Origin of the sequence: Mycobacterium pseudokansasii (genome assembly GCF_900566075.1) — a bacterium.
Classification (GTDB): domain Bacteria; phylum Actinomycetota; class Actinomycetes; order Mycobacteriales; family Mycobacteriaceae; genus Mycobacterium; species Mycobacterium pseudokansasii.
Genome location: NZ_UPHU01000001.1, coordinates 5,644,224 through 5,874,909, shown reverse-complemented (window position 1 = coordinate 5,874,909; position 230,686 = coordinate 5,644,224). Strand labels below are relative to the sequence as shown.

Below are 230,686 nucleotides of genomic sequence, written 5' to 3'. Positions count from 1 at the left end.
TCGTCGGTAACCCCGACCACGGCCGCCTCGGCCACCCCGGAATGACCGACGAGCGCCGATTCCACCTCTGCGGTGGAGATGCGGTGCCCGGACACGTTCATCACGTCGTCGATGCGGCCCAGGACCCAGATCGCGCCGTCGGCGTCGATGCGAGCTCCGTCGCCGGCGAAGTAGTAGCCCTTGTCGGCGAATTTCGACCAGTAGGCGTAGTGATACCGGGCGGGGTCACCCCAGATGCCGCGCAACATCGACGGCCAGGGCTGGTCCAGGACGAGATAACCGCTGATGTGCTCGTCGCTGTCGGTGTCCGGTTCCAGCGGATCGCCGTGGTCGTCGACGACCTTGGCCGAGATGCCGGGCAGCGGCGTCATCGCCGAACCGGGTTTGGCCGCGGCGAAACCGGGAAGCGGCGAGATCATCGACGAGCCGGTCTCGGTCTGCCACCAGGTGTCCACGACCGGTGTGCGTCCGGCGCCGATCACGTCGCGGTACCAGCGCCACGCCTCGGGGTTGATCGGTTCGCCGACCGACCCGAGCAGCCGCAGGCTGGACAGATCGTGCGAGTCGGGAATCTCGCGGCCCCATTTCATGAATGTCCGGATCAGTGTCGGGGCCGTGTAATAGATTGTGACACCGTATCTTTCGATGATCTGAAAATGCCGGTGCTCGTCGGGTGTGTTGGGGGTGCCCTCGTAGAGCACCTCGGTGACCCCGGCGGACAGCGGTCCGTAGACGCCGTAGGTGTGGCCGGTGACCCAGCCGATGTCGGCGGTGCACCAGAAGACGTCAGTGTCCGGCTTGACGTCGAAAATGGTGTGCATCGTATAGCAGCTCTGGGTCAGATAGCCGCCGCTGGTATGCAGAATGCCCTTGGGCTTGCCGGTGGTGCCCGACGTGTAAAGCAGGAACAGCGGCTGCTCGGAGTCGAAGGCTTCCGGGGTGTGTTCGGGTGCGGCGGAGTCGACGACGTCGTGCCACCACAGGTCGCGGTCGTCGTTCCAGCTCACGTCAATTCCGGTGCGCCGCACCACCACAACGTGTTCGATCGGGCTGTCGGGGTCGTTGACCGCCTCGTCGGCGGCGTCCTTGAGCGGCATCGGCTTGCCGCGCCGGTATTGTCCGTCGGTGGTGATCAGCACCTTGGCTTTGGCATCGGCGATCCGGGCGCGCAGTGCGTGTGCGGTGAAGCCGCCGAAGACGACGGTGTGCATGATGCCCAGCCGAGCGCAGGCCAGCATGGCGATCACGGCCTCGGGGACCAACGGCATGTAGATGGCGACCCGGTCGCCGGCGACCAGGCCGAGTCCGGTAAGCGCGTTGGCCGCCTTGCATACCTGGGTCAGCAGATCCGCATACGTCAGGGCTCGGCGGTGATCGGCGGGCTCGCCTTCCCAGTGGATGGCGACCCGGTCACCGTGGCCGGCTTCGACGTGGCGGTCCAGGCAGTTGTAGGCGACATTGAGTTTGCCGCCGACGAACCATTTGGCGAATGGCGCGTCCGACCAATCCAGCACCTCGGTGAACGGGGTCGCCCAGGACAGCAGCTCGGCCTGCTTGGCCCAAAAGCCGAGGCGGTCTTGTTCGGCCTCGCGGTAGAGCTCTTCGTGGGCGTTGGCCTGCTCGACGAAGTGTTGCGGCGGTAGGTAGGAGGACGGGACTTCGGCGGAGGTCTCGGTCACTCTTGCGAGCCTAGCCCTGCGCGGATGTGACCGGCCCAGCCGAGGCCGTCCGGCTAAGCCGACTCACCGGGTCGCGGTGCAGCCTCGGTGATGGGGTGCACCTGCAATTGGCAGGCCTCGATCGTGGCCGGCACGGTGAACACCACCGGGGTGTCGGGAGGGTTCACGAGCAGGTCCGTGTAGGTGGGGCATTGGTCGCCGCCGGCGTCGACGGCGATACTCTCCACGACGGTCTGCGCCTGTTGCGACAGCGACACGATGACCGTGGGCGGCTCCGTGACACTGGCCGGCAAGCCGCCCATGTACCCGCGCAGCGTGGGCTGGGCATGAATGAGGGGCCCGCCGGCGCCCGAGTCGACGCCGGGGTAGCCGGTGAGCGTGCACGGCACCGCGCCGCCGGCAAGGCTGAATATCAGGTTCAGCGCGCGGTGGCCCACGGCGGCCTGGGTCGGGGAGGCGGTCAGGGCGATGCGCTCCGCCCGGCACGGCGTGGGTTCGTCGTTGCTGTCAACCGGCGCGGCCCACGCGGCTGGGCCCGCCATGGTCCCGGCCCAACTCGCTGCGGCCATCGCGAAGGTGGCGATCACTCGGCGGGCACATCGCCGCGGCGGACGCCCCTGAGGTGCATGCACGACGGTGATTATCCGGGAAAGTTATCCCTATTACCTCAAATCACAAGATTCGGTGTCCGGCCCGCCCGCCACGTCGCTTGTCGATCACCGTCAGTGGCTGGCTCATCGGCCATCGGTGGGGTGAGAAGCCCTGTGCCCGAATATAATTCCGCGCCTCCGGATCCCTCGGAGGTTCTCGGACCGGCACTGGCCAGACGTCCGAAGATCGCCAGCACACCCAACGTCAGCAGCACCGTGCCGATGACGATCAGCGTGGTACCCGACGATCTGCCCCGGGGGTTTGGCGACGAGGGTTGGGGCGGCCGTAGAACACCGGGCTGCGAACGACCGCGCGAGCGTTGCTTCAACCCGACGATCAGCAAGATCCATCCCACCGTGGGAACGACGAGTGCCGTCATCAAATACGCCGCCTGAAAGGCGTCCGCGTGCGCGGCGAGAGATGTGACGGTCATCCGCGGGATTCTAGGATATCCGGGCTCGTCCCGGCGTAGTGAATGTCAAACCCGAAGGGGACGGCAGCTCTTGGCCCAAACCCATCTTGCTTTCGGTGTGCGGGCCCCGCATGATTGGCGGGCCGGCACGCTTTAGGGTCGCTGTCATGGTGCGCGCCGCGCTGGCCTGGCTGGCCTCAGTAGCCTCCGTGCTGCTGGTGGCCGCCGGTGTGACGGCGTGCGGCGGCGGCCTGTTGAGCCCCGACGTGGTGCTGGTCAACGGCGGCGAACCACCCAACCCGCTGATCCCGACCGGCACCAACGACAGCAACGGCGGGCGCATCCTCGATCGCTTGTTCGCCGGCCTGATGTCCTACGATGCCAGCGGCAAGCCCTCACCGGAAGTTGCCCAGGCCGTCGAAACCACCGACAACGTCAACTACCGAATCGTCCTCAAACCCGGCTGGAAGTTCACCGATGGTTCACCGGTGACGGCCCATTCGTTCGTCGACGCCTGGAATTACGGCGCCTTGGCCGCCAACGCCCAACTGCAGCAGCAGTTTTTCAGCCCGATCGAGGGATACGACGACGTGGCAACCGGCGACGCGAATCGGACCACCATGTCCGGGTTGCGGGTGGTCAACGACCTCGAGTTCAGCGTGCGGCTCAAGGCGCCGACCGTCGACTTCGTGTTGCGACTGGGCCACAGCTCGTTCTATCCGTTGCCCGACGCAGCATTTCGGGATATGGCGGCGTTCGGCCGCAATCCGATAGGCAACGGCCCCTACAAGTTGGACACCGGTGCCGATGGTCCGGTGTGGGAACACAACGTCAGGATCGATCTGGTGCCCAACCCCGACTATCACGGCAACCGCCAACCCCGCAACAAGGGTCTGCGGTTCGAGTTCTACGCCAACCTCGACACCGCCTATTCGGATCTGCTGTCCGGCAATCTCGATGTGCTGGACACGATTCCGTCGAGTGCCCTGACCATCTACCGGCGCGACCTGGGTGACCATGCCACCAGCGGGCCCGCCGCGGTCAACCAGTCCCTGGACACGCCGCTGCGGCTGCCGCACTTCGGCGGCGAGGAGGGCCGGCTGCGCCGGTTGGCCTTGTCGGCGGCCATCAACCGTCCGCAGATCTGTCAGCAGATCTTCAATGGAACCCGCAGCCCGGCGCGCGATTTCACCGCCCGCTCACTGCCGGGATTCGACCCGAATATCCCGGGTAACGAGGTGTTGGATTTCAACCCCGGGCGAGCCCGCCAACTTTGGGCCCAAGCCGACGCAATCTCGCCGTGGAGCGGCCGATACGCCATCGCCTACAACGCCGACAGCGGCCACCAGGAGTGGGTCGACGCGGTGGCCAACAGCATCAAGAACGTGTTGGGCATCGACGCCGTCGGCGCGCCGCAGCCAACGTTCGCGGGTTTTCGCACCCAGATCACCAACCGCACCATCAACTCCGCATTCCGCGCCGGCTGGCAAGGGGACTATCCCTCCATGATCGAGTTCCTCGCGCCGCTGCACACCACCGGCGCCGGCTCCAATGACGTCGGCTACTCCAGCGCCGAATTCGACGCGGCGCTGGCCAGAGCCGAGGCCGCACCCACCCTGCGCGAGGCCGACCTGCTGGTTAACAACGCACAGCGAATCCTGTTCCGCGACATGCCCGTTGTTCCGTTGTGGGACAATATCGCCGTCGTGGGGTGGTCGACCGAGGTCAGCAATGTGCGCGTCACCTGGAACGGGCTGCCCGACTACGAGAACATTGTCAAGGCCTGATATGGGTCGGTATCTGGTGCGGCGGATCGCGGCGATGGTGCCGGTGTTCATCGGCGCGACGCTGCTGATCTACGCCATGGTGTTCCTGTTGCCGGGCGACCCGCTGGCCGCGATCGCCGGCGACCGGCCGCTGACACCCGCGGTGGCTGCGCAGCTGCGCGCCCGCTACCACCTCGACGACCCGTTCCTGATGCAGTACCTGCGCTACCTGGGCGGTCTGCTGCATGGCGACCTGGGCCGTGCCTACTCCGGCCTGCCGGTCAGTTCCGTTCTGGCGCATGCTTTTCCGGTCACGATCCGGCTGGCGTTGGTCGCGCTGGTGGTGGAGGCGGTGCTGGGTATCGGGTTCGGCGTGATCGCCGGCCTGCGCCAAGGCGGGTTGTTTGACGCCACGGTGCTGATCACCGGGCTCGTCATCATCGCGGTCCCGATATTCGTGCTCGGCTTCCTCGCTCAGTTCCTGTTCGGTGTGAAGCTGGGGTTGGCGCCGGTGACGGTCGGAGGGCGCGCGACGCTCGGTCGGCTGTTGTTGCCCGGAATCGTTTTGGGCGCGGTGTCGTTCGCCTATGTGGTGCGGCTGACCCGTTCGGCGGTGGCCGCCAACGCCGACGCGGATTATGTTCGCACCGCCACCGCCAAGGGGTTGTCGCGGCCGCGGGTGGTGACTGTGCATATCCTGCGTAACTCGTTGATCCCGGTGGTGACATTCCTCGGCGCCGATTTGGGTGCGCTGATGGGCGGAGCCATTGTGACCGAGGGCATCTTCAACATCCACGGCGTGGGCGGGGTGCTGTACCAGGCGGTCACCAGACAGGAGGCGCCGACGGTGGTGTCGATCGTGACGGTGCTGGTGGTCATCTATCTGCTCACCAATCTGGCGGTCGACCTGCTCTACGCCGCCCTGGACCCGCGGATCCGATATGGCTGAGCCCGGCGGGTTTTGGTTCGACAGCTGGCGCCGGCTGCGCCGGCGACCGAAGTTCGTCGTCGCCGCCGCACTCATCCTGCTCATTCTTGTCGTAGCGGCGTTTCCGGGCTTGTTCACCGGGGCCGACCCGACGTATGCCGATCCCAGCCAGAGCATGCTGAACCCGTCGACGGCGCACTGGTTCGGCACCGATCTGCAAGGCCACGACATCTACGCGCGCACCGTCTACGGAGCGCGGGCATCGGTGATGGTGGGACTGGGTGCCACCTTCGCGGTATTCGTCGCGGGCACCGCGCTGGGTGCGCTGGCCGGCTTCTACGGCGGCTGGCTGGACGCGGTGATCTCGCGGATCACCGACGTGTTCTTCGGATTACCGTTGCTGCTGGCCGCGATCGTGCTCATGCAGGTCATGCATCACCGCACGGTGTGGACCGTGATAGCCATCCTGTCCCTGTTCGGTTGGCCCCAAATCGCCCGAGTGGCCCGCGGTTCGGTGCTCGAGGTACGGGGCAGCGATTATGTGCTCGCGGCGAAAGCCCTGGGGCTGAGCCGGTTTCAGACCCTGTTACGCCATGCGCTGCCCAACGCCGTCGGTCCGGTGATCGCGGTGGCCACCGTTGCGCTGGGCATCTTCATTGTCACCGAGGCCACGCTGTCCTACCTCGGGGTCGGCTTGCCGACGTCGGTGGTGTCGTGGGGCGGCGATATCAATGTCGCGCAGATGCGGCTGCGGGCGGGCTCTCCGATCCTGTTCTATCCGGCCGGCGCACTGGGGATTACGGTGTTGGCCTTCATGATGATGGGTGACGCGTTGCGCGATGCCCTGGACCCGGCCTCGCGAGCGTGGCGGGCATGAGCGGGGATGCGCCGCCGTTGTTGTCGGTCGACGGTTTGGAAGTCAGGTTCGGCTCCGAGCCGGTGCTGCGCGGCATCGACCTGACGGTCCTTCGCGGTCAAACCGTGGCGGTGGTGGGCGAATCGGGTTCGGGGAAGTCCACTCTGGCCGCCGCGATCCTGGGCCTACTGGCACCCGGTGGGCGCATCACCGCCGGCCGCATCGTATTCGGCGGACGTGACATCACCTCGTTCGACCGGCGGCTCATGCGGAGCATCCGGGGCCGCGAGATCGGCTACGTGCCACAAGACCCGATGACCAACCTCAACCCGGTCTGGAGAGTCGGCTTCCAGATCCGGGAGGCGTTGCGGGCCAACACCGCCGGCCGCGACACACGACGGCGCGCGGTGGAGCTGCTCGGCGAGGCCGGCATGCCGGATCCGGGCAGGCAAGCCCAGCGCTATCCGCACCAGTTGTCCGGCGGCATGTGTCAGCGGGCATTGATCGCCATCGGGCTGGCGGGGCGGCCGCGGCTGCTGATCGCCGACGAGCCGACGTCGGCGCTCGACGTGACCGTGCAGCGTCAGGTCCTCGACCATCTGCAGCACCTCACCGACGAACTGGGCACCGCGCTGCTGCTGATCACTCACGATCTGGCGCTGGCGGCCGAGAGGGCCGAGTCCGTGGTGGTCGTCAACCGCGGGGTGGTGGCGGAATCCGGTGCAGCACAAGAGCTGCTGCGTGACCCGCAGCACGAATACACCCGGCGGCTGGTGGCCGCCGCTCCCTCGCTGACGATGCGGCGGCCGGCACCGGACCGGCCGGAGCCGGCCACACCAGCCAACGACATTGTCGTCGTCTCCGAGCTGACCAAGACTTACCGTGAATCTCGCGGCGTGCCCTGGCGACGGGCGGAGTTTCGTGCCGTCGACTCGGTGTCGTTTCGGCTGCGCCAAGGAAGCACGCTGGCGGTCGTCGGCGAATCCGGCTCCGGCAAATCGACCCTGGCGCGCATGGTGCTCGGTCTGCTGCAGCCGACATCGGGCACGGTGGTTTTCGACGGCGAGGACATCGACGGGCTGGACCGGGCCCGCGCGTTCGCATTTCGTCGTCGGGTGCAGCCGGTGTTCCAGAACCCGTACAGCAGCCTGGATCCCAGGTACTCGGTATGTCGCGCCATCGAGGAACCGTTACGTATCCACCGGTTCGGCGACCGCACCCAGCGTCGCCAGGCGGTGCGTGAAGTGGTCGACCGGGTGGCGCTGCCGTCGTCGTGCTGGATCGGCTGCCGCGGGAGCTGTCGGGCGGTCAGCGCCAGCGGGTCGCGATCGCCCGGGCATTGGCGCTGCGGCCCGAGGTGCTGGTGTGCGACGAGCCGGTCTCGGCGCTCGACGTGCTGGTACAGGCCCAGATCCTGGATCTACTGGCCGAGCTGCAGGCGAGCTTGGGTTTGACATACCTGTTCATCAGCCACGACCTGGCCGTCATCCGGCAGATCTCCGACGACGTGCTGGTGATGCGCGCCGGCCGGGTGGTCGAACACGCCACCAGCGATGACGTCTTCGCCCGGCCACGCCACGAATACACCCGGCAGTTGCTGGAGGCCATTCCCGGCGCCGGGACAGCGTCCCGTTAGGTTGGGGAGCTGTGACGGCTGACCCGCTGGCTGCGTTGATGGAGCTACCCGGTGTTGCCGACGCCAGCGACCGCGCCCGTGCGGCGCTGGGCCGGGCGCACCGGCACCGAGCCAACCTGCGGGGGTGGCCGGTGACCGCCGCCGAGGCGGCGCTGCGGGCGGCGCGGGCTTCCTCGGTGCTCGACGGGGGCCCGGCGCGGCTAGAAGACCTGGGCGAGGCCGGCGCGGCCGGCGATCCCGTGTTCGCGGGGGCGCTGCGGGTAGCGCAGGCGCTGGAAGGCGGCGGCGTCCCGCTGGTCGCTGTATGGCAGAAGGCGCCGCTGCAGGCACTGGCGCGCCTGCACACGCTGGCGGCCGCCGGCCTGGTCGGCGACGACAAGTTGGGGCGTCCACGGGCCGACTCCGGGATCGGGCGTCGCCTGGAGTTGCTCGCCGAGGTCATGACTCGTCCCACGCGGGCGTCGGCACCGGTGGTCGCCTCAGTCGCGCACGGAGAACTGTTGACGCTCAAGCCCTTTGGCTATGCCGACGGAGTGGTGGCCCGGGCGGTGTCGCGGCTGGTGACGATCGCCACGGGCCTGGACCCGCACGGACTCGGGGTACCGGAGGTGAGTTGGATGCGTCGACCCGCGACCTACCGTGACGCCGCGCGCAGCTTCGCCGAGGGCACACCCGACGGTGTCGCGGCCTGGCTGGTGCTGTGCTGCCGGGCGCTGACGGCCGGGGCGCAGGAGGCGCTATCGATCGCCGAGGCATTGCCACGCAGATAGCTGGTGGGACTACAAAAGCAAATTGTTCGCAGAAATGCGAAGCGGGCGGCGACCGAAGGATTCGAATCGCCGCCCGCCAACACGGTTCTCGGTTACCAAGCGTGCATTTCGGGGCTGCGTGGGTTGGCCTCGGCGCTTTTGCGACACTTCCGGCTGCAGCCCCACCCAAAGGACCGTCGCTACCGTCTATACTTCGCAATTACGCAGGCCCGCAACACTTCTGCCATTATCGCGGCTATGACTCCGCGTGGGTGCCGGGAACCGTGCTGGGTGCCCGGGTCGGGAGAACGAACCTTCTCTTCCGGATCGACCTTGGCCTCACCGGGCTTCCGTGACTCCATTTGTACTACTAGACCCTGACCACAGCAAGGCCTAATTGCGTGAAAATTCCGTGACAACTTTTGATTGTGGCCCAAAGCGTTTGCTACCGAGACGATTGGTGAAACTGGGACACCAGTGCCGTATCGTCGCGGAGGTCAGAAAGCGAAGCGGCGCAGCAGCGCGTAGCTGACAGCTCCGGCGGCCAGCGCACTGACTCCCACCGCGGCAGTTGTGGCGATCGCCGCGCCCGACGGCGCCGGGATACGGTCGCGCAGGGAGACCGGCCGGGAGAATGACAACACCTGCCAACCGCGTTCGATGGCTAGTTTTCGCAATCCGCGATCGGGGTTGACCACCGACGGGTGCCCCACGGCCTCGAGCATCGGTAGGTCGGTAATCGAGTCGGAGTAGGCGTAGCAGTGTTCCAGCGGGTAGCCCTCGCGGGAGGCCAACTCGCGGATCGCCTGTACCTTGCCCTCGCCGTAGCAGTAGAACGCGACCTCACCGGTGTACTTACCGTCTTGCACGACCATCCGGGTGGCCATCGCATGAGTGGCACCCAGAGCGCGGGCGATCGGCGCCACGATCTCCTCGCCCGAGGCGGAGACCACCACGACGGCGCGGCCGCACAGCTTGTGGGCGGCGATGAGGTCGGCGGCTTCGGCGAAGACCAGGGGAGTGACGATGTCGTGCAGCGTCTCGTTGACGATCGACTTCACCTGTTCGACGTCCCAACCGGTGCACATGTTAGTCATGTGGACACGCATCCGGTCCATCTGGTCGTGGTCGGCGCCGGAGAGCAGGAAGATGAACTGCGCATAGCTGGACTTGAGCACGGCACGGCGGTTCAACAGCCCCTGCGCGAAAAAGGGTTTGCTGAACGCCAGTGTGCTGGACTTGGCGATGATGGTCTTGTCCAGATCGAAGAAAGCGGCGGTGCGCAGCTGTGGGGGCGGCGCGTCGGCTGACTGGGGTGAGGTTTGCTGCTGGGCGGCCGGGTCGGGGACGGTCACCAATCCAGCATAGGTTGGCGCCCGGAACGCCGTGATCTTGTGTCCGAAGGGCTGAATGGCAACAAGTGTTGTCACTTTGGCCGCCACGTTTACACGGCTCAGGCCGTATTTTTTCGCTTGCGCAATTACTTGCGTGAATGCCATCTGGCATGTGTATAGTAAGCATTACTCGGCCCTGAGCCGAGGGTGCATCAGCCCGACCCCCCGGGGCTGAAGCACGACGACCTCCGCCTCCTCCCCCCCTGGCGGGGGTCGTCCCTTTTCTGGGGCAAAATCTGCGGAACGCAGCGCTGAGCGTGGCTCGCTTGACGTTGCGGAGATCTTCGCGAAGGCCGGTGTCCGAGTCCGATGTGAGCCGGCGGCCAGCGTAATTGTGCACAGCTGTGTCTCTATCCACAGATTGCACTGTGGGACTGGTGTCCAACACCGGCGGCCCCGCAGGGTGGGGGAGTGACCCAATCCCTTGGTCCCGGAGTGTTGGCGATGTTGACCGCCGGGCAACTGCGCGACGAGTTGGACCGGATCGCCGCGGCCGTGGGTGTGCGGGTCGTTCACGGCGGGCAGCGTTCGGTGACCAGAAAGACTTGGTCCGCGGCGGCCGCAGTGGTACTCGACCAAGCGGCGGCCGAGCGTTCCGGCCGGATTGCCCTGCCCCGGCGTGCCCACGTCTCGGTGCTGGCGGGCGGTGAACCTGTCACGGCGACCTGGGCGGCGGCCATCGCCGTGGGCGCCGAGCGGGTGCTGCGGATGCCCGAGCAAGAACACGAACTGATCCGGGAACTCGCCGACGCCGCCGCATCGGCGCGCGACGAGGGCATCCGCGGGAAAGTCGTCGCCGTCATCGGAGGCTGTGGGGGTGCCGGGGCCTCCCTGTTCGCGGTCGCCTTGGCCCACAGTGCCGCCCAGGCGCTGCTGGTGGACCTCGATCCGTGGGGAGGCGGCATCGATCTGCTGGTCGGCGGTGAATCAGCACCTGGTGTGCGCTGGCCCGACCTGGCTTTACAGGGTGGCCGGCTGAATTGGCCGGCCGTATACGAGGCCTTGCCGCGACACCGGGGGATCAGCATGCTCTCGGGCACCCGGCGCGGTTGCGAGTTGGACGCCGCACCGGTGGAAGCGGTCATCGACGCCGGCCGGCGCGGCGGAGTCACCGTGGCCTGCGATCTGCCCCGGCGGATGACCGACGCGAGCCACGCCGCATTGGACTCCGCCGACCTCGTCGTCCTCGTCTGCCCCAGCGATGTCCGGGCCTGCGCGGCCACCGCCGCGATCGTTCCGGTGCTGACCGCGATCAACCCCAACCTGGGGCTGGTCGTGCGCGGGCCGTCACCCGGTGGATTGCGAGCAGCGGAGGTCGCCGACATCGCCGGCGTCCCCCTGCTGGCGTCGATGAGAGCCCAGCCGCGCCTCGCCGGGCAATTGGAACACGGTGGCCTTCGGTTGCGACAGCGATCGGCGCTGGCCGCGGCGGCGCGGCGGGTCCTGGCGGCGTTAGGGCATCCGCAGGGCGGGCTGAACGGCAGGGCCGCGTGACCGGATCACTGATCGAACGGGTCCGCGAGCGGCTGGCCACCGAGTCTGCGCCGCTACGTCCCAACGTGGTGGCCGCGGCGATCCGCGCCGAATCCGGCGGGATGCTCGGCGACACCGAGGTGCTCGCCAACCTTCGAGTGCTGCAGACCGAACTGACCGGTGCCGGCATTCTCGAGCCCCTGGTGTGCGCCGACGGCACCACCGATGTCCTGGTCACGGCGCCCGACGCGGTGTGGGTTGACGATGGAAACGGTCTGCGGCGCAGTGAGATTCGGTTCACCGACGAGGCGGCGGTACGGCGATTGGCGCAACGGCTGGCGCTGGCCGCGGGTCGGCGGCTCGACGACGCGCAACCATGGGTTGACGGGCAGCTGAGCGGGATCGGCGCCGCCGGGTTGACGCTACGCCTGCACGCGGTGTTACCGCCTGTGGCAGCCGAGGGCACCTGCTTGTCGCTGCGGGTGCTGCGGCCCACGACGCAAGACCTGACGGCGCTGGCCGCCGCAGGCGCGATATCGCCGCACGCCGCCGACCTGGTCGCCGAGATCATCGCCGCACGCTTGGCGTTCCTGGTGTCTGGGGGCACCGGCGCCGGCAAAACAACACTGCTGGCTGCCATGCTGGGCGCCGTCTCCGGCGCCGAGCGGATCGTCTGTGTCGAAGACGCCGCCGAGCTGGCTCCCCGGCATCCGCACCTGGTCAAGCTCGTGGCCCGATGCGCGAACGTCGAAGGTGCCGGTGAGGTCACGATGCGCCAGCTCGTCCGGCAGGCACTTCGGATGCGGCCCGACCGCATCGTCGTCGGCGAGGTCAGGGGAGCCGAGGTGGTGGACCTGCTGGCCGCCTTGAACACCGGCCACGACGGAGGTGCGGGCACCGTGCATGCCAACAACCCCGGCGAGGTTCCCACCCGGTTGGAGGCGTTGGGCGCGCTCGGCGGCCTGGACCGTGTCGCGTTGCACAGCCAGCTGGCCGCCGCCGTCCAGGTGCTGCTGCACGTCACGCGCGATCAGGCGGGTCGACGCCGGCTGAGTGAGATCGCCATACTGCGCCGAACCGACAGCGGCCTGGTGCAGGCGGTGCCGGCATGGCATGTCGAATACGGAATGGCCGACGGCGCAGCCGATTTGCGCAGCTTGTTAGAAAGCCGGATGGCAGCATGAACGGCCTCGCGGTGGCGTCGCTGGCGTTGGCTTCGGCGCTTGTGGTTGCGCCGTCATCGCCGCGGCGGTGGCAGATCTTTCGTCCCCACCGTCGACAAGATCCGCTGCGAGCACGCTGGGTTCTCGGGGTCGGAGGCGGTGTCGTTGTGGGCGCCGTCGTGGTGTTGCCGTTGACGACCGTGCTGGCTGTCGCGGTGGTGGGCGCCACGGCGACCCTGCGTTACCGCCGACGACGTCGCGGTCGGCGCGGCACCTGGGAAGCGAAGTCGTTGGAATCAGCTCTGGATGTGCTGGTCGGCGAATTGCGGGTGGGCATCCATCCGGTGCGGGCGTTCGGCACCGCCGCCGACGAAACCGATGGTGTGGTTGCCGCATCAATGCGCGCCGTGGCGGCGCGCGCTCGACTGGGTGCGGACGTCACGGGCGGCTTGCGCGCGGCAGCCCGGATGTCGGCTCTGCCCACGCACTGGGAGCGACTCGCCGGGTACTGGCAACTGGCCAGCGATCATGGCTTGGCTGTCGCCACCTTGATGCGCGCTGCCCAACGCGAAATTGTTGAGCGGCAACGTTTTTCGTCAAGCGTGGCATCGGGGTTGGCCGGTGCGCGCGCCACCGCGAATATTCTGTCGGGACTGCCCCTGCTCGGGGTGTTGCTCGGTCAGCTGATCGGGGCGCGACCGGTGAGCTTCATGCTGAATGGGCATGCGGGCGGATGGCTGTTGGTGGTTGGTGTTGCGCTGGTCTGCGCGGGACTGTTGTGGTCGGACCGGATTACCGATCGAGTGGCGCCATGAGTACCGCGGCAGTGTTGCTGGCCGCGGCGTTGTTGGCCGGAGTCGGCCCGACGGTCGTTCGGGCGCGCGTGGGGATGCCGTCTCGCGCGCCTCGGATGCGGCCGCGGCCGGCGCAAGACCGGGATCCGCTGGCCTTCTCGTCCAGCCTGGATGTGCTGGCGGTGTGCCTGGCCGCGGGCATGGCGGTGTCGGCCGCCGCGGCGGCGACGGCCCCCTCGGCACCGCCGCGACTGGCGCAGCTGTTGTCCCGCGCCGCCGACTTGTTGACGTTAGGGGCCGACCCGTCGGTCGCCTGGTCGCTACCGCCGGACTTGCCGCCCGGCTCCGCCGACGCGCATCTCGATGCGCTGCTGCGGCTGGCGCGGCGTTCGGCGTCCTCGGGTGCCGCGCTGGCCGACGGTGTTGCCGCACTGGCCGCGCAGTCCCGCCACGACGCCGCACATGCGGCCACCGCCGCCGCCCAACGCGCCGGGGTGCTGATCGCCGGTCCACTGGGGCTGTGCTTTCTGCCGGCGTTCGTGTGCCTGGGCCTTGTCCCCGTGGTGGCCGGGTTGGCGGGAAAAGTACTTGACTCGGGTCTGATGTGAAGTCGAAACGAAAGGAACACAGTGGTGGCCAACATATTTCAGGTGATCGCGGCACGCATGGCGCTGCTGGTGACCGACGAGTCCGGCATGTCTACCGTCGAATACTCGACTCGACGGGTTTAACACCAAGATAGGATTTGCCGATGGACGACGAGTTTATCCCGATAGCCGCCGCCGCCGCCGACGAGTGTGGGGTACCGCCGGAGACGTACATCTCGATGTTGGTCAATGACGGGATGCTGCTGGTGATTCCTGGGACCGAGGACCCGCGCTGCACGCCAGACCGCTGGGTGCTGGGCGGGATCGGCTGGTTGAGCGACACTCTCCTGCCCCGTGACATGGGTGGCGTCGACATGGTCAGACACGTCGCCGATTGCGAATGCGGGTTCATCGCGAGCCCCCACCCTGACATCGTGCCGATAGGCGAGGCCGAGCTGTGACGACCGGGGTCCGACCCTTGGATGCCTCGCGCGTCCTCGGGGCTGACGACGGGTCTCCCGCCGAGATGCTCGCCCGCATCATGGGCGAGCCGGTGAAGCGGAAACCGGCCGACTGGTCGGCGTTGACGGAGAGCACGGCGGCCAAGGCGGGGCCGCCGCTCACCGACGAGGAGGCGGCTGGGTGGTACGCCAAGGTCGGCGGGGTTGGTGAGTTCGCCAGCCAGCCGTGGATACCGCTGCCGGAGGCGGTAGCCGCGCGGATCGTCTATCCGAAGGGCCAGAACCGGCAGGCGAAGTGCTGGCACCTGATGGACTATGACGCGGTCAACGAGACGCCATCGTGGGCGGACGAGATCCACCCGCCGCCCAGGCGAGAGTCCTACTCCGGCAAGGAATATCACTCCGACGACCCGTACGCACCGGGCTGGTATCCCGCGCTCAACCGGGATGTCGGCAAGCTGGACGACCAAGGCAAGCCGATCCTCCGCCCGCTGCTCGACAAGCTGAAGTCCGACGACCGCGGCCAAGTGTGGACCGACCCGCACGGGCCGGGCAGGACGTGGGACGGGCGGGATGCTGTCCGATACGAGGGCGGCCGGAAGGTAGACCCAGACGGCTACGACGACGACGGGGACGACAACGACGTCGTCCACCGCGTTCGCCGGGTCGATCCGACTCACGACGGAGGTCGAGCCCCGGACGGTGAGCCGGTCACGATGCGGCCGGGGTACTGGCAGGTGGCCCGGTGGGCGAAGTGGTCCGCAGCCCACACCCGCTGCGAGATCTGCGGCAGGGACGACCTCCCCCGGTCCGGTAAGCGCAGGCCTTGCGAATTCGAGCCGTGGGGCGGATGCCGGTGCAACGGATGCTCGTGGGAGGCGGTGAACAACTCCAAGCGGAGGTATCACCCCGGCGATTGCACCGAAGAGGCAGGGCGCCGAGACGACGCCCGCCACTACCGTCGCAAACAGCGCAAGGCGGGAAAGCCCCGGTACCTACACCCCAGGGTACCAACGGATGTACTCGTAGACCTGTCCCAGATCGTCACAGGCGGGCTGAGAGCGTCGTCCTGGTATCAGCAGCCCAGTTTCCCCGATCCGGTTGAGGCGGAGGGGATCTGGACGGCAGCCCGGTGGTTCTGCGAGCGGATCTGGTGGCCGCCGGAATACGCAGATCCCACCGGGGAGGCGGCTGCACGGCTGCCGGTGGTGAGGCTGGAAAGCCCAGCCCCGGCGGTCTGGTCGATCAGGTCGATTAGGTCGGCAGCGTGACCGGCAAGACGGAGGCCCCCGCTTCGGCGGGGGTTCTGCGCGGGGTGGAGCGCGCCTGGCAGACCTGGGCGAGGGTGACGTGATGCGAGCGCTGATCGTGGTGCGGCTGTCGCGGGTCACCGACGCGACGACCGCGCCAGAACGCCAGCTCGAAACATGCCGGGACCTCTGCACCCAGCGCTCCTACGAAGTCGTTGGCGTAGCACAGGACTTGGACGTGTCGGCTGGGAAGACCTCCCCGTTCGACCGGCCGCAGCTGGGCGATTGGCTCACCAACCGGCTAGGTGAATTCGACGTGTTGGTGGTCTCTCGGATGGACCGAATCGTCCGCCGGTTGCTGGACCTGGCGGACCTAATCCGTTGGTGTCAGGAGCATTCCGTCGCGCTGGTCAGCGCATCCGAGGCTTTCCTGGACCTGACAGCACCTTTCGGGGACATCATCGCGCTGCTGGTGGCCAAGGTGGCCGAGATGGAGCTGGCGGCCATCTCGGAGCGGAACCGATCAGCGGCACAGCACAACATCCGGGCCGGGAAGTACCGGGGCGGCGTACCGCCGTGGGGATACCTGCCCGACAAGTCGACCGGGGAGTGGCGGCTCATCCCAGACCCCAACCAGGCCAACGTCATCCGCGAAGTCGTCCGACGGGTGCTCGATGATCGCGAGCCGCTGCGGGCGGTCGCTCACGACTTGACCGAGCGCGGGATTCCTACCCCGCGTGATGTTTTCGCAGCCAGCCGGGGCCGCGATCTGCGCGGCTACGGGTGGTCATCCGGGAGGCTCAAAGCGTCGTTGACATCGCCTGCGCTGCTCGGCTACGCGATGTCGGGCAATGAACCCGTGCGGGTCGACGGCGCGCCCGTCGTCCGGGCCGAACCGATCCTCACCCGCGAGGAATTCGACCGCGTCGTGGCCGAGCTGTCGGCACGCGAGAACCGCAAAGAGCCCACCAAGCGGACCCGGGCACTGCTACTCGGGGTCATCTTCTGCGGGTGCGGTCAGAAGATGTACAGCCTCAAAGGCGGCAAAGGCCGCCAGTACCGATACCGCTGTGCCAGCGCTCAATACCGCGCTGGGTGCGGCGGTCCGTCGTGCGTGGCGTCGGCCGCCGATCGGCTTGTCGAATCGACCATCGTCGGGCTGCTTGGGGAATCCGAGCGGCTATCGAGACGGTGGGACGCAGGCGACGACCACTCTGCTGAGTTGGCCGACGTTGACGCGGAGCTGGCCGACCTCGCGGGCCAGCTCGGCACCCCGGCGTTTCGGCCGGGAACGCCTCAGCGGCAGCGGCTCAACGACCGGATCAACCTGTTGGCTCAGCGGCAGGCTGAGTTGTCGCGGAACGTCGTTCGGCCCGCCGGTTGGGTCTGGGAGCCTACCGGCGAGAAGTTCGGCGACTGGTGGGCCGCTCAGGATGTGCAGGGCCGGAACGTGTGGCTACGGGAGGCTGGTGTGCGGCTCGTGTTCGACGGTGGCTACCAGCTCGATCTCGGGGACCTCGACACGATGACCCAGCAGCTCAACCCGGCAGGGGCTGCCGCTGGGTGGCGGCAGGTGTTCGACAAGATGACCGAAGCGGGCATCGCAGGCGCGGAGTACCTGGGAGACGGCAAGTACCGGCTGACTGACCGGCTAGGCCGCGTCGAAGTGGTTGACGCCTAGCTGCGCGTCCCTGGGTGCCGCTCCGGCGGGCGCTTGCGCTGCTCACGCATCCGGCGCTGTACGGCCAGAAGCTCACGCGATGTCTTGCTCGCATGGCAAGGCCCACAGGCGGCCTGAAGGTTCGCGTCCCGGTGGTCATCACCGCGGCGGACGTGGTCTACGTCGGTGGCCTTGCCCAGACACCGCGGGCCGCGGATCTGGCACTGGTAGTTGTCCCGCTGCAAAATCCGCAGCCGGATCTTGTGCCAATCAAGAGGCAACCGCCGACGTCGGTCAGATGATCCCCAACCGTGGGACGCTGGGCGTCCCGGTGCACGTTGGGGAGTCATCCCCCGCTGGCTTTCACTATGGCGCTCCGAAGGGCGCTCCGAAGTTCGGCGTACGCGGGATCTGTTGGGGACCAGCTTCTCTGGCCCCCGAACACCGGGTGCTCGCTTGGTGGGTTGGCGAGCAGCGCTCGCCGGAACAGCTCGGCCGCAGGGGGGCCAGCCGCAGCCGAGTTGGTCGGCTTGCGCCGTCTCCCAGGTCTCATCTCCATCGCCCTTCTGCTCCGCGGCGCCCGAAGTCAGACGCCGTCATCATCTCGTCGTCCAGCCGTATCGACTTCAGCATCGACAGCAGCAACGCCTGCGTCTTGCGGAGGTCGTCAACCTCCGGCATCGACGTGATCTGTTTGTTGTAACCGAGCACGCGGGTATCTGCCCCCGCTGCCCGGACGATCCGGCGAAGCCGGTCCACCTCATCGGCCAGGAAACATGCCTCCTCGATCACCAGCACCGTCTCCGGCGCATGGTCGAACTCCGCCGACTCGTGCAGCTCACGCCACAGCCGCTTGCCTCGGGCGCGTAGGCCCGTTGGCGGCCTCGGCGGCGTGTTTTGGGCCTCTTCTGGCTCGCTTTGAGCCATTTTTGGCCCCCTTTCGTTGTGTCACGCTGGCCCGCTGACCAGCGTCTTGTCTTGTTTTGCCTGGCAAAAACAGCTCTGCCCGCACAGCCAGGCAGGGGCGCATAACCCCACGGTCAAACGGGCGCGGGCAGGGTGCTCCCCCTGGGGGCCTGCCTGCCCCGCGGGGCAGGCCCACGCCACCCCCATGCGCCTACCCAGGGGGCCGGTGTGCCCTATGCCCGTGCGCCCCAAGCCCTCTCGGTGCCAGGGGCCTGCCCACCCGAGGGAGTGCCCACCCCATACCTGCCTGTGCCCCTGCCTGCCCATACCCCAGGGCAGGGGCGAGGGCAGCCACCCCCCGAGGGGGCAGGGCAGGGCCTACTCCCACTAGCCCAGTGCCCCAGTGCATCCCACCCCCGGCAGGGCCGAACGCGGTACACGCTGGCCGTGTAGACAGATACACGCTGAGCGTGTAGCGTCGCGAACATGACAACGAACATCCGCCGCGTAATTGCGGCTCTCGCAATCACATCCACTGCTGTGCTGTCGCCCGTTGCTCGGGCTCAGGCCGAGCCAATGGAAGACCAACCGGGTTGGTCGTGTGTGGACGACGGCAACCGCGTGTGCGGCCCCGAGAACTCCGAAGGCAAGCCAGCCGGTTGCTATGACGACGGCGGTGTGTTGTGGGCACCGTGGCCGTGCGCGGCATGGACGCCCGCCGATGGCTACCGCCACGGCGACGGGTCGGTCACACGATGACCCCCACTGCCGTCGTGATGATGGTGGTTGTCATGTCCCCCCTGTGGGTTCAGCTCGCTATCGAGTTGACACGCTCGATCTCCCGGAAGGTGAACCGATGATGGACCGCGACGAGTTCCGCGCCGTAAGCGTCCTGGTGGGTGATTGGCCCGCCTATGATCTCGCGGACCATCTGGCCGACGTGATGCCCGAGACGCTGCCCGATGGGCGGTACATCTGGGACATGTCAGCCGAGGATCTGGCTCGGCTGTCGGTGGACCACTACCCAGGCGGCGCCGTGGGATTGCAGCTCGCGCTGATGGGCCTTGGGTGTGAGGACCGACCAAGCCAGCCGACAGTCCCCCGCTTCGGCGGGGGGTTCGTCGTTCGGGACCAGCGGAGCTGTGTCCCTTCGTGGTGGGGCTACCGTACCCGCCTATGGTGACCAGATGGCCCCGACTCGATACCTGAGCCGCACCGCTAGGCGGTCATCGTGACCGCCGACGTACGTCGCCCGGTGAGGTATCTGAGCCGGGCTGAGGTAGCCGAGCGGATCGGCGTCAAGCCTGACACCCTCGGGCGGTACAACCTGCCCGAGCCGGATGCCGTGATCGGAACCGTTCGGGGTTGGTTGCCCCGGACTATCGACCGTTGGAACCGTGCTAGGCCTAGCCGCCGCGCCTGATGGAGTCCCACTGCTCGGCCGTGATGCCCACGCTCGCAGCCACTTCTCGCAGTACACCCTCTAGTCGTTGGGCTTCTCCCCACGCGTCCGCGGTGGCCACCACAGCGGCCCAGTATTCGGTCGTGAGACCCGAATGACCCAGCGCCTCAACGATGTTCCTTGCGTGGTATAGCTCCGCGTCCATCGCCCGGCATGGTACCGAGCAGTACGCCCGCGTGCCCGCGCTGGTGTGCCGGGGCGGTGTCTTGCGCTCGCACCCCTCGCGAGAGCAGCGGCTAGGGTTCCTAGTGCGACCGCGTCGGCCGCCTCGTGGCCTCGTACCGGCTTGTGTCTCTTCTGGCATGTGTCACCTTCCCCTTGGAGTGCCTAAAGAGGCCCCGGTTTCCCAGGGCCTCCCGGTGAGTTATTCAGTTGTGTTACCCCGCTGGGACATCAGCGGAGCTGAGTCCCGTTGGCGTCGGGAGCTTCGCTCCCTAGCAGCGGGTTACGCGTAGTCGAACAACCGCACCACACCGGCCGGGTTGGTCACGCCGAAGTCGACACGAGCCACACCGCGGACAGCGGTGCCGTCCTGCTGGAACGCGGATGACTTGTCAGTCACGATCTGCGTTCCCTGGCGTCGAACGGTGAACACCTGCGTGGCGTCAACGATCCACGCGGCGGTCAGCGCGTCAACCGCTCGGTTGACGATTACCGGGACACCGCTGATCGTGAAACCGGCGTAACCGGCGGCACGCTGCTCGGTGGCCAACGGCACGTCCTGCACCAGGTAGCTGGTGTAGCCGGTCGCGGTCTTGATCTTGCGCCAGGTCACCTCGACCGACGGGTTGATGATGACCGCGGTCGGCTCAGCACCGTTGTCCTTCGCGAGCTTGATACCGTCCTTGACGTGATCGAAAGTCGCGCTCGCCACAGCGATGTCAACGTAGCTGTAGGCCGTGACGCCCATCGGGAGCTGAGGCCCCTTGGAGACCGCCGACAGGCTGAAGAACGCCGCGTCGATCTTCTTCGCGATCGATCGCCCGATCGAATTTCCGATCAGGTTCGCGATAGCGGGGTCGGTGTCGGCAACACTCTCGTTGGACACGAGGGTGTAGGCCTTGACGCCCTTGGGGGCTACCACCAGCTCGTCTGTGGTGGGGTCGTCGGCCGTGATGCTGTCCAGCTCGTTGTACCACCCGGAATCCACGTCGCTGGTGAGCAGCGGGATACGGATCGACTCCGAGGAGATGTTCAGCACGGTAGCCACGGCCGGGTTGAACGCGGTCGAGTTCGTCTCGATGACGATGTCGACCAGCTTGCCGTAGGACTCAGGAGTGAATGCCTGGTCCAGACCGGCGTTTGTTACTGACATGTGTGTTTCTCCTTGAAACGACAATGGCCCCAACCCTTTTGGTTGAGGCCCCGGATTCAAGGACGGGCCACTGACCCATACCTACCAGTCGGCGGAATGCCAACTAGTTTGCGCCACTGACGCATTCGATCCCAGGCTGGACGTCCACGCCACTGACGTGGACACCTGGGCTCGCTCCCCGGCCGGGAATCGAACCCGGCCTACGGTTCCAAACGGGGATGCCACCCGCCCTAGACGGGGGCGAACATGCCGTCGAACGAAGTCGGCGCCGAGGGTGCGAGCGGACCACCGCCTCGGCCTTGCGTCGGGTCGGTGGCCGCCACGCGGGGATTCTTGGCCAGACCGGGCCGGGACACGATGAGCTTGCCGACCGCCTCGGCGACGGCCTCGGGGCGCACGAACCCGGCGTCGTCCACGAACGCGGCGAGTTCGACCCCGCCCAGCTCCATTAGGTCGCCGGGCTGCGCCAGGTGCTCGGCCGCGATCCGCTCGACCTCGCGGAGCTGAAGGGCCTCGATATGGGCGCGGGCCTCGTTCCGCTCGACGCGGTACCGCTGCTCACGCGGGAACTTGGGGTCAGCGTCGCCCGCCTGTGGCGGGCTAGCACCGTCCCCGGCGGGATCGGCAGCACCACCTTCGGGCGTGCTGGTTTCCGGGGCAGAGTCGGCCGCTGGTGGCTCGGCGGGTGTGGGGTGGGTGTTGGGTGCATCGGTGCTCATTTCGTGCCTCTCGGTTTGTGGTGGGACGCGGTGGCGGCGTCGTCAAACCACCAGGGGACCGCACCGGCCGCCCGGATGGCGGCCACGTACGGCTCTTTCAGCAGGACGTAGTCGGCGTAGTCGTCGGCCGCTGTCATCGGCCCCAGCCCAGTACGATCACGGCACCGTCAAGCGGGTGCTCGGCCGGGTTGGTGGACAGGTCGGTGATGTCGGCGTGGCCGACGTTCAGCACCACCTCAGGCCCGCCGCCGTGGCGGGCGGCGGCTATGGCCGCTTGGTCCATCATGTTCAGCTCCATGCATCTCCTATGTTTTCTTCCAGCAAACAACATCCAAGGCCAGAAACGCTCCGACCAGGGCAAACGCAGCAGACCATGCCAAAAGGCCAGGTCACGGCACGTTTTTCCAACACCAAAACGCCAACACTAGTAAAAGGTCGAAACGGGATGCCCCGCTTGCCCCCTGCCAGTTCAGAGCATGTTTTGCTTGCCCCATTTTTGCCCCATTTTTGCCCCGTCTTTTGCCCCGGCCGTGCTCCGGCCGCCCGTGGGGGCGGCGCGGGGACACTTCAGCAGCTAACCTCCGAACGTGTACGTCCAGATGCCTCCGTGTGCCTTGTGCAGCGGCACCCCGGCGGCTGCCAGGCGCGCCTGCAGATCCGACTTGGTGACCGTGGCCAGCCGGTCGGGGCGGATGCCTTCATCTTCTGCCCAGGCCTTGAACCGGCCATAGATCTGCGACCGTGGACACGTGCCGCTCATCGCGGCCATGCCCGAGTCCTCGTCGGTCATCCACGCCTTGACGAGATCGACCGCAGCATTCAGCCGCTCTAGCCCAGCGCCAGCGCGGCGAACGTTGCCCCGCTGTCTGCGCGCTCGGTCCATCAGGAACGTGACCAGGCTGGGAAGCTCGGCGGCAAGTTGGTCCTCGAAGCCGGGGACCGGCGTCACCTTGGCGTCGAAGTCCACGACATCCCACCGACGCAGGAACCCGTAAGAGCTGTCCGCCGACCGGGGAATCTTGTTGACCGAACACCACATTGACGCCCAGACCTTCGCGTACGCCGTGCCTTTGTACTTCCGCTCCATCGCCATGACGTCCCCGCCCGTGGCCTTTTTGAACACGGACGTGTCCGAGATGTACCGGGCTGACATGTCGGCATCGTAGTTAAATGCGCTGCCGTACAACGTGATCGGCCCGAAGCGGCTCGACATGGACTGGAATGTCTCGGTCGTCTGGTCGCACTTGCGGAACATCTGACCCATGAGACGTAGCAGGGCACCCTTACCGTTTCGGCCTTCGCCCACCAGCATCGTTGCTGCCTGGCGTTGGTTCCCTGGCACGAGTGCATCGGCCATCAGATCTAGCAGGTAATCCTCTAAATCCTTGTCCCCGCAGGTTATTTCGGATAGGAACGCGTTCGTTACTGGCATCCTGATTCGGCCGGTCTCGGGCACGAGTGGCACCCGAGAGAACGACATCACCGCGGGATCGTGCGGGATCGTCTCGCCGGTCTCCACGACGAACAGCCCGCCCAGGTGGTTGATGAACCGGGGGTCGGGTTCGTCGGGTGTCACCACCTTGCCCGCCTCTTCCAAGACTGCGGGCAGCGTGATCAGCTCGACATCCTCGACTAGCTGCCTGAGGCGATCCTGGTCCGGTGCGTAGTGGATGACGTGTCGGCGGACGATCCGATCAGCCCGGCGCCATGCGCCGCCCGAATACTCCCAGAACTCGGAGTTTTCCACGTCGACGGCCAGCTGAAAGTCCTTGTCCAGCAACCGCGCCAGCTCCCCCGGCTTCATTCGCCATCTTGCAGGCCGCGGACGGTAGCGCCGAAAGACGCTGCGACAGGATCTAGACCAGCGGCCCGCATGGCCGCCTTCAGCTCATCCCGCTCGGTCGCGGCGGCACGGAACCGCTTGCGCCACGCGGCATTCTCGGCCCGTAGCTTTTTGATGTAGTCGAACATCGCGTCGGGCGCGGAGTCGAAGTCAATCCGCTCCTTGATTCTAGTTGGCATGGTTGAACCTTTCGTATGGTTGGGCGGTTGTGTGCCTCCTGGGCACCCGCCGGGCCGCCGATGATGTCGGCGGCATCCCCGCCGGTTGCGGGGAAGTTCTCAGACCGCTAGCGCGGTCCGCTCGCGGAGCTGCCGGTAGGCGGCTCTGCAGCCCGCCGCGTAGTCGCGGCGAAACTGGCGCTGGCACGTGGCGCAGCGTCCGCGCGGGTCGCGGTGGGTGTGACCAGGCTTGTCACAACGGGGCCTTGGCATTTCGGTTCTCTACTTCCCGGCCGCCACTGACGGCCGATCGACGGTGCGGCGCCGCTGACGCCGCGATCTGGAAACGGTGTAGTCATTCCTCGGAAAGGGGGGAGCGCCCGGCCGCTGCAAGTACGGCCGGGGGCTCAACCACAAGGCGGAACGGGACCCCTCCCGTTCCTAGGCAGCCAGCGGCCACTCAAGCGCTGCTGCCTCCGGGGCGGTTACCAGCCGCCCATCCTCAGCGCGGCGGAATAGGAGATGCCAAAAGAAAAACACCGCGCTGAAGTACTCGAAAGCTTGTGGCCCCGGCGGGCCGAGGGAAACCGCCCGGGAGCCTTGAAAGGGTCTCGCTCGCGACCCTTCCCGCTCGACGCGCCCCGGAAGGTGGGAAGGACGCGGAGCAAGTTCGTGGGAGGACTCGGCGAGAGCCGAGGTCCGACCCTTCGGATGCCTTGGGCATCCTCGGGGTTGACAGAAATCGCGCGGTGCGCGTACTGTCGACATCGGTGGTCGACAGACCGCCAGTTTGTTTTACAATCTTTCGGTGCGCTCCCACCCTTAAGGAGCAAATCCCGGAAATCGGACCGATCCCGGCTGTGATCTCGGTCCCATCCCTTTGCGGGGTCTGTGAGCTGGGTGCTAATCTGACTGTGTCGAGTATGCCATCGGGACCATCGCCGCGGCGGCATTCGGCGCGATCCTCTACACCGTTGTCACCGGCGACTCGGTGGTGTCGGCGCTGAACCACATCATCGGTCGCGCGCTGAGCACCAAGGCTTAGCGTCGAGTGCCGGGTCGAGCACGGTCGAAGCGGCTCTGGCCATCGCCACCTTGGTCGTGGTGCTGGTGCTGTGCATGGCCGGTCTCACGGCGGTGTCCATGCAGTTGCGCTGTATCGACGCCGCCCGCGAGGCCGCTCGACTGGCCGCGCGCGGGGACCAACGTTCGGCTGTCGACGTTGCTCGGCGAATCGCTCCGCCGGCTGCGCAGATCGAGCTGCGCCGGGACGGCGAGTTCCTTGTCGCTTCGGTTGTCGCTCGGTCAAAGCTATTGCCTACCTTGGATATTGCGGCTGAGGCGGTGGCGACTGCGGAGCCGCGATGACGGTGGCTCGGCGACAGTGCTCGCGGTCGCGATGGTGGGCGTGTTGCTGTGGGTCGCCTGGGCGGGTTCCTATCTGGGCTCGGTAGCGGTGGCTCGGCATCGCGCGCAGGCGGCCGCCGATCTGGCCGCGCTGGCCGCGGCCGTGCGGGTACCTGATGGTGGCCCGGCGGCCTGCGCGCGGGCAACGGCCGTGGCGCAGGCGATGGGGGTGGGCGATGCCGCCTGTGTGGTACGGGACCTCGATGTGGTGGTCACCGTCGAGGTTCCGGTAGCTTTCGCCGGCGTGGCGCGGGCCGCCGCAAGGGCGGGGCCGGCCGACACGCAGTGAGTTCCCGATTCCGTGATGATCATCCTCGAGAAGATGCGCCCACTTGTCACGATCATTGCTCAACATGGGCGTTGCCCATGTGCAACGGATCAACCGCAACATCGCCCGTCCACCCGGGGCGTGGCTGGTCGTTTCCGACCTCGAGCCGACGTTTCACGTTGCACGTCCGGCAACGTCTTAAATCCTTCGCCCGCTTCGACTACTCAAGCGAAGTCTTGGGACATGCTGCACAGATCCAGCCCTCCTATGGAAACAATTGCTAGCAGAATGCGTTTGCAATCGTCGATTTGATCTTGATGCGTTGGGTACGCGGCCGGCCTGGGTGGCAACGGGACCAGGTGACGCCACCGGAAGCGCCCGCCTCCTCGGGTCAGGGGTTGCAATCGTCGCTGGTCAACCGCGTACTCACCGAATGCTAGGCGTGCATGCCGCACCACGGCAGCGGGCGGATAAGAGTCGGGCGCACCCGATAAGTTTCTGAGAGAGAAATAACGGGATTTGCCGCTTTTCAAGCGTCGCCCGGCAGGGGCTAACTGTGGAGATAAATAAGATTCTGCGCGACCGTAACTATTCACTGTCGAATCTCTGCCCAATAGTATTAGGCGCCGAGTCGGCTAAGTCGAAAAGATCGAGATGAGTCCCGTCTGGCATCCACTCGCAGCTGAAATATGTAGACCAGTTAGTTGCGTTAACAGATTAGCTTCGCCGCATAGCCACCCGAGCGCCACGAGCGCTTTGCCGCGAACGCAGACCGGCCGTGGGCCCGTCGCTGCCAACCCGAACGACATTCCATTTCCACTCTGGTGTAACGGATTTGGCGACCACCGAGACAGATCGCGAGGCACCGCTCCGAGCGCGGGCCGCCTGCGAGACCACTGCCCGGTGTCACCCACCGACGAGGGCGGGCGTCGGTGCCCGGCTGTGATGGCGGAAAGTAGAGCTTGGTTAACGCATTATGAACAATAATGACCGTTGACACGTGGTCTCGATCACAGGTATATAACTGGCAGACGTACTGGGCGCTATAGCCCAGCTGGCCAATCGATCGGAAATCGACGAAGATCGGACGGGTACCAGACATGAGCAGAGCCTTCATCATTGATCCAACAATCGGTTTCATCGACGGTATGTACGTCCTTCTTGGGATTGGCGTTCCCGACGATGGCGGCATAATCAACGCCGCGCTATCGTTCTTTGCAAAGGCCCTTGATGATTTGGGGTCGGCGTTTCCGGGTGACAGCTGGCAAGGTTCGGCCGCCGAGAACTACGCGGGCAAGAATAAGGATCAGCTGAATTTCTTCCAGCAGCTAGCGGAACTGGACCGTGAGCTTCAGCAGTTGATCGCGGACCAGGCCAACGCGGTCGAGAAGACCCGCGACGTACTGGCCGGGGTGCGGAAGGGCCTTGAGTTCGTGCGTCCGGTGGCGGTGGACCTGACCTACATCCCGCTTGTCGGGTGGGCGATGTCGGCCGCCTTCCAGGCGCCGATTTGCGCTGCGGGGATGGCCGTGGTGGGTGGTGCACTCGCCTATTTGACAATTGAGACGCTGATTCATACGGCTCAGCTTCTTGGCCTGCTAGCCAAGTTGGCGAGCCTGTTGGCTTCTGTAGTGGTGGACATCGTGTCGGATGTGGTGGACGTCATCGACGACATCCTGGTGGATGTATGGGACTTCATCACGAACCCGATCGGCTTCCTCGAGAACCTTTTGGGCGACCTGGCGCAGTGGGCGTACGCACTGTTGTCGAAGTGGGGGTCGACGCTGGAATCGTTCTTCGTGGGCGTGCCTGGTCTTGAAGGAATGAGCGGCGGCTTGTCCCAGCTCACTGGCTTCTTCAGCTCGCCGACGGCATCCGGATCCGCTGGTTTAGCCAGCTTGGACAGCTTGGCGAGTGCAGGATTGCCTGGTCTGCCCGGGGTTGGTTCCAGCCTAGGGGGCTTGCCCAACGGGCTCGGGGGCTTAGCCAACGTCGCTCACCTGCGTTCGGCCGCCGATCGGCAGGAGGTGCGTCCCCACGATGACGCCCCGGCCAAGCCGCTTTCGGAGCAACTCGGCGCTCAGCAGCAACCGCCCGCTGCGCAGGGCCCCCAGGGTATGGGCGGCATGCATCCCGCTGCGGGGTCGGCGAAAGGCGCGCCGGGGAAGAAGTACGCGGAAGGCGCGGCGGCCGGCACAGACGGTGAGGAGCGCGCGCCAGTCGAAGCAGGAGTCGGCGGTGGTCAACTGGTGTCGGCGCGACGCGTCGTTTAACGCCATTAGGAAGCGAAATCCTGATTGACAACTAGCGCATATTTGCGCAACGGCAAGCGAAGGGTGCGTGATCGATGACGAACATTCTCAAAGTCCAGCCCGAGTTGCTCGATGTTCTCGCGTCGCATCAACACAACGCGGCAGCAAGTGCGTCCTCGGGAGTCGCCGCTACCACTGGACTAGCAGAGTCAGTGGCGATCAGCCACGGATCGTATTGCAAGCAGTTCAACGACACGTTGAAGATGTATGAGAGTGCGCACAACGCCTTCGGCTCGTCCTTGCACGCTGCTGGTATCGCGCTGGCCAAGAATCTGCGAACTGCTGCGCGCGCATACCTGGATGCCGATGAAACCTGGCGTCAAGCCATCGAGTCGTTGACTTTCTGACCAAATTCCTTGCGCCGCCGGCGCCCTCATTTTCCCTGAAACAGGACACCGATTCGGGCTCATCGACACCTGCCTGCAATCCCCACTACGGCTGATTGGCGGGCCGTTGGAAAGGCGTACCAGAGTGGACTTGTGCAAGAACGACTTTGACGATGATTTCGACACCGTGGACGGCGGCGGCGACGACCCTGGGGCCTATGGGGTTGCGCATCCGACTTTTGACCCGACCGTTGGCTTCCCGTCGACGGCGTCCCCAGACCGCAGAACCAACGTGAACGACGCGCACGGTCGGGCCGAGGATGTCGTGCAGGAAGATATCGCCACCTTCATCGTGACAAATCCGGAACGAACCATATCGGTGTCGGCCTTGATGGACGGCCGGGTTGACGATATCCAGCTGTCAACCAGGGTGGCGTCCATGAGTGAAACGCGGCTCGCCTCGGAGATCCTCATGATCGCCAACCTGGCTCGACAGAAGGCGCAAGCCGCTCAATACACGTTTATCCTCGACAGGATGGCCCAGCTGGCCGACGGGGATGGCCAGCGCGCTGCACAGTTACGGGAATCCGTTAGTACTTTGTGGAATTTGCCGACGCCAGAGCAAGCAGCAGCAGCAGAAGCTGAAGCGTTTGCGACCCGCTACCAACACGATCGCCCGGAACAATCCGACGGAAATGATGAATGGGGCTTCGCGTAACTCAGGCTAAGCGCAAGCCCCGGGAACGCGTCCGTCGGCAACTTCGGTGAGATTCTCTGCACCGTAAGCCGCCGGGCCGATCGGGTGGGAGCCGAATACGGCCCGACTACTAGGCCCTACTTAGACCCTACGTGGACCCGTTGACACCGCGTTGGCCGAGCAGCAGTCCGCCGGTGCCGCCGGTGCCGGGCCCGCCGGCGGTGGTGCCTGTGCCGGCGTTGCCGCCGTTACCGCCGTCGCCGATCAGCCGGGCGTCACCGCCGTTGCCGCCATTGCCGCCGGTGCTCCCGGCAGCCGAGGTAATGCCGCCAGCCCCACCGTTGCCGCCGTTGCCGATCAGCCCGGCCTGCCCGCCGACGCCGCCGGGCCCGCCGTGCCCTGGAATGCTGAAGCCGCCAAACCCGCCGGTTCCGCCGCCTCCGCCGTTGCCGAACAGAATGCCGGCCTTGCCACCGGATCCACCTGCGCGGCCGTCAAGACCTGCGGCGCCGCCGTCGCCGCCGTTGCCGCCGTTGCCGCAGAGCATGCTGATCCCGCCGCCCCCACCGAGGCCGCCCTTGTTGTGACCGACTCCACCGTCACCGCCGCGGCCACCGGCGCCGAACAGCCCGGCCGCACCGCCGGCCCCGCCGTCCCCGCCGGTGGCGGGCTGTCCGTTGCCGCCGGCCCCGCCGTCCCCGCCGGCGCCGTAGAGCAGACCCCCTCGACCGCCCGCCCCACCGGCTGCACCATTGGTGCCGCCGGTGCCGCCATGCCCGCCAAGGCCGCCATCGCCGACGAGCCCACCGGCCCCGCCCGCGCCGCCGACGCCACCATCCCTGACCAGGCCCGTTCCGCCGCCACCGCCAGCGCCGGCGTCGCCGAGGAGACCGGCGGCGCCGCCCGTCCCGCCGACACCCCCGTCCAGGCCTCCGTTGCCACCCCAACCGCCCATGCCGCCGGACCCGTAGAACGTTCCGCCGTTTCCGCCCGCCCCACCCGCACCGCCGACAGCGTCGTCAGCCTGCCCGCCGTCACCGCCGGCTCCGCCGGTGCCGAGCGACCCACCAGCTTCCACCGGCACCGCCGGCACCGGCGATGTGGTGAGCGCTCACACCGCCCGCGCCGCCCCTGCCGCCCGAGCCGAGTAATCCGGCCGCACCTCCCGCTCCGCCGGCGCCGCCGTTGCCGTCCAACGATCCCCCGCCGGTCCCCCCGTTGCCGCCGTTGCCGAACAACCCTCCAGCTCCGCCGGCTCCGCCAGCCCCTCCGTTGCCACCTGGGAGCCCGAAGCCGCCGACACCGCCGGCACCGCCGGCGCCGAGCAGCCCGGCGGCTCCGCCGTTACCGCCGTGCTGGCCGGGCGCGCCGGACCCACCGGAGCCGCCGTTGCCGATCAACAACCCGCCGGGGCCGCCGTCTTGGCCGGTGCCGGGCGCCCCGTTGATACCGTTGCCGAACAGCGGGCGCCCCAACAGCACCTGGGCAGGCGAGTTGACGATATTCAGCAGACTCTGACCGGCATCGGCTTCCGCGCCGGCATAGGACGCCGCGGCCGGCCGACAAGGTTTAGGCAAACCGGCTATGGAACTTCGCCGCTTGTGTGCTCAGCACGTGATAGGTCTCGCCGTGCGATCCGAACAATGCGGCGACGGCAACAGACACCTCATCCTCGGCTGCGGCCAGCAACCCAGTGGTCCGGGCCACCGCGGCGGCGTTCGCGGCGCGCAGCGACGAACCGAGATGCGACACCTCGGCCGCGGCCGCCGCGAGCACCTCCGGAGCCGCACTCACGAACGACATTCGGTGCCTCCCATGAAGATCCGAAATGTAGGGTATCGGGCACGGATCGCGGCCGGATCGTTTTGACGTCCAGAACGAAAGACGTTCTCCCGTTTGGCAATAAGAACCATAAAATTGCTCACAGTGGCGTCGAACGCGGGCGCGGTGTGGTCCAGGGCTGGTGCAGGCCGGACCGCCAACACCTTCGTGACGGTCAGGTCGAGTCGCGCACGGCCGTCGGCAATCCGGCGTCGGCGAGTTCGGCAGCGGTGGGCAACCGCAGTGAGATCAGTCCGGCGAAGGTCTCCGGCTCCAGTTCTATCCGGTTGACCGTGACGTGCACCGGCACCCAATCGGTGTCGTACCCCGGAAGCCGCAACACGCCACTGGTTGCTCCGTTAGCGAATTCCTTTGTCATCGCGGCGATGAGCTCCTGGTCGTCGGGATGCACGCGGGACTTGTCGGGCTCGTTGGCCCGCCAGTCGTAGAACGGGCACGGCTCGTCGAGCCACTTCAACAAGGACCAGGTGTTCAGGTCGACCAGCGCCCGGTGGACCCCTGCCTGCGCGAGTCCGTCAAGAATCTTCTGCGCCAGGTCGTCGACCGGCACCAGCGGACCTTTGAGTTCGGCCCGCCAGTTCATCGCCCGCGCTACCAGGTGATCGCGGCCGTCCGGCCCCGGCTCCAGCGCGCTGCGCGCGGTGAAACCCAACCTGATGGGGTTGCCCTGCCAATCGGTGAGATCCCAAGTACTGCATAATGTTTGGCCAGGCTCGGGCTTGACCACCATGGCCAGCACCCTGGTTTCGTTCGGGCTGAGTTCGCGCGACGGCAGGTCCTCGGCGAAAGCCCTGCCGTAGGTGACCTCGACGTCGGGATTCTTGCCACTGTTGATCAGCGACTCGCGAGTGTCGGTGGCCACCCCCAGGGTCAGGTCCCACTTCAGCGGGCCCGCGATAGGTCGCTCCGGCGGTTCCGCATCCGCGGGACCGATCCACACCTGCACACCGTGCACCCGGCCGTCCGACATCACAACGGGTTCGGTGCAGATGACACGATCGCTCTTGGGCGTAATGCTGCTGAGGCTCTGACCGGTCTGCAGCGACTCGGCGATCGCCGTGCGGACGGCCGAGAGGTAGGGACTGCGGCGCAGGAATGTGGTGATCGGAACCAGATTCTTGAGCTGACGCCCCTGGGCGACGACGGCCGGTTCGTCCCCCAGCGTTTCCACGAGCAGCCAGTCGTGGGTCATAGGCGCAGTCTACTGACAGCGCATCCACATACCGCGGCGGGTAGCCGCTGATCGTCGGAATCTTGTTGCGGCGACGGCAGATACGTGCGCCAACGATGGGTCTTGGCCAGGCGCCCGGCGCCGTTCAGGGCAGTCCGTTCAGTCCGTCTAGGCCGATCAGCGTTCCGCCGGTGCCGGCCTTGCCGCCGGTGCCGTTACTGCCAACCCCCACACTGGCGCCGCCATTGCCGCCATTGCCGCCGTTTCCGATCAGCTGCGCGCTGCCGCCGTTGCCGCCGTTGCCGCCGTCGAACTCGCTGTCGGCGCCTGCCCCGCCGTTGCCACCGTTGCCGACCAGGCCGGCGTTGCCGCCGTTACCGCCGTTGCCGCCATTGCCCAGACCGCTGACGCTGCCGTTGCCGCCGTCGCCGCCGCTGCCGAAGAACATGCCGCCGTTGCCGCCGTTGCCGCCATTCGCGCCGGTGACGCCGCCGATGGTCGCGCCGCCGTCGCCGCCCGCCCCGCCGTTGCCGGCGAACATGCCCGCGTTACCGCCCGCGCCTCCGTCCCCGCCGTTGGCGTTCTCCGGGGTGGTGCCACCGGTGCCGCCGGCTCCGCCGTTGCCGACCAACAGGGCGGTGCCGCCGGCGCCGCCGGTCCCGCCGTTGGGGCCGCCACCACCGGTGCCGCCGGCCCCGCCGGTAGCGAACAGCCCGCCGGTTCCCCCGACGCCACCGGTACCGCCGGTGTCGCCCAACCCGCCGGTGCCGCCGACGCCGCCATCGCCGAACAGGAAGCCGCCCTGGCCGCCGATACCGCCGGTACCCGCGCCGAAGCCGCCCGCACCGCCGGCGCCGCCGGTACCGAAGAACAGCCCGCCGGCCCCGCCCGTTCCGCCGGTGCCGCCGTCAACGTTGGTTGACGAAAACCCGCCGGCCCCGCCGGCGCCGCCCGTGCCGAACAGCAGCCCGCCGGCCCCGCCGTTGCCGCCGGGCAATCCGGTACCGCTGACCGACATTCCGCCGGATCCGCCGGCTCCGCCGTTGCCGATGAGCCACCCGGCGTCACCGCCGTTTTGACCCGTGCCCGGGGCGCCGTTGGTTCCATTGCCGATCAGCGGGCGTCCAGTGAGGTTCTGGATGGGCGCGTTGATCGCGTTGAGCAGCTGCTGCAGCGGCGACACGTTGGCGGCCTCGGCGCTGGCATAGGACGCCGCGCCCATGCCGATGGCCTGGACGAATTGCTGATGAAAAGCCTGCGCTTGGGCGCTGAGGGTTTGATAGCTCTGGGCGTGGGCGCCGAAAAATGCTGCGATGGCCGCCGACACCTCGTCCTCGGCGGCAGCCAACAGGTTGGTGGTGGGCGCGGCCGCGGCCGCGTTGGCGGCGCCGATCGTCGAGCCGATGGTGGCCAGATCCGATGCCGCCGTCGCAACGATGTCCGGCGCCGCGATGACAAATGACATCAGAGATCCTTCCGGTCGTGACGGCCCTGGTCGCCGGGCGACGTCAGACGTGAAGGCATCGTATGCCGTCCCGCGACTCCGGCACGGCGTATTGATCGGGTTGCTGGGGCATTCTGGTGTGCCGCTGCCGCGGGCGTAAGTTCCGTGCCGTTGTCGCTCAGCCCGGTGGTTCGGACCGCTACCGGCGCGGTTCGGTGGTAGCTCATGATTTGCACACCCTGCTCACATGCGGGTAGTTTCAGCTGCACGTCCGTACTGCCAGGACGGGACCGGCGTGGGTTGTAGCCAGCCGCTCTCCAGGCGGTGTGGTGACACTTCTGGCACATCTTCGGCCACGAGGAAGTGCAGATCGGTGGAGGTCGACCGTCGAGGGGTCGGTCGCCATCCGCCGGATTTTCCCACCGCAATTTTTCATGTAGGCGCGACGCCGTTGCGGGCGAATCCCGTTGGGAGTACCTGCACTACGGCAATCCGCTGATCCCGCTGGTACCCGGCAGGAGCCCGCCGAGACCGCCGGTGCCGCCGCTGGCGGGCGTGGGGATGGTGCTGCCGTTGCCGCCGTACCGTTGAGTCCGATCAGCACGCCGCTGCCACCGGCCCCGCCGTGCCCGCCACCACCCAACAGACCTGCTGCGCCGCCCGCACCACCGTTGCCGCCGTTGCCGGAACCGGCTGGAAAAGAGGGCCGCCACCGCTGCCGAGACCTCGTCCTGTGCGGCCGCCAGCAGCGTGGTCGTCGGCGCCGCCGCAGCCGTGGTGGCCGCGCTCACCGTTGAACCAATTGCTGCCAGGTCGGTGGCGGCTGTGGCCAGCGCCTCGGGCGCCGCAATCACCAACGACATGAGTACCTTCCTGCGGGCCATGACCTGCCATGCGCGGTGGCCGTCGATGCGTTCGGTAAGCGCACCGTAGCGCGGGCCCGGCGAGCGGTTCTGCGGTTTCGCCGGTTTGTCGGTGCGGGTCCAGCGGCGATGGCAAGCGGCCCATGGATCATTCGAGAGTCGTGGACATGTCAGCGCTTAAGGCTCCGGCCGCTATGCTGCCGCAATTTGTCTGTGCCAGCACGCGAAATGCAGATCTGTGATGGCGGCGGCTGGCGCCGGCACTCGTTGCGACCTGTGTTCGATGCGCAAGTATGCGGTCGGGGGCCGCGCGCGTCGGGTCGAAGCGAGGGTACACCGGGTGTTTAGCAACCCTCAGCAACCAATGCCGCGAGCACCAACCGCAGCACTCGCACCGCGCCCGCCTTGTCCAGCGGGTCGTTGCCGTTGCCGCACTTGGGAGACTGCACACACGACGGGCATCCGTTCGGGCATTCGCAGGCTTCGATGGCCGTGGCTGTCGCACCCAACCAGGTACGAGCCTGACGAAAGCCGCGCTCGGCGAACCCGGCCCCGCCCGGATAACCGTCGTAGACAAAGACACTCGGCAGCCCCTCCGGGCCGATCGCGGTGGACATGCCACCGATATCGGCGCGGTCGCAACTGGCCACCAACGGCAGCAGCCCGATGGCCGCGTGCTCGGCGGCATGCAATGACCCGGGAATCTGCGGCGCATCAATGCCATTGCGGGCCAGGGCATCCGGAGCAATCGAGTACATCACCGCGGTGGTGGGCAACACCTGTTCGGGCATGTCCAGCTCGACGAAGTCGACCACCTCTCCGTTGAGCCGACGGCGCAGATATCCCACAACCTGATGCGTGACGGTCACCGGCACCAGGCCCAGGGTGACGGCGCCGAGCGCCGACCGCTCGCCTGGACCGCTGACCACAATATCGGTGACCTCGCGCGCGAATGTCGCATATCCCGGATCCTCGGCATGGACGAAGGCGATCCCTTCCTCGAAATCCAGCGAGTCGACGACGTAGCTTTCGCCCTGGTGCAGATACACCGCCCCCGGATGGACGCAAGTCGGTGCCCGGCCCGTGTCAACACTGCCCAGTAGCCGCCCGGTGTCGGACTCCACGATGACGATCTGGCCACCGATCGAGCTCCGAATGTCCACCGCCGCATGCGGTTCCACCCCTGGGGCCGGGAAGTACTTGCCGCCCCGCCGGCGCAGCAGCCCGTCGTCGACCAGCCCCTCGGCCACCTCCACCGCGCCCAGCGCTCGGACCTCAGCCTCGTCGAGAGGCAATTCGACTGCAGCGCAGAGCAATTGCGGACCCAGAAGGTAGGGGTTGCCCGGGTCGATCACCACCCGCTCGACCGGCTTGCCCAACAGCGCGGCCGGATGGTGCACCAGATACGTGTCCAACGGATCGTCGCGGGCGACCAATACCACCAGTGCGCCCTGACCGCGTCGGCCGGACCGGCCGGCCTGCTGCCAGAACGACGCGACGGTCCCGGGAAAGCCGGCCAGCACCACCGCGTCCAGCCCGGCGATGTCGACACCCAACTCCAATGCGTTGGTGGTGGCCAGCCCCCGCAACCGGCCCTCGGCCAGCGCGTGCTCCAAGGCGGCGCGGTCCTCCGCCAGATATCCCGCCCGATAAGACGCCACCAGGCCGGACAACGCCGGGGCGACGTCGTCGAGCCGCGCCCGGGCGCCCAGCGCGGTCAGCTCCGCGGCACGCCGCGACCGAACGAACGTCAGCGTCTGTGCTCCTTCGGCGATCAGGTCAGCCATCAGCCGCGCCGCCTCGGCGCCCGCGGATCGTCGAACCGGGGCGCCGTTCTCCCCGGTCAGATCGGTGCGCAGGGCGGGCTCCCACAACGCGACCGTGCGTGCGCCCTGGGGAGAGCCATCGTCGACCACCTCGGCGACCGGTTGGCCGATGAGTTCGGCGGCCGTCGCACCCGGCGAGTCCGTTGTGGCGCTGGCGAATATCACCGTCGGGCCGTAACCCGGCACAGCCGCGTAACGGGCGCACAGCCGCAATAGCCGGCGCAACACCATAGCCACATTCGAGCCGAAAACGCCACGATAGTAATGGCATTCGTCGATCACCAGGTAGCGCAGCCCGCGTAGCAGCACCGCCCAGCGGGCATGGTTGCGCAATATCGACAGGTGAACCATGTCCGGATTGGAGAACAGCCAGCGCGATCGTTCGCGGGCAAAGCGGCGCACCTCGGCGGGACTGTCGCCGTCGTAGGCCGTGGGGGCGACGTCGTTTAGCGGGACGGCGGCGGTCAGCGCATGGGCCGCGCGCAACTGGTCGTGGCCCAGCGCCTTCGTCGGCGACAGATACAGCACCCGGGCCCGCGGATCCGTCGTCAGCGCAGTGAGCACCGGCAGCTGGTAGGCCAGTGATTTTCCCGACGCCGTGCCGGTGCTCACCACCACGTGCCGGCCATGGTGTGCCAGCTCGGCGGATTCCAGCTGATGCGACCACGGCACGGCGATGCCGCGTTCGACGAACGCGCGAACCACGTTGGGAGCGGCCCATTCCGGCCAACCGGTTGGTCGGCCAGGCCGCGGTGACAGTTCGGCGACATGGCGCAGCGGAGACTCGCCGGACGGCGTACCGGCGAGCGCCGCGGCAAGCAGCTCGCTGCCGAAACTCGGCATTCACGCACCCTTCGAGAACTCGTCCACGACAGAAGTCTGTCGCCGACGCGCCGAACATGGTTGACTGATTGCGGTCGCAGCTTCTGTGTTCGTGTCAAACTTTCGCAGGATCGACGTTGCGGCCGCGGTTCCTGCGAGGTTATCGGTCGGGTTAAGTTCCGGCGACTCTGCGAGGTATGGCGGTCGCAGCTTGGCCCGGGGCACCGAGAGGCGGTGCACCGCACCCAGAAGAAAAGGAAAGATCGAGAAATGCCACAGGGAACTGTGAAGTGGTTCAACGCGGAGAAGGGGTTCGGCTTCATCGCCCCCGAGGACGGTTCCGCGGATGTGTTTGTCCACTACACGGAGATCCAGGGTTCGGGCTTCCGCACCCTCGAAGAGAATCAGAAGGTCGAGTTCGAAATCGGCCACAGCCCTAAGGGCCCCCAGGCCACCGGAGTCCGCTCCCTCTGATCCGAGCGGTTCTGACGAACCCCCCGGCGCAGCCCGCACCGCGGGTCGGGCCGGGGGGTTTCGTTACCTCAGGGGCACCAGGTCGTGCCAGCAGACGCGGAAGCTTCCCGAATCGACCGAAATTGGCGGCTTCTGTGTCTGCTCGCCAAGCTCAGCCGGGGCCGAGCGGCACCGCGCCTGACCGCCGCGCCGGATACGCAGCAGCCATGGATCGGCTCACTGGCCTACTGTCGGTGGCGTGAGCCAGCTGTCCTTCTTCGCCGCGGAGTCCGTGCCGCCCGCGGTGGACGATCTTTCCGGAGTGCTGGCGGCCTCGGGCCAGATCGTCATGGTCGGTACGGGTGCCCGGCTGTCGGTGGTCGTGAGCGAACTGTGGCGAGCCGTCGCTCTCGCCGAAATGATGCGCGACGCCGGCCTGGTCGCCGAGATCGCCCGAACCGACGAAGACACCCCCCTGGTGCGCACCGCCGCGGATCCGACGCTGCGCCCGATCGCTGCCGCCTGGACCCGCGGTGCGGTCAAGACGGTGCCCCCGCGCTGGCTGCCCGGGCCGCGGGAGCTGCGGGCGTGGACGCTGGCGGCCGGCAGCCCGGAAGCCGACCGCTATCTGCTGGGTCTGGATCCGCACGCTCCCGACACCTATTCACCGCTGGCGTCGGCGCTGATGCGGGTCGGCATCGCGCCCACCCTGATCGGTACCCGAGGCGCCCGGCCGGCGTTGCGGATCAGTGGCCGACGCAGGCTATCGCGCCTGGTAGAGAACGTGGGGGAACCTCCGGACAGCTCCGATGCGTTGGCTCAGTGGCCACGGGTCTGACGGGCCGCCGGCGCTGGTCTCTCAGGTAGCCGGTTTGCGCAGGCGCGCCCAAGGGTGCGAAATTGTCAGGTGCCCACGGGCGAGGGGACGGCGGCGTACCGGAATTTCACCTGAGATTCAGTGCCGGTCTGGCACTCTTCCTACCGGGGGCGGTTCCGTGGGGAGCCAGGATCAGAGATGGAGCGTAAGCGCAGTTGGCTGAGCCGAAGACTAGGGGCACCGGAAGCTCCGACAGCCGCAGTGGCAGCGGCAACGGGAGCGGCCGGCGACTTGTCATTGTCGAGTCGCCCACCAAGGCGCGCAAATTGGCCGGCTACCTGGGGCCCAGATACATCGTCGAGTCGTCGCGAGGCCACATCCGCGACCTGCCTCGGGCGGCCGCCGACGTGCCCGCCAAGTACAAGTCCGAGCCGTGGGCCCGGCTCGGGGTCAACGTCGACGCCGACTTCGAACCGCTCTACATCATCAGCCCGGAGAAGAAGAGCACCGTCAGCGAACTGAAGGGCCTGCTCAAAGACGTCGACGAACTCTATCTGGCCACCGATGGTGACCGTGAGGGTGAAGCGATCGCCTGGCATCTGCTGGAAACCCTGAAGCCGCGCATTCCGGTCAAGCGGATGGTCTTCCACGAGATCACCGAGCCGGCCATTCTCGAGGCCGCCGCCAACCCCCGCGAGCTGGACATCGACCTGGTCGATGCGCAGGAGACCCGTCGCATCATGGATCGGCTCTACGGCTACGAGGTCAGCCCGGTGCTGTGGAAGAAGGTCGCGCCGAAGCTTTCGGCGGGCCGGGTGCAATCGGTAGCGACGCGAATCATCGTCCAGCGCGAGCGCGACCGGATGGCGTTCCGCAGCGCGTCGTATTGGGACATCGTTGCCACGCTGGACGCCAGCGTGTCCGACCCGAAGGCCCAGCCGCCCACCTTCGTCGCCCGGCTGACCACTGTGGACGGCCGACGCGTGGCCACCGGCCGGGACTTTGACTCGCTGGGAGCCCTGCGCAAGGGCGCGTCCGGTTCGCCGGAAGTCGTCGTCCTCGATGAAGCCAGCGCCACCGCGCTGGCCGCGCGTCTGGACGGCGCGCGGCTGACCGTGGCGTCGGCCGAGGAAAAGCCCTACACCCGCCGGCCGTATCCGCCGTTTATGACCTCCACGCTGCAGCAGGAGGCCGGCCGCAAGCTGCGGTTCTCCGCCGAGCGGACGATGAGCATCGCGCAGCGGCTCTACGAGAACGGCTACATCACCTATATGCGGACCGACTCGACGACACTGTCGGAGTCGGCGATCAACGCCGCGCGCACCCAGGCCCGTCAGCTCTACGGCGAGGAGTATGTGGCCGCGGCACCGCGCCAGTACACCCGCAAGGTGAAGAACGCCCAGGAGGCACACGAGGCGATTCGCCCCGCCGGCGAGGCATTTGCCACCCCGGACGCGGTGCGCCGCGAACTCGACAACGATGAATTCCGCCTCTACGAGCTCGTCTGGCAACGGACGGTGGCCTCGCAGATGGCCGACGCGCGCGGTACCACGCTGAGCCTGCGGATCGAAGGCATGGCCGGCGAGCAGCAGGTGGTATTCGCCGCGAGCGGCCGCACCCTGACCTTCCCGGGCTTCCTCAAGGCCTACGTGGAGACCGTGGATGAATTGGTCGGCGGCGAAGCCGACGACGCCGAGCGCCGACTTCCGCAGCTGAGTCCGGGGCAGCGGCTGGATGCCGTCGAGCTGACACCGGACGGGCACGCCACCAACCCGCCCCCGCGCTACACCGAGGCCTCATTGGTCAAGGCGCTCGAGGAGCTTGGCATCGGGCGCCCGTCGACGTACTCGTCGATCATCAAGACCATCCAGGACCGCGGCTACGTGCACAAGAAGGGCAGCGCCCTGGTGCCGTCCTGGGTGGCGTTCGCCGTAACCGGTTTGCTGGAGCAGCATTTCGGTCGCCTGGTTGACTACGACTTCACCGCGGCGATGGAAGACGAGCTCGACGCGATTGCCGCTGGCACCGAGCGGCGCACCAACTGGCTCAACAACTTCTACTTCGGCGGCGAGCACGGCGTGGCCGATTCGGTGGCCCGCTCCGGGGGTTTGAAGAAGCTCGTCGGCATCAACCTCGAAGGCATCGATGCGCGAGAAGTCAACTCCATCAAGCTTTTCGACGACGCCGAAGGCCGTCCCGTCTACGTTCGGGTGGGCAAGAACGGGCCGTACCTGGAACGCACGGTAACCGGCGACAACGGTGAGCCGGCACCGCAGCGCGCCAACCTCGACGACTCGCTCACGCCGGACGAGCTGACCCTCGAGGTAGCCGAGCAGCTTTTCGCCACCCCGCAAGAGGGACGCGTGCTAGGTGTCGACCCGCAGACCGGCCACGAGATCGTCGCCAAGGACGGGCGTTACGGGCCGTACGTGACCGAGGTTCTCCCCGAACCGGCGGCCGAGCCCGGTGAGCCCCCGAAGAAGGGCAAGAAGACCGCTGCCGCGAAACCCCGCACCGGCTCGCTGCTGCGCAGCATGGACCTTCAGACGGTCACGCTCGAGGATGCGCTGAAACTGCTGTCGCTGCCCCGGGTCGTGGGCGTGGATCCCGAGTCGGGGGAGGAGATCACCGCGCAGAACGGACGGTATGGCCCATATCTGAAGCGCGGCAAGGATTCTCGTTCGTTGGCGACCGAAGATCAGATCTTCACCGTCACTCTCGACGAAGCGCTCAAAATCTACGCTCAGCCGAAACGCCCTGGACGGCAAAGTGCTTCGGCTCCACCACTGCGTGAACTGGGCACCGATCCGGCGTCGGGCAATCCGATGGTGATCAAGGACGGTCGGTTCGGGCCCTACGTCACCGACGGTGAGACCAACGCCAGCCTGCGCAAGGGTGACGACGTCGCGACGATCACCGACGAACGCGCCGCCGAACTGCTGGCCGACCGACGGGCCCGTGGCCCGGTCAAGCGGACCGCCAGGAAGACCACCCGCAAGGCACCGGCGAGGAAGGCCGTCAAGCGGTCCTAGCCGGATTCGCAAGTGAAACAACAGCTCTGGCCATCTCGACGCTGTCCCTATCTGACTGGAACTCGACACGCTGTGCGAGTCCCGGGCCGCGCCAATCGGATCTTTCACATGGATCTCGGGCGGAGCCGGCCCGTCAGCGACAATCCAAGGTGTGCAAGGGATTTGTCGCTGAAGCGCGGCCTCCCGGAATATCCGGCAACGCCGCAGATCCGTGGAGACTCGTGTGGCTGAAGGGACAGGTCCATCGAACTCAGGGCACTAGCCGGCAAAGCAGAGTCTGCCCGTCATCCAGGGCGTCAGCTGCCCATCTCGCTGGAAACCTGTTCGGGTGCAGCAAGATTCAGCGGCCGGGCCAGCTGGGTGGGTGCGGTGCGGCCTCGCAGCTCGACGACTTCGGCGACATCCCAGCACAACGCCTCGGCATCGAGCGCGCCGCTGACCGCGATGGCCGACGCCAGCACGTGGCCCGCTTCGAGCTTGGCCAGTTCGGTGAGTCGTGCTGCCTCGTTGACCGGGTCGCCGATCACGGTGTACTCGAAGCGGGCTTGTGCGCCGATGTGGCCGGCGATGGCCCGTCCGGCCGACACCCCGATTCCGAACTCGGCCGAACCCAGCACCGGGATGAGTGCGTCGTGCAGTTCCCGCGCGGCGCATAACGCGGCGCCGGCAGCGTCGGGGTGTTCGATCGGTGCGCCGAAGATCGCCAGCGCGGCGTCGCCCTGGAATTTGTTGACGAACCCGCCGTGCCGGCCCACGGTATCGACTACCACCCGGAAGAACTCGTTGAGCAGATGAACCACCTCGGCTGGCGGCCGCGTGGCCGCCAGCTGGGTGGAGCCCACCAGGTCCACGAACAGCACCGCCACGTCGCGTTCCTGACCGCCCAACTCGGTGCCGCGCTCGATGGCGCGGCGGGCCACGTCTTCGCCGACATAGCGACCGAACAGGTCACGCAGCCGCTGCCGCTCGGACAGGTCCCGGACCATGTCGTTGAAGCCGGCCTGCAGCAAACCCAGCTCGCTGGCGTCATAGATCTGCATGTGGGCGTTGTAGTTGCCGCGCTGTACTTCGGAGAGAGCCCAGCGCAGCTGGCGCAGCGGATCGGCGATCGACATGGCCACCAGCAGGGTGCTGAAGAACCCGATGCCCAGCGCCGCCAACGCCAGCAACAGGATGGGATCGAACAGCTTCTCCGGTGCGGTGTGGAGCAACGCTATCTTGTCGGACACCACCGCCAGCACGATCGCCAGCAGCGGCACCGCGGTGGACAGCACCCAGGCCAGCATCAAGCGCAGGATGACGCCGGGTGTCCGCAGGTTTTCCGGCACGCCGCTGCGCAGCGCAGCCACCGCGACGGGCCGCAGGACCCGCTCGGACTGCAGGTAGCCGATGATCGCGGTGGCGGTGGCCCCCAGCGCCGTGGCGACCGCGACGACGGGCGCGGCGTAGCGGGCCACCGACCAGCTGGCGACGATGAAGACCACACTTCCGATGGCCCACACCACAAGGCTGATCACGGTTCGGTAGAAGGGCATGCGTAGTACGCGCCTGCGGGCCAGCTCGGTGGCGGCCGGATCAGCCTCTGCGAGAAGATTGTCGCGGCGCTGCCATCGGAAAACCGGTACCAGCAGCTTGAAATTTGCCGCGACCCCGGCGAAAAACACGACGTGCGCCGAAAGTACGAAGACGACCAGGTTGAGCCGCGGCAGGTCCTGCAGCTGGATTCGATCACCCGGTGGCAGGCCGTAGCGCAGGAAGCCGAGGACGAAGAGCGCCCCGATGATGTCGGACTGCAGCATGCTCAGCGAAAACACCGGCCACGGGGTGCGCACCACCCACCGGGCGAACGCGCTGATCCGCCCGGGCAATGCTGCCACGGTAGCCACGAGCCCACCGTATCCGGCGGTGGTGACTCGTCGAAAACTTTCAGCCGCCCCGGCAGGTCGCCGCTGACGGGCCGAACCGCCGAAAGGTTACGGGAAGGTCGCGAAACGGTGGCCATTCGGTCTCTGTCGGCGCGGAGTCACGCGGACCAATAATGTGCACCAATGATGTCCGGGGTGTTTACGCGGCTGGTAGGCCAGGACGCGGTGAAGAACGAGCTGATCGCCGCCGCCAGGTCGGCTCGTGGTGACAACCGTCACAGCCTGGCCGGCGACGGAAATATGACACACGCGTGGCTGATCACCGGTCCACCGGGTTCTGGGCGGTCGGTGGCGGCATTGTGCTTCGCGGCGGCGCTGCAATGCACCGCGGATCCCGAGGACGGGGACCCTGGATGTGGACGCTGCCGGGCCTGTACGACGACGATGGCCGGCACCCACGCCGACGTGCGACGGGTCATCCCCGAGGGCCTGTCCATCGGCGTCGACGAGATGCGGGCCATCGTGCAGATCGCGTCCCGGAAGCCGACCACCGGACACCGCCAGATCGTGCTGATCGAGGACGCCGACCGGCTGACCGAAGGTGCCGCCAACGCGCTGCTCAAGGTGGTGGAGGAGCCGCCGGTATCGACGGTGTTCCTGCTGTGTGCGCCCTCGGTGGACCCCGCAGACATCGCGGTGACGCTGCGATCCCGATGCCGGCATGTCGCGCTGGTGACACCCTCGACCGCGGCGATCGCCCAGGTGCTGGCCGACAGCGACGGTCTGGACACCGAAACCGCGGCCTGGGCGGCGTCGGTCAGCGGCGGTCATGTGGGACGGGCCCGGCGGTTGGCCACCGACCCGGAGGCCCGGCTGCGACGGGAGCGGGCGCTGGGGCTGGCCCGCGACGCCGTGACGCCGTCGCGCGCCTACGCCGCCGCCGAGGAGCTGGTCGCCGCCGCCGAGGCGGAGGCGCTGGTGCTGACCGCGGACCGGGCCGAGGCCGAGACGGAGGAGCTGCGCACGGCGCTGGGGGCCGGCGGCACGGGTAAGGGGACCGCCGGGGCGATGCGCGGCGCCACGGGTGCCATCAAAGAGCTGGAACGACGCCAGAAATCCCGTCATACCCGCGCCTCGCGCGACGCATTGGACCGGGCACTGATCGACTTGGCGGGCTACTTCCGGGATGCGTTGTTGCTGTCGGCGAACGCGGCCACGGTTGCCGCCAATCACCCGGACATGGCCGACCGGGCCGCGGCGCTGGCCGCGCATGCCACGCCCGATCGGCTGCTGCGGTGCATCGAGGCCGTGTTGGCCTGCCGCGAAGCGCTGGCGATCAACGTCAAACCCAAGTTCGCCGTCGACGCCATGGTGGCCACCATCGGCCAGGAGCTGTGCTAGCGACTTGGGCTGGCGACGATGCAGGCCGTCGAAGGCGGCCTGAGATGGTACTGCCCCTTCGCGGGGGGAGACCGGGGAATCAGACTTTGGCTGGCCAGCGAGCCTGCCGTAGACTCGTGCCGCCTGGCGTGAGGGCATTGAGGGCATGCCACCTTAGCTCAGTCGGCAGAGCGGCTCACTCGTAATGAGCAGGTCAGGAGTTCGATTCTCCTAGGTGGCTCCGTATTTGTTCACGCGCGCGCGTGGTTGTACAGCGAAACGCCGGCGCGGTTGACGCTTTATGCGAGACCTGCCGGCTACGTGAGCCCGTTCAACCCGTTCTCGCCCAGCAGGAACCCGCCGTCGCCGCCGGTGCCTGGGGTGCCGCCGGGTGCGCCGGATCCGGCGTTGCCGCCGTTACCACCGTTGCCGATCAGCTTGGCGTTACCGCCCTGGCCGCCATTGCTGCCGGTAACAGGGATGGCCGCCGCCGTTCCTCCGCCCGCGCCGCCGTTCCCGCCGTTGCCAATCAGCCCGCCTTGGCCGCCGAACCCGCCGTCTCCGCCCACATCGATATTGCCGAACCCACCGGCGCCGCCGTCGCCACCAGAACCGACGAGGATGCCGGCGTTTCCTCCGGCACCGCCGCCTCCGCCGATAGCGCGGCCGATACCGCCAGCGCCGCCTTCGCCGCCGGAGCCGACGAGCAAGCCGCCATTGCCACCGATGCCGCCCATCCCGCCGGCGCCGCCTGATCCGCCGGTCCCGCCGGCCCCGCCGGTGCCAAAATACCCGCCGTTGCCGCCCCAACCGCCGTTGCCGCCGTCACCGCCGGTGCCCCCGGCCCCCCCGATGCCTCCGACCCCGCCGGTACCGATAAATGTGGCGTTGCCGCCGTTTCCGGCGGCCCCGCCGCTGCCGCTGCCTCCGGCGCCCCCGGTGCCACCGCTGCCTCCCAAGCCGAACACACCGGAGGCTCCGCCGGCGCCGCCCGCTCCGCCGTCAGTTCCGCCGGTGCCGCCGGTGCCACCAGCGCCGCCGACGCCGAACAGCCCACCGGCTCCTCCGACGCCGCCGCTGCCACCATTGCCTAGCTCCGAAAATCCGCCAGCGCCGCCGGCCCCGCCGCTGCCGAACAATCCGCCGCTGCCGCCCGCCCCGCCGTTGCCACCGGCGACGGAGAACGCCCTGGCACCGGCGCCGCCGGCCCCGCCGTTGCCGAACAACCCTGCGGCCCCACCATTACCGCCATCTGGGTGGCTCAAGCCGCCCGTCCCGCCGGCCCCGCCACTGCCGATCAACCACCCGCCGGGAGCGCCGTCTTGCCCGGTCCCCGGCGGGCCATTGGCGCCGTTGCCGAAAAGGGGGCGTCCGGTAAGCGCAAGGCTGGGCGCGTTGACCACATTGAGGAGTTCCTGCAAGGGCGAGGCGTTGGCGGCCTCGGCACTCGCGTAGGACGCTGCGCCGAGGTTGAGTGCCTGCAAGAACTGCTGGTGAAACGCCTCTGCTTGGATGCCGAGGGCCTGATACGCCTGGGCGTGGGAGGTGAATAATGCCGCGACAGCGGTCGACACCTCATCCGCGGCGGCGGCCAGCACGGTGGTGGTCGGGGCCGCGGCCGTAAAGTTGGCCGCGCTAATTGCTGCACCTATGTTCGCTAAATCCGTTGCGGCCGAAACCATTATGTCTGGCGCGGCGATCAGTAAAGACATCCGACGACCTCCGATGGCCACGGCGGGTAGTCGCCGTTGACACACACGATGGCGTGAATTGTATCGCGCCGACAAGCCGTATCGCCGCTGGTTAGGTCAACCCGGCGCCAGGTAACCCACCGGACCCGACGCGATGCACAGCGACAGCGCGGTGGTGTTGGCCCGCACCGTGATCGCATCCCCGGCGCCGGGCAGCCGGGCGTAGACGCGGTTGAGGCCGGGATGCACCGGGACCTTGCGCTCGGGTCCGTCGGACAGCGACAGCGTCATCGATCCGTCGCTGTTGGCCAGGTAGTTCAGTTCGACGGTCCAGTCGGCGGGCAGCAGCGGGCCGTCGAGGATCAACCGCGTCGGCTGGTCCGGCTGGGTGAAGTAGCCGCAGTGCGGCAGCGGGCCGGGCACAATCGTGCGGACCCAGGTCACTCGCGCGTCGACCAGACTGCCGGAGCTGTTGAACATACGCAATCGTGTTGTCGCCGTTTCGAATTCGGGCCGATCGCGCAGCAGGGCGAACATGTGGCTGGCCAGGTTCTCCGGCCAGGCCACCCGCTGCAGCACCAGCGGGTCGACCTCCTGATCCAGCAGCGGCGAATTCGAATCAGCATGCGCTGCAGCCAGACTGGCTTTCGCGTTCAGCAGGTACGCCTGTGTTGGGTTGTCGCGCCAACTGGTCAGGAATGTCGCAGTCGAATACAGGCTGCTGGCCAGGAACAGCGCCGTCAGGCCGGTGGTCACGGCAGCGCGCAGCGGTGAGGCGTCCAGCCAGGGTGTTTCCCGGTTGGGCGCGGCGAACGCGACAGCGCCCAGCAGCGCCAGCACGACCACCAGATCCGGGAAATACCTGAGTGTTTGGGCCAATTCGAGCGCGGTGAAACGCGACGAGCGCATCAGATAGATCGGCACCTGACACGCGACGGTATAGCCCGCCGCGGTCAGCCAGACCAGACCGGTGCGTTGTTTGCGGACCAGCGAAAGCCCAAGCACGCCAAGCAAGACCAGCCAGCCGAGGACCATCACCACCGGCGGCGGAGTGCCCCACGGCGATGCCGGCGCCCAACGATCCCAATGCCACGGCCCGCCGGCCAGACCGGGCACGATGCCGTGGGTGATCGAGCGGCGCAACAGCTCCCAGGTCATCGACAGGTCCGAACTCCAGCGCCGCTGGTTGACGACGGCCAGGTACAGCGCAACCCAGGCGGCGGTCAGGGTCAGTGACGGCATCCACAACCGCAACCCCACCCGCCATACCGTGCGCAGCGCGCTCGGCTCGCCGCTCACGTGACGCATCAGTGCGGCAATAGCGAAGGCGACGAACGGGATTACCGCGGCCTTCTCGAAGAACAGCAGACCGACGAGGTAAACGAGTGCGCCGGTCAGCGCGTATCGCTGGTTGCCGGTGCGGATCAGCAGGACCGCGTCGGCGCACACCCAGGCCAGCGCCGCCAACATCGGCAACGAGTTCAGCGCCGCCGCCCACCACGCGAACCCGGGCACCCCCAGCGGGGTGAACAACGCGAACGTCAACGGGATCAACAGAACGGGACGCCAGCCCAGGATCACCTGCAGCGCCCGCAGCAATGCCAACGAAGCCAGCAGCTGCAGCACCACCAGGCTGATCGCCGGACCGGTCCAGACCAGTGGCGCCGCCCGGATGATCGCACCGCCAACCAGGAAAGCGCCCGGCATGACGTGTCCGTCATGGTCGTCGAACAGATACGACGGCGACAACAGGCCCTGGGTGCCGGCCTTCCCGACCAGGATCAGATCGTCCCAGTAGAAGTAACCCCCGAACGCCAGCACCGCACGAACCGCCAGCTGTGCCGTGATGAGCGACGCGGCCGCCAACGCCACTCTGTATGGTGGGCCGGTGCGCGCACTCGTCACCGGGGCAGCCGGTTTCATCGGATCGACGCTAGTCGACCGTCTGCTCGCCGACGGTCACACGGTAATCGGGCTGGACAATTTCGCGACCGGCCGGGCCACCAACCTCGAGCACCTCGCCGAGCACCCCGCACACACCTTCGTCGAGGCCGACATCGTGACCGCCGATTTGCAGGCCATCCTCGACCAGCACCGACCGGAGGTGGTATTTCATCTGGCGGCGCAGATAGACGTCCGGTACTCGGTGACCGACCCGCAATTCGACGCGGAGGTGAACGTGGTCGGCACGGTGCGGCTGGCCGAAGCGGCACGCCGCACCCGGGTCCGCAAGATCGTGCACACGTCCTCGGGAGGATCCATCTACGGCGTGCCGCCGGTGTACCCGACCAGTGAGGACGCCCCGACTGATCCTGCTTCGCCCTACGCCGCGGGCAAGGTGGCCAGCGAGATCTACCTGAACACCTTCCGGCATCTTTACGGTTTGGACTGCTCGCACATCGCACCGGCCAACGTCTACGGCCCCCGGCAGGATCCGCACGGTGAAGCGGGCGTGGTGGCGATCTTCGCCCAGGCGCTGCTGTCGGGTAAGCCCACCAAGGTGTTTGGCGACGGCGGAAAAACCCGCGACTACGTGTACGTCGACGACGTGGTGGACGCCTTCGTCAAGGCATCCGGGGAAGCGGGCGGTGGGCAGCGTTTCAACGTCGGCACCGGCGTCGAAACCTCCGACCGCCAACTGCATTCGGCGGTGGCCGCGGCGGTCGGGGGACCCGACGACCCGGAGTTCCATCCGGATCGCCTCGGCGACCTGCAGCGGTCCTGCCTCGACATCGGCTTGGCCGAGCGGGTTTTGGGTTGGCGGCCCCGGGTGGAGCTGGCCGAGGGCGTGCGTCGCACGGTGGAGTACTTCCGCCACACGTAATTCGGGGATTAGCTACCGGCCACTGCCCATCGGCCCTGGCGCTACCCGTGGGCGCCAGATGCGCCGGGTGCCCCAATCGCCCCGCCGCGACCGCCGGTACCACCCTCGCCACCGCCGGCCAGGCCGCCGCTGAGACCACCGTCCCCGCCGTTGCCGCCGAAGCCGAACAGGATGCCGGCGTTGCCGCCGTCGCCGCCGCTGCTGCCGCGAATTGTCCTCGTGCCGGCAGCCCCCCATCCACCGTTGCCGCCGTTACCGATCAACAACCCAGCGTTGCCGCCGTCGCCACCGCGGCCCTGGAGCTGCCCGAATCCGGCGTAACCGCCGGCGCCACCGTCGCCGAACAGTCCCCGCGCGTGGCCGCCGTTACCTCCGTCGCCGCCTGTTCCGCCGTTGGAGGCACCGCCATGCCCGCCGGCGCCACCGCTGCCGGCCAGCAGCCCGCCGGCACCGCCGTCACCGCCCCTACCCGCGCTGGTGGGTACGATCCTGCTGCTGCGGATGTCACCCCCGGCCCCGCCGGCCCCACCCTGACCGAACCACCCGGCAGCGCTGCCGCCCGCGCCGCCCGCGCCGGCTACTCCCTCGGTGGCGATGCCGCCGGCTCCGCCGCCGCCGGCGTTGCCGGCGAAGCTCCCGCCGGAGCCACCAGCACCGCCGTCGCCGCCGCGCTTAAGTCCGCTGCCGCCGGCGCCGCCCGCACCACCGTTGCCGAGCAGGCCAGCGGCTCCGCCGTTGCCGCCGGCTCCGCCGAACTTGTCGGTGTTCTCACCTTGAGCGGGGAGGACGATGTCCCTGGTAGCGCCGGCGCCGCCGTGGCCGCCGTCGCCGCCGTTGCCCAGCAGCTGCCCGCCGCTGCCGCCGTGGCCGCCGTCGCCGCCGCGTGCGGGTCCATTGCTTCCGGCGCCGCCGACGCCACCGTCGCCGCCGGCGCCACCGTTGCCGAGCAGGCCAGCGGCTCCGCCGTTGCCGCCGGCTCCACCGAACCTGTCGGTGTTTTCACCTGCGGGGTTGGGGATGTCCCTGGTACCGCCGGCGCCGCCGTGGCCGCCGTCGCCGCCGTTGCCCAGCAGCTGCCCGCCGCTGCCGCCGTGGCCGCCGGCGCCGCCGCGTGCCGGCCCATCGCCTCCAGCGCCGCCGGTGCCACCGTTGCCGAGCAGGCCAGCGGCTCCGCCGTTGCCGCCGGCTCCACCGAACCTGTCGGTGTTTTCACCGTCAGCGGGTTTGAGAATCTCGCCCACACCGCCGGCGCCGCCGTGTCCGCCGTTTCCGCCATTGCCCAGTAGCTGCCCGCCGGTGCCGCCGTGGCCGCCGGCGCCGCCGCGGGCCACGGCGTCGCCGCCGGCACCCCCGGTGCCGCCCCTACCGAACACGCCCGCGGCGCCGCCGTTACCGCCGTCACCGCCGAACTTGTCCCAATTGCCGCCGCGGTAGGGATCGAGGTAGCTGGTCCCGCCGGCACCGCCGTCTCCGCCGTCGCCGAACAGCCCGCGGGCGCTGCCGCCGTGACCGCCCGCCCCCGCCGTTCCGGCGTTGCTGGTGCCGCCGTGACCGCCGTCGCCGCCATCGCCAAAAAAGAGTCCGCCTGCTCCGCCGTCAGCGCCGAAGCCGGCGCGGTTGGGGGCGAACCCGCCCGCTCCGCCGTGCCCGCCGTTGCCGATCAGGCCGGCGGCGCCGCCTACACCACCGTTGCCGCCCCAGTGGCTGCCGACCCCGCCGGCGCCCCCCGGCCCGCCGTCGCCGATCAGACCGGCAGCGCCACCGTTGCCGCCGTTGCCACTGAAGGCAGAGGCGATGGCGCCGGCGCCGCCGGCCCCGCCGTTGCCGAACAGCAGCCCGCCGGCGCCGCCGTTGCCCCCAGCTCCGCCAATGTTGGCGGCCTGTCCACCCGGCCCGCCGGCGCCGCCATGGCCGAACAATAGCCCGCCATTTCCACCATTGCCGCCGGCGCCACTCCGCTGGCCGACTCCACCGACTCCGCCGCGTCCGCCATTGCCGATCAGCCCGGCGGACCCGCCGTTTCCGCCGGGCACGCCACGCGTCTGCGCATTGAGGATGACAGTCCCGCCGGACCCGCCGTTGCCACCGTTGCCGAACAGCAAACCCCCGTCGCCGCCGTTTTGACCGGTGCCCGGCGCGCCGTCGGCTCCGTTGCCGATCAGCGGTCGCCCGAACAGCGCCATGCTGGGCGCGTTGATGGCATTGAGCAGCTGCTGCCCGGCACTGGCGGCATCGGTGGCCGCATAGGCGCTGGCGCTGGCCTGCAGGGTGCGCACAAACTGGTCGTGAAATGCCGCCGCCTCAGCGCTGAAGGCCTGGTATGTCGCAGCGTGGTCACCGAACAACGCGGCCAGCGCCGTCGACACCTCATCGACAGCGGGGGCCAACAGCGATAATGTCGGGCCCGCGGCCGCGGCATTCGCCTGGGCTAAGGCGGAGCCGATCTTCGACAGATCACCGGCTGCGGCTGCCACCACGTCCGGTGCGGCGATGACAAACGACATGGGTCCTCCTCGGCGATGCCGGCATTCGTCGCGCGCGGGCGCCAGTTGCTGGCCCTAGGGTGCCTGGAGGGTGTGCGGCAGGTCTTGACGAATCATGAAATGCGCTAGTGCGGACCGTTTAGCGCTGGTCAGCGCATAATGCCGGGGGAGTGACGAACCGGTGCAGGCTCGACCGGGCCCGAGCCACCATCGCGGCGCTGTCGCCGACTGAGACCCGGTGTGCCTCGAATCGATTCGCGCCCAAACGGTCGACCAGAATCTCCAATTGTTCTTCGCGCAACGGCGACGGCATGCCCGCCCTGACAAACGCGCAGTGGAGGAAGGCGGCATCATCGTCGGCGCCCAAACGGACCAACAACCGGGTGATGTACCGCAGCGCCGCCCCTTGCTCGAACCAGTCACCGACCCGGTCCCAGTGGTCGAGCACCTCGATGAACATCCGCGCCGCCTCGATGGGATCACCGTGTACGGCGCGGGTCGCTGCGGCCGACATCAATGCGGTGCCGCTATGCCAGAAGTTCTGCACCGCCGCGGCCAGCTGCGCCGCCTGGTCGAAGAGGGCCGTCGCGCGCGCCGGCTCCGACCTCTTGAGCAGGTAGCCATGGGCAAAGTAGGCCATCGACCGTGCTGTCGGGTTGCCGGTGCTGTCGGCTAGCGTCACCGCCTCCTGCGCGGCGGGCAGGCCGTAGTCCGGTTTGCCCAGCGCGCCCGAACAGATCGCAACCTCGTACAGCGTCCACACCAGCCGGATCGGGTCGGCATCAGCGCGGGCGTGGGTCACCTCGCCTTCCCAGTAATCCAGGGCCCACTGCGAATCGCCCTCAAAGAAGATGACGTCGGCGAGCACATCTCCCGGGTAGGCCACCCGTGCGGTACCGGGGCCGGGCGTCCGCCCCCGGGCGAGCTCGGCCAGCGACCGCGCATGGGCATAGTCGCCGTGGGCCCAGGCGCCGCGTGCCGCCACCCCGACGGCCGTGGCGAACAACGGATGCTCGGGTTGGGTGACCGTGATCAGGCGTTCGGCCCACTCGGCCATTTCGTAGCCAATGCGCAGCCCGAGAAGCTCGGGTAATGCCGCTACCAGACGAAGGGCAAGGTCGGTGTCGGTGTCGGCCATCGCGCGCTCGAACGCGGCGCGAAGGTTGTCGTAGTCCGGCATCATCCGCTCGACCCACTCTTGCTCCTGGCTATCGTGCAGTCCGGTTGCGGCGCGCTCGGCCAGTTCGGTGTAGTAAGCCGCATGTCGGGCGGCATATGTATCGGTGAGTCCGGCCTCGCGCAGGTGCTCGCGGCCGAAGGCCCGAAGGGTTTCCAGGATGCCGTAGCGAGTCCGGTCGGTGACGCTGCGCACCACCACCATCGACTTGTCGACCAGACCGGCGAGTAGGTCTAGCGTGTCCTCTGCGACGTCGCCGTCGAAGCCGCACACGCCGTGCGCGGCATCCAGGTCGAAGCTCCCGGCGAAGACGGAGAGCCGCACAAACAGCGTTTGTTCAGCCTGGGTGAGTAGCTGATACGACCAGTCGATCGCGGCGGACATGCTTTGCTGGCGCGGCAGGCTACCCCGCGCGCCGCCGCGCAACACACCAAGGGTGTCCAGACGCCGTATGACGTCGGTGCTGCTCATCATCCGCATGCGGGCCGCCGCCAGCTCCACTGCCAGCGGTAGACAATCCACCAGCCGGCAGATCTCCGCCACCGCGCCTTCCGGCTGATCTTGCAGATGAAAATCCGGCCGGCCCGCTCGGGCTCTGTCGGCAAACAAGTGGGTGGCGTCCTCGACGGTCAACGGTGGGACGACCACAATCCGCTCGCCGTCGATCGCAAGTGGTTGGCGACTGGTGGCCAGCACCGACACTTTCGGGCAGTGCTGGATGATCCGCGTCAGCAGTTTGGCGACCGCTTCCACGACATGCTCGCAGTTGTCGGCGACCAGAAGTACTTCGCGGGCGCGCAGGTATTCGATCACCGATTCTTCGATGCCCAACCCCTGCTGTTGCTGCAGATGCAAGGCTGTCGCAATGGTGTGGCTGACCGCTGCGCCATGTTCGAGCGGCGCCAGTTCGCAGATGGCTACACCCTCACTGAAACGGTCTTGCTCGCGCCGCGCGACCTCCAACGCAAGCCGAGTCTTGCCGACACCGCCGACTCCGGTCAACGTCACCAGCGGGCCTTCGGCCAGCGACTCGATCACGCGCGCCACTTCGTGTTTGTGGCCCACGAAGCTGGTCGCTCGTCGCAGCAGCGCCGAATGCGGCCGATCCGGCACCACCAGGTGGGGCGTCGGCGCGCGGCCCGGCGGTTGCTCGTCGCCGGAAAGAATTTGCTGATGCACCTGGTCCAGCGACGCGCCGGGATCCACGCCCAGCTCGTCGGCAAGTCGCTGCCGCATCTGTCGGTAGGTGTCCAGCGCATCCGCCTGTCGGCCACTGCGGTACTGGGCCAGCATCAGCTGTCCGGCCAGGCGTTCATCGAGCGGATGAGCGGCATGCGCCGCGGTGAGTTCCACCAGCACCTCGCTGTGGCGTCCGACGCGGAGTGCGACGTCGTTGCGGTCCAGCACCACGGCCAGCCGCTCGCTCAGCAGAGTGCTGCGCAGGTTGTTGATCCATGGTGTGTCGAGCGCGGGAAACGGCTCGCCACGCCAGATGCCCAGGGCGCGTTCGAACAGGTCTGCGGCTTGCGGCGGCTCCTGGCAGCCCCGGGCTTGACGTACCACATGCCGGAACCGATGCAGGTCCACCGACATTGGGTCGGCGCTCAGCACATATCCGCCCGGCTCGCGGGCAAGCGCCACACCCTGGGTGTCCGAGAACAGATTCCGCAGTCGAGACACGTATCCGGCCAACGAGTTTCGAGCGTGGTGCGGCGGATGATCCGACCAGACGTGATCAACCAGGTGGTCCACCGCAATGGGGTGATTGACGTCGGCCAGCAACGCGACCAGTACGCACCGCTGCCTCGCGTGACCGATGTCGAGCCGCTGCCCGTCGACGTGCACCGCGACGTCGCCGAGCAAACAGAACTCGACTGACATTCAGTGCACCTTCTCCCCGTGCCCATGGTGCACCTGCGCCGGGCAACATCAGGGGCGAACGCCGGCAACTCCCGGTGACTTCAGGACGAAGTCGGAGAGCCCGCGAAACACCTGGACTTGAGCCGCAATGTACACCCAGCAGGGCGGCGACGCCGACGAATTGACGAGGCCGTTACGTAAAGCCGAACCCGCCGAATTGAACCCGCCGGTGCTGCGTTGCAGTCATGCCTGCGGCGCTTGAGCGCCCTCGAGCGCGACCGCCCGGGCCAACCGTGCGTAGCGCAACTCCAGGTCCTTGAACCGCATGTAGGTGCTCAGGGTGGTGAAACTGAACGCCATGATCAGCGCGTAGAGCATCAGGTCGGTGCCGCGGCGCACCCCGAACCAGTGTGCGACCACCGTGGTGTCGTCCGGCCGCAGCACCGCGTAGACGCCGCCCAGCACGAACAACACGTACCCCACCTTGACCCACGCCCGCGAGCGCGCGCTGCGGCGCGACCGCAGCAGATACACCAGCAGGACGACGATCGACCCGATCAGCAACACCTGGATCCAGTTCAACGCCGTATCCTTCCTCGCAAGAACCCGTCGAAAATGATGTTGACGCCGTTGAGCAGCGGCTGGCCCTTGGACTTCGAATACTCGGTATAGAGCACCTCGACGGGTTCTTCGGCTACCCGCCAATGGTTTTCGGCGATCAACATGATGAACTCGGTGGCGTGGCTCATGCCGCTCATGGTGAAGTTCAGGCCGTCGGCCACCGTCTTGTTGAACACCCGCAGTCCGTTGTTGGTATCGGTCAGGCCGAGGCGGCGTCCTCGTCGGCTCAACCGCGCCGCGGTCTGCAGCACGAGTCGCTTCAGCAGCGGTGGACGGTTGGTGACGGAGCCGCCGAACCGGGTCCCGATCACCACGTCCACGTCAGCGGCGGACAGCCGGTCGATCATGGCGGCCACGTCCTTGACGCGGTGCTGACCGTCGGCGTCGAACGTGGCGAACACCTGAGCACCGGGCTGGCTGCGGGCGTACTCGACGCCGGTCTGGATGGCCGCGCCCTGGCCCAGGTTGACCGGATGGCGCACCAGGTGGGCGCCGGCCCTCAGGGCGATGTCACCGGTGCCGTCGGTGCTGCCGTCGTCCACGCAGACGACGTGGTCGAAGACTGACCGCACGTCGGCAATTACGTCGCCGATCACAGCGGCTTCGTTGAAGGCGGGGATGACGATCCAGACGTCGGAGTAATGCGAGGTCATTTAAGTCACAAGTTACACGTTGGGCCTGCACCGATCATCGGCTACGCGCCAACGCCGCCAGATGAACGCCGATGCCCATCAGCGGGCCGCACAACAGCGCCACGACCGTGCGGGTCTCCAGCGGCAGCGGCAACAACAGCAGCAAGCCCGAGGCCGCCGTCGCGCCGACCCAGCCCAGGGAATACGCCCGGTGCAGCGCGGCCGCCACCGCCGCGGCACCGGTGAGCGTCAGCATGGCGATCGCCACCGCGGCGGCCGACAGCCAGGCCAGCAGCGCGCCGCTTGCCTGGTATTGCGGCCCGAACAGGGCGCGCAGCAGCCACGGGCCGACCACGCCGGCCGCCAGCACCCCGACCGCGCCAATACCGCCGATCACCGCCGCCGGAGACAGCAGCGCGCGAATCCGGTGAGTGCTTTCGTCGACGAAATGGGCGATGAGATTTCCCTGCATGGCCGTCAGCGGCACCAGCAGCGGGGCCCGGGTCAACGTCACCGCCAAGATGACGACGCCGCCCCGGGCGCCCAGCTCGTCGGAGGTCAGCTTCAGCAGCACCGGAAAACCCATCACCAGAATCGCGCCGGCACCGGCCGCGGTGATCGAATGAGCCGCGCCGCGCAGGAACGTGGCGGTGCTGCCGGGTGTGAGCAGGCGTGCGGTACCGCGGGTGGTGGGTGACGCCGCCAGCATGATCATCCAGGCCACCGAGCCGGCGACGGTAGCCCACAAGAAGCCGGCCAGGCCCCATCCGACGACGAACGTGCTCGTGGCCACCACAACCCGGATGACCGCGTCGGTCACCATCAACGCCCCGTACTGGGTCCACCGGTTCATCCCGGCGAGCATGCCCATCAGCGTGGCGTGCAGGCAGAATCCGGCCAGCCCGACGCTGAGCAGTCCCACCGACAGCCACCGCTCCTCGACGAACATCCGCCCGCTCCACAGCGGCGCGCTCCCGGCGATGACGACGGCTGCGGCGACGCCGACCAGTGCTGCGGCCCGCAGCGGATGAATACGACCGCCGTCCGGCAATACGTCCAGGTACTGCATCGACCGGACTTCCCGGGTGGTTTCCTGCAGCAACCCGAAGGCAGCCCCGGTGACCAGCCCGAAAGCGCCCCAAAACACCCCGAAGACCGAGAAGCCGCTCGGCGCGAGATTGCGGGCAGCCAAGTAGATCACCGCGTAGCCGCACAGCCCGGTGACGGCGGTGGCTATGCCGACCCGCGCGACGCTGCCGCGGGTGATCGGTCCCCCAGAGGCTGTACCCGCAGTACCGCCGATTTCCGTCACCGTGGCCGCATTAACGGCCAACCGACCCGATGCGTGCCACGTTCGCACATACTAGGCGGGCCGGCCGCCCGCGTTCGTGAGGCTGGTTAAGCCCGGCCCTACCCGATCCCGGTGCGCGGGATCACACTCGGGCGCGCCTGCACCACATGAGGATTAGCCCCCCCGCGACCCATCATCCCGCCGGGCATCCCCGCCCCGGCACCACCGGCACCCATCGGCATCGGCATCATCGGCATTCCGCCGGTGCCGGCCCCGCCGGCAGCCGCCGCCAGCTCCGCCGCCGTGGGCACCCCGCCCAGCCCCGCCATCGCCGCACTCGACAACCCCTTGGGCATCGACCCCTCCCACGTCGGCGGCACCGACATCGCCCCCACCAACCGCGCCTTACCCAAGTCCGCGCCGATACCGGCACCCACCCCCGCGCCGCCGCCGAGGCCCTTCATCGGATTGACATCACCGACAAACTTCGGCGCATCAGCCAGACCCTCCCACGCCGTTGCCCCGGCCAACCCCGCGGTACCCGCATTGGCCGTGCTGCCCAACTGCATCAGCGGCCCGAGCATCATGCTGGCGGGCTGCGCCGCAACCTGCGCCACCTGCATCACCGACGACAACGGCAGCGACGAGGCCAACGACTGCGCCCCCGCCACCACCCCCGGAACCCCCGCCAGCGCACCCTGCAACGCCGGCGACACCGCCGCCGTCGCCGTCGCCGCCAACCCCGCCGCCTGCGCACCCAGCTGCCCACCCAGCTGCGAGGCCAACCCCGCCAAATCCAACGGCGGCACACCAAAGGGCATCAACTCCGCAGCCGCCGCCCCCGCCCCCGCGTCATAGCCCACCATCGCCCCCACGTCCTGAGCCCACATCTCCACATAATCGAACTCAGTGGCCGCAATCGCCGGCGTGTTCTGACCCAAGAAATTGGTCGCCACCAACGCCCCCAACAACACCCGATTCGCCGCCACCGCCGCCGGATGCACCGTCGCCGCCACCGCCGACTCAAACGCCGTCGCCGCCGCCACCGCCGACGCCGCCGCCGTCTCCGCCTGCGCCGCCGCCGCGCTCAACCACCCCACATACGGCGCCGCCGCCGCCGCCATCGACACCGACGCCGGACCCGCCCACGGCCCACCCGTCAACCCCGCAATCACCGCATCAAACGACGACGCCGACCCCGCCAACTCCGCAGCCAACGCCTCCCACGCCGACGCCGCCGCAAACAACGGCCCCGCCCCAGCACCAGCAAAAATCCGCGCCGAATTGATCTCCGGTGGCAACCACGCGAAATCCATCACATTCTTCTCATCGTCTTGAGGGCTGCAGGGGAGCCGGCTTTGGATGACGCGGCCAAACTGTTGACAAGGCAATGCTCCTTCACAAAGTTGCGCCGCCGTGGCCGCTCAGCGTGCCCACGAGGGCTTGCGACCAGGCCGCGGGGTTGCGGACAAGCGTTGCAGGGATTCATTGAGGGTCTATTGGGTAAAAATGAAATGGGCGGCCCGTCGCTATCTGCGCCGCCATCGTGAAGCCGACATCCGGCCGCAGCATTCCGGGCGGCGCTCGGAAAGGAACCATGACAACGATCCGCATTTTCGGGTTGTCGCTGCTGTTCACCGCGGGCGCGCTGGCCATCGGCTACTGGCACGGCGGGCCGACGGCGCTGTTCTTGCTGGTGGTGCTGGCGGTGCTGGAGGTGTCGCTGTCGTTCGACAACGCCATCATCAATGCCACGATCCTGAAGCAGATGAGCCGATTCTGGCAGCAAATGTTCCTGACTGTGGGGATTCTGATCGCGGTGTTCGGGATGCGGCTGGTGTTTCCGTTGGCCATCGTGTGGGTTACCGCCGGGCTGGACCCGCTACAGGCGATGGACCTGGCGCTCAATCCGCCGCCCAACGGCGCGCTGGAGTTTCCCGACGGCTCGCCGAGCTACGAAAAGCTGATCAAAGGCGCCCATCCGCAGATTGCGGCATTCGGCGGAATGTTTTTGCTGATGCTGTTCCTGGACTTCGTTTTTCACGACCGGGACATCAAGTGGCTGAAGTGGATCGAAGCGCCGTTCGCCCGCGTCGGCCGGCTCGGGCAGGTGCCGGTGGTGGTGGCGTGTGTTGCGCTGGTCCTCGTCGGCACGGAGTTGACGCACTCGGGCGACGAGCGGGCGAGCGTCCTGATCGCCGGGCTACTTGGTCTGGTGGCCTACCTCGTCGTCAACGGTTTGAGCCGGGCGTTCCGGCCCCCGGAAGCAGCAGCGTCTGACGTCGGGGGAGCGGGGGCTGTCGGCAAAGCCGGCTTCACACTCTTCCTCTATCTCGAGGTGCTCGATGCGTCTTTTTCCTTCGACGGTGTCACCGGAGCGTTCGCGATCACCAGCGACCCGATCGTCATTGCGCTGGGCCTCGGCCTGGTGGGCGCCATGTTCGTCAGGTCGATCACCATCTATCTGGTTCGCCAAGAAACCCTGGACCGCTACGTATATCTCGAGCACGGCGCGCATTGGGCGATCGGTGCCCTCGCGGTGATCATGCTGATATCCGTCAACCACCGCTTACAGTTGCCGGAGTGGATCACCGCCTCGATCGGGGTGGTCTTCATCGCGGCCGCCGTCACCAACAGCGTGCTGCGCAATCGGCGAATCGCCAGGTGATGCCCGGAATCAGTGCCCGCTGGCCTGGAATCGCTCCACCGAGCGCTGCACCTCGGCTTCGGCTTCCTTGCGGCCCACCCAGTCGGCGGCCTTGACGAACTTGCCCGGCTCCAGGTCCTTGTAGTGCACGAAGAAGTGCTTGATCGCGTCCAACTCGAAGGCCGGAACGTTCTCGAGGTCCTGGATGTGGTCCCAGCGGTGGTCGTCGGCCGGGACGCACAGCACCTTGTCGTCACCGCCCTTCTCGTCGACCATGCGGAACATTCCGACCGGCCGGGCCGCCACCAGCACCCCCGGGAACACCGCCTCGGGCAGCAACACCATCGCGTCCAGCGGGTCGCCGTCCTCACCGAGGGTATCCTCGATGAAGCCGTAGTCGGCCGGGTAGGCCATCGGGGTGTAGAGGTAGCGGTCCAGGCGGACCCGGCCTGTCTCGTGATCGATCTCGTACTTGTTGCGCTGGCCCTTGGGAATTTCGATGGTCACGTCGAATTGCACCGCGTGGCTCCTTGGCATGGGGTGAGTCGGTTGCGTCGGAGGTACACCCTAGTCCAGCGACACCGTGGCGCTGCCCCGTGGCCGGTTCGGCAGAATGGGACACGGAAAGGACCGCAAAGGACGCTGTAAGGCAGGAGAGTCATGGGTCCCAAACGTTGGCGAAAGACCACCCACGTGTTCGTCGGCGTGGCTGTGCTGGCGTTTGTTGCCGCCGTGGTGGCGGCCGCGGCGTTCTTCACTACCGGTAGTCACGGAGCCGGCGCGCGCCCGCCGGTCCCGCCGCCGCGCCCGCCCACGGTGAAGCCAGGGGTGACTCCGGTGGCGGACACGGCTCCGGCGCCCAGCGCAGCGGGGGTGGCCGCGGCGCTGGCCCAGGCCGCGGCGGACCCCAACCTGGGCAGGCTGGGCGGCCGGGTCACCGACGCCTTGACCGGCCAGGAGCTGTGGCGCCAGCTCGACGACGTGCCGTTGATCCCGGCGTCGACCAACAAGGTGCTGACCGCGACGGCGGCACTGCTCACCCTGGACCGTCAGGCTCGGGTCAGCACCCGGGTGGTGGCCGGCACCCGCGACGCCCAGGGGCCGGTGGTTCTGGTGGGTGCCGGGGACCCGACGCTGTCGGCCGCGCCACCGGGTGTCGACACCTGGTACCGCGGGGCGGCGCGCATCAGTGACCTCGTCGAGCAGATCGGTCGCAGCGGCATGACGCCGACAGCGGTGCAAGTCGACATCTCGGCGTTCACCGGCCCGACCATGGCGCCGGGCTGGGACCCGGCCGACGTCGACAACGGTGACATCGCCCCGATCGAGGCCGCCATGATCGACGCCGGCCGGATCCAGCCCACGACCGTCAACTCCCGGCGGTCACGCACCCCCGCGCTGGACGCCGGACGGGAGCTGGCCAAAGCCCTCGGTCTGGACCCGGCGGCGGTGACCATCGCCTCGGCACCGGCCGGCGCGCGGCAGCTGGCCGTGGTGCAGTCGGCACCCTTGATCCAACGGCTGTCCCAGATGATGAATGCCTCCGATAACGTGATGGCCGAGTGCATCGCCCGTGAGGTGGCCGCCGCCATCAACCGGCCGCAGAGCTTCACCGGTGCGGTCGACGCGGTGATCACTCGGCTCAACAGCGCACACGTCGACACCGCCGGCGCCGCGCTGGCCGATTCCAGCGGGTTGTCGGTCAACGACCGGCTCACCGCCCGCACGCTCGACGGAGCGATGCAGGCGGCGGCGGGACCGGACCAACCGGCGTTGCGCCCGCTGCTGGATCTGCTGCCGATTGCCGGCGGCAGCGGCACGCTGGGCGAGCGCTTTCTCGACCGTGCCACCAACCTGGGCCCGGCCGGCTGGTTGCGGGCCAAAACCGGCTCGTTGACGGCGATCAACTCGCTGGTCGGGGTGCTCACCGACAGCAGCGGACGGGTGCTGACGTTTGCGTTCCTGTCCAACGATGCCGGGCCGAACGGCCGCAACGCGATGGACACCCTGGCGACCAAGTTGTGGTTCTGCGGGTGCACGACATGACAGCGCCCTCGGAGCTGACGCTGGGCAACACGGTCGATTGGCGATTTGCGGCCACAGTGGGAGAGCGGCTGGCCCGCCCGGGCCCGCCATCCACCGAATACACCCGCCGCCACGTAGTCGGCGAACTGATGCGGGCGGCGGAGAAGGCAGAACCGCCGGTGCGTGACGTGACAGGGCTGATCACCTCGGGTGCGGTGCCGCCGGCGCGCGTCCTGGACCGGCCGGGATGGGTGCGGGCGGCCGCCGAATCGATGCGGGCGATGACCAACGGCACCGACAAGCCCCGGGGTTTTCTCACCGGCCGGGTCACCGGCGCCCAGACCGGGGCGGTGCTGGCGTTCGTGGCCTCGGGCATCCTCGGGCAGTACGATCCGTTCGCCGCCGCCGCCGACGGCGCCGGACTAGGCGGTCTGCTGCTGGTGTATCCCAACGTCATCGCGGTCGAGCGGCAACTGCGGGTCGACCCTTCGGATTTCCGGCTATGGGTGTGCCTGCACGAGGTCACCCACCGGGTGCAATTCACCGCCAACCCCTGGCTGGCCGGCTACATGCAGGAAGCGCTGGGTCTGCTCACCCGGGAACCGGCCGACGATCTCGGTCAGCTGGTGAGCCGGCTGGCGGACTTCGTCCGCAACCGCGGTGACTCGTCCGACGATTCGGGCGGCCACGTGTCCGGCATTCTGGGCGTGGTGCGCGCCGTGCAGTCCGAGGCACAGCGCCATGCCCTGGATCAGCTGTTGGTGCTCGGCACGCTGCTGGAAGGCCACGCCGAGCACGTGATGGACGCGGTGGGGCCGGTGGTGGTGCCGTCGGTGGCCATCATCCGCCGCCGCTTCGACGAACGCCGTCAGCGCAAGCAACCGCCGCTGCAGCGGCTGCTGCGGGCCCTGCTGGGCTTCGACGCCAAGCTCAGTCAGTACACCCGCGGCAAGGCGTTCGTCGACGAGGTGGTGAGCCGGGTCGGGATGAAGCGGTTCAACACGATCTGGACGGGTCCGCAGACACTACCCCTGCCGGCCGAGATCGAAAACCCGCAGCGATGGATCGACCGGGTGCTGTAGCGCAGCTGCGCAGGGCTGTCGAGAAATTCGTCGCCCACTACCTCGGCTCCGCCGAGCGGTGGTGCGTGGGGCTGTCCGGGGGCCCGGACTCGTTGGCGCTCACCGCTGTTGCGGCGCAACTGCGACCCACCACGGCGCTGATCGTCGACCACGGTCTGCAGCCGGATTCGGCCGCGGTCGCCGAAACCGCACGGGCACAGGCTATTTCGTTGGGCTGTCGGGACGCGCAGGTGGTCTGCGTTCAGGTAGGGACTGACGGCGGGTTGGAGGCGGCGGCGCGTGCCGCCCGCTATGCCGCGCTGGAGGCCCGCCGCGACGGTCCGGCCTTGTTGGCCCACACGCTCGACGACCAAGCCGAGACGGTGCTGCTGGGGCTCGGCCGCGGTTCGGGGCCCCGGTCGATCGCCGGCATGCGCCCTTTCGATCCGCCGTGGTGCCGGCCGCTGCTCGGGGTGCGCCGCAACGTGACCCACGCTGCCTGCCGGGAGCTGGGTCTGACCGCATGGCAGGATCCGCACAACGACGACCGGCGCTTCACCCGGACAAGGCTGCGCCAGGAGGTGCTGCCGCTGCTGGAGGATGTCTTGGGCGGCGGCGTGTCCGAGGCGCTGGCCCGCACCGCGACGGCGTTGCGCGAGGACACCGACCTGATCGACACGATCGCGGCCCGGGCGCTGACCGCCGCGACAGCCGGTTCGGGACTGGACACCGCGGCGCTGACCGCGCTGCCGGGTCCGGTGCGACGCCGGGTGATCCGCAGCTGGCTGCTGGCCGGCGGCGCGACCGGGCTGACCGACAAGCAGATCCGCGGTGTCGACGCGCTGGTCACCGACTGGCACGGCCAGGGTGGCGTGGCGGTCGGGTCGGCATCTCGGGGTCAGCGGTTGTTCGCGGGACGACGTGACGGTGTGCTGTCCTTGAGGCTCGAGCCTGTCGCGAAACCGATGTGACGCCTGCCTTGGTTGCCGGTCGGTCGACGTCGCTACGCTGTGGTCGTGGCTGAGACCTTCCCGGGGCAGATAGCGGAGCTGTACCCGGGGGATATCAAGTCCGTGCTGCTCACCGAGGAGCAGATTCAGCGCCGCATCGCCGAGCTCGCCGCCCAGATCGGCGACGACTATCGCGACGTTTCCGCGACGACCGGCCAGGATCTGTTGTTGGTCACCGTGCTGAAGGGCGCGGTGCTCTTTGTCACGGACCTGGCGCGGGCAATTCCGTTACCCACGCAGTTCGAATTCATGGCGGTGAGTTCCTATGGGTCCTCGACGTCGTCGTCGGGAGTGGTGCGCATCCTCAAGGACCTCGACCGCGACATCCACGACCGTGATGTGCTGATCGTCGAGGACGTGGTCGACTCGGGTCTTACGCTGTCCTGGCTGTTGCGCAACCTCAAGAGCCGCCATCCGAGGTCGTTGCGAGTGTGCACGCTGCTGCGTAAGCCTGATGCGGTAGGAGCCAATGTCGATATCGCCTACGTCGGCTTCGACATTCCCAACGACTTCGTGGTGGGCTACGGCCTGGACTACGACGAGCGCTACCGCGACCTGTCATACATCGGGACCCTGGATCCCCGGGTCTATCAGTAGGGCTTTAGTCCAGTTCCCACACCGCGGTCACCGAGAAGCTGACCGTCTGCTGACCGGGTTCCAGTGGCACCGGGGTCGCCGCGAGCGGTGGCGCCGGCGGGGCGGTCCTCGTCGGCGTGGTGGAACCCGACCCCTCCGAAATCGACAGCACCTTGCCCAGGCGCAGCCCCGACAACTGCGCGTATTGCTGGGCCCGGTTCTTGGCGTCGTCGAAGGCGCGGGCCCGCGCATCCTTTACCAGCTGCGAGTCGTCGGCGATCGAATAGCTGACCGAACTGATCCGGGTGGCGTCACCACCGGTGCTGACGATCAGGGCGAGCAGCCGCGATGCGGCATCGGTGGGGTGAATCTTGACCTCGATGGCGTTGTCGGCGCGGTAGCTGGTGATCGTGGCGGTTCCGCCCGGCTCCGCGCTGCTGTATTGCGGTTGCAGGCTCACCTCGGTGCTGCGAATGTCCTTGCGGTCCACCCCGGCACCCACCAGCGCATTGATCACCGCCTGCTGGCGGTCGTTGGTCTGGTTCATCGCACTGGTGACGTCGGCTGCGGTGAACTCGATTGCGACGTCGGCGGTCAACGTGTCCGGGACACCTTGCACCTGCCCCGACCCGAAGACGGTCACCTGACGCGGATTTGCTCCGGGCGCGGACGCACCGTGGGAATCGCACGCTGACAGCGACGCGGCGACCAGTCCTGCGACGGCCAGGGCAACCGATTTGCGGACGACACGTGGGGCGCTTTGTGTGAACGGCATGCGCTACCCTAGCGCCGCTTCGGCGCCGGAAAGCGAAATCCGCGCCGTCGCTTCGGCTTTGCTAACCGCCGGCGGGCGTTCGCGGGACGAACCTTGCCCGGGCCATCGGCGTGGCACCCGCGCGGGCGACACCGGTTCCGGCCAGGCTGGACATTGCCATTTGGACCCACGGCGTTCCGGAGTCGGGACCGGCCGCGACCGCGCCGGGCAACATCTCGGCGCCCGGAAGGATTGCCGGGGCTTTGACGGCCCAACTCGGCGGTACCGACAGCCTTCCGATCGAGTCCGCGCTGCCCAAGGCCGCACTGATCTGATGTGCCGGGGCGGTGAGGGGCACCGGGTGGGTCGCCGCGGCGGCACCGCCCATCGCGGCCTTGGCCAGCGCCTTGGTCGCAAAGCTTTGCATCATGCTGCCCATGTTCATCCCGTCCATGACGGAGAGGGAAAAGATGGTTGGTTCGAACGCCACCTTGCCCCCCAGCAGTCCCCACTCGGTCGTCTTGCGCATCGCACTCGCGGCGTCGGTTACCGCGGTCCACACTTTCGACCAAGTGCCGGAGCTGGTCGGGGAAGCGAGTGCCTGCAGTGCCGAGGGTGTCAGCTCGTGCAGCCGCGCAACATGCTGCAGTACCGCACCCGAGGCGTGTGCGGTGCCGACTGCGCGCGCGGCGAACTGGCCGGCGATTCCGCCTGGATCGGTGGTCGGCGCCGGAGCGGCGAACGGTGTCAGACGTGATGCGGCCGCCGACGCTTCGGCATATGCATACATGGCGGCGGCGTCCTGCGCCCACATCCTGCCGTAATCCGTTTCGTTGAGCATGATCAGCGGGGTGTTCTGGCCGAAGAAGTTGGTAGCGACGAGCGCATGGTGCACGAGCCGGTTGGTCAGGACTTCGGCCAGCGGCACCGTCATCAGGTGCGCGATCTCGTATGCTGCCGCGAACAGCCGCGCGTGCTGTCCGGCCCGTTCGGCTTCCGCAGCGCTCGCCGTCAACCACGCCACGAAATGCGTGGCCGCGGCCGTCATCTTTGTCGCCGACGGTCCTTGCCATGAAATCGCCAGGTTGGCGAGCATCGTTGCATACATGCTGGCCGCATCGCAGAAATTGGCGGCCAGCTCATCCCAGGCGACTGCGGCCGCGTGCAGTGAGCCGGCGCCTGGGCCGGCCCACATCCTGCCGGAGTTGACCTCCGGCGGCAATAGCGCGTAATCCATTGTGGCACTGCTCTTTTACGCAAGACCGACTTTATTCGTGGCCTCAACGGCGATGTACGAATCCCCGCAAGCCGCCAGCGTCGCGACAAACGCCTCATGAATTGCGATGGCCCGGGCGTACACCACCTGAAACGCTTTCGCGTGTGCCGCGAAATGCATCGCGGTCAACACCGAAACCTCTTCGGCCGCAGGCGGAATCACATTCATGGTCGCTGCGGCCGCGGCAGCGTTCCGGCAGATCATCGACGAGCCAAGTGCATGCAGCTTGGTCGCTGCAGACTGCAGCATTTCCGGCTCTGTGGTGAGAATAGACATTAGTGACTTAACCTCCGCGACGTATCTAGGCGTGTAGTTGAATGGGCATTGGTGGCTACGGTGCCGTCATCCTGGATTGGCCGTACCCTGCCGAGCGTCCTTGGGGTCCAGGTGTTTCGGCACGACTTCGTTGTCGGAGAATGACGCTTTGGTCCGAAAGTCGTTGTGAGTAAACCGCTGAACTAGACCGGCGTCAGCGCGGAGAATTCGGTGTCGACGTACTGGCCTAAGGGCCGTGGATGGTGTTGTCGTTCGATCTCGCACAAGCGTTGCTCACGGCCGGGCCGTTTGGTGCGGAGCACATAGCTATGCCTCCTGGACTAGTGCGAGCTCATTGGCCACGTCGGGAGCGGGACCTATCGTGAGCCCGATCACAACGATGCTGGAGGCGAAGGTAGCACTAGGACATGATTTTTGTCAACCGTAGTTGCCCAATGGTTTGGATGACTGCGCCGGGTGGGCCGGGTCGCGCGCCGGCTCGGCGACGGGGCAAGTGCCTGGGTCGCTTCGCGAACCCGGACTGCACATTGAGCAACAATTTCTGTCAGCAAATGTCTCTGCGCGCTTTCCCGCCGAAAATCCGGGGCGTAAAGGGTGATCCCACCGGTGCACCGGACCGACTCTGCCCGCTGACACCGGTCGCCGCGTGCCAACCCGCAGTGCCGACGTCTCCGCGGTCACAACTCGTCACCTTGGTGGGTGCACCTTGATTGGTTCCAGGGTGGGATGGTGACCTCAAGGCCCGCTTTGACCTCGTGATTATCGCGACGGCCGGTGTATGAGGGGCTGGATACGACGCTGGCCGGGCCGTCGATGGCGACGCGGGAAAGCTAACCGAGTCAAGCAGCATAGCGCGCTTACCGGCGCCCGCTTGGACTTCATATGAAACTCTAATCATATTTGATTCAGATATGTTTCATAGAATAGTTTCAACTGCCCTGCGTGTTTGTCTCAGCAAATGAATTGTTATCGACACAGCAGTGAACAGGCTGGGTGAAACCTGTGTTGTTGCCGCATGACTGGCTTAGCTTGTCGTGCGATGTGCTTCAGCGCTTTGCGGCGTCACTGCCCGTCGGAAGTCGTTGACGCAAGGTGATATTGGGGAAGGGAAATTCATGTCAATCATGCTCGCGCAGCCGGACATGCTGGCTGCGACCGCTACGGAATTGCAATCCATCAACTTTGCGGTCCGCGCCGGGAATGCCGCTGCGGCAGGCCCGACGACCGGGGTGGTTCCGGCGGCCGCCGATCTGGTGTCGCTGCTGACCGCCACGCAGTTCGCCACGCATGCACAGCTTTATCAGCAGATCAGCGCTCAGGCCGTAGCGGTGCAGGAGCAGTTGGCGACCACCCTGGGCATCAGTGCCGGCTCGTACGCGGCTACCGAGGCCGCCAACGCGGCCACCATCGGCTAGGAGACCGAAAGTCATGGACTTTGCACAGTTACCACCGGAGATCAACTCCGCCCTGATGTATTCCGGGCCCGGCTCGGGGCCGATGCTGGCTGCGGCGGCCGCGTGGGATGCCCTGGCTGCCGAACTGCAATCCACCGCGTCCTCCTATGACGCGCTTGTCACCGCTCTGACCGACGGGCCATGGCAGGGGCCGTCGGCGGCGTCCATGGCGGCTGCCGCCATGCCGCAGGTCGCGTGGCTGAGGAGCACCGGCGTACAGGCGGAGCAGGCGGGTAGCCAGGCCGTGGCGGCCGCGACTGCCTACGAGGCGGCGTTCATGGCGACGGTGCCGCCGGCAGAGGTCGCGGCCAACCGGGCGTTGATGATGGCGTTGTTGGCCACCAACTTTCTGGGCCAGAACACCGCGGCGATCGCGGCCACGGAGGCGCAATACGCCGAAATGTGGGCCCAGGACGCGGCCGCGATGTATGGCTATGCCGGCGCATCGGCGCAAGCCACGACGTTGACGCCTTTTCCGCCGGCGCTCCCCACGGTCAACTTGGCCGGGGTGGTCGCCCAGGCCAACGCGGTGGCGCAGGCGGTCAGCACCTCGGCGCCCGCACAAGGGATGTCCCAGATCACCAAATCGCTGTTGCAGATGGCCGGCATGACCAATGAAGCCCCCTGGCTTACCAATCCTTTGGGCGCGCTCGGCCTGGTCGGGCACACCTGGAACTCCAACGGCGACGGGATCGTCGTAGCCGGAGCTCTTGGCGACCTGCTGGAGGGTCTGACCGGCTCGCAAACCTTGGATGCCAGCTCGGTCATTGATGGGTTTTCCCGAATGGTCTCTCCCACTCGGCTTTTCGTAACCGTTTTCAAGGACGTCGAAGGCCTTGCCCAAGCGATGGTGCCGAAGGCCGCAGCAAGCGCTGCCAAGGCCGTCGAAGGTGCCGCGAACGCCGCGGCAGGGGCGTTGCCTGCCGCCCTTCCCAGTGCGGGACTGGGCGGCATAGCGGGCGCCGTCGGTAAGGCGGCGTCGGTCGGCGGATTGGCGGTGCCCGCCTCCTGGGCCAATACGGTCGGGGCGACCAACCCCATCGTGACGATCAGCAACCTCGGAGCCGCGGCGGCCGCAGAACCCGCCGCAAGCGCGTTCGGCGGGATGCCGGTGATGCCGGGTTCCGGCGTCGGCCGCGGCATGGCAGCCCACTTCGCTGCTCCCCGATACGGATTCAAGCCCACCGTGGTGCCACAGCCGCCGGCGGGGGGATAACGGCTGGCCCCCGGGCAACAGCAGGGTGAGTCGACGCGCACGGGCCCTGGCGGCGGATCGTCGGGCGTCCAATCGGAAGACAGTTCTTCCGGCTGGTTGGGGGTCGTTCACCCGGCGGCAGCACAGGCTGGCGCTCGGGCAGCCGTTGGCCGGGAAACAACGTGTCGCGCAAGTGATTCCGAAGACGGCGGGCGGGTCGTTGCGCGGCGGCGTTGTTCGTTGCCGGGGCGTTGATCCCGATTTGCTTGCGTGCCTTTGAAATGCCCGCGTGATTTTCAGGTCTTTCCGGAAGTCGAGCAGACGGGCGGGCTTGTCGACATAGGCCAACATCGGACTCCGGCGATTACGCCATCAACGAGCCAGCGGACCTCGCGCGTCAGTGACACCCGACTCTCGGGTTTGCGACGGTCGCTAATCCTCACGGCTGAGGACGTAAACCGTATTGCGGCTCGACGTAACTCGGTTATCTGCGACCGGTGGCCGCGGAGAACCGGGCGATCCCGCGCAATATCCACGGTGTCCGCTTCGCCATCACCGCGACCGCGCGATCCGACCGGCGCATCGCGGAGCGAGGGCCGGGGGTAGCCGTTGCCACCAATTGCGCCTCGGCCGATCCGGCCCGCGCGCCGTGACGCTCGACCGCCAGGAGTTGCCAGGCGCCGGGCACACCGCGCAGCTCAACGCTGCCGCGATCCTCGAAGCCGGTGCCGGAGCCGACCACGAGGTCACGGACCGTGCAGGAGACCAGGATGTCACCTGCCCCTGCTTGGCCGAGGATCCGCGCCGCGATGTGTACCGCAATCCCGCCGATGTCGCAGTCGAGCAGTTCACACTCGCCGGTGTGGATGCCTACGCGGATCTCGATGCCCAGCGTCTCAGCGCCAGCACGTAACGCCTCTGCGCAACGGATCGCCTGTGTCGGGCCGTCGAACGTGGTGAGATGCCCATCGCCGGTGCTTTTGACCACCGTGCCGCCGAATCGTTGGGCGATTTCGGCAGTGATCTCACCGAAGCGTTGGAGCACCGCCCGCCACCGCTGGTCGCCCATCGCCGCGGCATGTTCGGTCGAGGCGACGATGTCGGTGAACAACACCGTTCGCAGGGCGCGATGCGACTGCGCCGGTGCGGTATGGCTGCCGGTGAGCAGCTCCTCAATCTCGGTCGCGACCCTGTCGGGATCGGTGAACCAGGGCGCGTGGTCCGCGCCCTCGAGCTCAACCAGGCGCGCACCGGGAATGTGGTCAGCCAGGTAGCGGCCCGACTGCACCGGCACGCCAGGGTCATCGCGGGCATGCAGGACGAGCGTCGGCACAGTGATAGTCGGCAGGATCGCCCTGACGTCGATCCGGAATGCCGCTTCGGCCGTCGCCCGCGCCATCCCCGGACTGGCGCACATGCGCTCGAACATTCCCAGCTGGCGCGTGGACCGGATCGACGACAGGACGCACTTGAGTGCCGCGCCGCTGCCCCAGGCCGACCGGACGGCGCGACCGAATTCCTGGGACCGGGCGATCCATTCCAGCGACGGTACGTAGTCCTCACCCAGCTCACCGACCACGCGCGCCCGCAGCAGCGCCGGGTCGCACTCCAGGTCATCCCAGCTCTGGGCGGCGTTGTACGACGTCGTACCGGTGAGGATCAGAGCCCGCGTTCGTTCCGGGCGCGTCGCGGCGAACAGGATGGCGGCCGGGCCGCCCTCACTTACACCGAGCAGGGCGGCCTTGCCGAAGCCGGCGGCATCCATGACGGCCTCGATCTCGGCTGCTCGTTCGTCGAGCGTGCGAACTCTTGGGACAGGATCCGACAGCCCCACCCCGGCCTTGTCGAACAACAGGATCCGGGCGAACGTGCCCAGCTTCTCCATAAGGGACCCGAATTCGGGCATCGTCCAATACAGCTCGACGTGGCTTGCGAACGACCCGGCCCAGACCAGCTCGATCGGCCCGTCGCCGAATACCTGACATGCCAGGCTGAGATCGCCGCAGGGTGCGTACGACGTGTCCGCCACGGCGTCGAGCGTAATTGGCACGGGCGCTAGGCGTGGCGGATCACGCTGGCCGATGCTGTTGGCGCCCGTTTCTGACGGCACGTGCGCGTGGATAGCTGAATTGAATCGACAGCCAGCCGCTGCCCACCACGGTGCGCTTGCATCAAATAGTGTTGTCAGCAAAGGCGTTTCGGGGATCTCAAATGCGGTGAGTCCACGTGCTGCCGGGTCCTGGTGATCGCAACGGACGGTGATCCGAATCGCAGACGACGACAGCACGCCAGAGCGCCGCCGACGGTTGCAAGTGCAAGGCGTCAACCGGACGGTAAGCGGTTCGCAGCGGCGCGACCAACTCGCGAAAGCTGGTCAGCGTCAACGACTCCGTAACCGTCCAGGTAATCGGGCACCGAGCAGTCGCGGCGACGGTGTGGTCGCTGGCCGCCGCGTGGATGACAATCGGAGCTCGACCCGCGTACCCGAACGCGCAGGCCAGGTTGGGAGCTGCATGCCAACGCCGCCACGGCGTCGGCGCGGTGCGAATCCAGCGTTCGATTGCAGGGAGCGTGGACTGCCGGGCCAACCCGTCGAGAACCGTTAGGTGAGCGGCGGCTCTGCCGTCGGATTGGGTGCCAGCACTCGCTGTCGGGTCGTCACCCGGAACGGGTCCAGCGATTGTGACCCGTCCAAGGCCTCTTGCACATCTTCGGGGGTGATGAGGCCCAGTTCCATTTGGAGCCACGTGGCGCTGAGGCCGAACGCATGCGCCGCGCGCCTGGCTTCCTCGGCGTCCGGAAAGTCCTCGGCGTTCGCGCGCCCGCTCTCCCCATACCACCGGCCTTTGGTCACACCGCAGGCATCGCGCAACTGCTCGACGGTGATGTCACGGTTCAGCGTTGCTTCAAGCAGGCGCTTGAGCCCCCACCCGGCAGCGTTGGTCCTCGGCACGGGTCAAGCGTAGCCCGATGCCAAAACACGGTCAAAATATCCTCGCCAGAGAGTCATGAGCCAGAAATTCGAACTATGGATCTAGGACTAGGCAAAGATTCATGATTTGTGACATGGAATCCGACGCAGGGATAACCCGGCCAATACGGGTACTAGCTGTGCCGGACTTAGGCGCCGCGGTAGGAGGAGGAGAAACCACATGTCTGTTGTGATTACGCTGCCGGAACTGCTGATGGCGGCGGTCGGGCGGCTGCAAGCGATCGGCTCGGGCGTCAGTACGGCCAACGTGACCGCGGCGCTTCCCATCACTGGAGTGATCCCGGCGGCAGCCGACGAGGTATCGATGGTGACGGCGGCGAGCTTCGCCGCGTACGGCCAGCTGTACCAGGCGATCAGCGCCGAGGCCCAGCTGATCCATGAGCAATTCGTCAAAGCCTTGGGATTCAGCGCTAATTCGTATACAGCAGCCGAGGCCGCCAATGCGACCCACGCGGGCGGCGGGTCAACGTCCGGTGTACCCATGCAACCGGTGCCAGTCGGCCCCTCACCTAGCAGTCCGGCGCCCGCCATGCCGGCGCCCAGCAGCCCGGCACCCCGGATGGCACCCAGCCCGGCGCCCACCCGTCCATCACCTACCAGTCCGGCGCCCCGCCAGGCGCCCGATCGGATGCCTGCCCACCCGACGCCCGCCGAGCCTGCCAGCACAACGCCATATCGCGAGGGCTATGGCGCCTGTGGCGGTTACGACCGTCACTCGACCACCCATGGCGGGGGCTATGGGAGCTATGGCGGGGGCTATGGGGGCTATGGCGGTTACGACCGTCACTCGGCGCCCTATGGGCACGGTAGCTATTGGACCGGGGCACGGCGTCTTGGCCCACCACCTGGTCAAGATCAGCGCCCTCGCCGCCCGATCGACAGCGCCCAAGCCGCATTCATGCCCCAAACCGGGAACCACCGGACACAGCCGCTCACCACACACGCGGGTTTTTCAGGTCGAAGTAACTAAGCCTGGGGCGTGACCAGAATCTTGCACTGCCGCTCGGGATCGGTGAGGTCGTCGAAGGCCGCACCGACCCCGTCCAGGCCGACCTCCCCGGTGATCAGCGGGCTGACGTCGATATCACCCTCGGCGATCGCACGCAGTGACTCGGCGAATTCATCCGGGCCATAGGCAAGCACGAATTGCACGTTGATCTCTTTGGCAATTGCGAAAAACGGATGCATGGTGTCGGTCTGCATGCACACTCCTGCGACGACCAGCCGCGTGCCCGGCCGGGCCCGTCGCATTACGTCATCGATGATCCCCGGTACGCCGATCGCCTCGAAAACCACCGCAGCCTTGACGGTGTCGAATGGCGAGCCCTGCGCCGGGTCTACCGTCCGGTGCGCGCCCATCGTCGTGGCCAGTTCCCGTCGCTTCGACGAAAAGTCGGATGCCACAATGGTTTCAACGCCACGCAACCGAAGTGCCGCGATAATGGACATGCCGATCGGACCGCAACCAAGTACGAGGGCCGTCTCACCGGGCGCAATGCCCGACTTGTTGACGGCGTGCAGCCCCACCGCCATCGGTTCGGCGAGGGCGGCATGTTTGGGGTCCAGGCCATTCGGAATGGGCAGCAGCAGCGCGGCCGAGAGTAGCATCCGTTCGGCATAGCCGCCGATTGTGTCGTTGCTGTAGATGATCGGCTCGAAGCCCTTGGCCGACAGCAACACCGGAATCGACGTGACCAACGTTCCGGGTGGCTGGGTTTCGGTATCGGGTCCCGCTTCGAGTATTTCGGCGCTGAATTCGTGACCCATGAAGACGTCACGGTTCAGATCGACGTTGGGTCCGCCAGCGCCACGCGACATCTGATCGGTGAGCGCCAGCATCTCCTCGCCGTGCGCGGCGAAATGCAGGTCAGAACCGCAGATTCCGCATGCCAGCACGTTGACCAGTACCTGGCCCGGGCCGGGAGCCGGGTCGGGCACGTCGTCCCGGTACACCATGCGTCCATTGCGTAACACCGCGGCGCGCATCAGCTTTCACCGCTTTGGTGCTCGGCCACGTGCTCGTTGACGGCATTGACGACCGCCTGGCCCGCGCGGCCGATCAAGTCCTCACGCTTGCCCTTGGCCCACTCGTGCGACGCGCGGGGCGCTTCGAGCTGGCCCTTGAAATAGGGAATCACTTTGCTGGCGAATAGGTCGTAGGAGTGGAAAGTCGCCTGTGGCGCGGCCCAGTCGTGGCCGAGCAACAGCAGAGTTCCGAAGCCGCCCGAGCGGTCCAGCAGGTCCTCGATGTGGGCGATCGCGTCCTCAGGTGTGCCAATGCAGCAATTCCCCTTGGCGGCATACTCTTCGACGAACTCCCGAGTGGATCGCGCGCCCTCGACGGAGTTGGATAGCGGGACAAATCCTGCCGCGCCAAAGTACTTCGAGAAATCGGGCAGCCCATAGGTGCAGTCGTCGTAGGCCTGGTTCCGGGTGTCAGCCAAATGCATGATGGACAGCACCCGCCAGTCGCGACGATCGGGCTCGTCCCGTCCGACTTTGGCGGCCTGCTCGCAGACCACTCCCCAGGTGTTCTCCAGCGCCGCATACCCGCCGGGCACCGACATCGACAACGACAGCAGCGACGTGCCCAGCGCTCCGGCCAGCCTTGGCCCGGACGGCGAAATCATTGCTGCCGTTGAGATTTCAGGGTACGGCCAGGTGTACGGGCGGATGTGTAGGTGCGCCTCGCGCAGGGTGAACCAGTCGGAATGGCGGTCGATGCGCTCATCTGGCGCGGCACGGAACAAGGCAAGAATCGCCTCGAGAGACTCCTGCATCATTCGGCGCTGGTCGATGGGATCAATGCCCATCATGTAGGCGTCAGACGGCAGTGCGCCTGGGCCCGTGCCGAACATCACCCGGCCACGGGTCAGGTGATCCAGCAGCACCCAGCGGTCGGCCACCATCAGCGGATGGTGGTAGGGCAACGAGACCACTCCGGTACCGAGTCGAATGTGCTTGGTCCGTTCGGCCGCGGCTGCGATGAAGACCTCCGGACAGGCGATCAGCTCGTAGCCGCCGGAGTGATGTTCGCCGAACCAGGCCTCGTCGAAGCCCAGGCGGTCCAGCGCGACCACGCGGTCCATGTCGTATTCCAGTGCCACCGTGGGGGATTGGCCGGTCGGGTGAAACGGCGTGATGAAGACGCCGAAGCGAAGTGGCACCCCCGTCACCACTGCACCCCGTTGAGGAACTCGAGCAGTATCGCGTTGACGTCGTCGGGCCGCTCCTGCTGCAACCAGTGCCCGGCGCCGTCGATCAGCACCTCGCGGTAGGGACCGCTGATCACCTCCGAAGCGCGGTCGGTACGGGTGAAGGACAGCACCGGGTCCGCGGTCCCGGCGATGAACAGGGAGGGTACCGAGATTTTGGCGTCAGCGAGTTCGGCCGTGGTCTCCCAATTGCGGTCGAAATTGCGATACCAGTTGAGCCCGCCGGTAAAACCGGTGCGGGCGAATTCGCTGATGTAGTGGTCCAGTTCGTCCTGACTGATCCAGTCCGGCAGCCGGTCCGGTTCCGGCAGCCGGTCGATGAAGCCCTCAGGTCCGGGCGCCAGCATGCGCAACGCCGAGCTCTGGTCGCCCGGTGGCCGCAAACCGCCGATCATCCGGCGAATCGTGCGGGCCGGGTCACCATCGAGCTCAGCATCGGCCACACCCGGCTGCTGGAAATAGAGGATGTAGAAGAAGTTCTCTCCGAACGTGTTGCGAAACGCCTCGGTGGGCGGCACCTGGGCGCGGGGCAACGGTGGAACGCTCAATGCGGCAACTCCGACGACCCGGTCGGGGTGCAGCAGCGGCGCATTCCACACCACCACGGCACCCCAGTCGTGACCCACCCAGACGGCGCGCTCGGCGCCCACGTCGTCGAGCAGCCCCACCAGGTCGGCCGTCAACTGGTGAATGTCGTAAGCCTCGATCGCCTCCGGACGTGACGAACCCCCATAGCCACGTTGATCCGGAGCCAGCACGTGGTAGCCGGCGTCGGCCAGTGCGGGAATCTGGTGCCGCCAGGAGTAGGCCAGCTCGGGAAAGCCGTGGGCCAGTATCACCACGGGTGCGCCGCGATCTCCGGCCTCGACCACCCGCAGCTGCACACCATTGGCGTCGACTAACCGTTCGGTTGATTGAGCCACCGTCTCACCAAATCACAACGGCACCGGGCCGGGAAGGCCCCATTTGGGTGGGGCCTCGCCGAGCGTGAAGCTGCTGTGAAAATCCGGCGCGAATCTCGCAGCAGTTACACGCTGGGTGCAAGAGTCGGCTGGCCAGGCGGAATCGCGGACTGGAAATCGTGACCCGCGCCGCGCATCATCGGCTGATGCGGCTGGACCACGTGGTGCTGTGGACAAGAGACGTGCGGGCGGCGATGGACTTCTACACCAGGGTGGTCGGGCTCATGCCGGTGCGGTTCGACGAGTTCGAGGCGGGAGAAGCACCGTTTCCGAGCGTGCGGGTGTGCGAGGACGCCATCATCGACCTCATCCCCGTGGAAAATGTCACCGGTACCGAGTCGATGACGAGGGTCGCCGGCAGCGCGGGACATCCGGTCAACCACGTCTGCATCGCCGTGTCGAAGGCTGAATACGACGCACTGGACCGACGTCTACAGGCTGCGGGCATCGACACCGGCGCGCGGCTGAACCGAAGCTTCGGCGCCCGGGGCTGGGCGCCGCAGGGCTACTACTTCGCTGATCCGGACGGCAATGTGATCGAGGCGCGCTACTACGACTAACCGGCCCGGACTAACCGGCCCGCCGGATCGCCGAGCGCCACGCAGGGCAGCGCGACCTGCGGGCCACGTCACGCTGGATGACGGTGACCAGCCACCGTGGGCGTTGGTGTGACCAACATCCCGGAGGCGGTTGCGATGCTCGGGATCTTGGCGGGAACCGCCGGTCGTTGACGCAGCGGGACTGTGGCGCCCGGCCCGGAACCAACCGAGCCGGGCTTGCGATCGCCACGGGAACGATGGTGGCGACCCGCTGCGCCCGGCCCGGAACCAACCGAGCCGGGCTTGCGATCGCCACGGGAACGATGGTGGCGACCCGCTGCGCCCGGCCCGGAACCAACCGAGCCGGGCTTGCGATCGCCACGGGGCGGTAACCTTGACATTTCCAGCTGCGTGAATCCGGAAGGACCTGGGCCGGCACGGCCGATGATTGATGAATCGAAAAAACGTGATCCGCACCCTCACGGCGATCGCCGTCGTGGTGCTGCTGGGCTGGTCGTTCTTCTACTTCAGTGACGACACCCGCGGTTACAAGCCCGTCGACACCTCGGTGGCGGTGGCTCAGATCAACAATGACAACGTCAAGAGCGCGCAGATCGATGACCGTGAGCAGCAGCTGCGGCTGACCCTGAAGAAGGGCAACAACGACACCGACGGATCCGACAAGGTCATCACCAAATACCCCACCGGCTACGCCGTCGACCTCTTCAACGCGCTGACCGCGAAGAACGCCAAGGTCAGCACCGTCGTCAACCAGGGCAGCATCCTGGGTGAGCTGCTGGTCTATGTGTTGCCGCTGCTGTTGCTGGTGGGGCTGTTCGTGATGTTCTCCCGCATGCAGGGCGGGGCGCGGATGGGCTTCGGTTTCGGCAAGTCGCGGGCCAAGATGCTCAACAAGGACATGCCCAAGACGACGTTCGCCGACGTTGCCGGCGTCGACGAAGCCGTCGAGGAGCTCTACGAGATCAAGGATTTCCTGCAGAACCCCGGCCGCTACCAGGCGCTGGGCGCCAAGATCCCCAGGGGTGTGCTGCTCTACGGTCCACCGGGCACCGGCAAGACGCTGCTGGCCCGCGCCGTCGCGGGTGAGGCAGGCGTGCCGTTCTTCACCATCTCCGGGTCCGACTTCGTCGAGATGTTCGTCGGTGTCGGCGCCTCGCGCGTGAGGGACCTGTTCGATCAGGCCAAACAGAACAACCCCTGCATCATCTTCGTCGACGAGATCGATGCGGTGGGCCGCCAGCGCGGCGCCGGCCTGGGCGGCGGTCACGACGAGCGCGAGCAGACGCTCAACCAGCTCCTGGTCGAGATGGACGGCTTCGACCCGCGCGCCGGCGTCATTCTGATCGCGGCCACCAACCGGCCCGACATCCTGGACCCGGCGCTGCTGCGGCCCGGCCGCTTCGACCGGCAGATCCCGGTGACCAACCCCGACCTGGCGGGTCGCCGGGCCGTGCTGCAAGTGCATTCCAAGGGCAAGCCGATCGGCCCGGACGCCGACCTCGACGGACTGGCCAAACGGACCGTCGGCATGACCGGCGCCGACCTGGCCAACGTCATCAACGAGGCGGCGCTGCTGACCGCCCGGGAGAACGGCACCGTCATCACCGGTCCCGCCTTGGAGGAGGCGGTGGACCGGGTGATCGGCGGCCCGCGCCGCAAAGGGCGGATCATCAGCGAGCACGAGAAGAAGATCACCGCCTATCACGAGGGCGGACACACCCTGGCGGCCTGGGCGATGCCCGACATCGACCCGGTCTACAAGGTGACAATCCTGGCCCGCGGGCGCACCGGTGGTCACGCGGTCGCGGTGCCCGAAGAAGACAAGGGCCTGCGGACCCGGTCGGAGATGATCGCCCAACTGGTGTTCGCGATGGGCGGTCGCGCCGCCGAGGAATTGGTGTTTCGCGAGCCGACCACCGGCGCGGTGTCCGACATCGAGCAGGCGACCAAGGTGGCCCGCGCGATGGTCACCGAGTACGGCATGAGCGCCCGCCTCGGCGCCGTGAAATACGGTACCGAGCACGGCGACCCGTTCCTGGGCCGCTCGATGGGCACCCAGTCCGACTACTCGCACGAGGTTGCCCGCGAAATCGACGAGGAAGTGCGCAAGCTCATCGAGGCGGCGCACACCGAGGCTTGGGAGATTCTCACCGAATACCGCGACGTGCTCGACACGCTGGCGGGCGAGCTGCTGGAAAAGGAAACCCTGCACCGCCCCGAGCTGGAGGCGATCTTCGCCAACGTCGAAAAGCGGCCCCGGCTGACCGTGTTCGACGACTTCGGCGGCCGGATTCCCTCGGACAAGCCGCCCATCAAGACACCCGGCGAGCTCGCCATGGAGCGCGGCGAGCCGTGGCCGCCGCCGCTTCAAGAGCCGGCGTTCAAGCAAGCGATCGCGCGGGCTACCCGGGCGGCTGAAGCAGCACAGGCTGCCCAGTCAGGACCCGGTGGCGGCGCCAACGGCGTGGACCGGGACAGATCGGCCTACCAGCCCGACTACGGTGCACCCGCCGACTGGCACGCTCCGGGATGGCCGCCACCGCCGTCGTCCAATCGGCCGCAACCGGCCGCGGGTTATCGGCCGCCGGATCAATCCGAACCGGACTCCGACGAGCCGTCCGAGCAGCAGAATAGGGACGTTAGCCAGTCCAATCCGTCGGCCCACGGCTGACCAAACGAAGGATTCCCATGACGCAGCTGGATTCTCGCCCCAAGCCGTCCATTCCCGGGGTTTTCGACCAGTCGCGCGCCGAGGCAGCCGTACGCGAATTGCTGTACGCGGTCGGCGAGGATCCGGAGCGCGAAGGTTTGCGGGAAACCCCGGCACGCGTCGCCCGCGCCTATAAGGAGATCTTCGCCGGGCTCTACAGCGATCCCGACGCGGTGCTCAACGCCATGTTCGACGAAGATCACGACGAGCTGGTACTGGTCAAGCAAATACCCTTGTACTCGACGTGCGAACACCATCTGGTGTCGTTCCACGGTGTGGCCCACGTCGGCTATATACCGGGCGAGGACGGCCGGGTGACCGGGCTGTCCAAGATCGCGCGGCTGGTAGACCTGTATGCCAAGCGGCCGCAGTTGCAGGAGCGGCTGACCAGCCAGATCGCCGACGCTCTGGTGAAGAAGCTGGAACCCAGGGGGGTCATCGTCGTCGTCGAGGCCGAGCATCTGTGCATGGCGATGCGCGGGGTCCGCAAGCCCGGTGCGATCACGACGACGTCAGCGGTGCGTGGCCAGTTCAAGACCAATGCCGCTTCTCGAGCCGAAGCGCTCGATCTCATCCTGCATAAGTGAGTCCGGCGCCTGTGCAGGTCATGGGTGTCGTCAACGTCACCGAGGACTCGTTCTCGGACGGCGGGCGTTACCTCGATGCCGGCGGCGCCGTCGAGCACGGTCTGGCGCTGGTTGCCGATGGCGCACATATCGTCGACGTCGGTGGTGAATCCACTCGGCCCGGCGCGGCCCGCGTCGACTCGGGTGTCGAGACGGCCCGCGTCATCCCGGTGGTCAAAGAGCTTGCCGCACAAGGCGTTACAGTCAGCATCGACACCATGCACGCGGACGTCGCGCGCTCGGCACTGGAAAGCGGCGCACAGCTGGTCAACGACGTGTCGGGCGGCCGGGCCGATCCGGCGATGGCGCCGTTGGTGGCCGAAGCCGGCGTGGCGTGGGTGCTGATGCACTGGCGGCCGGCGTCGGCGGCCAACCCGCACCAGGTGCCCGACTACGACGACGTGGTGACGCAAGTGCGCGCCGAGCTGATGGCCGCCGTTGACGACGCGGTAGCCGCCGGCGTCGATCCGGCGAACCTGGTGATCGATCCGGGGCTTGGATTCGCCAAGACGGGACAACACAATTGGGCACTTCTTCATGCCCTGCCGGAGTTGGTCGCCACCGGGTTTCCGGTGTTGCTGGGTGCCTCGCGCAAGCGCTTCCTCGGTAGCTTGCTGGCGGGGCCCGACGGCACCATCCGACCGCCTGCCGGGCGCGAGACGGCCACGGCGGTGATTTCGGCGCTGGCGGCCCTGCACGGGGCTTGGGGTGTGCGGGTACACGATGTGCGGGCAACGGTCGACGCCCTCAAGGTGGTCGAAGCATGGCAGCGAGTTGAAGGGACCGGGCGCGATGGCTGACCGAATTGAGCTGCGCGGCTTGATTGTTCACGGTCGACACGGGGTCTACGACCACGAGCGGGTGGCCGGGCAGCGCTTCATCGTCGACATCACCATGTGGATCGATCTGGTCGAAGCCGCCCGCAGCGACGATTTGGCCGACACCTACGACTACATCGGGCTGGCGCAGCGGGCCAGCGAGATCGTCGGCGGGACACCGCGCAACCTGATCGAAACGGTCGGCGCCGAGATCGCCGACGAGGTGATGGAAGACCAGCGCGTGCACGCCGTCGAGGTGGTGGTGCACAAGCCGCAGGCCCCCATCCCGCTGCCGTTCGCCGACATAGCGGTGGTGACCCGGCGATCGCGGCGGGGTGGCCGCGGTTCGGTGGTCCCCGCGGGCGGGGCGGTATGACGCGGGTAGTGCTGTCGATCGGCTCGAACCTCGGTGACCGCCTCGCCCATCTTCGGTCGGTCGTCGACGGGCTCGGTGATGCGTTTGTCGCCGCGTCGCGGGTTTACGAGACCGACCCGTGGGGCGGCATCGAGCAGCACCCGTTTCTCAACGCGGTGCTGATTGCCGACGACCCGGGACGGGATTGCCACGCGTGGCTGTGCCGGGCTCACGAGTTGGAGCGGGCCGCGGGCCGGGCACGCGCCGAGCGCTGGGGTCCGCGAACGCTGGACGTCGACCTGGTCACCTGCGCCGAGATCACCCCTTCCGGCCCGGTGGACGTGCTCTGCGACGACAGCGATCTGCGGCTACCGCACCCGCTGGCACACTTGCGGGCCTTCGTGATGATCCCGTGGCTGGACGTCGATCCGGCGGCCGAAGTGCCGCTGCCGGACGGTCCGCGACCCGTCGCCGAGCTGCTGGCTGAGCTGGAGCCCACCGATCGGGCGAGTGTCCGGTTGACGCCCCTGACCTTGGGGAACTGATGGGCCCCACCCGCAAACGCGATCTGATGGCCGCGGTGATCGCGGCTGCGGTGGTGGGTTATCTGCTGGTTATGGTGTTGTTCCGGTGGTTTCCGCAGATCACGGTGTGGACCGGGCTGTCGCTGCTCGGCGTCGCGATCGCCGAGGCGCTGTGGGCTCGCTACATCCGGACCAAGATCGGTGACGGCGAGATCGGCGACGGCCCCGGCCGGCTGCACCCGCTCGCTGTGGCCCGCAGTCTGATGGTCGCCAAGGCCTCGGCGTGGGTGGGGGCCCTGGTACTGGGCTGGTGGATCGGGGTGCTGGTGTACCTGCTGCCGCGGCGGTCATGGCAGCGGGTTGCCGTCGAGGACACCACCGGAACCCTCGTGGCCGCCGGCAGCGCACTGGCGTTGGTGGTTGCCGCGCTGTGGCTGCAACATTGCTGCAAGTCTCCGCAGGATCCCACCGAGGGCGGCGAAGGGGCCGAAACCTAACCGGTTGCTGGCCATCGCTCGCCGACGTTGCTGGCGGCCTCGTCGAATCGGCCGAAGAATCGCCGGACCGGCGCGACACGCGGACGGCGCTGCCCGGGTACAGTCAGGCCATGACCGTTCTGTCCCGCGGCGCCCGGGTCCGGCGCGGCGGCCGCAGGCCGGGTTGGGTGCTCTTGACGACGTTGCTGGTCCTCGCGATTGGGGCCAGTTCGGCACTGGTTTTCACCAACCGCGTGGAACTGCTCAAGCTCGCGGTAATCCTGGCGCTGTGGGCTGCCGTCGCCGGTGCTTTCGTGTCGGTGCTGTACCGCCGGCAAGCCGATTCGGAGCAGGCACGGGCGCGCGATCTGAAGCTGGTATACGACTTGCAGTTGGATCGCGAAATCTCGGCTCGCCGCGAGTACGAGCTGACGGTGGAGTCGCACCTGCGCCGAGAGCTGGCCGCCGAACTGCGCGGTGCGGCCGCCGACGAGGTGGCCGCGCTACGAGCGGAACTGACCGCGTTGCGGACCAGTCTGGAGATCTTGTTCGACACAGACTTCGAACACCGTCCGGCGCTGGAGCCCCTGGACAAGACGGGGGCAACAGAGACGCGCCGCTCACGTGCGGTGGCCGATCGGGTCCAGAATGGGCGGGGCCCGTCTGCCGACTGGGTATCCATCGACCGGGTCGCGGTGGTTCGCCCGGGTGAAGCGGTCACCCGTGCCGAGGAAGCGATCATCGACGTGCCCGAGGTGGGAATGCCCCCCTACGACGACCGGGATGTTCCCCCGGCGGGACCATTGCCGCCGCCTGCCGAGCCCGCGGGAACGAAACACTCCGCCGAGCGGGTCGGGCTGCCCTACGAAACCGCGCCGGCTCCGCCCGGTCCGCGGTATCAGCCTCGTCACCGGCCACCGCCCCCGCCGGCTCCGCCCCCGCAACCGGAGCCGTCGTCGTGGGAACCCGTCGCCGCCGATGGACAATGGTTACCGCCCGGGGCGCCCGGCAGCCACTGGGCGTCCGGGCAACCCACCGCCGCCCCGCCTGCCCAGCCATCGGGCCGCCGACGGCGTTACCGGCATACCAGACCGGAGGAAGATCAGGGGGACATCAGCTTGGGCCACGTCGAGGTGCCCGCAGATTACGGCGGTCGCCGATCACGATCTCGCCATTCGACGGAGTATCGCGACCATGGCGTGGGGAGTCTGGGAGCCGTCTCGAGAGCGGACGGTCCGGGGCCGGTTGCTGCTCCCCCTCCCGCCGCCGCCCCACCTCCGCCTACACCGGCATCCGCGCGGCCCACTGCCCCGCCGCCGCCCCGCCTGGCTGCGCCGCCGGCTCCGGAACCGGCCGCCCGCCATCGCAGTCCGGAACCGGAGCCCGCGGCGGGAGCACATGGCTCCGACGCACAAACCGGTGGTCAGTCGGTCGCGGACCTGCTGGCCCGGCTGCAGGTCCAGCCGTCGGGTGGCGGGCGGCGTCGCCGCCGCGGCGGCTGATCGACTACAGTTTTAGTGACCGTCCGGTACCCGCTCAATCTAGGGACTGGAACGAACGAAAGAAACCTGTGAGGCCGTCTGCGATGGTGCAGTTCGACGGATTGCGCCCGGCCAGGCTCAAAGTGGGGATCATCTCCGCCGGTCGGGTAGGCACCGCGTTAGGAGTGGCGTTGGAGCGCGCCGACCACGTTGTCGTGGCCTGCAGCGCCGTCTCCCATGCGTCGCTGCAACGGGCCGGGCGCCGGCTGCCCGATACCCCGGTGTTGCCGGCGCCGGACGTCGCTGCCGTGGCCGAGCTACTGCTGTTGGCGGTACCCGACAGCGAACTGGCGGGATTGGTATCCGGCTTGGCCGCCACCTCGGCGGTGCGGGCCGGGACACTCGTGGCGCACACCTCCGGTGCCAACGGAATCGGGATCCTGGCACCGCTGACCCGGCAGGGCTGCATACCGCTGGCCATTCACCCGGCGATGACGTTCACCGGATCCGACGAGGACATCAGCCGCCTGCCGGATACCTGCTTCGGGATCACCGCGGCCGACGGCGTCGGCTATGCGATTGCCCAATCGCTGGTGCTGGAAATGGGCGGGGAGCCGTTCAGTGTCCGCGAGGACGCCCGCATCCTCTACCATGCGGCGCTGGCCCACGCGAGCAACCACATCGTGACGGTGCTTGCCGACGCTCTCGAGGCGTTGCGCGCCGCACTGCGCGGCAGCGAACTGCTCGGCCAACAGTGCGTCGACGACCAGCCCGGGGGAATCGCCGAACGCATCATCGGACCGCTTGCTCGTGCGGCGCTGGAGAACACGCTGCAGCGCGGGCAGGCGGCGCTGACCGGGCCGATCGCTCGTGGTGATGCGGCCGCGGTCGCCGGACACCTGGCCGCGCTGACCGCCGTCGACCCGCAACTGGCTCATGCCTATCGGGTGAACGCGCTGCGGACTGCGCAGCGGGCGCATGCTCCCGAGGACGTCGTCGAGGTGTTGGCGCGGTGAAAGTCAGGTTCAACCCGGGCGAACTCAACCGGTACTCGGTGCCGCGTGAGGTCAGCGACGTCTGCCGGGCGCTGCGGCACACCGGCCGGCGAGTGCTGTTGGTGCCCACGATGGGCGCGCTGCACGACGGCCATCTTGCGCTGGTGCGGGCGGCCAAGAGGACACCCGGCGCGGTGGTGGTGGCGTCGATCTTCGTCAACCCGCTGCAATTCGGCGCCGGCGAGGACCTGGACGCTTACCCCCGCACCCTCGAGGACGACGTGGCGCAGCTGCGTGCCGAAGGGGTGGAGATCGTGTTCGCGCCGACGGCCGCGGCGATGTACGCCGACGGGATGCGCACCACCGTGCAACCCGGGCCGCTGGGCGCCGACCTCGAAGGCAGCGCGCGGCCGGGCCATTTTGCCGGCGTGCTGACCGTGGTGCTCAAGCTGTTGAACATCGTCCGTCCGGACCGGGCCTATTTCGGCGAGAAGGACTATCAGCAGCTGGTGCTCATTCGGCAGATGGTGGCGGACCTGAACGTCGACGTGCAGGTGGTTGGGGTGCCGACGGTGCGGGAGACCGACGGGCTGGCAATGTCGTCGCGCAACCGCTACCTGGACCGGGCTCAGCGGGAAGCGGCGGTGGCACTGTCGGCGGCGCTGACGGCGGGGGCACATGCGGCTGGATCAGCCGGCGCCAGTGCGCGGGCCGCGGTGGACGCGGCTCGCGCGGTGCTCGACGCCACGCCTGGGATCGCGGTCGACTATGTGGAGTTGCGCGACGCCGGGCTCGGCCCGGCGCCCGCCAGCGGATCCGCCCGGCTGCTGGTTGCGGCGCGCGTCGGCGCCACCAGGCTGCTGGACAACGTCGAAATCCAGATCGGAAATTTCGCCGGCACCCTCGGGCCGGACGAGTCGCGGGCTCACTACGCCCAATCACCTTGGAGGAATTGATGTTACGGACAATGCTGAAGTCGAAGATCCACCGCGCGACGGTGACGCAGGCGGACTTGCATTACGTCGGGTCGGTGACCATCGACGCCGATTTGATGGAGGCCGCTGATCTGCTCGAGGGTGAACAGGTGACCATCGTCGACATCGACAACGGGGCCCGCCTCGTCACCTATGCGATTACCGGCGAGCGTGGCAGCGGCGTCATCGGAATCAACGGTGCGGCGGCTCATCTCGTGCACCCGGGCGACCTGGTGATCCTGATCGCTTACGGGACCATGTCGGATGCAGAGGCGCGCGCCTACAAACCGCGGATCGTGTTCGTCGACGCCCACAACCAGCAGATCGACCTGGGCAGCGATCCGGCTTATGTGCCCGACAACGCCGCAGAGCTTCTCAACCCGCGGATGGGTGCACGGTAGCCGTGCTGCTGGCGATCGACGTCCGCAACACCCACACCGTCGTCGGCCTGCTGTCCGGAGCCAAGCAGCACGCAAAGGTGGTGCAGCAGTGGCGGATACGCACCGAATCCGAAGTCACCGCCGACGAATTGGCGCTCACCATCGACGGCCTGATCGGCGACGACTCCGAGCGGCTCACCGGCGCGGCCGGTCTGTCCACGGTCCCGTCGGTGCTACACGAGGTGCGGATCATGCTCGACCAGTACTGGCCGTCGGTCCCGCACGTGCTCATCGAACCGGGGGTGCGCACCGGTATCCCGCTGTTGGTCGACAACCCCAAAGAAGTGGGCGCCGACCGGATAGTGAACTGCCTGGCGGCGCATCACAAGTTCGGTAAGGCCGCCATCGTCGTCGATTTCGGATCATCGATCTGCGTGGACGTGGTGTCGGCCAAGGGCGAATTCCTCGGCGGTGCCATCGCACCCGGCGTGCAGGTGTCGTCTGACGCCGCGGCCGCCCGCTCGGCCGCCCTGCGCCGCGTCGAGCTGACCCGGCCGCGTTCGGTCGTCGGCAAGAACACCGTCGAATGCATGCAGGCCGGCGCGGTGTTCGGATTCGCCGGGCTGGTCGACGGCTTGGTCGGACGCATCCGCGAAGACGTCACGGGTTTCTCCGCCACCGACGATGTCGCGGTCGTGGCCACCGGGCACACCGCGCCGCTGCTGCTGCCGGAACTGCATACCGTCGACCACTATGACCAGTACCTGACCCTGCATGGGCTGCGGCTCGTCTTCGAACGAAACCGCGACGCCCACGGGGGCCGGTTGAAGAGCGCGCGCTAGGACCCGCAGCGAGGCTGCGTACAGCGCGCGCCGCGAGCCGGCAGCCACGCCGTCAGCGCAGGCTCGCTGCCCTGGGCGCAGACTCGACCCCTTAAGCTGGCACGTCGTGGACTCGGCCGAGACAGACATTCCCGAGCAGTTCCGCATCCGTCGGGACAAGCGTGCTCGGCTATTGGCAGAAGGGCATGACCCCTACCCGGTTGCCATCGAACGCACCCATACCTTGGCCGAGGTCCGCGCCGCCCATCCAGACCTGCCCGTCGACACCGCGACCGACGACATCGTCGGTGTCGCGGGCCGGGTTGTCTTCGCCCGCAACACCGGAAAATTGTGCTTTGCGACACTCCAGGACGGCGACGGCGCCCGCCTACAGGTGATGGTCAGCTTCGACAAGGTCGGCCGAGAGGCGCTCGACGCGTGGAAGGCCGATGTCGATCTGGGCGACATCGTGTACGTGCACGGCACCGTGATCAGTTCACGGCGAGGCGAATTGTCGGTTCTCGCCGACTCATGGCGGATGGCCGCCAAGTCGCTGCGGCCGCTGCCCGTCGCGCACAAGGAGATGAGCGAGGAGGCGCGGGTACGGCAGCGCTATGTCGACCTGATCGTCCGCCCCCAGGCGCGGGGAGTAGCCCGGCAGCGGATTGCCGTCATCCGAGCGATACGGAATGCGCTGGAACGCCGGGGGTTCGTCGAGGTTGAGACGCCCATGTTGCAGACGCTGGCCGGCGGCGCGGCAGCCCGGCCGTTCGTCACCCACTCCAACGCTCTTGACATGGACCTCTACCTTCGCATCGCGCCGGAACTGTTCCTCAAGCGTTGCATAGTCGGCGGCTTCGACAGGGTCTTCGAACTAAATCGGGTGTTCCGAAACGAAGGAGCTGATTCTACACATTCCCCGGAATTCTCGATGTTGGAGACCTACCAGACCTATGGAACCTATGACGATTCCGCAGTGGTCACCAGGCAGCTTATTCAAGAGGTAGCCGACGAGGCGATCGGCACGCGACAACTTCCGATGCCCGACGGCAGTGTCTACGACATCGACGGAGAATGGGCGACAATCCAGATGTATTCCTCGCTGTCGGCGGCACTCGGCGAAGAGATCACACCGCAGACCTCGGTCGATCGGTTACGCGAGATCGCTCGTCGACTCGATGAAGAGATTCTGGACAAGGGCGGCTACCGTCACGGCAAACTCGTCGAGGAACTCTGGGAGCACACCGTGGGCAACACGTTGACCGCGCCCACATTTGTGAAGGATTTTCCGGTAGAGACAACGCCATTGACCCGCCAGCATCGCAGTATCGCCGGAGTAACCGAGAAGTGGGACCTCTACCTGCACGGAGTCGAACTGGCCACCGGGTACTCTGAATTAAACGATCCGGTGGTACAGCGGGATAGACTCGCTGACCAGGCACGCGCCGCGGCCGCGGGCGACGACGAGGCGATGTTGCTCGACGAAGATTTTCTGGCAGCCCTGGAGTACGGGATGCCGCCGTGCACGGGAACGGGAATGGGTATCGATCGGTTGTTGATGGCTTTGACCGGCCTGTCAATTAGGGAGACAGTTTTGTTCCCGATTGTTCGACCGCACTCCAACTGAACTGCCCGCCGATGTGTCCAGATTGAGTATTTCACGTTCTTATGGCAGATTAGTGACCGGGGAGTCTATCCATCCTGCACGGTAACTGCACGGGAAGAAACGCGAGGGTAAGCCAATGGCGAAGAAAGTAACCGTCACCTTGGTCGACGATTTCGACGGTTCCGGCGCCGCCGACGAAACGGTCGAATTCGGGCTTGACGGGGTGACCTATGAGATTGACCTTTCTTCTAAGAATGCCGCGAAACTGCGCGGTGACTTGAAGCAATGGGTTGAGGCCGGCCGTCGTGTCGGCGGTCGCCGGCGCGGGCGTTCCGGCACCGGGCGTGGCCGCGGCGCGATCGATCGCGAACAAAGCGCCGCGATCCGCGAATGGGCGCGTCGCAATGGACACAACGTGTCGACTCGTGGCCGCATCCCGGCTGACGTCATCGACGCGTTCCACGCCGCAACCTAGCAATCGTTCACACACCGGCGCCCAGGCTCCAAGCCGGGGCGCCGGTGTTGTGTCGCTTTCGCTGGTGGCGAACTCGTCGCCGGTCGGCGCCGGAAACATCGCGGCGATTCTCCTCGTTGACGTGGTGCGGTTCCGAAGTAAGAGGCGCCACGCGGACATAGGTCCGCGTCCCGGAACCGCGAGGCACCGCAAGGTTATGAACCCTGGCGGGCCGACCATTACAGTGGACAGCAGGTACGCGGGGCCGAGCCGGACCGGCTCGGGGCCGACCAAAGTACCGATGAGGAGAGCAGGTAACCGCCGATGTTCGAACGATTTACCGACCGTGCCCGCCGGGTCGTCGTCCTGGCGCAAGAAGAGGCCCGGATGCTGAACCACAACTACATCGGCACAGAGCACATTCTGTTGGGTCTTATCCACGAAGGCGAGGGCGTAGCCGCCAAGTCGCTGGAGTCGCTGGGTATCTCGCTGGAAGGGGTCCGCAGCCAGGTCGAAGAGATCATCGGCCAGGGGCAGCAGGCGCCGTCCGGGCACATCCCGTTCACTCCGCGCGCCAAGAAGGTCCTCGAGCTGAGCTTGCGTGAGGCGCTGCAACTCGGCCACAACTACATCGGCACCGAGCACATTCTGCTGGGCCTCATCCGCGAGGGTGAGGGTGTAGCGGCTCAGGTTCTGGTGAAGCTGGGCGCCGAGCTGACCCGGGTGCGTCAGCAGGTGATCCAGCTGCTGTCCGGCTACCAAGGCAAGGAGGCCGCCGAGGCCGGCACCGGTGGCCGGGGTGGCGAGTCGGGCACACCGTCCACCTCGCTGGTGCTCGACCAGTTCGGCCGCAACCTGACGGCCGCCGCCATGGAGGGCAAGCTGGACCCGGTCATCGGCCGCGAGAAGGAAATCGAGCGGGTGATGCAGGTGCTGAGCCGGCGCACCAAGAACAACCCGGTGCTGATCGGCGAGCCCGGCGTCGGCAAGACGGCCGTCGTCGAAGGCCTGGCCCAGGCCATCGTGCACGGCCAGGTTCCCGAGACGCTGAAGGACAAGCAGCTCTACACCCTGGACCTGGGTTCGTTGGTGGCGGGCAGCCGGTACCGCGGCGACTTCGAGGAACGCCTGAAGAAGGTGCTCAAGGAGATCAACACCCGCGGCGACATCATTCTGTTCATCGACGAGCTGCACACCCTGGTGGGTGCCGGCGCCGCCGAGGGCGCGATCGACGCGGCCAGCATTCTGAAACCGAAGCTCGCCAGGGGTGAACTTCAAACGATCGGCGCCACCACGCTCGACGAGTACCGCAAGTACATCGAGAAGGACGCCGCGCTGGAACGCCGCTTCCAGCCGGTCCAGGTGGGTGAGCCGACGGTGGCGCACACCATCGAGATACTCAAGGGTCTGCGCGACCGCTATGAGGCCCACCACCGGGTGTCGATCAGCGACTCTGCGATCGTCGCCGCGGCCACCCTGGCCGACCGCTACATCAACGACCGGTTCCTGCCGGACAAGGCTATAGACCTGATCGACGAGGCGGGTGCGCGCATGCGGATCCGCCGGATGACCGCGCCGCCGGACCTGCGTGAGTTCGACGAGAAGATCGCCGACGCGCGCCGGGAGAAGGAATCGGCGATCGATGCGCAGGACTTCGAGAAGGCGGCGAGCCTGCGGGACCGGGAGAAGCAACTGGTCGCCCAGCGGGCCGAGCGGGAGAAGCAGTGGCGCTCGGGCGACATGGACGTGGTCGCCGAGGTGGACGACAACGAGATCGCCGAGGTGCTGGGCAACTGGACCGGCATCCCGGTGTTCAAGCTCACCGAGGCCGAGACCACTCGGCTGCTACGCATGGAGGACGAGATCCACAAGCGGATCATCGGACAGGTCGACGCCGTCAAGGCCGTCTCCAAGGCGATCCGGCGTACCCGGGCCGGGCTGAAAGACCCCAAGCGTCCGTCGGGCTCGTTCATCTTCGCCGGCCCGTCCGGGGTCGGTAAGACCGAGCTGTCCAAGGCGCTGGCGAACTTCCTGTTCGGGGACGACGACGCGCTCATCCAGATCGACATGGGCGAGTTCCACGACCGGTTCACCGCTTCGCGGCTGTTCGGCGCCCCGCCGGGATACGTGGGCTACGAGGAGGGCGGCCAGCTCACCGAGAAGGTGCGCCGCAAGCCGTTCTCGGTGGTGCTGTTCGACGAGATCGAGAAGGCGCACCAAGAGATCTACAACAGCCTGTTGCAGGTGCTCGAGGACGGCCGGCTCACCGACGGGCAGGGTCGCACGGTCGACTTCAAGAACACCGTGCTGATCTTCACGTCGAACCTGGGCACGTCTGATATCTCCAAGCCGGTCGGACTGGGCTTCACCAAGGGTGGCGGGGAGAACGATTACGAGCGGATGAAGCAGAAGGTCAACGACGAGCTCAAGAAGCACTTCCGGCCCGAGTTCCTCAACCGTATCGACGACATCATCGTCTTCCACCAGCTGACCCGCGACGAGATCATCCAGATGGTCGACCTGATGATCGAACGTGTCGGCAAGCAGCTCAAGACCAAGGACATGTCGATGGAGCTGACCGACAAGGCCAAGGCACTGTTGGCCAAGCGCGGCTTCGACCCGGTGCTGGGTGCTCGTCCGCTGCGGCGCACCATCCAGCGCGAGATCGAGGACCAGTTGTCCGAGAAGATCCTTTTCGAGGAGGTCGGGCCGGGGCAGGTCGTCACGGTCGACGTGGACAACTGGGACGGAGAAGGCGCCGGCGAGGATGCGGTGTTCACCTTCACCGGCACCCGCAAGCCGCCGGCCGAGCCGGATCTGGCCAAGGCCGGAGCGCCGGGCGCCGGGAGTCCCGGGCCGACCGCGCAGTAGCGGTCACCCAGTAGTGCGAGCCGGCACTAAAGCCCCCATTTTGTACCAAAATGAGGGGCTTTAGTGTCTGCTCGCGCGGGCGGAGGCGGTCTACACTGACGGTGTCGTCGACGGCAACGGAATCTGGTGAGAGTCCAGAACGGTCGCGCCACTGTACATAGTCAGACCCATTGCCCGTCACCAGCACCCGACGTGGGGCGCGAGATCCCCAGAAGGAGTCCACCCGTGGCTAATTACCAGGCAACCCCCGCTCGGCCGGTTGATGTGTCGGCGGTAAGCGCCGCGCTGTGGTTGGCTGCCACCGCCGTCCTGGCGTTGCTGGCCGTCTACTTCGTCGGCTTCGACCAGGGCGCGGTGTCGCTGTTCGGCAGCGACTCGCACGTGCACGAGTTCTTCCACGACGCAAGGCACCTGCTCGGCTTCCCCTGCCACTGAGCGGCCAAGGGCTGACACCATGGAGAAGCGTCTGATAGCGCGCGGACTTCTGGCCGGCGCGGTGGGCGCCGTGCTGGCGTTTGCGTTCGCTCGCGTGTTTGCCGAGCCCGTCATCGGCCGCGCAATCGAATACGAGGACGGCCGCACCGAAGTGGCGCACGCTCAGGGAGTGCACGAGCACGGTGTCGAATTGTTCAGCCGCGGCGTGCAGGGCAGCGCCGGATTGGGTTTCGGGGTCCTGATTTTCGGCATCGCGATGGGTGCGTTGTTTGCCGTGCTGTTCTGCGTTGCCTACTCTCGGACCAGAAACGTTGGACCGCAAAGACTTTCGATCAGTCTGGCAGCCAGCGCCGGTACCGTGGTGTACCTGGTGCCCTTTGTGAAGTATCCGCCCAACCCGCCGGCCGTGGGTCAGTCGGACACGATTGGCTCACGCACCCTGTGGTACCTGGTCATGGTGCTGGCGTCGGTGGCGCTGGCGCTGGCCGCCGTGTGGTTGGGCGGCCGGTTGGCTCCGCGGCTGGGCGCGTGGAACGCCGGGCTAGCTGCTGTTGGTGCCTACATCGCGGCGACTGCGGCGGTCATGCTGGGGTTGCCGACAGTCGACGAAATACCCGGGCCGATGCGTGACGCTGCCGGATCGATCATCTATCCCGGTTTCCCGGCCGAGGTTCTCTACGAATTCAGGCTGGCATCGCTGGGCACCCAGGTGGTGTTGTGGGCGACCATCGGAGTGGTCTTTTCGACGCTGTCGGGGCGGCTGCTGGGTGCGGAAGCCGGGACGGGACGGCCGGCGCGCATCCCCGCGTGACCCGCCGGTGAGCCACGTCGCCAGGCTGACCCTGGTGTCCCACGCGATGACCGATGCCATGGCGGTCGGGCGGTTTCCGGCTGACGAGCCGCTCGACGATATCGGCCGCCGGCAAGCCGAAGCCGCCGCGCGGCTCGACATCGGGCATGTCACGCAGCTGGCAGCGCCAGAGCAGCGGGCCGTTCAGACCGCCGAGCTGTTAGGTCTACAAGCCGCAACGGACCCCCGGCTGACTGATCTTGACTGCGGGCGTTGGCGCGGCACCACCCTCGAGAACGTCGACCACCATGACCTTCGGGCGTGGCTGACCGATCCCGCCCAGGCGCCCCACGGCGGCGAGTCCGTCGTCGACCTGATCGGCCGGGTCGCCGGATGGCTGCAGTCGCTGACCGACAACACGGTGGCGGTGACACATCCCGCGGTGATACGAGCAGCGATCCTGGTGGCTCTGGATGGTCCACCGAAATCGTTCTGGCGCATCGACATTGCACCAGTGGGCCGAACTATTATGCACTTGCGCGGGCATCGCTGGACGCTGCGGCTCTAGCGGCCTATCGCGGACCCACCAGCGCGAAGGCCTGCTTGGCGACCTCCAGCATCCATCCGGTCACCGTCGGTCCGTGATCGCGGGGCCAGTTCAGCTGGAAACTCACCACCCACGGCTGACCGGTCTTGTCCTCGGCATACCAGCTGAAGGTCAGGTCCCCCGGCAGGCCACCGGCCTTCGCGCCGATGTAGGGCCATTCGTTGCGATCGAGTTGGATACCGGCAACGGCGGACAGGATCTGCCTGACCGGCGCGGCCGGGCCAACCGCGTCGGCCTGCAGGGCCAGGTGCACCCGGCAGATGTCCTCGGCGCTGCCGTACCACTCCGCGCCGTATGTGGAGGCCGGAGTGTGGGCACGCGTCGGATCGGGCTGGTAGGGCGTGGCATTGGCCTGCTGCAGTAACTGAGCGCGGACTTGCTGGGATGCGTGCTTCCATTGGTCACGCACATCCGGTTGACCCCAGCCGACGGAGAACAGCTCGTACATCGTGGGAAACGGTGTCATGCTGGCCGGATCGTGATGGCCGGCGGTTGCCAGCGCCTCCTCGATAGCGTGGGTGCCCAGCCGCTCGATCAGCAAGTCGGTGGCCATGTTGTCGCTGGTGGCGATCATCTTCTCGGCGGCGGTGCGAACCGAAACATGCGCCCCGGGTGGCAGTTCCAGGCCCGACGAGCCCACCGCTTTGCTCTTGGCGGTCACGGTGAGCATTTCGTCCCAGGACACCGTGCCGTCCTTCACCGCGTCCGCCAGGGCGTGCAACACGTACAACTTGAAAATCGAAGCAAGCGGCAAGGATTCGCGGGTATTGGTACCCGCTACCGGGTCGCAGTTCCCGTTGGCCACCTTGGCGACTTGGTACGAATAGCGGGCGCCGGTTCGGCCCAGCACTGCGTCGACGTCGCGCCACGAGCTGACCGACGGTGGCTGGGTCTCGAGATCGAACCGGTCGACCTGGCCCTGGTCGTCGGTATGGATCCGAATGTCTTGCCGCGCACCGTATGACGAAATGAGATGCAGTGTGGCCACGCTGGCGCCGATGGCTACGCCCTCGACGGTGAACGGGCGGTCCCACCACAGTTCTTCCATGGTGTGCGCGACGGAGCCGACTTGCCCGGGCGTCGCCAGGGTGCCGACGCCCACCGGGCCGATCGGCCAGTCCGAGTTGAGCATGTCCACGGACTGCTGCGCGCGCAGGCCAGGTGGCGTTCTGGTGTCGATGCGGCGCCCTGGATCCGCTGCGTTAGCGGTTGGGGTGGGCGAGTGCGCGCAACCGGGAGCCAGGGTGACCACTAATGCGGCAGCGGCGCCCAACGCCAACGCACGGCGCGGCGCGGCTTGCCGGCTATTTCGCTCCGCCAGTCCCGGCAACGTCAAGTACAACCTCGAATTCCAGGAGCGAAGCGCCCGTCGCCACGGGGTTCGCCCGGTGGCCGGCATGTGCTTCGATGGCCGGCCCGTTCGCCCAGGCCTGGAATGCTTCATCGGACTCCCAGTGTGTCACCACGAAGTAGCGGTCTTCGCCCTTGACCGGACGCAGCAGCTGAAAGCCGAGGAAACCGGGAGAATTCTCCACCGCATGCGCGCGGTGGGCGAAACGCTTCTCCAGTTCGGGGCCAGCGCCGGCAGGCACCTCGATTGCGTTGATCTTCACCACTGGCATGTCGCTAGGTTACCGTGCCCCGCATGCCGACCGATCTGTTGACCCATCGCGGCGGGCAGGGCCAACCGCTGGTCCTGGTACATGGGTTGATGGGCCGGGGTAGCACGTGGTCACGTCAGCTGCCCTGGCTGACCCGGCTGGGCAGCGTCTACACCTACGACGCGCCCTGGCATCGAGGCCGTGACGTCGACGATCCGTACCCGATCAGCACCGAACGCTTCGTGGCCGACCTGGGTGACGCGGTTGCTTCGCTGGGCGTGCCGGCGCGGCTGGTCGGGCATTCGATGGGTGCTTTGCATTCGTGGTGTTTGGCCGCGCAGCGTCCGGATTTGGCTTCGGCGTTGGTGGTCGAGGACATGGCACCGGACTTCGTTGGCCGCACCACCGGCCCGTGGGAGCCGTGGCTGCATGCGCTTCCGGTCGAATTCGCCTCTGCGGAGCAAGTTTTCGCCGCGTTCGGCCCGGTCGCCGGTCAGTACTTTCTGGAGGCCTTCGACCGCACCGCCACCGGTTGGCGGCTGCATGGACATACCTCACGGTGGATCGAGATCGCCGCCGAGTGGGGCACCCGCGACTACTGGGCGCAGTGGCGCGCGGTACGGGCCCCGGCACTGCTGATCGAGGCCGGCAACTCGGTCACACCGCCCGGGCAGATGCGCGAGATGGCTGAAAGAGGCGGTCCAACAACGTATTTAAAGGTTCCTGAAGCGGGTCATCTGGTGCACGACGAAGCGCCGCTGGTGTATCGCCACGCGGTCGAATCTTTTTTTGGCGAGATCGCTGCCGGCTGAGCCGACGCCGATGGAGATGGCGTGCCGTAGATATGTCCGCCGCCGACCAACCCGTGTTGTGCCACTTTGACCCGCGCGGCCGAAACACACCCGGCGCCAGGCCACGCCGTCGTGCGCCGAAAAAATCCAGCACTTCACAACGCTTGAAGCTTGACCCGGTCCTCGGACGGCATCGACGTAACTCGGCCAGGCGCGGGCGGGTCGGCGTACCCCGCTAGATGCGAGAGTTCTCCACCAAATGAGCAGCTCCGGGACGCCCGTCAGCCGATGGTCGATTAGCGAAGTGGTTTACGTGAATTTCAAACAGCCTATAATAGGGCCATGGACGTTGCCGAAAAACGGAGCGCGGCCGCCCAGCCTGCTGTCGAAGCTCCCGACCGTACCTGGACCTTCCTGACGAACCATGCACACGTGTTGCTGTGCGTGTCGACTGGCGAGCCCCTGACCGCTCGCGAGCTGGCGCTGCGAATCGGCATCACCGAGCGTTCTGTGCAAGCGATATTGACCGACCTGACCGACGAGGGCTACCTCATCAAGTCCAAGATTGGTCGTCGCAACGTCTATGAGCTCAATCCGCAGGGTCGGCTACGCCACCCACTCGAGGCCAGTCATACCGTCGGCGAGCTTGTTGCGGCGCTGTCCTGAACACCCCGTGAACGCCCGGTCGATGTGACCGCTCGTCGCCGCCCCGGCGCATCATGCCGATGTCCGGGCGAGGTGTCGATCGGTTCGTGCCAGTGCGCCACCTGCCGACTGATGCCGCGGCGCCCGGGCGGCTTGGGGCAGTCCGGCCAGGCGACGCCATGACTGAATCGCTTCGGAGGTCACCAGGGCGTATCGGATCGGTGAGTCAATCCCGGTACCGAGCATGTGGGCACGCAGGGCGCTGCCGGTGACGTCGTCCAGGCTCGCTTGGCGGCGACCTTCGATGAGCTCGGCCGACTGATGTGCCGCCTGCAAGGCATAGAAGCCGGCGGGGTTCGAGGCGGGGACCAAGGTGCTTGCTTCGCCTATCGCGATGTCGCGCGCTTCATGCCAACTGGCGAGCGTCGGCATAGTGCCGCGCGAAACGCGCCGGTGCAGTTCGGCGATATCGGAGATCGCCTTGACCGTGGTGATTCTGGCGTATTGGACGACTCCCCAGGTCGGGCTGGTCAACAGCTCGGCTACCCAGGCGTGGACCACGCGCGACGAAACCGCGGCGGTTCCCACCGTCTGCCAGCCGAGATCGAGGGCGATGATGCTGTTTTCGGGCGTCAGGTAGCCGCCCGGTCCGGCCAGTAGGTCATTGCACGATTGGACGAAAGCGGCCAACGGGCGAGCCGAACACGCCGGGTAGTCGGTGATCCTCGCGTCGCCGTTGATGTATGAGATGACGTTCATGGCGCAGCCGGTGCCAGTTCCGGGCTGGTGAGGGCCTTTGGCCAACCGCAGAGGGTTGGTGATGCGGTCGAGATCCATGTGCCCTTCCTCCAAGTCTTCGTCGTCTAATACGAAAGATATATAACGAAGTATTTTTCATCAATAGTAATTCACATGAATTTGCTATGAGTGAGGTTGGGGGCCCGGCGATACGATATTTCGGTGCCGTTGGTTACGTCGCTGACGTGACCGCACGTCGTGCTTGAGCTGCGGTGGCAACGGGTTCGGTCGGCTGGGTGCGAATGCCGTGCGCTTGTCACGGATTGCATTGCGGACAACAGTGTGGCTCTGCGGCAGCCGCGGCGCGCGCGACGCTGTCGCGATGCTCGCATGCCGGACACCCGTGGATGTCGGCGGCGATCGCGGCGGTGGGCCATCCGCATACCTGGCATGGCAGCCCGGCCCGTGCCCCGATTTTGCCGTAACCGGGGCATCCGCATTCCGGGCAGGGAGTGGCCAGCCGCCGGGCGAGCCGCCGCGCCAGGGCGATCAGAACGTCTCGGCGGGTGGGGTTGTGGTGTGCGCGCAAGTCGGGTTCCACGCACACCTGGCGATTGTCGCCGGCCGCCGCCGCGGCGGCGACGGCTTTGACCAGGATTCGCGTGTCGGTGATCCCCTTACCGATGACGCGCCAGCCGTCGTTGACGTTGGCCCTGACCACGGCTGCTTGACTCGGGAAGCCGAACCGCCGTGCTGCGGCAACGGCCTGATCGGCGGTGTCGACCAGTTGCGGCACCCCTGGCGAGCCCGGTGTGTTGACACTCTCGGCAACCTGGATGTCGCGGGTGTCATCGACGAACACCAGGATTTCCTCGTGCACCACCACCGTGCCGAACCAGGTGTCGTAGCTGGCTTCGCTGGCCAGCCCGTAGGGCACGCCGCCGGCGTACATGCCCAGGCGCGCTTTCGCGGTCGCCGTCGCCAGCGGCGTCAGGGGTCTGGCCACCTCTGCGGTGAAGGTGCCGAACTGATCGGTGTCGATCCCGGCCGGCGCGATGACATGCGCGCCAAGCGTGTCGGCGAACGCCGGCGCCACCTGGCGCGTTTTGCCATGCATGGTGCCCATCGCGATCACTGCCCCGGCATAGTTGCCCGTCCGCACGCGCTCCCCCGCAACTTCTGCGGTGTCACCGGACCCGTGGCGCCGGGTCACGTGAGCTCCTCCTCGACGGGGGTGCTAGTCCGGCCGCGAACTCGCGGCCGGACTAGCACCCCGGGGACTAGACGCACTCCAACAGCGCCGAGTCGCTGTCGTCCACGTGGCCGAACGTCGCGCAGGTGCGCAACCGGCCATCCTCGGCGTTGCTGACCAGACAGACGATCGCCGTCTGTCCGGTGTCGACGGCCTTGGCGATCACCGCCGACTTGTGCAGTAGCGAGACACCGGTGTGTACCGCGTGCGCGGCCGACAGCTCGTCGGCACTGCTGATGTCGGCGTCCTGCCGGGCGAGTGACGATATCGCCTGTTCGACGACTACCCGGGCCGCGCCCTCCGGAATGGAGACGTTGTTCCAGGCCGCCAGCGCGGTCTCCATGGCGGCACAGTCTTCATGGCCGAGGACGACGATCAGCGGTGTCTTGAGTGTGCCGACGGCGTACTCGACGGTGGCCAGCACGCCCGTGTCGATGACGTGCCCCCAGGTGCTGATGTCAATGAGTGAGCCCCAGCTTTGACCGAGCACCACCTCGCTTGGCGTGTCGGCATCTGCACAGCGGAACACCACCGCGACGGGTGAGTGGTCCTTGGCGGTGGCCTTCTGCCTTGACCGCAACGGGGCGTAGAAGCGTTGATTGCCGGCTTGCAGACGCTGCCAGGCGATTGACGGGTTGGACATGATGGTTCCCTTTCTTGGTGGGGTCTTGGTGGGGTCTTGGTGGGGTCTTGGTGGGGTCTTGGTGGGGTCTGGGTGGGTCTAGCGGGGTCTAGCTGAAGTACTCGGGTCGGCTGACGTAGGTGTCGGTGACGAACATGACCCCGGGCGAGCCGTCGAGCAGGCGGCGCAGCCCGGCGATCAATGGTTCGGATTTGGCGTCCGGGACAACGGTGATGAGCAACTCGAGCGCCGCCTGTTGGTTGAAGAGCAGCCGGCCCTGGTGGTAGCCGTGATGGCCCAGCCCCGAGACGCCGGACACGCTGGTGAATCCCGTTGCCCCCGCGCTGTGGAACTGATCTCGTACGGCGGGCGCGTGTTCTCCGGCGACGACTACTTCGATCTTGGTCATCTTGGTCAAGCCGTTGGTTGGCATGGCATTACCTCCTGGTAGGTGGGGTAGGGGTCGTCGGCGGTTACTGTGCTCTCCCAGCGCCGCCAACCGCCGCGGGTCCAGCGCTGCCAGCCGTCGTCGGGGCCTTCCCGGGCGACCAGGCACACCCAGTCGTTGCCGAACAGGTGCTGCAGGACGGGGTTGCGCTCGACGATCATGTCGATGCGCTGCAGCGGCGCTTGCACGACGGTCAGCAGGCGCATGGGCTCGTGCCCGAATGAGCGGCCGTCGGTGAGTGACTGTCGGGGCAGGCCCAGCTGCAGGTCGCCGCCGTGTCCGGCGAGCACACCCACGCCGCCGACCACGTTGTGGATGGTCTTGGTTCCGGCCCCGAACATGTCCGGCGCCACCGTGGAGAAGTAGTACTGGCAGTTGATCCACTGAGCCACCACCATGGGTGCGGTGAGAATGGTTTCCAGCGCGCCCCCCTCCGCGTCGACGTCGGCTTCGTAGGAGTGCAGAAACACCCGTCGCCGCAAGTCGATGCCGCGGGTGAGCGCGCGCGGGGCGACGATGAAGGCCGCATTACCGGCCAGGCCCCACTCCGGAAAGACCTGCGCCCAGTCGACCGACCGGTTCGCGACGTGGCGCGACGCACGCCCGGGGTCGGGGTCGGCAGGGCCACCGGGAAGCCCGGAACAGCGCTCGGCGGCGAGCTCGGCGCCGGCGATCCGGAGATCCGCGGCAAGTCGGCGCACGTCCGATACATGGCTGTCGGGAATCAAGTGCTGGTCCAACACGGTGACGCGGTCGGTGGCGGTGTCGTGCTGAGCCGCCACGAACCAGGTGTCGTCGGGAATGGCGATCCCCAGGGTGCCCAATTCGGCCCGGACATCGGTGGCGTTGAGGATCGCGGCGGCGGTGCGGGCATTGGGGCCGCCGGCCTGCCCGCCGCAGGCCCCACAGTCCAGGGCGGCCTGGTACGGGTTGTTCTCGGTGACGCTGCCGTGCCCGCACAGGACCACCAGCCGGGCGAATTGCTTCGTGAGGCCCATGGTGGTGAGTGCGACTTGTGCGTAAAGGGCACGGTGGGCCAGTGCGACGGTGTCGTTGATCGACAGCACGGTAGGGGCCGGGGGTGCCAGCCGGTCCCGCAGGCGGCGCCGCAGTTCGCCACTGGCCAGCGGGCTCAGCGTTTTGGCCGCGGCCCATGGACCGGCGGCCCAGCCTGCCGCCTCGGCCAACGCGAATGGGGCGATCAGCGCCTGCTTGGCGGCATGAAATGCCGCCTCGGCGCCGGCCATGAGCAGGCTGCCGTTGCGCACCCGCTGCGCCGCATCGGCGGCCGACGGCAGCGGGCTTTCGACAACTTCATGCTCTGGGCGGATCAGCACCGGGCACAGGTCGTTGGGTGTTCCGCCGAGCAGGCCGGTGAACCGGATGGCGACGGCGAAGAAGCCGGCGAACCCGAAAGTCTGGTATTCGCCCAAGGATTCGATGTGGCGGCGCAGCCCCTCGGAGCGAGTGTCGATGCAGCACACGATCTGGGCGGCCGCGCGCCCGGTACTTGGCGCCGCAGCGTTTTCCGCCAGGGCTCGTAGGAGGGCGTCGCGATAGTGCGCCTCGTAGGCCTGCTGCCACACCAGCTGCCGGGCGGTAACCGGCAATGCCGACAAGACTCTTGCGGCAGCACTCAAGTCGACGTCGCCGGTGTTGTCGAGTCCCCATTCTCGGGCCAGCGCGGCAGCCCGGTCGCGGGCCGAGGGAATGCTCGGCCGGTTGGCCGTCGGCTCGGCCGTCGGGCTGAAACTGTTGTGCGACATCAGGATCGCCTCGTACGTCAGCCGCATGGCGAGGTAGTCCAGTAGATCCACGCCGGTGGCGCGCTCGGCCGACCAGCGGACGTGGGCGGCCCATCCCGGAAGCCGCGTCAAGTGGGCTTGCAGATAGGTGATGCGGTCGTCTTCGGATACCCCCAACAGGTCCAGGGCCTGCAGCGCGGCGTCGTCGGCCCGGGTGGGTAGCTTGCGTAGCGAGGCCCGCACCCGTCGGCTCAGCTTGTGGTCGCCGGAGGCCAACATCCGCCACGCGTGGTAGAAGCCCTTGTGGTGGTCGGGCATCGACCAGCCCGCAGCCGTCGATCCAAAGAAGGCCGCGCACCATTTGGCGGCCTGGGCGTCGACCTGCTCGGCCACCGTCGGGGCCGCCTGCTCGCTGCGAGTCATGTTGCGGCGCAACGGCGTGGGGGCCAGGCTGCCGTGCAGCAAGTCGCCGCGCAACAATTCCGAAGGTGTCACCACGCGAGTTCCCATCCGGACGGGCTGGCCGTCCAGCAGGGTGGGGTATCGCTGCCGCAGCGTCGACTCGAGGTCCGCGTCGGTGATCCGTCCGGCGCGGTACAGCTCGCGAAACGTCGTCTCGGCCAGCACGCCCGGGCTGCCGTAGAGGTCGCCGGCCCGGCGGACCGCCTGCTCGAAGGGCATCGACTCCAGCCCGGCCAGCGGATTGACCGCGATAAAGGTTTCCAGCGGGTAGTGGGTCGGTATCACCCGGGCGGCCAGGTTCACGTCGCTGCGTAACTGTGCGCGGCGGGTCTGGGTCGAGACGGTGTCGGCCACGGTTGTCACTGGAGCGCTCCTGTCAGTTGGCTGTTCGGGGTCTGTTGTGGACGGGTTGCCGGGACATGGCCGGCGACAAGCGCTTTGGCGTACAGGGCGCGCTGCAGTCGGCCGAACCAGCCGTTGGCCGGGGCCCGGGGCAGCAGGGTCGGTGCGGCAAGGATGACCGCAACCACGACAATGCCGGCAGTCGAGGCGGACGGTACGGTGACCGCGGGCAGATCGGGAGCCAGGAATCCGGTTACCGCGCCGACCAGTGCGACGTATCCGATGGCCGCCACGAGCAGGGCGACGGCTCCGATGAGAGCGGCCCGTGCGCCTGGGCTCCGCGCCAACCAGCCCGTCAGCGCCGCCGCGGCCGTCGCCCAGGTGAAGACCAGCAGCACCTGCGCCGAGCCGTGTTCGACATTCGGCAGTCGTACGATGCTGCTGGCCGCATACAGCGCGGCGGCCGGCAGCAGCAGCGCCGCGGCATGGATTGCCGCCCACCGGGCCCGGGTCGGCGTCGGCGCCGGTGGCCGAGCGGCCTTTTGGCGCCGCTTGGCTATCGCCGAGCCGGAGGACAGGAATAGGGTGGCTTTGTAAAAGCCGTGGCCCACCAGGTGGAATACCGCGGCTGCGGACAGGCCCAGTCCGCAGGTCAAGATCATGAAGCCCATCTGGGCCATCGTCGAATACACCAGCGAGCCCTTGATATCGGATTTGGTGAGCATCACGACGCCGCCGTAGAGCATGCTGAGCGTCCCGGCGGTGAAGGCCAGGCCCATGGCGATGGCCGATCCGCTGACGATCGGGCTCAGTCGCACCAGCAGCACACCCCCGGCGTTGACGACACCGGCGTGGAGCAGCGCCGAGACGGGTGTGGGCGCAGCCAGGGTGGCCGGCAGCCAACGATGGAAGGGCAGCTGCGCCGAGCGCGACAGAGCCGCCACCACGATCAGGCCCGCTGCCGCCGACATGGTCGGTGACCAGCCCTGGTATTGGTTGGGTCCGAGGTCGAACAGCCTGAGGTTGCCCCATTTCATCGTGATCAAGCCGACCGCCGACCACAGGGCTAGATCGCCCAGCAGGAACGCGGTCGCCGTCCGCAGCACTCCGTCGCGGGCGGCAGGCAGCTCCCAGTAGGTGGCTTGCAGCAGACACAGCGCGGTGCCGGCCAAGGTCCACGAAACGGCCAGGCCGATCAGAGTTCCCGAGGTCATGAGGCCGGCGGAAGCCGCCGTGAGCAGGCCGGTACCGGCGGTGAACCACCCCGATCGCCGGTCGCAGGCAAGGTAGCGCAGTGCGAAAACCTGTACGACCGTGCTCACTCCGTACACCAACACCAGCAGCAGTGCGCTGAGCCGGTTGGCTCCCAGCTCGGCGATCAGTGTGCCGTGTGCTGACCGCAGGGTGACCGAGATGGGGCCGTCGACCGCTACCCGCAGCGCTATCAGCAATGCGGAAACCAAGCCCACGCCGGCGGCCGCGGCGCCCAATTGGCCGACGAGGCGTGGAAGCCGCGAACCGGCCAGGAGCGCGCTCAGCGATGCGAGCAGGGGCAACGTCAAGGCACCGACGAGGACGGCGTTCACCGGCCATCACCGCCAGTGCCGGTGGCGGTACGTCTGGAGTTCATGCGAAGCAAACTACGCGATCCACAATACATCTGTCAAACATCACGAAATAAAATTCGTAATCTATGTCTCAGGAGCGGGCTCGCCGTCCCAGCCGATAAGCCCTAGCCAACCCGTCTGAGCATCGATAACCGTCCGATCAACGGTTGTCGGCCCACCTAGGTGGTGACCCGCAGTCGTACCTGGATGAGGATGACTGGCCCGACCCACGACATGTCGGACTCAATGGCTGGGAACCTCAGGGCCTCAGCCAATTTCACCGTGACGGTAACCAGGCCAATCGGGAGGTTACGCTTCGCCCGCCAACGCGAATCGGCCATCGGCAGTCTTTGCGACCAGGCCGTCGGCCAGCAAGGAATCCAGCGCACGGTCACGCTGCGCGGTATCGATCAGCCATGCCACGTCGAGCTCGGCGCGGGTGGCTGGAGAATCCTTGGCGCGCAATACATCTAGCAACCGCCCGCGGACCTGTCGATCGGTTCCCGCATACGCCTGCACACGTCGCGGCGGACCATCCGCGGCGGGATATCCGGCGGTCCGCCATGCGCAGCCGCTCACCGGGCACGAACCGCAGCGCGGGGCGCGGGCGGTGCATACCGTCGCGCCCAGTTCCATGACGGCCATCGAAAACAACGGTGCCATTTCATCATTCGGCAGTATCGCCAGCACGTCGGCGTGGTCCCGGGCGGCCGACGGCGCGCCTGCATCGGCGCGTCCGTGCACCGCACGAGCCACCACCCGGCGCACGTTGGTGTCCACCACCGGCACCCGCCGGCCGTACGCGAAGCACGCCACCGCGCGTGCCGTATAACTGCCGACACCCGGCAGCCTCAACAGGGTTTCGACGTCGTCGGGGACCACGTCACCGTGGTCCCGCGCGATAATGGTCGCGCATTCGTGCAAACGCTTCGCCCGGCGCGGATAGCCCAGCTTCCCCCAGGCCCGCAGCACATCGGCGGCAGTCGCCGCGGCCGTGGCCGACGCGGTGGGCCAGCGCCGCACCCAGTCGGGCCATATCGACAGCACCCGCGACACCGGAGTCTGCTGCAGCATGAACTCGCTCACCAGAATCTGCCATGCACTGACGTCTGGGCGGCGCCACGGCAGGTCGCGACGCGATCGCTCGTACCAAGCAAGAAGATTGGCGGATGATATGTGCTGCGAAGCGGTCACCGGCCAGTACGGCAGAATGCGTGATATGCCCAACACCAACCCGGTAACCGCGTGGAAAGCACTCAAAGAGGGTAACGAGCGATTCGTTGCCGGCAAGCCCGAACATCCCAGCCAAAGCGTCGAGCATCGCGCCAGCCTTGCCGCTGGGCAGCAGCCGACCGCCGTGATCTTCGGCTGCGCGGACAGCCGGGTGGCCGCGGAGATCATTTTCGACCAGGGCCTCGGCGACATGTTTGTGGTCCGCACGGCCGGACACGTCATCGACTCGGCGGTGCTGGGCTCCATTGAGTACGCGGTGACGGTGCTGAACGTGCCGCTGGTGGTCGTCCTCGGCCACGACAGCTGTGGCGCGGTGAATGCTGCCCTATCGGCACTGGACAGCGGAGCTTTGCCGGAGGGCTATGTGCGCGATGTGGTGGAGCGGGTGGCCCCGTCCATTTTGTTGGGCCGGCGTGACGGTCTGCAGCGTGTCGATGAGTTCGAGCAGCGGCACATACGCGAGACGGTGGCGCAGCTGATGGCCCGTTCGACGGCCATATCCAAGCGAGTGGCTGCCGGCACACTGGCAATCGTGGGCCTGACGTACCAGCTCGCCGACGGCCGTGCGGTGTTGCGCGACCACGTCGGCGACATCGGCGAGGAAGGCTGACATCCCGCCGCCCTAACACGTTTCGTCCCCGATGGGGCTCAGCTAACCTCGCGACACGCCGAGGCAGGTCAAGCAAGTCGGCGTGACCTGGGCCTACGGTGTGAATGTGCTGGATCTGGAACCGCGTGGCCCGCTACCTACCGAGATCTACTGGCGGCGCAGGGGACTGGCCCTGGGTATCGCGGTCGTGGTGATCGGAATTGCGGTGGCTGCCGTCGTCGCCTTCGTCGGTAACACTGCCGGCGCCAAACCCGCCAGTGCCGAGAAACCGGGCTCTGCGCAAAGCCATCCGGGTTCAAACGCGCCGCAGGCGCCGGAACCGGCCGGGCAAAGCGCCGCCAACGCTCCGGCAGCTCCGCAGGGGCAAAACCCGGAGATGCCGACTCCCACCGCCGCGGTGCAACCGCCGCCGGTGCTGAAAGAGGGGGACGACTGCCCGGATTCCACGCTCGCCGTCAAGGGACTGACCAACGCCCCCCAGTACTACATCGGCGACCAGCCGAAATTCACCATGGTGGTCACCAACATCGGACTGGTGGCCTGTAAACGCGACGTCGGGGCCGCGGTGCTGGCGGCATACGTCTACTCGCTGGACAACAAGCGGTTGTGGTCCAACCTGGACTGCGCACCCTCCAACGAGACCCTGGTCAAGATGTTCACCCCGGGGGAGCAGGTGACGACTGCGGTGACCTGGACCGGCATGGGGTCGGCGCCGCATTGCCCGCTGCCGCGGCCGGCGATTGGTCCCGGTACGTACAACCTCGTCGTGCAGCTGGGCAACCTCCGGTCACTTCCGGTTCCGTTCGTGTTGAACCAGCCACCGCAGCCGCCGGGGCCGCCGCCGGCACCTGGTCCGGCCGTGGCGCCGCCGCCGGAGGCGCCGCCCGCTCAGGGCGGTTAACGACCCTATTGGTCGGCTTACTGGTCAGCGATGGTCGACTCGGCCAGCTGTGACAGTCCCTCACGCACATGACGGGCCCACATCGCGCCGATACCGTCGACAGATTGCAGATCACCGGCGCTGGCTGCCAATAGGCCCTGCAGGGTTCCGAAGGAACGGACCAGCAGATCGGCATGGGCGAATTGCAGTCGCGGGATGACCGCCATCGCGCGGTAGCCCCGCGGGCTCAGCGCCGAGTCCTGTGCCTCCGCCGTCGTGGGATAGCCGAAAACCTTTGCCAGCACGGTGAAATCGAGCAGCTCGGTGTCCGAGAGTGCGTCGAGCTCATCCAGGGTGGCGTGGATTTGGGCGTTGGTCGGCGGTTCCGGGTTGGCGTGGTAGTCGCGGACAATCAACTCGCGGGCGGTGTCGTTGCCGCCGAGCAGCTCCTCCAACTGCAGCCGCAGCTGACGCCCGTCGGTGCCGAGTTCGACGGCGTCGTAGTCGATCACCAGGCCGATTCGCCGGACCAGCTCGAGCCGCTGTACCACCGTCATCACGTCGCGCAGCGTGACGAAGTCTTCGATCTCGGCCCGGGAGAGTTGTCGGCTGACCTCATCGAGCCTGGTCTTGTAGCGTTCCAGCGTCGCGATCGCCTGATTGGCCCGCGACAGGATGGTCGCCGAGTCGGTCAGCACATGACGGTCACCGCCGACATAGACCGTCACGATGTTCATCGAGTGGCTCACCGAGATCACCGGGTAACCGGTCTGGATCGCGGATCGCTCCGCGGAGCGGTGGCGCGTGCCCGATTCGTCTGTCGGTATCGACGGATCCGGGACCAACTGCACGTTGGCCCGTACTATGCGGCTGCAGTCGGTGGAGAGCACCACGGCACCGTCCATTTTGCACAGCTCGCGCAGCCGGGTGGGGGCATAGCGGACGTCGAGGGAAAAGCCGCCGTCGCAGATCGCCTCGACATTCTCGTCGTAGCCGAGCACGATCAGGGCGCCGGTGCGGCCGCGCAGGATACGTTCCAGGCCGTCCCGTAGCCCGGTGCCGGGTGCCAGGCGGGCGACGGCCTCACGCAGGGTCGGACGTGTCACAGCGTGCATTCTGCTATGAGCGGGACCACTTAGGGATGAGTGTCCAGACGACACACGCTCTCGGGGGCGCTGGTGCGGTGGTCGGCAATGTCGATCATGTGCTCGAGCGCCGCCACTATCGTGGGCGCGCGCAGTGGTCGCAGACCCGCCGGCACCGCTTCGCGACCGGGCGGGATCAATGCGATGTTGAATCCCTGACGAATTGCCTCGGCCAGCCGCCGGTCCATGCCGTTGACCGGCCGCAGGTCGCCGGCCAGCCCGACCTCGCCGATCATCACCGCGGTGGTGGGCAGCGGCAGGTTCGCGTACGCCGAGGCCAGCGCGATCGCCACCGCCAGATCGGCCGACGGATCGGTCAATCGCATCCCTCCCACCGTGGACAGGTAGATGTCGTTGACAGCGATGGTCAGCCTCGCGTGCTTTTCCAGCACGGCGGTGATCATCGCGGCCCGGGCGTGGTCGATCCCGCTGACGGCCCGTCGCGGCGAACCGCCGACCGGAGTGGCCAGCAACGCCTGGACTTCCCCGATCAGCGGCCGCTTCCCGTCGAGTGTCACGGTGATGGCGGTACCGGGCACGGGAGCGGACCGTTGATCGAGGAACAGGTTCGACGGGTCGGCGATTCCTTCAATCCCGTTGTCGTGCAACAGGAAACACCCAACCTCGTCGGCGGCGCCGAAGCGGTTCTTGATGCCGCGAACCATCCGCAACCCGCCGTTGCGGTTGCCTTCGAAATGCAGCACCACGTCGACGAGATGCTCCAGCGAGCGCGGTCCGGCGATCGACCCTTCCTTGGTGACGTGACCAACCAGGATCAGCCCGAACCCGTGAGCCTTCGCCGCCGCGGTCAGGGCGGCAGTCACCGCGCGCACCTGGGTCACCCCGCCGGCTACGCCGTCGGCCACGCTGGTGGACATCGTCTGCACCGAATCGATGACGACCAGCGCCGCCTGCACCGTCTCGATGTGACCCAATACCGCATGCACGTCGGATTCGGCGGCCAGATACAGCTGCTCGCCGTTACAGCCGATCCGATCGGCGCGCAGCCGGATCTGCCCGGCGGACTCTTCGCCGGAGATGTACAGCGCGCGCTGTCCCGACTGCGCCCAGCGGTGGGCGACCTCGAGCAGCAGCGTCGATTTGCCCACACCGGGTTCGCCGGCCAGCAGCGCCACCGACCCCGGCACCACGCCGCCGCCCAGCACCCGGTCGAGTTCGTCGATGCCGGTGGGGCGGTGCCGGTTCACGTTGGGCTGCACCGAACTGATCGGAACTGCGCGCGACGCCGGCACCGCCAGCCGGCGACCACTGCCGCCGACCCCGTTGCGTATCGACACCTCTTCGACGGTGCCCCAGCTGCCGCATTCCAGGCACCGTCCTACCCATTTGGCGGTGAGATGACGACAATCCGAGCAGCGGAATTGCGAACGCACATTGGCCACGCCGTGACCGTATCGGCCGGGTACGACAGCCCCGGCGCAACGCTAGTGCCGGCCCGGAGCCCTCGTTTGCTCGTGTGGCTCGGTCAGCGGCGCCGCTATCGGCACCATCACCGTGCCCTGGCCGGCCTTCTCGAAGTTGAAGGTGAAGCTGTAGGTCAAACCGTTCGTGATGGGTTTGGTCAAGACGACGCTCGCGCGGGCCGCCTGATTCGATCCCAGCGGGCCCGGCGCGACGAGCTGGCCATCCGGCGTACCGACAAACAGCATCCCGCCCGCCGGCAGCCGCGCATCACCGGTCATCGTCACGGTGCCGATGTCGCTGCCGATGCTCACCAATCGATCCGCCACATCCGGGGATTGGTTGACAGCCACCAGCACCAAGTCCACTGTCCTGCCGGGCTGCAGGAAATCACCGCTGCGCTGCAGGGCTTGGATCCGGACGTCGCGCAGCAGCACGTTGTTGATGGTCAGCCGGTTTCCATTGACGGCGGGCTCCTGATTCGCGGTCTGCGAGATCTGACCGGTTCCGCAGGCGCTCAGCAGTGCGGCAATCAGTGCGACCAGGCCCACCAGGGTGAGGCGGATCTTGAAGCGGTTCACTCAATGCCTCCTGCTGGGTTCGGAGCTTGGCAGGTCACATGACGGCCTGCTGACAGCGATTCGACTATGCACAGTAGTAGGTTGCTGCCGCCGACGGTAGCGCCGGTGTCGGTGGCGGGCGCGATTCGCGATCTAGGTGGCGACTTCACGAAGACTTCACGTTGGTGGCATCGCCGGTGCCTATACCGGCAGGTGAGCGGGGGCTGTACCAGCTTCGGTGGACGGGGCGGCGATGGCGGCGATGGCGGGGTTGGCAGAGACGCCGGAGACGGTGGCGACGGCGCTGACGGCACAAACGGTGGCAAGGGCGGCGGCGGCGGTGCTGGCGGTGATCGCGGTTACGGCGGGGCTGCCGGGCTCGGTGGTGGCAGTGGGATCGCGCACAACTTCGGCGATGGTCTCGCTGGTGCCAGCGGCCAGGCCGGCGGTAACGGCGGGGCCGGTGGGCCCGGCGGAGACGCCACTCCGGTCGCCGCGGGAATGGCCGGCGGGACCGGCGGTCGCGGTGGGACCGGCGGCAACGCCGGGCGGATCGGCGAGGGCGGGGCCGGGGGCAATGGCGGCAACGGCGCCGCCGGATCAGACGGTGTCAACCCCGTCGCACTTCCCCAAGCCGGACAGGCCGACAGCGGGTTCAAAGGGGCGGCCGGAGGGGGCGACGGTTTCGACGGCAACGACGCTGTCCAAGTAGTCGGCGGTGGCACCGCTGCGGGCATTTTTTTTTGGGGGGGGGCGACGGCGGCGACGGTGGAAGCGATTCCGGGCTTAGCACACGTCAGGGAGGCGACGGCGGCAACGCCGGAGCCGGTGGCCTCGGCGCCAAGGGTGGTGGGGGTGGCGACGGCGGCGGCGGCTTCGCCATCAGCCGAGGGGCGGAAGCCTTTCCCGGGTTTCCGGGTCAAGCTTTCGGCGGCCAGGGTGGCGCCGATGGGGATGGCGGTGCCGGCACCAGGGGCGGCGCAGGTGCACACGCCTTTGCCGGCGGGGCCGGTGGTGCCGGCGGTGCCGGTGGTGCGGGCGGCTGGGAGTCGGGTAACGGCGGGGCTGGCGGCACCGGCGACAAAGGCGGCATGGGCGGCGACGGTGCGGGTGGCGGACGTGGCGGCAACGGCGGCGGTGGCGGCGACACCTACCGCTTGTTCATGAACGGAAAAAACCCGCGCCAGACGGCCACCCGGGCATGGGCGGCGGCGGCGGTGACGGCGGTGGGGGCGGTAACGGTGGTGCCGGCGGTAGCGGCGGGGCCGGCGGCGCGGCAACGGCAGGCATTGCGGGCAGCCACGGCGCCGGTGGTCAGGCGGGCGCCTCTGGTTAACCGAACCGGCGCTACTTCAACTCTCGTGACAGCGTCGACCAGCACTCCGACCCGGTGACCATGCTCCACCGACTTGGTCGGCCGGGCCCGTCGCACCCGGCGTGAGCCGGCGGCGCCGCCGAGGCGCGTGCCATCGGCTGGCCCACAAGAGCGAGCTTGAGATCGCAGCGACCGGCGGAAATATGCTCCGCCATGCACGTCTTGCATCGCCTGTCAACCCCCAATCTTCAGCTGCGGTGCCCCTGACCTGCACCGTTGATCCGCACGTGTCAGGGAGGCGTGTTAGCATGGAGTGACGAAAGGGGCTCAAATCAGATGATCTTCAAGGTCGGTGACACCGTCGTCTATCCACACCACGGTGCTGCGTTAGTAGAGGCGATCGAAACCCGAACCATCAAAGGGGAACAAAAAGAGTATCTCGTCTTGAAAGTGGCGCAGGGCGACCTGACTGTTCGTGTGCCGGCTGACAATGCTGAATACGTTGGAGTCCGCGACGTCGTCGGCCAAGAAGGCCTTGACAAGGTTTTCCAGGTGTTGCGTGCCCCGCACACCGAAGAGCCCACCAACTGGTCACGCCGGTACAAGGCCAACCTCGAAAAGCTGGCTTCCGGCGACGTGAACAAGGTCGCCGAGGTGGTGCGTGACCTGTGGCGCCGGGACCAGGAGCGGGGTTTGTCCGCAGGCGAGAAGCGGATGCTGGCCAAGGCTCGGCAGATTCTGGTCGGGGAACTGGCGCTGGCTGAGAGCACCGACGACGCCAAAGCGGAGACCATCCTCGACGAGGTCCTGGCCGCCGCGTCCTGAACACCCCGAGACTCTAGGTGACTGGAGGCAACGGCCCCGTAGTCGCCATTGTTCCGGCCGCGGGTTCTGGTGAGCGACTGGCTGTCGGTGTACCCAAGGCCTTTTATCAACTCGACGGGCAGACCCTGGTCGAACGCGCCGTCGAGAGTCTGCTGGAATCCAAGGTCGTCGACAATGTCGTGGTAGCGGTCCCGCCGGATCGAACCGACGAAGCAAAGCTGATCCTCGGACTCAAGGCCATGGTCGTTGCTGGCGGCGTCAACCGCACCGAAACCGTGCGCCTGGCGCTCTCCGCGCTGGAGACCTCGGAGCCGTCGTTTGTGCTGGTGCATGACGCAGCGCGGGCGTTGACGCCACCGTCGTTGGTCGCGCGAGTGGTCAACGCATTGCGGGCCGGCCACGCCGCCGTGGTGCCCGCGCTACCACTTACCGACACCATCAAGGCCGTCGACGCCAACGGAGTGGTCTTGGGCACCCCGGAACGGGCGGGACTGCGGGCAGTGCAGACCCCGCAGGGGTTTGCCGGCGATCTGCTGCTGCGTGCCTACCAGCGTGCCGGCACCGCCGATTTCACCGATGACGCGTCGTTGGTTGAACACATCGGCGGCCAGGTTCAGGTGGTCGAGGGTGACCCGCTGGCGTTCAAGATCACCAACCGCCTGGATCTGTTGTTGGCTCAGGCGGTAGTGCGCGGATGAACGGACTGCCGCGGGTGGGTTTGGGTGTCGACGTGCACCCGATCGAGCCCGGACGCCCATGTTGGCTGGTGGGCCTGTTGTTCCCGAGCGCCGACGGCTGCGCCGGCCACTCCGACGGTGACGTTGCGGCGCATGCGTTGTGTGACGCCGTGCTGTCGGCCGCCGGGCTGGGCGACATCGGCGACGTGTTCGGAGTCGACGATCCACGCTGGGCAGGTGTTAGCGGGGCCAACATGCTGCGCCATGTCATCGAGCTGATCACGCAGCACGGGTATCGGGTGGGGAATGCGGCCGTGCAGGTGGTCGCCAATCGGCCCAAGATCGGTTGGCGCCGTCTCGAGGCGCAGGCCGTGATGTCGCGGCTACTCAATGCGCCGGTATCGGTGTCGGCAACCACCACCGATGGGCTCGGCCTGACCGGACGGGGCGAGGGTCGGGCCGCCATCGCGACGGCATTGGTGATTTCGCTGCGCGACCCGTTCCCGGCCCAGTAGGGCCGGGCAGCCGTTGCGGTTGTAGGCAGTAAGCTGGCACGTCGTGACCGATCGCGCCCGCTTGCGGCTCCATGACACGGCGGCCGGCGCCGTGCGCGATTTTGTTCCGCTGCGCGACGGACACGTTTCGATCTATCTGTGCGGCGCCACCGTTCAGGGGCTGCCGCACATCGGGCATGTCCGCAGCGGCGTGGCTTTCGACATCCTGCGACGCTGGCTGATCGCACGCGGCTTCGATGTCGCGTTCATCCGCAACGTGACTGACATCGACGACAAAATTTTGAACAAGGCGGCCGCCGCGGGCCGGCCGTGGTGGGAGTGGGCGGCGACCTACGAACGGGCGTTTACCGCCGCCTACGACGCCCTGGATGTCATGCCGCCGTCCGCGGAACCGCGAGCCACCGGGCACATCACCCAGATGATCGAATTGATGGAACGTCTGATTCAAACGGGCCATGCCTATACGGGCGACGGGGACGTCTACTTCGACGTGCTCAGCTACCCGGATTACGGCCAGCTATCTGGGCACCGGATCGACGACGTCCACCAGGGCGAGGGGGTAGCTACCGGAAAGCGGGACGAGCGCGACTTCACCCTGTGGAAGGGCGAAAAACCCGGAGAACCGTCCTGGCCGACACCCTGGGGCCGGGGCCGCCCCGGCTGGCACCTGGAATGCTCGGCAATGGCCCGTACCTACCTGGGATCAGAGTTCGACATCCATTGCGGCGGAATGGATTTGATCTTCCCGCATCACGAGAACGAGATCGCGCAGAGCCGCGCCGCCGGCGATGGGTTCGCCCGCTACTGGCTGCACAACGGCTGGGTGACGATGGGCGGGGAGAAAATGAGCAAGTCGTTGGGCAATGTGCTGGCCATACCGGCGATGTTGCAGCGGGTCCGGCCGCCCGAGCTGCGCTACTACCTGGGCAGCGCGCACTACCGGTCAATGCTCGAGTTTTCCGACACCGCCCTCCAGGACGCCGTCAAAGCCTATGTCGGAGTGGAGGATTTCCTGCACCGGGTGCGCAGCCGGGCGGGTGCCGTCCTGCCCGGCGACTGGACGCCGCGTTTCGCCGAGGCGCTCGACGACGATCTGTCGGTTCCGATCGCGCTGGCCGAAATTCACCACGCCCGTGCGGAAGGCAACCGGGCACTCGACGCCGGTGACCATGAAGGCGCATTGCGAAGCGCCGGTTCGATCCGCACGATGATGGGCATCCTGGGCTGCGACCCGCTCGACGAACGCTGGGAATCGCGTGACGAGACAACGGCTGCGCTGGCGGCCGTCGACGTGCTGGTACACGCCGAGCTGGAAAGTCGCGAGAAGGCGCGCGAGCAGCGAAACTGGGCACTTGCCGACCAGATTCGGGATCGCCTCAAGAACGCCGGCATCGAGGTCACCGACACCGCCGACGGGCCACAGTGGACGCTGGGCGGTGACGGCAAGTAGATGGCCGGAAACTCGCAGCGCCGGGGAGCGGTACGCAAATCCGCCACCAAGAAGGGCGCCCCTGTCGGGTCGGGCGGACAGCGCCGTCGCGGGCTGGAGGGCCGCGGTCCCACCCCGCCGGCGCACCTGCGGCCCAACCATCCCGCCGCAAAGCGGGCCAAGGCGGCGCCGCGCCGTCCGGTACGGAGTCGAATCGACGAAGCCGAGACGGTGCTTGGCCGTAACCCCGTGCTGGAATGCCTGCGGGCCGGTGTTCCGGCTACCGCCCTCTACGTCGCGCTCGGCGCCGAGGCCGACGAGCGGGTGACCGAATCCGTTGCCCGGGCGGCTGATTCGCGGATCTCGATCCTCGAGGTACCGCGTGCCGATCTGGACCGGATGACGGCCAACCACCTGCATCAGGGCATCGCATTGCAGGTGCCGCCGTACCAGTACGCCCACCCTGACGATCTGCTCGCTGCAGCCATGGACACCCCGCCGGCGCTATTGGTGGCGCTGGACAACATCTCCGACCCGCGCAACCTCGGCGCGATCGTGCGCTCGGTGGCGGCCTTCGGTGGCCATGGTGTGCTGATCCCGCAGCGCAGATCGGCGTCGGTGACGGCGGTCGCATGGCGTACCAGCGCGGGCGCGGCCGCCCGCATTCCGGTGGCACGGGCGACCAATCTCACTAGGACACTGAAGGATTGGGCCGACCGCGGGCTACGGGTTATCGGGCTGGATGCCGCCGGTGAGACCGCAGTCGACGACCTGGACGGTAGTGACCCGTTGGTGGTGGTCGTCGGCTCCGAGGGCAAAGGGCTGTCGCGGCTGGTGCGGCAGAACTGCGACGAGGTGGTGTCCATCCCGATGGCCGGGCATGCGGAGTCGCTGAATGCCTCGGTGGCCGCCGGCGTGGTGCTCGCCGAAATCGCCCGCCAGCGCCGGACTTAGCACGGCGAGCAGACGTAGAATCGCCCGAATCCCCATGGAATAGTGCGATTTTGTGTCTTACTCGAAAATGCGGTGACCCGAAGCGGGTGAGTGGCGGGCCCCCGGTGTTGGGCGGCGTGGGTGAGGGGTTCGAGAGTGACTGTGTAGCCAAGGGCCTGCAGTTGTTTGATGGCTTTTGCTTTGGTTTGCCCAGGGTGGTGTCGGGTGGAGTAGTCGGCGCCGGGGTCGTGGTAGAAGGCGCCGTTGACCACCATGTTCCAGGCGTCAATGAGCATGCTGTGTTCGACAGCGACCAGGGCGATCAGGGCGGGCACCGACGGGCTGCGAGCTTTGCGGCGGTGGGATGTGGCGGGCCGGTGGGTGCCGGCGATGCGGCGGTAGCGGGCGTTGTAGTAGGTGTCTTTGGAACGCGCTGCCGACAGCGCGGCCACCCCGAGAGCGGCTTTGAGGTGGCGGTTGCCGGGGCGGGTGGTGGCCGATTTGAGCCGGCCCGCCGATTCGTTGCAGCCGGGCACCACCGCGGCCCACGACGCCAAATGGGCAGCGGTGGGAAACACGCTCATGTCCGCGCCGGTCTCGGCGATAAACACATCGGCGACGATGTGGGAAAAGCCTGGGATACTCATCAGCAATTCCCGGGCGGGTTGAAAGGGTTTGATCGCCTCCTCGATGCGCTCCTCAAGGCGGGCGATGTCGGCGCCGTGGGCGTCGATGCGATCCAGATACAGCCGAGCCATAAACGCGTGATGGTCGCTAAACGGCCCGCGCAACGCCTCGGTCGATGCGGGGATCTTCTCACTCGAAAATGCGAGCCGCTGTTTGGCCAGATCGGCGAGCACCACCGGATCACGCTGCCCGCCGATCAACGCCTCCAGCATCGCCCGCCCCGAGACCCCGACGATGTTGGAGGCCACCGCCGACAGTTTGATCCCGGCATCTTCGAGCGGCTTTTCCAGCCGCTGGATTTCTTTGGTGCGCGCTCGGGTGATGGAGGTGCGCGCCCGGGTCAGATCACGCAACACCCGAATCGGCTCCGGCGGCACGGTACACGCCGATGCGGTCTGGGTGACGGCCTCGGCAGTGTGTGTGAATGAGACGGAACGCGGTATAACCCAATGACTCTGGCCCCGAATCGACGATGATCGCCTGGTGGCGGATCGCCTTGGCGGTGGCAGTGATCCACTGCTCCCACTCGTCGGGGTGTTTGCGGCTCGACCTCAGCGTGCAGCAGTAGCTGGCCGCAAAGCGGGCAGCGTCCGCGCTGCATGCGGATCAGTCTCGACCGGGCCCGGCCCAGCGGGGGTCTCCCGCGGCGGCGCCGGGTCGCCCAGTAGTCGGTCAAGGCAGGGTCGTCCGGGGACGCCCAGCCCTTGACCAGGGTGTGCCGGGTGATCGCCGTCCAGGCGAACTTGACCAGTAGGCGCCGTGTCGCGGTCACCGAATACCCAGAGGTCGCGCCGGGACGGGTGGAACGCGCCGAAGTAACGGGACACGATCCAGCGCCGTCCCTTGTGCGGATGGGTGAATCTGGCCCACTTGTCGGTGAGCTTCCACACGTGATTGTCCAGCGCATTGAACACCCGGGCCGACACGCAGTGCCGGTAGTAGGCCGACCACCCCCGAATGATCGGGTTGAGCCGGATGAGCACCATCTGGGCGTTGTGGCCCCGCAGTGCTCGCATCTCGGTGGTCAGCCGTGCCCGGATCCGTTTCACGGCCGCCTTGCTGGGTTTGATCAGCAGCCTGTTGGCGGTAGCGGCGGATGTTGAACCCCAGAAAATCCACCCCGTCCTCGAGGTGCACGATACGGGTCTTGTCCTCGTTGAAGACCAGACCCCGAGGTCGCAGCCACTCCGTGAGCCGCGCCTTGACCTGTTGGGCGTGTTCCCGCGAGTGGCACAGGGCCAGCAGATCATCGGCGTATCTGATCAGCACCGGGGAGCCCGACCGCGCCGTTTCGGCGTTGGTGCCGGTGCGGATATAGCGGACTCCGGCGGCCTGTTCCATTCCGTGCAGGGCAACGATCAGCAACGGGCTGATCACCCCGCCTTGTGGGCTGCCGTCCTCGGTCGGTGCGAACCGACCTTGATCGATCACCCCCGCGCGTAGCCAGGCCGCGATCATTCCCGCGCGGGGAACGAGCCGAGCTGTGCGAGAAGATGGGCATGATCGATGCGGTCGAACGCGGCGGCCAAATCGGCGTCTAGCGCCCACACGCGTTTGCAGGTCGCACCGCGAGCGGTCACGAAGATCGCCTGCATCGCGTCCTGACAGCTACGGCCTGGCCGAAACCCATACGATCGGGACTCGAACCGGGCCTCCCACTCGGGTTCTAGCGCGTTGACCGTGAGCGCTTGCAGCGCCCGATCGGCGATCACGAGAATCCCGAGGCCGCGCCGTTTTCCGTTGCTCTTCGGAATGAACACCCGCTTGACCGGTCGAGGTCTCCACGCGTTGGTGTCGCGCTGCAGCCAGGTGGCCATCTCGGCCTTTTCCCATCCCGCGAGCACGACCCTGCCGTCGACCCCGGCCGTCTTGCGGCCAGCGTTGAGCTCGGTGACCCGCCGCACACTCAGCAGAGCGTTTGCGTGGGAACCCAGCATCAGCTTCTGCAGATTACGGACCCGCTTGAGGTCCCCCGCCTGCATCGCCGTGAAGATTCGTCGCCGCAGCCTCCGTACGTCGTCTTCGACTTGGCGCCAATCCACGGCGTCCCAGTCGATGATCTCGTCCTCAGGTCCGTTCACCGTCACGGTGTCCAACTTGCCCATCGGTTCTGGAGTCTCCGATCATCTGGTCTTCACAGGCTCACCCGACCCACGTCAGCTCCCTTTCGGGCCGGGCAGCACGCCCGTATCCGACCGGTTATGCGGCTACCATCTGGCGGAGGAGCCAAATCGTGCGGTTGCCGGTTTCCCGTTGCCTTTCGGTGTGTCGGCATCGGCTTCTTGGGTCATCCAGCGCCTGCCGGGGAGTTGCACCTTCCCCACGGTCGGCCTACCGGCAGAATTCACCGGACCCCAACAGGGTTGTCATGTTGCGCATGAACAAGATTCGACCGGGCAGGGTGCCCCCTTTACCCCGGGGACGGTGATGCGCTCCCGACCAGCGACTATCCTCTGGCCGACACCCGCCGCTTTCCAGCGGCGGGTCCCTACGGCCCCGCTGACACATCCCATCGGCGGGGGTCACCTTCACAAGGCGTCATCAGGGGTTCACTCGCGTTCACCCATCACCGCACGACGACTGGATGCCGCCCCGCAGCCGGGAAGCGCGTTCGCTTCCCGCCGGTCTTCTCCTCGCCCACGGTCCACGGATGGAACGCGAACCGCTTCGGCTTCTACCCCGGGCTTCGCACCCCGCAGTCACCCGCAGAGCACGCCGAGGCGAAGACAGGCCCTCACGCACTGGCCCGAGTACTACACCTACGGCATCAGCCGAACCTCCAAACGGTGCCTCCTGCTTCACTCATGCACCCTCATGTCGCACATACTCCGAGGTGGATTCGATCACCACGCAGCTGACCTGCTCGGCGATCCGATGCTCGACCACCGCCAAGATCTCGGCGGTGGTCGAGCCCCACGTGCTCACCGTCGTCGACGTGGCACGCCGACCCTGCCCCTGAACCCGGATACACGCCGTGGCGTCCTTCGTCGAGACATCGATACCCACACACCGCGGACGTATCACCTCCATAGTGGCACTCCTTCACCCAGAGTTATTGTCGTGGAGCGTGTTTCGGAGAGAGCCAAACAAACAGGAGTCTCACTCACGTGCGCACAGGCAACAATCCACCGCCCCCGCACAACCACCGGGGCACTCTCCGCTCCCAAGCTGCTCGCCGTGCTCACCGGCACCACAGACGCAACGGGGTCCACCGAAACACCCCCCACGCCTCGACCCCACCAGCCCGCCAAACAACCACTTACCCAGCCGAACGGCCGGCACCAATTTTCATCCCCCACCGCGGGGCTGGCCTAGCCCCCCGGACACCCGACTCGCCACAGCGTCGGCGCTGGCCGGCGTCAATCGCTCGATTGCGGCCTCGGCTTCGGCAACATCAGCGCGGGCACCCCGTTCCAGCGGTGTCTCCACCAGCACGCCCGTCGCGATGACGCCCCATGTCAGCAGCTGTCCTTTGCGGATCGCATCCTCGATAGTTGCGCGCATCGCCGGTATCACGCGATCGAGGTCTGCATGTCGGGCCGTCCGGTCGGTATTCCGACGCCATAGGCGTACGTCACGGTCCCGGCGCAGCTGAGCGGGTCGGAGCCGCGGAGTGCCCGGACGCAGTCTCGGCGCACTGCGGGATTCAGCCGAAACTGCTAGGGCCGCTTTGGATTCCGACGGGCCTGCCAGCGGGTGGGGATTCAGTCACGTGGGGAACTGGCGTGAGGAACTGGCGTCGACCGTCCGATTCGGACCGGGCGGCGGGTGCAGGCCCAGCTGACGCACGCCGGCAAGTGGTACGACCAGACGCAAAGGTTGCGGCACGAGGATTCGGGGGCGTTGCGTCCCTCCCCCCCGCTCGCGGGCGCCGAGACGACGGGCCGTGCTACGCGAGATGGCGCCGCGCGTGGTCAGGTCAAACCATTGAGTCCGTTCTGGCCCAGCAACCGTCCGCCCGTGCCGCCGGCGCCGCCGGCACCCGGAGTCTTGGCGAACCCGCCGTTACCGCCGTTACCGCCGTTACCGATCAGTCCGGCGCTGCCGCCATTGCCGCCCTGGCCGCCGACCGTCGGCGCAATCGACACCGCATTTCCGCCCGCGCCGCCGTTACCGCCGCTACCGATGAACAACGCCATTCCGCCGGTCCCGCCACTACCTCCGGAGGTGTTGCCGTCTCCGCCGGCGCCACCGGCGCCACCGGAGCCGATGAGTCCGCCGAACCCGCCGGACCCGCCGAGCCCACCGAGATCGCCGAAACCGCCTGCGCCGCCGGCTCCGCCGGGACTGAAGAGACCGCCGCTGCCGCCACTACCGCCGAACCCGCCGAGTTGACTCGGACCGGCCCCGCCGGTGCCGCCGGTACCACCGGAACTGAAGATGCCGCCGCCACCGCCGCTGCCGCCGCTGCCTCCATCGGCGGTCACGCTGGTCCCCCCGTTCCCGCCGGTCCCGGCGGAGCCGAACAGCCCGCCGCTGCCGCCGGTCCCGCCGTCGCCGCCGTTGCCGTTGGTGCTGAACCCGCCGGCGCCGCCGGGGCCGGCCGTGCCGAACAGCCCAGCATCACCGCCTTGCCCGCCGGTACCTCCGCGGCTGCTGCCCTCGCCACCTGCGCCGCCGGCGCCGCCGCCGCCGAACGGGCCGCCGGCACCGCCCTGTCCGCCGGTCCCACCGTGGTCGTTGAGACCGATTCCGCCGGTGCCGCCCGCGCCGGCGGCGCCGAACAGCAAGCCGCCGCGGCCACCGATTCCGCCGGTTCCCCCGTCGGTGATGCCCTGCCCGCCCGTACCGCCGGCGCCGCCGGCACCGACCAGACCGGCGTTACCGCCCTGACCGCCGGTTCCGCCGACACCCGAATCGGAAGCAGCGCCCGCGCCGCCCGCTCCGCCGTAGCCGAACAGCAACCCGCCGGCTCCGCCCCTGCCGCCGGGTTGGCCGGTGCCGCTCTTGCCGGACCCGCCGGCGCCGCCGTTGCCGAGCAAGATGCCCCCAGGCGCGCCGTTTTGGCCGGTCTCCGGTGCGCCATTGGCGCCGTTGCCGATCAGCGGGCGTCCCAGAACGGCCTGGGTGGGAGCGTTGATCACGCCCAGGATGTCCTGTCCCAGGGTCTGCAGGGCGGCGTTTGCGCTTTCTGCGGCGGCGTACGAGGCCGCGCCGGTGCCGAGGGCCTGGACAAACTGATCATGAAATACCGCTGCCTGAGTGGTCAGCGCCTGAAACGCCCGGGCGTGGCCGGAAAACAGTGCTGCGACCGCGGTCGATACCTCGTCGGCGGCCGCGGCGGATATCCCGGTGGTGGGGACGACCGCCGCCGCATTGGCCGTAGCAAGCGCCGAGCCGATTCGGGCGACCTCGTCGGTCGCCGCTGCGACCATCTCCGGAATTGCGATCAGAAACGACATCCGACACCTCGTCAATAGCTATCGCCGGGAGCTACCACGAGACACACCCGCAGCACGCCTCACCGTATCGCGTGGGCGGCACCCGGTCGGAGTAATCCGATCAGTCCGTGGCGATGCCACAGCGGGCGGCTCGTCTCGCCAGGGACAGCTCGGGTGTTATCGAACGTCGTGCTGATCGCCACCCCGCCGGCACCCGAGATCTGTTGGGCCGCAACGATGAGATCGCCGACCGGGGCCATGGGTGGACGATTGTCGATGCACCCGCTGCGGCGAGGTGTGCTGCGGCTCCATCAGCCGAACGCGGGCAGTCAGCTAGCCGCCCAGGCGGACATGTCCGTCAACTGGGTCAGTCGGATGCTGTTGCCCGACGGATCACGGAAGCCGGAATCGATGCCGTACGGCCGCTGTTCGGGCGGCTCGGTGAACTCGACACCACGGGCCGGCAGCTCCCGGTAACTGGCCTGGCAGTCGTCGGTGGTGAGAAACACGGTGCCGGCGAAGCCTTTTGCCGTCAGATCGAGAACTTGTAGGCGGGTGGCCTCATCCAGCATCGGCGGGCCGGGAACGTCCATCAAGACGATTGACACGTCATCTTGACCGGGCGGTCCGACGGTCAGCCAGCGGAAGCCGCCAAGCTCCGGCAGCGAAACATCCTGGCGCACTTCCATGCCGACCTTCTCGGTCCAGAATTTCAGTGCCTCGTCCTGTCGTGTACCCAAGGCTGGGCGCCTGCGATTTTCAACATGGGGATGACGCTAGGTGGTCATCGCGCCCGGCGTCTTCTCCTCGTGTGCTGTCTTGAGGCACGACCCGGCTGTCGGCCGGCGGCCGAGTATGTGCCCGCAAGATGCAGTGCGGCACTCGGGCGTGCAGCACCGCCGGTGGCAGGCTGGCGCGGTAGGCGGCCGGTGGCTTGCCGTACTACCCGGGCGAAGCTGCTGGTGAAGGAGCCGACGCTCTGCAGACCGACCATGACGCAGACCTCCGCGATTGACCTGTCGGTGTAGCGCAGCAGCGCCGCGGCCCGCTCGAGCCGCCGGGTCTGCAGTTAGGCGCGGGGAGATTCCCCGAATGTCCGGGTGAACATGCGACTGAAGTGAGCGCGTGACAGCCCGGCCGCCGCGGCCATGTCATCGACCGTGATCGGTTCGGCGTAGCGTGCGTCGACGAAATCCTTGGCGCGCAGTAGGTATCTGGCCGGACGCGGCTGCGGCATGCCATCCAGTATGGCGTGTCGGCGGAATCGGCACCCGACCACGTTCGTGCGTCTGCCGATATGCGATTTGCAGTTCATCAGAAGTCAGACACCGAACAGCTGCACGCTCGCCCACAGCGCAAGCACCGCCGCCAGCAGCGCGGTGGGTACCGTGCACAGCCCCAGACGGGTGTATTCGCCGACGCCGGCCTCGACGTGGTGACTGCGCAGCACCCGTCGCCACAGCAGGTTGGACAGTGAACCGACGTAGGTCAGGTTGGGGCCGATGTTGACCCCGATCAGCACGGCCAGCACCGCGGCCGGCCCGCTGGCCCCGACCAGCGGCAGCAACACCAGGGTCGCCGGAAGGTTGTTGACCATGTTGGCAAGCGCGGCGGCCACCGCCGCGATACCGAGCAACGCCGGCAACCCAGAACCCGACGGCAGCACCGCAGACATGGCGGTACCCACGCCGTTGAGCATCACCGCCTGCACGACGACGCCCAGCGCCAGCACGAAGACCAGGAATGCCACGTTGGCCGAGCGCACGATCTCCGTCATCGACGTGTGCCTACGGCCGAGGCTGCGCAGCGCCAGTAGCGACGCGCCGGCCAATGCGGCCCACGCCGGCGCCACCCCCGCCGCCTCGGCGATCACGAACCCGGCCAGGGTCAGCGCCACGACCACCAACACGAACACCGGTGGCTGCGGCGGCGGCCCGAGTTGCTCGGGATCCGGCGCAACGCGCAGGTCCCGGGCGAAGAACCACCGGAACACCGCGTAGACCGCCGCCACCGCGGCCAGCCACGGCAGCCCCATCACCAGCGTGAACTTGATGAACGAAATCCCGGCGACGTGGTAGGCGAGCAGATTCGTCAGGTTCGACACCGGCAGCAGCAGCGACGCGGCGTTGGCCAGGTGCGCGGTGGCGTAGGCATATGGGCGCACCGGCGGTCGCAGCCGCCGCACGACGGCCAGCACCACCGGTGTCAGCAACACCACGGTGGCATCCAGGCTGAGCACCGCGGTGATGACTGCGGCAATGACGAACACGTGCCGCAGCAGCCCGACCGAACCGGTGCTCGTCCGCGCCATCGCCGCACCTGCGGCTTCGAACAGGCCCTCGTCGTCGCACAGCTTGGCCAGTACCAGTACGGCACCCAGGAATGCGACTACCCGTGCCAGCCCCGCCACCTGGGCGGCCGCCTGCTGTAGCGAAATCGCGCCGATCCCGATCAGGATGACGGCCGCCGGGACCGCCGCCAGCGCCTCGGGCCAGCCGCGCGGACGGGCGACCGCGAAACCGAGGACCACAGCAAGCAGCAGCAGCGCTACGACAAGAGTCAACGTTTCAAAAACCTTCAGGCACAAGGGTTATCACGCCATCACCCAGTCGGCGACGGTCGCACGCGGTCACCGTCCAGCCTGCCAACGGTCCGCATCGGCGCGGCGACGTTGTCAGCGGCATGGCTACCTATCGGCGGCTATCGGCGGCTATTGGCGGACTGGTGACGAACTGGACGGAGCTTGAGCAACTGCGCCGCGTGCTCTGTTGGCAAGCGCGCCGTCTACCAGGAGGCGATCTCAGCGGATACTACCCGCTGTGAGCGGAGCGGCCGTCAGCGCCATCCAGACACACCACGGTGTGCCCTCCCCCGGTGGGCCGCTGAGCTTTGACTAACGTGGAGTCGACGGGCGGGTCCCCGTTACCGCCCGGGGGGAACGGAATCGTCAATGACCGATCCGAGCACCGATGATCCGCTCCCCCGACGAACCGCGCACGCTTTGGACCTATTGGCGTTTTCGCTGGCCGATGTCCGCGATGGCTTAGGTCCCTATCTCTCGATCTATCTGCTGCTGACCCACCACTGGGATCAGGCCTCCATCGGGTTCGTCATGGCCGTCGGCGGTCTCGCCGGAGTCGTAGCGCAAACGCCGGTTGGCGCGGTGGTGGACCGGACCATCGCGAAACGCGCGTTGGTCATCGTCGGCGCGGTGTCGGTCGCCGCAGCGGCATTGGCAATGCCGCTGTTCGCCGGCTTCTACTCGATCTCATTCCTGCAAGCCGTTACCGGGATCGCCGGCTCCATCTTCAATCCGGCATTGGCGGCGATAACACTCGGCATTGTCGGGCCGCGGATGTTGTCCCGGCGGATTGGTCGTAACGAATCGTTCCGGCATGCCGGTACCGCGGCGGCAGCCGCCGCAGCCGGCGGTCTCGCTTACGTGTTCGGCCCGGTAGTGGTGTTCTGGCTACTGGCCGCCATGGCGGTGATCAGCATCGGGGCAACGCTGCGGGTCCCGCCCGACGCGATTGACAACGACGTGGCCCGCGGTCTGGATCGGGCTATCGGGACACAGCACGCGCAGCCGTCCGGATTCTCGGTGCTGCTGCACGCCCGGAGACTGATGATCTTTGCCGTGGTCGTCTTCACCTTCCATTTCGCCAACGCGGCCTTGCTGCCGCTGGTAGGCCAGAAGCTGGCGCTGCACAACAAGCAGGTCGGGACGGCGCTGATGTCGGCGTGCATCGTCGCCGCGCAGGTTGTCATGGTGCCCGTCGCATATGTCGTCGGGCTCAAGGCCGACGCCTGGGGACGCAAGCCGATATTCCTGGCCGGCTTCGCGGTGTTGACCGTCCGCGCGTTCCTGTACCCACTGTGGGACAACTCGTACTGGCTTGTCGGTGTGCAGCTTCTCGACGGTGTGGGAGCCGGCATTTTCGGCGCACTGTTTCCCCTCGTCGTCCAGGACGTCACGCATGGAACCGGCCGGTTCAATGTCAGCCTGGGGGCGATAACCACCGCGTGGGGAGTCGGTGCCGCGTTGTCGAATTTGGTTGCCGGCAGGATCGTGGTCGCCGCCGGTTACGACGTGGCGTTCATGGCACTGGGCGCCATCGCGGGCGCGGGCTTTGCGCTCTATCTGGTCGCCATGCCGGAAACGGCCGCGACGGCAGGTTACGCGTCAGACCCACGGGTCCTCGCGCCGCCACACCGTCGGCAGCTGTAACGAGATGCCGTCCGCGGCGGCCAGCTCGTCGAGGACGCGCATCGACACGTCCAGGTCGTCGGCCGCATATGGTATGGCACGCAACGGTTTTGACAAAGGACGGAAGAAGTCGTCCCAGTGGACCAGGATCACCCGGCGGGCGCCGACCGCGCGCACCACCTCGGTCCAGTAGTCGACCAGATAGGACCGCGGTTGCAGGCCCAATTGGCCGACACCGAGGTAGACGACCTCGGCCCGGTACCCGTCGAGCGCGCCCTTGACGAAACCGGCGCTGCCCTGGATCAACAGCCGCCGACCCGACGAGCGGTGGCGCACCAGCGTCGACCATGCTTCACCGCAGCGGTAGGCCGACGCCCGCACCGGCGGCACCACCGGCGCGGCGATCACCCCGGGAAATCGGTCCGGCGGGCAGTGGTGCGACTCGACCAGCGTGACGTCGTAGGCACCCAGCTCGATCGGCTGCCCGGGGACCGCGACCACCAGCCGGTCTTCGGCCAGGCCGTAGCCGCGCCCGACATTGGCCGCAGACTCGCCCCCGACCAGCTGCGCGCCGGTGCGGTCGGCCACGAGTGCGGAATCCATCGCGTGGTCGATGTGGGTGTGCACCGGGATGACGGCCGCAAGCCGCGACACCTTGGCGCGGGCCAGGCAGCCGACCACCCGCGCCGGCGACGGCGCCACCTTGCCCGCGGCCACCTGCGCCAGGGTGGGCCGGGAGAAGTAGCCGTCGGTCATCAACGCCGACGAGCCGTCGTCGAGCAGCAGCGTGCTCACGCCCATCCAGAGCACCGACAACGGCGAATCAGTTTGGGCCGCAGGGACACTGAATCGGCCGGAATAGCGGGCCAGGTCGGGACGCCCAAGTTTCAGTCGCATCAGCAGAACGCCTTGATCTCGGCGCCGGAGGCCGCCAACCGCTCCCGCACCGCGGTCGCAATCTGCACCGCGCCCGGCGAATCCCCGTGCACGCAAAGCGATTCCACGGTGATGGGCACGGGTGTGCCGTCGACCGCGGTGACTGCGCCGGTGGCCACCATGGCGACCGCGCGCTCGGCGATCGCCTTGGGGTCGGCCAGTACCGCACCGGGTTCCCGGCGGGACAGCAGTTGCCCGTCGGACCGGTAGGCGCGATCGGCGAACGCCTCGGCCACCGTGCGCAGGCCGAGACGGCCGGCCTCTTCGAAGAACACCGAACCGGTCATACCCAGCACCGGCAGCGCCGGGTCGACCATGCGCACCGCCGCCGCCACGGCAGCTGCCTGCTCGCGGTGGGTGACGATCGTGTTGTACAGGGCGCCATGGGGTTTGACGTAGGACACCGCTGAGCCGCCGGCCTGGGCGATGGCCTGCAGCGCGCCGATCTGATACACGACTTCGGCAAGCAGGTCCTCGGGGTCGACGTCGATGAAGCGCCTGCCGAACCCGGACAGGTCGTGGTAGCCGACCTGGGCTCCGATGCGCACGCCGCGCTCGGCGGCCGACCGGCAGACCCGCAGCAGTCCGGCCGGGTCTCCGGCGTGGAAGCCGCACGCCACGTTGGCGCTGGTGACGATCTCGAGCATGGCGGCGTCATCACCCAGCTGCCAGGCGCCGAATCCTTCACCGAGGTCGGCGTTGAGGTCGATGGAAGCCACCTGCCCAGCTTATTGCGGGATGCCGGCGCCCGGGTGGTCGGCGGGGTCCGGTCGGTGTCGAGCGGCCGTCGCCGCGATTTGCTCGGCGATGTGGACTGCCGCCGCGCCCTGGCGCCGGCGCGGCGGGCGCGGCCATCTGCTGGCGCACTGCCTGCTTCCTCCTGCGAACCTTGCGATGCCTGACCCTGGCGGTGCCGGCGCCGTGCCGGCCGCCTCGGGACCAGGTGCGACCAGCATGAAAGCCGGGACGTCGCGGCCGCGCGAACCCACGGCGAAACCGCCGCGTAGCCGCGCCGACGGACCCGCTGTAGCCTCACCGAACGTGGGCCCCACACCTCGCCGGCGGGCGACTCTGGCGTCACTGGCTGCTGAGCTGAAGGTGTCGCGCACGACCATTTCGAATGCGTTCAACCGGCCGGATCAGCTTTCCACCGAACTGCGGGAGCGGGTGCTGGCCACGGCCAAGCGGATGGGTTACGCCGGACCCGACCCGGTGGCGCGATCGCTACGGACCCGCAAAGCCGGAGCCGTCGGCTTGGTGATGGCCGAGCCGTTGACCTACTTCTTCTCCGACCCGGCGGCGCGGGATTTCGTTGCCGGGGTGGCGCAATCGTGCGAGGAGCTGGGTCAGGGCCTGCTACTGGTCGCGGTCGGGCCCAGCCGCAGCCTGCAGGACGGCACCACCGCCGTGCTCAGCGCCGGGGTCGACGGCTTCGTGGTGTATTCGGTATGCGACGACGACCCTTATCTGCAGGTGGTCCTGCAGCGGCGGTTGCCGGTTGTGGTGGTGGACCAGCCGAAGCACCTTGCGGCAGTGTCCCGGGTCGGCATCGACGACCGGGCAGCGATGCGCAAGATCGCCGACTACGTTCTCGGGCTGGGACATCGCGACATCGGGCTGCTGACGATGCGGCTGGGCCACGACCGGCGCCAGGGCCTGGTCGACGCGGAGCGGCTGCAGTCGCCGGCTTTCGACGTGCAGCGCGAGCGCATCATGGGCGTCTGGGATGCGATGACGGCCGCCGGCGCCGATCCGGATTCGCTGACCGTGGTGGAAAGCGACGAACACCTGCCGACGTCGGGCGGCGATGCCGCCAAGGTGGCGCTGACGGCCAACCCGCGAATCACCGCGCTGATGTGCACCGCCGACATCTTGGCGCTGTCGGCCATGGATTACCTTCGCGGACATGGGATTTACGTGCCGGGGCAGATGACGGTCACCGGGTTCGACGGCGTGCCGGAAGCGATCAGCCGCGGGCTCACCACGGTGTCTCAGCCGAGTCTGCAGAAGGGCAGACGTGCCGGTGAACTGTTGCAGCGGCCGCCGCGGTCCGGTCTGCCCGTCGTCGAGCTGCTCGATACCGAGCTGATCCGGGGCCGCACCTGCGGACCCCCCGCTTAGACATTCTGGGTCTTTGCGGAGACATCCGGGATAACTCTGGACTAACTCGGTGGAGCCGTCAGAGGAAGGTATGCATGAAACTGGGATGGGTCCCACAACCGGGTTAGCTGACAGACGAACCGTGGTCACGAGTGAGCGAGGACTCATGGGCCACCGCTGCATCGGCGACACCGTCCGCGACGCAAACCGCCAGTCACATCTCGTCTCGATCACAGGGCTCCAGATAGCGATCGAGCGGGTCAACAAAGAAATCAAGCGCCGTACCGACGTCGTTGGAATCTTGCCCGACCGCAACGCCCTGATCCGCCTCGTCGGCGCGGTCCTGGCCGAACAACACGACGAATGGGCCGAATCCCGCCGCTTCCTCGGCCTCGAGATCCTCAGCAAATCACGGGTCACCACCGACACCCCGCCAGAACAGGAGGCAACCACAGCGGAACTGACCGCCTAAATCACCAAGAATCACACGACGACGTCACATACCAGTCCCTGGACTTGACCCGGCTGGCCCGGTTATGTCCCCCGGTCAACTGCGTCGAAGGTCGCCAGTGAATGCTGAAATGGTGCCGGCGTAATCCCTCCGTCGGATCTAAAAGGATGGTCGAGGGAAAACGCGATCGATAGCAGCAGGCCAAGTAGGATTGCGGTCACGCTGGTCACAATCACATGGCCCATGGTGTTTCCGAGACGCAAGAAACCCGTGAGTGCCACCAGTACAACTCCACCTGATATCAGGACACTCCATAGGAGCGTGGGTATTCGCGGCTTAGCATTAACGATCCGCATGGTGCGGTTAGACCCTAGCTGTGTCAACTCGTTAATAAATGCCGGATGGATTGGGCTGGATTCGACGCTAGGCTGCTGACTTCCCACGATGCGGTACATGCCAGTAATCGCAGCTCGTGCGCTGTCGCTGGCCTCGCCACTACCTTGCTGAGCCCATTCGGAACCCATCACTGCGCTGGTGTACTGTCGCAATAGTTGTTTTATCTGAGTTTGTTCGGGTTCTGGCATGGCGACCGTCTGTCTGTACATCGTGGTTAGCGTGGATGCTTCGGTAGCGACGGTGACCTCGGCTGAGGAGAACTGTTGCCAGGCGACGACAATGATAAATCCAAGTAGGGCGCCATAAATCAGTCCGACAACGGTAATGAAGGGCGAAATCTTCGAATTGTGTTCATCGGCAACCGCGGCGAGAACGCGATTTGCTAGCCATACGCTACTCACTGCGATTAGAATTCCGATTACTACAACCAGTAGTAAAAGCAGCCAAAGGGGTGGTTCGCTCACGGTTTCCATTTCATATAATCGATAGGAACTTTCGGCTTCCGGTGCCAAATTTGTCCTGGTGTTATGCTATTAAATGAATTGCTTCGTTTGAATCCCATCGTTTCGGACTCTCGAATTTCGGTCGGAGCCGGTTTATCCTCCCGCCAGTGGGCGTGACATTACGGTCATTTTGAGTCCGTATCGGGGTATGACGCCGGCGCGTCCGGTTGCGGCGGAGGGCATTCCGGGTAGGCCGGGCATGGCTGCGGGTGCGGCGTCGCTGGTGGGCAGTGTGCTCAGGGGGGTGGCGGCCTGGAATGTTTTGGCGGCGACGGTGGCCTGGGGTGTGGCCCAGGAGGGGGGCACCGACAGTTGTCCGATGGTGCCTGCGCTGCGCGCGGTGGCCGAGACTTGACCGCCCAGGACGCCTCCGGCGCGCATGGTTGCTCCGGATAGTGATTTGGCGATGGCATTGAGCGGGGCCAGCAGGGCCGGGGCGACTTTGGGTGCGGTGTCGGCCACGGGTTGGGCCACGCCGGAAATCAAGCCGAGGCTCTTCTCGGTATTGATGATCCCGTTGGCCATGCCGCTGACGCCGGTCACCGAGCCCATGGTGGAGTACCAGGCGAACAGGGCGTCGAGGGCGGTGAAGTCGTCTTTGAGGATCTTGGGGAGCTTCAAGGTGTTGACGAATACGCCCAATTCGTAGAGCGGCAGCCCGACCTCGGGTAGGCCGACCGCGGTCAACGCCGCTCCGATGTCTTTGAGCAGGTTTCCGATCCAGTTGCCCTTGTTCGACGGGGGCGTCGGGGGTGTGGGGGCCTTGGTGGCGGCGTGGGTGACTGCGGCGTGTTGAGCGCTGAGCCCGCCGGGGTTGGTGTCGGATTGCGGGGAGACAAACGGGGTCAGCTTCCATGCTGCGGCCGAGGCGAGGGTGTAGTCGTGCATTGCGGTGGCGTCTTGGGCCCACATCTGCAGGTATTGGGCTTCGGTGGTGGCGATCGCGGCGGTGTTTTGGCCGAAGAAGTTGGTGGCGATCAGCGCGAGCAGCTGGGCGCGGTTGGCGGCGATCAGCGCCGGCGGCACCGTCATCGTGAAGGCCTGCTCAAAGGCCGTCGCGGCGGCGGTTGCCTGGGCCGCGGTGTGTCCAGCCTGCTCGGCGGTGCCGGTCAGCCAATCCACATAGGGAATGACCGCGGCGGCCATCGACATCGACGACGGACCGCTCCACTGCATGCTGGTCAGATCTGAGACCACCGATCCGTATGTCGCGGCAGCGGAATGCATTTCCGCTGAGAGCCCTTCCCAGGACGCAGCTGCCGCGCGCATCGAGTCAGATCCGGGGCCGGCATACATCCGGGCAGAATTGAACTCTGGTGGTAACAGTGCAAAATCGAACATGGTAGCTCCGTACTGTGGATAGGTATTGGTGACTAGAGATTTCAGCGCTCGGTCGAGGAGTTGCCCTAGTGGTGCTGAACGTTTTGGAAACGGGTTGCTCCTTAAAGGCATTGGTCGGTAATGAGATTGCTGCCTTATCGCGGCGCTGACGGTCAATGGGTTTCATGCCAGCGGCTAACTAGCGATTTTTAGGACACCAGATTGGGTTAAAGCTTGAGTTAGACCGACTTTTTCCTCTTGGGCGAGCCCGCCCGGCAGTTCCCGGACATAGAAGGTGGCAGTGACAAGGATGAATTGTAAAGCGGCATAGGCGAGTTCGTTGACCCTGATGAGGGTTGCACCGTTAGCGCAGCGCACCTCTACGTAACCATCATGACGAGCGAGCCATACTTGACCGCGCCGGTCATCACGGATCATCCGCCGGTTCGGACTAATGCATCGTTCGTCGTACCAAACATCGGGTAATGACTGTCCAAATACGGCTTCATAGCGGTCGCGGAAATCTGGGAAAGTCAGCTTTTTGCTATTTGCGCGGGAACTATTTCTGAGCCCGCCTTGACCGCGCACATTGTTAGCAACGACCGGAGCGCCTGGCCGGGGCCTGCCTTGGTATCTTGATTCGTCTACAGTCGGAACGTGGTCAAGATACCGGCCGAAATGCCGCTGGCTGTAGCTTGTGTACTGAGGGGTGAACAAAATAAACGTATGCCATGCCGCATCGACAAGCCCCGAATACATTCCGATAGCGGCACCGGGTGTCAGCTCACACAGAACTAGATACTTCTTGACTTCGCTGAATACTTCGTCCGCCAAGGTATGGGTATCCGCTACCCCGTCCTTGAGCAGTCGTTCGATCACATACGGGGCGTCAAAGGCCAACGCCTGGCGCATCCCGGTCTGCAACGCTTCGGTAGCGGACTTAGCACAGTCGGCGGCCATGCGATGTCCGGAATGACTTTCGGCACGAATCACAACACGCCTTTCTCCCTTTGACTATTGGGATCGCGGGGTTCGACAACCTGCCAATTTCGAGCGCCAACCAAACTCAGCAGCCGACCACCATCACAGCCCTTACTGGATCTTGAAAAGTCTCTAATGGTAACAAGAGATTAAGATCTCGATGGCGTTGTTCTATTCCCCGTGTGCCGCATATAACTCTGCTCGTCTTGCCATTCATCCGCGCCGCCATAGGAAATGACCTCTTAGTCGAATAAGCCATGTTCCCGCCGCAGCGTGGTGCCACCCGCATATATCTCTCATGGATCGTATCCCATGTCAATAGAACCCTACTTCCTGCGCCGGGTGAAGCCCTCCATAAGAGGCCCGTCATGCCACCGCTGGCATCAGTTCTCTGGCAAGGGGCTGGACGCGGGACCGGAGGATTCCACCGCTGACCAGGCAGTTTTAGCGCACTTGTGACGGTGGCCAGATTTGGCGCAATCCTTTTTCATTTGTTTCGCGTATGGATCAATTCGATCTTTGAAACGAAGCCGGGATTCATCCGCTGTACAACGTTGTCAGCAACGGATATGGTCGCGGTTAGCATTGGATCGAAAGTTACTGTCTTACGTACTAGCCGGAGGTTGCCTTAACGTGTCGAAGGTGTTGTCAACTCTTGATCACGGATTGCGCACGTCCGGTGTAGCGGCTCGACGCCAGGATTCTTTACTGCCGGGCGCGCTCGTAACGCACATTCCTCGCAACCAACAACATCGTGACATGCCGAACTGTTGACCGTTCAACGCCGCGTGACGGATCCCGGCATGGAGATTCGTGGCGACTGGCGGAATATGTCGAAATATGTCGACGGTGTTTCCAGGTCTTTGACGACAACTGGGCCTCCCGAGCCATGGCGTTATCTCGGTTTTAGCCCGCTAAGAAAAGGACGTGTTGCTAACCCGGATGTTTCGTGGGGTTGACGTGGTGGCCTGATCGGGTCGGATTGTGGTTTTGGATCTTGATTTTCGGTTGGGGGGTGCGGTGGTGGGCCCGGGTCAGCGGCTTCTGCGGGGTTCCTTGGGCCCGGGTGGTCCTTTCTTGGGGTCGTGGGGACGGTTGGGTAGTTGGTCAGCCGGGTTGCAGGCGGGCCAACGCGGTGGTCAACACGTCGGCCCAGGGTGCGTGCGCGGCGAGGCGCAGCCGGGTTCGGCGGGCGTGGCGGGCCAGGCGGCCGGCGATCGAAAACAGCCGCAGCCGTAGTCGTTTGGGTTCCCAGCGCCGCGCCGGGTGCTCCTCGAAGGCCAGCATTTGGCACCAGGCGGTCAGCTCCATGGCCAGCTGCACCAATGCGCACCAGATCCGGTTTTGGTCGAATCCGTGCAGGGGGAGGTTGGCCAGGCCGGTGTCTTTGGCGACCCGGATGCGGTCTTCGCAGCGGGCGCGGCGGCGATGGCGCAGTTCGAGATCGGGCAGCTGCCCACGGGTGGTGTTGGTGACGAACGCGGTCAGCCGTAACCCGTCGCGGTCGGTGAAACGTAGCTGGGCGCCCGGATGAGGGCGTTCTTTGCGCACGATCAGCCGCATCCCCGCGGGCCAGTCCGACAGGTCAACGACCCCGGTTGCCTCGGTGACCCACGCCCCGTCACGGACCTGCCCATCAGCGTCGTAGGCCGGGGTCCACGCCGTCTGGGGAATCGCGTCGATGCCGGTGGCCATCGTCTCGGTGAGGGCAAATCCCAGCGAGTAGGACAGCCGGCGCGCGCTCAGGTAGTTGAGGAATTCGTGGGTGGCCCCGGCGGCGTCGGTGCGCACCAGAACTTTCTTGCCGACCCGATAGCCGACCTGAAAGGGCAATTGCTCCAGCGCGCACGCGAGGACCGTTTTGTGGTCGGCGGCGGTGTTAGAGCCGGCATTGCCGGCCCGCAGCAAGATCGCCAGCGACTCCCCCGTTCCCGCACTGCCGTGATCGACGAACGCACACAACGGGTGAAACCCAAAGCCACGCTTGAATGTTGGTGCGGCTTTCTCCTTCTCCGAGTGCGCGGTGACCAGGGTCGCATCCAAATCGATGATCAACGGGTGATCGGCATCGATCCCATGACCCGGCGAGGCCTGTCCAGCAGCCGCCCACGCCGCGGCACGTGCGGCGGCCCGCGCAGAGCCGATGGCCGCCAACGCTTTCGGGGCATCTGCGGCCAACGAAGTGATCAACCTCGACACGGTGGGATCGGATGCGACCGTACCGAACACCCCGGGTTCGGCGCGCAGCAGGCCGACATCAGCCAGGCAGTCCCCACCGAGCGCCAGCGCGATAGCCACATCGAGCACGATCTTGCCGGGGTCGTGGCTGGCCAGCGGTTTACGCCACGGCGCCAACGCGCCCGACAACGCCCCGGTCAGCCTCACCCGCTCGGCGGCACGCAGCAGCACAACCGCACCAGCATGCGACACGACACCGGTTGCACGACCATCCAACGCCAACGACGGGTAACACGACCTAGACTTGCCCACCAGATTGGTGCTCCGATTCTTGCGATGACCTGGTCCTTCAGCAAGCCAAATTATCCCAGCTCAGAGCACCTTTCTTCGTTCAACACACGCAATCAAGATCACTCAGTGTGAAAGCCCGAGGCTAATGACTCAGCTGCCGCGTAAGCCAGCGCCGATCAGCAATGCCAACCGATCCGAAATCAGCCCGACACCAGCCCAAACTCCTGGTGCACCGCGACAGCGACGCACCAGGAACGCCCTCATCGCCCTGGGAGTACTAGCACTATCCAGCGGCGTCACCGCTGCCATCAACGCCACCGGCGCTAGCGCCACCACCGACATCGGCAGACTGACGATCACCTTCACCAGCCACGACGGATTCAAGCTCGACACCTGCACAAACGACAATAGCAGCAATACCATCAGCAGCGGAACCGACAACAACTTAACAACGCCCTCCACCACTACTCAAGACACCACGGCCACTACCACCAACATAAATACCGAACCAAATATTAAGAACGACCCCGTAATCGTCGATACGTACAATGAAATTAGCGGACCCACAATCTGGGACGATGTGGACCAAAATCAAAGTAGCGGCACCAATATCCTCATTATTGAAAATCCCGAGCTCATCGAGTCGAATAAGGTCAACGAATCTAGCTTTCCCAACTATAATAACTATGATTCTGCCGACTACAATGACGGTAATCTTTCGGACAATCCCTTCACGCAAGAAAATCAAATCGAACCAATTCAATTAAATCTGAACGATGTGCGGCTAAACGTATATGATCCTAATGACCGGGCATGGCTACCGGAAATGGGACGATTTGATCACAATCAGATCAGGTATATCGAATATATGAGAGCTCATGGGAATGTGGATCAACAACTTTACTATGGGCTTGCACAACTTGTAGACGAATTTGGAGTGCCGCTCGACATCAATTGGAATGCTCCATGATAGGTGATTGACCGCCGTCCGGTAATATGTACAGGTAACCTGGTCGAGCATATTCACGGTGCGGCTTTTAGACGTTTGTTGAGCTCCTTGCGCATTTGTGCTGGGGATGCATGCACTCAAGGTGAGCGAGGTCTGAGTCTTTGCAGTTCAGTTGAATACTACCAAGATTACCAGGTATAACAGGAAAGCCGGCTCGTGTAACGCCTGGTGCGCGGAACAATGATTCTCTCGGGCGTGTGATTAACCGAATCATTCCGATGGGATTTATGCACACCTGGTGTGCCGTGGATATTCAATCAAACGCGTAAGAAGGGATTTCCATTAATGCCTCAGGTGCCGCACAAACCAACTCCGCCGGTCAATGCCGACCCGGCCGCGACCTTCCAGGCGCACACTGCAAGTCCGAGCTCGGTGCAATGGCGTGGCGCACGGAGCGCCGCTATGGCCCTGGGGGCGCTAGCACTAACCGGTGGCCTAGCTACTGCCGTCCACGCGACTGCCGACAGTTCCACCACCGACGTTGGCCGGCTCGCCATCACCTTGACTGCCCACGACGGATTCAAGCTCGACACCTGCACAAACGACAACACAAGCAATACCATCAGCAACGGAACCGACTACAGCGCAACCGCCCCCACCACCAGTCAAGACACCACTGGCAATTCCACTACCACGAATACCGAGCAAAATGTCACGACCGGACCTACGGTGGCTCAATACAACACAGACTTCATAGGGTCTGGTAGCTACGAGAACTATAATCCGAGTTACTATAATGATGATGTGGGTCTCGCAAACCCATTTGCCAGTGGTCCTTATCCTACTGATGATTCGACAACCGATCTCATAGAATTGGGTGTGATTCAAAATAATGAGAATGATATCCCAATAAATGTCATTCGCGACGAAGATAATGGCGCGAATAATGCGGGTGTGGGCATTAACCTTGGAGGCGGCGACGAAGTCGATCCATGGTTTGGATCAGCGGGTTGGTTTATTGAAGAAGTCTTTGGTGGCGGGGGTGTTAATAACAACAACGATAGCTCGCTAACCCCCGATGGCAATGAATATATAAACTACGATACCGATACCGATACCGATACCGATGGGTGAGGGTTGTGATAAGGCCGGCCAAGCATCGAAATTGCGGAGCGTCAGCCCGTTCAAATCAAGGGACGGAGCCTCTAAAGTCCATGACTTCGCGCTGATCCGTATTTGCAGAACCTCAAATTATGCAGATGATGGTAGCGATAGACGATTCGCTGGCTCAGAGGTTCTTCATTGCTAATCGGCAGGTGGGGATATAACTCACGCTGCTACTATATTTTGTTGTGAAAGAAACACTTGAAACTCCAGTACAGGAAACCTCGGAGAGTCCCGCGCCACCGGCCACAAGAATGACGCCAAGAACTGAAGTTCCGAAGATATTCAAGGCGGCGGCGTGGGTTGCTGTCGTCACTGGGACGCTTGTGATCGTCGCCGGAATATTCTTCGCGGGATTCGGGTTTGCCGTCTATGGCAATCATGCCGGCCAGCCTCATCATCGCCAGCTTGAATACCCTGCAATGGTAATGGAGGTCCCGCACGGCAATCATGGCGCGCCCAATCACGCGGCGCCCTTACCTGCGCCGTCCCCGACTCCAGGTCATTAGAAGCGGATAGCAAAGCGCTGATAGCCCAGCGCTCGCCTGAGCGCTGGGCTATTAATCTATCTGGCTACCGAGCTTGTCTTCCTGCGACTCGCCTTACCCGTCAAACCGGCCCTCCCTGTCAACCTGGGTTGGGGCGCCCGCCCCTGGCAATTAGTGATCCAAGGGCCGGGATGGAGAGACTCTCCGAGATGACGAGCAAGGTGACAACGTTGGTTCGGGCGATCGGGATGGAACATCCTGGTCGGGTGGTCGACGAATGGAATGGAACGTCTCGATTCCGAGGTGACCGAACGTGCCTGGCGACGGACATTCACCGCGAAGTACAAGCTGGAGGTGCTGCCGCCTACGGCCTAACCCTTGTCACTTCGGCTGTGTCGACTCGACCCGGGCGTTGACCTGCGGATTTCGTTAGGCCGCTGGTGGGGACTTGTGCAGTAGCTAGTTACTTCGACCTGAAAAGTGACGGGGCGGCCTGTCGGCCTTCGGCCGTGGGCAGCGGATCCCGATTTTCGGGAGCATGGAGAGCAACCCGTTGACCGGTCATGCGGCGAGGGCGCTGATCTTGACCAGGTTGTGGGCGAAGACGCCGTGTCCGGTCCAGATTCGGGTGCCCGCGGTGGTATCGATGCGGGCGCGGTCCCAGCCGTAGCCGCGTTCGAGGTGGCTGATTCGTCCTTCGCTGCCGGTTCGCCATTTGACGGTGCGGCGGAATGCTTTTCGGTGTTCTTCGGCGCGTCGGGCCTGAGAGGTTTTGCCTTTGCGTGGGATCACCACGTTGGTGACACCGAGGTCGGTGAGCTGCTTGTCGACCCCGGCTTCGCGGTAGCCGCGGTCGGCGGTGACGGTGCGCGGCGTGCGCCCGGCGCGCTTGGTCACCCGTTTGACCGCCGGAGCCAGTTGCGGCGCATCGGGCGGATTGCCCTGCTCCACAGTGTGATCCAGCACGATCCCGTCGTCGTTGTCGACGACCTGGCCCTTGTGCCCGAACTCCACCGACTTTCCCAGGCGTCCTTTGCGGATCGGGCGGGCATCGGGGTCGTGCAGGCTGACCCGCCGGGTCGCGCCATCGGGGGTGATCCCGGCGACCCGTTGCCGGATCTGGGCGACGATCTGGCGGGTCGCGGCCAGCAGGTGGGTGAGGTCGTCGATCGGGCGGGCCAGTCGCCCGCGCCGCCGCCCCGCCGCCGCTCCGCGGATAACGTGTTTTCGCAGCTCGTCGGCCTTCGCCTGCGCGCGGCGCAGCGCCCGTTTGGCGTTGGCGAGCAGCCGCTTCGCCCTGTCTTTGGCGGTGGCGGCCAGCTCGGCGAGCTCACACGATGGCCTCAATCCCTTCCGTAGCGACGGCTTGAGGCCATCCCCCCAGTTCAGCGTCATCCAACCGCGGATCAATCGCGCCGACCTTTTCAGATCGAAGTAGTTAGCTCGGCGAAAGATATCGAGTATCATTTACGGCGAAACCCGTATCCTGTTGCGCCGGAACATGGGTCGCCGGCGATGTTGCGACGTTTACCGCCAAAAGGGTTCAAAGCAGTCGGCGACGCGGCCCGCTCGGCGGCGCAGATCGCCCAGACCCACGGTGTGTCGTACCCGACGGCGCATCCGGGCGTTTGTCGATTTAGTCGCTCTCCTGACCACCGAGCAGCAGCCGCACGGCCAGATCCAGCCGCTTGCTCACGTCGGTGGCCGACGCGCGACGGGTCAGCCACGCAAGCAGATTCGACAACCACACATCCGAGATCACCCGGGCGATGTGGTACTGATCCTCGGTCGGTTCACCGTCGGCCATGGCGCGGGCGAACATGGAATCGATGAGCTTCTCCACGTGGTCGACCTCGCTGGCCGCCGAAGCGTCGGCGAAGACGTAGGCACGTGTCATCGCCTCGGTCAGCAGGGGATTGCGCTGCATCGCGCGATTGAGCTTGCCGACCATGAAGCTCAGCCGCTGATATGCAGTGCCGCCGGCCAGCGCGGAGCGGTCGGTCTTGGCGTCGATGCGGCTGAATTCCCGGCCCAGCGCCGACACCAGCAGATGGACCTTCGACGGGAAGTAGCGGTACAGCGTGCCGACGGCGACATCGGCGCGATCGGCCACGGCGCGCATCTGCACCGCCTCGTAACCGCCCTTGGACGCGATGGCCATGGTGGCATCCAGGATGCGCTTGCGGCGCTCGCGCTGTGCCTCCGAACCCAACTCGGACTCAGCCAATACCGCCACGTTCATGACCTCGCGCGGCTGCGTGTCAGAAACGCGGCCCGGACTCGTGTTCGCTGCAGACATGTAACGCGCAACTCCTCTCCGGGGCGGTTCGTCGCCGAACGATACGCATGCTGTGCGTGAATTTCCCACCTCCCGGTCGCCGCGACGACGTCGTGTACTGGCCTAATAGCTGTCGACTTGACGGTTGATCATTGTCACTATTAGAACACGTTCTAGTGGCTTTGAATGTCCCTCGACGTTTCCGGCCAGGCGAATTTCACGACGGGGAGGGCTCAACGTGGTAGCGATCGTCACCGACGAACAACTCGCGGCTCGCGAGTTGGTGCGTGACTGGGCCCGCACTTCGGCCTGCGGAGAGGCCGCGACAGCGGCCGCCCGCGCCATGGAAGGCATAGAACGAGGCAGCCCCGACGCCTGGCGACCGGTGTTCGCGGGCCTGGCCGAATTGGGAATGTTCGGCGTTGCCGTGCCGGAGGATTGCGGCGGCGCCGGTGGCAGCATCGAGGACCTGTGCGCCATGGTCGAAGAGGCGGGCAAGGCTTTGGTGCCGGGGCCGGTGGCGACCACCGCGCTGGCCGGCCTGGTGGTGCCGGATCCCGAATTACTGGCCGGCCTGGTCGCCGGCGAACGCATCGCCGGGCTCGCGCTGCAAGGCGATGTCCAGTTCGACGCCCAGACCCAACGGGTGTCGGGCACGGTTCCGTGGGTACTGGGCGCGATCGTCGGCGCGGTGGTGCTGTTGCCGGCCGAAGGCAGATGGCTGCTCGTCGATACCGCCGGCGACGGCGTGCAGGTGGAGCCGTTGCGGGCCACCGACTTTTCGCGGCCGTTGGCGACAGTGGTGCTGACGTCGGCACCGGCCACCGTGATCGCCGACTCCCGGGAGCGCGTCGAGAACCTGGCCGCCACCCTGCTGGCCGCCGAGGCCGCGGGAGTGACCCGGTGGGCGCTGGACACCGCGGTGGCCTACGCCAAGGTTCGTGAGCAGTTCGGCAAGCCGATCGGTAGCTTCCAGGCCGTCAAGCACTTGTGTGCGGAAATGCTCTGCCGCGCCGAGCAGGCCGAGGTGGCCGTCGCCGACGCGGCGCGGGCCGCCGGGGACCCCGACGACCGCCAGTTCGCCATCGCGGCCGCCGTGGCCGCCGGTCTTGGTATCGCCGCCGCCAAGGCCAACGTCAAGGACTGCATCCAGGTGCTCGGCGGCATCGGCTGCACCTGGGAGCACGATGCGCACCTGTACTTGCGCCGGGCCCACGCCAACGGTTGGTTCCTTGGTGGTGCCGAGCGCTGGCTGCGCCGCATTGCCGCGCTGACCCGCGATGGCGTTCGCCGCCGGCTGACTATCGACCTGACCGGGGTGAAACAGCTGCGACCCGCGATCGCCGCCGCGGTCGCCGACGTCGCGGCGTTGCCGGAGGAGAAGCGGCAGGCTGCCCTGGCCGATGCCGGGCTGTTGGCGCCGCACTGGCCGCCGCCGTATGGGCGCGGCGCAACCGCGGCCGAGCAGTTGCTGATCGATCAGGAGATGGCGTCGGCCGGCGTGGTGCGGCCGGACCTGGTGATCGGCTGGTGGGCGGCACCGACCATTCTCGAACATGGCACGCCCGACCAGATCGAGCGCTTCGTGCCGGCCACGCTGCGTGGCGAATTCCTTTGGTGCCAGCTGTTTTCCGAACCGGGGGCTGGTTCCGACCTGGCGTCGCTGCGGACCAGGGCGGTGCGCACCGAAGGTGGTTGGCTGCTCACCGGGCAGAAGGTGTGGACGTCCAAGGCGCACCTGGCCAAGTGGGGCGTGTGCCTGGCGCGGACGGACCCGGACGCTCCGAAGCACAAGGGCATCACCTACTTTCTGGTGGACATGACCTCGCCCGGCATCGAGATCCGGCCGCTGCGCGAGATCACCGGCGACGCGCTGTTCAACGAGGTCTTTCTGGACAACGTGTTCGTGCCCGACGAGATGGTGGTAGGCGCGGTCAACGACGGCTGGCGACTGGCGCGCACCACGCTGGCCAACGAGCGGGTGGCGATGGCCACCGGTACCGCGCTGGGCAACCCCATGGAGAAGCTGCTCGAGATACTGGCCGAGACGGAGCCCGACGTCGCCCAGCAGGACCGGTTGGCGAGGCTGATCATCCTCGCCCAAAGTGGTTCCCTGCTCGATCAGCGCATCGCCCAGCTGGCCGTCGGTGGACAGGATCCGGGCGCGCAATCCAGCGTGCGCAAACTCATCGGGGTCCGCTACCGCCAGGCGCTGGCCGAATTCATGATGGAGCTCTCCGAGGGTGGCGGCTTGGTGGACAACCAAGCGGTATACGACTTCCTCAACACCCGGTGCCTCACCATCGCCGGCGGAACCGAGCAGATACTGCTCACGCTGGCCGCCGAGCGGCTGCTTGGCCTGCCGCGTTAAGTACTCGTCGCCGTCGCGGCTGTTTCCCGGGCTTCGTACCCATCGCACCCGTCCGGGGTGGCCGTGTCTCCGAATGGCTTATGTCCGACAGGAGCGGCACACGGCCGTCTGGTGACGAAGGAGTCGAAACGAACATGATGAATGCTTGGGCCAGGACAGTCGCGGCGACGGGCCTCGCGGCGATCGCAATCGGGGGTTTCTCGGCGTGTTCCAGCAACAAATCGGCCACTGGCCAGTCGACGTCGAGCAGTATGGCGGCGCCCGCGTCGACCACGGGGATGGCCGATCCGGCGGCTGACCTGATCGGTACGGGCTGCTCGGAGTATGCCAAGCAGAATCCCAGTGGTCCCGGTTCGGTAGCCGGGATGGCGCAGGATCCGGTGGCGACGGCGGCGTCGAACAACCCGATGTTGACGACGCTGACGTCGGCGCTGTCGGGCAAACTGAATCCGAACGTGAACCTGGTCGACACCCTCAACAGCGGCCAGTACACGGTGTTCGCGCCCACCAACGCGGCCTTCGACAAGCTACCGGCGGCCACGATCGATCAGCTCAAGACGGACTCAAAGCTGCTGAGCAGTATCCTGACCTATCACGTGGTGCAAGGTCAGGCGAGCCCGGGCAAGATCGACGGCACGCACACGACGCTGCAAGGGGCCAACGTGACCGTGACCGGCCAGGGCAACGACCTCAAGATCAACGGTGCCGGGCTGGTATGCGGGGGCGTTCACACCGCCAACGCGACCGTGTACATGATCGACACGGTCTTGATGCCGCCGAGCCAGTAACCTCGGCGAAGCGGGAAAGCCCGGCTACGGCCGGGCTTTCTTCGTTGTGTGCCTGGCCCATCCGGTTGCGGGTCGGCACCGAATACCAAGCATGTTGACACTTGCGCTGATTGGCTTTGTCGGGGGCCTCATCACCGGCATCTCGCCGTGCATTCTGCCGGTGCTGCCGGTGATCTTTTTCGCGGGCGCGCAGCGCAGCGGACCAGAGTTGGCCTTGCGCAACGAGTCTGGCGGCGACGTCGCCGTGACGACGAAATCGCGGCGCGGGCTTTCGGAGACCCTGCGACCCTACCGGGTGATCGGCGGCCTCGTCTTCAGCTTCAGCGTGGTCACTTTGACCGGGTCGGCATTACTGTCGCTGCTGCATCTGCCGCAGGACGCGATTCGCTGGGTCGCGTTGGTGGCCCTGGCCGCGATCGGGTTGGGCTTGATGTTTCCCGCGTTCGAGCAGCTGCTGGAACGGCCGTTCTCGAGGATCCCGCAACGGCAGGTCGGCAACCGCCGCAACGGCTTCGGTCTGGGTCTGGCGTTGGGCGTGCTCTACGTTCCCTGTGCGGGACCCGTGCTGGCCGCGATTGTAGTGGCCGGGGCCACGGCTCAAATCGGAGTTGGCACAGTCGTTCTCACGCTGGCATTCGCGGCCGGCGCGGCGCTGCCGCTGCTGTTCTTCGCGCTGGCAGGCCAGCGGGTAGCCGAGCGGGTCAGCGCTTTTCGTCGTCGCCAGCGTGAAATCCGGGTCGCCGCTGGGATTGTGACGATCCTGCTCGCGGTGGCGCTGGTGTTCAACCTGCCCGCGATACTGCAGCGCGCCATTCCCGACTACACCAGCTCGTTGCAGGACAGGCTCGGCAGCGATCAGCAGATCCGGGAAAAGCTCAACCTCGGCGGCATCGTCAACGACCAGAACGCGCAGTTGTCGAATTGCACCAACGGCGCCACGCAACTCGAAAACTGCGGCAGCGCACCAGATCTCAAGGGAATCGTGGGCTGGCTGAATACGCCCGGCGGCCAACCCCTCGACCTGAGGTCGCTGCGCGGCAAAGTGGTCCTGGTCGACTTCTGGGCCTACTCGTGCATCAACTGCCAACGGGCCATCCCACACGTCGTCGGCTGGTACAACGCCTATAAAGACAAGGGGATCGAGGTCATCGGGGTTCACACACCGGAGTACGCCTTCGAGAAGGTCCCCGGCAACGTGGCCAAGGGCGCCGCCGATCTGGGCATCACATACCCCATCGCGCTGGACAACAGCTACTCCACGTGGACCAACTACCGCAACCGATACTGGCCCGCGGAGTATCTGATCGACGCCACCGGCACGGTGCGACACATCAAGTTCGGCGAAGGCGACTACAACGTCACCGAAAACCTGATCAGGCAATTGCTCGCCACCGCGCATCCCGGGGTCACACTCCCGGCGCCAGTGGACGCGACCGACCTCACGCCGCAACAGCAAACCACTCCCGAGACCTACTTCGGGGTCGGCAAGGTGGTCAACTACGGCGGCGGTGGTCAGTACGACGAAGGCTCGGCGACATTCGACTACCCGCCAAACCTGGCCGCCGACAGCTTCGCACTGCACGGGCCGTGGTCGCTGGACTACCAGGGGGCGACGGCCGAAAGCGATCAGTCCAGCATCAAACTCAACTACCACGCCAAGAACGTCTACGTCGTGGTCGGCGGAACCGGAACCCTCGCGGTGACCCGACATGGCCAGACCACCACGATGCCGATCAGCGGGCCCCCGACGTCGCACCAGATTGTCGCCGGCGACCGCGTCGAGAGCGGCGCGTTGGAGGTGCGGCCCGGAAAAGGGCTGCAGGTGTACTCCTTCACCTACGGCTGATTTCGATCATCGGCAATCCAAGACCGCCACAGCTCCGAATCACCAATGTCCGGCATGAACAGATGGCATACCGCCATCGACAATCACCGAAGGAGCCGATAAGCGATGAAAAGTTCAATTGCAGCAACAGGTTTGGTGGCAGCGGCAGTCGTGGGTCTGGCCGTGGCCGCCTCGCCGACCGCGGCGGCGGCCGATCTGGTGGGTCCGGGGTGCGCGGATTACGCGGCCGCCAACCCCACCGGCCCGGCATCGGTAGAGGGAATGTCGCAGGTACCGGTGGCGGTGGCGGCCTCCAACAACCCGATGCTCACCACCTTGACCTCGGCGGTGTCCGGCCGGCTCAACCCACAGGTGAACCTGGTCGACACGCTCAACAACGGTCAGTACACCGTGTTCGCGCCGACCGATGCCGCCTTCGGCAAGCTGCCGGCATCGACCGTCGACCAGCTCAAGACCGATTCAAACCTGTTGAGCCGCATCCTGACCTACCACGTGGTGCAGGGCCAGCTGAGTCCGGCCAAGGTGGTCGGCCCGCACAAGACGCTGCAGGGAGCCAACGTGAACGTGACCGGCCAGGGCAACAGCCTGAGCGTCAACAACGCGGGAGTGGTCTGCGGCGGGGTACCCACCGCGAACGCGACGGTGTACCTGATCGACACCGTCTTGATGCCACCGGCGTAGCTGCCCGTACGCAGCAACCCGCCCAGATTGCCGCCATGGCTGTCGAACCGTCAACTGTCCTCGAATCTCCAAGCCATGGCGGCAATTTCGGCGTTCGGGGTTGCTGCATCACTCGAGCAGCCGAAGCGGATGCTGGCCATCGACCGCCCCGACGAACGGCGGGTGGATGCTGTAGCCGAGCATGCGCTGAATGTCCGCAGACACCACTTTGACGATGTCGGTCGACACCGACAGGCTGAACGCTTCGAGCGGCCGCAGCCAGGGTTGGCAGTATTGTGCGGTGACTGCCAGGCGGGATGCCTCGCTGGTGTTGGCGCCGCCGCCATGCCACAGGGTGCCCAGGAAGAAAATGCACGAGCCGGCGGGCATGATCACGGACCTGGGTGTGTCGTCGGGAGTCGGCTGCCGGCCACCCCAGCGATGGCTTGCGGGAATCACCACGGTGGCGCCGTTGTCGGCGGTGAAATCGTCGATGGCCCAGATCGTGGCCGCGCCCAGTGCAGGCCGCGGTCGGGGGATCGGGTAAAAAGCATCGTCGAAGTGCAACAGTTGGCTGGATTCGCCCGGCCGGATGTTGATGACCTGTATTGCGGAGAGCAGGTAATTGGGCATCAGCAGCCGGTCGAGAACGGCCAAGGCCCGTGGATGATCGACCAACCGGTCGCATACCCGGGTCTTGGTCAGCACGCTATACAGCCGCTGCGTGCGGTGGCCCTCGAAGGAATTGCGCCCATTGTGGCTGAGCATGGGGGCCACCGCTTCCCGGATTTGCTGACATTCGTTGTCACTCAACAGGTTTTCCCAGATGACGTAGCCGTCTCGGGCCAGAGCTGCGAGGTCGGCTTCGACCACGTCGCCAGCAATCGATGCGCCCGCGCTCGGAGTCCAGGGGTAGCGGCCGGCCAGATCACCGGTCAAGTCGTCGAGCGTTGTAATGTCGCTCTTAACACTCATGTTTGGTATTCCTTTCGGCGGCAAGGCCGACAGCGCCGGCCACGAACAGCCACACTTGTTCGCAAACCTCGGCGGCGGGCGGGCGAGGTTTGCGGCTGAGCGCCAGGATGCTCATCGCATGGACACCTGACAACGTGGCTACTGCCAGCATCTGTGGGTCTCGATCAGCCGGAAGCTCACCGAGACGCTGAGCGTGCATGATGTTGCGCGCCGCGACATCAGCCAATTGCCCTACTAAACGCGTATTTTCGGCCACCACGGACCCGTCGCCCAACGGCCCGCCCAGTACCAGCGGCGCCAGCGGCTCGTCGTAGAGAAACTCCAGCCAGTCGCGGATACGCTGCCGCTCACGGTCCGCCCACGTCGGCGCGTCGTAGTTGCGCAGCGTTGCCGCCTCGCCCAGGCGGCGGTAGAAGTCCTCGACCAGCGCGATCAGCAACCCGGAGCGGGTGCGGAAATACCGGTAGGGCAGTCCGGTGCTGACTCCGGCCCTCCGCGCGACGGCAGCAACCTCCAGCTCACCAGTTTCCGCCCATTCCGCGACCGCGGCCTCGAGCAACGCGCGCTGCGTGGTGGATGACCGCGATGTCGTTGTGCTGGGCATGTCCCCAGCATAAGTTGAGGTCAACTCAATTACTAGGGGCGCCGCGCCACCGGCGTGTGCGGCCGAACGGACCCTTGCCAACCCCGCATTCACGAAGTATGTTACGTGTGATTCAATACGTGTTATTCGTTTCCTACTAACTGTCGAGCGAGGGCCCTTCACCATGACTACCGGACGCCGCGTACCCGACGATTCAGGTCGCGACATCGTGCCCACCACACCGACTGCGGTACCTGTCACGGTGGCCCACGGAGACGGCATCGGGCCCGAGATCATGCGGGCGACACTGGACATCCTGGCGGGTGCCGGGGCCCAATTGGACATCGAGGAGGTGCAGATCGGGGAAGCGGTGTACCGCCGTGGCCACACCTCCGGAATCGATCCGCAAGCGTGGGAATCACTGCGCCGGACAAAGGTTTTCCTGAAGGCACCGATCACCACGCCTCAGGGCAGCGGGTTCAAGTCACTCAACGTGACGGTCCGCAAGACCTTGGGCCTTTATGCCAACGTACGTCCCTGCGTGGCGTATGCGCCGTTCGTGCCAACCCGCCATCCCGGAATGGACGTGGTGATCGTGCGGGAGAACGAAGAAGACCTCTACGCCGGCATCGAGCACCGTCAGACCGACGAGGTAACCCAATGCCTCAAGCTCATCAGCCGGCCAGGTTGTGAGCGGATTTGCCGCTACGCCTTCGAATACGCCCGCCGGCACGGCAGATCCAAGGTCACCTGTCTGACCAAAGACAACATCATGAAGATGACCGACGGGCTGTTTCACCAGGTGTTCGACGAAGTCGCCGCCGACTACCCCGAAATCGCCTCGGAGCACTGGATTGTCGACATCGGCGCCGCGAAGCTGACCGACACTCCGGAAAATTTCGACGTCCTGGTGGTGCCTAATGTCTACGGCGACATCCTTTCCGATGTCGCGGCCCAGATTGCCGGTTCGGTGGGCATGGCGGGATCGGCCAATATCGGCGACAACGTTGCCATGTTCGAGGCCATTCACGGGTCGGCGCCGCGTCGAGCCGGTCAGGACGTGGCCAATCCCTCCGGCCTGTTGCTCGGTGCGGTGATGATGTTGGTGCACATCGGCCAGGGCCACGTGGCCGCCCGGGTGCACAACGCCTGGCTTGTGGCACTCGAGGCGGGTGCGGCCACCTATGACATCATCGCTCCCGGACGGACGCCGTTGGGCACCCGTGACTTCGCCAAAGCGGTGATCGCACACCTGGGCCACCGCCCGCGGCGGCTGGCCGCAGTGGACTACCCGGTCCTTCCGCGCCAGCAGATTGCGGCACCGCGCCCGGTCACGCGCGCCAAGAAGACGCTCGACGGTGTCGACGTGTTCCTGGATGCCCCGCAAACGCGGCCCGATAACCTGGCCGCCGCCTTGCACTGTTCGGCCGCGGGCGGCTGGTTGCAGCTGCAGATGATCACCAACCGCGGTGTCAAGGTGTGGCCCGCCGGGTTCCCGGAGACCTTCTGTACCGACCACTGGCGGGCTCGTTTTCAGGCTCCCTGCCCTGGAACGGCAGCGCCCAGTCACATCCTGCAGCTGCTGCACCGGCTGTATCGCGACGGATTCGACGTCATCAAGACCGAGGGTTTGTACCGGTTCGACGGCCAGCCGGCCTACTCGCTAGGTCAGGGGCAATGAAAATACCTGCCGCAAGCCATCTTTCGTCTCAATACATACCGGGCGCACGACCAGAAAGGTTCGTCAGGTGACGACCATTGAACTCCCCAAGGCCGTTCATATCGGCGCCGACGAGCTGCCCTTCGTCGACATCGGCGATGCCTCCCGGCGGAAGGTGATCCAGGTGAGGGAGGCCGAGGGCCTCTGGATCGTGGAAAACGTCTTCCGGGCGGGCTACGAGGTGCAGCGGCACAAGCACACCGGGCCGGTGTGTGCGTACACGAACGTCCGGAGCCTGGAGGTACAAGGAGTACAGCTACGTCTTCCGTGCCTCAGCGCAGGATGAAAACCCGCTCTTGATGCGTGTTGGCGGCCGGCAACAGCGCTACGAAAAGTTCGTCTGCGCGCAGGTGCTGGGCGAGGTGAGGTTGACTCCGGAGTAGACCACCTGGATGTGCGTGCACACGATGACGCCCGCGTTGGTACTCGGCTGGCCGGTCGACCAGCTGGTCGAGTCGATGACGCCGGTCGTCTGATACTTGTCTGGCGGGCCGTCACCGAAGTACACGGTGGTGATCACGTCGGAGCCGCCCGCCTTCATCACCCGCTCGAACTGGCCGGTGGCGTGGGCATCGAGGTAGGTCAGCCGGTTCGTCGGCCGGATCTCGGTGGTTTGGCGGGCCCACAGATCGGACGGGAACCCGGTGACGCCGTCGGGTGTGCGCAAGTCGGCGCCGGCGACAAAATCACAGCTGCCGTTCGGGTGGCAATTGACGAAGGTATGCGTCTCGAGCTGAGTCGCATCGTCGATCGGGAACAGGGTGGTGGCGGTGTTGCTGGCCGCTGGCGAATACGGGGCGGGCGCGACGGCCAGCAGCAGCCCGGCGATCACCGCGACCATCGGAGCACCCGATACCAGCCGCTTCATCTCGCATCCTTCCGCCCGGATGAAACCTAGCCCCGCGACTATTCGTCGTAGGTCACTTCTACCGAATCAGATTCCGGATGAGATTGACAGGCCAAAATCAGCCCGTCGTCGAGGTCTTGCTGCTCCAGCACGTCGTTGACTTCCATGCTGACCTTGCCGCCGCGCAATGTGCAGGCGCAGGCGCCGCAGTGGCCCTCGCGGCAGGAGAACGGCGCGTCCAGGCCGGCGGCCAGCAGCACGTCGAGCAGCTTGGCGTTGCGCGGCCAGGACACCGTGTGGGTTTCACCGTCGAGTTCCACCACCGCGGTTGCCGGCGGCGCAGTGTCGTCGCCGCCGGCAACCGCTAGTTTCACCGCTGCGAACGGATCGGAATCCAGCGACTTAAACACTTCGATATGCACCTGTGGGGCAGGAACTTTCAGCGTTTGCAGGGCCTCGCGCGCGGCGTCCATGAACGGGCCCGGTCCACAGATGAAGACCTGCCGCGCGGTGTAGGGGGCGGCCAGGTTCGCCAGCGCGGTGGCACTTGGCAGCCCTTGCAGCGACTCGAGCCAGTGCACCACCGCGAGCCGGTCCGGATACTTGGCCGCCAGCTCGCGCAACGCGTCTCCGAAGATCACCGAACGGTCGTCGCGGTTGGCGTAGACCAGTGTCACCTGTCCGCCGCCTTGCGCCAGCGCCGACTTGCAGATCGACATGATCGGCGTGATCCCGCTGCCTGCGGCCAGCAGCAGGAAGTCGTCATCGAGCGTCTTGGGCACGAAGTTGCCCGACGGCGCCAGCACGTGAATCCGCATGCCCGGGTGCGCGTGGTCGCACAGCCAGTTCGACGCGTACCCGTCCGCGGTCCGCTTGACCGTGACGGTGAGCGCGTGATCGGTGAATGGCGAGCTGCACAATGAGTAGCAGCGGGCCACCGCGCCGGTACGGTCGCTGGGCACGCGCAGGGTGAGGAACTGGCCGGGTGCGTAGCGCAGTCGCTCCGCCGGGATCTGCGGATCGTCCGGCCCGTCGGGCACCGCGAACACCAGCGAGCGTGCCTCGTCGGTTTCGGCGACGACCTCGGCGATCTGCAGTTCCAGGACGTGGCTGCCGAGCGGTTCGTCAGGGACTGCCTCGGTCAACACCCTGCCTCTCTGTGTCTTAACTAGAACATGTTATAGAAAACTGGATTCGCGCCGCTACCAGCCGCAGGAATACCCTGCTCGACACAAATCGGAACGTGTTCTAGTCTTGCTCTAAGTTCATTCGGTCGTCCAATCCGGTCGTCGAACAGGCCGCACTCCCAGGAGGCAAACGTAAGTGACGTCCATTCAACAGCGTGATGCGCAGGCGGTATTGGCTGCCATCGATGATCTGCTGCCGCAGATCCGGGAGCGCGCTCAGGCGACCGAAGATCTGCGCCGGTTGCCCGACGAGACCGTCACGGCGCTGGAGGAAATTGGCTTTTTCACCCTCTTGCAACCCCAGCAGTGGGGCGGGCTGCAATGCGATCCCACGTTGTTCTTCGAGGCCACCCGCCGCCTGGCCAGCGCGTGCGGTTCCACCGGCTGGGTGAGTTCGATCATCGGCGTGCACAACTGGCATCTGGCGCAGTTCGACCAACGGGCGCAGGAAGAGGTCTGGGGCGAAGACTCTAGTGTGCGGATCTCGTCGTCGTATGCCCCGATGGGCGCCGGTGTGGTGGTCGACGGCGGTTACCTGGTCAACGGGTCCTGGAACTGGTCGTCAGGCTGCGACCATGCCACCTGGACGTTCGTTGGCGGCCCGGTCATCAAGGACGGCCGGCCGGTCGATTTCGGCAGCTTCTTGATCCCACGCACCGAATACGACATCAACGACGTGTGGTACGTGGTCGGCCTGAAGGGCACCGGCAGCAACACCCTGGTGGTCAAGGACGTTTTCGTGCCGCGGCACCGGTTCCTGTCCTACAGGGCGATGAACGACCACACCGCCGGCGGACTGCAGACCAACACCGCGCCGGTCTACAAAATGCCTTGGGGCACAATGCATCCCACGACAATATCGGCGCCTATCGTGGGCATGGCCTACGGGGCCTACGCCGCGCACGTGGAGCACCAGGGCAAGCGGGTGCGGGCCGCATTCGCCGGGGAGAAGGCCAAGGATGACCCGTTCGCCAAGGTCCGCATTGCGGAGGCGGCCAGCGACATCGACGCCGCATGGCGCCAGCTGATCGGCAACGTCGGCGACGAGTTCGCATTGCTGTCCGCCGGCAAGGAGATTCCGTTCGAGCTGCGGGCCCGGGCCCGCCGTGACCAGGTGCGTGCCACCGGGCGCTCGATCGCCTCGATCGACCGGCTGTTCGAGGCGTCCGGCGCCACCGCATTGTCCAACGAGGCTCCGATTCAACGCTTTTGGCGCGACGCGCACGCCGGGCGGGTGCATGCGGCCAACGACCCGGAGCGGGCGTATGTGATCTTCGGGAACCACGAGTTCGGGTTACCGCCCGGCGACACCATGGTCTGATGACGGCGACGATGCAAAGCCAAGCGACGTGGGGGCACGCCCCCACAAGTGGGAGATACCCCCAGCCGCTTGCGGGGGAGAGAAGCAGCGAATTGTGACAGCGCCGACCGAGGAGATCACCTTCGAATCAACGTCGCGCTTCGCCGAAGTCGACGTGGACGGACCGCTGAAGCTGCACTACCACGAGGCCGGTGTCGGCAACGACCAGACGGTGGTGCTGCTGCACGGAGGCGGGCCCGGTGCGTCCAGCTGGACGAACTTCGCCCGCAATATCGCGGTGCTGGCCAAGCACTTTCACGTGCTGGCTGTCGATCAGCCCGGATACGGCCACTCTGGCAAGCGGGCCGAGCACGGCCAGTTCAACCGCTACGCCGCGACCGCGCTCAAGGGACTTTTCGACCAGCTTGGGCTGGGTCGCGTTCCGCTGGTGGGTAATTCGCTGGGTGGCGGCACCGCGGTGCGGTTCGCGCTCGACTACCCCGACCGGGCCGGACGTCTGATCCTCATGGGACCCGGCGGGCTGAGCATCAACCTGTTCGCGCCCGACCCGACCGAGGGCGTGAAGCGGCTGGGGAAGTTCTCTGTCGAACCCACCCGGGAGAACCTCGAGGCGTTCCTGCGGGTCATGGTCTACGACCAGAAGCTGATCACGCCGGAGTTGGTGGACCAGCGTTTCGAGCTGGCCAGCACGCCGGAGTCGTTGGCTGCTACGCGGGCGATGGGAAAGTCGTTCTCCGGGGCCGACTTCGAGCTGGGCATGATGTGGCGTGAGGTGTACCGGCTGCGCCAGCCGGTGTTGCTGATCTGGGGCCGCGAGGACCGGGTGAACCCACTCGACGGTGCGCTGGTCGCCCTCAAGACCATCCCGCGCGCCCAGTTGCACGTGTTCGGACAGTGTGGACACTGGGCTCAGGTCGAGAAGTTCGACGAGTTCAACAAGCTGACGATCGATTTCTTGGGAGGTACCAGATGAGCATCCGGTCGCTGGGCTATCTCCGCATCGAGGCCACCGACATGGCCGCTTGGCGCGAGTATGGCCTGAAGGTGCTTGGCATGGTCGAAGGCAAGGGCAGCGTCGAGGAGGCGCTGTATCTGCGGATGGACGACTTTCCCGCCCGGCTGGTGATCGTGCCCGGTGAGCGGGACCGGCTGGCGGAGGCCGGCTGGGAATGCGCGAATGCCGAAGGGCTGCAGGAGATCCGCAATCGGCTCGACGTGGAGGGCACGCCGTACAAGGAAGCGACCGCCGCCCAACTGGCGGATCGGCGCGTGGACGAGATGATCCTGTTCTCCGACCCGTCGGGCAACCCGCTGGCCGTCTTCCACGGCGCCGCGCTGGAGCACCGCCGGGTCGTCAGCCCATACGGGCACAAGTTCGTCACCGGCGAGCAGGGTTTGGGCCACGTGGTGCTGACCACTCGTGACGACGCGGAGGCGCTGCACTTCTACCGGGACGTGCTCGGCTTCAAGCTGCGTGACTCGATGCGGCTTCCTCCGCAGGTGGTCGGCCGGGCGGCCGACGGGCCGCCGGCTTGGCTGCGTTTCTTCGGCTGCAATCCGCGCCACCATTCGTTGGCCTTCCTTCCGTTGCCGACGCCGTCTGGGATCGTGCACCTGATGGTCGAGGTGGAGAACTCCGACGACGTGGGCCTGTGCCTGGATCGGGCGCTGCGCCGTAAGGTGCCCATGTCGGCGACGCTGGGCCGGCACGTCAACGACCTGATGCTGTCCTTCTATATGAAGACCCCCGGCGGTTTCGACGTCGAGTTCGGTTGCGAGGGAAGGCAAGTCGATGACGACGAGTGGATCGCCCGGGAGAGCACCGCGGTGAGTTTGTGGGGGCATGACTTCACGGTCGGGGTCACCGGCTGATCCCGAGGCTAGCCATGTCCGCGCCGATTGATCCACGCACGTTCCGCAACGTGCTGGGTCAGTTCTGCACCGGGATCACCATCATCACCACCGTGCACGACGACGTGCCGGTCGGCTTCGCCTGCCAGTCGTTTGCGGCCCTGTCTTTGGAGCCGCCGCTGGTGTTGTTCTGTCCGACCAAGGTGTCGCGGTCCTGGCAGGCCATCGAGGCCAGCGGCCGGTTCTGCGTCAACGTGCTGACCGAGAAGCAGAAGCACGTGTCGGCGAGATTCGGTTCTAAGGAGCCCGACAAGTTCGCCGGGATCGATTGGCATCTCTCCGAACTCGGGTCACCGATCATCGACGGGTCGTTGGCGTACATCGACTGCACCGTTGCCTCGGTACATGACGGCGGGGATCACTTCGTCGTGTTCGGCGCGGTCAACTCGCTGTCGGAAGTCCCGAAGATCAAACCGCGACCACTGCTGTTCTACCGCGGCGACTACACCGGCATCGAGCCGGACAAGACGACGCCGGCGCAGTGGCGAGACGACCTCGAAGCGTTCCTCACCGCCACCACCCAGGACACCTGGCTCTAAGCCGAAGTTCCCCCCGGTGGAGCTTCGGTCTGGGAGTGCGCCCGGGGCAACTATTGCCAATGGGCCGGCACCGCTGCCCAGGATCACTATGTCAACCTGACTTGACTAGTGCGCGGGGTAACTGTAGCCTCGGTGTCGGATCGGGGTCACCACGGCCATTGGCGTTGCGGCGCCAAACCGGTTGGACACCGAGGTGACTCCCGCCGCCGTTCGATTGCCGTCCGCCGTCCCGGCTGCGCGATTGTAAGCGGGCGTGTCTACAGTGTTACGGAGCGTTGCCGCATGCGTCCATCGCAGTCAGGGGCCAACGGCGGCCCGGCCCGAAGGCCCAAGAAGTTCTCGCCGCGTAAGCAGTCCGTGCAGGCGGCTGCGACGTCACCCCCGCCGCCATGCTGTCCCGGTGGGATCACCCCGTTGGATCAAGGCGTGTGAGGAAATAGCATGGGTGCGCTTATCATCCTCAATTCCACGATAAGTATTATCGAGACCTTGTATGCCACGCTTGGTGTCGTGTTGGGACCCCGGTCACCGGAGAAGTATTCGACACCAGTTCCTCGACGTTCCGCGAGGCCATTGAAACGCAAGCGTCGGCCGTTTTGAGCGACAACTGGGTTGGCACCGCGGCAGAAAAGTATTCGGAGAAGAGCAAAACTCTCCAGGACGCCGAGCAGATTATGTCCGACGTCGACTACATTACCGCAACACTCGTGTCGGACCAGGCCGAGGCGGAATGTATTGCGGTGTATTGACTTCCGGCATCGCGATGATGAATCGTGTCGTCGAACGGATGGCCCTGACGGCAGCGGAAGGCCACCGCGTGGCGCAGGGCACGCTCAACGAAGCCAGTGTCTTTGACCATCGAACATTCCCAGCCAGCAATCAATCCGGCGTAGGCGTCGACGACGAACGCGGTGTAGCCGAACCCGCCGGTGTCCAGCGCGACGTAGGTGAAGTCTTATGCCGACCTCCAGCTGGTTGGGTGCGGCAACCCGCCAGCGCCGGCCCACCAGGTCAGCTGCGCGGGCCGCTCCCGGATCGTGCTCAGTGGTGCGCGGTGGGCGGCGAGCACGCATGACGCCGCGCCGACCGTTTTGCCGCATAATCCGTTCCACCGTGCGCCGCGCCACGGGGATGCCTTGTCGTTGCAGGTGCGCCCACATCTTCAGGCTGCCGTAGAGGCTCTCCGGTGGGCGTTTCCCGTCCGGATCGGGTTGGTAGTAGCCGGCCAGGATCTCGGTGATCGTGGTAACTGCGGCTCGCCGTAATCGTTGACCAGCACATTTGCCGGCTTGATGTCGCGGCGCAACGTGCCGGCCCGGTGCGCGGTTTCCAGTAGACCACACCGGCGCCGCCGCGAGCCACCTGGCGCGCGTCCTCGAATCCGGCGGAGGCTAACTCCGCAGCGATCCCGCTCTGTGCGGGTGCCGAGCCGGCAGCCCCGGGTCTTCAGCCATGTCTTGGCGTTCTACCTCCATGCCGTGAGAGTCGCGAGTCAAGCGTAGCGAATATGAACTCACGGGCATACTGTTCGGCGGCAATCGTTGCCGAAACTGCGCATAGGGTCGGCGTAGCGCCCTGCCGAGCGGTTTTTGCACATGTCGCGGGGAGCTGCGGTGCGCGACTTGCGGTGCGTGACTAGGGTGACGACGGAACGATAAGCGGAACGTGGGAGAGCAGGTCTGTGCAGCCGCGGCGCTTCGGCGAGCTCGAGGCGGTCATCATGGACCGCGTGTGGAACCATGGTGCGGCCGTCACCGTCCGCGACGTCTTCAACAACCTGGTGCGCGACCGCCAAATCGCTTATACGACGGTCATGTCCACCATGGACAACTTGCACCGCAAAGGCTGGCTGCAGCGGGAACGGACGGGGAAGGCCTTTCGCTATTGGCCGAGCATGACCCGCGAGGAACATTCGGCCACACTGATGCGTGATGCCTTTGATGCCGGGGGAGATTCGGACTTGGTGCTGACGTTCTTTCTCCAGCAGCTGGACGACGGCGAATCGGCACGAGTCCGCGAGGCGCTGCGCCGGATCATCGGCGATCGGGATGAATCGTGAACGTCGCCTTGGTGTTACTCGTGTATGCGGCGGGATTGACCTGGCTCGGGCCGCTGCCGCTGCGTCGTGTCAGCGGCACTGGTGTGCGCCCGCAGCTGGCCGTGGCGGGCTGGCTCGCAGCGGTGGGGGCAGTGATAGCTGCGTGGCTTGCTGCGCTGACCGTTCTGTGCACCGTGGTGTGGGACAGCATGTGGCGTCACCAGGCACTGACGTCGTGCATCAACGCCTTAGGCCTAACCGGTCGATTGGGATTGCCGCGCGCGATGGCCTCGGCCCTTGCTGTCTCGCTGTTGCTGGCGGGCCTGCTGGCCACCGCCGTCGTCTGCTGGCGCGTCGCTCGTCAGTTGCGACGGCAACGATCACGCAGCCGTCTGCACGCCTCGGCGGCCCGCGCGGTCGGTGGCCCCACCGACTGGCCGGGCGTGGTGGTGATCCCGGCTCCGCAGCCGGTTGCTTACTGCGCAACCGGGGGGCCGGACTCTGTCGTGGTGGTCACCACGGCCGCCCTCGGCCAGCTCGATGGGCCGCAGCTGGCCGCCGTGCTGGCGCATGAGTACGCTCACCTGGCGGGTCGGCATCAGGACCTGCTCATGGTGCTGCGTGCGATCGCTGCGAGCCTGCCGCGAATGACACTGTTCGCCGCGGCAGCAGAACGGGTGGCAGATTTACTCGAGATGTGCGCTGACGATGTTGCGGTGCGACGGCACGGGACTACGGCGTTACTGCGTGCGCTCTTGGCTCTGACCGCGGGGCCGCCGGCGGCGGTGCGGGCGACGCTGGGCGCGGCGGGCACCGCGACGCTGGCCCGTGCCATGCGACTGGCCAGCCCGGTTTCTCGCCGTACGCGGTGGCATGACCGGGTGATGGTTGGTACATCAGTTGGTGTCGCGGTGATCACGCCGCTGGCGGTCGGGATGGCGTGTCACCTCTGACCACGGCACGCCGCCGAGCCACGGCGTGCCGGCCCACTCCCACGGCGACCAGCGCCGCCGAAGCGGCTACCAACGACCACGGGCTCAGCCCGTCGACCAGATGAATTAACCAGTCCTGCACGGTGTTAGCGGCCTGTATTACCGGGTCGTCGGTTTCTGCGCCGGTGAAATACAGCCGGATTTCGTAGTAGCCGTAGTACGTCACATACAGACCGGTCAACAGCACGACCGCGCCGACGATCCGGCCGACGAAAGGCAGGATGCGCCGAAACGTCGCCGCTGCCGAGGAGCCGGCCAGCGCAACCGCTAGCGCCGCTACTCCCACCGTGATGGCCATGCCGACCGCGTACGCCACGAACGCCAGTACGCCGGAAAGCATCGCGCCCTGCTTGAACGTCGTACTGATCACCGCGAGAAACGGTGCAACCGTGCACGACAGCGAAGCAATCGCATACCCCACGCCATAGCCGTACATGGAGCCCAGCCGCCCTGTCGGTGTACCGCCCCCGCGATTGGGAACGATGATGCTGATGTCCTTGCCCGCCAACAACCAGACCGCCAACGCGACCAGCAGCGCCCCGATGATCACGGTGGCGAACGGCAGGTACTTTTGGGCCGACGCGACCACGGGTGCGATCAGCAGGCCGAAAACGCCGAAGACCGTCAGGAATCCCGCGGACATCCCGGCGGTGGCCGCGCCGGCACGGAGCAATGCCGCCGGCCGCGAGGCACCCTGACTGCCGGCGATCACCAAGCTCAAATAGCCTGGCAGAAAGGCAAAACCGCACGGATTGAGGGCGGCCACCAATCCCGCTCCCAGGGCAAAGCTCAGGGCCGTTGTATCGATCATCGCCCGGTCAACCCGTGGACCCGCTCGGTCAATTCGGACTGCGTCAACGAGCCTTTGACCACGTCGACGTCACCGTCGGCGCCGACGAAAGCCCACGCCGGTTGCTGGGTTACGCCGAACTTGGACCAGACCGCTCCGTCGGTATCGGCGAGTTGGGTGAAGCCGCTCAGTTGGTATTTGTCGACGAACGCCTGCATCGCAGATACCTGATCGAGCGCGGCCACGCCGACGAACGTTACTTGTGGGTTCGCCGCTGCGACCTTTCCCGCGATTGGTGCTTCATGCTGGCACCTTGGACACCAGGGCGTCCAGAACCAGAACGCGGTCGGTCTGCCCGCCAGGCTAGCGCCCGAAAACATCTGTCCGCCTATGGTTTTGACGGTGAACCCAAGTTGCTCCGGCGGCTGCGCGGTGTGGCCGGCGACCGCGGTCGATGAAGACGCAGGTGCGGTGGATGCGCCAGCCGGACCGGAGCGTGCCCCGGAAGCGCCACATGCGGCGACGACCATCGCGGCGGCAGTCACGCCGAGGATGGCGGATAGGCGGGGCGGCATGGCGACTCCTTCGTCGGATTGGTGAGTCCTTCGAGACCGATAGCCACCAACATACTACCTACGTACGTAGATAGTAGAAGTGATTGCCGCTACCTCTGCCGTGGCGGCCACCAGCGCCTGGAGGAATCCCTCGGGTGACCTGGGCACCACTGCTCTTGCGGAACCAGCGCACGCACCTGATCCACGTGCGCTCCGCAACCGGCCCACGTCACTTTCCCGCAGGTGCGGCACCGGACTGCGTGGCACATTCAGCGACCCTCCTCGAGAGTGGGCGGCCCCTGGTAAGGCCGTTGCAGCACGGCAAATTCGGGCGTGGTCGCGGCGGACAGGACGGCCTCGAGCAGGCGGACGCCGTCGTCGCTGCCGGGTATCCCGGTCAGCACCGGTCCAAAAAACCCGCGTCCGTCGACCGCGATGATCGGGCTGCCGCCCGAACCGCCCAGCGCGTCCTGGCTGGCTTGGTGCGCGTGCCGGGCGGCCTCGTCGAGTGCGCTGTCGTCAAGCGATTCGGCGAGCGATTCGTCAAGTCCGCACTCGGCCAGGGATTTGCGGACCTCATCGGCGGACATCTCTTTCCCACGCACATGGATACGGGGACCCACCGAATCGTAAAGCCGTGCGACCGCGTCCGGCCCGTGCTGGACGCCGACCGCGGCGAACAGCCGTCCCAGCCGTCGTGATCGATCCATCATCTGCTGCTGCTTAGGATTGAGGTCGTTGCCCTCGTTGAGCACGGCCAAGCTCATCTGCCGCAGCGTGACCGGGGTGTCCGTCTTGCGCGCGGCATCGAGCAGCCATCGCGAAGCGGCCCAGGCGAATGGACATACCGGATCGATGTAGAGCTCGACGTCGGCCACTGGCTCCTCCTTCTGCACATTTCCCGCCATAATACCCCCTTGGGTATAGGCTGTCGAAGCCGTGCGCCAGCCAGCACAATGGCTCTATGGCGCTGGATCTCAACGCGTACTTCGAACGCATCCGCTATCGCGGTCCCACCGAACCCACCTTGGCGGTGTTGCGGGCGGTGGTGAGCGCCCACACCCGGGCGATTCCGTTCGAGAACCTCGATCCGCTGATGGGCGTGCCGGTCGACGACTTGAGTCCAGAATCGCTGATGGACAAGCTCGTCCACCGGCGCCGCGGCGGTTACTGCTACGAGCACAACGGTCTGATCGGCGACGTGCTGGCCGAACTCGGGTTTCGGCTGCGGCGGCTGACCGGCCGGGTGGTGTGGATGGCGCCGCCGGACGCGCCGCTGCCGGCGCAGACGCATACCGTGCTCGCGGTGACTTTTCCCGGTTCGGATGGTTCGTATCTGGTGGACGTCGGTTTCGGGGGCCAGACGCCGACGTCGCCGCTGCGGTTGCAGACCCGATGCATTCAGCAAACGACCCATGAACCATATCGGCTCGATGACCGCGGCGACGGGCTGGTGCTGCAGGCATTGGTTCGTGACGAGTGGCAGCCGCTCTACGAATTCAGCACGGTCAGCCGGCCTCAGATCGACCTGAAGGTGGGCAGTTGGTTTGTCTCGACGCACCCGTCGTCGCACTTCGTCACCGGCTTGATGGCTGCCACCGTGACCGACGACGCCCGGTGGAACTTGACGGGCCGGATCCTGGCGGTCCACCGCGGCGGCCGGACCGAGAAGACCGTGCTGGAGGACACGGCGACGGTTGTCGATGCCCTGAGCTCGCGGTTCGGGATCAACGTGGCAGATGTCGGCCGTGGCGCGCTCGAGGCGCGTATCGATCAGACGATTGCGTAGCGGTTTCACCGAAATCGACGTTGTGCAGGTCTTTTCTTGCTCATTGTCGGCACAACGTCGATCTCGTGGATCAGCGGCCCGGCAGCCAGGACTCCATTCGGCGCAGGCCTTCTTCGATGTCGCTGGTCGGCCCGGCGAACGACATCCGGACAAACGAGTTGCCCCGCGCGGTGTCGAAGTCGACCCCTGGTGCGATCGCCACGCCGGTGTCGGCCAGCAACCTTGAGCAGAAGGCCAACGAGTCGGCGGTGAAGGCCGAGACATCGGCGTAGACGTAGAACGCGCCGTCGGTGGGAGCCAGCCGGTCAATCCCGATGCGACGCAGGCCGTCGAGCAGCATCGAGCGGTTGAGCGCATAGTGCCGCAGATTGCCGTCGGCTTCCGCGGTCGCCTCGGGGGTGAACGCCGATACCGCGGCAATCTGCGACAGCACCGGCGGGCAGATGGTGAAGTTGCCGGTGAGGCAGTCGACCGCGCGGCGCAGCTCCGTCGGCACCAATAGCCAACCGAGTCGCCAGCCCGTCATCGCGTAGTACTTGGAAAAGCTGTTGACCACGACCGCGTTTCGTGAGGTCTGCCATGCGCAGCTGGTCCGCGGCGCCCCCTCGTAGACCAGGCCGTGATAGACCTCGTCGCTGATCAGCCGGACCCCGGACGCATCGCACCACGACGCGATCGCCGCCAGCTCCTCAGGTGGAATGACCGTCCCGGTGGGATTGGCCGGGCTGGCCACGACCAGCCCCTGCACCGGCGGGTCGAGTTCGGCGAGCATCGCCACGGTGGGCTGAAACCGGGTCGCCGGCCCGCAGGGTATCTGCACCACCTCACATCCCAACGCTGACAGGATGTTTCGATAACATGGATAGCCGGGGCTGGCCATCGCCACCCGGTCCCCGACGTCGAAGCATGCCAGGAAGATGAGCAGGAAGCCGCCCGAAGAACCGGTGGTGACCACGACCGTGTCGGGGCCGACCGTGATGCCGTGCTGGCGCTCGTAGTCCGCCGCGATCGCGGCGCGTAGCTCCGGAATACCCAGTGCCACCGTATAACCCAGTTGGTTGAGATGCAGGGCGGCGGCCGCGGCGGCACGTACCGGTTCGGGCGCACCGGCGCTGGGCTGACCCGCCGAGAGGTTGACCAGGTCGCCATGGGTGCGCTGGCGCTCGGCGGCCGCCAGCCAGACATCCATCACGTGGAACGGTGGAATGCCCGCGCGCCGGGCAACACGATGGGTCATGGTGCGGGGAGCACCTCGGACTCGAGCTGCCGCAGCAAGTCTCGTGGCGAATCCAGCAGGTGCGTACTGCCGTGTGCCCGTTTGAAATACAGGTGCATGTCATGTTCCCAGGTGATCGCGATGCCACCATGCAACTGGATGCCCTCGGCGGCCACCGCGCTGAGCGTTTCGCAGGCAGCCAGTCGTGCGGTGGCCGCATTGGCGGGTGTGGGTTCAGTGCAGGCGTCGGCGACGACGGACCGCGCCGCGGCGACCATCACGTACAGATCGGCCATCCGATGCTTGAGTGCCTGGAAGCTCCCGATCGGGCGGCCGAATTGCACACGGCTCTTCGTGTATTCGATGGTCAGTTCCAGGCAGCGTTCGGCGGCGCCGATCTGCTCGGCGGCCAGCAGGATTGCCGCCGAGCAGGCCAGTCCTGGGTCGGCGCCGATCGTCCGGGTTTCCTGCGGCTGAATGCGGGCCAGCCGGCGGGTGGGATCCATGGTGGCGACGGGCTGCGCGGTGAAGCGAGTCCACCTGTTCAATTGGCCGTCTTTCGCGGCGACGACGACGTCGGCGACGTCACCGTTGACCACATAGTCGGGGTCGAGGATCAGCGCGCCGATCGAGGTGCCCTCGGCGAGCCGGTTGAGCGTCTCGGCGTCCGGCTCGGGCGCGGCCAGCAGCGCCAGTTCCGCCAGCGTGGTGCCCAGCAGCGGGGACGGCACCAGTGCCCGGCCCAGCTCTTGTAAAACCGTTGCCGCGTCGGCTAATTCGCCGCCAGCTCCGCCGAACTCCTCGGGGATGACAAGAGCGGCGGCCCCGACTTGTTCGCACAGCAGTCGCCACAGGGCCTCGTCGTAGCCGCGGTCGGACTCCATCGCCACGCGCACCGCGGCTGGACTTGCGTGCTTGGCCACCAGGGCGGCGACGGTCTCGCGCAGCATCTCCCGTTCGTCAGTCATTGCGCCGCTCTCCCCCGCAAGCGGGTGGTGCCCCCACCTCATCGTTGCGCTCTGCATCGTCGCCGGCGCGGGTCATAGCGCCTCCAGCACACGCTGCCGATGTACCTCCGGTGTACCCCAGGCCGAACGCAGGGCCTGAACCTTCAGCAACCACAGCGACAGGTCGTGTTCCTGGGTGAAGCCGATAGCGCCGTGAGTCTGTAACGCCGAGCGGGCCGCCAGCAGACCCGCCTCACCGGCGGCCACCTTGGCGGCGCTGACGTCGCGAGGCTGCAGCGACAAGGCAGCTCCGTAAACCAGCGGACGGGCCAGTTCGACCGCGATGTGGACGTCGGCGAGTTTGTGCTTGATCGCCTGATACGAGCCGATGACCCGGCCGAACTGCGTCCGCTGCTTGGCATAGTCGACGGCCGCGCTCAGCAGTGCTTCGGCGGCACCTACCAGTTGCGCCGCCGTGGCCAATACGCCGAACTCGTAGGCGCGCTTGATGTCTGCGTGCCAGGTTTGGACGTTTGGGCCGGTCGCCGTCACGTCGTAGACGTGACGGCTGGGGTCGACGGACGCATGGCGCCGGCCCGGCGTGCCTTCGGCGACACCGGCATCACCGGCCAGTAAGACCAGCCCGGCGGTGTCGGCGTCGACGGCGCGCGGCACCTGCGGCGGTAGTGCGACGGTGGCGATCAGCTCACCGGAGGCCAGACCGGCGCAGCGCTCGGCCTGATCGTCATTGGCGAGCAAAACCGGTGCAACGGCAATGGATTCGGTGACCGGGCCGGGCACACACCAGCGGCCGAGCCGTTCCAGTGCGACGACCAGGTCTACCGGATCGGCTCCCAGACCGTCGAACTTCTCCGGCACGTTGAGTGCGGTGACGCCGAGGTTGGCCAATTGCTGCCACACCTTACGGCCGGGCGCCGCATCGCCCGCCGACCAGGCGCGAACCGCGCCGGGCAGATCGGCAGCACCCAGCGCCGCGTCGATGCTGGCGGCGAAATCACGTTGTTGTTGATCAAGCGCAAAATCCACGGTCACTTCTTCTCTCGTGGCAGGCCCAGCAGCCGTTCCGAAATGATGTTGCGCTGGATCTCGTTGGTGCCCGCATAGATTGGTCCGCCCAGGGCGAACAACAGGCCATCGGTCCACGGGCCGGCCAGTTCTGCGTCTGCGGCCAGGATGTCCAGCGCGGTCTGATGCAATTCCACGTCGAGTTCGGACCAGAACACCTTGGTCACCGACGATTCGGCGCCCAGCTCACCGCCGGCGGCCAGCCTGGTCACCGTGCCGAAGGTCTGCAGCCGATAGGCCTGCGCCTTGATCCAGGCGTCGGCAACCCGATCGGCGAATCCGGCGGGGGAGCCGTTGTCTTTCCACAATTGCACCAGCCGCTCCGCCACCGCCAGGAAGCGGGCCGGGCTGCGCAGCGACATACCGCGTTCGTTGCTCGACGTGCTCATGGCCGCGCGCCAGCCGTCGTTCGGGGTGCCGATGACGTCCTCGTCGGGAACGAAGACGTCGTCGAGGAAGATCTCACCGAAGCCGGTGTCACCGCCCAGTTGCACGATGGGCCGCACCGTGACGCCCGGTGCCTGCAGGTCGAACATGAAGTAGGTCAGACCGCGGTGCCGCTCGGCCGACGGATCGGACCGAAACAGCCCAAAGCCCATGTCGGCGAACGGCGCCCGTGAGCTCCAGATCTTCTGACCGTTGAGCAGCCAGCCGCCTTCGGTCTTGGTGGCGGTGGACCGCAGTGACGCCAGGTCGCTGCCGGACTCGGGCTCCGACCAGGCCTGGGCCCAGATCTGCTCGCCGTTGGCCATTTTCGGCAGAATTCGGTCCAGCTGCTGCCGAGTGCCATGGGCGAACAGGGTCGGCGCCAGCATCGAGGTGCCGTTCGCGCTGGCCCTACCCGGCGCACCGGCGCGGAAGTACTCCTCCTCGAACACCACCCAGTGCAGCAACGGTGCGTCGCGGCCGCCGTACCTTTTCGGCCAGGTGATCACCGACAGTCCGGCGTCGAACAGTACCCGATCCCAAATCCGGTGCTGGGCAAAGCCTTCGGCGTTGTCGTAGGACTTCGTCGGAATCGAGTCTTTGTTGGCCGACAGAAACTCGCGCACCTCGGCTTGAAAGGCCAGGGTTTCCGCATCGAATGCCAGGTCCATTCAGGCCAACTCTCGCAGTTGTGATTTGACCACCTTGCCGCCGGCGTTGCGGGGCAAGGCATCGACGAATCGCACCGACCGCGGCGCCTTGAAGTTCGCCAAATGCTCACGGGTGTAGTCGATTACCGTGGCTTCGTCGAGCGTCGCGCCGGGCCGGGGCACCACGAAGGCTCGGCCGACTTCGCCCAGTCGCTGGTCGGGAACACCGATCACCGCGGCGTCGGCCACTCCGTCCAACCGGGCCAGTACCTGTTCGACCTCGGCGGGGTAGACGTTGAAGCCGCCGCAGATGTACATGTCCTTGAGCCGGTCGGTGATGCGCAGGTTGCCGGCCTCGTCGACGGCACCGATGTCCCCGGTGTGCAACCAGCCGTCGGAGTCGACGGCGGCCGCCGTCGACTCCGGGTCGTCGAGATAGCCGAGCATGACGTTGGGACCGCGCAGCAGCACTTCTCCTGTTTCAGAGCCGGTTTCAGCGTCGATACGCAATTCGAAGCCGGCAAAAGGCCGTCCGCAGGTGGTGGCGACGGTTACCGCGTCGTCGTCGGGGCGGCACATCGTTCCCATGCCGTTGGCCTCGGTCAGGCCGTAGGCGGTCAACACGATGTCGATGTCGAGTTCGGACTGCATGCGTTGCACCAGCACCACGGGCACGGTGGCCGCGCCGGTCACCGCGAACCGCAGCGAGCTCAGGTCATAGTCGCGCCGCGCCGGGTGATCCAGCAGGGTCTGGTAGATGGTGGGCGGTCCGGGCAACACCGTGATGCGGTGCTGCTCGATCGCCTGCAGGGTGCGCAGCGGATCGAACGTCAGGTGCGGGATCAGCGTCGCGCCGGTTTGTAGGCACGCCAGGATGCCGGCCTTGTAGCCGAAGTTGTGGAAGAACGGGTTGATGCACAGGTAGCGGTCGTCGCTGGTGATCTTGCCGTTGGCCGCCCACGACGCCGAGGCCGACAAAGATTGCCGGTGCGCGCACCGCACGCCCTTGCTGCGGCCGGTGGTGCCGGACGTGAACAGGATGTCGCTGACGTCGTCGGGTTGCACGGCCGCGGCGCGGGCAAAGACGGCCTCGAGGTCGGTGCCTCGGGCCATGAACTCGTCCCAGGTGCTCTGGACCGGATCGTCGGCCTCGATCGGCACCCGCACGATGTGCCGCAGCGCGGGCAGGGCTCGAGAGTCCAGGCCGGCGACCCGGTCGGCGCCCAGGAACCGGCCCATGGCGAACAGCACCGGCGCCTGAGTCCGGGCGACGATGTCGGCGGCTTCCTCGGCGGTGTAGCGGGTGTTCAACGGCACCATGGCGGCGCCGGCGTGATGGATCGCCAGGCAGGCCACCACCCAGTGCCAGGTGTTCGGCGACCAGATGGCCACCCGATCGCCGGGCTCGACGCCCAGCGCGATCAGCGCCGCCGCGGCCCGGCGCACCTCGGCGCGCAGGGCGGTGGCGGTGAAGCTCCGGTCGTCGGTGATCAAGACGTCGTGGTCGGGGAACATGCTGGCGAGACGATCCAGAGCCGCGGGCACGGTATGCGGATCGTCGGTCATCGGATGCTCCTCTAAGCGGCCGCGGCGTCCTTCACCGGCGGCCTAACAAAGCAAGTGCTTGGTAGGTTAGCCTACAGGTCATGCAGGACGTCGAGGAGTTCCGGGCCGAGGTCCGCGAGTGGCTCGCCGACAATCTGGTCGGCGAATGCGCAGCTCTCAAGGGGCTCGGCGGGCCGGGACGCGAGCACGAGGCGTTCGAAGAACGCCGGGCATGGAATCAGCACCTTGCGGCGGCCGGGCTCACCTGCTTGGGCTGGCCGGTCGAGCACGGTGGACGGGGACTGCCGACCGCGCATCGGGTGGCGTTCTACGAGGAGTACGCCCGCGCCGACGCTCCGGTGAAGGTCAACCATTTCGGTGAGGAACTGCTGGGGCCGACCCTGATCGCGTTCGGGACGCCCGAACAGCGGCAGCGCTTCCTGCCGCGCATTCTCGACGTCACCGAGCTGTGGTGCCAAGGCTATTCGGAGCCGGGTGCGGGCAGTGACCTGGCCAACGTTTCGACCACCGCGGAGCTCGACGGCGACCAATGGGTGATCAACGGGCAGAAAGTGTGGACGTCGCTGGCACACCTGTCGCAGTGGTGCTTCGTGGTGGCACGCACCGAGAAGGGCTCCAAGCGGCATGCCGGGCTGTCATATCTGCTGGTGCCGCTGGATCAGCCCGGGGTGCAGATCCGGCCGATCGTCCAGATCACCGGCACCTCGGAGTTCAACGAGGTGTTCTTCGACGACGCGCGTACCGACGCCGGCATGGTGGTGGGCCAGCCGGGTGACGGGTGGCGGGTTGCGATGGCGACGCTGACCTTTGAGCGCGGAGTGTCCACGCTGGGCCAGCAAATCGTCTATTCCCGTGAGCTTTCGCGGTTGGTCGAGCTCGCGCAGCGCACCGGCGCCGCCGACGACCCGTTCATCCGGGAGCGGCTGACCCGGGCGTGGACCGGGCTGCGGGCGATGCGCAGCTACGCGCTGGCAACCTTGGAAGGGCCAGCTGTCGACGGCCAGGACAATGTGTCGAAGTTGTTGTGGGCCAACTGGCATCGCTCGCTCGGGGAGCTGGCGATGGATGTGATCGGCAAGCCCGGCATGACCTTGTCGCAAGGCGGGCCCGACGGTGAATTCGACGACTGGCAGCGGCTGTATCTGTTCACCCGGGCCGACACCATCTATGGCGGTTCCAACGAGATTCAGCGCAACATCATTGCCGAGCGGGTGCTCGGCTTGCCGCGGGAGGTCAAGGGATGAATTTGTCTGTCGCGCCGAAAGAGTTTCCCGGACATGGACTTTTGAACGGCAAGGTAGTGGTGGTGACCGCGGCCGCAGGTACCGGTATCGGCTCGGCCACCGCGCGCCGCGCGCTGGCCGAGGGGGCCGACGTGATGATCTCCGACCACCATGAGCGACGGCTGGGGGAGACCGCCGCCGAACTGGCCGCGCTGGGCCTCGGCCGGGTCGAAAGCGTGCTGTGCGACGTGACGTCCAGTGTGCAGGTGGACGCCCTCATCGACTCGACGACCGCACGCATGGGCCGGCTCGACGTGCTGGTCAACAACGCCGGCCTCGGTGGCCAGACGCCGGTGGCGGACATGACCGACGACGAGTGGGACCGGGTCCTCGATGTCTCCTTGACGTCGGTGTTCCGGGCCACCCGGGCCGCGCTGCGCTACTTCCGCGACGCCCCGCACGGCGGAGTGATCGTCAACAACGCCAGCGTTCTCGGTTGGCGGGCCCAGCACTCGCAGGCGCACTATGCCGCCGCCAAAGCGGGCGTGATGGCGCTGACCCGTTGCAGTGCAATAGAAGCCGCCGAGTACGGGGTTCGGATCAACGCCGTCTCGCCCAGCATCGCCCGGCACAAGTTCCTGGACAAGACCACCTCGGCCGAGCTGTTGGACCGGCTGTCCGCCCGGGAAGCTTTCGGCCGTGCCGCCGAACCATGGGAAGTCGCGGCCACCATCGCGTTTCTGGCCAGCGATTACTCGAGTTACCTTACGGGCGAAGTTATTTCAGTATCGAATCAGCACCCGTAGGCGGTTGGTGATCGGGAGAGGTATTGCCTTGGCCTGTCTCACTCGGAAATTCATGGTGATCACGAATGCTACTGGTCAACGATGTCTTCTTCCGCAGCCTTGGATGCCTGGCTCAGACTTCGGCACACCTTGGCTTCGTTATCGGCACGCCGATACCGCGCCTTCGCTCAAACCGCTTGTGATGGAAGGCGATCGGGGTATGTCGCACGTGCTGACCGTATCGGCGGTCGTGGCCGTCGTATCGAGTGCGCGGTGACGGCTTTGACTGTGTAGGTAGGGCGGGAATGTCCACGATCGGCCGCCCTCACGACGCAGTCGGCGCCGCCACCGCACACTCGGCGCCATCAGCGCACAGTCGGTGCCTTCAGCCACCGATCCAACCGCACCAGCACGCGATTTCCCTCTCCCACACCGGGGCACAGCCCCACAACCGCTCGCAGCCAAGCCATGTCTCGAAGAGGCTGCGTTCCGCGTCTTGTAGCAGTGCTCGAAGGGTTCAGCCCGCTGTCGCCGCACCGGCCTGATAGCCAATCATCGCCGAGACGCCGGCCGCCCGCGTCACCTCGTACTGCCACGCGGATAAGTCATCTCGAATCACCACGACCCTGCGCGCCGATAGCCGATTCGGGATGCCCGGCCGATCTGTCCGGCTACGTCAGTTGTTTCAACAGTTGGTCGATGTTGAACAAGCCCGACAGAGCGGTGCCGGTGTTGAAGAAGCCAGTGTCGAAGCCGCTCACCGTGGGGCCCGTACTCGGGACGCCGGCGTTCCCAATGCCGGAGATAGCACCGTTGAATAATGATCCTCCGCTGGCCTGGTTGAAGAAGCCCGAGATGGCGCCGGCGGCAGTGCCGGTCGCAGAGTTGAAGAAGCCCGAGACACCATCGCCGGTGTTGTTGAAACCGGAGTTGACCAGGCCGCTGTCGGTGGTCGACCCGATGCTGGTGTTCACATCGCCCGAATTCCAGAAACCTGTGTTGGTCTCGCCCGAGTTGCCGGAGCCGGTGTTGCCGTCGCCCGAATTCCACGAGCCCGTGTTGAGGGTCCCGCCGTTCTCGAAGCCGGTGTTCAATTCACCCGAGTTGAAGAGGCCGGTGTTCAGCAAGCCGCTGTTGCCGAGGCCGAAGTTGCCGATGTAGGAGTTGAAAAGGCCGACGTTGCCGACGCCTGCGTTTCCGATGCCGAAGTTGCCTGGGCTGGTGGATGGCGTCGGGCTCGCGTTGAAGATGCCCACGTTGCCGTTGCCGGAGTTGAAGAAGCCGATGTTGTTGGTACCGGAGTTGCCGATGCCGATGTTGCCGCTGCCGGAGTTCAGCAGGCCGGGCAGGTTGATGCCGACCTGATTATTGCCGGTGAGCCCGATCCCCATGTTGTTGTTACCGGTGTTTCCGAAGCCGAAGTTGCGGATCCCGTTGTTGCCAGCGCCGAGGTTTCCGACACCGGTATTGCCGCCGCCGATGTTCTCGTTGCCGATGTTTCCGACGCCGACGTTTCCGTTTCCGAAGTTGCCCATGCCCAGGTTCACACCGGGATTTGAGCTGGTACTCGAATCGCCGGTGTTGCCGAAGCCGATGTTTTCGTTGCCGAAGTTCCCGCTGCCGAAGTTGTTGTTGCCCTGGTTTCCGTTGCCGATGTTTCCGCTGCTCACGATGGCGGAGTTGCCATTGCCGCTGCCGACGTTTCCGCTGCCGGTGTTTCCGTTACCGACGTTGGCGGTGCCGGTGTTGCCGCTGCCGATGTTGCCGGTGCCGCCCTTGTTGCCGATGCCGATGTTGGGTAACAGCGCCAGCAACTGCTCGAAGGGGTTCAACCCGGCGGCCGCCGCCGCCGCGCCGGCCTGATAGCCCGTCATCGCCGAGACGTCGGCGGCCCACATCTCCTCGTACTGCGCCTCGGCGGCGGCGATCGCCGGCGCGAAGAGCCCCAGGAAATTCGACCGCACCAGCTGCACGAACGAATTGCGGTTGGCCGCCACCGCCAGCGGATGAATCGTCGCGGCCCGCGCCGCTTCGAATGCGCCGGCCACCGCCTGGGCCTGCGACGCTGCTCCGGCAGCCTGCGCCGACGCCGCGCTCAGCCACCCCGCGTACGGCGCGGCCGTGGCCGCCATCGCCGCCGACGCCGGGCCCTGCCAAGCCTGACCGACCAGCCGCGAGGTCACCGACGTAAACGAATCCGCAGCTGCCCCAAGCTCATCGGCCAACCCGCCCCACGCTGTCGCCGCCTGCAACATCGGCGCTGAGCCGGCACCGTCGAACATCAGCAACGAATTGATCTCCGGCGGCAGCATCGGAAAACTGACCATGTCGACCTCCAACACGTTTCCACTCGGCCGCCCCCGACGCGACCGATACCCTAATGGAATCGAGCAATTCACGGATGCTACGCCAATTGTGCGGTGGAGAAGGGGTTTCCAGGCAAAGGCGGCCGGCGTTGGGTCGTTGATCGGCGAGATCGACGCGCGCGGCGCTGTGGGCCGGTAACGGCGCTCCGGGTTTTCTGGGCGCCAGCGCCGGTGTGATGGCGTTAAGTCATTGCGGCCCAGGAGAAACCGCGGCAAGGCGCCAGTTTACCGGCTGAGTTGTGGCAACAGCCGGCTGAGATTGAAGATGCCCGATACGGCAGTGCCCACGTTGAAGAAGCCGGAGTTCCTGCCGCTGATCGTGGGACCCAGGACTCCGGGGATGCCGGTGTTTCCGATGCCCGAGGTCACGCCGCTCTGTCCGGTGCCGCCGCTGGCCGTGTTGAAGAAGCCCGACATACGGCCCGCTGTACCGCCGCCGGTGGCGGTATTGAAGAAGCCGGAGCTCCCGGTTCCGGTGTTGTTGGAGCCCGAGTTCGGCAGGCCGGTGTCGGTGGTCGACCCGAAGCCGGTGTTGACATTGCCCGAATGCCAGAAGCCCGTGTTGTTGTCGCCCGAATTCCCGACCGAGGGCCGCGCGCACCTCGGTGGCCGAGCAAGCGCTTGGTTGATAGTCTGATCGGATGGACCGAGTGGCCAGTCAGGCTATTAGCCGGCGAGACGAGTTGCTGGAGCTCGCCGCGGCGATGTTCGCCGAGCGCGGCCTGCGCGCCACCACCGTGCGCGACATCGCCGACGGTGCCGGCATCCTCTCCGGCAGCCTGTATCACCATTTTTCCTCCAAGGAGGAGATGGTCGACGAACTGCTGCGCGGGTTCCTCGACTGGCTGTTTAATCGTTACCGCGAAATCGTGGACACCGAGCCCAATCCGCTGGAACGGTTCAAGGGGCTCTTCATGGCGTCGTTCGAAGCGATCGAGCACCGGCACGCCCAAGTCGTCATCTACCAGGACGAAGCCCAGCGACTGTCGTCGCAGCCCCGGTTCTCCTATCTCGAGGACCGCAACAAGCAGCAACGGAAGATGTGGGTGGAGGTGCTCAAGCAAGGCATCGCGGAGGGCTACTTTCGGCCCGACCTCGACGTCGACTTGGTGTACCGCTTCATCCGGGACACCACCTGGGTATCGGTGCGCTGGTATCAGCCCGGCGGACCGCTCACCGCCGAGCAGGTGGGCCAGAAATACCTCGCCATCGTTCTTGGCGGGATCACGAAAGAAGGAGTATGACATGCCGGAGGCTTACGTCGTTGAGGCCGTGCGGACAGCGGTCGGTAAGCGCAACGGAGCACTCGCAGGCGTGCATCCGCTCGACCTGGGGGCGGGCGTATTCCGAGGCCTGTTCGAGCGCGTCGACGTCGACCCGGGCGCGGTCGAGGATGTGATCGTCGGTTGTGTGGACGCCGTCGGCGGACAGGCCGGCAACATCGGCCGGCTGGCGTGGCTGGCCGCGGGGTATCCGGAAGAGGTTCCCGGCGTCACCGTCGACCGGCAATGCGGCTCCAGTCAGCAGGCGATTTCCTTTGGCGCACAAGCGATTATGGCGCAGACGGCCGACATCATCGTGGCCGGCGGAATCCAGAACATGAGTCAGATCCCGATCTCTTCGGCCATGGAGGTCGGCAAGCAGTTCGGTTTCAGCTCGCCGACTGCCGAGTCGAAGGGGTGGCAGCACCGCTACGGCGACGAGGAGATCTCGCAGTTCCGCGGCGCCGAAATGATCGCCGAGCGGTGGAACCTGTCCCGTGAGGAGATGGAGCAGTTCGCGCTCAGCAGCCACGAGCACGCGCTATCCGCAATCAGGGCAGGGCATTTCGACAACGAGATCGTGGCGGTGGGCGACTTCCGCCTGGACGAGGGACCTCGTGAGACATCGCTGGAAAAAATGGCCGGACTGCCGACCCTCGTCGACGGCGGCCGGCTTACCGCCGCGCTGGCCAGCCAGATCTCCGACGGCGCCAGCGCGGTGCTTCTCGCCTCCGAGCGAGCCGTCAAGGACCACAACTTGACCCCGCGGGCGCGCATTCACCACATCAGTGCACGCGGTGCCGATCCGGTGTTCATGCTGACAGGCCCGATTCCGGCCACCCGTTATGCGCTGGAGAAGACCGGGCTTTCCATCGACGACATCGACGTCGTGGAAATCAACGAGGCGTTCGCGCCGGTTGTCTTGGCCTGGCTCAAGGAAATCAAGGCCGACCCGGAGAAGGTCAATCCGAACGGCGGTGCGATCGCGCTGGGTCATCCTTTGGGAGCCACCGGCGCAAAGCTATTCACCACCATGCTCAACGAGCTCGAGCGCGTCGGTGGTCGCTATGGGTTGCAGACCGTGTGCGAGGGCGGCGGCACGGCCAACGTGACGATCATCGAGCGCCTCTAACCTCCGGGGTGCCCGAGGTTGCCGGTGCAGCCGCCGCGCTACTTCGGGCATAGGCGAAAATCGTCATTCTCAGCCGCGCGGCAAAGGTCTGCTCCGCGAGACCTCAACTTCGCGGCGCCGAGTGTGAACCAGACGACGCTTTCTCGGTGTGTCGCGTCGCGCAATGCACGGTCGGCGGGCTGTCGGTGGGTGCTGTCAGCATTCGCCCCATGAGCGAACTCGGTTGGCCGTTCCTGGGTGCGGAGGCATTGGCCGCGGCGGCCATTCCGGAGCGGGCCATGCGCGCGATGTACGAATGCGTCTACCCGGGCGTCTACGTCCCGTCCGGCATCGAGCTGACCGCGGGCCAGCGCGCACACGGGGCATGGCTGTGGTCGCGGCGGCGCACGGTGGCGCCGGCAATTCGGCGGCGGCGTTACTCGGCGCGAAGTGGGTGGACCCGCGGGCGCCGGCCGAGTTGGCGCATGACAATCGACGGGCCCCGGCTGGTATTACCGTGCATACGGAGATGGTGCTTCCCACCAGATGCTGACGGTCGCCGGAATCCCGGTCACCAACCCCGCCCGTACGGCCTTCGACATCGGGCGGCGCACGGCAACCCGGCTGTGGGCAGTGCAACGGCTCGACGCGCTGGCCAACGCGACCGAAGTCAAGGTCACCGAGGTGGCGGCCGTCATCGCCGACCATCCGGGCGCGCGGGGTCTGGTTCGGCTCCGGCGGGTGCTGCCCCTGGTCGACGGCGGCGCGGAGTCCCCGCAGGAGACGCGAACCCGGTTGGTGCTGATCGACGCAGGCCTGCGGAGACCGCAAACACCTCCGAGTGTTCGACGAGTACGGGGACGTCGTGGCCCGCATCGATATGGGTTATGACCAGTTGCGGGTCGGCATCGAGTACGACGGGCCGCAGCACTGGACTGACCCCGCGCAGCGCGACCGGGACATCGACCGCTATACCGCATTGCTTGATCTGGGCTGGACGATTATCCGGGTCACTAGCCAGCTGCTGCGTAATCGGCAGGGCACGTTCGTCGGCCGCGTGGTTACGGCCCTGCAGGCAGCCGGCCGGCGCCCATGAGCCGCCGAGCGTGAAAACCGCTACGCGTCAACGCGTCAGTGTCAACCGGTTAGCGCGTGGCCAGGATCAAGGCCATACCCGCGAGAGCTAGCAACCAACTCGCGAAGCTGCCCACCTAGAAGTATTCGGTCACCTCGTCGATGCCAACCTGGCCATTGCGGCCCTTCTGCGCGCTCAGCTCGGGAAACCGAATGAGACCCTTCGCCGCAACGACCGCCCCGGCGGCCTCCCACCTGCCCTCCCAGGCCAAGGCTGAGGATCAGCAGGCGCTCCATGGGACCCAGCAGCCGGCCGCCCTTCAGCTTGTCCGAGGGCTGCGGCTGACCTGCCGGACGCACGGCTCCCACCGCGCCGAGCACTAAGCGGATCAACTGATTGCCGGTCGCCAGCTGGAGCAGCACCACGCCGACGACCATCAGTAGCCGGGTAGGCGTAACGGTGCCCAACGGCAGGGCCACCCAGTGAGCCCAGCGGGCGGCGAGGCCACCCGCGTGAGATCCCAACCCGGACAGGATGATCAACACCGCAAGCGCGACGACCATGACGGCCAGCGCAGGACGCTGGTGCCCACCGGTGTGCTCGCTGCGCAGGCACAACATTTCCCAGGCCACCGCCGCCAGCGCCGCCAACCCCAGGGGCACGATGTCGCGGGCGTGCCATAGCCCGCACACCGCCGCACAGGCCACGATTACCACCGGTCCGGTGACCAGCGGCGGCCACACCGCCCTCGATAACCGCCGCCAGCCGTCGGCGATGCCAACGGCGATCAGCAGAACGGCGACGGCGCTCACGTGATCCTCCGGAGATATTGGGACGCAAGGATAATCAGGTCCAAGCCGTCACGGCTTGCGCGCTGGGACACCGCCGACGCGCTGATACCCTCGGCTACGGCGAGTTCCTTCTTGGTCAGCCCGTCCATCAAGCCCCTCACAATCCGCAATGACCTTTCATCGAGCGATCCAAGCAGATGGTCCCGACAAATCAGGGCCGCGTTGACCGCCGCGACGTCGGAGCGGGCGTCATCGGGCGCCCGAAATGTGGTCCGTACCAGCGCAAAGCCGGGCCGCTGCTGGATGTCAGCGGTATACCTGATGGCGTCTCGAGCTGCCCACCACGCCGGGCCGTCCTGGATCCCGGCGTCCGCGTCGAGGATGGTGACCGCGCCCCACCCGATCCCGAAACGGACGTCGACCTCGGGGGCCAGCAGCAACCGCACTCGCATCGCGGCGTCGATGGCAGCGCCGACAGTAGGGTAGCTGCCCTGGAACTCGTCGCCGACGGTGAACGCCGGTGCGTCGATCGCGCCGTCGGCGGCCTGCTGCAAAGCCGTTGCAGCGCGTCTATGCAGCGCCGACCGGTCAGCGGCACGGCGAGACCCGACCACGTCGCCGATCACCGTGGCCCGAACTGAAGCGCAATTCTTCAGGCCACCCATATGAAGATATTAGCTTAACTTTGACCAGATTAAGCTAATAGCTAAATACCATGCCGGGAGCGCTAGCTGGCTGTAGGTCGTGTCAAGTCATGGTTGGTGCGTGGGGCATTGTCGCCGGTGGTTGCTGGCGTTAGAAGACCTGGCCGGAGTGCGCGGTGTGCTGTGAGGAGTGCCGAGCGCCCATGCTGACTTATGCGACCTCACACGATTGGTGGGTCATCTGGCGTTCGTTCGGGCTGCTGTGAAGGCGAAGGGCCGGGTGCCAAGCTAGCGTCGGCGTAACCCGCGAGGGTCCGCCATAGCGGTTACGGCATCTGATCCGGCCCTTCGTCGTACCTTTCAGCCTGGCACTACCGGCCGCAGTTGTGAAGGGGCCGGCTTGACTCACGAAAACTGCCCGCGAAACACCCTCGGTGCCTCACTTAAGAATGCCCGCGAAACGGTGACCGTCGTGAGGCATGGAGAGTGGGTTGTCGATGTCGTCTCGTGCCGAGATCACCACCAGGTACGCCAGGGGCTATGTGAAAGCTGCGAAGAAGGACAAGGGAAAGGTTCTGGATCAGGTGGTCGAGGTGACTGGGTGGTCGCGCGACAACGCCCGGCGCAGGCTTACCGCAGCGGCGATGCGGCCGCCGGGATCGGGTCGCAGCAGCGCGAAGCGACCACGCAAGCCAAGGGCTTCAAAGTATTCCTACGACGCGCTCAAGGTGCTGCAGCGGGTCTGGGCCGCCTCGGGTGGTCCAATGCGGGAAGTATCTGGCTGCTTCGATGCGGCTCCAGCTCGATGGGCTAGAGCGCCACGGCGAGTTGGGTTTTGGTCGTGACCGTTACAGCCTCGCCGTGCGTGAGGAGCTGCTGAAGATGAGCGCGGCGACGATTGACCGGTATCTGGCGCCGGCGAAGGCCAAGGACCAGATCAGTGGTGTATCGACGACGAAACCCTGACCACTGCTGCGGAATTCGGTCAAGGTCCGTAAGGCAGGTGATGAGGTAGAAGACGAACCCGGTTTCTTCGAGGGCGATACGGTCGCGCATTGCGGCCCAACACTAAAGGGTGAGTTCGCCCGCACCCTGAACCTCACCGATGTACATATCGGCTGGGTCTTCACCCGCACCGTGCGCAACAACGCAAACACCCACATCCTGACTGGACTGAAAGCAGGGGTTCATGAGATACCTTATGAGGTAACAGGTTTGGACTTCGATTATGCCGACCTCACGATTATGCCGACGTTTCTGGGTAGCTGCTGGTCAGCGACGTGAGAAGGGTTGAACTGTCGGCATAATCAGGACTGATATCTCCTTCGACGGGTTTCTGACGAAGGAGGATGTGATGGGCAAGCCGGTCAGCAAGGTCACCGACGTTCGGTTCGAGGGTCCGCTCGCGCCGTTCGCGGATGGCTTTCGGGATAAGTTGCGGCAGTTGGGATATACGCAGTTGTCGGCGGTGCACCAGCTGCGGCTGTTGGCGCACTTGAGTCGCTGGCTGGACGAGCACGGCTGGTCGGGCCGGGATCTGACCGAAGGATGTGTCGTCGAGTACCTGGCCTCACGCCGCGCGACTGGTTATACGCTTCACCGCGGCCGGCGTGCGATGGTGCCGCTGCTCGACTTCCTTGTCGCGCAACATGTCACGCCGATCGCGCCGCCGCCACGTCCGCCGTCGAATGGGGTCGAGGCTCTGCTGGGCGGGTTCGAGCGTTACCTCGCGTCGGAGCGGGTGTTGTCGCGGTCCACGATCACGGCGTACATCGCTCGCGGTCGGCGGTTCCTGGTCGACTACACCATCGACGGCAAGGTGAGTGCGCTAAGGGCGGCGGATGTGACCCACGCGATCACCGCCGAGGCCGGGCGGGTGTCGGTGGGTGGGGTGCAGTACTACGTGGCCGCGGTAAGAGCGCTGCTGCGGTATTGCCATCTGCAGGGCCTCGTCGATGCGGACCTCTCGGCGGCGGCGTTGGCCGCGACCGGTCGCCGGATGTCACTGCTGCCCCGAGGAATCGGCGACCACGACGCGCCAGCGCTGCTGCACGCGTGCGATCGGCGCCGCCCGATCGGCCGCCGCGACTACGCGGTGCTGGTGGTGCTGTTGCGGCTGGGACTACGCGCCGGTGAGGTCGCCCGGTTGCGGCTCGACGACATCGATTGGCGGGCAGGTGTACTGGTCGTCCACGGCAAGGGCGGCCGAATGGATCGGATGCCGCTACCGTCCGACGTCGGCGCCGCGGTTACCGGCTATCTGCAACGCGGACGACCATCCACCGACCTGCGGGAGGTGTTCGTCACCGCCATCGCCCCGATTCATCCGCTCACCCGTGAAGCCGTCGGCGGCATCGTGCGCCGCGCGTGCGTGCGCGCTGGTGTGAGTCCGGTTGGGCCGCATCGGCTTCGGCACACGGCCGCGGTGCGGATGGTGCGGGCCGGGGTTCCGCTGCCGCACATCGGTCAGGCGCTGCGCCATCAGGGCCTGACCACCACCGCGGTCTACAGCCGCGTCGACATCGCCGCGCTGCGGATGCTGGCGCGGCCCTGGCCGATCGGAGACCCACGATGACCGCCGAGCTGCGCGCCCATCTCGACGACTACTTGCGGCTGCGGCGAGGGCTGGGATTCGCGCTGGCCGGCGACGGCCAGGTGTTGGCCCAATTCCTCGACTTCCTGCGCCAGCGGGCGTCGACATCGATCACGACCGAGGCTGCGATCGCGTTCGCGCGACTGCCGCGCAATGTCGACCCGGTCAACTGGTCGCACCGACTCGGCGCGATCCGCGGATTCGCCCGCTACCTGGCCACGATCGACCCGGCAACCGAAATCCCACCCACCAAGGTATTCCCCGGACAGGGCAAGCGGCCCACACCCTACATCTACACCGATGCAGAAATACAACGGATCCTGCACGCCGCCAACGACCTTCGCCCCGAGATGCGTGCCGCGACCCTACACACCCTACTGGGGCTGCTTGCAGTGACCGGCCTGCGGATCGGGGAAACACTGCCGCTGCGCCGTACCGACGTGGACCTGCGGGCGGGCGTGCTCACCGTCGCTGGCCGCAAGGCCGGCCACCCCCGCCTCATACCGCTGCACCCCAGCGCCGTCGAACAGCTGCGCCGCTACGCCCGCCGCCGCGACCGCCGGATACCGCCGCCGCGACGATCGGAGACGTTCTTTGTGGCCACCACCGGCGCCGCGCTGCGATATTCGTCGGTGCATGAGGCGTTCATCGAGATCACCACGACGATCGGACTACGCACCGCCACGGTCCGGCCCCGCGCACATGATCTTCGGCATGCCTTCACCGTGAGTTGCCTGCTGGACTGGTACCGATCCGGCGTCGACGTCGCGGCAATGATGCCGGTGCTGTCCACCTACCTCGGACACGTCAACCCGGCCAGCACCTACTGGTATTTGACGGCCACGCCCGAGTTGATGGGCCTTGCCGCGCAACGGCTGCAGGCGAGCAGACCCGGAGGCCGGCGATGACCGCGCTCGCCCCGATCCTGCAGGCCTACTTCACCGACCGGCTCATCGGGCAACTCCAGGCCAGCCCGAACACCATCGCCGGCTACCGCGACACGTTCCGGCTGCTGCTCGGCTATACCGCAACCCGCACCGCCAAACCGCCCAGCCAGCTCGACCTCGCCGATCTGGACGCGCCCTCGGTCGCCGGGTTCCTCGACCACCTCGAACACGATCGTGGCAACAGCGTGCGCACCCGCAACACCCGGTTGGCGGCCATCCACTCACTGTTCGGCTACGCCGCACTGCGCCATCCCGAACACGCCGCCTCGATCCAACGCGTGCTGGCGGTCCCGCCGAAACGCTTCCAACGCAACCTGATCACCTACCTCACCAACGAGGAGGCTGACGCGCTGCTGGCCGCCTGCGACCCCGACACCTGGGCCGGACGACGCGACCACGCGATGCTGGCGCTCACCTTGCAGACCGGGCTGCGGATCTCCGAACTGACCGCGTTGTCAGTCGCCGACCTGCAGCTCGGCCGCGGCGCGCACGTACACTGCATCGGCAAGGGCCGCAAACAGCGAAACACACCACTACTGCCCGACACCGTGGAAGTGCTGCGGGGCTGGCTCGCCGAACGTCGCGGCGCCCCCGACGACCCATTGTTCCCCACCAGCACCGGCAGATCGCTCAGCCGCGATGCGGTCGAGCGCCGAATCACGCTCTACACCAACCGCGCCCGCGGATCGTGTCCGTCGCTGCGCAGCAAGCGGGTCACCGCCCACACCCTGCGGCACTCCGCGGCCATGGCCCTGCTGCTCGCTGGTGTCGACATCACCGTCATCGCCTTGTGGCTTGGTCACGAACAGACTGCCACCGCCGAACTCTACCTGCACGCCGACATGACCCTGAAGGAACGCGCAATCGCCGCCACCGCACCCACGCACACCAAGCCCGGGCGATACCAGCCGCCCGATCCGATCCTCGCGTTCCTCGAAGGCCTCTGATTATGCCGATACCCCGCGACTGAACCCCCTGCACCACAACCGATCCCACTCAATATCGGCATAATCGTGAGGTCGGCATAATCGAAGCAATGCCGATATCGGCATTGCGTCGACAACGGTACCGAGTTCCTGAACAAGGCTGTCATCAAGTGGGCAGCGGAAATGGAGATCTTCTTCACCCGGTCGCGGCCCTACAAAAAGAACGACCAGGCCACCATCGAATCCAAGAACAACCACCTGGTGCGCGAATACGCGTTCTACTACCGCTACGACACCCCTGAAGAACAAGCCGTGCTCAACCGGCTCTGGCCACTGGTCAACGACCGGCTCAACTACCTGACCCCGACCATCAAACCCATCGGGTACGCCACCAGCGGTGACGGCCGCCGCCGACGCCTCTACGACACACCGCAGACCCCATTCGACCGGCTCCTGGCCGCCGGCGTCCTTTCACCAGCACAACAGGCCGAAGTGACCGCCTACCGCGACAGCCTCAACCCCGCCAAAATCGGCCGCGAGATCGCCGATCTGCAGAACCGGCTTCTCCTGCTGGCCAAGGAGAAGACCGAGCAGCTCTACCTGGCCAGCATCCCCACCGCCCTACCCGACATCCGCAAAGGCATCCGGACCAAGGCCGGCTGAACCGCCCCGTTTCACGGGCATTTTTAACTGAGGCATCGACCGACTTTCGCGGGCATCTTGACTTGAGGCACTACGGGGGCTGTCGTCGGTGGTGTTGTTCTCCCGTCGGGTCGAGGGGTGGTTTCCTACGTCCGGGCGAGGATGCGCCGGTGCTCGTCGCTGTCCACGTCGTTCGTCCTCGCTGCGCTGCGGGCGCTGCACGTGGACGGCTCCTGCGTCTCCGGCGCCGACGGCCAGGACCGAGGAAATCCCAAACCGGTGTCAACTCCAGCGGGACGGGTCGTAGCTGGCGTGATCGCGGACCAGTGCATAGGCGATCCGGGTGGCGCGATGCGCCAGCGCGCAGCCGATGATGCTGCCGTGCTTGCCGCGCGATTTCAGTTCGCCGGCATAGGCTTTGGCGGCAGGTTCGGTCAGCCACAGACCGATACCGAGGTCGATCAGGGCGCGGCGCAGCGCCACACTGCCCTCGCGGCTGATCTTTCCGTCCCGTCGTTTGCCGGCCGATTCGTATTGCATGGGTGAAAGTCCCGAGGCCCGGTAGATCTGCCGGGGTCCTGGCCACCGGTACGGATCACCCAGGGCGGCAGCATAATTGGACACCCGGACCACACCCCAGCCAGGGACCGAGGTCAACGTTGCGAACGGACTCAATGGGACCAACGTGGCCAGCTCGTCTTCGGCAGCAGCGATTTGGGTGTCCAGGTCGGCCAGCAGCCCCACGTCGGTGGCCAACACCCGCCGGGCCACCACGGCGTCGCGAGTCGGCAACGCGTCTCGAGCTGCGGTCACCAGACGCTCAGCCACCGGTCGCCGCAGCTGGATATCACGGACCGCGGCGAACCGGATCAGCCGGCTCACACCCAGTGCCGACAACCGGGCCGGGTCGGCGAACTCCGCGGCGACCAGCCGACCGATCTTGGTGCCCAACACATCGGGCAACGCCCGCGTCAACCCCGGAAACGCGCGGTCGAGTTGACCCAGCAGCTGATTCTTCGTCGCCGTGCGCGTAGACACCCGCCGCGATCGATGCGTCGCCCACGCCGCCAGCTCACCGATGAGCACCTCGCGGCCGGTGATCAAGCGGCCCCGCCCGGCCAACACCAGCTCGGTGATCGCCTCTAAGCCTGAATCCGTGGATCGATGATTTCGGGTGGTCATCGGCGGGTTCGGGCGAGTGGCGCTGGGGCGTGGACACTTTGGCGTGTATGTGATCCGCTGGCCTGCACCAGCTTTTCCTTTAGGGGTTCCTCGGGTCGGGCCTGGATGGCGGGGTGGACAGGGGCTGGCCGCTTGGTCAAGCGGCGCGGGGTTGCGCAGTCGGGTAGCCGATGACGCTGTCCCACAGGGCTTTCCACTCGACTTGTCGGGGCCAGTGGACGGGTAGGTGCAGCATCGGTTTGCGGGCCGGTGCGGCGAAGCGGGCGGGCACGTTGACCAGGTCGCGGCGCAGGGTGGCACCGCGGGCCACGATGTGGTGACCGCCGGCGAGGGTCCCGGTGGCGCGCAGCAGGTTATGGGCGATCACCGCGCAGGCCAACCAGGCGCAGTTCGCGGCGAACAGCCCTGAAGGGATCCGAGCCAGTGGGCCATCGATCAGGTCGGCGAAGGTGGTCTCGATGATGGCGTGGCGGCGGTGGGTGATGTCGGCCTCGGCAGTGGGCAGCTCGGAGTTGGTCAGAAATGGGTGATAGCGCCACACCGGAAACAACGCATCCGGGTAGCGGGCGTCTTTGACCCGGCGCACTACCAGTCGGGCCGTGATCTTCTTGCCCCGCCCCAGCCGTAGGGTGTAGGGAGTTTCGGCGACCTCGGCATCGGAGATCAGCGCCCCGGTGTCAGGGTCTTCGACCGCGCCCGGGTAGTGCACCGGGGTGTAGGCGGCCTCGTCGATGCCCTCGACCGCGGTGGTAATGGCCCGATTTCGGGTCATCGACAGGGAGAACTCGACGCCTTCGGCGATGCAGGCGCCGATCACCTTTTTATTGCCGAACGCGGTGTCGCCGCGCAGCATGATCTTGCCGGCCCCGCACCCGCGGGCGGTGGTGATGGCTTGTTTGACCTGCCAGGCCGCGGCGCGGCCGGAGCCGGCCTTACCGCTGCGCAGCCGCGCCTCGGCGATCACCGGTGGGGCCTGCGCGGTCGAGATCGTGGTGATCTGCGGCGACAGACCCAACCGCAGCAGCGCACGGCTGGCGATCTTGGCGTGCCCGAACGAAGCACCCTGCTTATGGCGCCCGTAGACCGGACGCAGCAGCGAGTCGATGTCCAAAAAGGCGCGCTCTTCGATGCCGGGCAACAGCGGCACCCGCTGCGCGAGCGCCACCAGATGCGCGCGAGCCACGGCCGCGAGCTGGTTGGCATGCCCGAAAGTGAACTCGCGCAAGAAGATCCCCAATGTCGAGGGCGCATACACCTCGTTGAACACCCGTGGCGTGCCGCCGGCACGCAACACGTCGACGTCGTCGATGCAGTCCGCGCCGCACATCATCCCGGCGATGATCGAGGTCAGCTTCCCGACCGGGTTGACCGCACCGGAGGCCACCCGTGTCGACGGCAGATCCACATGCTCACCGATCAATTCCGAAAGCCCGGTCTGCTCAGCCAATTCCAGCACCGGAACCAAACCCGCGGCCGACACCAGATTCGGCTCGTCAAACACCGCCGACCCGAGAGTGAACGTATACGATGAATGCACCGAAAATGCCTTCCTGAACACTGGAAAAAGACGACTTCAGCACTCGTATTATCCCAGGCCAGAAGGCATTTTCGCTGTTCACACGCCGATCAAACCACCAGCCGATCCACGGATTCAGGCTAAGTCAATCGCATCGGTCTTAACGCGCCGCCGGCCCGCCACCCGGCGTTGCTCAGCCACGTGCGCAGGATTGAACTCCAAAACCTCCCACCCAGGCGGCCACCGATAGTCCAGTACCGGGCGGTGGTAATGCCCCGCCGCCTCGATACCCACTTTGACCTGCGCACACGGTCCGATCACCGCGCCTACCCGATACACAACCCCGACCAGGCCCGAACGAGTCATCGCGAACTCGACCGGACCGAACACACGATGACGGGCGCTACCGGTCGCCGAGAGCACCGCCGAGGTCTTGCCGACATCGACGGCAACGACGATCGTGGACAACGTGACTGGGGCAAGATGCACAGACATAACAACACCTCCGGGGCGTGTCAGGAAACCCGCGTGCGCCAACACACGGACCTCAACAAGGAATCACTTACAGATCCCTTCCTGACACCTCCGGAGGCGTTTGTGAAGGACCACCCCGATCTATATCAGCGGTCGTAGTCGACGGATACGAACGGTGTGGTCGGGTGCGCCTGGCAGGTCAAGATGTAACCAGCGTCCAATTCGGCCTGGCCGAGAGCGAAGTTGTGGTCCATCTCGACGTTGCCGTCGATCAGCTTGGCCCGGCAGGTTCCGCACGCGCCGCCCATGCAGGCGTACGGTGCGTCGTCGCGGACCTGCAGCGCCCCTTCCAAAATCGAGTCACCAGGCACCAGGTCGAACGTCGCCGTCTGTCCGGACAGCGTGAACGTGACGGTCGCAGCGTCATACGGACGTTCGGGGGCCTCGGACGTGTCGTAGCCGTAGAACAGCTCGAGGTGAATGTGTTCGGGATCCACGCAATGTTCGACCAACGACTCGCGGACCGCGAAGGTCATTTCCATTGGGCCGCAGATGAACCACTCGTCGACGCTGTCCGGCTGCAGGCTGGTGGTCAGCCACTTGTTGAGTTTTTCGGTGTCGATGCGGCCGCGCAGCTCGGGAGTGTGCAACGGCTCGCTGGATAGCACGTGCAGTACCTCCAGGCGGTCGGCATAACGCGATTCCAGGCGGTCGAGCTCCGCCCGGAACATCGTCGATTCCCTGGTGCGGTTGCCGTAGATCAGCGTGAACCGGCTTTCGGTCTCGATCTCCAGCGTCGTCGCCAGGATGGACAACACCGGGGTGATCCCGCTGCCGGCCACCAGGCCCACGTAGTGCTTGCGGTGCAGCGGGTGCAGCGGGGTGCCGAACCGGCCGGTCGGAGTCATCAGCTCGAGCACGTCGCCGGCCTTGAGTTCGTTCGCGACGAACGTCGAAAAGGCACCTCCGGGAATGTGTTTCACGGCGATCCGCAACTGAGCACGGGTGGCCGGAGCGCAGATCGAGTAGTTGCGCCGAACTCCTTGCCCGCCTTCTTGGCCGACAGAGTCGGTACGTACGGTCACATGCTGGCCCGGCTCGAAACGAAACGCGTCCTGCAGCGCTTCGGGCACCGCGAAAGTCACCAATGTGCTGTCGGCGGTGATGGGGTCGACCGAGGCGACCGGGATGCGGTGCAACACCGCGTGTGGCGAGCTGGACCGCGCCGGCATCCGCACCGGTAACAGCTTGGCGAGCCGGCCGTTGAGCTGCTTCCATTCCCGGAACTCGTCCGGATTCAGTTGCTGGCCAAAAACTGTCGAGATCGCCGCGTTGCGCTCCAGGTAGGCCTCTTCGTTGCGCTTCCACGTCCGCAGGTACCGGTAGAACGGCACCGACGGGTGCAGATGGTGCACCAGGTGGTAGTTCTGCGACAGCAGCACCGGGGTGAACAGCCACTCCGCGCCGACGCGGTTGCGGGTCGCCCGGTACCGGTTGGTGCGCTGGGTGTCCTCGAGCCCGTGGTGGGGCAGCCAGTCGAACCACCATGCCAACACGGTGAGTCCGATGCGTTGCGGAATGAGGAAGACGACCAACAGTGTCCAGAAATTTCCGGTGACGATGGCAACGGCAAGCCCGGTCATGCTCAACGCGAACATCACCAGCGTCTCGGCGACTTCGGCGACGGGCCGGCTGCGGGCCCGGGGCAGGTAGTACTTGAGGTAGAAGTATTCGACCATCGGCCAGCGCAGCGGCAGCAGCCACGGCGAGCCGTGCGACGCGAACGTGTCCGGGTCCTGTTCGTCGTCGTTGGAGTGCCGGTGGTGCTGGATGTGGATGTACCCGAACGACGGGAAGGCGACCACCGGCCCGACAAAAAGCCACGCCAGCCGTCCGAATAAGCCGTTGACCCAGCGCGTCGAACTGATCGAATAGTGTGACGCGTCATGCACGACGGTGAACATGACGAAGGTCACCGAGGCATTGACCGGAATTGTCACCCAGAACGGCAACCATCCGTTGACGTAGCCGACCGTCGACAGCACGAATGCCGTCACCGCGGCCAGGAAGATCCCGACCGTTGGCACCGCGAGCCTGGGGACCGACTCCCCGGGATCGGGCAGGGCGTGGTGCGCAGATGAGTCCGGTGCCGCTTGGTCTACGGTGCCGATGGTCGACATAGCTGAAGAAGCGTACTCGACACGCGTCAACTACTCTACCGGCGCCGACGCGCGCGGCGTTGACTCATGGTTGCCGGTGACCAACCGTTTGCCCTGTTCGTGCTGGGTGAGCGGTGATCTCGGAACAGTGTTTGGATCTTTCAACAGCGACTCGGTGCAGCACCCCAGGCATTTCATCTTCTACCGGCGTGCTGACCCGGATCATGCGGCCGACGTCGATTGCCTGGGCGGTCAACGTACCGGGTCTCGGGATCGAGGCAATACAGTCCGCCACCAACGCCGAAGCCGCCCGCAGGTGCCGTCACGATTCAAGCTACGTTGAGCGCCAAGGCCGGTGATGCGACGTTGAGCGCCAAGAAACCGATGGCGAGCGCGAATTGGGGGCTGTAATCGCGGGCCAGGATGTGTGTGTAGATGGCACACACGAAGAACAGCACGAGCCCGATAGCTACGGCGACCCCGACCATCCGCAGGCCGGCCAAGCCAACCGCCAAGCCGATCGCGCCGCCGGTCTTCAGCGTGCCGATGGGGAAGGTGAGCCACGACACGAGTCGCTCTATGCCGGTGGCTTGCATGGTGCGCACGATGCTGGCTGTACTGGTGGTGGCGACCGCGGTGTCCTTTCGGTCGCGCGGGCCCACGGCCGACAGCACCGCGTCGCTTCCGCGCAGTGCCGGCCGCAGCAGATCGGGGTCTTCCAGCCCCGGCACGGTGGTGACCGTCAGCGCCGGGCTGCTGACCGGCAGTCTGGCGGGATCGCGGACCACCGCGCTTACGGCATGACCACGCTGGAGTGCTTGTGCTACCAGGTGTTTGCCAACGCCGCCGGTGGCGCCGAAAACGGTGATCTTCATCTGGCTTCCAAGGATTACGGTTCGTCGTGCGCGCGGGACCCCGAGCTATTACATGACGCTGCATTATCACAATTAGTGACGATCACATACTGTGCTTACCGCCTGCAGCTTTGATGAACCTCGTTGTTCTTGGAGCCAATGGTCAGACGGGTCGCCTGACGACCGCGCTGGATTGGCCGCGGGGAACCACGTCACCGCCGTAAAGCCGCCCGTGACGGGGGTCTACGACGACATACGGCGAATGGAAACATCGTTCGCGCTAACCGTCTCGATCAGACGATCGTCCGCGGTCTGTTCGACGTTCCCGCTCCGACAACTACGTGTCCGGCGGGCTATCGAACCCGTTAGCGCGGATTTCCGCGTAGTTGGTTCGGGGCAACACCCGCGCGTAGCGAGAGCCGCCTGACCTGCGGTTTCTTGGTGATTTCGGGTGTGGATCACTGACCTATATTGTGTATAGCTGGCTGTCATTATAGACAATTGGTGATCGTTGGCTGTCGTAATCGTCGAGCGGAGCGACGGGTAGAATCGCACTCTGAATTCAGCAATCGTTGCAGTTCAACACTTTCCGTGCCGGCATGTCGTAGTGCTAGCTTGCCGAGTAGAACTGTTAAAATTGTTGTGTGCCAGCTAGATCACCACAAGATCGAGAAGTGCGGGCGTTCACCGCGCCGGAGCAGGTGAACCAGCGCCGCTACGAGGCGCTGCGCGCGTTCTTCGTCGAGGGCCTGTCCCATGCCGAGGCCGGCGAGCGGTTCGGCTACACCCGGTGGGGAATGGTCAACCTGGTGCGCGACCACCGGGCCGGCAAGCTGGAGTTGTTCGCCCCGCAACGCAAGCCCGGCCCCGCACCGGGCACCGCGCCGGCCAAGGAGCGGGTCCGCGCCCGGGTGATCGAGCTGCGTCGCGAGGGGCTGTCCACCTACGAGATCTCCGCGCGGCTCGCCGGCGAGAACACCCCGCTGAACCGCACCAGCGTCGGCGAGATCCTCACCGAGGAGGGATTCGGGCGCCTGCTGCGCCACCCCGAACCGGTCGCCAGCACCAGCCCGGCCACCCCAGGACGGGACACCCGGCTACCGCGCACCGGCAAGCTGGACTTCCAAACCTGGCCCGCCACAGTCGAAACCGGCAAGGCGGGGCTGTTGCTGTTGATCCCGGACCTGGTCGCGCTGGGGCTGCCCGAGCTGGTGCGCCGAGCCGGCTATCCCGGCACCCGGGTGGTGCCCGCGACCTCGTGGTTGCTCTCGCTGCTGGCGTTGAAGCTGACCCGCACCCGCCGCGTCTCCCACGTCGATGACCTGCTGATCTCCGACCCGGCCGCGGCCCTGTTCGCCGGACTGGCCGCACTGCCGAAAAAGTCCGCCCTGACCGACTACTCCTATCGCACCGGCCACGACCACCAACGCCGCTTCCTGGCCGCACTGGATGCGAAGATGATCGACGGCGGGCTCGCCACCGGCGAGAACGCAGTCTTCGACCTGGACTTCCACGCCGTCATGCACTGGGGCCACGACCCCGCGCTGGAAAAGCACTACGTGCCCACCCGCTCGCAACGCGCCCGCTCCGTGCTCACCTTCTTCGCCCAAGACACCGGCACCCACAACCTGGTCTACGCCAACGCCGACCTGTCCAAAGCCACCCAGGCCCGCGAGGTCATCGCCTTCTGCGACCACTGGAAAACCGTGTCCGGCACCGACCCGGCCATGCTGATCATGGACCAGAAGGTCACCACCCACACCGTGCTCGGCGAACTCAACGACCGCGGCGTCAAGTTCCTGACCCTGCGCATGCGCTCGGCATCCCTGGTCAAACAGATCGACGCCCTCACGGGCAAAGACTTCACCACCGTGACCCTCGACCGGCCCGGAAAGTTCAACCGCCCCAAGGTATGTGAAACCACCGGCGTACACCTGACCGGCTACCCCGCCACCGTGCGGCAACTCGTCGTCACCGGGCTCGGCCGCGACACCCCCACCGTGATCATCACCAACGACCACGACCTGCCCGCCAAGGCCCTCATCGCCCACTACGCGCGGCGCATGACCATCGAGCAACGCCTCGCCGAGATCATCCAAGCCTTCCACGCCGACGCGCTGTCCTCAGCGGTCAACCTCAACGTCGATCTCGACATCATGCTCTGTGTGCTCGCCCAGGCCCTCACCGCCGCCCTGCGCAACCGACTACCCGGCTACGCCGCCGTCACCCCCGACGTGCTGCAACGCCGCTTCCTCGAAACCCCCGGCCAGATCACCACCACCAACGACACCATCACCGTCCGACTCGACCGACGCGCCTACACCCCCGTCCTCCGCCAAGCCGACCTGGCACACGACACCACCGTCCCATGGTGGGGAAACCGAACACTCCGCTACGAATTCAACTGACCAACTTGTGCCGAACTTCCTGCGCGGAAATCCGCGTTAGTGCGCTCACCGCTCAGATCGACCCGGCGGATTACCTGCTGGCCCTCGGCGCTGATTCGGCCGCGGTGGGCGAAATGGTGATCGGCGTAGTCATCCGACCTGCCCTACGAGAGCCCTAGTTGCGACAGCCGCTGGGCGTGATCGCTTGCAACAGAAAGGATGTTGCGGATCAACCCGCCGACTAGGCAGGTGGTGCTTACGATGATTGCGGTCAACGCCCTCGACCACTCTGCGAGTTGCGCCTGAGCAATGTGAGGGCAACGGCACTCGGGACGATACCGGTTGTGGATAGTATAAATACAGGCACAACCGCCCAGGTGAACAGATAGGTCAGCAACCCAAAAAGCGTAACGGGGAGAGTTCCTGCCAATGAGACGATCATCGCTGCGACGGCGAGGCCGTTGGTTGATTGGCGCGGGCGCGGTGCCTGGGGCGGCGCGGCGGCAGCATGGGGCTACTGGTATGGGTTGTTGACCACGGGTGGATCGGGTGGTGGTGCCACAAGCTTCGGTGACGCAAGTTTCGGGCCCAGCCCTCGGGCGGTTCCTCAACGAATTCTTGACACTAACGCCTGGTGCGGCGCCATGGTGAGGCGCGAGTCGACCACAGCGACGCAGATCGATAATCGGCTGACTGCTCAGCGCACACTTGCGCGGGCCATCGAACCCACGCCAGATAGCGGCAACGGACTGGCCCGTTAACCGTGCTGGGACATGCGCGGATGGACTCCCGGGATGAGTCCGGAGCCGGCGGCCATGCGCTGCAGAAGTTTCCGTAGGGCGTTGCGTTCACTGGCCGACAGCGGCGCAGACATCTCTTCGTCGAGCGCACGTCCCGATTCATCGAGGGCCGGGAGCAAGCGGCGACCCTTGTCGGTCAGGGTCACCGCGAAGGCGCGCCGGTCGTCGGGGTGGCGCAGACGCCGGACCAACCGCTTACGTTCCAGGTCATCGATGACCGTCACCATCACGTTGCGGTGGATTCCCAACCGGGCTGACAGCTGACGTTGCGATTGACCATCATCGCCTGCCAGGGTCAACAGCACCGCGTAGGACCGCGGCTCAACCCCGGTGGGAGCCAGCCGGCGGTGAAACTCGGCATCGCTATAGGAACCCAGTTGGGAGAGCAGAAACGCAATGCGTTCGTCCAATGCTGCAATGCCTGGCGGACGTTCGGCCATTCGATGAGACTAGCACGCACCCAATCAGATCGTCACGCAATATGATAATCATGGAATATTTTCGGGAGGTTTGTCGGGGAGTCTGTCGCGTCACCTCTGACAACGGCACAACGTGACCCGGCGCCGTCGCGCCACCAAACCCGGGCCACGGGAGCCATGCCTTAGCTTAGCTAAACTAGCCATCTTGAACAGTGTCGAGCGCAGGCAGACGCCGCCACCGTGGCGGCTACGGGAAGGCCCGCGCAACGACGTTCGCGCTGAGCTGCAAACCGGCGCAGGTACATTCTTGCCGCGGACCGATTTGGTGAAAGCGACGGTTTTGAGGCGCGACCCCGAGTAGAGTGAGCCGTCTTCAGCAACGTTCCCAGTGTTGCTGACGGAGGCGCGACATGGGTTCACGAAAGTCCGCAAGCGGCGGCCTTCGGCTGCGTGGGGGAAGCGGCCCAAAGACTTCAGGCCGGGAACGGCTATTGGCACTGTGTGGCGTGCTCTCCCAACAGTTTCGAGCGACCGGGGTTGTCACTGATCAGGGTAGCCGCGGCCGCGGTGGCCGATGGCCAAGGTAAAGCCACCTAGGAAGGGTCAGCGCGATGAATTTTCTAGTAGCTCCGCCGGAGATCAATTCGGTGCAGATGTATAGCGGTGCCGGCTCCGGACCGATGCTGGCCGCAGCGTCGGCCTGGAATGGTTTGGCAGCCGAGTTGGGTTCGACGGCGGGCTCGTTCTCGTCGTTGATCTCAGGGCTAGCGGGTTCGTCATGGCAGGGTCCCGCGTCAATGGCGATGGCGGCCGCGGCCGCCCCGTACGCGCGGTGGCTGAACGCCGCGGCCGAACAGGCTGGGAGCACGGCGGCGCAGGCCAAGGCGACGGCGGCTATCTATGAGGCGGCCCGGGCGGCGGTGGTGCATCCGATTTCGGTGGCTGCCAACCGTAGTGAGCTGATGTCACTGGTGGCCTGGAATCTGTTGGGACTCAACGCCCCAGCGATCGCAGCCACCGAGGCCGAATACGAGGAAATGTGGGCCCAGGATGTGGGCGCGATGCTGGACTATCACGGCGGGGCTTCGGCGGTAGCCGCGCAGTTGTCGCCGTGGGGACAGGCGTCTGCCGCCGCCGCCGCACCTGCGCAAGGTGTAGTCGAGTATGGGACTATTTTGGCTTTCCTGGCCAGTACACTCACCCTCTTGACCGGACCACTTCCGCAACCTCTGAAGCAGCCGCTGTGGGATGCATTTGACGGAGTAGTTAAGGAGCTCAACGCGGTAAACCTAACGAGCGAATCCGTATTGCTTAGCCAGCGCGCATTTAACGAGTCAGAGATCGCTGGTGCGCAAGCCGTGACCAGCAACGCCGTCAACGGGGCGGTCTCAGCTCTCAGCGCGGGTAACGTCGGAGGAGCCGCCGCCTATCTTGCTGGCGCGGGCCTGTATGACGCTGGCGCGGCGGTGAATCTCGTTGGTAGCAACGCTGTCTTCCCGCTGACCTTGCTCGGTGCCAACCTTCAGGCGCTGGGTACTGCGCTCGCCCCGTGAACCACTAATTACGCCCAAACGCGGCTAGCGGGCTGCGCCAGAAGTAGGCAGGCTGATCTCGATCGCGCACGGTGATCGCTGGCTAGCCGTCTTCGTCGTCGTCGTTTGCGCAGAGGAGCGTTTCGGGGTGGTGCATCGTGTTGGTGCAGTGGTCAACGCATCGAAGTTCAAATCCACCAACACATCCAGCGCCGCATCCAAAGCATCGAAGGCGGCCGTAACCGCCTCCCGATCCAAACACCGCGTCAGCTCACGTCCTCAATCTAGCGACCGGCATCGACAAGAAACGCCGCCGTGAGATCACGGAAACCAAAGAGGCACAAGTGTTTTGAGGGCTCGCGACTGACCGGTACCAGACTGGCGAAATTTGGCTTAGTCCACCACCAACGCCGACGCCGCCCGCAGATGCGCGACGGCATCGCGCACGATCGTCTCGATCAATTCCGCGCACGACGGCAAATCGTCGAGAATCCCCGCTACCTGGCCGGAGGCCAGCACCCCGGCATCGGTGTTGCCTTCGACCAGGCCGGCTTTGAGCAGCATGGGGGTGTTGGCCGCCATCACCACTTGCGACCAGGTCATCTCCTTGCCGTGGCGCATGGCCAGGCCGTCCCGAATCATCGACCGCCAGGTCATCTGCGATATCTGCTTGAACTTCGCCGCGTTACACACCGCCGCGGTGAAACCCCGTACCCGCGAACCGCTTTCCAGCTTCTCGACCAGGCCGGTGCGCAGCACCCGGTGCGGCATGCCGTCGACGCGGGTGGTGACGACGGTGCCGTCCAGTGCGGCCTGAAGATAGCGCTGTTTCACCGCTTCGGGCACGGTGGAATCCGACGTCAGCAGAAACCGGGTGCCCATTGCCACACCGGCCGCGCCATAGGCCAGGGCTGCGGCCAGCCCGCGCCCGTCGAAGAAACCGCCCGCGGCGATCACCGGGATGCCGGTGCCCTGCACGGCGTCCAGGACCGACGGCAGCAGCAGCGTGGTCGCCACCGGTCCGGTGTGGCCGCCACCCTCGCCGCCCTGCACGATCATCGCGTCGGCGCCCCAGGCTGCGACCTTCCGGGCGTGCTTGGCCGCGCCGATCGACGGAATGACCACCGCACCAGCCTCTTTCAGCCGGGCGATCAACTCGGGCTTGGGCGCCAGGGCGAAGGACGCGACCTTGACGCCCTCGCGGATCATCAACTCGACGCGGTCAGCCGCGTCTGCCGCGTCGGCGCGGATGTTGACACCGAACGGCTTGTCCGTGACGGCCTTGACCTTGCCGATGGCCGTCGCCAACTCGTCCAGGGTCATGGTGGCCGACGCCAAGATGCCCAGCCCCCCGGCGTTGGCCGTGGCGGACACCAGCCGGGCCCCTGCCACCCATCCCATGCCGGTCTGCACCACGGGATGTTCGACGCCGACCAGATCGGTCAGCGGGGTACGTAACCTCACGATCTAATCTCTTTGTCGCGCAGCGACTTCGGGTCTACAACTTCGCGAATCAGGCGCAGTTCGTCATCGGTGGGCAGCCGGGTCTCGCCGGCCTCGTCGAGACCATGCACCTCGAATGAGGTGGCTTCGTGGACGTCGTCGGGCGATACCCCGGGATGTAGAGACACCGCACGCATCGTGTAGTCGGGACCGCCGAAATCGAACACGCCGAGGTTGGACACCACCCGGTAGACGTTGGCGAACCGAAATGCGGGGTTTGTTGGGTCGATCTTGTCGTAGCCGATACCGCACACCACGTCGACCGCATTGACCAACACCCGCTTGGAATGGTTGCCGACCCAGTAGCTGGTGGCGTGATTGATGGTGTTGCCGGGCGAACCGCGGACCCCGAACATCTGCCGGGTCGGGTGCTGCAACGGCCCGAACGCGGAGATGTTCTGATTGCCATAGCGGTCAACCTGATTGGCGCCCATCACCACATGCCGCCGGCCCCAGGCCAACGTCTCGAACACCCGGCCGAACGGCATCCAGCCCTCGACGGCTCCGGCCGCCCCCAGCGCCGGCGTATCTGCCAACAACTGGGCTTCACCGTCGGTCAGCAGAATGTCAGGGGAGAAGCTAAGGCGCGCCAGCCGCGCTCCGACCGAGGCCATGGTCGTCATCGGGCTGATCATGATCTCGCCTGCGTCGCGGAACAATTCGGCGCAGGCGACGGCACAGATCTCGGCTCGGGTGCTCATGACGAGACCTCCTTGGCGAACGCGCGCACCGCGGCCTGGTAGTCGGCTTCGCTGCCGGAAAGATACCTGGCGACGAATTCCCGCCAGCCTTCTTCGGTCGACGACGCCTCGGCGTAGTGCCGCTGGAACTTCTCGTCGCGGCCGTAATCCGGCGCGGCGGTGGTGAAGTGGGCCCCGCCGGGTGCTTCCACCACGGCGTCGACCATCATCCGGTTGACCAGCAGGGCCTGCGGCGGAACGGCTTTGACCAGCTCTTCGGTGGAGGCGATGCGCTCGACCGACAGAAACCGCTTCTCGGCGGCCATCAGAAAGAGGTCGTCGAAGTAGGGATCGATGCCGGTGTAGGCCGCATTGCCGTGGCAGTCACCGAGATTGAGGTGGGCGAAGGCGGCGTCCAGGCGCAGCGCCGGCATGGCGAGAAGGGTTTCGTGCCCGCCTCCGGGGGCCGGGTAGGGACTGGTCACGGTGGCCAACTCGCCCTCCCAGAAGTCAGGAACCGAGCTGCCCAGGCCGGCGCGGATCGGCAGGAACGGCAGCCGCTGGGCGGCCGCCTGCAGCCCGCACCGCAGCATGCCTTCGTCCATTTCCCGGGCCTCGATGGCGCCGCTGGTCCGGGCCCTGGCGAACCAGGGGTCGTAGAACGGCGGCGAATCCAGTGACACGAATCCGTAGTAGACCCGCTTGACCTTGTTGGCCGAGCACAGTAGCCCCAAATCGGGCCCGCCGTAGGTGACCACCGTGAGGTCGGTGACATCGGTGCGCAGCATGGCGCGCACGAAGGCCATGGGCTTGCGTCGTGATCCCCAGCCGGCGATGCCGATCGTCATGCCGCTGCGCAACTGCGCGACGGCGTCGTCGAGCGTGGTCCTCTTGTCGCTCATGATTTCTTCACGAACGCGTCGCGGTGCTCGTCGGACACCCCCGCCAGGTTGAGTTCGAAGGTAAAGCCTTGCTCCATGCGGTAACTCGAGTTGACCCGTTGCACGTCGATGAAGTTCAGCGCCTCCTTGGCGGCGCGGATGACCCGGGTGTCCTTGGCGGCGATGTCACGCGCCACCCGCAGGGCCGCCTCGTCGAGGTCGGCGCGGGGCACTACTTCGTGCACCGAGCCGAAGTGATGCAACGTGGCGGCGTCCACCGTCGTGGCGGTGAAGAACAGCCGCCGCATCATGTGCTGCGGCACCAGGCGCGACAGATGGGTGGCGGCACCGAGCGCGCCGCGTTCCACCTCCGGAAGCCCGAACCGGGCGTCGTCGGAGGCCACGATGACATCGGAGTTGCCGACCAGGCCGATGCCGCCGCCCACACAGAATCCGTTGACGGCGGCGATCACCGGCACCGCGCATTCGTAGACGGCGCGGAACGCGGCAAAGCAGCCGCGGTTGGCGTCGATCAGTGCGATGAACCCTTCCGTCCGCTGCATTTCCTTGATGTCCACACCGGCGTTGAAGCCGCGGCCCTCGGCGCGCAGGATCACCGCGTGGGTTTCGGGATCGGCGCCCGCAGCCGTGATGGCCTCTGCGAGTTCGAACCAACCGCGTGACGGGATGGCGTTGACGGGCGGGTAGTCGACGGTGACGGCGACTACGCCCGGTTCGAGGGTGGCGGATGTGATTGTCAATTGGCACTTCCTGTCGGGAACCCGGGTACCTGAGCAAGCACTTGCTTGGTACGCTAGCACAGTGACCCGCGCCGAAGGAGGCCCTCTGGCCGGAGAAGCAATCAATCTAGGTCTGGCCGGGCGGGTGGTGTTGGTGACCGGCGGCGTTCGTGGGGTAGGCGCCGGCATCAGCGCGGTCTTCGCCGAACAGGGCGCGACCGTCATCACCTGTGCACGACGAGTCGTCGAAGGCCTGCCGTATGAGTTCCACGCCTGCGACATTCGCGACGAGGACTCGGTGGGCCGGATGATGGGCGCCATCGCGGAACGCCACGGCCGCCTCGACGTGTTGGTCAACAACGCGGGAGGGTCGCCGTACGCCCTGGCGGCCGAGGCCACGCACAATTTTCACCGCAAGATTTTCGAGCTCAATGTGCTTGCGCCGCTGCTTGTTTCGCAGCTGGCTAACGCGCTGATGCAAAAGCAGGAGCGCGGCGGGGCGATCGTGAACGTCTGCAGTGTCAGCGGTCGCCGTCCCACTCCGGGTACCGGTGCATACGGGGCGGCCAAGGCCGGGCTCGAAAACCTCACTGCCACATTGGCAGTGGAATGGGCTCCACAGGTCCGGGTCAACGCGGTGGTGGTCGGCATGGTCGAGACCGAACAATCCGAGCTGTTCTACGGAGACGCCGAGTCGGTAGCCCGCGTCGCGGCCACCGTGCCATTGGGCCGGCTGGCAAAGCCCACCGATGTCGGATGGGCCACAGCGTTCTTGACGTCCGATGTGGCTTCGTATATCAGCGGCGCCACGCTGGAGGTGCACGGCGGTGGCGAACCGCCGCCGTATCTGGCCGCCTCGAGCGCCAACAAATAACCAGTAAGGAGCAAAGGTATGGGCCTGGTTGACGGCCGTGTCGTCATCGTCACCGGAGCGGGCGGCGGTATCGGTCGCGCGCATGCGCTGGCCTTCGCGGCCGAGGGCGCGCGCGTGGTGGTCAACGACATCGGGGTGGGGCTGGACGGTTCGCCCGCGAGCGGCGGCAGCGCGGCGCAGGGCGTGGTCGACGAGATCACCGCGGCCGGTGGCGAAGCCGTCGCCAACGGATCCGACGTCTCGGACTGGAACCAGGCGGCCGGCCTGATCCGGACCGCCGTCGAAACCTTCGGTGGCCTCGACGTTTTGGTGAACAACGCCGGCATCGTGCGCGATCGCATGATGGCCAACACCAGTGAGGAGGAGTTCGACGCCGTCATCGCCGTGCACCTCAAGGGCCACTTCGCCACGATGCGGCACGCCGCGTCATATTGGCGGGGACTGTCCAAGGAGGGGAAAGCGGTTGAGGCGCGGATCATTAACACCAGCTCCGGCGCGGGACTGCAGGGCAGCGTCGGGCAGGGCAACTACAGCGCCGCCAAGGCGGGCATCGCGGCCATCACACTCGTCGGCGCCGCGGAGATGGGCCGCTACGGCGTCACCGTCAACGCCATCGCACCGTCGGCCCGTACTCGCATGACCGAGACCGTCTTTGCCGAGATGATGGCCAAGCCCGAGGAGGGTTTCGACGCGATGGCGCCGGAGAACATCTCCCCGCTGGTGGTATGGCTGGGCAGCGCCGAATCCCGCGACGTGACCGGAAAGGTGTTCGAGGTCGAGGGAGGCATCATCCGGGTCGCCGAGGGCTGGGCGCATGGCCCGCAGGTCGACAAGGGCGCGCGATGGGATCCCGCCGAGTTGGGGTCCGTCGTCGCCGACCTGCTGGCGAAGTCACGGCCTCCGGTTCCGGTTTACGGGGCCTGACGGGCGCATCCGGAGTTCTTACCGTCACGTTCCCGGTCGCACGTGCCCGGCCCCACGCTATTTTGCTTCGCATGGATGAACCCGTGGCACGATCGCTCGGCGAGTTGGCTCGGCCCAGCGGCCTCTCGGCCGTCTTTTGCGCCGGCACGTCCCCGCTGGGCCACCGGTGGGAGCTCCGCGGAACCGACAACGTTCTGCTGGCCCGTACCGCCCGAGTGCACAGCGGCGGCAAGGCGGCACAGAACTTCTGGAAGCTCGTGACTTTGACGGGCATGGATGTTGGCAATGACATCCACGTCGAGGTGTGCGGAGCGGGCGGCGCGGTCTTGGCCCGGATCAGCTCGATCAACGAGAAGCCGGCTCCAGTGACGCTCAGTGATCCCGACCGGCGGCAAATCGCCAAGACTGTCCGCAAGAAGGACGATGTGACCGTATTCGGGCCCGACGACAGCGTGCTCGCTCACCTGGTCTGTGACGGCGATGGGCCCTGGCCGGTGCGTGACAGTGCGGCCGTTGTGCTGGGCCAGTTGGTTGGCGGCGAGCCGGGACCGTCGCTCAGGCCGGAGCTTCTCGAGTCGTTGTTGTTCCCCCGGGAAGCGGTCAACTCGGCTGCGTACAAGCAGAGTCAGCATTTGGGGTTGCGCCGGGTGACGCGGTACACGTTCCTGCCGGCGACCGGGGAGACGCCCTCTCCACCCCTGGCGTTGCTTCCGTTGATGGCCGGACTCACCTACTGAGTTATTCGCGGCTGCAGTACCACCATGTTGATCTGCACCTGGATCGCGCTTTTCACGATGCGTCCTTTGGAGGCGGCGACAATCACCCGGTCTGCATCACGCGATAGTCCGCTGGGACCAACAGCCCTACGAGACGCCGGGACATCCTGGCGAAGTCCAGGACGTGCTGCTTTCAACTGCGATACGGTGCGTTTTTGCCGACCATGTCGCGGGTGCTCGGACACCAGCAGGGATGTCATGACCCATCGGGAGGTCTCAGATGTCGAGTTTGATCGCGGTGCCCGAGATCCTGGATTCGGCCGCAACGGATCTGGCCGGTATCGCTACGACGCTCACCGCCGCGGATATGTCCGCAGCGGCCCATACTACGGGGATCTTGGCGGCGGCCGAGGACGAGGTCTCGGCCGCGATTGCGGCATTGTTTTCCGGCCACGCGCAGACTTACCAGGCGGTGAGCGCGCAGGCTGCCGCGTTTCACCAGCAGTTCCTGCAGGCGTTGACCGCGGGCGCGGCGGCCTATGCCGGTGCCGAGGCGGCCAACGCTTCGCCCCTGGCACAACTGCTTGCCGCTGTCAACGTGCCGGTCCAGGCGCTGACCGGGCGTCCGCTGATCGGCAACGGCGCCAACGGTGCCCCGGGCACCGGGGCCAACGGGGCGCCGGGCGGCTGGTTGCTCGGTGACGGCGGCGCCGGCGGCTCCGGTGCGCCCGCGACGGCTTCCACGCCCGGGGGCGCCGGCGGTGCGGGCGGGACCGCCGGATTGCTGGGCTCCGGCGGGACCGGTGGGGCCGGCGGCAGCTCATCGTTTGCCGGTCAGGCCGCGGGGGCCGGCGGCGCCGGCGGGACCGGCGGGTGGTTGTCGGGCAACGGGGGTGTGGGCGGCGCTGGTGGAGCGGCCGTAACGGCGGCGGGGAAGGCCGGTGCGGGCGGGATCGGCGGAATCGGCGGGGCCGGCGGCCTGCTGGGTGCCGGTGGGGCTGGCGGTGCTGGTGGAACCAGCGTTGGTATCAACGGCGGTGACGGCGGGGCCGGTGGGGCCGGTGGGGCCGGCGGGCTGCTTGCCGGACTGGTCGGCGCCGGCGGCGGGGACGGCGGGGGCGGCGGCTTCGGTATGACGGCCGGGGGTGCGGGAGGCCATGGTGGCAACGCGGGCCTGCTCGCCGGACCCGGCGGCGCCGGCGGCGCCGCCGGCGGCAGCCTCAAGGCCGGCACCGGTGCGATCGGCGGGGACGGCGGTAACGCCGGCTTCCTGTTCGGCAGCGGCGGCATCGGTGGGGACGGCGGGTTCAGCGCCGTCGGCGACGGCGGGGCGGGCGGGCGCGGCGGCAATGCCGGCCTGCTGTTTTCCAGCGCCGGATCAGGCGGAGCCGGCGGGTTCAGTGGTGGTGGCATCGGCGGGGCCGGCGGAGCCGGCGGGGTCGGTGGACTGCTGGGTTGCGGTGGCATCGGCGGTGCCGGCGGCTACGGCAGCACCACCGGCGGTGATGGCGGCGACGGCGGCACCGCCGGCCGCCTGATAGGTATCGGCGGCGCGGGTGGGGCCGGTGGCGAAGGCGGCACGACCGGTGGCGACGGCGGAGCCGGCGGCAATGCCGTGCTGGTCGGCAACGGCGGCAACGGCGGCAACGGCGGGACCGGCCCGACCCTCGGCGGCAACGGCGCCGGCGGTCCCGCCGGACTGCTGTTGGGCGCCAACGGGACCAACGGCCCGAATGCCGCCACGCCACTGCCGCCGGTGCGACAGGCTGTGCTCAATGCGATCAATGCGCCTGCCGAGGCGCTGACCGGGCGCCCGCTGATCGGCAACGGCGTCAACGGGGCTCCGGGCACCGGAGTCGCCGGTGCACCGGGCGGGTGGTTGCTCGGCGACGGCGGATCCGGCGGGTCCGGCGCGGCGGACATTGGCCAAGACGGCGGGACCGGCGGGGCCGGCGGGCTGTTGGGCTCTGGAGGCGCCGGTGGGGCCGGCGGAAGCTCCTCGACCGGCAACGGCGGGGCCGGTGGGACCGGTGGAGCCGGCGGATGGTTCTCGGGTAACGCGGGCGTCGGCGGGTCCGGCGGACCCGCAACGGGATTCGGGCCCACCAAGGCCGGCGGGGCCGGCGGGGCCGGCGGTGTCGGGGGGCTGTTGGGCGCTGGCGGGGCCGGTGGTGCCGGTGGATTCAGCCTGGGCGGCATCGGCGGGGCCGGTGGGACGGGCGGTGCCTCCGGATCGCTTGCCGGGTTGGTCGGTGCCGGCGGCGGCAACGGCGGGACCGGCGCGTTCGGCCACGCCACCGGGGGTGCCGGTGGAGCAGGCGGCAACGCCGGTCTGATCGGCGGCCCCGGCGGGGCCGGTGGCGTCGCCGGGGTTGGCGCCGTCAACGGCGGTCACGGTGGGGACGCCGGCAACGCCGGCCTGCTGTTCGGCAGCGGCGGGCTCGGTGGTGCCGGCGGAGTCGGCGTGGGCGGCAAAGGCGGGGCCGCAGGTCATGGCGGCGATGCGGGGCTGCTGTTCTCCAGCGCCGGGCCTGGCGGGGCCGGCGGCTTCGGCGGCTCGACCGGCGGAGCCGGGGGCGGCGGCGGCAACGCCGGCCAACTCGGCTGCGGCGGTATTGGCGGAGCCGGTGGGTTTGGCAGTACCAACGGCGGCACCGGTGGCACCGGTGGCACCGGCGGGCGGCTGGTGGGTGTCGGTGGTGCCGGTGGCGCCGCCGGCGACAGCACGACGACCGGCGGGGACGGCGGTGACGGCGGCAATGCCGGGCTGATCGGGAACGGTGGCAACGGCGGCAACGCCGGAACGGGCCCGACCACGGGATCTGGAGGGACCGGTGGAACGGGAGGAACTCTGTTGGGCGTCAACGGGTTTGACGGTTTGACGTAGCCGGTCGGTTGCAGCCGAAAGGGCCCTAGTCCGGGTTCTCGGTCCACCCGCCGTGACGGCGCCCGCCACTGCGGTTGTCGCGGGTAGCTGGGCAGAACGAATGTCCTTGGCGGAGGGGACTGCTGCGTCGCAAGCGACTACGACGTGCACCAGGAGGCGCACCCGTCACACCTGGCACAGTGGTCGTCGGCACGGCGAGGACTGCCAACGTGCCCACCTCAACGCGACAACCGGCCGATGCGGCCCCCAGCGCCGGGTCGCTACGGCTCGCAGACCACGATCGGAATGGTCCGGTCGGTCCAGGACTGATAGTCCTGGTAGGTCGGGTACATGTCCACCAACTGCCGCCAGTACTTGGCGCGCTCTTCGTCCGTGGCGTCGCGCGCGGTGAGATCGAGAACTTCCTTTTTGATCTGCACCGAAACCTTAGGGTTGGCCTTGAGGTTGAGGTACCACATCGGGTTCCTGTCGGCGCCGCCCTTGGACGCGGCGACAATCACCCGGTCGCCGTCGCGCAGGAAGTACAGCGGACTGACCCGCGGCTGGCCGGTCTTGCGGCCGGTGGTGGTCAGCAGGGCAACCGGGATCTTCTGGAAGGTGCCGCCCAGGCCCTCGCCGCCGTTGCGGCGGTACATCCAGGTATTGAGGCGCGACATCCACTTGATCAGAAAGTCGGTGAACGGCGAATTCAGATATCTCGGCGGCGACTTCGGCATGACGGACATCCTACGGGCGCGCTACCGCTGAATGAATGGGCGAAAACGCACGACGATGTGCGCGATCTCGGCCTTCCCGCTGGCGCTGTCGACGGGAATCACGAATGTCTCGTTGACCCGTGAGGCGATCCGACGGCCGGCGAACGCGGCCTTGGTCAGCACGTCGTACGTCGCGTGCACCTCGTCACCGACGATGCGGTAGTCCGGTGGTGTCGCATCGGCGATCACCCGGTACTGAAGTCCGCGGTTGAGGCTGCGCCGCAGGTGAGCGCCGGAAAACCCGTTCTTGACACCTTGCTCGACCCGGGTGCAGCCGGGCGCGAACGGCACCTTGTCGGCATCATGGCTGACCAGCGCGTCGATGTAGGCCTGCGCCGCGGCGATGCGGTCTTCGTCGGAGACCGTCATCAGATCCGCTCGATGATGGTCCCGGTGGACAGTGCACCGCCGGCGCACATGGTGATCAGCGCGATGCTTTGGTCCGTCCGCTCCAGCTCGTGCAATGCGGTGGTGATCAGCCGGCTGCCGGTGCACCCCACCGGATGGCCCAATGCGATCGCGCCGCCGTTGACGTTGACCCGGTCCATGTCCGGCTCGTGGACCCGCGCCCACGACAGCACCACGGAAGCGAACGCCTCGTTGATCTCGGTGATGTCGATGTCGCCCATCTTCATGCCGGCCTTTTCGAGGACCTTCGCCGTCGACTGCACCGGGCCGTCCAGGTGGTAGTAGGGTTCGGCGCCGACGAGCGCCTGGCTGACGATCCGAGCGCGCGGCTTCAAGCCGAGCGCCTTGGCTTTGTCTTCGTCCATCCACAACACTGCGGCCGCGCCGTCGGAGATCTGCGATGACGTGCCCGCGGTGTGAATGCCGCCTTCCAGCACCGGTTTCAGCTGGCTCAGCCCCTCCATGGTGGTGTCCCGCAGGCCTTGGTCGCGGCCGACCATATGGCGCTCGCTGGTGGGTTGCTTTTGCTCGTCGAGCACCGGCGCCTCGATGGGCGAGATCTCCCGGTCGAAACGGCTCTCGTCCCAGGCGCGCTTGGCGCGTAACTGCGACTCGAACCCGAAGGCATCGATGTCCTCGCGGGTGATGCCCCGTCGCTTGGCGATTCGCTCGGCGGCCTCGAACTGGTTGGGCATGTCGATGTCCCACGACTCCGCTCGCCAGTTGCGGTCCGGCCCCGCGTTGGCCCCCAATCCGACCCGGCTCATCGCCTCGATTCCGCAGGCGATGCCGACGTCGATCGCGCCCGCTGCGATCAGCCCGGCGATCAGGTGATTGGCCTGCTGCCCGCTGCCGCACTGGCAGTCGACTGTGGTGGCGCCGACGTGGTCGGGCAAGCCGACGGTCAACCACGCGGTGCGGCTGATGTTGTTGGATTGCTCCGCGAATTGGGTCACGCAGCCGCCGATGACCTGTTCGACATCTCCCGCTTGAATCCCGGCCTTGCGCACCAGTGCCTTCTGCACCGCTCCCAGCAGCTCGGTGGCGTGCAGACCTGACAGCCATCCATTTCGCTTGCCGATCGGGCTGCGTGTGGCCTCGACGATTACCGGGTTACCCATGGAGCCAGGCTAGAACACGTTTCATTACTATGACAAGCGACGATGCGTCGGTGCCTTTTGTCTGCGGTGGAGGCATGTTTTACTGGCAAGAGAGCATCACTAGGACAACTAGTGACAACTAGTTGTCCAGGGATCGCCTGGCGCAAGCTAGCGCACCTTGGTCAATGAAGACTGCAGTTAGGAGAAGCACCGTGCCCTGCCCCAATCTCCCACCCGGGTTCGATTTCACCGACCCCGACATCTACGCCGAGCGGCTGCCGGTCGCCGAATTTGCCGAATTGCGGGCATCCGCTCCGATCTGGTGGAACGAGCAGGCACCCGGCCACGGCGGCGGCTACCACGACGGCGGCTTCTGGGCGATCACCAAGCTCAAGGACGTCAAGGAGGTATCGCGGCACAGCGACGTGTTCTCCAGCTATGAGAACACCGTGATCCCGCGGTTCCACAACGACATCGCGCGCGAGGACATCGAGGTGCAGCGGTTCGTCATGCTCAACCAGGACGCGCCCCATCACACCCGGTTGCGCAAGATCATCTCCCGCGGGTTCACGCCGCGGGCGATCGGACGCTTGGAAGCCGAACTCAGCGAGCGTGCTCACAAGATTGCCAAAGCGGCAGCGGCCGAGGGTTCCGGCGACTTCGTCGAGCAGGTGTCCTGTGAGCTACCGCTGCAGGCCATCGCGGGTCTGCTGGGTGTGCCGCAGGAGGATCGCGGGAAGCTGTTCCACTGGTCGAACGAGATGACCGGCACCGAAGACTCGGAATTCGCGCATGTCGACCCGAAGGCGTCCTCGGTGGAGCTGATCAGCTATGCGATGAAGATGGCCGAGGATAAGGCCAAGAATCCGGGCGACGACATCGTGACGCAGCTGATTCAGGCCGACATCGACGGTGAAAAGCTCTCCGACGACGAGTTCGGTTTCTTCGTGGTGATGCTCGCGGTCGCCGGTAACGAGACCAGCCGCAATTCCATCACCCAGGGCATGATGGCGTTCGCGGACCACCCCGACCAGTGGGAGCTGTACAAGAACGAGCGTCCGGAGACCGCCGCCGATGAGATCGTGCGCTGGGCCACTCCGGTCACCTGCTTCCAGCGGACCGCGCTGCAGGACTACGAACTATCCGGAGTCCAGATCAAGAAGGGCCAGCGGGTGGTGATGTTCTACCGCTCGGCCAACTTCGACGAAGAGGTCTTCGACGACCCCTACACGTTCAACATCTTGCGAAACCCCAACCCGCACGTGGGCTTCGGCGGCACCGGCGCGCATTACTGCATCGGGGCCAACCTGGCCCGGCTGACCATCAACCTGATGTTCAACGCCATCGCCGACCACATGCCGGACCTGACGCCGATCTCGGCGCCGCAGCGGCTGCGGTCGGGCTGGCTCAACGGCATCAAGCACTGGCAGGTCGACTACGCCGGCACGTGCCCGGTAGCTGCCAGACAGCCCAGTGCGGTGGCGGGCGCCGTCTCGAGTTCCGCGGCGCGGTAATGGACTTCGATCTCACCGCGGAACAGCAGGCGGTGGCCGACGTGGTCACGTCGGTGCTGCAGCGGGATACCTCCTGGGCTGCGCTGGTCGACGGCGGAGTGACGGCGTTGCCGGTGCCGGAACGGCTCGGCGGCGACGGCGTCGGGCTGCTCGAAGTGGGGACCGTGCTGACCGAAGCCGGGCGGCACGGTGCCGTCACACCGGCGCTGGCAACGCTGGGTCTGGGTGTGGTGGCGTTGCTTGATCTGGCCACCAATGAGCAGCAGGACCGGTACCTGGCCGGGGTCGCCAAGGGCGCGGTGTTGACCGCGGCGCTCAACGAGCCGGGCGCCCCGCTGCCCGACCGGCCGTCGACCAGTTTTGTGGGCGGCAGGTTGTCGGGCACCAAGATTGGTGTCGGGTATGCCGGGCAGGCGGACTGGATGGTCGTTACCGCCGACAATGCGGTCGTGGTGGTGTCACCGACAGCCGAGGGGGTGCAGCTGGTGCGCACGCCGACGTCGAACGGTTCCGATGAGTACACGGTGACGTTCAGCGACGTGGCGGTTGCCGAATCCGACGTTCTGGTGGGCTCTTCGGCGCACCGGATCAACCAGCTGGCTTTGGCGATGGTGGGTGCGTATGCCGACGGACTGGTGGCTGGTGCGTTGCGGCTTACTGCCGACTATGTGGCCAACCGGAAGCAGTTCGGCAAGCCACTGTCCACCTTCCAGACCGTGGCCGCGCAGCTCGCCGAGGTCTATATCGCCTCGCGCACCATCGATTTGGCGGCCAAGTCGGTGAACTGGCGGCTGGCTGAAGGTCGTGACGCCGATGACGACCTCGACGTGCTCGGATATTGGTTAACGTCTCAGGCGCCGCCGGTGATGCAGATCTGTCATCACCTGCACGGGGGTATGGGAATGGACATCACTTATCCGATGCACCGGTATTACTCCACGATCAAAGACCTGACCCGGTTGCTGGGTGGGCCGTCGCATCGTCTCGAGCTCGTGGGGATCGCGAGCGCGGCGCAGCCGGGCACGGCGCAGCCGAGCGCGGCGCAGCCGGGGGCGGCGGGTCGCCACGCAGATGGCCCGGGCGCAATGTTCATAGACTTGACTCCGGAGCAGCGGCAGCTGCAAGCCGAGATACGGCAATACTTTTCGACGTTGATCTCGCCCGACGAGGCCAAGGAGATGGAGAAGGACCGCCATGGCGCCGCGTATCGCGCCGTGATCCGGCGGATGGGCCGCGACGGCATGCTCGGCGTCGGGTGGCCAAAGGAGTTCGGCGGTCGTGGATTTGGTCCGATAGAGCAGCAGATCTTCGTCAACGAGGCGCATCGGGCCGACGTGCCGCTGCCCGCGGTGACGTTGCAGACCGTCGGACCCACCCTGCAGGTGTACGGCAGCGAGATGCAGAAGCAGAAGTTCCTGCCGGCGATCCTGGCCGGTGAGGTGCACTTCGCGATCGGCTACACCGAACCCGAAGCCGGCACCGACCTGGCGTCGTTGCGGACAACGGCCGTGCGTCAGGGCGACGAGTATATCGTCGACGGCCAGAAGATCTTCACCACCGGAGCCCATGACGCCGATTACATCTGGCTGGCATGTCGGACCGACCCCGAAGCCGTTAAACACAAAGGGATTTCGATTCTCATCGTCGACACCAAGGACCCCGGCTACTCGTGGACGCCGATCATCCTGTCCGATGGAGCCCACCACACCAACGCCACCTACTACAACGACGTACGGGTGCCCGTCGACATGCTCGTCGGTGAGGAGAACGGCGGCTGGCGGCTGATCACCACCCAGCTCAACAACGAGAGGGTGATGCTGGGCCCGGCCGGCCGCTTCGCCAGCATCTACGACCGGGTGCGTGCTTGGGCGTGCAAGCCGGGCGTCAACGGTGTCGCACCGATCGATCACGACGATGTCAAGCGGGCGCTCGGCGAGATCCACGCGACCTGGCGGATCAACGAGTTACTGAATTGGCAGGTGGCGGCTGCCGGTGAGGACATCAACGTGGCCGATGCCGCGGCGACGAAAGTCTTTGGTACCGAACGTGTTCAGCGCATCGGTCGACTCGCCGAAGAGATCGTCGGCAAATACGGGAACCCGGCCGATCCGGACACGGCCGAGCTGCTCGAGTGGCTGGACTCGCAGACCAAACGCAATCTGGTGATCACCTTCGGCGGTGGCGTCAACGAAGTCATGCGGGAGATGATCGCCGCCTCCGGCCTCAAAGTGCCGAGGGTGCCTCGATGACCGATATCCGGGAAGCCATCACGCAGATCAAGGCGGCCGGCAGCAGTAAGCCGCGCGCCGCCCGGGACCCGGTGAACCAGCCGATGATCAACAACTGGGTGGAGGCCATCGGCGACCGCAACCCCATCTACGTCGATGACGACGCCGCTCGGGCCGTCGGCCATCCGGGGATTGTCGCGCCCCCGGCGATGATTCAGGTCTGGACGATGTACGGGCTTGGCGGGCAACGACCCAAGGACGACCCGCTGGGTCCGGTCATGAAGCTGTTCGACGACGCCGGCTATATCGGCGTGGTGGCCACCAACTGTGAGCAGACCTATCACCGGTACCTACGCCCGGGCGAGCAGGTCACCATCACCGCCGAACTGGGTGACGTTGTCGGGCCCAAGCAGACCGCGCTCGGGGAAGGCTGGTTCGTCAACCAGCACACCGTCTGGCGCGTCGGCGACGAGGACGTCGCCGAGATGGATTGGCGTATCTTGAAATTCAGGCCAGCTGCGTCGGTTGGCGTCGCGGTCCCCGAAGATCTGGATCCCGATGCGATGATGCGGCCGTCGTTGTCGCGCGACACTGCGTTCTTCTGGGAAGGCGTTGCGGCTCACGAGTTGCGCATCCAACGGCGGCCCGACGGCAGCCTGCAGCATCCGCCGGTTCCGGCGGTGTGGCAGGAGCCTTCCGCGTCGATCGACTACGCAGTGTCCAGCGGTCGTGGCACGGTGTTCAGCTTCGTGGTGCACCACGCACCCAAGGTGCCCGGCCGCACAGTGCCTTTCGTGATCGCGCTGGTTGAGCTCGAGGGAGGCGTGCGCATGCTGGGTGAGCTGCGCAACGTCGACCCGTCACGAGTGGAGATCGGAATGCCGGTTCGCGCGACGTATATCGATTTCCCAGCTGGTGACTCCGGCCCGGAGTGGACCCTGTACGCCTGGGAGCCGGACGCATGAGCGCGCCGGTTGTGGCTGTGGGCACGCAGCTGCCCGAGCTGAAACTGTATGGCGATCCCACGTTCATCATCTCGACAGCGTTGGCCACCCGGGACTTTCAGGATGTACACCATGACCGCGACAAAGCACAGGCCAAAGGGTCGAAGGACATCTTCGTCAACATCCTCACCGATACCGGGCTGGTGCAGCGTTACGTCACCGACTGGGCGGGGCCGTCGGCGCTGATCAAGTCGATCGGGTTGCGGCTCGGGGTGCCGTGGTACGCCGACGACACGGTGACGTTCGCCGGTGAGGTGACTGCTGTCGACGACGGCGTGGTCACGGTGAAGGTGTTGGGCCGCAACAGCCTTGGCGATCATGTGATCGCTACGGTGAAGCTGACGATGGGGGATGCGTAGTGTTGTCCGGTAAAGCCGCCGTCGTCGGCATCGGCGCCACCGACTTCTCGAAGGACTCCGGCCGAAGTGAGCTGCGGTTGGCGGCCGAGGCGGTGCTGGATGCGCTGGACGACGCCGGTTTGAGCCCTGCCGACGTCGACGGACTGACCACGTTCACGATGGACACGAATACCGAGATCGCGGTTGCACGCGCGGTGGGTATCGGTGAGCTGAAGTTCTTTTCCAAGATCCACTACGGCGGCGGCGCCGCCTGCGCGACCATCCAGCACGCGGCGATGGCCGTCGCGACCGGCGTGGCCGATGTGGTGGTGGCGTACCGGGCATTCAACGAGCGGTCCGGCATGCGGTTCGGCCAGGTGCAGACTCGGCTGGTGGGAACTGCGGGGGCGCAGGCTGATTCGACGGCAGCGGACAATTCATTCTCGTATCCGCACGGGCTTTCGACACCGGCGGCCCAGGTCGCCATGATCGCCAGGCGCTACATGCACCTGTCCGGTGCGACCAGCCGGGACTTCGGCGTGATCTCGGTGGCCGACCGCAAGCATGCTGCCAACAATCCGAAAGCCTACTTCTACCAGAAGCCGATAACCATTGAGGACCACCAGAATTCGCGGTGGATCGCCGAGCCGTTGCGGTTGCTGGACTGTTGCCAGGAGACCGATGGCGCGGTCGCGATCGTGGTGACCTCGGCTGAGCGGGCGCGGGATCTCAAGCAGCGCCCTGCGGTCATCGAGGCGGCCTCACAGGGCTCCAGCCCTGACCAGTACACGATGGTCAGCTACTACCGGCCCGAACTCGACGGCCTGCCGGAGATGGGCTTGGTGGGCCGGCAGCTGTGGGCGCAATCCGGCTTGAAGCCCACCGACATCCAGACCGCGGTGCTGTACGACCATTTCACCCCGTTCACCCTGATTCAGTTGGAGGAGTTGGGGTTCTGCGGCCGCGGCGAAGCCAAAGACTTCATCGCCGACGGCGCCATCGAGGTGGGTGGGCAGCTGCCGATCAACACCCACGGTGGCCAGCTCGGCGAGGCCTACATCCACGGAATGAACGGCATCGCCGAAGGAGTGCGGCAGCTGCGCGGCACGTCGGTGAACCCGGTGCCCGACGTCGAGCATGTCCTGGTTACCGCGGGGACGGGTGTGCCGACGTCCGGTCTGATTCTCGGTTAATGGCCTAAAAAGACCTGCGCTGCAGTCGATTAGGCCGGCAGGACGATGCCGGCGGCCTGGCCCAGGATGATCGCCTGGCCGCCGGGAGCCACATAGCCGCCCGTGGGCCCGTAGATCCCGTACATCGGGCTGGTCGGGGTCGCCCCGGCATAGATGTCGTTGATCCAGCCCGACGACAGGGTGTACACCGCCGCGGTGGCGCCGGGCGGGGAGAACCCGGTCAGCAGCTGGGCGGCGGAGTCGATGATCGGGTTTCCGCCCAGCATTGAGTCGACATGCGAACCGTTGACAATCTCGACCCCGACGAACTGGTTCGGGTACAGGCTGACCAGTTGATTGGTGGTGCCACCGAAGGCGTTCCACGGCTGTGGCGGCGCGGCCACCACATAGACCGGGACGCTCGCCGACTGCAGGTTGGCTACCGCAGCCCCAAAAGCCGTGGCGTTGTTGGCGACCCCGTCGAACATCACCACACCCTTCAGGTGGTTGGTGGCCGTCCCGAGGTTCGCGAGGTAATCGCCCGCGGCGATCGTGGCGAGCCCGCCGCCGGCAGAGTGTCCGGACAGGATGAAATCCTGCGGTAGCGTGCCCAGGTAACCGGCTTGGTTAGCACTGATGTTCAGCGCTGTCTGGCTGCCGAGGAACAACGAGGCCACGCCTTGCTGCATCTGCGGGCTGCCGATCCATAGGCCGAACGGCAACGGAATTGACGGCACGGTGGGAACGACCACGACGCTGTTGGTCTGCTGCGCCAACTGGACGGCCAGCGGCTCGTAGAACCAGCCTATTGCCCCGAAGCCGTGCTGCAGATAGATGGTGCCGGTGGCGTTGACCGAACCGTCCGCCTGGGTCGGGAAGTACCAGTGTGCCGGGGCGGGGTAGTTGAACTGAGGAATCGTAATGCCCAGGAAGGGGGACGGGCCGATCGGAATTTGCAGGAACGAGAACCCTGACTTGACCCCGGTCACCCCGTTCGTGGCCGGGGCGGCGAGGGCTTGGGTGGCGGCGTAGTTCACCGCACCGGACAGGCTTTCGTTGGTGCCCGTGCCGAGCAGCGTGCTGGGCTGGGTTGCGCCGACGGCCCCGCTGGTATTGCTGGTCCCGGCGCTGTTACCGAACAGCGGACGTCCGATCAGCCGCTCAACGGGTGCGAAAATCCCCAGCCTCTCGGCCGTTTGCAGCAGTGCGCGCAGCGGCGACACATTCGCGGCCTCGGCGGCCGCATACGCGGCCCCGGCCGCAGCCAACGCACGCACAAAGTCGGTGTGAAATCGCGACGTTTGGACGGCCAGCTGCTGAAACTCTTGGGCGTAGCTGCCCAAAAGACTCGCGATCGCCGCGGACACCTCGTCGCCGGCCGCCGCGACAGTTCCCGTCGTCCAGGGCGCGGCCGCAGCGGCGGCCCCCTTGATCGCCTCACCGATCCCGGCCAAGTCCCCCGACGCTACGGCGACAGTCTCGGGTACTGCGATCACATACGACGGCATCGGCCGCTCCAATCCGCGTTGGCCCGACAACGTCAGGACAGCTAGGAGATGGTACCCAGGTTCTCCAAAGCCGATGGTCAGTTTGGCGCGGGCCTAGGTTTGTATCGGATCGGTCCACCGCACACCGGAGAAGCGACTGAAGTCGACATCGGTGGAACACAGTTCGGCGCCGTGCTCGATAGCCAAAGCGGCCAGATGCGCGTCGCTGGTCAGATTTCCCGCCGTGCCAAGCGGAGTAAGCAAACCGCGAAGGACGACTGTGTGGCGATCCGTGGGATGTACGACCGTGACACAGGGTTGGGCCAACCATCCATCAACGACGTCGAAGGACTCGTCGACGGCCAAGGGCCGCTCAAATATCGCTGCGCGCGTGGATAACCGGACGAAACCGACCAGGACGTGCCAGGCGAAAGCGACGGTGGCCGAATCCGACAACGTGTCATCCAGCCACTCGCGTGCCGCCTCGTGACGAGCCGACGACTGGTCGATCGCATAGATGAGGATGTTGAGGTCGAGCAGTTTCATTTGCGAAGCGCAAGCTTACGCAAGATCTCCGCGTCCTCGTCCCCCGCGGCCAACGCCAACGCTTTGTCGATGTCGACTCCCGCCCGCAGTCCAAGGTCGCGACTCGGCGTGCGATAGCGCCGACGGGTGGGTTCACCACTCAATCCCCGCCGCACCGCGTCGTTCAGCACTGCCTTGAACGACAAGCCCCGCTCACGGGCCACACGCTGTAGCGCAGCGACGACATCAGGATCCAGCGTCACGGTGGTACGCATCATGCAATCATAGCATCAAAACTGATGCTGTCATGATGACCCACTGCCCGGGCGGTTTGCGGTGTGACGCTGCCGTCACTTTCGGGTCCGAATGTGACTGCAGCGTCACGCTGGCGGCGGTGTCGGTGGTTGTTGGCACACTGCTCGTTTCATGGGTGAACCCTTTGTCGGCAGTGAGGCAGTGGCGGCGGGCATCGCGTCAGCTAGCCAGTTGCGGCGTCGCTATACAAGGGTGTTTCGCGATGTTTACGTCAGCGAAGGAACCGGGCTTACGCAGGCGGTACGGGCACGTGCGGCCTGGCTCTGGTCGAGACGCCGTGGGGTCATCGCGGGTTTCACCGCCGCGGCTTTGCATGGCAGTAGCTGGGTGGACGAGGACCGGCCGGTGGACATGATTCATGACAACCGTCACCGGCTGCCGGGCTTGCAGATCTGGGGCGACCGGCTGGACGACGACGAGATCCAACCGATCGACGGCATTCCGGTTACGACGCCTGCTCGTACTGCCCTGGACCTCGGGTGCTGGCACCCAACGACAACAGCGGTCGGCGCTCTCGATGCCCTTGCCCGCGCGACCGAGTTCAAGCTGGCCGATGTGGAGTTGCTCGCAGCTCGCCACCGTGCGCGTCGTGGACTGGAGCGTGCTCGTTTCTCGCTGGATCTGATCGACGCGGGCGCGCAATCTCCTAAGGAAACGTGGCTGCGGTTGGTATTGGTGCAGGGAGGGTTACCGCGGCCACAAACGCAAATTCCGGTGCTCAATGAGTTCGGCGATGTTATTGCCTACCTCGATATGGGTTGGGAGGACATCAAAGTCGCGGTCGAGTACGACGGCGAGCAACATCGCACTGATAGGCGACAGTACACCTGGGATGTTCGACGGCTGGAATTGGTCGAACGTCGCGGCTGGACCGTGGTCAGGGTGGTCGCGGGTGACCGGCCCGCCGAGATTCTTCGCCGCGTTCGCGCTGCCCGTGCGCGTCGAACGTGACGCTGCAGTCACACACGGCCTCGAACGTGACGCTGCAGTCACGCCCGGCCTCGAATGTGACGCTGCAGTCACGCCCGGGCGAAAGGGTGAAGAAGTGAGATCAGCGTCGCGGCACCAGCTCGATACCGCTGAGCACAACGGCGTTGTCGCGCGACGGCGCGACAACGCCGCCAACGATGCGGCCCTGCTCTTTCCACATGTTGACCTGCAGCGTCTCGCCGGGGTACGCGACGCCCGCGAAGCGGGCGCCGTAGGCGGCCACTGCCGTGGCGTCCGCGTCGAGCAGTGCATCGGTGATGGCCTTGCAGGCCATGCCGTAGGTGCACAGCCCGTGCAGGATCGGCGCAGGAAAGCCCGCGGCAGCGGCGAACTCGGGGTCGGAGTGCAGTGGATTGCGGTCTCCGCACAGCCGGTAGAGCAGCGCCTGCTGCGGCAGCACCGGGATCGCGACCTGTAGATCGGGTGCCCGCTCCGGCGGGGTGTCCGAGGTTGACGGGCCGCGGTCGCCGCCGAATCCGCCCTCGCCGCGGGCGTATATCGACCGTTTCTGCGTCCACAGCAGTTCGCCGTCGGGTGTGGTCACCCTCGTCTCGCTCCAGATCACCGCGGCCTTGCCCTTGTCCCAGATATCGGTGAACCGGGTGACGGCCCGGGCGGAGCCCGACGGCGGCAGCGGCCCAGGCACTTCGACCCGTTCGCTGGCATGCAGTACCTTGCTCAGTTCGATATCGATGCCGGGAAACCGGACGGTGGGCGGTTTGGTGGCGTGGAAGGTGGCGGCCACCGTGGCGAACGTCGGCAGCACCTGCGGGGTGTCGTCGACCAGGTAACGCAGTTCGCGCGGGTCCATCGGGTCCGATCCGGCACCCAGCGCCAGTTGGTAGAGCTGAACGTCGCTACTGGCCCAAGTGAATTCGACCGGATCCAGTTCGGTATTCAGTGCGAGTTCGACGTCGATCGGCATGTTAGCGCTCTCCCGCGATATGCAGGGCGGCCAGGTAGCCGAAGGTCATCGCCGGCCCGATGGTACCGCCCGGGCCGGGGTAGGTGTGCCCCATCACCGGCGCGCTGACATTGCCTGCGGCATATAGACCATCGATGATGCTGCCGTCGTCGCGGAGCGCCCGGCCGTGGACGTCGGTGCGGATACCGCCCTTGGTGCCCAGGTCTCCGGGAACCATCTTGGCGGCGTAGTAGGGCGCGTGCCGGATCTCGCCCAAGTTTGGATTCGGCTTGTTGGTCGGGTCACCGTAGTAGCGGTCGTAGGCGCTTTCCCCGCGGTGGTAGTCCGTGTCGACGCCGGACCGGGCAAAGCCGTTGAACCGCTGTACCGTGGCAATGAATTGGTCAACCGGGAAGCCGGCCCTGGTGGCCAGCTCTTCCAGCGTGTCGGCCTGGATGATCACGCCGGAATCCAGCCACTTACGCGGAATACGTTGGCCCGGTTGCAGTCCGGCAAAGATGTAGCGGTCCCGGTACTGCTGATCGAACACGAGCCAGGCGGGAATGTTCTCGCCCGGTCCGGAACCCTGTCCGTACTTGCCGCCGTACATGTGGTGGCAGGCCTCGACGTAGGGCATCGATTCGTTCATGAAGCGGTTGCCGGACATGTTGACGATGATGGAGCCCGGCGAGTTGCGCTCCGATAACGCGAACCATGGCTTACCCACCAGCGGCACCGTCGGTCCCCACCACGCGTCGTCCATCAGATCCAAGGCGGCACCGAGCTTTTCGCCGGCAACGATACCGTCACCGGTGTTGGCCTTGGCGCCGACGGTCCAGTCCGTGCTGATGGGCGCGCGCTGATATTTCACCCGCATCTGCTCGTTGTGCTCGAAACCGCCGCAAGCCAGGATCACTCCGCGGCGGGCCCGGATCAGCCGCGGCTCAGCTGATTCGGAGGCGTCGGCGTCGCGGACATAGATGCCGCGGACCACGCCGTCCTCGACGTAGAGGTCGGTGAGCGCGGTGTTGAGCAGTACCGGAACCGCGGCCTGCCGCAGCCCGATCCGCAGCGGGCCTATCAGTGCCCGGCCCATGCCGACCAGGTTTTTGCCGGTGGCCTTGGCCCACATGGTGCGGGCGCCGACCTTCAAGCTGCGCACCACACCGCGCGGGTGGCGCTTCAGCTGGTTAAGGCGCACGTAATCCTGTTGCATAACAACCACATTGAGCGGCACCTTGCCGTAAGGAGGTTCGAGCGCGGCTTCGTCGGGGCCGAGCCTGCGGGCATTGAAAGGCTTCGGCTCGATCGAGCGGCCGTCCGGGCGGCCACCGGGCGCCTCGGGGTAATAGTCGGAATAGCCCGGCACCCAGCACATCTTCAGCGGTGTGTGCGTCAGCACGAACGACAGCATCTCGGGCCCGTGCTCGAGGTAGGCGTCGATGCGCTCCGGCTCAACGACATCGCCGATGATGCCGTGCAGATAGGTGCTGGCCGCTTCGGGGGTATCGCGAACGCGGGCGCGCCTGAGCACCTCGTTGTTGGGAATCCAGACGCCCCCACCCGAGCGCGCGGTCGACCCGCCGTAGTGCGCAGCCTTCTCGATGACTACTGTCGAGAGTCCGCGGTGCGCGGCGGTCAGCGCTGCCACCATGCCGGCGCCACCGCTCCCGACCACGACGACGTCGTAGTCCTGTGCTGTCATGTAGAACACGTTATAGAATTGCCCGGGTCGGGCGCTACTGGCCCGGTCACCACGAGGTCGGCAAGACGAGGGGACTTCGGTAATGCTCACTGTTGCGACCCGCGACGAGCTGGCCGCCGACTTGGCGCAAGCTGAGCGCAGCCGTGAGCCGATCGCTCCGCTGACCGCCGCCCACCCCGACATGGACGTGGTCGACGCCTACGAGATCCAGCTGATCAACATTCGCCAGCGGGTCGCCGAGGGCGCCCGGGTGCTGGGCCACAAAGTGGGGCTGTCGAGCAAAGCCATGCAGCAGATGATGGGTGTCGATGAGCCCGACTACGGGCATCTGCTGGACGAGATGCAGGTGTTCGAGGACACGCCGGTCAAGGCAGCCAGGTATCTGTATCCGCGGGTCGAGGTCGAGGTGGGTTTCATCTTGTCGGCGGACCTGCCGGGCGCGGACTGCACCGAGGACGACGTGCTGGCGGCGACCGAGGCCCTGGTGCCGGCGATCGAGTTGATCGACACCAGGATCACCGACTGGAAGATCGCGCTGTGCGACACGATTGCCGACAACGCGTCGTCGGCGGGCTTCGTGCTGGGCGCGGCGCGGGTGTCGCCCGCCGATATCGACGTCAAGGCCGTCGAAGCGACGCTGATCCGCAACGGTGAGGTGGTCGCTGCGGGCCGAAGCGATGCGGTGCTGGGCAATCCGGTCACCGCCGTGGCCTGGTTGGCTCGCAAGGTGGACAGTTTCGGGGTCCGGTTGCGGCAAGGCGACATCGTGTTGCCCGGATCGTGCACGCGCGCCATCGACGCCCAGGCCGGCGACGAATTCGTCGCCGAGTTCGCCGGGCTGGGCTCGGTCCGGTTGTCGTTCGAATAGAGGAGCGATCGCAAGCGCGGCGAAGCCGGGCGCAGCGGGTCGCGAGCATAGGGATAGGAGCGATCGCAAGCGCGGCGAAGCCGGGCGCAGCGGGTCGCGAACAAAGGGATAGGAGCGATCGCAAGCGCGGCGAAGCCGGGCGCAGCGGGTCGCGAGCATAGGGATAGGAGCGATCGCAAGCGCGGCGAAGCCGGGCGCAGCGGGTCGCGAACAAAGGATGAGGAGCAACATGCCGTCCAAGGCAAGTGTCGCGATCGTCGGGTCGGGAAACATCAGCACCGACTTGCTCTACAAACTACTGCGGTCGGAGTGGCTGGAACCGCGCTGGATGGTGGGCATCGACCCGGTGAGCGAGGGCCTGGCCCGCGCCCGCAAGCTGGGGCTGGAGACCACTCACGAAGGGGTCGACTGGCTGCTGGCGCAGCCCGAAAAACCGGACCTGGTGTTCGAGGCCACCAGTGCCTACGTGCACAAGGCCGCCGCACCGAAGTACGCCGAGGCCGGAATCCGGGCGATCGACCTGACGCCGGCAGCGGTGGGCCCGGCGGTGATCCCGCCGGCCAACCTGCGCGAGCATCTGGACGCCCCGAACGTCAACATGATCACCTGTGGGGGGCAGGCGACGATTCCGATCGTGTACGCGGTGTCGCGGGTCGTGACGGTGCCATATGCGGAAATTGTGGCGTCGGTGGCTTCGGTGTCGGCGGGACCGGGCACCCGGGCCAACATCGACGAGTTCACCAAGACCACCTCACGCGGTGTGCAGACCATCGGCGGGGCCGCGCGCGGCAAGGCGATCATCATTTTGAATCCGGCCGATCCGCCGATGATCATGCGCGACACCATCTTCTGCGCCATCCCCGAGGACGCCGACCGGGACGCGATCGCGAAATCCATCCACGACGTGGTGGCCGAGGTGCAGACCTACGTGCCGGGCTACCGGCTGCTCAACGAGCCGCAGTTCGACGAGCCCTCGCTCAACTCGGGCGGCCAGGCGGTGGTCACCACGTTCGTCGAGGTGGAGGGCGCCGGAGACTATCTGCCGCCGTACGCCGGCAACCTCGACATCATGACCGCGGCGGCCACCAAGGTGGGCGAGGAGATCGCCAAAGAGATGCTGTCGGTGACGGGAGGCACGCGATGACCGACATTTGGGACGTTCGCATCACGGACACCTCGCTGCGCGACGGCTCCCACCACAAGCGTCACCAATTCACCAAAGAAGAGGTCGGTGCCATCGTGGCGGCGCTGGACGCCGCCGGCGTACCGGTGATCGAGGTGACCCACGGGGACGGGCTGGGCGGATCGTCGTTCAATTACGGCTTTTCCAAAACTCCCGAGCAGGAATTGATCAAGCTGGCGGCCGAGACGGCCAAAGAGGCGCGGATCGCGTTCTTGATGTTGCCCGGGGTGGGCACCAAGGACGACATCAAAGAGGCGCAGGACAATGGCGGGTCGATCTGCCGGATCGCCACTCATTGCACCGAGGCCGACGTGTCCATTCAGCATTTCGGGCTGGCGCGCGAGTTGGGGCTGGAAACCGTCGGTTTTCTGATGATGGCCCACACCATTTCGCCGGAGAAGCTGGCCGCCCAGGCCCGCATCATGGCCGACGCCGGCTGCCAGTGCGTCTACGTCGTCGACTCGGCCGGGGCCCTGGTGCTCGACGGGGTGGCCGACAGGGTGTCGGCCCTGGTCGCCGAGCTCGGCGAGGACGCCCAGGTGGGTTTCCACGGCCACGAAAACCTCGGCCTGGGGGTGGCTAACTCCGTGGAGGCGGTGCGCGCGGGCGCCAAGCAGATCGACGGCAGCGTGCGGCGTTTCGGCGCCGGCGCGGGCAACGCCCCGGTCGAGGCGCTGATCGGGGTGTTCGACAAGATCGGGGTGAAAACCGGCATCGACTTCTTTGATATCGCCGACGCCGCCGAAGACGTGGTGCGCCCGGCTATGCCCGCCGAATGTCTGCTGGACCGCAACGCGCTCATCATGGGCTACTCGGGGGTCTACTCGAGCTTCCTCAAGCACGCCGTCCGTCAATCCGAGCGCTATGGTGTGCCGGCGTCGGCGCTGCTGTATCGAGCGGGTCAGCGCAAGCTGATCGGCGGGCAGGAAGACCAGCTGATCGATATCGCTTTGGAAATCAAGCGCGAACAAGAAAGCGGCGAAGTCGTTACGCATTAACGGATTTCTTGTCGGCGTGGTGAGCCGAAGAATCGGCTACTGCGGGAGGGAATTGTTCTCAGGCAGCCACAATACCATTCGGCGGATCATTGAACGACGTGATGAGCGGCCTCAACTCGGGTTGTTCAACGTCGGCACCGGTATAGCGGGCTAATAACCCTGCTTGCCCGGCTCTAGTCCCGAACCAGCCGGACCGCCTTGGCCTCGAGCTCCGGGTCGTACTTGTTTGGCATCGTGCCATCCTTCCCGCAAAAGAAGGTGTGCACGAAACCCGGGGCAATTCACATAGACCGTCCAGTCCTACCTCGAATGGCCTTCCGACGTAAAGGCTGAGCTTCAGGCCAAGTCGCAGGCGGAAAAAAGGCGGCAATGGGTCGTTGGTCGACTACCGCAACCGGCATCCGGATGTGCGGCAGGCGCTGATCAAGCTAGCCAAACAGTCCACGTCTTAAGATGAGCTAGCTTCGTGTCGGCGCACCTCCGCGACACGGGCAATTGTTCGCCATTGACTCAAAACAGGAACACGTTCTAGCGTCGAGGTCGTGTTCGCTAGTCCCGTTTCTGGCCCGCTGACCGAGGCGATCGCCGAAGCCGAGAAGCTGGTGGCGGCCGCCCCGCACATCGAAACCGAAGCCGACCTGCTGGAAGGACTGCAGTACCTGGCCGGCTGTATCGCCGGGTGCATGCATCTGGCCTTCGACTACGAACGTGACCATCCGTTCCTGCAGTCGGGCACCGGACCGTTCACCAAAATGGGGTTGGACAACCCCGACACCCTGTACTTCGGCACCCGTGTACAGCCCGACCGCGACTACGTGGTCACCGGCCGGCGCGGAACCACCACCGATCTAAGCTTCCAGGTGCTCGGTGGGGAGTACACCGACGACAATGTGCCCGCCAGCCAGGTAGCGTTCGACGACCGTGAACTCGACATCGCCCCGGACGGCGCCTTCCACTGGCAGCTGCGCCCGACCAGTCCCGGCCAGCTGGTGATCCGCGAAGTATACGGCGACTGGTCGCAGCAACGCGGCACGCTCGCCGTCTCCCGGCTGGACACCGCCGGCACCGCGCCACCGCCACTGAGCCGCCAGACCATCGAAAAACGATACGCCACAGCGGGAAAGCAACTGGTGAACCGGGTGAAAACCTGGCTGCAATTCCCCCAGTGGTTTTATCTCAACATCCCGGTCAATACCATGGTGTCGCCCCGGCTGACACCGGGGGGCCTGGCGACCCAGTACTCGTCGGCCGGTCACTTCGAACTACGGCCGGACCAAGCCCTGGTGATCACCGTGCCGGTGAGCGATGCCCCCTATCTGGGTTTCCAGCTCGGCAGCATGTGGTACATCTCGCTGGACTACATCAACCACCAGACCTCGCTGAACAACACGCAGGCGCAGGCGGACCCGGACGGCAAGGTCCGTATTGTGGTCGCCGACCAGAATCCCGGTGTCACGAACTGGGTGGAGACCCTCGGCCATCGCCGCGGCTTCCTGCAGTTTCGCTGGCAGCGGGTGTCGCGGCAGCTCACCGAGGCCGACGGTCCGACCGTCGAACTGGTGGACTTCGACGCGATACCGGCCGTGCTGCCGTACCTGGAGCGCAACAAGATTTCCGAAGACGACTGGCGTGGGCGAATTGCGTTGCGCCAGCAGCAAATTGCGACGAGGATGCTGGGATAACCATGACAGGGATGCTGGACGGAAAGATCGTCGTCATCAGCGGTGTCGGGCCGGGCCTCGGCACCACACTGGCGCACCGGTGCGCGCGCGACGGGGCCGATCTGGTACTGGCCGCCCGCAGTGCCGAGCGGCTCGACGACGTCGCCAAGCAGGTTGTCGACACCGGCCGGCAAGCCATCGCGGTCCGTACCGACATCACCGACGACGACCAAGTCAACAACCTCGTCGACGCCACCTTGGAGGCATTCGGCAAGATCGACGTGCTGATCAACAACGCGTTCCGCGTGCCGTCGATGAAGCCGTTGGCGGAAACCAGTTTCGAGCACATCCGCGACGCCATCGAGCTCAGCGCGCTCGGTGCGCTACGGCTGACCCAGGGCTTCACCCGTGCGCTTGCCGAAACCCACGGCTGCATCGTCAACGTCAATTCCATGGTGCTGCGGCACTCTCAGCCCAAATACGGTGCCTACAAGATGGCCAAGTCCGCGCTGCTCGCGATGTCGCACTCGCTGGCCACCGAGCTCGGTCCGAAGGGAATTCGCGTCAATTCCGTTGCGCCCGGCTATATCTGGGGCGAAACCCTACACGGATACTTCGAGCACCAAGCCGCCAAGTACGGCACCACGGTCGACCAGATTTACCAGGCCACGGCGGCGCACTCCGATCTCAAGCGACTGCCGACCGAGGACGAGGTGGCGTCGGCGATTGTGTTCTTGGCCAGCGACCTGTCCAGCGGCATCACCGGACAGACGTTGGACGTCAACTGCGGGGAGTACCACAGCTGATGGGCGATCGCACCGATGTGGGTACCGTGGAGGAACTGCACGCATCGGCCACGAAGTTGGTCGGGCTCGACGATTTCGGTTCCGACGAGGACAACTACCGCGAAGCCCTGGGCGTGCTATTGGACTCCTACCGGCGCGAAGCCGGGCTTACGGTGTTGGGCAGCAAGATGAATCGCTTCTTTTTGCGCGGCGCGCTGGTGGCCAGATTGCTGTCCGAAGCCGCGTGGAAGCAGCACCCGCAGTACGCCGACGTAGCCATCGAGCGGCCGATCTTCGTCACCGGGCTGGTGCGCACCGGTACTACCGCACTGCATCGGCTACTGGGCGCCGACCCGGCCCACCAAGGTCTGCACATGTGGCTGGCCGAGTTCCCGCAGCCTCGGCCGCCCCGCGACACCTGGGAGTCAAACCCGTTGTATCGCCGGCTTGATGACCAGTTCACCCGACACCACCAAGACAATCCCGGTTATACCGGCCTGCATTTCATGGCCGCCTACGAGTTGGAGGAATGCTGGCAGCTGCTGCGGCAGTCGCTGCATTCGGTGTCCTACGAGACGTTGGCCCATCTGCCGGGCTACGCCTCGTGGCTGTCACAGCAGGACTGGACGCCGGCATATCGGCGGCATCGCCGCAACCTTCAGCTGATCGGACTCAACGATGCCGAAAAGCGTTGGGTGCTCAAGAATCCCAGCCATCTGTTCGCGCTCGATGCATTGATGGCCACCTATCCCGACGCGCTGGTGATACAGACTCACCGCCCGGTCGAGACGATCATGGCCTCGATGTGCTCGCTGGCGCAGCACACTTCTGAGGGATGGTCGACGGTTTTCGTCGGGGCGCAGATTGGCGCCGACGCGATGGACACGTGGTCGCGCGGCCTGGAGCGGTTCAACACGGCTCGGGCGCAGTATGACCCGGGCCAGTTTTACGACGTCGAGTACCGCGATTTGATTGCTGACCCGCTGGGCACGGTGGCCGCCATTTACCGGTACTTCGGGCTGACGTTGACCGAGGAAGCCCGCCAAGCCATGGCGAAGATCCACGCCGAGAGTCAGACCGGCGAGCGCGCCCCCAAGCACAGTTATTCGCTGGAGGACTACGGGCTGACCGCTGAAGCCGTCAAGGAGCGGTTCGCGGGGCTGTGATTCGGTGCCGGCACGCCGCATCGGATTAACGCTGAGGCCCCAGCCGCGAGTCCTCAGTCCTGCTGTTCCTCGGTCAGGTAGCCCTCGGCGATGGCGTGGTCGATGCTGTCGCTCATTTTCGGGCAGGCCTTGGTGCGTGCGGTGTCGCCGCCGGACGCCCGCACTTCGGCGAAATGCGCGCAGCGCTGCACGGCCTCGGTATTCCATTGCACCGCCGTATGACCCGGCCCGTGCCGTTTGACCGTGACGGTGACGTGGCAGAATCGGCAATCCACCGGCTGCAGTCCGCCGGTCAGATACCGTTCACGGTCGGCGCGGCTGGCTTCCCGTACCGCGGCGGCGCGTTGTGGGTCGTCGGCGAAATCCCGTGCCTTGGAAGACGATCGACGCCCAGCGTGTTCGTCGGATGCCGCATGGTGGTCATGATGCCCACCGCGCAGCAGCAACATCGAACGGGCCAGCCGATCGACGTCGGGAACCGGTTGATCGTCGGGCGGGCTCATGACAGTCAGTGCTGCTCGGCGGGCACGCCGTCGGCGAGTTTCCTTGCGTCCAGGTTTCTTTGGACCTCCGCCCGCCAGAACTCGTTGGCCCGGGTGGTGTCCACCTCCATCTCGAAGCGCTCCACCATTTCGGCTTTGATGTCGGCCACATCTACGTAAAACTGCTCATACCAGCGACGCATCTGATAGACCGCACCGTCTTCCTCGACCAGCAGCGGGTTCGCGATTCTGGTTTTGTGCTTCCAGATCTCGACATCCTGCATGAACCCCATGCTGACGCCTTCGGTGAACACCCGCGACAGCTTGTCGGTCATCTTCTCGTCCATGCCTTTGGGCTTTTCGACGATCACACCCCACTGCAACACGAACGAGTCCTGAGTGACCGGGTAGTGGCAATTGATCAGGATCGACTCGGACTTGTAGCCGCTGTAGCTATTGTGCAGCCAGTTGATCATGAACGACGGCCCGAAATAAGACGCCTCGGAATCCAGGTGCGCTTCGCCGTACGCGGTTCCCAGACCCTCCACATCCGGGCGACCCACGTTGTGCAGATACTGCGAGGCGATGTGGCCCTCGAAGACGTTCTTGAAGTAAGTCGGCAACCCGAAATGGATGTAGAAGAAGTGGGCCATGTCGGTGACGTTGTCGATGATGTCGCGGCAATTGGATCCTTCGATGAGGATGCGGTTCCACCGCCAGTCCGTCCATTCGTCGCTGGCGGCCTCCGGAATGTCGGGGATCCTGACAGCGGGGTCCGGCGGGTTGCCTTCGTGATCGTGCCAGACGAAGAGCAGGCCGCCGCGCACGTCGGTCTCCCAGGACCGGGTGCGCGCGGTTTTCGGGGTGCGCTTGGCGTATGGCACCAGCTTGCAGCGGCCGTCGCCGCCCCAGCGCCAGTCGTGGAACGGGCAGGCGATCTCGTCGCCCTTGATGGTGCCCCCGGACAGGTCGCCCCCCATGTGACGGCAGTAGTTGTCGAGGATCTTCAGATCGCCGTTGGAGTCGGCGAACACCACCAGCTTGGTGCCGAACGCTTCCACCCCGTGCGGCTTGCCGTCCATGAAATCCTTGGCGACACCGAGGCAATGCCAGCCCCGCGCGTACCTGGTCGGCAAGATTCCGGCATCGATCTCCCGGACGCCGACGCTACTTGTGCCGGTACTCACCCTGTCACCTCCGCATCCCTGGCCACTAACTAGAACACGTTACAGTTTTAGGTTGGGTGAGTGCAATGGCGGCGCGCCTGGCCACAGCATATGCGTGGTGCGGTATATGTAAACGATGCCGCTATACACCTTCGAGGGTCGCTCTCCGCGCGTCGATCCCACCGCGTTTGTAGCCCCCACTGCGACGCTGATCGGCGATGTCACCGTCGAAGCGGGAGCGTCGGTTTGGTACAACGCTGTGCTGCGAGGCGACTACGCCCCGGTCGTGGTGCGCGAAGGCGCCAATGTCCAGGACGGCTCGGTGTTGCATGCGCCGCCGGGTATCCCGGTCGATATCGGTCCGGGCGCGACAGTTGCGCACCTGTGCGTCATCCATGGGGTGCACGTGGGACAAGAGGCGTTAATCGCTAACCACGCCACCGTTCTGGACGGCGCGGTGATCGGCGCGCGCAGCATGGTGGCGGCGGGGGCGTTGGTGGTGGCAGGCACCCAGATTCCGCCCGGCGTCCTTGCGGTCGGAGCGCCGGCCAAGGTGAAGGGGCCGCTGGAAGGAACGGGCGCGCAGATGTGGGTCAACCTCAATCCGCAGGCCTATCGCGACCTCGCCCAGCGGCATCTGACCGGGCTGGAGCCGATCTAGCTCACTTGCTGGGGACGCGGAGTGCGGAGTCTGCGACGCTTCAATCGGGGTGCCGGGTGGCGGGTTTCATAGTCGACCTGACCCAGGGCAGTGCCGAATCCCGTTAGTTTGTAGACAGTTTCACCACGCGTTTGTGAAAGTCGGTCACATAGACGTTGCCCGCATTGTCGACCGCCACGCCGTACGGGAAGTTGAGGTCGGTGAAGGGCAGCGTCGATGGGGTGTTGGAGCCGGCCGCCAGCTTCAACACCCGGTTGTTGTTCAAGTCGGTGACGTAGACGCCGCCGTTGTGGTCCACCGCCACACCGTGAGGAAAGTTGAGGTCGGTGAAGGGGAGGTAGACCGGGGTGGCCCCACCAGCGGCAAGCCTTGCCACGCGGTTGTTTTCGCTGTCGGCGACATACACCGCGCCGTCGTCGTCCACTGCCGTGCCCAACGGATGGCGAAGGCCGATGAACGGCAGCTCGGTGGGATTGTTCGAGCCGGCGGGCAGTTCCAATACGCGGTTGTTGCCGGAGTCGACGACGTACACGTTGCCGTTGCGGTCTACCGCAACGCCATGGGGAGAACTCAGGCCGGTGAAAGGCAACTCAGCAGGCGTGGGTGAGCCCGCCGGCAGCTTGAGTACCCGGTTGTTGTACGCGTCGACCAGGTATACGCCGCCGCTGACGTCCAGCGCCAAACCAGCCGGACGGTTGAGGCCGGTGAACGGCAACTCGGATTGTTTATCGGCGCCGGCCGGCAGCGTCAACACCCGGTCGTTGCTCGAGTCGGCGACATAAACATCGCCCTTACCGTCCACCCCGACCCCGTCGGGATCTCCTACCTCGAACGGCAGCACAATCTGTTGGGGCGCGGGCGCAACGGTCGACGGACCCGCCTGACTGGGCGCGGCTTCTTTGGATGAGGTACGGAAGAAGCCCAGGTGCCCTACAGCTGCGAGGATGGCCACGAGGACTACGGCGACGCCCGCGATAGCAAGGGTGCGCTGGTTCAACAGCCTGCTACGCCTGAATTCCCTTGCACCCACAGCCACCTCCCTCACCAGCATTTTGATCGCGACATCTGGACACTACCCGCATGGGCGTTACCCATTGAGCAAGTTGAGCCGGCCAGCCTTGGCGGGGACTCGAGCCGCAGGCGCCAAACCGAGCGTCGGCAGATGAACTGTCGGCCGGTGTCAGGCCTTGCTGCTGACTTCCGCGATCAATGCATCGGGGTCGGTCACACTGACATACAACGTTTTCAGCGTGACGGGCACGCCCATGACCTTCGCCTGCGTGGGCGGGTCGATGGTCAGCTCGACGATGCCCTTGGAAGATCCGTTGACCAGCCAGCGGCCCCGGAACCCGTGCGCACCCCAGGAGTACACCCGGTCGTGGTTGGGCTTGGCGTCTTTGATGGACGCCAGCGGGATCTCAGCGTTGAAGCCCCAGCCGAACCTGACGCGCAGCGTGCCGTCCTGGACACGCACCTCGCTGTGCTTCGGCCCGCAGCCGAGCGGTACCGAGAAGGGGAGAAACCAGCGCTCGTAACGCAGCTCAGTAGGCATTCCTGAGAGTGTAGGCGTGACGGCGACGCTTGGCCTAGATTTTTTTGGCGGTCGCGGCGGCGCGGTCCATTTCCCAGTACGCCCGCAGCGCCACCAGCTGTCCGTCGTCGTCGGCCTTGTAGGTGAACACCCCTTCGGTGGTGATCTGATGGTCGCCCATGGTGATCAGGATGTGCCCGACGTTGGCTTCCTCGTTGCCGCATTGGAAGGTGTCGCGGAAGAAGAACTCGATCCTGGTGGTGGGCGCGATGGCCTTGTCCCAGAACGCCGATATTGCGTCGCGGCCGCGGTGGCCGGTGCCCTCGGGATCGAAAGCCGATGGCCCGATGGGGTCTTCGACGACGGCGTCGTCGGCGAAGACCGCCAGCCAGGCCTGCTTGTCCCGGGCTTGAACCGCCTCACGGGAGCGCCGGCCGGCCTCGTGCGCGGGGTGCGGATGGGTCATGCGTCCTGCCAGCCGGAGTGGATATAGGTGTCGGCGAAGCGTTTCAGCGAGTCCTGCTTCTTTTCGAGCGGCGCGTCGAAGCCCAGGCCGTCGAACACCCAGGGCACCACGATGTTGTCGGTGACCCCCATCTCGGCGAGCTCGCGGTGACCGTCGACCCCGAACTTGTCGATACAGACCGCCTGAACCTCGAACGGCTGGTCGGCTCGGCCGTATTCGCTGCGCAGCGCATTGAGCCGGCCGATGGTCTCGTTGAGTTGCGCGCTGGTCATCATCGCGGTGGACCAGCCGTCACCGACTCGGGCGGCCCGCTTGAGTGCCACGTCGGTGTGCCCGCCGACGTAGAACGGCACCGGAAGGCTGGGGGCCGGGCTCATCTGCAGGCGATCGAAATCGAAGAATTCACCGTGGAATTCGACCATGCCGCCGCCGAGCACCAGCTTGATCACCTCGATCATCTCGTCGACCCGTGCGCCGCGGCGCTGGTAGGGTACTCCGCACCATTCGAATTCCTCAGGTGCCCAACCGATCCCGATGCCGAAGCCGAAGCGGTTGTTGGTCAGATTGGCCACCGATCCGACCTGGCGGGCCAGTAGCAGCGGCTGGCGGGAGCCGAGCTTCAACACGTGGGTGTAGAACCGCAGTGTCGAGGTGACCGAGCCCATCGCGGCGGCGGCGATCAGCGGATCGACCCATGGGGCGTTCTCGTCCCACATCCGCGACCCGTCAGCGGTGTAGGGATAATCGGCGGCCGCCTTCTCCATGAAAAACAGAGAATCAGGCAAGGCGATCGAATCGAACCCGACTTCTTCGGCGGTTTTGGCGATGCCGACCAACTGGTCGACCGGCGCCATCACGACGCTGCAGGTGTACTTCATCCGGGTCACGGCGTGACCGGCTTTCCAGAGCCCACCACCCACATCGAGTAATACTGCGACCCACCACCGTAGGCATGGCCCATGGCTTTACGCGCATTCGGCACCTGGTGGTCGCCGCCCTTGCCCATCACCTGGATGGCGGCCTCCGCGAAGCGGATCAGACCAGAAGCGCCAATCGGGTTCGAGCACAGCACGCCGCCGGAGGGGTTGACCGGCAGGCGTCCGCCGATGGCGGTTTCCCCGGCTTCGGTGAGCTTCCAGCCCTCGCCCTCGGCTACGAACCCCAGGTTTTCCAACCACATCGGCTCGAACCAGGAGAACGGCACATAGATTTCTGCGGCGTCGATTTCGTCGATCGGGGTGGTGATACCCGCCGCTTTCCACAGCGCCGCGGCGGCATCGCGTCCGGCCTGCGGGCTCACCTGGTCGCGACCGGCGTACGCCAGCGGTTCGGTGCGCAGCGCGGTGGCATGGATCCATGCCACCGGCTGTCCCTGCGCCACCTTTGCGTCGGCGATCTCCTCGTTGCCGATCACCACGGCGCAGGCCCCGTCGGAGGAGGGGCAGGTTTCGTCGTAGCGGATCGGGTCCCACAGCATGGGTGACTCCATCACCTTCTCGAGCGTGATATCGGGCTGCTGCAAGTGTGCCAACGGATTACGGCTGCCGTTGAGCCGGTCCTTGACCGCCACCATGGCCCCGATATGCGTCGGGGCTCCGGAGCGTCGGATGTAGGCGCGTACGTGTGGCGCGAAGTAACCGCCCGCCCCGGCGCCCACCGGCTTGATGAACGGAATCGGAATCGACAGTGCCCACATGGCATTGGACTCCGACTGCTTTTCCCAAGCCATGGCCAGCACCCGACGGTACTTGCCGGACTGCACCAGGCTGGCCGCCACCACCCCGGTGGAGCCACCGACCGAACCAGCGGTGTGCACCCGGATCAGCGGCTTGCCGGTGGCGCCCATGGCGTCGGCCATGAACAGTTCCGGCATCATGACGCCTTCGAAGAAGTCGGGCGCCTTGCCCACCACGACGGCGTCGATGTCGTCGAAGGTGGAACCGGAATCCTCCAGGGCTCGGTCGATGGCCTCGCGAACCATGCCGTTCATCGAGACGTCGTGGCGCTTGGCGACGTATTTGGTCTGACCGGTGCCCAGTACCGCGGCCAGGTGTGCTCCTGCTCCGGCCATCAGTTGTTCCCTTCCATCACGGCGACCAGGTTCTGTTGCAGCGCAGGCCCACTGGTGGCGTGCGCCAGCACTCGCCGGGCCGAGCCGTCCCAGATATGTTGGGCGGCAAAGCCGATCCGTTCCAGACCGGCGACGAACATGGGGTTGGCGGCCAGCGCACCGCCGGAGGGATTGATCTTCGTCGCCCCCGGCAAGTTGATGGCATCGGCGAGGATCAGCTGCTGATGGGTGAACGGCGCACAGATTTCGGCCACTTCGATATTGCGGGTGTGACCCTTGGTGGCCGCCCTGGCCGCGGCTCTGGTCGAGGGCGATTCGGTGAGGTTGCGCACACCCAGCGACGGCGACTCGATGCGATGTTCGATACCCGTTATCCACGCCGGGTTCTCCCGCAATTCCCGGGCGCGGTCGTCGGCTGCGAGGACGATCGCCGCGGCGCCGTCGGTGATCGGCGCGATGTCGTGGCGGCGCAGCGGGTCGGCGAAGAACGGCCGCTCCAGCAGGTCGTCCATGCTGACCGGGGGCTCGACGGAGTCCACCCGGCGGGCATTGGCGAAGGAGTCGAAAGCCACACGCGCCATTTGCAACTCGCTCCACTTACCGGAGTCGAGCCCGAGGCGGGCCTGCAATCCGGCCATGGACACCGAATCCGGCCACAGCGGCGCGACGGTGTAGGGGTCGGTCTGGCGGGACAGGACGCGCCGCAGGATTCCGGCGGAGGACTTGCCGAAGCCGTACACCAGCGCCGTATCGACCTCGCCGGTCAGGATTTTGATGTAGGCCTCATACAGTGCCCATGCGGCGTCCATCTCGACGTGTGATTCGTTGATCGGCGGCACGGCGCCGATCGAGTCGATTGCTGAGATGAACGAAAATGCCCTTCCAGCAAGGTAATCCGAGGATCCTGAACACCAGAAGCCGATGTCGGCCTTGGTGATGCCGAGCTCTTCGTAGAGCTGGGCGAAGCACGGCATCAGCATCTCGACGCCGTTGGTGGTGCCGTCGGTGCGGCGGACGTGCGGCGCGTGGGCGAAGCCGACCACCGCGACATTACGAGCGCTCATATCCAGTTAGGCCCTTTACAGGTGGTGCTTGTAGGTGTCGTAGTCGGCGTCCGGTTCTCCGGTGGGCCGGAAGTACTGGATGTTGTCGATGCCGAATCCCCACTCTTCCCGAGGTTTCCACACCGCCTCGACCCGCATCCCCATCCGCACCTCGTGCGCGTCGATGTCGGAAACCAAATGCAGGAACGGGATATCGGCGCCGTCGAGCAACACGTAGGCCGCCACGTAAGGCGGTTTGATCCGCTGACCCATGAACGGGATGTTGATGATCGCGAACGTCGTCACCGTGCCCTTGTCCGGCAGCTCGACGAACTCGGTGGTCGGCTGGCCGGTGGCCGGGTCGGCGCCGTGCGGTGGGAAATAGACCTTTCCCTTTACCCCGCCATCGCTTCTAGTGCGGGCGCCGAGCAACTTGCCCTCGGCGATGGCCCGCAGATACGCGCTC

At 66.4% G+C, this 230,686-nt stretch carries 199 protein-coding genes, 1 tRNA gene and 21 pseudogenes (2 of these 221 only partly in view); 112 read left to right on the top strand and 109 right to left on the bottom strand.

All coding sequences use genetic code 11. From position 1 onward, the window contains the following. From acs to EET10_RS30355, 3 genes are all read right to left on the bottom strand, one after another. Nucleotides 1–1,679: the 5' portion of an acetate--CoA ligase gene (gene acs, locus EET10_RS26565; protein ID WP_063467203.1), read on the bottom strand. Its footprint begins 274 nt before the window's first position; only the first 1,679 of its 1,953 coding nucleotides appear in the window; it begins with the start codon at nucleotides 1,677–1,679; the stop codon falls past the left edge of the window. 53 nt (nucleotides 1,680–1,732) lie between these two features. Further along, complete coding sequence (locus tag EET10_RS26560) at nucleotides 1,733–2,221, bottom strand: DUF4232 domain-containing protein (RefSeq protein WP_081260542.1); 489 nt, start codon at nucleotides 2,219–2,221, stop codon at nucleotides 1,733–1,735. Between the two features lie 125 nt (nucleotides 2,222–2,346). Next, a complete protein-coding gene (locus EET10_RS30355) occupies nucleotides 2,347–2,763 on the bottom strand; it encodes a hypothetical protein (RefSeq protein ID WP_136623034.1) in 417 nt (138 codons plus the stop codon). Nucleotides 2,764–2,909: 146 nt separating this feature from the next. Here EET10_RS30355 and EET10_RS26550 point away from each other — a divergent pair, with 146 nt between their 5' ends. The 5 genes and pseudogenes from EET10_RS26550 to EET10_RS26530 all read left to right on the top strand — a co-directional run bounded on the left by EET10_RS26550 (nucleotide 2,910) and on the right by EET10_RS26530 (nucleotide 8,698). Continuing rightward, nucleotides 2,910–4,529 carry a peptide ABC transporter substrate-binding protein gene (locus tag EET10_RS26550; protein WP_122502646.1) on the top strand — a complete coding sequence of 540 codons (1,620 nt, stop codon included), beginning with the start codon at nucleotides 2,910–2,912 and terminating at the stop codon, nucleotides 4,527–4,529. A 1-nt stretch (nucleotide 4,530) separates the two neighbouring features. Continuing rightward, complete coding sequence (locus tag EET10_RS26545; RefSeq protein ID WP_036405745.1) at nucleotides 4,531–5,457, top strand: ABC transporter permease; 927 nt, start codon at nucleotides 4,531–4,533, stop codon at nucleotides 5,455–5,457. Beyond that, nucleotides 5,450–6,313 carry an ABC transporter permease gene (locus tag EET10_RS26540; RefSeq protein ID WP_036405742.1) on the top strand — a complete coding sequence of 288 codons (864 nt, stop codon included), beginning with the start codon at nucleotides 5,450–5,452 and terminating at the stop codon, nucleotides 6,311–6,313. Before EET10_RS26545 ends, EET10_RS26540 begins: the two co-directional genes overlap by 8 nt. Next, nucleotides 6,310–7,928: pseudogene (locus tag EET10_RS26535) on the top strand (dipeptide ABC transporter ATP-binding protein). Before EET10_RS26540 ends, EET10_RS26535 begins: the two are co-directional and overlap by 4 nt. An 11-nt stretch (nucleotides 7,929–7,939) precedes the next feature. After that, a complete protein-coding gene (locus tag EET10_RS26530; protein WP_063467206.1) occupies nucleotides 7,940–8,698 on the top strand; it encodes a Fic family protein in 759 nt (252 codons plus the stop codon). A 476-nt stretch (nucleotides 8,699–9,174) separates the two neighbouring features. On the opposite strand, the gene EET10_RS26520 is transcribed toward EET10_RS26530, so the two are convergent. Next, on the bottom strand, nucleotides 9,175–10,032 hold the full coding sequence (locus EET10_RS26520) for an HAD-IB family hydrolase (protein ID WP_036405891.1): 858 nt from the start codon (nucleotides 10,030–10,032) through the stop codon (nucleotides 9,175–9,177). Between the two features lie 483 nt (nucleotides 10,033–10,515). Between EET10_RS26520 and ssd the strand changes: the two genes are divergently transcribed. From ssd to EET10_RS30350, 8 genes are all read left to right on the top strand, one after another. Continuing rightward, a complete protein-coding gene (gene ssd, locus EET10_RS26515; RefSeq protein WP_036405740.1) occupies nucleotides 10,516–11,565 on the top strand; it encodes a septum site-determining protein Ssd in 1,050 nt (349 codons plus the stop codon). Further along, nucleotides 11,562–12,728, top strand: a complete 1,167-nt coding sequence (locus tag EET10_RS26510; RefSeq protein ID WP_036405738.1) for a TadA family conjugal transfer-associated ATPase — start codon at nucleotides 11,562–11,564, stop codon at nucleotides 12,726–12,728. The genes ssd and EET10_RS26510 overlap by 4 nt, the downstream gene beginning before the upstream one ends. After that, a complete protein-coding gene (locus EET10_RS26505; RefSeq protein WP_063467209.1) occupies nucleotides 12,725–13,522 on the top strand; it encodes a type II secretion system F family protein in 798 nt (265 codons plus the stop codon). The genes EET10_RS26510 and EET10_RS26505 overlap by 4 nt, the downstream gene beginning before the upstream one ends. Continuing rightward, nucleotides 13,519–14,109, top strand: a complete 591-nt coding sequence (locus EET10_RS26500) for a type II secretion system F family protein (protein ID WP_063467210.1) — start codon at nucleotides 13,519–13,521, stop codon at nucleotides 14,107–14,109. Before EET10_RS26505 ends, EET10_RS26500 begins: the two co-directional genes overlap by 4 nt. A gap of 143 nt (nucleotides 14,110–14,252) precedes the next feature. After that, nucleotides 14,253–14,549, top strand: a complete 297-nt coding sequence (locus EET10_RS26495; RefSeq protein ID WP_122502645.1) for a hypothetical protein — start codon at nucleotides 14,253–14,255, stop codon at nucleotides 14,547–14,549. 17 nt (nucleotides 14,550–14,566) lie between these two features. Continuing rightward, nucleotides 14,567–15,820 (top strand): hypothetical protein, encoded by a 1,254-nt coding sequence (locus tag EET10_RS26490; protein WP_136624769.1) that lies wholly within the window; start codon nucleotides 14,567–14,569, stop codon nucleotides 15,818–15,820. Between the two features lie 82 nt (nucleotides 15,821–15,902). Continuing rightward, nucleotides 15,903–17,480, top strand: a complete 1,578-nt coding sequence (locus EET10_RS26485) for a recombinase family protein (RefSeq protein WP_122502643.1) — start codon at nucleotides 15,903–15,905, stop codon at nucleotides 17,478–17,480. Between the two features lie 92 nt (nucleotides 17,481–17,572). Then, on the top strand, nucleotides 17,573–17,761 hold the full coding sequence (locus EET10_RS30350) for a hypothetical protein (RefSeq protein WP_218028491.1): 189 nt from the start codon (nucleotides 17,573–17,575) through the stop codon (nucleotides 17,759–17,761). A 247-nt stretch (nucleotides 17,762–18,008) separates the two neighbouring features. Here the strand turns inward: EET10_RS30350 and EET10_RS26475 are convergent, their stop codons facing one another. After that, entirely contained in the window at nucleotides 18,009–18,386 is a 378-nt protein-coding gene (locus tag EET10_RS26475; protein WP_122502641.1) for a hypothetical protein, read from the bottom strand. Nucleotides 18,387–19,221: 835 nt separating this feature from the next. On the opposite strand from EET10_RS26475, the gene EET10_RS26465 reads away from it, so the two are divergent. Beyond that, entirely contained in the window at nucleotides 19,222–19,548 is a 327-nt protein-coding gene (locus EET10_RS26465; protein ID WP_122502639.1) for a hypothetical protein, read from the top strand. A gap of 223 nt (nucleotides 19,549–19,771) precedes the next feature. Here the strand turns inward: EET10_RS26465 and EET10_RS26455 are convergent, their stop codons facing one another. The 7 genes from EET10_RS26455 to EET10_RS29365 all read right to left on the bottom strand — a co-directional run bounded on the left by EET10_RS26455 (nucleotide 19,772) and on the right by EET10_RS29365 (nucleotide 23,883). After that, nucleotides 19,772–19,972 (bottom strand): hypothetical protein, encoded by a 201-nt coding sequence (locus tag EET10_RS26455; protein ID WP_122502637.1) that lies wholly within the window; start codon nucleotides 19,970–19,972, stop codon nucleotides 19,772–19,774. A gap of 300 nt (nucleotides 19,973–20,272) precedes the next feature. Continuing rightward, on the bottom strand, nucleotides 20,273–21,142 hold the full coding sequence (locus tag EET10_RS26450; protein WP_122502636.1) for a phage major capsid protein: 870 nt from the start codon (nucleotides 21,140–21,142) through the stop codon (nucleotides 20,273–20,275). Between the two features lie 230 nt (nucleotides 21,143–21,372). Continuing rightward, entirely contained in the window at nucleotides 21,373–21,861 is a 489-nt protein-coding gene (locus EET10_RS26445; RefSeq protein WP_122502635.1) for a hypothetical protein, read from the bottom strand. Next, complete coding sequence (locus EET10_RS29875; RefSeq protein ID WP_167480231.1) at nucleotides 21,858–21,998, bottom strand: hypothetical protein; 141 nt, start codon at nucleotides 21,996–21,998, stop codon at nucleotides 21,858–21,860. The genes EET10_RS26445 and EET10_RS29875 overlap by 4 nt, the downstream gene beginning before the upstream one ends. Further along, on the bottom strand, nucleotides 21,995–22,159 hold the full coding sequence (locus EET10_RS29870) for a hypothetical protein (protein ID WP_167480230.1): 165 nt from the start codon (nucleotides 22,157–22,159) through the stop codon (nucleotides 21,995–21,997). The genes EET10_RS29875 and EET10_RS29870 overlap by 4 nt, the downstream gene beginning before the upstream one ends. Nucleotides 22,160–22,435: 276 nt before the next feature. Next, nucleotides 22,436–23,665 carry a DNA primase family protein gene (locus EET10_RS26440; RefSeq protein WP_122502634.1) on the bottom strand — a complete coding sequence of 410 codons (1,230 nt, stop codon included), beginning with the start codon at nucleotides 23,663–23,665 and terminating at the stop codon, nucleotides 22,436–22,438. Then, nucleotides 23,662–23,883, bottom strand: a complete 222-nt coding sequence (locus tag EET10_RS29365) for a hypothetical protein (protein ID WP_136624768.1) — start codon at nucleotides 23,881–23,883, stop codon at nucleotides 23,662–23,664. Before EET10_RS29365 ends, EET10_RS26440 begins: the two co-directional genes overlap by 4 nt. 895 nt (nucleotides 23,884–24,778) lie before the next feature. On the opposite strand from EET10_RS29365, the pseudogene EET10_RS31855 reads away from it, so the two are divergent. The 6 genes and pseudogenes from EET10_RS31855 to EET10_RS26415 all read left to right on the top strand — a co-directional run. After that, nucleotides 24,779–24,907 (top strand): annotated as a pseudogene (locus tag EET10_RS31855) (DUF4244 domain-containing protein); the annotation flags it as partial. Nucleotides 24,908–24,942: 35 nt separating this feature from the next. After that, nucleotides 24,943–25,230 (top strand): TadE family type IV pilus minor pilin, encoded by a 288-nt coding sequence (locus EET10_RS26435; RefSeq protein ID WP_244602102.1) that lies wholly within the window; start codon nucleotides 24,943–24,945, stop codon nucleotides 25,228–25,230. Nucleotides 25,231–25,246: 16 nt separating this feature from the next. Continuing rightward, nucleotides 25,247–25,558 (top strand): Rv3654c family TadE-like protein, encoded by a 312-nt coding sequence (locus EET10_RS26430; RefSeq protein ID WP_036405733.1) that lies wholly within the window; start codon nucleotides 25,247–25,249, stop codon nucleotides 25,556–25,558. Between the two features lie 1,079 nt (nucleotides 25,559–26,637). Next, on the top strand, nucleotides 26,638–27,810 hold the full coding sequence (locus EET10_RS26425) for an EspA/EspE family type VII secretion system effector (RefSeq protein ID WP_099187802.1): 1,173 nt from the start codon (nucleotides 26,638–26,640) through the stop codon (nucleotides 27,808–27,810). A 74-nt stretch (nucleotides 27,811–27,884) separates the two neighbouring features. Then, the gene (locus EET10_RS26420) at nucleotides 27,885–28,196 is read left to right on the top strand and encodes an ESX-1 secretion-associated protein (protein ID WP_036405730.1); all 312 of its coding nucleotides are present in this window, start codon (nucleotides 27,885–27,887) and stop codon (nucleotides 28,194–28,196) included. A 124-nt stretch (nucleotides 28,197–28,320) separates the two neighbouring features. After that, nucleotides 28,321–28,893 (top strand): hypothetical protein, encoded by a 573-nt coding sequence (locus EET10_RS26415; RefSeq protein WP_036405728.1) that lies wholly within the window; start codon nucleotides 28,321–28,323, stop codon nucleotides 28,891–28,893. 127 nt (nucleotides 28,894–29,020) lie between these two features. Here the strand turns inward: EET10_RS26415 and EET10_RS31370 are convergent. The 5 genes and pseudogenes from EET10_RS31370 to EET10_RS26390 form a co-directional block, all read right to left on the bottom strand. Further along, nucleotides 29,021–30,675 (bottom strand): annotated as a pseudogene (locus EET10_RS31370) (PE family protein). Nucleotides 30,676–30,868: 193 nt separating this feature from the next. Next, a complete protein-coding gene (locus EET10_RS26405) occupies nucleotides 30,869–31,906 on the bottom strand; it encodes a PAS domain-containing protein (RefSeq protein WP_063468664.1) in 1,038 nt (345 codons plus the stop codon). Between the two features lie 136 nt (nucleotides 31,907–32,042). After that, nucleotides 32,043–33,350, bottom strand: a pseudogene (locus tag EET10_RS26400) (PE family protein); the annotation flags it as partial. 461 nt (nucleotides 33,351–33,811) lie between these two features. Continuing rightward, a complete protein-coding gene (locus EET10_RS31850; protein WP_167480228.1) occupies nucleotides 33,812–34,192 on the bottom strand; it encodes a PE domain-containing protein in 381 nt (126 codons plus the stop codon). A 344-nt stretch (nucleotides 34,193–34,536) separates the two neighbouring features. After that, nucleotides 34,537–36,861 carry a DEAD/DEAH box helicase gene (locus EET10_RS26390; protein WP_122502633.1) on the bottom strand — a complete coding sequence of 775 codons (2,325 nt, stop codon included), beginning with the start codon at nucleotides 36,859–36,861 and terminating at the stop codon, nucleotides 34,537–34,539. A 249-nt stretch (nucleotides 36,862–37,110) separates the two neighbouring features. On the opposite strand from EET10_RS26390, the gene cspA reads away from it, so the two are divergent. The 3 genes from cspA to topA all read left to right on the top strand — a co-directional run bounded on the left by cspA (nucleotide 37,111) and on the right by topA (nucleotide 41,142). Next, nucleotides 37,111–37,314 carry a cold shock protein CspA gene (gene cspA, locus EET10_RS26385; RefSeq protein ID WP_007772268.1) on the top strand — a complete coding sequence of 68 codons (204 nt, stop codon included), beginning with the start codon at nucleotides 37,111–37,113 and terminating at the stop codon, nucleotides 37,312–37,314. 238 nt (nucleotides 37,315–37,552) lie between these two features. Continuing rightward, the gene (locus EET10_RS26380; protein ID WP_036405718.1) at nucleotides 37,553–38,131 is read left to right on the top strand and encodes a hypothetical protein; all 579 of its coding nucleotides are present in this window, start codon (nucleotides 37,553–37,555) and stop codon (nucleotides 38,129–38,131) included. 194 nt (nucleotides 38,132–38,325) lie between these two features. Further along, entirely contained in the window at nucleotides 38,326–41,142 is a 2,817-nt protein-coding gene (gene topA, locus EET10_RS26375; RefSeq protein ID WP_063468661.1) for a type I DNA topoisomerase, read from the top strand. A gap of 296 nt (nucleotides 41,143–41,438) precedes the next feature. On the opposite strand, the gene EET10_RS26370 is transcribed toward topA, so the two are convergent. Then, nucleotides 41,439–43,028, bottom strand: coding sequence for an adenylate/guanylate cyclase domain-containing protein (locus EET10_RS26370; protein ID WP_036405701.1), 1,590 nt, complete (start codon nucleotides 43,026–43,028; stop codon nucleotides 41,439–41,441). Between the two features lie 165 nt (nucleotides 43,029–43,193). Here EET10_RS26370 and EET10_RS26365 point away from each other — a divergent pair, with 165 nt between their 5' ends. Continuing rightward, on the top strand, nucleotides 43,194–44,408 hold the full coding sequence (locus tag EET10_RS26365) for a DNA polymerase III subunit delta' (protein ID WP_099188560.1): 1,215 nt from the start codon (nucleotides 43,194–43,196) through the stop codon (nucleotides 44,406–44,408). A 147-nt stretch (nucleotides 44,409–44,555) separates the two neighbouring features. After that, nucleotides 44,556–44,628: transfer RNA gene (locus EET10_RS26360), tRNA-Thr, on the top strand. A gap of 76 nt (nucleotides 44,629–44,704) precedes the next feature. Here the strand turns inward: EET10_RS26360 and EET10_RS26355 are convergent. Together EET10_RS26355 and EET10_RS26350 are read right to left on the bottom strand one after the other, a co-directional pair. Further along, nucleotides 44,705–46,099, bottom strand: a complete 1,395-nt coding sequence (locus EET10_RS26355; protein ID WP_099187800.1) for a PE family protein — start codon at nucleotides 46,097–46,099, stop codon at nucleotides 44,705–44,707. Nucleotides 46,100–46,195: 96 nt separating this feature from the next. Then, nucleotides 46,196–48,001: a hypothetical protein gene (locus EET10_RS26350; protein ID WP_063466525.1), complete on the bottom strand. Its 1,806-nt coding sequence runs from the start codon at nucleotides 47,999–48,001 to the stop codon at nucleotides 46,196–46,198. Between EET10_RS26350 and EET10_RS26345 the strand changes: the two genes are divergently transcribed. Continuing rightward, nucleotides 47,967–48,902, top strand: coding sequence for an NAD-dependent epimerase/dehydratase family protein (locus EET10_RS26345; RefSeq protein ID WP_122502632.1), 936 nt, complete (start codon nucleotides 47,967–47,969; stop codon nucleotides 48,900–48,902). The genes EET10_RS26350 and EET10_RS26345 overlap by 35 nt on opposite strands. Nucleotides 48,903–48,943: 41 nt before the next feature. On the opposite strand, the gene EET10_RS26340 is transcribed toward EET10_RS26345, so the two are convergent. The 6 genes from EET10_RS26340 to EET10_RS26315 form a co-directional block, all read right to left on the bottom strand. Further along, nucleotides 48,944–51,406 carry a PE family protein gene (locus EET10_RS26340; protein ID WP_099187798.1) on the bottom strand — a complete coding sequence of 821 codons (2,463 nt, stop codon included), beginning with the start codon at nucleotides 51,404–51,406 and terminating at the stop codon, nucleotides 48,944–48,946. A 118-nt stretch (nucleotides 51,407–51,524) separates the two neighbouring features. Next, nucleotides 51,525–54,443: an ATP-binding protein gene (locus tag EET10_RS26335; protein ID WP_122502631.1), complete on the bottom strand. Its 2,919-nt coding sequence runs from the start codon at nucleotides 54,441–54,443 to the stop codon at nucleotides 51,525–51,527. A gap of 222 nt (nucleotides 54,444–54,665) precedes the next feature. Continuing rightward, the gene (locus EET10_RS26330; RefSeq protein WP_023368557.1) at nucleotides 54,666–55,004 is read right to left on the bottom strand and encodes a DUF2304 domain-containing protein; all 339 of its coding nucleotides are present in this window, start codon (nucleotides 55,002–55,004) and stop codon (nucleotides 54,666–54,668) included. Continuing rightward, nucleotides 55,001–55,696, bottom strand: coding sequence for a glycosyltransferase family 2 protein (locus EET10_RS26325; RefSeq protein WP_063466521.1), 696 nt, complete (start codon nucleotides 55,694–55,696; stop codon nucleotides 55,001–55,003). The genes EET10_RS26330 and EET10_RS26325 overlap by 4 nt, the downstream gene beginning before the upstream one ends. Before the next feature lie 34 nt (nucleotides 55,697–55,730). Beyond that, nucleotides 55,731–57,008, bottom strand: a complete 1,278-nt coding sequence (locus EET10_RS26320) for a hypothetical protein (RefSeq protein WP_099187796.1) — start codon at nucleotides 57,006–57,008, stop codon at nucleotides 55,731–55,733. A gap of 77 nt (nucleotides 57,009–57,085) precedes the next feature. Then, on the bottom strand, nucleotides 57,086–58,282 hold the full coding sequence (locus EET10_RS26315) for a PPE family protein (protein ID WP_122502630.1): 1,197 nt from the start codon (nucleotides 58,280–58,282) through the stop codon (nucleotides 57,086–57,088). A gap of 281 nt (nucleotides 58,283–58,563) precedes the next feature. Between EET10_RS26315 and EET10_RS26310 the strand changes: the two genes are divergently transcribed. Continuing rightward, a complete protein-coding gene (locus EET10_RS26310) occupies nucleotides 58,564–59,634 on the top strand; it encodes a DUF475 domain-containing protein (protein ID WP_063468536.1) in 1,071 nt (356 codons plus the stop codon). A gap of 9 nt (nucleotides 59,635–59,643) precedes the next feature. On the opposite strand, the gene EET10_RS26305 is transcribed toward EET10_RS26310, so the two are convergent. Next, nucleotides 59,644–60,132, bottom strand: a complete 489-nt coding sequence (locus EET10_RS26305; protein WP_063468535.1) for an inorganic diphosphatase — start codon at nucleotides 60,130–60,132, stop codon at nucleotides 59,644–59,646. 141 nt (nucleotides 60,133–60,273) lie between these two features. Between EET10_RS26305 and dacB the strand changes: the two genes are divergently transcribed. From dacB to hpt, 4 genes and pseudogenes are all read left to right on the top strand, one after another. Next, a complete protein-coding gene (gene dacB, locus EET10_RS26300) occupies nucleotides 60,274–61,659 on the top strand; it encodes a D-alanyl-D-alanine carboxypeptidase/D-alanyl-D-alanine endopeptidase (protein WP_063468534.1) in 1,386 nt (461 codons plus the stop codon). Then, on the top strand, nucleotides 61,656–62,720 hold the full coding sequence (locus EET10_RS26295) for a zinc-dependent metalloprotease (protein WP_122502865.1): 1,065 nt from the start codon (nucleotides 61,656–61,658) through the stop codon (nucleotides 62,718–62,720). The genes dacB and EET10_RS26295 overlap by 4 nt, the downstream gene beginning before the upstream one ends. Beyond that, nucleotides 62,699–63,670, top strand: a complete 972-nt coding sequence (tilS, locus tag EET10_RS26290; protein WP_099187786.1) for a tRNA lysidine(34) synthetase TilS — start codon at nucleotides 62,699–62,701, stop codon at nucleotides 63,668–63,670. The genes EET10_RS26295 and tilS overlap by 22 nt, the downstream gene beginning before the upstream one ends. After that, nucleotides 63,667–64,306 (top strand): annotated as a pseudogene (hpt, locus tag EET10_RS26285) (hypoxanthine phosphoribosyltransferase). The gene tilS and the pseudogene hpt overlap by 4 nt, the downstream one beginning before the upstream one ends. A 4-nt stretch (nucleotides 64,307–64,310) precedes the next feature. Here hpt and EET10_RS26280 read toward each other — a convergent pair. The 3 genes from EET10_RS26280 to EET10_RS26270 all read right to left on the bottom strand — a co-directional run bounded on the left by EET10_RS26280 (nucleotide 64,311) and on the right by EET10_RS26270 (nucleotide 66,591). Beyond that, nucleotides 64,311–65,060, bottom strand: a complete 750-nt coding sequence (locus EET10_RS26280; protein ID WP_122502629.1) for an SIMPL domain-containing protein — start codon at nucleotides 65,058–65,060, stop codon at nucleotides 64,311–64,313. A gap of 61 nt (nucleotides 65,061–65,121) precedes the next feature. Continuing rightward, nucleotides 65,122–66,276 (bottom strand): PPE family protein, encoded by a 1,155-nt coding sequence (locus EET10_RS26275; protein WP_099187782.1) that lies wholly within the window; start codon nucleotides 66,274–66,276, stop codon nucleotides 65,122–65,124. Nucleotides 66,277–66,291: 15 nt separating this feature from the next. Beyond that, nucleotides 66,292–66,591, bottom strand: a complete 300-nt coding sequence (locus tag EET10_RS26270) for a PE family protein (RefSeq protein WP_063468529.1) — start codon at nucleotides 66,589–66,591, stop codon at nucleotides 66,292–66,294. A gap of 1,115 nt (nucleotides 66,592–67,706) precedes the next feature. Between EET10_RS26270 and EET10_RS26265 the strand changes: the two genes are divergently transcribed. Further along, nucleotides 67,707–68,006 carry a PE family protein gene (locus EET10_RS26265; protein WP_063468528.1) on the top strand — a complete coding sequence of 100 codons (300 nt, stop codon included), beginning with the start codon at nucleotides 67,707–67,709 and terminating at the stop codon, nucleotides 68,004–68,006. A gap of 13 nt (nucleotides 68,007–68,019) precedes the next feature. Next, nucleotides 68,020–69,261 carry a PPE family protein gene (locus EET10_RS26260; RefSeq protein WP_122502628.1) on the top strand — a complete coding sequence of 414 codons (1,242 nt, stop codon included), beginning with the start codon at nucleotides 68,020–68,022 and terminating at the stop codon, nucleotides 69,259–69,261. Nucleotides 69,262–69,724: 463 nt separating this feature from the next. On the opposite strand, the gene EET10_RS26255 is transcribed toward EET10_RS26260, so the two are convergent. Further along, nucleotides 69,725–71,269, bottom strand: a complete 1,545-nt coding sequence (locus EET10_RS26255) for an adenylate/guanylate cyclase domain-containing protein (RefSeq protein WP_063468542.1) — start codon at nucleotides 71,267–71,269, stop codon at nucleotides 69,725–69,727. Between the two features lie 573 nt (nucleotides 71,270–71,842). Further along, nucleotides 71,843–72,193, bottom strand: a complete 351-nt coding sequence (locus tag EET10_RS26245) for a hypothetical protein (protein ID WP_063468525.1) — start codon at nucleotides 72,191–72,193, stop codon at nucleotides 71,843–71,845. Between the two features lie 199 nt (nucleotides 72,194–72,392). On the opposite strand from EET10_RS26245, the pseudogene EET10_RS26240 reads away from it, so the two are divergent. After that, nucleotides 72,393–72,689: pseudogene (locus EET10_RS26240) on the top strand (PE family protein); the annotation flags it as partial. Between the two features lie 509 nt (nucleotides 72,690–73,198). Here the strand turns inward: EET10_RS26240 and EET10_RS26235 are convergent. The 3 genes from EET10_RS26235 to EET10_RS26225 are packed head-to-tail and all read right to left on the bottom strand — an operon-like array spanning nucleotide 73,199 to nucleotide 76,370. Further along, nucleotides 73,199–74,218: a zinc-binding dehydrogenase gene (locus tag EET10_RS26235; protein WP_122502626.1), complete on the bottom strand. Its 1,020-nt coding sequence runs from the start codon at nucleotides 74,216–74,218 to the stop codon at nucleotides 73,199–73,201. Continuing rightward, nucleotides 74,218–75,408 (bottom strand): LLM class flavin-dependent oxidoreductase, encoded by a 1,191-nt coding sequence (locus tag EET10_RS26230; RefSeq protein WP_122502864.1) that lies wholly within the window; start codon nucleotides 75,406–75,408, stop codon nucleotides 74,218–74,220. Before EET10_RS26230 ends, EET10_RS26235 begins: the two co-directional genes overlap by 1 nt. Further along, nucleotides 75,405–76,370, bottom strand: a complete 966-nt coding sequence (locus EET10_RS26225) for an alpha/beta fold hydrolase (protein WP_063468523.1) — start codon at nucleotides 76,368–76,370, stop codon at nucleotides 75,405–75,407. Before EET10_RS26225 ends, EET10_RS26230 begins: the two co-directional genes overlap by 4 nt. Before the next feature lie 185 nt (nucleotides 76,371–76,555). Between EET10_RS26225 and EET10_RS26220 the strand changes: the two genes are divergently transcribed. From EET10_RS26220 to EET10_RS26130, 18 genes are all read left to right on the top strand, one after another. Beyond that, entirely contained in the window at nucleotides 76,556–76,969 is a 414-nt protein-coding gene (locus EET10_RS26220; RefSeq protein ID WP_063468540.1) for a VOC family protein, read from the top strand. A 430-nt stretch (nucleotides 76,970–77,399) separates the two neighbouring features. Then, entirely contained in the window at nucleotides 77,400–79,640 is a 2,241-nt protein-coding gene (gene ftsH / locus EET10_RS26210) for an ATP-dependent zinc metalloprotease FtsH (RefSeq protein ID WP_063468522.1), read from the top strand. 17 nt (nucleotides 79,641–79,657) lie between these two features. Continuing rightward, entirely contained in the window at nucleotides 79,658–80,266 is a 609-nt protein-coding gene (gene folE, locus EET10_RS26205; protein ID WP_063468521.1) for a GTP cyclohydrolase I FolE, read from the top strand. Further along, nucleotides 80,263–81,105: a dihydropteroate synthase gene (folP, locus tag EET10_RS26200; RefSeq protein WP_122502625.1), complete on the top strand. Its 843-nt coding sequence runs from the start codon at nucleotides 80,263–80,265 to the stop codon at nucleotides 81,103–81,105. Before folE ends, folP begins: the two co-directional genes overlap by 4 nt. Next, nucleotides 81,098–81,499, top strand: coding sequence for a dihydroneopterin aldolase (gene folB / locus EET10_RS26195; RefSeq protein ID WP_122502624.1), 402 nt, complete (start codon nucleotides 81,098–81,100; stop codon nucleotides 81,497–81,499). The genes folP and folB overlap by 8 nt, the downstream gene beginning before the upstream one ends. Then, nucleotides 81,496–82,023, top strand: coding sequence for a 2-amino-4-hydroxy-6-hydroxymethyldihydropteridine diphosphokinase (gene folK / locus EET10_RS26190; RefSeq protein ID WP_063468519.1), 528 nt, complete (start codon nucleotides 81,496–81,498; stop codon nucleotides 82,021–82,023). Before folB ends, folK begins: the two co-directional genes overlap by 4 nt. Next, entirely contained in the window at nucleotides 82,023–82,499 is a 477-nt protein-coding gene (locus tag EET10_RS26185) for a DUF3180 domain-containing protein (protein ID WP_063468518.1), read from the top strand. Before folK ends, EET10_RS26185 begins: the two co-directional genes overlap by 1 nt. A 110-nt stretch (nucleotides 82,500–82,609) precedes the next feature. Continuing rightward, complete coding sequence (locus EET10_RS26180; RefSeq protein WP_122502623.1) at nucleotides 82,610–83,980, top strand: DUF6779 domain-containing protein; 1,371 nt, start codon at nucleotides 82,610–82,612, stop codon at nucleotides 83,978–83,980. A gap of 83 nt (nucleotides 83,981–84,063) precedes the next feature. Beyond that, nucleotides 84,064–84,975 (top strand): Rossmann-like and DUF2520 domain-containing protein, encoded by a 912-nt coding sequence (locus EET10_RS26175; protein WP_063466421.1) that lies wholly within the window; start codon nucleotides 84,064–84,066, stop codon nucleotides 84,973–84,975. Beyond that, entirely contained in the window at nucleotides 84,972–85,910 is a 939-nt protein-coding gene (gene panC, locus EET10_RS26170; RefSeq protein ID WP_122502622.1) for a pantoate--beta-alanine ligase, read from the top strand. The genes EET10_RS26175 and panC overlap by 4 nt, the downstream gene beginning before the upstream one ends. Beyond that, nucleotides 85,910–86,329 (top strand): aspartate 1-decarboxylase, encoded by a 420-nt coding sequence (gene panD, locus EET10_RS26165; protein WP_036394459.1) that lies wholly within the window; start codon nucleotides 85,910–85,912, stop codon nucleotides 86,327–86,329. Before panC ends, panD begins: the two co-directional genes overlap by 1 nt. Nucleotides 86,330–86,331: 2 nt before the next feature. Continuing rightward, entirely contained in the window at nucleotides 86,332–87,150 is an 819-nt protein-coding gene (locus EET10_RS26160) for a type III pantothenate kinase (RefSeq protein ID WP_036394460.1), read from the top strand. A gap of 106 nt (nucleotides 87,151–87,256) precedes the next feature. Then, entirely contained in the window at nucleotides 87,257–88,756 is a 1,500-nt protein-coding gene (gene lysS / locus EET10_RS26155) for a lysine--tRNA ligase (protein WP_063466418.1), read from the top strand. Nucleotides 88,757–88,871: 115 nt separating this feature from the next. Continuing rightward, nucleotides 88,872–89,210, top strand: a complete 339-nt coding sequence (lsr2, locus tag EET10_RS26150; protein WP_063466417.1) for a histone-like nucleoid-structuring protein Lsr2 — start codon at nucleotides 88,872–88,874, stop codon at nucleotides 89,208–89,210. Nucleotides 89,211–89,513: 303 nt separating this feature from the next. Beyond that, nucleotides 89,514–92,060, top strand: coding sequence for an ATP-dependent protease ATP-binding subunit ClpC (gene clpC1 / locus EET10_RS26145; protein ID WP_063466416.1), 2,547 nt, complete (start codon nucleotides 89,514–89,516; stop codon nucleotides 92,058–92,060). Nucleotides 92,061–92,285: 225 nt separating this feature from the next. Beyond that, the gene (locus EET10_RS26140) at nucleotides 92,286–92,495 is read left to right on the top strand and encodes a CbtB domain-containing protein (RefSeq protein ID WP_063466415.1); all 210 of its coding nucleotides are present in this window, start codon (nucleotides 92,286–92,288) and stop codon (nucleotides 92,493–92,495) included. 19 nt (nucleotides 92,496–92,514) lie between these two features. Beyond that, nucleotides 92,515–93,306 carry a CbtA family protein gene (locus EET10_RS26135; protein ID WP_063466414.1) on the top strand — a complete coding sequence of 264 codons (792 nt, stop codon included), beginning with the start codon at nucleotides 92,515–92,517 and terminating at the stop codon, nucleotides 93,304–93,306. A 7-nt stretch (nucleotides 93,307–93,313) separates the two neighbouring features. Next, the gene (locus EET10_RS26130; RefSeq protein WP_063466423.1) at nucleotides 93,314–93,853 is read left to right on the top strand and encodes a histidine phosphatase family protein; all 540 of its coding nucleotides are present in this window, start codon (nucleotides 93,314–93,316) and stop codon (nucleotides 93,851–93,853) included. 4 nt (nucleotides 93,854–93,857) lie between these two features. Here EET10_RS26130 and EET10_RS26125 read toward each other — a convergent pair whose 3' ends face one another. Both EET10_RS26125 and mhuD read right to left on the bottom strand, forming a co-directional pair. Beyond that, nucleotides 93,858–95,234 (bottom strand): serine hydrolase, encoded by a 1,377-nt coding sequence (locus EET10_RS26125; protein WP_425293790.1) that lies wholly within the window; start codon nucleotides 95,232–95,234, stop codon nucleotides 93,858–93,860. After that, on the bottom strand, nucleotides 95,197–95,514 hold the full coding sequence (mhuD, locus tag EET10_RS26120; RefSeq protein WP_063466412.1) for a mycobilin-forming heme oxygenase MhuD: 318 nt from the start codon (nucleotides 95,512–95,514) through the stop codon (nucleotides 95,197–95,199). Before mhuD ends, EET10_RS26125 begins: the two co-directional genes overlap by 38 nt. Before the next feature lie 14 nt (nucleotides 95,515–95,528). Between mhuD and EET10_RS26115 the strand changes: the two genes are divergently transcribed. Continuing rightward, a complete protein-coding gene (locus EET10_RS26115) occupies nucleotides 95,529–96,305 on the top strand; it encodes an alpha/beta fold hydrolase (RefSeq protein ID WP_122502621.1) in 777 nt (258 codons plus the stop codon). 321 nt (nucleotides 96,306–96,626) lie between these two features. Continuing rightward, the gene (locus tag EET10_RS26110; protein WP_063466410.1) at nucleotides 96,627–96,950 is read left to right on the top strand and encodes a helix-turn-helix transcriptional regulator; all 324 of its coding nucleotides are present in this window, start codon (nucleotides 96,627–96,629) and stop codon (nucleotides 96,948–96,950) included. Between the two features lie 51 nt (nucleotides 96,951–97,001). Here EET10_RS26110 and EET10_RS26105 read toward each other — a convergent pair whose 3' ends face one another. From EET10_RS26105 to EET10_RS26075, 7 genes are all read right to left on the bottom strand, one after another. Further along, nucleotides 97,002–97,766, bottom strand: coding sequence for a hypothetical protein (locus tag EET10_RS26105; protein WP_063466409.1), 765 nt, complete (start codon nucleotides 97,764–97,766; stop codon nucleotides 97,002–97,004). 217 nt (nucleotides 97,767–97,983) lie between these two features. After that, entirely contained in the window at nucleotides 97,984–98,880 is an 897-nt protein-coding gene (locus EET10_RS26100; protein ID WP_122502620.1) for a DUF6671 family protein, read from the bottom strand. A 67-nt stretch (nucleotides 98,881–98,947) separates the two neighbouring features. Then, entirely contained in the window at nucleotides 98,948–99,562 is a 615-nt protein-coding gene (locus EET10_RS26095; protein WP_063466408.1) for a carbonic anhydrase, read from the bottom strand. Nucleotides 99,563–99,650: 88 nt separating this feature from the next. Beyond that, nucleotides 99,651–99,974 carry a P-II family nitrogen regulator gene (locus EET10_RS26090; protein WP_099187792.1) on the bottom strand — a complete coding sequence of 108 codons (324 nt, stop codon included), beginning with the start codon at nucleotides 99,972–99,974 and terminating at the stop codon, nucleotides 99,651–99,653. Then, entirely contained in the window at nucleotides 99,956–102,559 is a 2,604-nt protein-coding gene (locus EET10_RS26085) for a DUF2309 domain-containing protein (RefSeq protein WP_122502619.1), read from the bottom strand. Before EET10_RS26085 ends, EET10_RS26090 begins: the two co-directional genes overlap by 19 nt. Next, on the bottom strand, nucleotides 102,556–104,124 hold the full coding sequence (locus EET10_RS26080) for a proton-conducting transporter transmembrane domain-containing protein (protein WP_122502618.1): 1,569 nt from the start codon (nucleotides 104,122–104,124) through the stop codon (nucleotides 102,556–102,558). Before EET10_RS26080 ends, EET10_RS26085 begins: the two co-directional genes overlap by 4 nt. A gap of 330 nt (nucleotides 104,125–104,454) precedes the next feature. Beyond that, nucleotides 104,455–105,366 (bottom strand): HhH-GPD family protein, encoded by a 912-nt coding sequence (locus tag EET10_RS26075; protein WP_063466582.1) that lies wholly within the window; start codon nucleotides 105,364–105,366, stop codon nucleotides 104,455–104,457. Here EET10_RS26075 and EET10_RS26070 point away from each other — a divergent pair. Both EET10_RS26070 and EET10_RS26065 read left to right on the top strand, forming a co-directional pair. Further along, nucleotides 105,365–105,988 carry a carbonic anhydrase gene (locus EET10_RS26070; RefSeq protein ID WP_063466577.1) on the top strand — a complete coding sequence of 208 codons (624 nt, stop codon included), beginning with the start codon at nucleotides 105,365–105,367 and terminating at the stop codon, nucleotides 105,986–105,988. The genes EET10_RS26075 and EET10_RS26070 overlap by 2 nt on opposite strands. A gap of 106 nt (nucleotides 105,989–106,094) precedes the next feature. Further along, entirely contained in the window at nucleotides 106,095–106,889 is a 795-nt protein-coding gene (locus tag EET10_RS26065) for a hypothetical protein (RefSeq protein ID WP_099188559.1), read from the top strand. Between the two features lie 17 nt (nucleotides 106,890–106,906). Here the strand turns inward: EET10_RS26065 and disA are convergent, their stop codons facing one another. From disA to EET10_RS26050, 3 genes are read right to left on the bottom strand one after another with little or no spacing between them, the layout of a single operon-like run. Beyond that, a complete protein-coding gene (gene disA / locus EET10_RS26060; protein ID WP_099187788.1) occupies nucleotides 106,907–107,983 on the bottom strand; it encodes a DNA integrity scanning diadenylate cyclase DisA in 1,077 nt (358 codons plus the stop codon). A 20-nt stretch (nucleotides 107,984–108,003) separates the two neighbouring features. Continuing rightward, the gene (gene radA / locus EET10_RS26055) at nucleotides 108,004–109,416 is read right to left on the bottom strand and encodes a DNA repair protein RadA (RefSeq protein WP_122502617.1); all 1,413 of its coding nucleotides are present in this window, start codon (nucleotides 109,414–109,416) and stop codon (nucleotides 108,004–108,006) included. A gap of 42 nt (nucleotides 109,417–109,458) precedes the next feature. After that, the gene (locus EET10_RS26050) at nucleotides 109,459–110,016 is read right to left on the bottom strand and encodes a copper chaperone PCu(A)C domain-containing protein (RefSeq protein ID WP_122502616.1); all 558 of its coding nucleotides are present in this window, start codon (nucleotides 110,014–110,016) and stop codon (nucleotides 109,459–109,461) included. Between the two features lie 192 nt (nucleotides 110,017–110,208). On the opposite strand from EET10_RS26050, the gene EET10_RS29850 reads away from it, so the two are divergent. Then, complete coding sequence (locus EET10_RS29850; protein WP_167480101.1) at nucleotides 110,209–111,162, top strand: hypothetical protein; 954 nt, start codon at nucleotides 110,209–110,211, stop codon at nucleotides 111,160–111,162. On the opposite strand, the gene EET10_RS30345 is transcribed toward EET10_RS29850, so the two are convergent. Further along, nucleotides 111,146–111,298 (bottom strand): hypothetical protein, encoded by a 153-nt coding sequence (locus EET10_RS30345; RefSeq protein WP_218028523.1) that lies wholly within the window; start codon nucleotides 111,296–111,298, stop codon nucleotides 111,146–111,148. The two genes, EET10_RS29850 and EET10_RS30345, sit on opposite strands and share 17 nt — an antisense overlap. Nucleotides 111,299–111,646: 348 nt before the next feature. Between EET10_RS30345 and carD the strand changes: the two genes are divergently transcribed. Genes carD through rlmB form a run of 5 tightly spaced genes read left to right on the top strand, consistent with a single transcriptional unit; the run spans nucleotide 111,647 to nucleotide 115,710 of the window. After that, nucleotides 111,647–112,135, top strand: coding sequence for an RNA polymerase-binding transcription factor CarD (carD, locus tag EET10_RS26030; RefSeq protein WP_007166539.1), 489 nt, complete (start codon nucleotides 111,647–111,649; stop codon nucleotides 112,133–112,135). Between the two features lie 17 nt (nucleotides 112,136–112,152). Continuing rightward, complete coding sequence (gene ispD / locus EET10_RS26025) at nucleotides 112,153–112,833, top strand: 2-C-methyl-D-erythritol 4-phosphate cytidylyltransferase (protein ID WP_122502614.1); 681 nt, start codon at nucleotides 112,153–112,155, stop codon at nucleotides 112,831–112,833. Next, entirely contained in the window at nucleotides 112,830–113,327 is a 498-nt protein-coding gene (gene ispF, locus EET10_RS26020; protein WP_063466727.1) for a 2-C-methyl-D-erythritol 2,4-cyclodiphosphate synthase, read from the top strand. The genes ispD and ispF overlap by 4 nt, the downstream gene beginning before the upstream one ends. Nucleotides 113,328–113,370: 43 nt before the next feature. After that, on the top strand, nucleotides 113,371–114,777 hold the full coding sequence (gene cysS, locus EET10_RS26015; RefSeq protein ID WP_063466726.1) for a cysteine--tRNA ligase: 1,407 nt from the start codon (nucleotides 113,371–113,373) through the stop codon (nucleotides 114,775–114,777). Next, nucleotides 114,778–115,710 (top strand): 23S rRNA (guanosine(2251)-2'-O)-methyltransferase RlmB, encoded by a 933-nt coding sequence (gene rlmB / locus EET10_RS26010; protein WP_063466725.1) that lies wholly within the window; start codon nucleotides 114,778–114,780, stop codon nucleotides 115,708–115,710. It begins immediately after the preceding gene. 122 nt (nucleotides 115,711–115,832) lie between these two features. Here rlmB and EET10_RS26005 read toward each other — a convergent pair. From EET10_RS26005 to EET10_RS25970, 9 genes and pseudogenes are all read right to left on the bottom strand, one after another. After that, nucleotides 115,833–116,762, bottom strand: a pseudogene (locus tag EET10_RS26005) (transposase); the annotation flags it as partial. 165 nt (nucleotides 116,763–116,927) lie between these two features. Next, on the bottom strand, nucleotides 116,928–117,425 hold the full coding sequence (locus EET10_RS31355) for a group II intron maturase-specific domain-containing protein (protein WP_246013699.1): 498 nt from the start codon (nucleotides 117,423–117,425) through the stop codon (nucleotides 116,928–116,930). Nucleotides 117,426–117,531: 106 nt separating this feature from the next. After that, nucleotides 117,532–118,481, bottom strand: a pseudogene (locus tag EET10_RS31350) (reverse transcriptase N-terminal domain-containing protein); the annotation flags it as partial. A gap of 697 nt (nucleotides 118,482–119,178) precedes the next feature. After that, a complete protein-coding gene (locus EET10_RS29360) occupies nucleotides 119,179–119,406 on the bottom strand; it encodes a hypothetical protein (protein WP_136623061.1) in 228 nt (75 codons plus the stop codon). Nucleotides 119,407–119,664: 258 nt separating this feature from the next. Beyond that, entirely contained in the window at nucleotides 119,665–119,880 is a 216-nt protein-coding gene (locus EET10_RS25995; protein ID WP_136624767.1) for a hypothetical protein, read from the bottom strand. A 410-nt stretch (nucleotides 119,881–120,290) separates the two neighbouring features. Beyond that, complete coding sequence (locus tag EET10_RS25990) at nucleotides 120,291–121,778, bottom strand: PE family protein (protein ID WP_122502611.1); 1,488 nt, start codon at nucleotides 121,776–121,778, stop codon at nucleotides 120,291–120,293. A 308-nt stretch (nucleotides 121,779–122,086) separates the two neighbouring features. Continuing rightward, nucleotides 122,087–122,523: pseudogene (locus EET10_RS25980) on the bottom strand (VOC family protein). Continuing rightward, nucleotides 122,517–122,994, bottom strand: a pseudogene (locus tag EET10_RS25975) (helix-turn-helix domain-containing protein). Before EET10_RS25975 ends, EET10_RS25980 begins: the two co-directional pseudogenes overlap by 7 nt. 84 nt (nucleotides 122,995–123,078) lie before the next feature. Next, nucleotides 123,079–124,320, bottom strand: coding sequence for an SLC13 family permease (locus EET10_RS25970; RefSeq protein WP_099188557.1), 1,242 nt, complete (start codon nucleotides 124,318–124,320; stop codon nucleotides 123,079–123,081). Nucleotides 124,321–124,707: 387 nt separating this feature from the next. Here EET10_RS25970 and EET10_RS25965 point away from each other — a divergent pair, with 387 nt between their 5' ends. Continuing rightward, entirely contained in the window at nucleotides 124,708–125,985 is a 1,278-nt protein-coding gene (locus EET10_RS25965; RefSeq protein ID WP_122502610.1) for an MFS transporter, read from the top strand. Here the strand turns inward: EET10_RS25965 and EET10_RS25960 are convergent. After that, a complete protein-coding gene (locus EET10_RS25960; RefSeq protein WP_063467914.1) occupies nucleotides 125,941–126,861 on the bottom strand; it encodes an MBL fold metallo-hydrolase in 921 nt (306 codons plus the stop codon). The two genes, EET10_RS25965 and EET10_RS25960, sit on opposite strands and share 45 nt — an antisense overlap. Beyond that, nucleotides 126,861–127,619 carry a LamB/YcsF family protein gene (locus EET10_RS25955; protein WP_063467913.1) on the bottom strand — a complete coding sequence of 253 codons (759 nt, stop codon included), beginning with the start codon at nucleotides 127,617–127,619 and terminating at the stop codon, nucleotides 126,861–126,863. The genes EET10_RS25960 and EET10_RS25955 overlap by 1 nt, the downstream gene beginning before the upstream one ends. A 322-nt stretch (nucleotides 127,620–127,941) precedes the next feature. Between EET10_RS25955 and EET10_RS25950 the strand changes: the two genes are divergently transcribed. Together EET10_RS25950 and EET10_RS25945 are read left to right on the top strand one after the other, a co-directional pair. Beyond that, complete coding sequence (locus EET10_RS25950; protein WP_063467912.1) at nucleotides 127,942–129,021, top strand: Rv3575c family transcriptional regulator; 1,080 nt, start codon at nucleotides 127,942–127,944, stop codon at nucleotides 129,019–129,021. Between the two features lie 232 nt (nucleotides 129,022–129,253). Then, nucleotides 129,254–129,472: pseudogene (locus EET10_RS25945) on the top strand (transposase); the annotation flags it as partial. A 62-nt stretch (nucleotides 129,473–129,534) separates the two neighbouring features. Here EET10_RS25945 and EET10_RS25940 read toward each other — a convergent pair. From EET10_RS25940 to EET10_RS25930, 4 genes are all read right to left on the bottom strand, one after another. Further along, nucleotides 129,535–130,311, bottom strand: coding sequence for a bestrophin-like domain (locus tag EET10_RS25940; protein WP_122502863.1), 777 nt, complete (start codon nucleotides 130,309–130,311; stop codon nucleotides 129,535–129,537). A 132-nt stretch (nucleotides 130,312–130,443) separates the two neighbouring features. Further along, a complete protein-coding gene (locus EET10_RS25935; RefSeq protein WP_122502609.1) occupies nucleotides 130,444–131,691 on the bottom strand; it encodes a PPE family protein in 1,248 nt (415 codons plus the stop codon). A 174-nt stretch (nucleotides 131,692–131,865) separates the two neighbouring features. Next, complete coding sequence (locus EET10_RS29355) at nucleotides 131,866–132,663, bottom strand: glycine-rich domain-containing protein (protein ID WP_136624766.1); 798 nt, start codon at nucleotides 132,661–132,663, stop codon at nucleotides 131,866–131,868. 1,095 nt (nucleotides 132,664–133,758) lie between these two features. Then, nucleotides 133,759–135,141, bottom strand: a complete 1,383-nt coding sequence (locus EET10_RS25930) for an IS1380 family transposase (RefSeq protein ID WP_036400547.1) — start codon at nucleotides 135,139–135,141, stop codon at nucleotides 133,759–133,761. 124 nt (nucleotides 135,142–135,265) lie between these two features. Between EET10_RS25930 and EET10_RS25925 the strand changes: the two genes are divergently transcribed. From EET10_RS25925 to EET10_RS30340, 3 genes are all read left to right on the top strand, one after another. After that, the gene (locus EET10_RS25925; RefSeq protein ID WP_122502608.1) at nucleotides 135,266–136,090 is read left to right on the top strand and encodes a hypothetical protein; all 825 of its coding nucleotides are present in this window, start codon (nucleotides 135,266–135,268) and stop codon (nucleotides 136,088–136,090) included. 441 nt (nucleotides 136,091–136,531) lie between these two features. Continuing rightward, nucleotides 136,532–137,203 carry a hypothetical protein gene (locus EET10_RS29350; RefSeq protein ID WP_136624765.1) on the top strand — a complete coding sequence of 224 codons (672 nt, stop codon included), beginning with the start codon at nucleotides 136,532–136,534 and terminating at the stop codon, nucleotides 137,201–137,203. 218 nt (nucleotides 137,204–137,421) lie between these two features. After that, nucleotides 137,422–137,742, top strand: coding sequence for a hypothetical protein (locus EET10_RS30340; protein WP_136624764.1), 321 nt, complete (start codon nucleotides 137,422–137,424; stop codon nucleotides 137,740–137,742). Between the two features lie 540 nt (nucleotides 137,743–138,282). On the opposite strand, the pseudogene EET10_RS25920 reads toward EET10_RS30340, so the two are convergent. Together EET10_RS25920 and kstR are read right to left on the bottom strand one after the other, a co-directional pair. Beyond that, nucleotides 138,283–139,065, bottom strand: a pseudogene (locus EET10_RS25920) (transposase); the annotation flags it as partial. A 292-nt stretch (nucleotides 139,066–139,357) separates the two neighbouring features. Then, on the bottom strand, nucleotides 139,358–139,957 hold the full coding sequence (gene kstR, locus EET10_RS25915) for a cholesterol catabolism transcriptional regulator KstR (protein ID WP_167480275.1): 600 nt from the start codon (nucleotides 139,955–139,957) through the stop codon (nucleotides 139,358–139,360). A 280-nt stretch (nucleotides 139,958–140,237) separates the two neighbouring features. Between kstR and EET10_RS25910 the strand changes: the two genes are divergently transcribed. From EET10_RS25910 to EET10_RS25895, 4 genes are all read left to right on the top strand, one after another. Beyond that, nucleotides 140,238–142,370 (top strand): acyl-CoA dehydrogenase family protein, encoded by a 2,133-nt coding sequence (locus EET10_RS25910; protein ID WP_122502607.1) that lies wholly within the window; start codon nucleotides 140,238–140,240, stop codon nucleotides 142,368–142,370. Nucleotides 142,371–142,504: 134 nt separating this feature from the next. Further along, nucleotides 142,505–143,158, top strand: a complete 654-nt coding sequence (locus EET10_RS25905; RefSeq protein ID WP_063467908.1) for a fasciclin domain-containing protein — start codon at nucleotides 142,505–142,507, stop codon at nucleotides 143,156–143,158. A 91-nt stretch (nucleotides 143,159–143,249) separates the two neighbouring features. Further along, the gene (locus tag EET10_RS25900; RefSeq protein WP_122502606.1) at nucleotides 143,250–145,004 is read left to right on the top strand and encodes a cytochrome c biogenesis protein DipZ; all 1,755 of its coding nucleotides are present in this window, start codon (nucleotides 143,250–143,252) and stop codon (nucleotides 145,002–145,004) included. A gap of 105 nt (nucleotides 145,005–145,109) precedes the next feature. After that, nucleotides 145,110–145,685 (top strand): fasciclin domain-containing protein, encoded by a 576-nt coding sequence (locus EET10_RS25895; RefSeq protein ID WP_099187770.1) that lies wholly within the window; start codon nucleotides 145,110–145,112, stop codon nucleotides 145,683–145,685. A gap of 108 nt (nucleotides 145,686–145,793) precedes the next feature. On the opposite strand, the gene EET10_RS25890 is transcribed toward EET10_RS25895, so the two are convergent. Beyond that, nucleotides 145,794–146,639 (bottom strand): phytanoyl-CoA dioxygenase family protein, encoded by an 846-nt coding sequence (locus tag EET10_RS25890; protein ID WP_063467905.1) that lies wholly within the window; start codon nucleotides 146,637–146,639, stop codon nucleotides 145,794–145,796. After that, nucleotides 146,629–147,243 carry a TetR/AcrR family transcriptional regulator gene (locus tag EET10_RS25885; RefSeq protein WP_063467904.1) on the bottom strand — a complete coding sequence of 205 codons (615 nt, stop codon included), beginning with the start codon at nucleotides 147,241–147,243 and terminating at the stop codon, nucleotides 146,629–146,631. Before EET10_RS25885 ends, EET10_RS25890 begins: the two co-directional genes overlap by 11 nt. Before the next feature lie 163 nt (nucleotides 147,244–147,406). On the opposite strand from EET10_RS25885, the gene EET10_RS25880 reads away from it, so the two are divergent. Both EET10_RS25880 and EET10_RS25875 read left to right on the top strand, forming a co-directional pair. Continuing rightward, complete coding sequence (locus tag EET10_RS25880; protein WP_081260709.1) at nucleotides 147,407–148,903, top strand: NADP-dependent isocitrate dehydrogenase; 1,497 nt, start codon at nucleotides 147,407–147,409, stop codon at nucleotides 148,901–148,903. Nucleotides 148,904–148,970: 67 nt separating this feature from the next. Continuing rightward, entirely contained in the window at nucleotides 148,971–149,228 is a 258-nt protein-coding gene (locus EET10_RS25875) for a cupin domain-containing protein (RefSeq protein WP_063467903.1), read from the top strand. Between the two features lie 39 nt (nucleotides 149,229–149,267). Here the strand turns inward: EET10_RS25875 and EET10_RS25870 are convergent, their stop codons facing one another. Continuing rightward, on the bottom strand, nucleotides 149,268–149,783 hold the full coding sequence (locus EET10_RS25870; RefSeq protein WP_425293789.1) for a hypothetical protein: 516 nt from the start codon (nucleotides 149,781–149,783) through the stop codon (nucleotides 149,268–149,270). 65 nt (nucleotides 149,784–149,848) lie between these two features. Beyond that, nucleotides 149,849–150,934, bottom strand: a complete 1,086-nt coding sequence (locus EET10_RS25865; RefSeq protein ID WP_063467921.1) for a ferredoxin--NADP reductase — start codon at nucleotides 150,932–150,934, stop codon at nucleotides 149,849–149,851. A 178-nt stretch (nucleotides 150,935–151,112) separates the two neighbouring features. Between EET10_RS25865 and hsaA the strand changes: the two genes are divergently transcribed. The 5 genes and pseudogenes from hsaA to EET10_RS32525 form a co-directional block, all read left to right on the top strand. After that, nucleotides 151,113–152,297, top strand: coding sequence for a 3-hydroxy-9,10-secoandrosta-1,3,5(10)-triene-9,17-dione monooxygenase oxygenase subunit (gene hsaA, locus EET10_RS25860; RefSeq protein WP_063467901.1), 1,185 nt, complete (start codon nucleotides 151,113–151,115; stop codon nucleotides 152,295–152,297). A 94-nt stretch (nucleotides 152,298–152,391) separates the two neighbouring features. Further along, nucleotides 152,392–153,270 carry a 4,5:9,10-diseco-3-hydroxy-5,9,17-trioxoandrosta-1(10),2-diene-4-oate hydrolase gene (hsaD, locus tag EET10_RS25855; protein ID WP_063467900.1) on the top strand — a complete coding sequence of 293 codons (879 nt, stop codon included), beginning with the start codon at nucleotides 152,392–152,394 and terminating at the stop codon, nucleotides 153,268–153,270. Next, complete coding sequence (gene hsaC / locus EET10_RS25850; RefSeq protein ID WP_063467899.1) at nucleotides 153,267–154,169, top strand: iron-dependent extradiol dioxygenase HsaC; 903 nt, start codon at nucleotides 153,267–153,269, stop codon at nucleotides 154,167–154,169. The genes hsaD and hsaC overlap by 4 nt, the downstream gene beginning before the upstream one ends. Nucleotides 154,170–154,183: 14 nt before the next feature. Beyond that, entirely contained in the window at nucleotides 154,184–154,747 is a 564-nt protein-coding gene (gene hsaB, locus EET10_RS25845; RefSeq protein ID WP_063467898.1) for a 3-hydroxy-9,10-secoandrosta-1,3,5(10)-triene-9,17-dione monooxygenase reductase subunit, read from the top strand. Between the two features lie 524 nt (nucleotides 154,748–155,271). Then, nucleotides 155,272–155,496: pseudogene (locus EET10_RS32525) on the top strand (EspA/EspE family type VII secretion system effector); the annotation flags it as partial. Here the strand turns inward: EET10_RS32525 and EET10_RS25840 are convergent. Continuing rightward, nucleotides 155,478–156,063 (bottom strand): annotated as a pseudogene (locus tag EET10_RS25840) (IS3 family transposase); the annotation flags it as partial. The pseudogenes EET10_RS32525 and EET10_RS25840 sit on opposite strands and share 19 nt — an antisense overlap. 365 nt (nucleotides 156,064–156,428) lie before the next feature. On the opposite strand from EET10_RS25840, the gene EET10_RS25835 reads away from it, so the two are divergent. Next, complete coding sequence (locus tag EET10_RS25835; RefSeq protein WP_063467896.1) at nucleotides 156,429–156,806, top strand: BlaI/MecI/CopY family transcriptional regulator; 378 nt, start codon at nucleotides 156,429–156,431, stop codon at nucleotides 156,804–156,806. Continuing rightward, nucleotides 156,803–157,738, top strand: a complete 936-nt coding sequence (locus tag EET10_RS25830; protein ID WP_122502605.1) for a M56 family metallopeptidase — start codon at nucleotides 156,803–156,805, stop codon at nucleotides 157,736–157,738. Before EET10_RS25835 ends, EET10_RS25830 begins: the two co-directional genes overlap by 4 nt. Here EET10_RS25830 and EET10_RS25825 read toward each other — a convergent pair. From EET10_RS25825 to EET10_RS25815, 3 genes are all read right to left on the bottom strand, one after another. Next, entirely contained in the window at nucleotides 157,701–158,588 is an 888-nt protein-coding gene (locus EET10_RS25825; RefSeq protein WP_122502604.1) for a cytochrome c biogenesis CcdA family protein, read from the bottom strand. The genes EET10_RS25830 and EET10_RS25825 overlap by 38 nt on opposite strands. Further along, nucleotides 158,585–159,142, bottom strand: a complete 558-nt coding sequence (locus EET10_RS25820; protein WP_122502603.1) for a redoxin domain-containing protein — start codon at nucleotides 159,140–159,142, stop codon at nucleotides 158,585–158,587. The genes EET10_RS25825 and EET10_RS25820 overlap by 4 nt, the downstream gene beginning before the upstream one ends. Before the next feature lie 248 nt (nucleotides 159,143–159,390). Continuing rightward, nucleotides 159,391–159,999 carry a mycothiol-dependent nitroreductase Rv2466c family protein gene (locus EET10_RS25815; RefSeq protein WP_063467920.1) on the bottom strand — a complete coding sequence of 203 codons (609 nt, stop codon included), beginning with the start codon at nucleotides 159,997–159,999 and terminating at the stop codon, nucleotides 159,391–159,393. Nucleotides 160,000–160,085: 86 nt separating this feature from the next. Here EET10_RS25815 and EET10_RS25810 point away from each other — a divergent pair, with 86 nt between their 5' ends. After that, on the top strand, nucleotides 160,086–160,910 hold the full coding sequence (locus EET10_RS25810; RefSeq protein ID WP_063467892.1) for an arylamine N-acetyltransferase family protein: 825 nt from the start codon (nucleotides 160,086–160,088) through the stop codon (nucleotides 160,908–160,910). Nucleotides 160,911–160,980: 70 nt separating this feature from the next. On the opposite strand, the gene EET10_RS25805 is transcribed toward EET10_RS25810, so the two are convergent. From EET10_RS25805 to fadD3, 5 genes are all read right to left on the bottom strand, one after another. Next, nucleotides 160,981–162,147 carry a pyridoxal phosphate-dependent aminotransferase gene (locus EET10_RS25805; protein ID WP_122502602.1) on the bottom strand — a complete coding sequence of 389 codons (1,167 nt, stop codon included), beginning with the start codon at nucleotides 162,145–162,147 and terminating at the stop codon, nucleotides 160,981–160,983. Further along, the gene (gene ipdE2, locus EET10_RS25800; protein ID WP_122502601.1) at nucleotides 162,144–163,094 is read right to left on the bottom strand and encodes an acyl-CoA dehydrogenase IpdE2; all 951 of its coding nucleotides are present in this window, start codon (nucleotides 163,092–163,094) and stop codon (nucleotides 162,144–162,146) included. Before ipdE2 ends, EET10_RS25805 begins: the two co-directional genes overlap by 4 nt. Before the next feature lie 72 nt (nucleotides 163,095–163,166). Next, nucleotides 163,167–164,126: an acyl-CoA dehydrogenase family protein gene (locus EET10_RS25790; RefSeq protein WP_099187766.1), complete on the bottom strand. Its 960-nt coding sequence runs from the start codon at nucleotides 164,124–164,126 to the stop codon at nucleotides 163,167–163,169. After that, nucleotides 164,123–165,256, bottom strand: coding sequence for an acyl-CoA dehydrogenase family protein (locus EET10_RS25785; RefSeq protein WP_063467889.1), 1,134 nt, complete (start codon nucleotides 165,254–165,256; stop codon nucleotides 164,123–164,125). Before EET10_RS25785 ends, EET10_RS25790 begins: the two co-directional genes overlap by 4 nt. Next, entirely contained in the window at nucleotides 165,257–166,801 is a 1,545-nt protein-coding gene (gene fadD3 / locus EET10_RS25780; RefSeq protein ID WP_063467888.1) for a 3-((3aS,4S,7aS)-7a-methyl-1,5-dioxo-octahydro-1H-inden-4-yl)propanoate--CoA ligase FadD3, read from the bottom strand. A gap of 80 nt (nucleotides 166,802–166,881) precedes the next feature. Here fadD3 and ipdE1 point away from each other — a divergent pair, with 80 nt between their 5' ends. After that, nucleotides 166,882–168,045, top strand: a complete 1,164-nt coding sequence (ipdE1, locus tag EET10_RS25775; RefSeq protein ID WP_063467887.1) for an acyl-CoA dehydrogenase IpdE1 — start codon at nucleotides 166,882–166,884, stop codon at nucleotides 168,043–168,045. Continuing rightward, nucleotides 168,042–168,830, top strand: coding sequence for a (5R,7aS)-5-hydroxy-7a-methyl-1-oxo-2,3,5,6,7,7a-hexahydro-1H-indene-carboxyl-CoA reductase (ipdF, locus tag EET10_RS25770; protein WP_063467886.1), 789 nt, complete (start codon nucleotides 168,042–168,044; stop codon nucleotides 168,828–168,830). Before ipdE1 ends, ipdF begins: the two co-directional genes overlap by 4 nt. A 650-nt stretch (nucleotides 168,831–169,480) precedes the next feature. Here ipdF and EET10_RS25765 read toward each other — a convergent pair. Beyond that, on the bottom strand, nucleotides 169,481–171,136 hold the full coding sequence (locus EET10_RS25765; protein WP_099188555.1) for a PPE family protein: 1,656 nt from the start codon (nucleotides 171,134–171,136) through the stop codon (nucleotides 169,481–169,483). 264 nt (nucleotides 171,137–171,400) lie between these two features. Continuing rightward, nucleotides 171,401–171,757, bottom strand: a pseudogene (locus tag EET10_RS31345) (hypothetical protein); the annotation flags it as partial. A 59-nt stretch (nucleotides 171,758–171,816) separates the two neighbouring features. On the opposite strand from EET10_RS31345, the gene kstR2 reads away from it, so the two are divergent. The 3 genes and pseudogenes from kstR2 to EET10_RS30335 all read left to right on the top strand — a co-directional run bounded on the left by kstR2 (nucleotide 171,817) and on the right by EET10_RS30335 (nucleotide 174,644). Continuing rightward, nucleotides 171,817–172,419 carry a TetR family transcriptional regulator KstR2 gene (kstR2, locus tag EET10_RS25750; protein WP_063466674.1) on the top strand — a complete coding sequence of 201 codons (603 nt, stop codon included), beginning with the start codon at nucleotides 171,817–171,819 and terminating at the stop codon, nucleotides 172,417–172,419. Nucleotide 172,420: 1 nt separating this feature from the next. Beyond that, complete coding sequence (gene fadA6, locus EET10_RS25745) at nucleotides 172,421–173,569, top strand: steroid 3-ketoacyl-CoA thiolase FadA6 (protein ID WP_063466673.1); 1,149 nt, start codon at nucleotides 172,421–172,423, stop codon at nucleotides 173,567–173,569. Nucleotides 173,570–173,778: 209 nt separating this feature from the next. Then, nucleotides 173,779–174,644: pseudogene (locus tag EET10_RS30335) on the top strand (endonuclease domain-containing protein). Between the two features lie 49 nt (nucleotides 174,645–174,693). On the opposite strand, the pseudogene EET10_RS25735 reads toward EET10_RS30335, so the two are convergent. Together EET10_RS25735 and EET10_RS25730 are read right to left on the bottom strand one after the other, a co-directional pair. After that, nucleotides 174,694–175,435, bottom strand: a pseudogene (locus EET10_RS25735) (hypothetical protein). Beyond that, nucleotides 175,432–176,079, bottom strand: coding sequence for a SatD family protein (locus EET10_RS25730; protein WP_063466672.1), 648 nt, complete (start codon nucleotides 176,077–176,079; stop codon nucleotides 175,432–175,434). The pseudogene EET10_RS25735 and the gene EET10_RS25730 overlap by 4 nt, the downstream one beginning before the upstream one ends. 768 nt (nucleotides 176,080–176,847) lie before the next feature. Between EET10_RS25730 and EET10_RS31340 the strand changes: the two genes are divergently transcribed. From EET10_RS31340 to EET10_RS25705, 5 genes are all read left to right on the top strand, one after another. Further along, the gene (locus EET10_RS31340) at nucleotides 176,848–177,024 is read left to right on the top strand and encodes a hypothetical protein (RefSeq protein WP_246013698.1); all 177 of its coding nucleotides are present in this window, start codon (nucleotides 176,848–176,850) and stop codon (nucleotides 177,022–177,024) included. A gap of 388 nt (nucleotides 177,025–177,412) precedes the next feature. After that, nucleotides 177,413–178,633, top strand: coding sequence for a tyrosine-type recombinase/integrase (locus EET10_RS25720; protein WP_036404014.1), 1,221 nt, complete (start codon nucleotides 177,413–177,415; stop codon nucleotides 178,631–178,633). Continuing rightward, a complete protein-coding gene (locus tag EET10_RS25715; protein WP_036404012.1) occupies nucleotides 178,630–179,559 on the top strand; it encodes a tyrosine-type recombinase/integrase in 930 nt (309 codons plus the stop codon). The genes EET10_RS25720 and EET10_RS25715 overlap by 4 nt, the downstream gene beginning before the upstream one ends. After that, nucleotides 179,556–180,545 carry a tyrosine-type recombinase/integrase gene (locus tag EET10_RS25710; RefSeq protein ID WP_122502308.1) on the top strand — a complete coding sequence of 330 codons (990 nt, stop codon included), beginning with the start codon at nucleotides 179,556–179,558 and terminating at the stop codon, nucleotides 180,543–180,545. The genes EET10_RS25715 and EET10_RS25710 overlap by 4 nt, the downstream gene beginning before the upstream one ends. A 162-nt stretch (nucleotides 180,546–180,707) precedes the next feature. After that, nucleotides 180,708–181,187: a transposase gene (locus tag EET10_RS25705; RefSeq protein WP_246013697.1), complete on the top strand. Its 480-nt coding sequence runs from the start codon at nucleotides 180,708–180,710 to the stop codon at nucleotides 181,185–181,187. Between the two features lie 261 nt (nucleotides 181,188–181,448). Here the strand turns inward: EET10_RS25705 and EET10_RS25700 are convergent. From EET10_RS25700 to EET10_RS25680, 5 genes and pseudogenes are all read right to left on the bottom strand, one after another. After that, nucleotides 181,449–182,312, bottom strand: a pseudogene (locus tag EET10_RS25700) (transposase); the annotation flags it as partial. Between the two features lie 172 nt (nucleotides 182,313–182,484). Then, a complete protein-coding gene (locus EET10_RS25695) occupies nucleotides 182,485–183,885 on the bottom strand; it encodes an IS1380 family transposase (protein WP_122502310.1) in 1,401 nt (466 codons plus the stop codon). A 120-nt stretch (nucleotides 183,886–184,005) separates the two neighbouring features. Next, a pseudogene (locus EET10_RS25690) lies at nucleotides 184,006–184,359 on the bottom strand (IS110 family transposase); the annotation flags it as partial. Between the two features lie 125 nt (nucleotides 184,360–184,484). Continuing rightward, nucleotides 184,485–186,518 carry a fatty acid desaturase gene (locus EET10_RS25685; protein ID WP_063466306.1) on the bottom strand — a complete coding sequence of 678 codons (2,034 nt, stop codon included), beginning with the start codon at nucleotides 186,516–186,518 and terminating at the stop codon, nucleotides 184,485–184,487. Between the two features lie 308 nt (nucleotides 186,519–186,826). After that, on the bottom strand, nucleotides 186,827–187,372 hold the full coding sequence (locus EET10_RS25680) for an NAD(P)H-binding protein (RefSeq protein WP_122502600.1): 546 nt from the start codon (nucleotides 187,370–187,372) through the stop codon (nucleotides 186,827–186,829). Nucleotides 187,373–187,995: 623 nt separating this feature from the next. Between EET10_RS25680 and EET10_RS25675 the strand changes: the two genes are divergently transcribed. Continuing rightward, nucleotides 187,996–189,759 carry a transposase gene (locus EET10_RS25675; RefSeq protein WP_136623064.1) on the top strand — a complete coding sequence of 588 codons (1,764 nt, stop codon included), beginning with the start codon at nucleotides 187,996–187,998 and terminating at the stop codon, nucleotides 189,757–189,759. A 736-nt stretch (nucleotides 189,760–190,495) separates the two neighbouring features. Here the strand turns inward: EET10_RS25675 and EET10_RS25670 are convergent. Beyond that, entirely contained in the window at nucleotides 190,496–190,978 is a 483-nt protein-coding gene (locus tag EET10_RS25670; protein WP_063466309.1) for a MarR family winged helix-turn-helix transcriptional regulator, read from the bottom strand. 590 nt (nucleotides 190,979–191,568) lie between these two features. Here EET10_RS25670 and EET10_RS31335 point away from each other — a divergent pair. After that, nucleotides 191,569–192,111: pseudogene (locus tag EET10_RS31335) on the top strand (PPE family protein); the annotation flags it as partial. Nucleotides 192,112–192,882: 771 nt separating this feature from the next. Here EET10_RS31335 and ipdC read toward each other — a convergent pair. The 4 genes from ipdC to echA20 are packed head-to-tail and all read right to left on the bottom strand — an operon-like array spanning nucleotide 192,883 to nucleotide 196,314. Further along, a complete protein-coding gene (ipdC, locus tag EET10_RS25660; protein ID WP_099187764.1) occupies nucleotides 192,883–193,953 on the bottom strand; it encodes a (3aS,4S,5R,7aS)-5-hydroxy-7a-methyl-1-oxo-octahydro-1H-indene-4-carboxyl-CoA dehydrogenase in 1,071 nt (356 codons plus the stop codon). Further along, complete coding sequence (gene ipdB / locus EET10_RS25655; protein WP_063466312.1) at nucleotides 193,950–194,693, bottom strand: cholesterol ring-cleaving hydrolase subunit IpdB; 744 nt, start codon at nucleotides 194,691–194,693, stop codon at nucleotides 193,950–193,952. Before ipdB ends, ipdC begins: the two co-directional genes overlap by 4 nt. After that, nucleotides 194,690–195,574, bottom strand: a complete 885-nt coding sequence (gene ipdA / locus EET10_RS25650) for a cholesterol ring-cleaving hydrolase subunit IpdA (protein ID WP_122502599.1) — start codon at nucleotides 195,572–195,574, stop codon at nucleotides 194,690–194,692. Before ipdA ends, ipdB begins: the two co-directional genes overlap by 4 nt. Further along, nucleotides 195,571–196,314, bottom strand: a complete 744-nt coding sequence (echA20, locus tag EET10_RS25645) for a (7aS)-7a-methyl-1,5-dioxo-2,3,5,6,7,7a-hexahydro-1H-indene-carboxyl-CoA hydrolase (protein WP_063466314.1) — start codon at nucleotides 196,312–196,314, stop codon at nucleotides 195,571–195,573. Before echA20 ends, ipdA begins: the two co-directional genes overlap by 4 nt. Before the next feature lie 85 nt (nucleotides 196,315–196,399). Between echA20 and EET10_RS25640 the strand changes: the two genes are divergently transcribed. The 4 genes from EET10_RS25640 to EET10_RS25625 all read left to right on the top strand — a co-directional run bounded on the left by EET10_RS25640 (nucleotide 196,400) and on the right by EET10_RS25625 (nucleotide 201,694). Next, nucleotides 196,400–197,167: an SDR family oxidoreductase gene (locus EET10_RS25640; RefSeq protein WP_099188554.1), complete on the top strand. Its 768-nt coding sequence runs from the start codon at nucleotides 196,400–196,402 to the stop codon at nucleotides 197,165–197,167. A gap of 18 nt (nucleotides 197,168–197,185) precedes the next feature. After that, nucleotides 197,186–198,091, top strand: a complete 906-nt coding sequence (locus EET10_RS25635; protein ID WP_063466316.1) for an SDR family oxidoreductase — start codon at nucleotides 197,186–197,188, stop codon at nucleotides 198,089–198,091. A gap of 71 nt (nucleotides 198,092–198,162) precedes the next feature. After that, nucleotides 198,163–198,828 (top strand): hypothetical protein, encoded by a 666-nt coding sequence (locus EET10_RS25630; RefSeq protein WP_063466317.1) that lies wholly within the window; start codon nucleotides 198,163–198,165, stop codon nucleotides 198,826–198,828. 259 nt (nucleotides 198,829–199,087) lie between these two features. Beyond that, nucleotides 199,088–201,694 (top strand): PE family protein, encoded by a 2,607-nt coding sequence (locus EET10_RS25625; RefSeq protein WP_122502598.1) that lies wholly within the window; start codon nucleotides 199,088–199,090, stop codon nucleotides 201,692–201,694. A 260-nt stretch (nucleotides 201,695–201,954) separates the two neighbouring features. Here EET10_RS25625 and EET10_RS25620 read toward each other — a convergent pair whose 3' ends face one another. From EET10_RS25620 to EET10_RS25610, 3 genes are read right to left on the bottom strand one after another with little or no spacing between them, the layout of a single operon-like run. Further along, the gene (locus EET10_RS25620) at nucleotides 201,955–202,410 is read right to left on the bottom strand and encodes a nitroreductase family deazaflavin-dependent oxidoreductase (protein ID WP_063466592.1); all 456 of its coding nucleotides are present in this window, start codon (nucleotides 202,408–202,410) and stop codon (nucleotides 201,955–201,957) included. A gap of 21 nt (nucleotides 202,411–202,431) precedes the next feature. Then, entirely contained in the window at nucleotides 202,432–202,818 is a 387-nt protein-coding gene (locus tag EET10_RS25615; RefSeq protein ID WP_063466589.1) for a DUF8021 domain-containing protein, read from the bottom strand. After that, nucleotides 202,818–203,978, bottom strand: a complete 1,161-nt coding sequence (locus EET10_RS25610) for a steroid 3-ketoacyl-CoA thiolase (protein WP_122502597.1) — start codon at nucleotides 203,976–203,978, stop codon at nucleotides 202,818–202,820. The genes EET10_RS25615 and EET10_RS25610 overlap by 1 nt, the downstream gene beginning before the upstream one ends. Before the next feature lie 191 nt (nucleotides 203,979–204,169). Here EET10_RS25610 and EET10_RS25605 point away from each other — a divergent pair, with 191 nt between their 5' ends. The 6 genes and pseudogenes from EET10_RS25605 (at nucleotide 204,170) to EET10_RS25585 (ending at nucleotide 210,234) form a co-directional block, all read left to right on the top strand. After that, nucleotides 204,170–205,471 (top strand): cytochrome P450, encoded by a 1,302-nt coding sequence (locus EET10_RS25605; protein ID WP_063466587.1) that lies wholly within the window; start codon nucleotides 204,170–204,172, stop codon nucleotides 205,469–205,471. Continuing rightward, nucleotides 205,471–206,469 (top strand): annotated as a pseudogene (locus EET10_RS31330) (acyl-CoA dehydrogenase family protein); the annotation flags it as partial. The gene EET10_RS25605 and the pseudogene EET10_RS31330, both read left to right, overlap by 1 nt. An 87-nt stretch (nucleotides 206,470–206,556) precedes the next feature. Further along, nucleotides 206,557–207,720: an acyl-CoA dehydrogenase FadE29 gene (gene fadE29 / locus EET10_RS31325; protein ID WP_063466591.1), complete on the top strand. Its 1,164-nt coding sequence runs from the start codon at nucleotides 206,557–206,559 to the stop codon at nucleotides 207,718–207,720. Continuing rightward, entirely contained in the window at nucleotides 207,717–208,664 is a 948-nt protein-coding gene (locus EET10_RS25595) for a bifunctional MaoC family dehydratase N-terminal/OB-fold nucleic acid binding domain-containing protein (protein ID WP_122502596.1), read from the top strand. The genes fadE29 and EET10_RS25595 overlap by 4 nt, the downstream gene beginning before the upstream one ends. Beyond that, on the top strand, nucleotides 208,661–209,062 hold the full coding sequence (locus EET10_RS25590) for a MaoC family dehydratase (protein ID WP_063466585.1): 402 nt from the start codon (nucleotides 208,661–208,663) through the stop codon (nucleotides 209,060–209,062). The genes EET10_RS25595 and EET10_RS25590 overlap by 4 nt, the downstream gene beginning before the upstream one ends. Further along, the gene (locus EET10_RS25585; RefSeq protein WP_063466584.1) at nucleotides 209,062–210,234 is read left to right on the top strand and encodes a lipid-transfer protein; all 1,173 of its coding nucleotides are present in this window, start codon (nucleotides 209,062–209,064) and stop codon (nucleotides 210,232–210,234) included. Before EET10_RS25590 ends, EET10_RS25585 begins: the two co-directional genes overlap by 1 nt. 29 nt (nucleotides 210,235–210,263) lie before the next feature. On the opposite strand, the gene EET10_RS25580 is transcribed toward EET10_RS25585, so the two are convergent. The 3 genes from EET10_RS25580 to EET10_RS25570 form a co-directional block, all read right to left on the bottom strand. Beyond that, nucleotides 210,264–211,721 carry a PE family protein gene (locus tag EET10_RS25580; protein ID WP_122502595.1) on the bottom strand — a complete coding sequence of 486 codons (1,458 nt, stop codon included), beginning with the start codon at nucleotides 211,719–211,721 and terminating at the stop codon, nucleotides 210,264–210,266. 93 nt (nucleotides 211,722–211,814) lie between these two features. Further along, nucleotides 211,815–212,246 carry a type II toxin-antitoxin system VapC family toxin gene (locus tag EET10_RS25575; RefSeq protein ID WP_122502594.1) on the bottom strand — a complete coding sequence of 144 codons (432 nt, stop codon included), beginning with the start codon at nucleotides 212,244–212,246 and terminating at the stop codon, nucleotides 211,815–211,817. Beyond that, on the bottom strand, nucleotides 212,243–212,500 hold the full coding sequence (locus EET10_RS25570) for a ribbon-helix-helix domain-containing protein (protein WP_099188552.1): 258 nt from the start codon (nucleotides 212,498–212,500) through the stop codon (nucleotides 212,243–212,245). Before EET10_RS25570 ends, EET10_RS25575 begins: the two co-directional genes overlap by 4 nt. A gap of 151 nt (nucleotides 212,501–212,651) precedes the next feature. Here EET10_RS25570 and EET10_RS25565 point away from each other — a divergent pair, with 151 nt between their 5' ends. Next, on the top strand, nucleotides 212,652–213,491 hold the full coding sequence (locus tag EET10_RS25565) for a hypothetical protein (protein ID WP_122502593.1): 840 nt from the start codon (nucleotides 212,652–212,654) through the stop codon (nucleotides 213,489–213,491). Between the two features lie 100 nt (nucleotides 213,492–213,591). Here EET10_RS25565 and EET10_RS25560 read toward each other — a convergent pair whose 3' ends face one another. Next, nucleotides 213,592–214,455: a MaoC/PaaZ C-terminal domain-containing protein gene (locus EET10_RS25560; protein WP_063466888.1), complete on the bottom strand. Its 864-nt coding sequence runs from the start codon at nucleotides 214,453–214,455 to the stop codon at nucleotides 213,592–213,594. A gap of 1 nt (nucleotide 214,456) precedes the next feature. Then, nucleotides 214,457–216,139 (bottom strand): 3-oxosteroid 1-dehydrogenase, encoded by a 1,683-nt coding sequence (kstD, locus tag EET10_RS25555; protein ID WP_063466898.1) that lies wholly within the window; start codon nucleotides 216,137–216,139, stop codon nucleotides 214,457–214,459. An 82-nt stretch (nucleotides 216,140–216,221) separates the two neighbouring features. Here kstD and EET10_RS25550 point away from each other — a divergent pair, with 82 nt between their 5' ends. From EET10_RS25550 to EET10_RS25525, 6 genes are all read left to right on the top strand, one after another. Further along, nucleotides 216,222–217,007: a 2-keto-4-pentenoate hydratase gene (locus tag EET10_RS25550; protein ID WP_063466887.1), complete on the top strand. Its 786-nt coding sequence runs from the start codon at nucleotides 216,222–216,224 to the stop codon at nucleotides 217,005–217,007. 229 nt (nucleotides 217,008–217,236) lie between these two features. Further along, nucleotides 217,237–218,151 carry an acetaldehyde dehydrogenase (acetylating) gene (locus tag EET10_RS25545; RefSeq protein ID WP_063466886.1) on the top strand — a complete coding sequence of 305 codons (915 nt, stop codon included), beginning with the start codon at nucleotides 217,237–217,239 and terminating at the stop codon, nucleotides 218,149–218,151. After that, nucleotides 218,148–219,188, top strand: coding sequence for a 4-hydroxy-2-oxovalerate aldolase (dmpG, locus tag EET10_RS25540; protein ID WP_063466885.1), 1,041 nt, complete (start codon nucleotides 218,148–218,150; stop codon nucleotides 219,186–219,188). The genes EET10_RS25545 and dmpG overlap by 4 nt, the downstream gene beginning before the upstream one ends. A 542-nt stretch (nucleotides 219,189–219,730) precedes the next feature. After that, the gene (locus tag EET10_RS25535) at nucleotides 219,731–220,870 is read left to right on the top strand and encodes a hypothetical protein (protein ID WP_063466884.1); all 1,140 of its coding nucleotides are present in this window, start codon (nucleotides 219,731–219,733) and stop codon (nucleotides 220,868–220,870) included. 2 nt (nucleotides 220,871–220,872) lie between these two features. Continuing rightward, entirely contained in the window at nucleotides 220,873–221,655 is a 783-nt protein-coding gene (locus tag EET10_RS25530; protein ID WP_063466883.1) for an SDR family oxidoreductase, read from the top strand. Then, on the top strand, nucleotides 221,655–222,800 hold the full coding sequence (locus EET10_RS25525; RefSeq protein WP_063466882.1) for a sulfotransferase family protein: 1,146 nt from the start codon (nucleotides 221,655–221,657) through the stop codon (nucleotides 222,798–222,800). The genes EET10_RS25530 and EET10_RS25525 overlap by 1 nt, the downstream gene beginning before the upstream one ends. 53 nt (nucleotides 222,801–222,853) lie before the next feature. Here EET10_RS25525 and EET10_RS25520 read toward each other — a convergent pair whose 3' ends face one another. After that, nucleotides 222,854–223,303 carry a hypothetical protein gene (locus tag EET10_RS25520; RefSeq protein WP_063466881.1) on the bottom strand — a complete coding sequence of 150 codons (450 nt, stop codon included), beginning with the start codon at nucleotides 223,301–223,303 and terminating at the stop codon, nucleotides 222,854–222,856. A gap of 5 nt (nucleotides 223,304–223,308) precedes the next feature. After that, nucleotides 223,309–224,469 carry a 3-ketosteroid-9-alpha-monooxygenase, oxygenase component gene (locus EET10_RS25515; RefSeq protein ID WP_063466880.1) on the bottom strand — a complete coding sequence of 387 codons (1,161 nt, stop codon included), beginning with the start codon at nucleotides 224,467–224,469 and terminating at the stop codon, nucleotides 223,309–223,311. 115 nt (nucleotides 224,470–224,584) lie between these two features. Here EET10_RS25515 and EET10_RS25510 point away from each other — a divergent pair, with 115 nt between their 5' ends. Beyond that, nucleotides 224,585–225,109, top strand: coding sequence for a gamma carbonic anhydrase family protein (locus EET10_RS25510; RefSeq protein ID WP_063466879.1), 525 nt, complete (start codon nucleotides 224,585–224,587; stop codon nucleotides 225,107–225,109). A gap of 103 nt (nucleotides 225,110–225,212) precedes the next feature. On the opposite strand, the gene EET10_RS25505 is transcribed toward EET10_RS25510, so the two are convergent. The 7 genes from EET10_RS25505 to EET10_RS25475 all read right to left on the bottom strand — a co-directional run. Next, a complete protein-coding gene (locus EET10_RS25505; protein ID WP_246013696.1) occupies nucleotides 225,213–226,139 on the bottom strand; it encodes an NHL repeat-containing protein in 927 nt (308 codons plus the stop codon). A 150-nt stretch (nucleotides 226,140–226,289) separates the two neighbouring features. Then, nucleotides 226,290–226,661, bottom strand: a complete 372-nt coding sequence (locus EET10_RS25500) for a PH domain-containing protein (protein ID WP_063466877.1) — start codon at nucleotides 226,659–226,661, stop codon at nucleotides 226,290–226,292. Between the two features lie 34 nt (nucleotides 226,662–226,695). After that, nucleotides 226,696–227,106: a nuclear transport factor 2 family protein gene (locus EET10_RS25495; protein ID WP_063466876.1), complete on the bottom strand. Its 411-nt coding sequence runs from the start codon at nucleotides 227,104–227,106 to the stop codon at nucleotides 226,696–226,698. Further along, a complete protein-coding gene (locus tag EET10_RS25490; RefSeq protein ID WP_063466897.1) occupies nucleotides 227,103–227,984 on the bottom strand; it encodes a TIGR03619 family F420-dependent LLM class oxidoreductase in 882 nt (293 codons plus the stop codon). Before EET10_RS25490 ends, EET10_RS25495 begins: the two co-directional genes overlap by 4 nt. A gap of 5 nt (nucleotides 227,985–227,989) precedes the next feature. Then, nucleotides 227,990–229,177, bottom strand: coding sequence for a thiolase domain-containing protein (locus EET10_RS25485; RefSeq protein ID WP_063466875.1), 1,188 nt, complete (start codon nucleotides 229,175–229,177; stop codon nucleotides 227,990–227,992). Further along, entirely contained in the window at nucleotides 229,177–230,241 is a 1,065-nt protein-coding gene (locus EET10_RS25480; protein ID WP_122502591.1) for a thiolase domain-containing protein, read from the bottom strand. Before EET10_RS25480 ends, EET10_RS25485 begins: the two co-directional genes overlap by 1 nt. A gap of 15 nt (nucleotides 230,242–230,256) precedes the next feature. Further along, a protein-coding gene (locus tag EET10_RS25475) for a Zn-ribbon domain-containing OB-fold protein (protein ID WP_122502590.1) crosses the window boundary here: on the bottom strand, nucleotides 230,257–230,686 show its final stretch. Its footprint extends 584 nt past the window's final position; the window shows 430 of its 1,014 coding nt (coding positions 585–1,014); its start codon lies off the right edge, out of view; the stop codon is at nucleotides 230,257–230,259.

Coding starts and splice junctions, on each gene's coding strand:
- EET10_RS26560 (WP_081260542.1), bottom strand. CDS start 2,221: ATGGCGGGCCCAGCCGCGTGGGCCGCGCCGGTTGACAGCAACGACGAA.
- EET10_RS30355 (WP_136623034.1), bottom strand. CDS start 2,763: ATGACCGTCACATCTCTCGCCGCGCACGCGGACGCCTTTCAGGCGGCG.
- EET10_RS26550 (WP_122502646.1), top strand. CDS start 2,910: ATGGTGCGCGCCGCGCTGGCCTGGCTGGCCTCAGTAGCCTCCGTGCTG.
- EET10_RS26545 (WP_036405745.1), top strand. CDS start 4,531: ATGGGTCGGTATCTGGTGCGGCGGATCGCGGCGATGGTGCCGGTGTTC.
- EET10_RS26540 (WP_036405742.1), top strand. CDS start 5,450: ATGGCTGAGCCCGGCGGGTTTTGGTTCGACAGCTGGCGCCGGCTGCGC.
- ssd (WP_036405740.1), top strand. CDS start 10,516: ATGTTGACCGCCGGGCAACTGCGCGACGAGTTGGACCGGATCGCCGCG.
- EET10_RS26505 (WP_063467209.1), top strand. CDS start 12,725: ATGAACGGCCTCGCGGTGGCGTCGCTGGCGTTGGCTTCGGCGCTTGTG.
- EET10_RS26500 (WP_063467210.1), top strand. CDS start 13,519: ATGAGTACCGCGGCAGTGTTGCTGGCCGCGGCGTTGTTGGCCGGAGTC.
- EET10_RS26495 (WP_122502645.1), top strand. CDS start 14,253: ATGGACGACGAGTTTATCCCGATAGCCGCCGCCGCCGCCGACGAGTGT.
- EET10_RS26485 (WP_122502643.1), top strand. CDS start 15,903: ATGCGAGCGCTGATCGTGGTGCGGCTGTCGCGGGTCACCGACGCGACG.
- EET10_RS30350 (WP_218028491.1), top strand. CDS start 17,573: ATGGCAAGGCCCACAGGCGGCCTGAAGGTTCGCGTCCCGGTGGTCATC.
- EET10_RS26475 (WP_122502641.1), bottom strand. CDS start 18,386: ATGGCTCAAAGCGAGCCAGAAGAGGCCCAAAACACGCCGCCGAGGCCG.
- EET10_RS26465 (WP_122502639.1), top strand. CDS start 19,222: ATGATGGACCGCGACGAGTTCCGCGCCGTAAGCGTCCTGGTGGGTGAT.
- EET10_RS26455 (WP_122502637.1), bottom strand. CDS start 19,972: ATGGACGCGGAGCTATACCACGCAAGGAACATCGTTGAGGCGCTGGGT.
- EET10_RS26450 (WP_122502636.1), bottom strand. CDS start 21,142: ATGTCAGTAACAAACGCCGGTCTGGACCAGGCATTCACTCCTGAGTCC.
- EET10_RS26445 (WP_122502635.1), bottom strand. CDS start 21,861: ATGAGCACCGATGCACCCAACACCCACCCCACACCCGCCGAGCCACCA.
- EET10_RS29875 (WP_167480231.1), bottom strand. CDS start 21,998: ATGACAGCGGCCGACGACTACGCCGACTACGTCCTGCTGAAAGAGCCG.
- EET10_RS29870 (WP_167480230.1), bottom strand. CDS start 22,159: ATGGAGCTGAACATGATGGACCAAGCGGCCATAGCCGCCGCCCGCCAC.
- EET10_RS26440 (WP_122502634.1), bottom strand. CDS start 23,665: ATGAAGCCGGGGGAGCTGGCGCGGTTGCTGGACAAGGACTTTCAGCTG.
- EET10_RS29365 (WP_136624768.1), bottom strand. CDS start 23,883: ATGCCAACTAGAATCAAGGAGCGGATTGACTTCGACTCCGCGCCCGAC.
- EET10_RS26425 (WP_099187802.1), top strand. CDS start 26,638: ATGAGCAGAGCCTTCATCATTGATCCAACAATCGGTTTCATCGACGGT.
- EET10_RS26420 (WP_036405730.1), top strand. CDS start 27,885: ATGACGAACATTCTCAAAGTCCAGCCCGAGTTGCTCGATGTTCTCGCG.
- EET10_RS26405 (WP_063468664.1), bottom strand. CDS start 31,906: ATGACCCACGACTGGCTGCTCGTGGAAACGCTGGGGGACGAACCGGCC.
- EET10_RS31850 (WP_167480228.1), bottom strand. CDS start 34,192: ATGTCGTTGGTGATTGCGGCGCCCGAGGCGCTGGCCACAGCCGCCACC.
- EET10_RS26390 (WP_122502633.1), bottom strand. CDS start 36,861: ATGCCGAGTTTCGGCAGCGAGCTGCTTGCCGCGGCGCTCGCCGGTACG.
- cspA (WP_007772268.1), top strand. CDS start 37,111: ATGCCACAGGGAACTGTGAAGTGGTTCAACGCGGAGAAGGGGTTCGGC.
- EET10_RS26365 (WP_099188560.1), top strand. CDS start 43,194: ATGTCCGGGGTGTTTACGCGGCTGGTAGGCCAGGACGCGGTGAAGAAC.
- EET10_RS26355 (WP_099187800.1), bottom strand. CDS start 46,099: ATGTCTTTACTGATCGCCGCGCCAGACATAATGGTTTCGGCCGCAACG.
- EET10_RS26350 (WP_063466525.1), bottom strand. CDS start 48,001: ATGAAACCGGCTGCCCCGGTGACGAGTGCGCGCACCGGCCCACCATAC.
- EET10_RS26340 (WP_099187798.1), bottom strand. CDS start 51,406: ATGTCGTTTGTCATCGCCGCACCGGACGTGGTGGCAGCCGCAGCCGGT.
- EET10_RS26335 (WP_122502631.1), bottom strand. CDS start 54,443: ATGTCAGTCGAGTTCTGTTTGCTCGGCGACGTCGCGGTGCACGTCGAC.
- EET10_RS26325 (WP_063466521.1), bottom strand. CDS start 55,696: ATGACCTCGCATTACTCCGACGTCTGGATCGTCATCCCCGCCTTCAAC.
- EET10_RS26315 (WP_122502630.1), bottom strand. CDS start 58,282: ATGGATTTCGCGTGGTTGCCACCGGAGATCAATTCGGCGCGGATTTTT.
- EET10_RS26310 (WP_063468536.1), top strand. CDS start 58,564: ATGACAACGATCCGCATTTTCGGGTTGTCGCTGCTGTTCACCGCGGGC.
- dacB (WP_063468534.1), top strand. CDS start 60,274: ATGGGTCCCAAACGTTGGCGAAAGACCACCCACGTGTTCGTCGGCGTG.
- EET10_RS26295 (WP_122502865.1), top strand. CDS start 61,656: ATGACAGCGCCCTCGGAGCTGACGCTGGGCAACACGGTCGATTGGCGA.
- tilS (WP_099187786.1), top strand. CDS start 62,699: ATGGATCGACCGGGTGCTGTAGCGCAGCTGCGCAGGGCTGTCGAGAAA.
- EET10_RS26280 (WP_122502629.1), bottom strand. CDS start 65,060: ATGCCGTTCACACAAAGCGCCCCACGTGTCGTCCGCAAATCGGTTGCC.
- EET10_RS26275 (WP_099187782.1), bottom strand. CDS start 66,276: ATGGATTACGCGCTATTGCCGCCGGAGGTCAACTCCGGCAGGATGTGG.
- EET10_RS26270 (WP_063468529.1), bottom strand. CDS start 66,591: ATGTCTATTCTCACCACAGAGCCGGAAATGCTGCAGTCTGCAGCGACC.
- EET10_RS26265 (WP_063468528.1), top strand. CDS start 67,707: ATGTCAATCATGCTCGCGCAGCCGGACATGCTGGCTGCGACCGCTACG.
- EET10_RS26260 (WP_122502628.1), top strand. CDS start 68,020: ATGGACTTTGCACAGTTACCACCGGAGATCAACTCCGCCCTGATGTAT.
- EET10_RS26235 (WP_122502626.1), bottom strand. CDS start 74,218: ATGCGCGCCGCGGTGTTACGCAATGGACGCATGGTGTACCGGGACGAC.
- EET10_RS26220 (WP_063468540.1), top strand. CDS start 76,556: ATGCGGCTGGACCACGTGGTGCTGTGGACAAGAGACGTGCGGGCGGCG.
- ftsH (WP_063468522.1), top strand. CDS start 77,400: ATGAATCGAAAAAACGTGATCCGCACCCTCACGGCGATCGCCGTCGTG.
- folE (WP_063468521.1), top strand. CDS start 79,658: ATGACGCAGCTGGATTCTCGCCCCAAGCCGTCCATTCCCGGGGTTTTC.
- folB (WP_122502624.1), top strand. CDS start 81,098: ATGGCTGACCGAATTGAGCTGCGCGGCTTGATTGTTCACGGTCGACAC.
- folK (WP_063468519.1), top strand. CDS start 81,496: ATGACGCGGGTAGTGCTGTCGATCGGCTCGAACCTCGGTGACCGCCTC.
- EET10_RS26185 (WP_063468518.1), top strand. CDS start 82,023: ATGGGCCCCACCCGCAAACGCGATCTGATGGCCGCGGTGATCGCGGCT.
- EET10_RS26180 (WP_122502623.1), top strand. CDS start 82,610: ATGACCGTTCTGTCCCGCGGCGCCCGGGTCCGGCGCGGCGGCCGCAGG.
- EET10_RS26175 (WP_063466421.1), top strand. CDS start 84,064: ATGGTGCAGTTCGACGGATTGCGCCCGGCCAGGCTCAAAGTGGGGATC.
- panD (WP_036394459.1), top strand. CDS start 85,910: ATGTTACGGACAATGCTGAAGTCGAAGATCCACCGCGCGACGGTGACG.
- lsr2 (WP_063466417.1), top strand. CDS start 88,872: ATGGCGAAGAAAGTAACCGTCACCTTGGTCGACGATTTCGACGGTTCC.
- clpC1 (WP_063466416.1), top strand. CDS start 89,514: ATGTTCGAACGATTTACCGACCGTGCCCGCCGGGTCGTCGTCCTGGCG.
- EET10_RS26135 (WP_063466414.1), top strand. CDS start 92,515: ATGGAGAAGCGTCTGATAGCGCGCGGACTTCTGGCCGGCGCGGTGGGC.
- mhuD (WP_063466412.1), bottom strand. CDS start 95,514: ATGCCAGTGGTGAAGATCAACGCAATCGAGGTGCCTGCCGGCGCTGGC.
- EET10_RS26110 (WP_063466410.1), top strand. CDS start 96,627: ATGGACGTTGCCGAAAAACGGAGCGCGGCCGCCCAGCCTGCTGTCGAA.
- EET10_RS26105 (WP_063466409.1), bottom strand. CDS start 97,766: ATGGATCTCGACCGCATCACCAACCCTCTGCGGTTGGCCAAAGGCCCT.
- EET10_RS26095 (WP_063466408.1), bottom strand. CDS start 99,562: ATGTCCAACCCGTCAATCGCCTGGCAGCGTCTGCAAGCCGGCAATCAA.
- EET10_RS26090 (WP_099187792.1), bottom strand. CDS start 99,974: ATGCCAACCAACGGCTTGACCAAGATGACCAAGATCGAAGTAGTCGTC.
- EET10_RS26070 (WP_063466577.1), top strand. CDS start 105,365: ATGCCCAACACCAACCCGGTAACCGCGTGGAAAGCACTCAAAGAGGGT.
- disA (WP_099187788.1), bottom strand. CDS start 107,983: ATGCACGCTGTGACACGTCCGACCCTGCGTGAGGCCGTCGCCCGCCTG.
- carD (WP_007166539.1), top strand. CDS start 111,647: ATGATCTTCAAGGTCGGTGACACCGTCGTCTATCCACACCACGGTGCT.
- ispF (WP_063466727.1), top strand. CDS start 112,830: ATGAACGGACTGCCGCGGGTGGGTTTGGGTGTCGACGTGCACCCGATC.
- rlmB (WP_063466725.1), top strand. CDS start 114,778: ATGGCCGGAAACTCGCAGCGCCGGGGAGCGGTACGCAAATCCGCCACC.
- EET10_RS29360 (WP_136623061.1), bottom strand. CDS start 119,406: ATGGAGGTGATACGTCCGCGGTGTGTGGGTATCGATGTCTCGACGAAG.
- EET10_RS25995 (WP_136624767.1), bottom strand. CDS start 119,880: ATGCGCGCAACTATCGAGGATGCGATCCGCAAAGGACAGCTGCTGACA.
- EET10_RS25990 (WP_122502611.1), bottom strand. CDS start 121,778: ATGTCGTTTCTGATCGCAATTCCGGAGATGGTCGCAGCGGCGACCGAC.
- EET10_RS25965 (WP_122502610.1), top strand. CDS start 124,708: ATGACCGATCCGAGCACCGATGATCCGCTCCCCCGACGAACCGCGCAC.
- EET10_RS25960 (WP_063467914.1), bottom strand. CDS start 126,861: ATGCGACTGAAACTTGGGCGTCCCGACCTGGCCCGCTATTCCGGCCGA.
- EET10_RS25935 (WP_122502609.1), bottom strand. CDS start 131,691: ATGTTCGATTTTGCACTGTTACCACCAGAGTTCAATTCTGCCCGGATG.
- EET10_RS25925 (WP_122502608.1), top strand. CDS start 135,266: ATGACTCAGCTGCCGCGTAAGCCAGCGCCGATCAGCAATGCCAACCGA.
- EET10_RS29350 (WP_136624765.1), top strand. CDS start 136,532: ATGGCCCTGGGGGCGCTAGCACTAACCGGTGGCCTAGCTACTGCCGTC.
- EET10_RS25905 (WP_063467908.1), top strand. CDS start 142,505: ATGATGAATGCTTGGGCCAGGACAGTCGCGGCGACGGGCCTCGCGGCG.
- EET10_RS25900 (WP_122502606.1), top strand. CDS start 143,250: ATGTTGACACTTGCGCTGATTGGCTTTGTCGGGGGCCTCATCACCGGC.
- EET10_RS25895 (WP_099187770.1), top strand. CDS start 145,110: ATGAAAAGTTCAATTGCAGCAACAGGTTTGGTGGCAGCGGCAGTCGTG.
- EET10_RS25890 (WP_063467905.1), bottom strand. CDS start 146,639: ATGAGTGTTAAGAGCGACATTACAACGCTCGACGACTTGACCGGTGAT.
- EET10_RS25885 (WP_063467904.1), bottom strand. CDS start 147,243: ATGCCCAGCACAACGACATCGCGGTCATCCACCACGCAGCGCGCGTTG.
- EET10_RS25880 (WP_081260709.1), top strand. CDS start 147,407: ATGACTACCGGACGCCGCGTACCCGACGATTCAGGTCGCGACATCGTG.
- EET10_RS25870 (WP_425293789.1), bottom strand. CDS start 149,783: ATGGTCGCGGTGATCGCCGGGCTGCTGCTGGCCGTCGCGCCCGCCCCG.
- hsaC (WP_063467899.1), top strand. CDS start 153,267: ATGAGCATCCGGTCGCTGGGCTATCTCCGCATCGAGGCCACCGACATG.
- hsaB (WP_063467898.1), top strand. CDS start 154,184: ATGTCCGCGCCGATTGATCCACGCACGTTCCGCAACGTGCTGGGTCAG.
- EET10_RS25825 (WP_122502604.1), bottom strand. CDS start 158,588: ATGATCGATACAACGGCCCTGAGCTTTGCCCTGGGAGCGGGATTGGTG.
- EET10_RS25820 (WP_122502603.1), bottom strand. CDS start 159,142: ATGCCGCCCCGCCTATCCGCCATCCTCGGCGTGACTGCCGCCGCGATG.
- EET10_RS25810 (WP_063467892.1), top strand. CDS start 160,086: ATGGCGCTGGATCTCAACGCGTACTTCGAACGCATCCGCTATCGCGGT.
- EET10_RS25805 (WP_122502602.1), bottom strand. CDS start 162,147: ATGACCCATCGTGTTGCCCGGCGCGCGGGCATTCCACCGTTCCACGTG.
- ipdE2 (WP_122502601.1), bottom strand. CDS start 163,094: ATGACTGACGAACGGGAGATGCTGCGCGAGACCGTCGCCGCCCTGGTG.
- EET10_RS25785 (WP_063467889.1), bottom strand. CDS start 165,256: ATGGACCTGGCATTCGATGCGGAAACCCTGGCCTTTCAAGCCGAGGTG.
- fadD3 (WP_063467888.1), bottom strand. CDS start 166,801: ATGACCGACGATCCGCATACCGTGCCCGCGGCTCTGGATCGTCTCGCC.
- ipdE1 (WP_063467887.1), top strand. CDS start 166,882: ATGCAGGACGTCGAGGAGTTCCGGGCCGAGGTCCGCGAGTGGCTCGCC.
- ipdF (WP_063467886.1), top strand. CDS start 168,042: ATGAATTTGTCTGTCGCGCCGAAAGAGTTTCCCGGACATGGACTTTTG.
- EET10_RS25765 (WP_099188555.1), bottom strand. CDS start 171,136: ATGGTCAGTTTTCCGATGCTGCCGCCGGAGATCAATTCGTTGCTGATG.
- kstR2 (WP_063466674.1), top strand. CDS start 171,817: ATGGACCGAGTGGCCAGTCAGGCTATTAGCCGGCGAGACGAGTTGCTG.
- fadA6 (WP_063466673.1), top strand. CDS start 172,421: ATGCCGGAGGCTTACGTCGTTGAGGCCGTGCGGACAGCGGTCGGTAAG.
- EET10_RS25730 (WP_063466672.1), bottom strand. CDS start 176,079: ATGGGTGGCCTGAAGAATTGCGCTTCAGTTCGGGCCACGGTGATCGGC.
- EET10_RS31340 (WP_246013698.1), top strand. CDS start 176,848: ATGCGGCTCCAGCTCGATGGGCTAGAGCGCCACGGCGAGTTGGGTTTT.
- EET10_RS25720 (WP_036404014.1), top strand. CDS start 177,413: ATGGGCAAGCCGGTCAGCAAGGTCACCGACGTTCGGTTCGAGGGTCCG.
- EET10_RS25715 (WP_036404012.1), top strand. CDS start 178,630: ATGACCGCCGAGCTGCGCGCCCATCTCGACGACTACTTGCGGCTGCGG.
- EET10_RS25710 (WP_122502308.1), top strand. CDS start 179,556: ATGACCGCGCTCGCCCCGATCCTGCAGGCCTACTTCACCGACCGGCTC.
- EET10_RS25705 (WP_246013697.1), top strand. CDS start 180,708: ATGGAGATCTTCTTCACCCGGTCGCGGCCCTACAAAAAGAACGACCAG.
- EET10_RS25685 (WP_063466306.1), bottom strand. CDS start 186,518: ATGTCGACCATCGGCACCGTAGACCAAGCGGCACCGGACTCATCTGCG.
- EET10_RS25680 (WP_122502600.1), bottom strand. CDS start 187,372: ATGAAGATCACCGTTTTCGGCGCCACCGGCGGCGTTGGCAAACACCTG.
- EET10_RS25670 (WP_063466309.1), bottom strand. CDS start 190,978: ATGGCCGAACGTCCGCCAGGCATTGCAGCATTGGACGAACGCATTGCG.
- ipdB (WP_063466312.1), bottom strand. CDS start 194,693: ATGAGCACCCGAGCCGAGATCTGTGCCGTCGCCTGCGCCGAATTGTTC.
- ipdA (WP_122502599.1), bottom strand. CDS start 195,574: ATGAGCGACAAGAGGACCACGCTCGACGACGCCGTCGCGCAGTTGCGC.
- EET10_RS25635 (WP_063466316.1), top strand. CDS start 197,186: ATGGGCCTGGTTGACGGCCGTGTCGTCATCGTCACCGGAGCGGGCGGC.
- EET10_RS25630 (WP_063466317.1), top strand. CDS start 198,163: ATGGATGAACCCGTGGCACGATCGCTCGGCGAGTTGGCTCGGCCCAGC.
- EET10_RS25625 (WP_122502598.1), top strand. CDS start 199,088: ATGTCGAGTTTGATCGCGGTGCCCGAGATCCTGGATTCGGCCGCAACG.
- EET10_RS25620 (WP_063466592.1), bottom strand. CDS start 202,410: ATGCCGAAGTCGCCGCCGAGATATCTGAATTCGCCGTTCACCGACTTT.
- EET10_RS25615 (WP_063466589.1), bottom strand. CDS start 202,818: ATGACGGTCTCCGACGAAGACCGCATCGCCGCGGCGCAGGCCTACATC.
- EET10_RS25610 (WP_122502597.1), bottom strand. CDS start 203,978: ATGGGTAACCCGGTAATCGTCGAGGCCACACGCAGCCCGATCGGCAAG.
- fadE29 (WP_063466591.1), top strand. CDS start 206,557: ATGTTCATAGACTTGACTCCGGAGCAGCGGCAGCTGCAAGCCGAGATA.
- EET10_RS25595 (WP_122502596.1), top strand. CDS start 207,717: ATGACCGATATCCGGGAAGCCATCACGCAGATCAAGGCGGCCGGCAGC.
- EET10_RS25590 (WP_063466585.1), top strand. CDS start 208,661: ATGAGCGCGCCGGTTGTGGCTGTGGGCACGCAGCTGCCCGAGCTGAAA.
- EET10_RS25580 (WP_122502595.1), bottom strand. CDS start 211,721: ATGCCGTCGTATGTGATCGCAGTACCCGAGACTGTCGCCGTAGCGTCG.
- EET10_RS25575 (WP_122502594.1), bottom strand. CDS start 212,246: ATGAAACTGCTCGACCTCAACATCCTCATCTATGCGATCGACCAGTCG.
- EET10_RS25570 (WP_099188552.1), bottom strand. CDS start 212,500: ATGCGTACCACCGTGACGCTGGATCCTGATGTCGTCGCTGCGCTACAG.
- EET10_RS25565 (WP_122502593.1), top strand. CDS start 212,652: ATGGGTGAACCCTTTGTCGGCAGTGAGGCAGTGGCGGCGGGCATCGCG.
- EET10_RS25560 (WP_063466888.1), bottom strand. CDS start 214,455: ATGCCGATCGACGTCGAACTCGCACTGAATACCGAACTGGATCCGGTC.
- kstD (WP_063466898.1), bottom strand. CDS start 216,139: ATGACAGCACAGGACTACGACGTCGTCGTGGTCGGGAGCGGTGGCGCC.
- EET10_RS25550 (WP_063466887.1), top strand. CDS start 216,222: ATGCTCACTGTTGCGACCCGCGACGAGCTGGCCGCCGACTTGGCGCAA.
- EET10_RS25545 (WP_063466886.1), top strand. CDS start 217,237: ATGCCGTCCAAGGCAAGTGTCGCGATCGTCGGGTCGGGAAACATCAGC.
- dmpG (WP_063466885.1), top strand. CDS start 218,148: ATGACCGACATTTGGGACGTTCGCATCACGGACACCTCGCTGCGCGAC.
- EET10_RS25530 (WP_063466883.1), top strand. CDS start 220,873: ATGACAGGGATGCTGGACGGAAAGATCGTCGTCATCAGCGGTGTCGGG.
- EET10_RS25525 (WP_063466882.1), top strand. CDS start 221,655: ATGGGCGATCGCACCGATGTGGGTACCGTGGAGGAACTGCACGCATCG.
- EET10_RS25520 (WP_063466881.1), bottom strand. CDS start 223,303: ATGAGCCCGCCCGACGATCAACCGGTTCCCGACGTCGATCGGCTGGCC.
- EET10_RS25510 (WP_063466879.1), top strand. CDS start 224,585: ATGCCGCTATACACCTTCGAGGGTCGCTCTCCGCGCGTCGATCCCACC.
- EET10_RS25500 (WP_063466877.1), bottom strand. CDS start 226,661: ATGCCTACTGAGCTGCGTTACGAGCGCTGGTTTCTCCCCTTCTCGGTA.
- EET10_RS25495 (WP_063466876.1), bottom strand. CDS start 227,106: ATGACCCATCCGCACCCCGCGCACGAGGCCGGCCGGCGCTCCCGTGAG.
- EET10_RS25490 (WP_063466897.1), bottom strand. CDS start 227,984: ATGAAGTACACCTGCAGCGTCGTGATGGCGCCGGTCGACCAGTTGGTC.
- EET10_RS25485 (WP_063466875.1), bottom strand. CDS start 229,177: ATGGCCGGAGCAGGAGCACACCTGGCCGCGGTACTGGGCACCGGTCAG.
- EET10_RS25480 (WP_122502591.1), bottom strand. CDS start 230,241: ATGAGCGCTCGTAATGTCGCGGTGGTCGGCTTCGCCCACGCGCCGCAC.